We start from the raw sequence: 230686 nt of genomic DNA, 5'->3' as shown, positions 1-230686 counted from the left end.
AGAGGCGGGCCAATCCGGATATAGGAACCAGATTGCCGCCGCCGCAGGCCGGGCGTCATTTTTTATGCGCGGCTCAAACTCATTCAGCCGCCTCTGCCGGAGGTTTTGCGCCGGGGGCAGCACCGCCCACGATGAGAGCCTTGGCACTGATGTACTCGTCCAGATCCTCCCACCCGACGGCATCACCGAAAGGCAGGATCTCCCAGTTTTTTCTCTCGTTCGCCGCCGCAGCGTAAAGCCGTGGATACCACCACAGGGGCGCTTCGATTTTTCGTCCGTCCCTCATTTTGAAAACAAGCTTGTCACTGCCGACTTCGACATCAGCAATCAGCAGCTGCTTTTCATCAATGTCCAAAGTAGTCATGCCATGCCTCCGTAAATCCTTGCCGATGCCCGGCGATGACCTTCAGAATATCATTCACCTCGTGTTGAGCAAAACCGGCGTTGCGCGCAACCCGAAGATCGGCAAGCCACACCTTTAACTGCTTTCCATCCTTCAACACATGGACATGGGGAGGCTCGCCCAGTTCCATGGAGTAAAACAGGAAGCGATGACCATGCCATCTGAGCAGAACCGGCATCGCCCTGCCCTCACAGCGGAATGGTATCGTGTTTTTTCCAGTGCGTCGTCACCTGCTTGTTTCGAAGGCTCGCGAAGGCGCGTGCGATGCGCCGGCGTGAGGAATGGGGCATGATCACTTCATCGATGAAACCGCGCTCGGCCGCGACGAAAGGATTGGCAAACCGCTCCTCGTATTCTTTCGTGCGCGCGGCGATCTTGTCCGGATCGCCAAGCTCTGAACGATAGAGAATTTCGGTCGCGCCCTTGGCCCCCATCACGGCAATCTCCGCCGTCGGCCAGGCGTAGTTCACATCGGCGCCGATGTGTTTGGAGGCCATCACATCATAGGCGCCGCCATAGGCTTTGCGCGTGATCAGCGTCACCATCGGAACGGTCGCTTCCGAATAGGCAAACAGCAGCTTTGCGCCATGCTTGATCACGCCGCCATACTCTTGAGCGACCCCCGGCAGGAAGCCAGGCACATCGACAAGCGTCAGGAGGGGAATAGAGAAGGCATCGCAGAAACGCACGAAGCGGGCGGCCTTGCGGGAGGCATCGATATCGAGGCACCCCGCCAGCACCATCGGCTGGTTGGCGACGACGCCAATCGTCTGGCCCTCCAGCCGGATGAAGCCGGTGATGATGTTTTTCGCAAAGGCCTGCTGGATCTCGAAGAAATCGCCCTCGTCGGCCACGGCCCGGATCAGTTCCGTCATGTCATAGGGCTTTGCGGCGCTGTCGGGGATCAGCGTGTCGAGACGCTTTTCGATGCGGGCCGGATCATCGTGGAAGGGGCGCACCGGCGGCTTTTCGCGGTTGTTGAGGGGCAGGAAATCAAACAGCTGGCGCACCGCCTCCAGCGTTTCCACGTCATTCTCATAGGCCGCATCGGCAACGGAAGACTTTTTCGTGTGGGTCGACGCACCGCCCAGTTCTTCCGCCGTGACGATCTCGTTCGTGACGGTTTTCACCACATCCGGACCCGTCACGAACATGTAGGAACTGTCGCGCACCATGAAGATGAAATCGGTCATGGCCGGGGAATAGACGGCACCGCCGGCACAGGGGCCCATGATGACGGAAATCTGCGGGATGACGCCGGACGCTTCTGCATTGCGGCGAAACACTTCCGCATAACCGGCAAGCGAGGCAACGCCTTCCTGGATACGGGCACCGCCGGAATCATTCAGCCCAATCACCGGCGCCCCGACGCGCACGGCCATATCCATGATCTTGCAGATCTTTTGCGCATGGGTTTCAGACAGCGAGCCGCCGAGCACGGTGAAATCCTGCGAAAACACATAGACCTGGCGGCCGTTGATCGTGCCCCAGCCGGTGACGACGCCATCGCCGGCCACCTTCTGTTCAGCCATGCCGAAATCCACGGCGCGGTGGGTGACATACATGTCGTATTCTTCGAACGAGCCTTCATCGAGCAGCACGTCGATGCGCTCGCGCGCCGTCAGCTTGCCCTTGGCATGCTGGGCATCGATGCGTTTTTGCCCGCCGCCAAGCCGCGCTTCGGCGCGACGCATCTCGACCTCATTCAAAACTGCACGCATGGTTCCTCCCGGCTTCAGCCTCTTATCGCTACCGCTTGCCGCACGGTCAAGGAAGCTGGAAAATAGTTGTAGGTCAATAGGCTAGCGAGGGGCAACACGCTTTGCGCGGCCTATCCCGTTGGGTTTGACGTTGGTCAAATCCAAAGGGCTTCCGGCATAAAACCCTTGGCGACGCGAGAGATGTCGAGCCCACCGTTACCTGACCGATCCCGCTGCCAGATCCGCGCAGACGGCGGCGCGCAACTGTTCCACATAAGCGCCGTTACAGCCTTCCATGGCATTGTTGGAGAGGCTGACCACCGTCACGCCCTGATCCGCCAGGATGAACCAGGTATTGCCGTAGACGCCGCCCCACTGGATGGCGCCAGCCGGCAAGGCCGTACCGGCTGCAACAGAATCGGTGATGATGGCGCCGAAATAACCGAAGCGCTGGCCCGGATTGCCGGGCACGTCGCCGATTTGATTGGAGAGGCCCGCCTCGGCCAGTTCTTTCGAAAACAGCGGATCGCCACCGGTGCGGATCGTTTCCAAAAGCCGCATCACATCCCGCGCCGTGCCGGCCATGCCCGCACCACCAGACTGGAAAGCCCGGTCGTTGAAGATGCGGGAGGGCGAGAAATAGGCTTCAAAGCCGGTATCGTTTTGCGCATGCCAGGGATCCGGCATGCGCACCGGGCCTTCGGGGGCATCGGCATAAGCGACCGCCAGTCGTGAAAGATCGGTGACACGAAAGCGGGCGTCCCGCATCTGCAGGGGCTCTGCCACATGCTGAACGACGGCATCTTCGAGCGTTGCGCCATGCACCCGCTCCAGCACGGCGCCCAAGACATCGATGGCGGTGGAATAGGCCCATTCTTCGCCGGGCCGGAAGGCAAGCTGTGTGCCGCTCAGCCTTGAAAAATTCTGCTCCAGCGTCAGGCTGGTATCGCTGAGGCCCTGATTAACGGCGCGATCAGCGACAAGCCGTTCCAGGCTCGCATCGTAGGTAAGGCCCGATGTGTGGGTAATGAGGTGGCGAACACGAAGATCGGCCGGCGTACCATCCGGATTAAGCGGCAAAAACCAGGGCAAATGATCTGCCACCGCATCATCCAGCGTCAGCAGGCCACGCTCGACCATGGCAAGGGCGGTGGCCGCAACAATGGGCTTGGTGACCGAGGCATAACGGAAGATGGTATCGAGGCTCGTCGGCACGCCGGCCTCGCGATCTCGATAACCAACCGCGCGCTCCAGAACAGGCATGCCGTCGCGAAAGATCAGAACTACGGCACCGGTGATGCGGCCGCTGGCCGTTGCCTGGTCGAGAAGAACATTCACACGATCCATGGACACGGCCGACACTCCCGAACAAAAACAAAGGACGGATCATGTCTCCATGATCCGTCCCTCGAGTTCAAGCAGAGAATGCCGGTATCAGGCGACCGCGCGTGCCAGCGCGCAGCGCGACCAGAGCTGATGCAGGGCACCGACCAGATGTTCGATATCGGCATCCGAGTGCAAAGGCGTCGGGGTGATGCGCAGGCGTTCCGTCTTGCGCGGCACCGTCGGATAGTTGATCGGCTGCACGTAGACATCGGAATGATCGAGCAGCAGATCCGAGATCCACTTGCACTTGGCGGCATCGCCGACCATCACGGGCACGATATGGCTCGGGTTGGGCATGTGCGGAATGCCGCGGGCATCGAGCGACGCGCGCAGCTTGCGCACGCGATCCTGATGGCGGGCGCGCTCAAACGGGCTTGCCTTCAGGTGGCGGATGGAGGCAACAGCGCCAGCGGCAAGCGCCGGCGGCAGAGCCGTTGTGAAGATGAAGCCCGAGGCAAAGGAACGGACGAAATCGCACACTGCATGCGAGGCAGCGATATAACCACCCATCACGCCAAACGCCTTGCCGAGCGTGCCTTCGATAATGGTGATGCGATCCATCAGGCCTTCGCGTTCGGCAATGCCGCCACCGCGCGGGCCATACATGCCAACCGCATGCACTTCATCGAGATAGGTCATGGCGCCGTACTGGTCGGCAAGATCGCAGATCTCGCGGATCGGCGCGATATCGCCATCCATGGAATAGACGCTTTCGAACGCGATCATCTTCGGCGCCTTCGGATCGGCAGCCTTCAGCTTGGCTTCGAGATCGTTCAGATCATTGTGCTTCCAGATAACGCGTTCGCACTTGCCGTGGCGAATGCCCTCGATCATCGAGGCATGGTTCAGCGCATCGGAAAAGATGATGAGGCCGGGGATCTTCTGACCGAGTGTGCCAAGCGTTGCCCAGTTGGACATGTAGCCGGAATTGAAGATCAGGCCGGCTTCCTTGCCATGGAGATCGGCAAGTTCCTGCTCGAGAAGAACATGGTAATGCGTCGTGCCAGAGATATTCCGGGTGCCTCCCGCACCCGCGCCACAGTGATCGATGGCCTCTTTCATGGCATCGATCACGGCCGGATGCTGGCCCATGCCGAGATAGTCATTCGAACACCAGACGGTGACTTCCCGCTTGCCTTCCGGCGTATGCCGGGTGGCACGCGGAAATTCTCCACGATGTCTTTCGAGGTCTGCGAACACGCGATAGCGGCCTTCCTGATGAAGGCTGTCCAGCTCGCCCTTGAAAAATGCCTCGAAATCCATTCTCACACTCCAGAATCTGGCATCGTTTTTCGGTCCTCGGCGCTTTTGCGTCAACCCCAACGGGTGCGATTCCGCCCCACCTGCGGCAATTGGACCAGTTTTTTGAATTATTCCAATTTGAATTTACGATAGGACCCATAAGAGAAAGTTGATTTGCATCAAGGGTGCTGAAAAAAATGGGCGGCCGAAGCCGCCCGAGTTGCTCGCCTTGGAACTCAACCGGCCGCGATGACCGCTCGTTTTGCCATGACCCGCACCAGATTGGCGCGGTATTCGGCGCTCGCATGCATGTCCGACATCAGATCAGCCGGGTCGACAGACACCGCCTTGGGTGATTCGGGCGACCAATTGGCCTCCAGCGCCGCTTCGATCGCGCCGGCGCGAAACACGCCGCTCGATCCGGCCCCGGTCACACCGACGCGCACACCACCGGCCGATTTCGCCACAAAGACGCCGGCAATGGCATAACGCGAGGCCGGGTTGCGGAATTTCGCATAGCCTGCCTTTTCCGGTGCCTCAAAGGAAACGGCGGTCACCATTTCCCCCTCTTCAAGCGCCGTCTCAAACAGGCCGGTGAAAAACTCCTCGGCCGGAACCTCCCGGCGGTCGGTGATGATTGTCGCCGCGAGCGCCAGCATGGCGGCCGGATAGTCGGCGGCCGGGTCATTATTGGCAATCGAACCGCCGATCGTGCCCATGTGGCGCACATGCGGATCGCCGATCATGCCCGCCAGTTCACAAATGGCCGGACAGACCGCCTGAATAGAACCGGAGGCTGCAACATCCGCATGCGGTGTGGCACCGCCAATGCGCACAGTGCGGCCCGTCACGCTGATGCCTTTCAGGGCCTCGATATGGCGCAGGTCGATCAGGTCAGAAGGGGCGGCAAGGCGCTGCTTCATCGTGGCAATCAGCGTCATGCCGCCGGAGAGATAGCGCCCCTCGTCATGCGAGGAGCGCAGGTTGACCGCTTCATCGACAGAAGAAGCGCGGTGGTAGCTGGTGGCATACATGGTCGTGCTCTCCCCTTATCTCAGTGGCCGGCCTGCAATGCGCTCCACACCTTCAGCGGCGTGGCGGGCATGTGCAGGTGGTTGATGCCGATGGCATCGGTGATGGCATTGATGAGCGCCGGCGGCGAGCCGATGGCGCCCGCTTCACCGCAACCCTTGATGCCGAGCGGGTTGCTGGGGCACGGGGTGTTCTGGTGCGACAGCGTGAAGGACGGAAGATCATCGGCGCGCGGCATGGCGTAATCCATGTAACTTGCCGTCAGAAGCTGGCCATTCTGTTCATCGTACCGCACCTCTTCCAGAAGCGCCTGACCGATTCCCTGCGCCAACCCGCCATGCACCTGCCCCTCGACAATCATCGGGTTGATGATGTTGCCGAAATCGTCTGCCGCGACGAATTGCACAATCTCCGTCTTGCCGGTTTCCGGATCGATCTCGACCTCGGCGATGTAACAGCCGGCCGGGAAGGTGAAGTTGGAGGGATCGTAAAAGGCGGTTTCCTTCAGTCCCGGCTCCATGCCCGAGGGCAGGTTATGGGCGGTATAGGCGGCAAGTGCCACCTGGAACCAGGGCAGGCTCTTGTCGGTGCCGGCCACTTTCACATCGCCGTTTTCGATGACGATGTCGCTTTCATCCGCCTCCATCAGGTGGGCAGCGATCTTCTTTGCCTTCATCTCGACCTTGTCGAGCGCCTTCACCACGGCCGACATGCCGACGGCGCCGGAGCGCGAGCCATAAGTGCCCATGCCCATCTGCACCTTGTCGGTATCGCCATGGACGATGTTGACGCTGGCAATCGGCACGCCCAAACGATCGGCAATCAGCTGGGCAAAGGTGGTTTCATGACCCTGGCCATGGCTGTGCGAGCCAGTCAGCACCTCAATGGTGCCAACGGCGTTGACCCGCACTTCCGCCGATTCCCAGAGGCCGACACCGGCGCCGAGAGAGCCGACAGCCTGAGACGGCGCGATGCCGCAGGCTTCGATATAACAGCTCATGCCGATGCCGCGTTTCATGCCGCGCCCTGCCGCCTCGGCACGCCGGGCAGGGAAACCATCCCAGTCGGCAGCCGCAAGGGCCGCATCGAGCGAAGCGTCATAATCGCCCGCGTCATAATTCATGATCACAGGCGTCTGGTAGGGGAAGCTGCGGATGAAGTTTTTCCGCCGAAGTTCGGCCGGCGAAAGACCCAGTTCACGCGCCGCCACTTCCATGGTGCGTTCCAGAAGATAGGTCGCTTCCGGCCGCCCGGCCCCGCGATAGGCATCGACGGGAACCGTAGTCGTATAGACCGTGCGGACATTGGCGTGGATGGCCGGGATGGCATACTGGCCAGACAAAAGCGTCGCATACAGATAGGTCGGCACAGCAGACGAGAAGAGCGACATATAGGCGCCGAGATTGGCGATCGTATCCACCTTCAGGCCGATGATGCGGTGATCGGCATCGAAGGCCATCTTGACCTTCGATACGTGATCACGGCCATGGGCGTCGGTGAGGAAAGCTTCCGTGCGGTCGGACGTCCATTTGACCGGCACGCCGGTTTTCTTGGACGCCCAGAGACAGACGATCTCTTCCGGGTAGATATAGATCTTCGAACCGAAGCCGCCGCCGACGTCAGGTGCGATCACACGCAGCTTGTTTTCCGGCGCGACATTATAAAAGGCGCTCATCACAAGGCGCGCCACATGCGGGTTCTGGCTGGTGGTGTAGCAGGTGAAATGGTCTTCCGCCGCGTCATAGATGCCAAGCGTGGCGCGCGGCTCCATCGGGTTCGGCGAGAGGCGATTGTTGAGGATCTCGATTTCGGTGACATGGGCGGCAGCAGCAATCGCCGCATCGGTTGCCGCGCCATCGCCGATCTGCCAGTCGAAGATCAGATTACCGGGCGCTTCCGGATGGATCTGTGGAGCGCCGGGCTGAAGGGCAGCCACCGCGCTGGTGACGGCCGGAAGCTCCTCGTAATCAACGATAACGGCTTCTGCCGCATCGCGGGCTTCGGCGGCACTATCGGCCACAACGATGGCGACCGCATCACCAACATAACGCACGGTATCGATGGCGAGCGGACGCCAGGCGCCCATCTTCATCGGCGTGCCATCCTTGGAATGGATCATCCAGCCGCAGATGAGATTACCGATGCCATCCGCCTGCAATTGCCGGCCTTCCAGCACATCGATGACGCCGGGCATGGCCCTTGCGCCCTCGATGTCGATGCCGTTGATTTTCGCATGCGCGTGCGGGCTGCGCACAAAGGCTGCGAACTTCATGCCGGGCACAACCATGTCGTCGGTGTAACGACCCTTGCCGGTCAAAAACCGCTTGTCTTCCTTGCGGGCGACGCGCGCACCAATGCCTTCCATTCCCATTTCATCTCCTCCCGAAACGAGCGAATAGCGAGTGGCGAATAGTCAGTGGAGCAGAACGACACGAACGGACCGCTGTGCGGCCGAACCATGGGCTCCCTGCTATCCGCTCCGGATTATTCTGCTGCCTGGCGCGCGGCGCCCTGCAGCTCTTCATTGGCCGCCAGCACCGCCTTGACGATGTTGTGATAGCCGGTGCACCGACAGATATTGCCGTCCAGCTCATGGCGAACCGTGTGTTCGTCAAGATCACCGCCATGGCGGGCGATCATGTCGACGGCGGTCATCACCATGCCGGGCGTGCAGAAGCCGCATTGCAGGCCGTGATGGGTGTTGAAGGCCGCCTGCACTGGGTGCAGTTCGCCCTGGCCGGCAATGCCTTCGATTGTGGTGACGGTGGAGCCGGCGGCCTGGACCGCAAGGATGGAACAGCTTTTCACCGAACGGCCATCCAGATGCACCACGCAGGCGCCGCACTGTGTCGTATCACAGCCGACATGCGTGCCGGTCAGACCCAGCTTTTCCCGGATGAAATGCACGAGCAGCGTGCGATCGTCGCACTCGCCCGACATCGTCCGGCCGTTTACCGTCAACGTCACTTTCGTCATGATTCCTCCCGCGCCTCCTCAAGCACTGACGTGTCTCCTCAAACACGTTGATGCATCATTTGCCTTTTTCGACGGGCGATCAACCGATACTTTTCGGGGGCATCCCTTTCGGGGAGCATGAGATTGCCACTTTGTTAAAAGAAAGCTGAAATGTGCGTCTGGACTTCCAGATTTTGAATCTTATTCTCCCGTGCAGCGGTTTGACGCAGCTGGCCGGGAGGACGACGACGAGCTTCGGAACGATCAGCGCTTGTGACAACGTGGAGAGAGTAATGAAAAAGGCTTTTGTGCTTCTTTTGGTCGGCCTGTCGGTGGCTGGCTGCACGCAGACGGAAAAGGGTGCCGGCATTGGCGCCGGCACGGGTGCCATCATCGGCGGCCTGGCAACCGGCAATGTGCGCGGCGCAGCCGTCGGTGCTGCCATCGGCGGTGTTTCGGGCGCGGTGATCGGTTCGGTTTCCGAACAGCCGGGTCAGTGCTACTATCGTGACCGCTACGGCAACCGTTATGTGGACCGTTGCCCGCGCTGATCACGCAAGCGCCGGAACACGGCGAAAATTCAGGCCCCGGGTCCATGCCCGGGGCTTTGTCGTAGAGGATGTGACATAAAATCAGTACCCACTGATTGAATTTGCGGTTAAATTAGCAGAATGTTGAACAGGCGATGACGCCTGCAGGGTGGGAACGCCAAACTGAGTACGTGTAACGACATGCCGAGGCCACGCAGCGCCACTGCGTCTCGAAAGGCCGGCGTCGCAGCTTTCCTGGCAGCGATGATTGTGGCATGGCCGGGATTCGCGCCGGATGCCCTAGCATTCAAGATTTTCGGGCTGACCCTGTTTGAAGGTGACGATGACAAGACCGATGTCATCGACCCCGTCACGTATACCGCGAGCATCGACACCACCGCGGCAGAAGGCGACCTGAAGGACCGGCTGGAAACGGCAACGGCGCTGGTCAATGATGAAAAGCAGCCCGTCTCCGGTGACCTCGGCCTCGTCATCAAGGCGCGCGAAGACCGCGAACGCCTGGTGGCCGTGCTTTACGAAGAAGCCCGTTACGGCGGCGTGGTGCGCATTTCCATCGCCGGCACCGATCTGGACAAGCTGCCGCCCACGCCGACCTTCGACCACAGCCAGCCGGTTCCGGTGACCGTGACCGTGGAGCCCGGCCCCGTGTTTACCCTTGGCAGCGTTTCGCTGACGGACGATGCGGCAGGCCTTGATCCGGAAACCTATGACCTGACGCCCGGTGGACCTGCCGGTTCGCTGCGCCTCATCAAGGCCAGTGAGCGCATCGTGCGAGACCTGAAGGCGCAAGGGCGGCCCCTGGCAAAGCTGACCGCGCGCGAAGTGATTGCCGACCATGCCACCAACACCGTTGCCGTCACCATGAGCGCCAGCAGCGGCCCGGTCGCCCCGCTCGGCACCGTCACCGTCAAGGGCGCACGCGCCGTTTCCTCCGATTTCATCCGTCGTTATTCGCGTCTCGATGAACGTCAGGATTATTCGCCGGACCAACTGCGCAAGGCCGCAGAGCGTCTGCGCACGTTGAGCGCGCTGGCAAGCGTCACGGTTCGCGAATCCGATACGCTTGCGCCGGATGGCTCGCTTCCCCTCACCATAGAGGTCTCCGAGGGCAAATTCCGATATTTTGGCGCGGGCGCCGAATATTCTTCCATCGATGGCGCCGGATTGTCCGGCTATTGGGGGCACCGCAATCTGTTTGGCGAGGCCGAGCAGTTGCGCATCGAAGCCAATGTTTCGGGCATCGGCGCCACCACCGATTACACGACTTTCGACTACACGGCCGGCATCTACTTCACCAAGCCGGGCGCCTACCTGCCGCGCATCACGTTTGACACGAGCCTTGTTGCCAAACGCGAGACGCCCGACGCCTATACTGCCAATTCGGTGACAGCCCTTGCCAAATTATCCTACGAGCTGAACGACCGCGACACGGTGAGCGGCGGCGGGGAAGTGGCGTGGACCGAGGCTGAGGACGCCTTTGGCCGCAACACCTACCTGACGTTTTCGGCTCCCTTCACCTTCGAGCGCGATGGTCGCAACAACAAGCTGGAACCCACGGAAGGCTACCGGCTGACCGCCAGCGCGACGCCGAGCTACGAGGCCTATGGCGGAACGATCTTCTCGTCTTTCGAGGGCTCACTCTCGGGTTATCTCGGCCTTGGCGACAGCGACCGACTGGTGCTGGCCGCACGCGTGGCCGGCGGCTCGGTGATCGGCGCAGACAGTCTCGTCGACATTCCAACGACGCGCCGCTTTTTTGCCGGCGGTGGTGGTTCGGTGCGAGGCTACGCGTTTCGTGAAATCTCTCCCTATAACAGCGACAACGAGGCACTGGGCGGACGTTCCTATGCGCTCGCATCGTTCGAGGCTCGAGTGAAGGTGAACGAAAAGGTTGGAATAGTTCCGTTTTTTGACGTCGGCAGCGTCGCGACCGAAATCGTGCCCGATTTCTCCGATATCCGCATGGGCGCCGGCATCGGCTTGCGTTATGCAACGCCGTTCGGCCCGTTGCGACTGGATGTGGCGCTGCCGCTGAACCGCTATGACGGCGGCAGTCAATACGGTATCTATGCGGGCATCGGGCAGTCATTCTGATGTCGCGCAAACAGGAAGTTCAGGATAAGCACGTCCCAAAGGAAGCCAAGGATGAACCCGCGTCGATGAGATCATCGTCCCGCAAGACGGCCGGAATACTGCGCGCAGTGCTGATTGCTGCGGCGCTTCTGCTCGTGCTTGCGCTGGGCTTCGTGGCGTTCCTTGGCTTCGTGCCCGCCGGCCATCGCCTGACGGGGCAGTTTGCCTCCTCACTCCTGTCGTCGCCGGGCCAGAAAATCATCATTTCCCCGCCCCGTGGCCTGCTCACCGGACATCTTGAAATCGACCGGCTGACGGTATCGGACGCAAAGGGCGTTTATGCGCAGGCGCATGACATCAATGTCGACTGGTCGCCGCTGTCGCTTCTGAAACGCACATTCCACGCCCAGAGCATCGCCATCGGCGGCGTTGAGGTTTCCCGTCCTCCGGTGCCGGTCAAGCCGGTACGCCAGCAGACGACGCAAAACACCGGCGGCGGCTTCTCCCTGCCCGTCTCCATCGATATCGACCGGATCAGCCTGCCGGACATCACCCTTGCTCCTGAAGTCACCGGGCGCAGCTTCCAGATTGCCGCTGAAGGCTCAGCCAATGCGACGGGCGAGCGCGTGGCACTGAAACTCTCGGCCAACCGCAAGGATGCGCCGAACGCCATTGCCAAGGCAGATCTTGTCTTCGCACCGGGCCAGAACGAATTGAAGCTGCAGGCGCTGGTGGCAGAACCGCAAGGTGGGCTTCTGGCGCGCCTGCTGCATCTGCCCGGCGCACCCGCGCTGGCGCTGGCGCTGGATGGCCAGGGACCGCTGTCGAACTGGACCGGGCAGCTGCGCGGCACGGTCAACGGCGAGCCGGTCATCAGCATGGACGGCCAGCACACGCTGACGGCGCAAGGCCGCCACCAGCTGCAGATGTCTGGCGGCGGGCAACTGGCCGAACTGCTGCCACCCACGCTGCGTCCCCTGTTTGCCGGGCGCACCGACATCAATGTCGGTGCCGTTATCAGCCCGAATGGCCGCATCGAGATCAGCAAGAGCGAGTTGACGACGGGCGCGATGCGGGTTGCCGCCTCCGGCGCACTCGATCCCTCCGGCGACAACAGCCTGACCGGCAGCGCAACTGCCACCAACGGCGCCGTGGCCATGGAATGGCCGCTGGACGACGAACCGTTGCGGTTTGCCCTCGACAACCTGAATTTCACCCTGACGGGGCCTGCCGAATCCTCCCGTTTTAATGCCACGGCGGCGCTGAAATCCTTGTCCACCGCGGACGCGCGCTTTACCCAGGTTCGCCTGCAGGCCGAAAGCGAAGACCTCAACCTGCGGCAATGGGCCGGCAGCGTGCGCACCCGCATTTCGGCAGCAGAGGCCAATTTCACCAATCCCGATCTCGACCGGTTGATCGACGGACCCATTCGGCTCGATGCCCCCATAAGGCTTGCCCTGCCGGCCATCGGGCTTGATGCGTCGACCTTCGAAAGTGCCAATATTTCCGGCACGATCAGCGGCGCCTATAATCTGTCGCAGCAGTCCGTCACCGGAAATCTGCGTATGTCGCTCAACCCGAACGGCCTGCCGGAGGTGGCGGAACAGTATCTCGACGGCATGATCGGCTTCGAGGGTTATATCGATGGCGTGATCGGCGGGCGCATGAGCCTCGAAAACCTGGTCGTCAAATCAAGCGTTCTGGAAGGCCACGGCAACGTGCTGCTGCAGGACGGCAAGCTGGACGCCCATCTGGCCGGACGTGTGCCGGATCTTGCCAAGTTGCGGCCCGATGCCAAGGGTGCGGCCGGTTATGACGTCAAGCTGTCTGGACCCCTGGAGGCGCTGGGCGCCAAAGCCGCCATCAATGCGGCCGAAGCGCGGTTCAGCGGCCATCTGTTCGAGGGCATCATCCTGTCGTTTGACGGCACAGTCACCGGAGACGAGCCGAACGGAACTCTGCAGGCAGGCGGCCGGGTGGACGGAAAGCCGGTCAACCTGAAAACGCAGGTCCACCAGAAGGATGGCGTGGTTTCGCTTCCCGGCATGTTGCTGGAAGCCGGGGCCAACCGGGTGAGCGGCTCCCTTGCACTTTCGCCCGACTACCTGCCGTCGGGCAGGCTGGACTTTGCGCTGCCGGATATCGGGCTTTTGACCACGTTTGCCGGACAACAGGCAAGCGGCGACCTTACCGGCACGCTCGACCTCTCCAGTTCGAACGGCGTGGCAGCGGCCACGCTCAACGCATCCGGGCAGTCCATCGCCGCGCAGGGCGTGACACTGGCAAATCCTGCGATCTCGGTCACGAGCAGCGACCTGAAGGCGCTTGCCGCAAATGGCACCCTTCGCGCCTCGCGCGTTTCGCTTGGCACGCAGGTGGCTGATGATGTGACCCTCACACTTGCCCAGGCAGGCTCCAACACCGGCATCGATCTTGCTGCCCGCTATGGCGGTGCCCCGCTCTCCCTTGCCGGACACGTGGACCGCAGCAACGACAATGCCATGCGCATTGCCATCGACCGCTTTTCCGCAAATCTGGCCGGGATCGATCTTCACCTGCGGGAACCCAACACGATCCGGTTTGCTTCCGGACGCGCCGAGATCGGTGGCCTGAACCTTGCAGCCGGCGACGGGACGGTCCTGGTCGACGGAAGCGCCGGACAGCAGTTGAACATTGCGATCAGGGCGAGCGACGTTCCGGCGCAGCTCGCCAACGGCTTTGCTGCCAATCTCGGCGCGTCGGGCCACATCGGGGGGGCAGCAACCATCAGCGGCACTTCGGCTGCACCCGTTGTTCGCTACAGCTTGAACTGGGAGGATGCCGAACTTGCCGAAACCCGCACGCGCAGCATCCAGCCGCTTTCGCTCTCGGCGCGCGGGCGCTTCGAAAACGGCACCGTGACGATCGAGCGGGCGGGTATCGAGGGTCAGGACGGGCTTGATGTCTCCGCCAGCGGAACAATTGCGATCAGCGAACCGCGCCGCATTGTCCTGCAGGCCGATATCGCGTCGCTGCCGGCAGAACTGGCCAACAGTTTTCGCCCGCAACTGGCCACCAGGGGCACGGTGCAGGGCAGCGGCCGGGTGACCGGCACGGTCAGCGAACCGGTGGCTGAGTTCAACCTCTCGCTCACCGGCGCATCAACCGCCGAAACCCGCAGTGCCGGCCTTGGTGACCTCATCGGTCGGTTGAACGGACGCTTCGAGAACCGCGTCCTCAGCATTGGCGAACTCACCATTTCCGGCACGCAGGGGCTTTCCGTCAACGCCAGCGGCACGCTCGGCCTTGACGGCGAGCGACCGATCACGCTGCGCTCCACGCTTGCCGCGGTGCCGGCGGGGCTGATCAATGCAGTGCGTCCGGATCTGAAGGCGCAAGGCGCATTGTCCGGCACTGTGACGGCCGCCGGCACACTTGCCGCACCGCAAGCCGATTTCGACCTTCAGCTTGCCTCCGCATCTGCCGAAGCCACCCGCGCCGCCAATGTCGGACCGCTCAATGTCACCGCCCGTGGCCGTTTTGCCGATCAGGTGGTCACCCTTGCCGATGCGCGTCTGACCGGCGACAACGGCCTGAGCGCCCAGGCGAACGGCACCGTCGGACTTGCCGGTGAAGGCGCCCTAGCGCTTTCGGCGCAATTTTCTGCCCTGCCGGCCGCACTTGCAAACCTTGCGCGCCCGGGCCTTGCCGCAAGCGGCACCGCAAGCGGCACGGTTTCGGCAAGCGGCACGTTTTCGGCACCGGTTGCGACCTATGACGTGACGGTGGCTGATATCGCCACCAGCCAGAGCCGTTCGGCTGGCGTGAAGGCACTTGATCTTCGCGCGCTCGGCCGGTTCGAGAACGGCGTTCTGACGCTGGAACAGACCCAACTGAGCGATCCCTCCGGCCTGTCGCTCACCGCATCCGGCCGGGTGATCCTGACCGGGCCGCAGGCGCCGGCGCTCGATCTCAATGCCGATATCCGCGCCCTTCCCGCCAATCTCGCCAATGCCTTCGTGCCGGATCTCGATGCAGGCGGCATCATCTCTGGAACCGTTTCGTCCACCGGCTCGCCGGAGGCGCCCGCCACGCAGTTTGATCTGAAGTGGCAGGATGCGCAGACGCGCCAGACCCGCAGCGCTGCCCTTGCCGGACTTCAGGTCGAGGCGCGCGGTACATTTGCCAACAACACGCTGACACTGGATGAGGCAGGGCTTTCCGGTCCATCGGGACTTTCCGCCTCCGCCAAGGGCACGGTCGGGCTCGCGGGAGACAAGCCGCTCGATCTCTCGGCAACCGTTGCATCACTGCCGGCCAGCCTGATCAGCGGCTTCGTACCTGACATTGATGCCGGCGGAACCTTGTCCGGCACGGCTGCCATCGGCGGCACCGTTTCGGCCCCCGCGGTAAAGTATGATCTGCAATGGGCCGACGGCGTGATCCGCCGCCAGGGCGATGCCGGCATTTCGAACCTGACCCTGAAGGCTGCCGGCAGTTTTGACGGCGGGCGCCTGACCCTTGGCGAAACACGGTTGACGGGTCCTGGTGGCCTTTCGATTTCGGCTGATGGTGCTGTCGTCCTCGGTGGCGAAGCCGGGCCTCTGGTCAATCTCAATGCGAACCTTGCCTCGGTGCCCGCAAGCCTTGCCAATGCCTTCGTTCCCGGGCTTGGCGCCACCGGCACGATCTCGGGCAAGGTTTCCGCCCTGCCCGGTGGCAGCGCCAATGGCGCGCGCTTTGATCTTGCCTGGGCCGATGCATCGCTTGCCCAGACAACGAGCGCCGGCGTGCCGCCTTTCCGCATTGCCGCAAACGGCACATATGAAAACAACCGCCTTGCCTTCGAGACGCAGCTGGGCGGTGCCAGCGGCCTTGCCCTACGCGGCAGTGGCAGCGTCGGACTGGCGGGAGACAGGCCCCTCGATGTACGTGTGCAGGGAGACGTGCCGTTTGCCCTTCTCGCCGCGCAGCTGTCAGGCCAGGGTTTTGTGCTGGAAGGCGGTGCGAACCTCAACGTGACCGTTGGCGGAACGGCATCGGCACCCGCAGTTACCGGCACGGCGTCCACCTCCGGCGCAAGGCTTGTCGATGTCCGGCGCAACCTTGCCGTGAACGGCCTGGCCGGCTCCGTTGAGTTCAACCGCGACCGGGCCACGATCTCGCGCTTTTCCGGCACGCTGTCATCAGGCGGCACAGTGACCGTCAGCGGCTCTGTCGGTCTGAGAGACGGATTTGCAGCTGACCTCGATATCGCCCTCGACAATGCCACCTATGTCGATGGCAACCTGGTGACGGCGACCGTCAACGGGGCGCTCAAAGTCTCCGGGCCGTTGTTGCAGGGTCCCAAGCTTGCCGGCAACGTCACGCTCCTGAAGGCCAACATCACGGTTCCCGCAAGTCTGCCGGCGTCGCTTGCCGAACTTAACGTCGAGCACCGCAATGCGCCCGACGACGTGCGTGCCCTCCTGGAAAGCCTTCAGCCGAAGGGCGGCACGCAGACCAGCACCGGCATCGCGCTCGACCTGACACTGACTGCCCGCAACAACATTTTCGTGCGCGGACGTGGTATCGATGCGGAACTTGGCGGCTCGCTCACTATTCGCGGTTCGGCCGCCGACCCTGTCGTGACCGGCGGTTTTGAAATGCGGCGTGGCCGTATCGTCATCCTCACCAAGCGGCTGGATTTTACCACCGGCAAGATCACCTTCGGCGGCAGCCTGGTGCCCATCCTTGACCTTGTTGCCAGCACCTCTTCCGACCAGACCACCATCAACATCACGGTGACAGGCCCTGCCAACAACCCGGATATTGTCTTCGGGGCATCGCCGTCGCTGCCGCAGGACGAGGTTCTGGCGCGGCTGATTTTTGGCCAGTCGATGTCACGGCTGTCTGCCCTGCAGATCGCGCAGTTGGCGGATGCGGTGACGCAGCTTGCCGGTGGCGGCTCGAACTCGCTGCTGCAGACGTTGCGCAGCGGCCTTGGCGTCGACGATATCGACATCAACACGGATGAAAGCGGCCAGACAAGCGTGTCCGTCGGCCGTTATCTCAACAACCGCACCTATTTCCAGCTGGAGCAGGGCGGCAGCAGCGGCGGCGCCAAGGCTTCTATCAATCTCGATGTGGGGCGGGGTGTGAAGCTCAAGGGTTCCGCTGGCAGCGAGGGCGGTTCGGCGGGCATTTTCTACGAACGGGAATATTGAAGAAGCGCAGGTCAAGACCGGCCTGCCGCATTGACGTCAAGACCGAACACGGCCTCAAGATCCGGTCTCGATATTGGCAACAGCAGTTTCCCCAAAATCTTCCGTCTGCTTCATGTCTGCCAGCCCCCACCGCAAGGCGATGCAAACATTTGCATCTTTATTCATCCAACTATTAGATTTGACGCATTTTTAATGCATGGCCGCTACCTTGATGTGCAATTGCTCATGCAGCTGACAGGAACTGATGCAGGAGCACCATTGCCCTTCGATTGCACAAAGGTAAGTCCGTGACCCTCAGTTTCCTGCCGACCAGCGACGCCAGCAACTTGCTTAGTGCGATCGGCCGCTCTCAGGCCTTGATCGAGTTCGATCTCAGCGGCCGTATCCTCACCGCCAACGAAAACTTCTGCCGCGCGCTTGGGTATACGCTTGCCGAGATCAAGGGAAAGCAGCACGCGATGTTCTGCGATCCCGCCTATACCCGGTCGGAGGACTACAAGCTCTTCTGGGCAAAACTTGCGCGAGGTGAGTTCCAGGCCGCCGAATACAAGCGCATCAGCAAGAACGGTAGCGATGTCTGGATCCAGGCCTCCTACAACCCCGTCAGCGTGCGCGGAAAAATCGTGAAGGTGGTGAAGATTGCCACAGACATTACGGCGGCAAAGCTGAAAGCAGCCGAAGATGCCGGCAAGATCGCGGCGATCTCGAAGATTCAGGCGGTTATCGAGTTCACCCCGAAGGGCGACATCATCACTGCCAACGAAAATTTCCTGAACTGCATGGGTTATAGTCCGAGCGAAGTTCAGGGGCGGCATCATAATATGTTCGTCGAGCAGGGTTTTCGCGACAGCCCGGAATACGCCACGTTCTGGAAGAAACTTGCTGGCGGCGAAGCGGTTGCTGCCGAATTCAAGCGCATCGGCAAGGGCGGCAAGGCCGTCTGGATCCAGGCCTCCTACAACCCGATCTTCGATGCTGACGGACGTGTGTTCAAGGTGGTGAAGTTTGCCACCGACATTACCGAGCGCGTACGTGCCGTGGATGATATTGCCGGCGGCCTCACCGCCTTGTCACGCGGAGATCTGACCCACCGCATTACCCAGCCGTTTATTCCAAGCCTTGAGAAGATCCGTACCGACTTCAACGAGTCGATGGAAAAGCTGCGGCAGGCCATGCAGATCGTTGGCGAGAATGCCGAAGCGATTGCCTCCGGCTCCGAACAGATCCGCCAGGCCTCCAACAGCTTGGCCCAGCGTACCGAACAGCAGGCAGCCGCCGTTGAACAGACGGCAGCCGCGCTGGATGAGATCACCCAGACGGTCGCGACCAGCGCAAAACGTGCCGAAGAGGCCGGACAACTGGTCGGCCGCACGACTGCCGGGGCCACGCATTCCGGCGAGGTGGTTAGCAATGCAATTTCCGCCATGGGCCAGATCGAAAACTCCTCCGGCGAAATTTCGTCGATCATCGGGGTTATCGACGATATCGCCTTCCAGACCAACCTTCTTGCGCTGAATGCCGGCGTCGAGGCCGCACGTGCCGGTGAAGCCGGCAAGGGGTTTGCCGTCGTTGCGCAGGAGGTGCGGGAACTTGCGCAGCGTTCCGCAAAGGCTGCCAAGGAAATCAAGGCGCTGATCAACACGTCAAGCCAGCAGGTGGCAAAGGGCGTGTCCCTTGTCGATGAGACCGGCAAGGCCCTGCAATCGATTATCGGCGAGGTCGGCGATATCAATGGCAATATCGCTGCCATCGTCGAGGCCAGCCGCGAGCAGGCCACCGGCCTGAAGGAAATCAACAAGGCCATCAACCTGATGGACCAGAATACGCAGCAGAATGCGGCCATGGTGGAAGAATCGTCTGCCGCCAGCCACAGCCTGGCGCGCGAGGCGGATTCTCTCAGAACTCTCATTTCAAAATTCAGCTTTGGGAAACAATCTTCCTCTAAGGTAAGTGTTGCGCGACCCGATGCACGCCCTGTGGCATCTCCGGCTCGCTCACTCATGGCCAAGGTTGCACGCTCCAGTACCGGTGGCGCAGCCGCCGCCCAGGCATCGGAAAGTTGGGAAGAATTTTGATGGCTACGACGATCAACTCTACAAGCTACAGCGGCGAGATGCTTGAGATCATCGCGTTTCGCCTTCACGATCAGGAATTTTGCGTGAAGACGACCACGATCCGCGAAATTCGCGGCTGGGCACCGTCCACGCCAATCCCGCATGCACCGTCCGATGTCATCGGCGTGATGAACCTGCGCGGCTCGGTCATTCCGATCATCGATCTCGCCTACAAGCTGGGCATGAAGAGCACGGTTGCCAACGAGCGTTCGGCCATCGTCGTGGCAGAGGTCCACAACATGGTCATCGGCATGCTGGTCGACCGCGTTTCCGACATCCTGACGATCCCGTCGGATCAGGTGCAGCCGGTGCCGGAGGTTTCGGCCTCCTTCGACAAGTCATTTTCCGAAGGCATCATTGCCAATGAAAACGGCATGATCTGCTTCCTGAACCTGTCGAAAATGTTCAAGGGCAGCGATCTCGAAGACATGGCCGCCTGATCTTTCGGTCAGACAACACATTTCCAAGGGCAGCGCGGGAGACCGCCGCTGCCCTTTTTGCGTGCCTGCTTTCGTCGCCACGGCTCTACGCTTCTTGATCTTGGCAAGCGGCTGGACTACCAGACGGGCCACCCCTTGAATGCTGAAGGAGATCTCATGCGCCTGCTCCTCATCCACACCGGCGGAACGATCGGCATGGCGCAGGGGCCGGACGGACTTCAACCGCAGCAGGGGCTTGTGGAAGCGGCCGTTGCCGAACGGTTGCCGCCTAAGACCACACTTTCGACCCATGTTTTCACGCCTCTTCTCGATAGTGCCGATGTCGGTCCGCGCCACTGGAACGAGATGCTGGATGCCATCCGCGCCCATCCCGACCTTCCGGTGATCATCACCCATGGCACCGATACAATGGCGTTTACCGGTGCGGCCTTGTCCCAGGCGCTGGCGGGTGAGGCACGCCGCATCATCCTCTGCGGCTCAATGATCCCGCTCGGCGAAGAAGGCGATGCGGACGAAAATCTTTCGCTGGCCATCAAGGCTGCCCTTGCCGGCGGTATCGGCGTCGATCTCGCCTTTGCCGGCAAACTTTTAGCCGCAGCAGGGCTGGTAAAACATGACAGCCACGCGATGGATGCCTTTCGTTTCCAGCGGCAGGATGCCGCCACGCCACCCCGATCGCGCCGCTTCTCGAACCGCCGGCTCGCCGTTCTGACGCTGACGCCCGGCATGCCGGCCGAACTGCTTGAAGCCTCACTGTCGGTGCTGGACGGAGCGGTCCTGCGGGTCTTCGGCTCCGGAACCGCGATGAACGACCCGGCGGTCCTTGCAGCGCTTGCAAAAAACGTAAAGGCCGGCAAACGCATCCGCGCCGTCAGCCAGTGCGAGGCAGGCGGGCTGGAACCCGGCGCTTACGCAGCCGGCGCCGGTCTTTGGGCGACCGGCATTGAAAACGGTGGTGGCGAGACGCCGGAGGCAGCCCTCATCCATCTCTGGCTGAACTGATCCTCTCGCAATTCGCCCAAAACGACGAAAGGCGACCTGCAAGGCCGCCTTCCCTCTTTACTGTTTGCAAAGCTGCTTAACCGAAGATCGCCAGGCTGTTCTTCAGCGTAACCCAGACGCCCCAGAGAAGGGGAATACCGACAACAGCCCAGGCCATGGCGGCTTTGGCATCAAAGCCACCCTTGCCAATGCCGAAGGAGCCGGTCGGGCCGGCATTGGCCGCAGCCGTCTTCGCCTGAAGAGCTGCCACTTCCGCATCCGACATGAACCATTTGTCGGCGAGAGGCCTGACGAGGGCATTGGCCACGAGCCCCAGCGCCAGCATGCCGGCGAGGATATACATGGTGCCGGTGTAAAGAGCCGGCCCCGGCGCAACGCCAGCGGCAATCTGGGCTTCGCGGATATAGTTGACGACAACAGGGCCGACGATGCCAGCTGTTGCCCAGGCCGTCAGCAGCCGGCCATGAATGGCGCCGACGAACTGCGTGCCGAAGATATCCGCAAGGTATGCGGGAATCGTGGCAAAGCCTCCGCCATACATCGACAGGATGATGCCGAAGGCCAGAACGAACAGAGCCTTGGAGCCGAGACCAGCCAGCGTCGGTGCCAGTGCATAAAGCACGATGCCGAGGATGAAGAAGCAGAAGTAGGTGTTCTTGCGGCCAATCTTGTCGGACATGGATGCCCAGAAGAAGCGGCCGCCAATGTTGAACAGCGACAAAAGCCCGGTAAAGCCGGCGGCAATTGCCGCAATCTGTGCTTTCTGGGCGACATCAAGCTGCGAGAAGGTGAGATCCGGCAGGCCGATCAGAGAGCCGGCAAAAATTTCCTGCAGCATGGGCGAGGCGACGCCGATAACACCGATGCCGGCGGATACGTTGAGGCAAAGTACGGCCCAGATCAGCCAGAACTGCGGCGTCTTGTGTGCATTCTTCAGATGAACGTGGCGGGTGGTGATCATGCTGCTTTTAGCAGCCGGCGGCGTCCAGCCTTCCGGGCGCCAGCCGGCGGGGGGAATGCGATAACCGAACGCGCCGCCCATCATGAAGACGAAATAGACGAGCGCCATCACCACAAAAGTCTGCCACACACCAACGGACATATCTGTCTTGAACGTGTTCATAAGAATATTGGCAAGCGGTGCGCCAATCATCGCGCCACCGCCAAACCCCATGATGGCCATGCCGGTTGCCATGCCGCGCCGGTCCGGAAACCATTTGATGAGGGTGGACACAGGCGAGATATAACCAAGGCCAAGACCAATACCGCCGATCACACCGGCACCTAGCCACATCAGCCAGAGCTGGTGGAACATCACGCCGAGTGCTGCAACGAGAATACCGCCGCACCAGCAGCAGGCAGACACGAAGCCCGCCTTGCGCGGCCCGACGCGCTCCAGCCAGCCGCCCCAGATGGCCGCGGAGCAGCCGAGGAGGACGAAGAACAGCGTATAGATCCAGCCAAGATCCGCCACGCGCCAGTTACAGGCCGTCGTAAACAGCGCGCCCCCCAGCGTCAGCCCTGAGCAGCTTGGATCCGCGTTTGGAATGGCACGGCTGAGCGGCAGCCAAAAGACGCTGAAGCCATAGGCCATGCCGATGCACAGATGAATGGCCAGCGCTGCCGGTGGCACAAGCCATCGGTTGAAACCCGGTTTCGCAATGATTCGTTCTCTATCCAGGAAGCCGACACCCGCCATACTTCCCCCCGTCACGCCTGCTACTGCCATTGACAATACCTCCCTATGGAATGTCAGACATCAAAAATTGACATTGCGCCGGCCGATCCGGTCCGGCGCCCATCGTGTCGTTCAAGCGGTGCTTTCCGGCACGCTCGGCTCTGAAAGCGATTCCCCGGCGGCCGTCCCCTTGCCTCCCGTTGCGCCTTCGGCCGCATCCGCACCCAGACCGACAGCGCAATCATTGCTCTCGTCCGGGCGCTTGATGCGGGCCGATGCCAGGATGACCAGCGGCAGAAAACCGCCGGTGCCGGCATCGATCAACTCGAAGAAGCGACGTCGCATGCGCTTCTCCCAGAACTTGTTGATGTGGGTCGCCACGCCCTCCATCCGCACGTCCTGCGGCTGCGAGGCAAAGAAGGTCGCAATCTGGTTTGCCATGCGGACGAGCTTTTCATCCGTGTGATTGAGCGACATGGGTGGCACCTCCCTTTGCGGTCAAGCGGTCGGCATGGGTGAAGATTTCATAATCATTACCGCGCACGACCCCGATCAGCGTCATGCCGGCTTCTTCGGCAGTGCGAATGGCAAGGGCCGTCGGCGCGGAAATCGCCGCAAGCAGCGGGCTGCCAAGGATCGCCGCCTTCTGCACCATTTCCACCGACAGACGGCTCGTGACGACAACCACGCCCCGAGCCGGTTCCCAGCCCCCGAGAAGCACGGCACCCACCAGCTTGTCGAGCGCGTTGTGGCGCCCGACATCCTCGCGCATCGCAACCAATCCTTCGCCCGGCACATAAAAGCCGGCACCATGCACGGCCCGCGTTTCCCGGTTCAGCTGCTGTGCCTGGCCCATCAGGTCCATGGCGCTTGAAAGCTCGGCCGGAGATACTTGAAAACCATCGTCTGTGATCTCAGGCACCGCGCGGGTGGCCTGCTCGATGGATTCGATGCCGCAGAGCCCGCAGCCGACCGGACCCGCCATGCGCCGGCGTCGAAGGGTCAGCGCCTCAGCGGTTGCGTCCTTCAACGTCACCTGTACATCGATGCCGTCGCCGGCCTCGACCGGCTCGATGGACAGGATTTCACTTGCCGCGCGAATGATGCCCTCGGCCATAGAAAAGCCGACGGCAAAATCTTCGAGATCCGCGGGCGTTGCCATCATCACCGCATGGGTGGAGCCGCCGAAGGAAAAGGCGATCGGCACCTCTTCCGGCACCACTCGGCTGCCAGTGACGGTGCGTCCATCGCGCGACTGGATTTCAGCAACCATGCGGGTTGCGGGTATCATTCCGCCGCTTCCAGCTTGGCTGTAATCCGCCGCGACCGACGCGACAGCTCCTCGTAATCCTCCTGCCATTCCGTCGGCCCGTTCGAGGGCGAGATCTGCACCGCCGTCACCTTGTATTCCGGGCAGTTGGTCGCCCAGTCGGAAAAGTCGGTGGTGATGACATTCGCCTGCGTGTTCGGGTGGTGAAAGGTGGTATAGACCACACCCGGCGCGACGCGATCGGTGATCAGCGCCCGAAGCGTCGTTTCACCGGCGCGGCTCGCAAGCTTCACCCAATCACCATCCTTGATGCCGCGCTGTTCGGCATCGTGCGGATGCAGTTCCAGCCGGTCCTCCTCATGCCAGACCACGTTTTCCGTGCGCCGCGTCTGGGCGCCGACATTATATTGCGAGAGAATGCGGCCGGTGGTGAGAAGCAGCGGAAAGCGCGGGCCGGTGCGCTCATCGGTTGCCACATATTCCGTGCGGATGAACTTGCCCTTGCCGCGCACGAAACCATCGACGTGCATGATCGGCGATCCCACAGGAAACTTCTCGTTACACGGCCACTGCACCGAACCCATCTTTTCGAGATAATCGTAGGAGACGCCGGCAAAACTTGGCGTCGAGGCGGCAATCTCGTCCATGATCTGAGAAGGATGCGTGTAGGCCCAGTTGAGCCCCATGGCCTGCGCCAGCTTCTGGGTCACTTCCCAATCCGCATAACCGTTCTTCGGCGTCATCACCTTGCGCACGCGGTTGATGCGGCGCTCGGCATTGGTAAACGTGCCGTCCTTTTCCAGGAAGGTCGAACCCGGCAGGAAGACATGGGCATAATTGGCGGTTTCGTTGAGGAAGAGGTCGTGAACCACGACACATTCCATGGCCGCAAGGCCCGCCGAGACATGCTTGGTGTCGGGATCGGACTGCAGGATATCCTCGCCCTGAATGTAGATGCCCTTGAACGTGCCATCGACAGCCGCATCCAGCATGTTCGGGATACGAAGACCCGGCTCGTTGTTCAGTGTCACGCCCCACAGCTTTTCAAAGGTCTCGCGCGTGGCATCGTCCGAGATGTGGCGATAGCCGGGAAGTTCGTGCGGGAAAGACCCCATGTCGCAGGAGCCCTGGACATTGTTCTGACCACGCAACGGGTTCACGCCGACGCCGGGACGGCCGATATTGCCGGTGGCCATCGCCAGATTGGCAATCGCCATCACCGTGGTCGAGCCCTGGCTGTGTTCGGTCACGCCAAGACCATAATAGATCGCGCCATTGCCGCCCTTGGCAAAGAGGCGTGCGGCACCGCGCAGATCCTCTGCCGGAACGCCGGTGAACTTTTCTGTTTCTTCCGGCGAATGCTCAGGCTCGGCCACAAATGCAGCCCAGTCCTCAAATTCGGACCAGTCGCAACGCTCGCGGATGAAGGCCTCATCAAACAGGCCTTCGGTGACGATGACATGGGCCAGTGCCGTCAGAACCGCGACATTGGTGCCGGGCTTCAGCGGCAGATGGAAGGATGCTTCCACATGCGGTGTGCGCACCAGATCGATGCGGCGCGGATCGATGACGATCAGCTTGGCGCCCTTGCGCAGCCGCTTCTTCAGCCGCGAGCCAAAGACCGGATGACCATCGGTCGGATTGGCACCGATGACCAGAACCACATCGGAATGTTCAACCGAGTCGAAATTCTGCGTGCCGGCCGACGTTCCAAAGGCCTGGCCGAGGCCATAACCGGTGGGCGAATGGCAGACGCGGGCGCAGGTATCGACATTGTTATTGCCGAAACCGGCGCGGATCAGCTTCTGCACGAGGAAGGTTTCCTCGTTGGTGCAGCGCGACGACGTGATGCCGCCGATGGATTCCCGGCCGTATTGATACTGGATGCGGCGGAATTCCGAGGCGACATGCGCATAGGCCTCTTCCCAGGTAACTTCGCGCCAGGGATCGGAAATTTTTTCGCGGATCATCGGGTTGAGGATGCGGTCCGTATGGTTTGCGTAACCGTAGGCGAACCGACCCTTGACGCAGGAATGGCCACGATTGGCCTGCCCATCCTTCCACGGCACCATGCGCACCAGCTCTTCGCCGCGCATTTCCGCCTTGAACGAACAGCCGACGCCGCAATAGGCGCAGGTGGTGACAGCCGAATGCTCCGGCTGGCCGATTTCGATGACGGATTTTTCCGTCAGCGTCGCCGTCGGGCAGGCCTGAACGCAGGCGCCGCAGGAAACGCATTCGGAGGAGAGGAAGGCTTCATGCGCGCCGGGCGAGACGCGGCTGTCAAAACCGCGACCCTCAATGGTCAGCGCAAACGTGCCCTGCACCTCTTCGCAGGCGCGCACGCAGCGCGAACAGACGATGCATTTGGAGGGGTCGTAGGTGAAATACGGATTGCTCTCATCCTTCGGCAGCCACTGGGCGTTCATCCCGCCCTCAGTGGAACGTGCCTTCACATGGTTTTCGCCGTCATATCCATAACGCACATCGCGCAGGCCGACGGCCCCGGCCATGTCCTGAAGCTCGCAATCGCCATTGGCAGCGCAGGTCAGGCAGTCGAGCGGATGGTCGGAGATATATAGCTCCATCACGCCCTTGCGGATCTGCTTCAGCCGCTCCGTCTGGGTGTGGACAACGAGGCCTGGCGCCACCGGCGTTGTGCAGGAGGCGGGGGTGCCGTTGCGGCCCTCCACCTCGATCAGACAGAGCCGGCAGGACCCGAAGGCATCCACCATGTCGGTAGCGCACAGCTTTGGCACCTGAATGCCGGCCTCCATCGAGGCACGCATGATCGAGGTGCCCGCGGGCACGGTGATCGCACGGCCATCGATGGTGAGCGTTACCAGTTCGGTGGATTTCGAGGCGGGTGTACCGTAATCGATTTCAGGAACGAGGGGCATGATAGGCCTCCTGCACAGCTGGCAATAGGTGAATACTCTGTGAGGCAGAGCGTTCGCGTGACCGCTTCTCCCCAGCGGGGAGAAGGTGGCGCGTAGCGCCGGATGAGGGGGTAAGCCTCAGCGCAAGTGGCCCCCTCATCGCCTCACTGCGTTCGGCACTTCTCCCCGCTGGGGAGAAGGAAGAGCAAGAACTTGCCCCTTCCACAATCAGCTTCGACCCATTCATTCCGCAGCCTCCCGCACGGGCACCGGTGCAAAATCCTCTGGAAAATGCGTCAGCGCACTCATCACCGGATAAGGCGTGAAGCCACCCAAAGCGCAGAGCGAACCGAATTTCATCGTGTTGCAGAGGTCTTCCAGCAGCACCTTGTTCTTCTCCGGTTCGATGCCCTTGGCAATCTTATCGACCACCTCGACACCCCGCGTGGAGCCTATCCGGCAGGGCGTACATTTACCGCAGCTTTCGATGGCGCAGAATTCCATGGCAAACCGCGCCTGCTTCAGCATGTCGGCGGCCTCATCGAAGACCACCACGCCCGCATGGCCGATGAGACCGCCTGCGGCTGTGAAGGATTCGTAGTCGAAGCTGGTGGAAAACAGCGACGGCGGAAAATAGGCGCCAAGAGGGCCACCCACCTGCACCGCCTTCACCGGACGCCCGGTCAGCGTGCCGCCGCCGATCTCGTTCACCAGTTCGCCAAGCGTCAACCCGAAGGCGGTTTCATAAAGGCCACCATGGCGGATATTGCCAGCAAGCTGGATCGGGATGGTGCCATGCGAACGCCCGACGCCAAAATCGCGGTAAAAAGAAGCGCCGCGATCGAGGATGATCGGGATCGAGGCAAGCGACATGACGTTGTTGACGACCGTCGGTTTGCCGAACAAGCCTTCCAGAGCCGGAAGCGGCGGTTTTGCCCGGACGATGCCGCGCTTGCCCTCAAGACTGTTGAGCAGCGAGGTTTCCTCACCGCAGACATAAGCGCCGGCGCCTTCGCGCACTTCCATGTCGAAGGCGTAAGGCGAACCCAACACGGACGGCCCCAGAATACCGGCAGCCCTTGCGATCTCAATCGCGTCTTCCATGGTCCGGATGGCATGCGGATATTCCGAACGGGTGTAGATATACCCCTTCGTCGCACCGACCGCGATGCCGGCAATCGCCATGCCCTCGATCAGCACGAAGGGATCGCCTTCCATGATCATCCGGTCCGCAAACGTGCCGCTGTCGCCTTCATCGGCATTGCAGACGATGTATTTCTGCTCGCCGCGCGCGTCCGCGACCGTCTTCCACTTGATGCCTGTGGGAAAGCCGGCACCGCCGCGACCGCGCAGGCCACTCGCCGTGACCTCAGCCACGATCTCGGCCGGCGAAATCGCGACCGCCTTTTCCAGCCCCTTCAGGCCCTGATAATGGCGGTAATCCTCCAGAGACAACGGATCGGTGACGCCGCAGCGCGCAAAGGTAAGTCTCGTCTGACCTTTTAGGAACGGGATCTCTTTCGTCAGCCCATGCGCCAGCTTATGGTTGCCACCGGACAGGAAATCCGCCTCGAAGAGCGAGGGCACGTCGGAGGGTTTGACCGGCCCGTAGGCCACGCGGCCATGATCGGTGCGCACTTCCACCAGCACTTCCAGCCACAGCAGGCCGCGCGAGCCATTGCGCACCACATGCACATCAAGATTGCGGGCGCGCGCTTCGGTGATGATGGCAGAAGCGACACGATCGGCACCGACGGCTAGGGCTGCCGCATCGCGCGGCACGAAAACGGTCACGCTCATCGGCGCGCCTCCGTCACCATGTCGGAAAGACAGTGTTCGTCAAGCCTTCCATAAACCTCGCCATCCAGCATGGCAGCGGGCGCTGAGGCGCAGAGGCCAAGACAGAAGACAGGCTCCAGTGTCACCGCACCATCAGGCGTCGTCTCATGCCAGTCGATGCCGAGGCGGGCTTTGACACCCGCCGCCAGATCTTCGCTACCCATGGCCTGACAGGCCTCGGCGCGACAGAGTTTCAGCGTGTGGCGGCCGGCCGGGTGGCTGCGAAAATCATGATAGAAGGACACGACGCCGTGCACTTCGGCGCGCGACAGGTTTAGCGCCTGCGCAATCACCTGCTTGGCGCTTTCCGGAATAAAGCCGAATTCCGCCTGCACCTTGTGCAGGATCGGCAACATCGGCCCTTCCAGCTGCCGACAGTCCTCGATGATGGCGGAAATCCGGGTCGCCTCATCCGTTGCGACCGCACGCATGTTCATCAGCCAGTCCTCCCAAACCGACGTGCCAGCACAGCCAGAGCAGTGATGCGGAGCCTGAACTTGGCACATTTCGAAGCAGATATTCGAAGATCAAGTCGTCCGCGGCACAGCCACCAGTCTTGCCTTTAGTGAAGGATGACTAACGCTACAGGCTCAGGTCAATAACGGCATTCCGTTGCTTGATAGGAAATTTCTATCAAAGGCGGATGCTGCAGCGCGGGATCGCGCTTCATGCAGCAGCGCGGAAACCAGCGGCGTATGCGGTTCGCGATGCGTTGCGACCAGTCCGACCAGATGTTCGGCATCGGGTTCGGAAATCGGGATCATTCGGATCTGCTCAGGAAAACCGAAGGATTCCGCCACGTTACGGGGCATGATCGAGGCCCATTGGCCGGTGCGGATATGGGAAAACAAGACAATCATCGAATTGGATTCCAGCGTCGGCTTGGCCACCACGCCGGCTTCTGCCATGTGTTTGTTGATGATGCGGCGGTTCTGCATATCCGGCGTCAATAGGCAAAGCCGAAGGTTGGAAACCTCCTGCCATGTCACCACGTCCCGGTCGGCAAGCGGTGTGCCTGCGGCTGCAATGAGGTGATAACGTTCCGAATAAAGCGGCACGGTGGTTACGCGGCCGAGCGGCTCGTTGTCGAGATAGGTGATGCCGGCATCGATCTCGAGGTTTTCAAGCTGGCTCAGCACCTGCAGCGAGGTGCGCGAAGTGATGGAAAAGGTGACTGCAGGGTGGCGCGCCTGAAACGGCTCCGTCAATTTCGGCACCATGGCAAGGGCGGTCGGTATCACGGCAACGCGGATATGGCCGGCAAGTCCCTTGCGGGCGGCCCGCATTTCCTCGCGCATGGTGCGGGTATCGCCAACGATGCGGCGCGCCCATTCCAGCACGCGCTGACCCTCCGGCGTCAACCCCTGGAAACGCGAGCCGCGCACCACAAGCACGACGCCCAGCTGGTCTTCCAGCTGCCGGATGGCGGCCGACAGCGTCGGTTGGGATATTCCGCACTCCTCCGCCGCCCGGCCAAAATGCGAGGCACCGGCAAGGGCAATGAAGAATTCGAGCTTGTCGATCATGGGTCCTCCGGACGTCTTTCCGCCTGTGCATCCCTGTTGTGGTCGAGTGCAAAGGAAAAGGTCAACCGGTCTCGTGAGGTCGAAGTGGCTGAGTGATCAAAGCGCCGTCAGTGAAGTTGCCTCCGCAACGCGGTGCCCTAGATGCAGCAATAGGCGCAGAACGTCTCAGACTTACAATTAAGGGCAATGGTGGAAGGCAGCGTGGCGGCAGACGACATATTTTCATTCCTGCAAGGCGGCGGCCGCTCGGGCGAACTGGTGCGCACCATCGACTGGGCATCCACCCCGCTTGGCCCCCTTCATGAATGGCCGATTTCGCTGCGCACCATCGTTGCCTCCATCCTCAGCTCGGCATTTCCGGCTGCCATTGCCTGGGGGCCGCAGCTGATCACAATCTACAACGACCCTTTTCGCGCCATCCTTGGTGAGAAACCGGAAGCGATGGGACGGCCCTTTTCGGATGTCTGGTCGGAAGCCTGGGACACGATTGGCCCGATTGCCGCTGCCGCCCAGGCGGGAGAGGCAACCTATATCGAGGACTTTCCGCTGACGATTTCGCGCAAAGGGTATCCGGAAGACGCCTATTTCACCTTCTGCTACAGCCCCTTGCGCGACGATGAAGGACAGATTGCGGGCATGCTGGACACTGTGGTCGAAACAACCGATCGGGTCGCAATCGAGCGGCAAACCCGCCTGATGAATTCGGAGTTGCAGCACCGGATGAAGAACATGTTTGCGACCGTGAATTCGATCGTCAGCCAGACATTGCGGGCGGAGCGGCCTCTCGAGGAAATCCGTCCGCTGCTTCTGCAGCGGATTTCAGCCATCGCAAGCGCCCATGCCCTGCTGACCGAGACGGCAAAGGGTGATGTGCCCGTGCACCAGGTTCTGGATATCGGCCTTTCCGCCCACAGAACAGCCGCAGACCGCATCGGGATGTCTGGCCCCGCGGTGGTTCTGACGGAAAAACAGGCGCTTTCGCTGTCACTCGCCATCAACGAACTGGCGACCAATGCGATGAAATACGGCGCGCTTCGCGCGGATGGCGGCAAGGTGGCGATTGGCTGGAAAGGCGATGGCCAAGGCCCCTTCCACCTCACATGGCGCGAAACCGGTGGCCCGCCCGTTGCACCGCCCTCCCGCCGGGGTTTTGGCACGACGCTGATGGAGCGTGTCGTTCCCCATGATTTCGGCGGAACGGCAAAGCTCGACTATGACCCGGCAGGACTGCGCTACGAACTTTCGACGGAGCGGCTGCGCCACGGATGAGGATCAGAGACGGATCGAGCCGGTCTTTTCCTTGATGATGCCGGCGCTGCGGGCAAGAGCCTTGTGTTCCCCGTCATCGAGATCCGGGAATAGATCCGCCAGCACGCCCGAAGCGCCGATGACGCGCGGAAGAGACAGCGCCACATCGACAATTCCTTCCACCTCCGGCGTCACCATCGACACAGAAAGCACCGCCCGCTGATCGAGCGCAATGGCCTTGACGATCCGCTGCAAGCCGGCACCGATGCCGTAATAGGTGGCACCCTTGCCTTCGATGATGCGGTAGGCGGCATTGCGCACATTATCGTCGATGTCTGCACGGATGGCCTCGGTCAGCGGCTTGCCCACCTGCTGCGCAAACGAGGCGACCGAGACGGAACCGGCCAGCGCATTCGACCAGGTCAGCACTTCGCTGTCACCATGCTCACCCAGCACATAGGCATGCACCGATTGCGAGGAAATGCCGAGATGGCGCCCGAGCAGCGTGCGGAACCGCGCCGTATCGAGAATGGTGCCGGAACCGATGACGCGGCAAGGCGCAAGGCCGGAGAGGCGCGTGGCAATATCGGTCATGATATCGACGGGGTTGGAGGCAATGAGCAGGATTGCCTGCGGGGCAACCGAGAGCACCTCGCCGACAATGCTACGAAACACCTCGGCATTGCGCTCCAGCAGCGAAAGCCGGTCCTCGCCGGGCTTCTGGCTGACACCGGCGGCCAGAATGACAACGCCTGCCCCTTCAAGCGCGTCATAACCGCCGGCGCTGACCTTGGTGGCCGAATGAAACGGCGTGGCATGGGCAATATCTTCCGCCTGCGCCAATGCCAGCGCCCGGTTCATATCCACCAGCACCACTTCGCTTGCCGTGCCCGTCAGGGCCAGCGCATAACCTGCCGTGCTGCCGACCATGCCGGCGCCGATAATTCCGACTTTCATGCGCAACTCCTGTTTCCTGCCAGTCCACCCTATCGACTTCATGGCAAGCTGGAATTGATTTAACGCATAAGCAGGCCGATCGTGACCGTGATCCTATCCGATACGCGTTGCGGCAAGCCGCTCCTCGTCCAGCACGATGCCGAGACCGGGCGTATCTCCCAGTTCCAACCAGCCGTCGCGGTGATGGAGCGGTTCTGCCATCGGAAAATCGCGGCGGGCTTCGCTCCACTCCGGTTCGTCATAGGGATATTCGAGAAACGGTGCATCGCCGACGCCAGCCGTCAGATGCGCATTGGCCAGCACGCCGATGCCATTGGTCCAGCTGTGGGGGGTGAAGGTAATGCCGGCCTCGCGTGCCTGATAGACCAGACGCCGGCAGCCGGTAATGCCGCCGACCAGCGCCACATCCGGCTGGATGACGTCGAGCGCCCGCTCCTCGATCAGGTCGCGGAAATCGCTGAGTTCGCGGGTCATCTCGCCGCCGGCGATGCGCACCGACGTGGCCTCCTTCAGCATGCGCATGCCCTTGACGTCGGCACGGTGCAGAGGCTCCTCCATCCAGTAGATGTCGAGTTTTTCCAGCTCGCGCGCCACGGCAAGCGCATCCTTGAATGTCCAGGCAAGCGTAGTGTCCCAGGGCATGCGCCAGCCCTGATTGCAGTCAACCATCAGGTCCAGCCGATGGCCGACACGGGCGCGAATGGCTTCCAGCGCCTTCACATCCTCCCGCCAGTTTTCGCGTCCGCCGGAGGATGCGCTGAAGCGCACCTTCATGGCGGGAAAACCTTGTGCCAGATAACGTTCCGCCTGATCCGCCATGGCAGAGGGATCGCGCAGCACGCCGGACGATGCATAAAGCCGCACCCGGTCCGCCCGCCCGCCGAGCATACGCCAGACCGGCTCGCCGGTGATTTTGCCCGAGAGATCCCAGAGCGCCAGGTCGAGCGGCCAGCAGCGGCCGTAGTGGAAGTTGATATGGGATAGCACCTCGTAGTGCCGCTCCAGATGGCGCGGATCCTGACCGATGAACAGGTCTTCGTGGCCTTCGAACCCTTTCATCAGGTCACCGGAGCCAATGCCCTCGCGACCGTCCGTATCGCGCACGCGAACGATGGTCGCATCGAAATGATGGCGCGGACGCCCATCCCAGCTTGCCTTGAACGGTGGATCGAGCGGCAGGCGGTGATGGCTGATCTCGATGACTGCGATCTTCATTGCGCGCCTCCCCTTAACTGAACTGCTGCCAGATCGTCTTGAAATCGCAGTATTTGTCGATGGCATGCACCGAGCGGTCTCGCCCGAAACCGGATTGCTTGAAGCCGCCGAAAGGGGTGGAGAAACTGGCCACGTCATAGGTGTTGATCCACACCGTGCCGGCATGAAGCGCCTCGGAAAACCGGTGGGCGCGGTTCATGTCGCGGGTAAACACAGCGCCGGCCAGGCCATAGATCGTGTCGTTGGCGATAGTGAGCGCTTCCTCTTCCGTATCGAAGGAGATCGAGCACAGGACCGGCCCGAAAATCTCTTCGCGGGCGATGGCCATGTCGTTCGTCACGCCTCTGAGCACGCCGGGAGACACATAATAACCGCCGGTGTCCGACAGCGCCCGCTCGGCCCCGAAGACGCGGGAAGCGCCCTCCTTCTCGCCGGCGGCAATCATTGCCAGCACCTTGTCCATATGCGCCTCCTCGATCAGGGCGCCGATCTGGGCCGACGGATCGAAGGGATGGGCAAGAGTGATTTCACGCCGCGTGACCTCGCGGATACGCTCGATCAGGTCTGCCTCCACCGACCGCTCGACAATGAGGCGCGTTGCGGCATGGCAGGTCTCGCCGGAATTGTAAAAACAGCCCCAGGCCGCAGCGGATGCAGCAAGATCCAGATCCGCATCGGCAAACACCACGAGCGGCGACTTGCCGCCAAGTTCCAGCGCCACGCGCTTGACGTTGGATTGCGCGGCATAGGTCATGATCAGCTTGCCGACTTCCGTCGAGCCGGTAAAGGCAATCATGTCCACATCCATGTGGCAGGCAAGCGGCTTGCCCGTCTCTTCGCCAAAGCCCGTGACGACATTGAACACGCCGGCCGGAAGTCCGGCCTCCACCGCCAGTTCCGCAAGCCGCAGCGCTGAAAGCGAAGATTGTTCGGCCGGTTTCAGCACGACGGAATTTCCCGCCGCAATCGCCGGTCCGATCTTCCAGGCATCGATGATCATCGGATAATTCCACGGCGTGATGGCGCCGATCACGCCGAGTGGCACCTTGCGCACCAGCGCCCGAGACATCGGCCCTGTCGGCGCGATCTCGTCATAAAGCTTGTCGATCATTTCCGCGTAAAACTGGATGCCATCGGCGCAGAGGCGAACATCGACATTCAGGGAGGCCAGCACCGGCTTGCCGACATCCAGTGTTTCAAGAAGCGCCAGTTCCTCGCCATTTTTGCGAATAAGATCGGCCCAGGCGAGCATGACCCTCTTCTTTTCGCCCGGATCCTTGCGGCGCCAGATGCCGGTTGCAAAGGCTGCCCGCGCGGCCTGGACCGCCAGGTCGATATCCCTGTCATCGCCGCGCGCAAGGCTTGCTCCCTCCCGGCCGTCCATCGGACGAACCCGGGTAAAGGTTCTGCCGGACATGGCGGGGCGAAAGTCACCGTCGATGAAGTGGCGCCCTTCCGGTGTCGTTCGGGCGTCAAGGGTCTCCCAGTCGGCACGGGTTCTGGTCATCACGGTGTCCTTCGAAGGGCCATCACGGCATCGGCAAAGCGGTCAATATCGGTATCGGCCACCTCGCGGATGGTGGCACGCCGCATCGGCTGATTTTCCGGCGCCTTCATCTCGGAGGCAAGATCGGCGGACGCAAACCCGGCAAAGGCGGGCGGAAGCGCCCGCTCGATGCCGCAGCGATCCATCAGGTCCGACACGAAGGCCGGCAGGTCGCGCGGCTCCGCCAACCCGCAGGCTGCAGCCGCGGCCTTGAGGTTCAGGGTGTCTGCCTCGACAAGCCACGGCAGCGTTGCCTCAAAGGCCAGCGCCGTCGCGAGGCCATGATGAATCGGTGCCAGTGCGGCAAGCGCATGGCTGATGTTGTGGGCGATGGCCGTTCCGCAATTGTCGATGGCGATGCCGGCATAACAGGAGCCGAGCAGCAGCTTTTCGCGCGCCGGCAGATTGACGGGCTCCTGCACCGCAGACACCAGCCCTTCGAGGATCAAACGCATGGCCTGATGGGCATAGAGGGCGGCGCCGGCATGGGCGTTGCGGTTCGTGGAGGCTTCGAAGGCATGGATGAAGGTATCCATGCCGCACCACGCCGTCAACGGCGGCGGCAGCGTCAGGGTCAGCTGCGGATCGAGGATCACCTGATCCGCCTTGGTCTGTGGTCCCCAGATCCAGAGCTTCTTGCCCAGTTCACCGGTGAAGATCGTGGTAGCGGAGGTCTCCGACCCGGTGCCGGCGGTGGTCGGCACAAGGATCTTCTTCAACGGTTTCTGAGGCAAGGGATTGGCGGCCAGCGCGTAATGCAAGGGGTCCTTGCCCGACGCCGCGCAGCAGGCCGTAATCTTGGCAATATCGAGGGCGGAACCGCCACCGATCCCGATCACCAGCTGGCAGCCCTCGGCAGCAGCAATCGCTGCCCGCAGATGCGATAGCTTGGGCTCGCCGGAAAACTGCGCAAAGATGCGTGCGCGAATGCCAACGGCGGCAAGATCCGCCGTCAGCCCCTCGGCAAGTCCGCTGGAAGCCAGAAAGCCGTCCAGAACGAGGACCGCCCCTGAGACGCCGCCGAACGCCTTTGCAAGCCCCGCCACCTCCCCGACGCTGCCGGGGCCAAAATGAATGTCGGGGATGGAGGAGGTTGAGAAGCGCATCCGCAAGGTCGTCCCGTTTCAATCACGGCACTCTGCATCACAAGGTCAGTTCTTCAAATCCTGGGAAATATCGGGCATATTGATGACTTGAGATCATGGAGCGTCGATGCTGGACAAAATTCCGCTGGAAGCCTTTCGCGTCTTCGATGCCGCCTGCCGCCATATGAATTTTTCAAGCGCCGGACGCGAGCTGCATGTCACTCAGGCCGCCGTCAGCCGCCGCATACAGGGGCTGGAGGACCAGCTCGGCGCCCAGCTCTTTACGAGACGCGGCCGCAATCTGGCGCTGACGCCGCAAGGGCAGCGGCTGGCGCAACGGGTCCGCGCGACGCTCGACTATCTCGATGAAAGCCTTGAGCCGTTCCGGGGCGGCGCAAGCGAGATCATCTCGATTTCCGCCAGCGGCTCTGTTTCCCATCTGTGGCTGGCAAAAAGGCTGAGGGAGTTTTCCCATGCAAGCCCTGCGCTCTCCGTGCGCCTGCTCTCCACGGATGCCCCGCTGGAACTGGCGTCGGAAGCCAATGACCTCGTCATCCTCTACGCCAATGGTGATCATCCGCGCTGGAACCTGACGCTGCTGATGGCCGAAGTGCTGATGCCGGTTGCAGCGCCCGACTATCTTTCCCGACGCGCAATTGACCCGCTGCACCTGTCCACCTGCGACATCGCAACGCTCGATCTCATCGACTACGAGCGCTTCAACGCCAACTGGATTTCGTTTCGGCAATGGTTTAGCAAGCTCGGTCAGCCAGCGCCCACGCGAGTCAAGCCGCGTCTCTCCTTTTCGACCTATTCCATGGCCGTGGATGCCGCCGTGCGCGGCGAAGGGGTTACACTCGGAAGCCTTGGACTGATTGGCGAGGAACTGCTGTCAGGCGCCCTTGTGACGCTGGGCAGTGACCGGCTGGAAACGGGGTATGGCTATTATCTCGGCATGCCGCGCTACCGGGCGCTGGCGCCCTCTGCGCTGCAATTGCACCAGCACCTTCTCTCCGCCATCCCATCACCGGAAACGGGCTACAGTCCCTCCTGTCCGCCGGCATAGACCCTGCCTCTCATGCAGCATGAAACAGTTGCCTGCCGCGCGAGCGGGCACAACGTCATACGGACCAGGTCTATCGATTGGTCATACGAAAAAGGCGGCCGTGGAGGCCGCCTTGGAAGTTCGAAACACGCAACCTGCGATCAGTTCGGATGAACCTTGTTGTGCAGGTGGGTCATGTCGGCCAGCATGTGCTCGAAGCGCGTGCGATGTTCGTCGGTCGGCGCACCGGAGATATCGGCGCGAAGCGCCTCGATGCGGCTTTCGAACAGGCTGCGATCAGCTTCGGCCTGCGGCACGGCGGATTCGGCCAGAAGCGTGCAGCCGGTCGGCGTGATATCGGCAAAACCGCCGAAGACCACGTATTTGTGAACCTGACCCGAAGCGGCCTTCACCGTCACAACGCCGGCCTTGATCGTCGTCATGGTCGGGGCATGCTTGGCAAGCACGGTCATTTCACCCAGCGTTGCCGGAATGATAACTTCCGTCACCTGTTCGGAAACGAGCAGACGCTCGGGCGAAACCAGTTCAAATTTGAAAGCGTCGGCCATGACGGTCCACTTCTTCAAGGCGTTATGCGGTAAGGAACGGCGCGCGGGAGCGCGCCGTCCTGTCGATCATGATTAAGCGGCAGCAGCCAGCTTCTTGGCCTTTTCCATGGCTTCCTCGATGGAGCCAACCATGTAGAAAGCAGCTTCCGGCAGGTGGTCGTAGTCACCGTTGACCAAGCCCTTGAAGCCCTTGATCGTGTCTTCCAGCGAAACCAGCTTGCCCGGCGAACCGGTGAAGATTTCAGCCACGTGGAAGGGCTGCGACAGGAAGCGCTCGATCTTGCGGGCGCGGGCAACCGTCTGCTTGTCTTCTTCCGACAGTTCATCCATGCCGAGGATGGCGATGATGTCCTGAAGCGACTTGTAGCGCTGCAGCGTCGACTGAACCTTACGGGCCACTTCGTAATGTTCTTCACCGATAACCATCGGGTCGAGCATGCGCGAGGTGGAGTCGAGCGGGTCAACGGCCGGGTAGATACCCTTTTCCGCGATCGAACGCGACAGAACCGTCGTTGCGTCCAAGTGGGCGAACGAGGTTGCCGGAGCCGGGTCGGTCAAGTCGTCGGCGGGCACGTAAATGGCCTGAACCGAGGTGATCGAACCCTTGTGGGTGGTGGTGATGCGTTCCTGCAGGGCACCCATGTCGGTGGCAAGCGTCGGCTGGTAGCCAACGGCCGACGGGATACGGCCGAGAAGTGCCGACACTTCGGAACCGGCCTGCGTGAAGCGGAAGATGTTGTCGACGAAGAACAGAACGTCCTGGCCCTTGTCGCGGAAGTCTTCAGCAATCGTCAGACCCGTCAGAGCGACGCGAGCACGGGCACCCGGAGGCTCGTTCATCTGGCCGTAAACGAGGGCGCACTTGGAACCGGCAGCCGAACCGCCGTTTTCATGCGGATCGACGTTGACCTTGGACTCGATCATTTCGTGATAGAGGTCGTTGCCTTCGCGGGTCCGTTCACCCACGCCTGCAAACACGGAGTAACCGCCGTGCGCCTTTGCCACGTTGTTGATCAGTTCCATGATGAGAACCGTCTTGCCAACGCCGGCGCCGCCGAACAGGCCGATCTTGCCGCCCTTTGCGTAAGGTGCGAGCAGGTCGACGACCTTGATGCCGGTGACGAGGATCTGCGATTCCGTTGCCTGATCGACATATTCCGGAGCCGGCTGGTGGATGCCGCGACGGGCTTCCGTCGGGATCGGGCCGAGTTCGTCCACCGGCTCGCCGATGACGTTGATGATGCGGCCAAGCGTTGCGTCGCCAACCGGCACCGAGATCGGCGCGCCGGTGTTGACCACCTTCTGACCGCGAACCAGACCTTCGGTCGAGTCCATGGCAATGGTGCGCACAACGCTTTCGCCGAGGTGCTGGGCCACTTCGAGAACGAGGCGGTTGCCGTTGTTGTCGGTTTCCAGCGCGTTCAGGATCGAGGGCAGTTCGCCGTCGAAGGCGACGTCAACCACGGCGCCGATGACCTGCGTAACGCGGCCGACGGACGTGCTCGTGGACGTCGTGGAGGTATTCAGGGTCGCTGCTCTAGCCATGTTGTCTTACCCTTCTTTCTTGGGCATTCAGAGCGCTTCAGCGCCCGAAATGATTTCGATAAGTTCCTTCGTGATCTGCGCCTGACGCTGGCGGTTGTAAGACAGCGTCAACTTGTTGATCATGTCACCGGCATTGCGCGTTGCGCTGTCCATTGCGGACATCTGCGCGCCGTAGAAGGAAGCGTTGTTTTCCAGCAATGCGCGGAAGATCTGTACCGCGACATTGCGCGGCAGAAGGTCTTCCAGGATTTCCTGTTCGCTCGGCTCATATTCGTAAAGTGCAGCAGTTGCCGGCACTTCCGTTTCGGCAAACTTCGCCGGAATGATCTGCTGGGCCGTTGCGACCTGAGAGATCACCGAGGCAAACCGCGCATAGAACAGTGTTGCGATGTCGAACTCGCCGGCCTCGTAGAGAGACAGAACACGCTGCGCAACGTCGCTGGCATTGGCAAAGCCAAGCTGCTTGACTTCGCGGAACGTCACGTAATCGATGATGTTCTCGCGGAAGGTGCGACGCAGAACGTCGTTGCCCTTACGGCCGACGGTCAGGATCTTGACGGTCTTGCCTTCGGCCAGAAGCTTCAGCGCATGGTCGCGGGCAAGGCGGACGATGGAGGAGTTGAAGCCCCCGGCCAGTCCGCGTTCGCCCGTTGCGACGATGAGAAGGTGCGTCTTGTCACGACCCGTGCCGGACAGCAGGAGGGGAGCCTCCGGACTGTCCTTGTAGACGGCACTGAGGCCGGCCAGAACGCGATCCATCCGTTCTGCGTAGGGGCGAGCGGCTTCCGCTGCCTCCTGCGCACGGCGCAGCTTCGCCGCGGCGACCATTTTCATCGCCTTGGTGATCTTCTGCGTCGCCTTGACGGAGGCGATCCGGTTCTTCAGATCCTTAAGTGAAGGCATCCGTTATCGGTCCTTGAGCTTTTCCGTTCAGGCGAAAGACTTCGAGAAGGTCTCCAGCGCAGCCTTCAGCTTGGCGCGGGTATCGTCGGATACCTGCTTTTCCGTGCGGATGGCATCCAGCACGGCCTTGCCGTCGTTGCGAAGATAGCTGAGCATGCCCTGCTCGAACTTGCCGACCTGGGCAACCGGGATCTTGTCCAGGTAACCGTTCACGCCAGCGAAGATCACAGCAACCTGCTCTTCCGTCTTCAGCGGCGAGAACTGCGGCTGCTTCAGGAGTTCGGTCAGGCGTGCGCCGCGGTTCAGGAGGCGCTGCGTCGAGGCATCGAGGTCGGAGCCGAACTGTGCGAAGGCCGCCATTTCGCGGTACTGCGCAAGCTCACCCTTGATGGAGCCGGCAACCTGCTTCATGGCCTTGATCTGGGCAGCCGAACCAACGCGCGAAACCGAGAGGCCCACGTTCACGGCCGGGCGGATACCCTGGTAGAACAGGTCGGTTTCGAGGAAGATCTGGCCGTCGGTGATCGAGATCACGTTGGTCGGAATGAAGGCCGACACGTCGTTGCCCTGGGTTTCGATAACAGGCAGAGCCGTCAGCGAACCAGCACCGGCAGCGTCGCCCATCTTGGCGGCGCGCTCGAGAAGACGCGAATGCAGATAGAAAACGTCGCCCGGATAGGCTTCGCGGCCCGGCGGGCGGCGCAGCAGCAGCGACATCTGACGATAGGCAACGGCCTGCTTGGACAGGTCGTCATACGCGATCAGCGCATGCTGGCCGTTGTCGCGGAAGTATTCGCCCATTGCGCAACCGGCAAACGGAGCCAGATACTGCATCGGTGCCGGATCGGATGCGGTTGCCGCAACGACGATCGAGTACTGCAGGGCGCCGCGTTCTTCCAGAACCTTGACGAACTGGGCAACGGTGGAGCGCTTCTGGCCGATAGCGACGTAGACGCAGAACAGCTTGTCACTGTCAGGGCCATTGTCGTGGATCGGCTTCTGATTGAGGAAGGTGTCGAGAATGATGGCGGTCTTGCCGGTCTGGCGGTCGCCGATCACAAGCTCGCGCTGGCCGCGGCCAACCGGGATCAGGGCGTCGATTGCCTTGATGCCTGTGGACATCGGCTCATGCACGCCCTTGCGCGGAATGATGCCGGGAGCCTTGACGTCGACGCGCGAACGGCGCGACGTATTGATCGGACCCTTGCCGTCGATCGGGTTGCCGAGCGCGTCAACGACGCGGCCGAGCAGTTCCGGACCAACCGGGACTTCAACGATGGCGCCGGTGCGCTTGACGACGTCGCCTTCCTTGATGTCACGGTCGGAGCCGAAGATAACCACGCCGACATTGTCGGATTCGAGGTTCAGCGCCATACCGCGGATGCCACCCGGGAACTCGACCATTTCGCCCGCCTGGACGTTGTCGAGACCGTAGACGCGGGCAATACCGTCACCGACGGACAGAACCTGACCAACTTCGGAGACCTCAGCCTCCTGGCCGAAGTTCTTGATTTGATCTTTCAGAATTGCGGAAATTTCCGCGGCGCGGATGTCCATCAGCCAACCTCTTTCAGTGCAAGCTTAAGGGTGGAAAGTTTGGTGCGAAGAGACGTATCGATCTGACGCGAGCCGATCTTGACGATCAGGCCACCGAGGATCGAAGGGTCGACAGTCACGTCCAAGAGGACGTCCTTGCCGCTCACGCCCTTCAGCGCCGACTTAAGTTCTTGTTCCTGCGCCTGAGACAGCGCATGGGCCGAAACGACTTCGGCAGTAACCTCGCCGCGATGGCGAGCAAAGATGGCACGGAACGAGCGAATGATGCCCGGCAGTGCGAAAAGCCGGCGGTTACCCGCGACGACCTTCAGAAAGTTTGCAACGAGACCCTGGATGCCAGCCTTTGCAGCGAGCGCCGAGACCGCACGGCTCTGCTCTTCAGCCGAAAAGACCGGGCTTGCGATCAACCTTTTCAGGTCATCACTTTCCTCGATCATTGCCTGAAAACGGTCAAGATCTGAGCGCACCTGCTCGACCGAGCCGGTCTCCAGCGCAAGCTCGAACAGCGAGCTGGCGTAGCGATAAGCCATGCCGGAAGTCTGCTGGGATGTGTCTGCCACGGGCACAATTTCCCTGATTATCATCCAAGTGTCCGGCCTGTTTTCGGAGTTCAGACAAACGCTTGAATTTGCTTCTTTTTCTCATTTCGACCGGAGGAGCCCTCCAGCCTTTTTCCGAAATTCGGGGTTCGTCTAGCATAGGACGTTGGGACTCGCAACACGCGTGACGGCGGAAAGAGCCTTCTCTGCAAGGGCTTGAACCGATTTTATGTCAACTTGCGTGCGATTGTCTTCAATACACCCTGCCTCGCCCATTTTGCGGGCCTAGAAGTAACCCAGCACATAGCCGAGCGGCAGCACCGAAACCACAACCTGAAGCAGCAGAAGGCCCGTGCTACGCAGCGTCAAACCACGGTCTGCGATCATCGAAACCAGCCGCCCGAAAGCACCCATGGCAGCAGACACGCCGAGCGCCAGATAGGTCCAGTCCTGCGCCAGAAAGATCGCGATCACACCAAGCCCGAGATAGAGGCCGCCGGTGGAGCGCACCGAGCCATACCCTTCCGGCGTGACCTCGCCGATGGCAAAACCGGAGAGCCTGAGTGCGGCGGCCGGCAGGACCAGGATGAACAGGCCGGCCAGCGCCGAGAGCGCCGCGCCGAGGAATGCAAGCTGCTCTGGCAGTTCGGTCGGGAAGTAGAGTTCCATGCTGGGCTCCTGATTCGGATATTCTCTTGAAAGGCCGGTCGCCATACCAGCGGGCGGTCACTTTTCAAAGGTCAGTCCCGATCAGAGAAAACTCTGCGGGTCGATGTCGAGCTGCACATGCACGCTGCCGCGCACTTTCGGGCCATTGGCCAGCATCTGGCGCAGATAGGCCTGCATGTCGCTGTTGCGCCGGCCGTGGACCAGAAGGCGGAAGCGGTGGCGGCCGCGCACAAGCGCCAGAGGCGCCTCCGCCGGCCCCAGAACGGCAATACCTGAAACGCGGGGCGCTGCGGCCCGCAGGCCTCGCGCATGGCCTTCCGCATCGGCCCTTGCATCGGCCGATACGATGATGGAGGCAAGCCGCCCGAAAGGCGGCAGAAGCGCCTTCTCGCGCTCGCCGATCTCGCGCTCGTAAAAGGCGGAGGGATCGCCGGAAACAATCGCCTGCATCACCGGATGCTGCGGCTGGTACGTTTGCAAAATTCCGTGGCTTTTCAAGCCGGTACGCCCGGCACGGCCGGTCACCTGGCTGAGCAGCTGAAAGGTGCGTTCGGCAGCTCTCGGGTCGCCATTGGCAAGGCCGAGATCCGCATCGACAATGCCGACCAGCGTCATCAGCGGAAAGTTATGACCCTTGGCCACCAGCTGCGTGCCGATGACGATATCCGCCTCGCCCTTGGCAATGGCCTCCAGCTCCAGCCTCAGCCGCTTGACGCCGCCCAGAAGGTCCGAGGACATGACGATGGTGCGGGCATCGGGGAAATGTTTTTCCACCTCTTCGGCAATCCGCTCCACACCGGGGCCGCAGGCGACGAGATGATCGAACGTGCCGCATTCGGGACAAGCCTCCGGCGTCTTTTCCGCATAACCGCACTGGTGGCACTGGATCTGGCCCTTGAAGCGATGTTCCACCAGCCAGCTTGAGCATTGCGGGCACTGGAAACGATGGCCACAGACACGACACAGCGTCAGCGGCGCATAACCACGACGGTTGAGGAAAAGCAGCGCCTGATGGCCATTTTCGACCGTCTTCTTCACCGCCCGCAGCAAGACAGGCGACAGGAAGCCGCCGCGGTCCGGTGGATGCCGGCGCATATCGACCAGATGCAGGTCCGGCATCGCCGCTTCACCGAAGCGGGTCGGCAGATGCACCATGTGATAGCGGCCGCTCTGGCCGTTCACCTGGCTTTCAACTGAAGGCGTCGCAGACACCAGAACCACCGGAAAATCGCCGATGCGCCCGCGCACGACCGCCATGTCGCGGGCATTGTAAAAGACCCGGTCCTCCTGCTTGTAGGCGGGATCATGCTCTTCATCGACCACGATGAGGCCGAGTTCCTCAAACGGCAGGAACAGCGCCGAGCGGGCGCCGGCGACAACGCGCACCTCCCCCGTCACCACACCGCGCCAGACCTTTTCGCGCAGGCGCGGCGACAGATCCGAATGCCATTCGGCAGGCTTTGCACCAAACCGATCCTGGAAACGTTCAAGAAAACTTGCCGTCAACGCGATTTCCGGCAGCAGGATCAGCACCTGGCGGCCCTTGCGCAGAGCCTCGGCAATCGCCTCGAAATACACCTCCGTCTTGCCCGACCCGGTGACGCCATCAATGAGGGAGGCGGAAAAACCGCCGGCCTGCATGTTCTCAACGATTTCCGAGGCGGCCTGCTTTTGCGGACCTTCGATGCGCGGTTCGACGTAATCGGGATCCGGCAGCGCCACCACCGGCGGCGGTGGTAAAAACACGGTATCGAACAGGCCCTGCTTCACCAGCCCGTCGATGACGCTTGCGGAAACGCCGGCCGCATGGGCAAGGCCGCTGCGTGTCCACGGCATTTCATCGCGGGTGAGGTCCAACACGCGGGCGCGCGCCGGCGTCAGCCGTTCCGGCTCACCGCCCCGGTAGCGCAGGGCCTCCACCATCGGTTCGGGATCGAGCGCTGCCGGCGCCCGCACGGCCATGCGCGCCACAAGCCCCGGCGGCGACAGGGTATAGGCGGAGACCCAGTCGATGAAGGCGCGCATTTCGCGCGTCAGCGGCGGACAATCGAAGGCAAGCGTGATCGGCCGCAGCTTTTTCGGATCGAGCCGCACGTCATCGGTGCCATCCCAGACCACGCCGATGACCTGTCGGGGGCCGAGCGGCACCTGCACCACGGAACCCGGCTCCACCGCCATGCCTTCAGGCACGGCATAACTATAGGCTTCCGGCACCGGCAAGGGCACCAGAACCGGCACAACACGGTTCACCTTCTGCGCATCAAAGAGGGCGCCGAAGAGATCGGACGAATCTTTTCCCATGGCGCGGGACCATGCCTCGGCGCGGAACAAAAGGGAACCGAAATCAGGCCGCGACGACGGCCTGACCCGGCGAAACAAACCGCGCATCCGGATTGGCGGCGAGTTCAAACACGGAATGTCGCTCCAGTGCCTTCGTCACCTCCACCGGATCACCCTCCAGTTCATCCGGCTGGATCATCTGGCCGATGGTGAAATCGAAGAGATCGCCCTTCTTGTTCAAAAGCTCGTAGAACACCGTCATGTCACGCAGTTCGGTGGACCATTTGGCAAACCAGTAGAACAGGCCGGAATTGCGCGCCTTCATGTGCATCGGCAGGATCGGCAGGTTATATTTGCGTGCAAGGCTGACGGCCGACATCTTCCACGGGCGCTCGTTGAGACGGCCATTGTCCCAATAGGCAATACGCCCGGAGGGAAACAGCACTGTGACCTTGCCCTCCTCCACCGCATGGTTGGTGAGTTTCAGCGTCTCGCGGGCCTTCAGCTTGGTCTTGTGCTCCTCGCGCCATTCGACCGGGATGATCATCTCGGAAAACCGCGGATTGACCCGCACCGCATCGCGATTGGCAAAAAACATCATGTCCGGCCGGCGGTCTTTGAGAAGATCGAAGACGGCGACTCCATCGGCAATACCGGTCGGGTGGTTGCTGACCAGAATGAAGCCGCCCGAGGACGGTATCCGCTCGCCATTGTGGACGCGGATATCCAGGTGCAGCATCCGGCTTAGATATTCAAACGACTGGAAGCCGGATAGGCTTTCGATATCGTTGGCAAAGCGGATGGCGCGGCTGTAGCGCAGGAGACTGTAGAGGAAAGGCCGCATTGCCGGCCAGAGTGGATGCCGGACGAGGCGCGTGCCGCGCTCGGCGATCAGAGTGTCCACGATATGACCGGGCTGGCCTTGCGACACGAGGGCGATCGCTTCGGCAAACTGCCCCAGGGCAGACGTGGAATGACGAGGTTGCATAGGCACTCCCTGAAGAACACATGCATTTTATCGCAGCCCTTGATGATCGAACTGTGACATCGAGAAGCCTTAGTGAATTGGTAACGCTCCATGCGCAATGTGGATCGCATCCTGTCAAAATCAACGGATACGCTGTGAACGAGATCCTGATCCTGGCGAGCCCAGAGCTTCTGGAAATGCGGCGTCAATGGCTGCAAAGCCTTGAAACCGAACGACGATTGGCCGCCAATACATTGGAAGCCTATGAACGGGACACACGCCAGTTCCTTGCCTTTCTCACAGGTCATCTCGGCGGGCCGGCGACAATTTCTGACATCCATACACTGCGCACGGCCGATCTGCGCTCGTTCCTGGCCAAACGCCGACGCGAGGGATCGGGTGCGCGTTCGCTCGGCCGGCATCTCGCCGGCCTTCGCTCTTTCCTGCGGCACCTCGAGCGCAAGGGGCTGGTGAATGCGGCAGCAGCCGGTGCGATCCGCGCACCGCGGCAGCCGAAATCGCTGCCGAAACCGCTCTCCGACCGTCAGGCGCTGGATGTGGTGAGCGCCGAGGCGCAGCTCAACGAAGAGCCCTGGATTGCCGCGCGCGATACCGCCGTTCTGACGCTTCTTTATGGCTGCGGCCTTCGCATTTCAGAAGCACTGGATCTCACGCCTGCCGATATTCCGGAAGGCGCGACATCGCTTCGGGTGACGGGCAAGGGCGGCAAGACGCGGATGGTGCCGCTGTTGCCCATCGTGCCGCAGGTGATCGAGACCTATCGCAAGCTCTGCCCCTATGCGCTTTCCAGCGATCAGCCGCTGTTTCGCGGCGCGCGTGGCGGAAAGCTCAACCCCGGCATCATTCAGCGCGAGATGCAGAAGCTGCGGGGCGCGCTCGGGCTGCCGGATAGCGCCACGCCGCATGCGCTTCGCCATTCCTTTGCCACGCATCTCCTGTCCGGTGGCGGCGACCTGCGCTCGATCCAGGAACTGCTCGGCCATGCCAGCCTGTCGACCACGCAGGTCTATACCGGCGTCGATCAGGCGCGCCTGCTCGAGGTTTATGACCGCGCGCATCCTCGTGCCTGACCGCTTCGCCGTGCCAGCCAAGACCAGTGTCACGCCAGCTCCTTGTAAAGGATAGGCATCGACATGAAGGAACCTGACCAATGCCCCTGCCCGCCCTCTCCTTCCTGTCACGCCGCTTCACCGCTGCAGCAGATGTAATGCAGTGGCTGCTCGCCTGCCTGCATGGTTTGGTGTTCCTGTCGTTTTTGGCGATACTGGCTTTTGCGCCGGCCGCAAGGGCGCAGGAGCCGATCTGCCGGGGTACAGATATCTTGGCGCAGATGCGCGAGACGGATCCGGCCACCTACCGCCGGATCGTCGCAGAAGGCGATGCCGTGCAGAACGGCAAGGGGCTGTTCTGGAAGATCGAAAAACCGGGGCTAAAAGCCTCCTACCTCCTTGGCACCATGCATGTGACCGATCCGCGCGTGCTTGCCCTCCCCAAGGGAGCCATGGCGGCAAAGGCCGGCGCAAAGGTGATCGTCATCGAATCCGACGAGATCCTTGACGAGCAGAAGGCCATGGCCCGCCTGATGACAAAACCGCAGCTGACGATGTTGATGGATGGCAAGACCATCCAGAGCTTTCTGTCGCCCACCGATACCGCAAGGCTGGATGCGGCCCTGAAGGCGCGCGGCATTCCGCTTGGCGCGGTGTCGCGCATGCAGCCGTGGATGCTGTCCAGTTTCATCGCACTTCCGGCCTGCGAATTGGCACGCAAGGCCAAGGGCGCTTCCTTTCTTGACAAGCAGTTGGCCGAAGATGCCATCCGCGCCGGAAAGCCGGTGAAGGGGCTGGAAACCATGGAGGAACAATTGTCCGCCATGGCCTCCATTTCGACGGAGTTCCATCTGAAATCGCTGATGGAAATGCTGGCGCTTGGCGACAGGATGGATGACGTGATGGTGACCATGACCGATCTTTACCTGTCCGGCGATATCGGCCGCACCATGCCGATGCTGAAGGCGGTTTCGCCGGATGGCGCCGACGGCGAAGGGTATGCAGAGTTTGAAGAGCGGATCGTCACTCAACGCAACCACAGGATGGCCGAACGCGCCCGTCCGCTGCTCGATGAGGGTGGCGTCTTTATTGCCGTCGGAGCCTTGCATCTGGTCGGAGAGGAAGGACTGGTCTCCCTGCTCCGCGCCGACGGTTTTACAGTGACGGCAGTAAACTGACGCTGCTCCTCACACGCCACGCGTCATGCGGGCCATCACATTGGTTTTCCAGATGAACTGGTGGACGAGCGCGCCCGCGACATGGGCGGCGAGCAGGAGCCAGAGCAGGATCCTCAAGACATCCGCATGCACGAAGCCGGCTGTCGTATTGCCGAAATAATACGCCCCGATGCCCGCAAGCGGCATGGCAAACAGCAGCGCATAGAGGAGCCCGTGGGTGATGTGGGCCAGGAGCCGCAATGGCGGCGGCTCGACTTCGGACGCGGCCGGCACGCCCTGGACGAGGCGCAGACAGAGGCGCAAGGCCGCAAGCGCCAGGATGGCGATGCCGACATAGGCATGGATGTTGGCCGAGGCGAGATCATCCGGTGTGACCGTCTCGCCGCGTCGCACGAGCCTGTTCCATTGCTCCATACCCTCGGTGAACAACAGGTTGAACAAGATCAGCAACGCCATGCCCCAATGCAGGACACGTTGCGGCACCGAGTAAGAAAGCGGAGACATTTCATCACCTTTTCAATGGGTTAAGAATGACCCACAGTAAGAGCCTGCACCCGGGACGCAAGCAGCGTGTGTTCTCCTGTCGAGAATTTAACCGAGGAATTGACCAATCACATGTGGCGCGGCCGGGAAAGAGGCCAGGCACCGCCTGCGGCAGTGCGAGCCGACTTTCAGCGACGCTTCGCCTCCAGACACCGCCCCACCTGGCGCAGCGACGCCTTGACGATCAGCCGGTGAAACGGCGTGATGACAGCGATGTAGATGCGCCCCAACAGGACCTTTCGATAGACCAGAGTGGTGAGCGAAACCAAGGCCTCCCCCTCCCCCTGGTCAAGAACATCGATCACCAGCCGAAAATCCAGATGGTTATCGTCAAGACCGACCACAATCTGTCCGTCCGATTGACTGATGATGGGGAAAAACCCGATCACTTCGGTATGGTTCGAGGCGACATCGCGGGTGGATTGCAAGCCGAAGGGGGCAACGATTGCGTTTCGAAGCCAGAGCAGAAACCGTGCCCAGGGCGGAAACCGGTCAAGCGCCAGATGCGCCACGTCCGCGGCCTGAAGCCTGCCGGTCGTTCTGACGCGCAGACTGTAACAATCCGCCCAGTCCGCCCGCGGCAAAGCTGGATGCGGCAAGCTGGGCAGACAGGAAATGAGCGTGTGAAGACGGGGCACGGACTGGGACATCTGCAAATCATAGAGCCCGAGCAACCGGTCGGCGCGCACAATCGGCGCGGCATGATGCGGCATGCGGTCACAGACAAAAAAGCCGCCACCCGAAGACCGGATGGCGGCTTTTCATAGCCAGATTTTGGCGACCGGTCACATGTGGATTGGCTTGAAGAAGGTGGCGAGTGCCGCTTCCTTGACCGCTTCCGACATGGTCGGGTGCGCATGGCAGGTGCGGCCGAGGTCTTCCGAGGAGCCGCCGAACTCCATCAGCACGGCTGCTTCGTGGATCATTTCGCCGGCGCCAAAGCCGATGATGTGGACGCCGAGTACGCGGTCGGTGTCCTTGTCGGCGAGAACTTTTACAAAACCGTCGGTTGCCTGCATGGCGCGGGCACGGCCGTTTGCCGTGAAGGGGAACTTGCCAGCCTTGTAGGAAACGCCTGCAGCCTTCAGTTCTTCTTCCGTCTTGCCGACAGAAGCGACTTCCGGCTGGGTGTAGACGACGCCTGGGATGACGTCATAGTTCACATGTCCATGCTGCCCGGCGAGGATTTCAGCCAGCGCCACGCCTTCGTCTTCCGCCTTGTGAGCAAGCATCGGGCCCTTCACCACGTCGCCGATGGCATAGATACCGGCAACATTGGTGGCATAGTGATGGTCGATTTCAACGCGGCCGCGATTGTCGAGCACGACGCCGGCTTCTTCCAGACCAAGACCTGCCGTGTAAGGCTTGCGGCCGGTGGCGACCAGCACCACGTCGGCGTCGATCGTCTTGATATCGCCGCCCTTGACGGGCTCGAACGTGACCTTGGCGCCGGTTTCCGTCTTTTCAACGCCGGTCACCTTGGCGCCGAGGTTGAATTCCACGCCCTGCTTGCCGAGGATGCGCTGGAACTGCTTGGACACTTCGCCATCCATGCCGCCGAGGATCGTGTCGAGATATTCGACAACCGTTACCTTGGCGCCGAGGCGCGACCAGACCGAACCGAGTTCAAGGCCAATAACGCCGCCGCCGACGACGACCATGTGGCCGGGCACCTTGTCCAGGGCGATGCCGCCGGTGGAGGAGACGATGACCTTTTCGTCGATCTCGACGGGGACGCCTGGAATGCCGGCAACGTCAGAGCCGGTGGCAATCACGATGTTCTTCGTTTCCAGTTCCTGCACCGTGCCATCTTCGGCGGTTACGGATACCTTGCCGGCCGAAACGATCTTGCCGGTGCCGATGAAGCTCTCGATCTTGTTCTTCTTGAAGAGGAAGGCAACGCCATCGACGTTCGACTTTACGGTCGCGTCCTTGTGGCCCATCATCTTTTCAAGGTTGAGCGTGGTGCCGGACAACTCGACGCCCAGCTCTTCCATGCCGTGCTTGGCGTGTGCAAAAACTTCCGAAGCGTGCAGCAGCGCCTTCGAAGGGATGCAGCCGACATTGAGGCAGGTGCCGCCGAACGTGGAGCGCTTTTCGACCACGGCCACCTTCATGCCGAGCTGTGCTGCCTTGATGGCGCAGACATAGCCGCCGGGGCCGGTGCCGATTACGATCAGATCATATGCCATTGTCGAAATCCTTCGTTCTTGCGCGACTATCTGCCGCCACTCACATTCATGATTGCGCCCGTCACGTAGGAAGCTTGCGGCGACAGAAGGTAAAGAACCGCCTCCGCCACTTCATCGGCCGTACCGGCGCGTTGCATCGGCACCGAGGGTGCCAGGTCTCTTGCACGATCCGGCAGGCCGCCGGATGCGTGGATATCCGTATCGATAATGCCGGGCCGCACCGCGTTGACGCGCACCCCTTCGGTTGCCACTTCGCGCGACAGGCCGATGGTGAACGTATCGACGGCGCCTTTGGCCGCGGCATAATCCACATATTGACCACCGCTGCCGAGAACGGCGGCCATGGAGGAAATGTTGACGATGGCGCCGCCCTTGCCGCCGTGGCGGGTGGACATGCGCTTCACCGCTTCCGACGCGCAGCGGATCTTGCCGATGACATTGATCGCAAACATCCGGTCCAGCCGCTCGCGCGACATCTCGTCCACCCGCGCCGTCCGATCGACGACGCCGGCATTGTTGACGAGACCGTCGATGCGGCCGAATTCACGATCAACGGCTGCGAAGATGGCGGCGATGCCCTCTTCCGTGCCGGTATCGCCCTGAACAATGCGGGCGATGCCGCCGTTTGCTGTTACCTGATCGGCAAGCGCCTGGGCGGCAGCCTCGTTCACCGCATAATTGATGAGCACACTCCAGCCGCGATCCGCTGCAAGCCGCACGACGGCTGCACCGATGCCGCGACTACCGCCTGTCACCAGCACTACGGGATTGTCTTGCATCGAATATCCCTCCAGCCCCGTTTCAGACCATCAACCCGATGATCATCACGAGAAGACCCAGCAGCGATCCCAGCCAGACCAGCGAACGGATGTAGGGGATGCCGGCCAGATAAAGCGGGATATAGGCAAGACGGCACACGAACCACAGCCAACCGCCGAGGAGGCCCCAGCCGCTCACATCGCCGTAAAAGGCAAGCGCCAGCACGAGACCGACAAAGGCCGGATAGGTTTCGCGGTAGTTGAGGGATGCACGTTCAGCCCGACCGGCAAGCGCGGATTTCGGCTTCTGGCCGTCATCGCGAGGACCGGCGTTCCAACCGGACCCCAGTTCCCGCGTTGCAAGGAAACCCTGCAGCATGACGTGGAAGACGAGAAGCACGACACTGAGCACCAGAAGCGCCATGGAGGGCGTCGCATGCTGCACCATCGTATCCATCTCGTCCTCCTTATTTGGTTATCAGAGATCGAGAACCAGACGTTCCGGATCTTCCAGGCTTTCCTTGACACGAACGAGGAAGGTGACTGCTTCCTTGCCGTCGACGATACGGTGATCGTAGGACAGAGCAAGATACATCATCGGGCGGATGACGATCTGGCCGCCGACGACGACCGGGCGATCCTGGATCTTGTGCATGCCGAGAATGCCCGACTGCGGAGCGTTGAGGATCGGCGAGGACATCAGCGAACCGTAGACGCCACCATTGGTGATGGTGAACGTGCCGCCCTGCATGTCGGCCATGCCGAGCGAACCATCGCGGGCTGCCTTGGCAAGACGTCCGAGTTCCTTTTCGACACCGGCGATCGAGCGCTGGTCGGCATCGCGGATGACCGGAACGACGAGGCCCTTGTCGGTGCCGACAGCCATGCCGACGTGACAATAGTTCTTGTAGATGATGTCGGTGCCGTCGATCTCGGCGTTAACGGCCGGCAGTTCCTTCAGGGCGTGGGTCACGGCCTTGGTGAAGAAGCCCATGAAGCCGAGCTTGACGCCATGCTTCTTTTCAAACACGTCCTTGTAGCGGTTGCGCAGGTCCATCACTGCAGACATATCCACCTCGTTATAGGTGGTCAGCATGGCGGCCGTGTTCTGGGCATCCTTCAGGCGCTTGGCAATGGTCTGGCGCAGGCGCGTCATCTTCACGCGCTCTTCGCGACCGGCATCTTCCGTGGTGGACGGAGCGCGCGGGGCAGCCGGAACCGGGGCCGGCGCTGCAGCCGGGCCCTTGGCGATGGCAGCGATCACGTCGCCCTTCAGCACCTGGCCACGCTTGCCGGAGCCATCAACATCACCCGTTGCGATGTTGTTGTCGGCTGCAAGCTTTGCAGCGGCAGGAGCGGCCGGCATGGAGGTGCCGGCAGAGGCAGGAGCCGCAGCTGGCGCCGGGGCGGCAGGGGCAGCAGCCGGAGCCGGCGTTGCAGCAGGAGCCGCCGCCGATGCGCCGGCGGAACCGGCAGCACCTTCGGCGATCTGGCCGAGCAGCGCGTTGAGGCCGACCGTTTCGCCGGCGGCAATGATGATTTCCGTCAGAACGCCCGAGGCAGGCGCCGGGACTTCGACGGTAACCTTGTCGGTTTCCAGTTCAACGATCGGCTCATCGGCCTTGACCGTGTCACCGACCTTCTTGAACCAGGTGCCGACGGTTGCCTCGCTGACGGATTCGCCGAGGGTGGGGACGCGAATTTCGGTGGCCATGATCTGTTTCCGTTTTTTAACCGATGTCGTTGAACTTCAGACGGGGCGGCTGAAATCAGCCGCCGAGCGCGTCTTCGAGGAAGGCTTCGAGCTGCGCCAGATGCTTCGACATCAGGCCCGTTGCCGGAGAAGCAGCCGCCGGGCGGCCAGTGTAGCGTACGCGCTGGTACTTGGCATCGATATGCGCCAGCACCCATTCCAGGTACGGATCAATGAAGGACCACGAACCCATGTTCTTGGGTTCTTCCTGGCACCACACCATTTCCGCATGGCGGAAGCGCGACAGCTCGTTGATCAGGGCCTTGGCCGGGAACGGATAAAGCTGTTCCAGACGCAGCAGGTAGACATCATCGATGCCGCGCTTTTCGCGCTCTTCCAAGAGGTCGTAATAAACCTTGCCGGAGCACATCACGACGCGGCGGATCTTGGCATCCTTCTGGAGCTTGATCGGGCCGTCCTTGATGACTTCAGCATCATCCCACAGCAGGCGGTGGAACGAGCTTTCGCCAGCCATTTCGGCAAGCGTGGAGGTGGCGCGCTTGTGGCGCAGCAGCGACTTCGGCGTCATCAGGATCAGCGGCTTGCGGAAGTCACGCTTCATCTGGCGGCGCAGGATGTGGAAGTAATTGGCCGGCGTCGTAACGTTGGCCACCTGCATGTTGTCTTCGGCGCACATCTGCAGCCAGCGCTCGAGGCGTGCAGACGAATGTTCCGGCCCCTGACCTTCATAACCATGCGGCAGAAGGCAGACGAGGCCGGACATGCGAAGCCACTTGCGTTCACCAGACGAGATGAACTGGTCAAACACCACCTGCGCACCGTTGGCGAAATCGCCGAACTGGGCTTCCCAGAGCGTCAGCGCATTCGGACGAGCCAGCGAATAACCATACTCGAAACCGAGCACGGCTTCTTCCGACAGCATAGAGTTGATGACTTCGTAGCGGGCCTGGGTCGGCGACAGGTTGGCAAGCGGGATATAACGCTCTTCCGTGTCCTGATCGTAGAGAACCGAGTGGCGTTGGCTGAACGTGCCGCGTTCGCAATCCTGGCCGGACAGGCGAACCTTGTGACCGTCGAGCGCCAGCGAACCGAAGGCAAAGGCTTCCGCCATCGCCCAGTCGATGCCCTCACCGGTTTCCACCATCTGCGCACGGTTATCCATGAAACGCTTGATGGTGCGGTGCGCGTTGAAACCTTCCGGAATGGTCGACAGCTTGCGGCCGATTTCCTTCAAGGACTTCATCGGCACGGCCGTCTTGCCGCGACGCTGTTCGTCGGCATTGTCGGCCGAGCGCAGGCCCGACCACTGGCCATCCAGCCAGTCGGCCTTGTTCGGCTTGTAGCTCTGGCCGGCTTCGAATTCCTGCTCCAGATGCGCGCGCCAGTCGGCCTTCATCTTCTGGAATTCGCCGTCGGAGATCAGGCCTTCGGCAATCAGGCGGGCCGCATAGATTTCCGTCACCGTCTGGTGGGCGCGGATAACCTTGTACATCTTCGGCTGCGTGAACGCGGGCTCATCGCCTTCGTTATGGCCGAAGCGGCGGTAGCAGAACATGTCCACGACCACAGGCTTGTGGAACTTCATGCGGAATTCGGTGGCAATCTTCGCTGCATAAACAACCGCTTCCGGATCGTCGCCGTTGACGTGGAAGATCGGCGCTTCGATCATCTTGGCCACATCCGACGGATAGGGCGACGAGCGCGAATAGGCCGGATTGGTGGTGAAACCGATCTGGTTGTTGATGATGAAATGCAGCGTGCCGGCAACGCGGTGACCGCGCAGACCAGACAGGCCCAGAATTTCAGCCGTCACACCCTGGCCGGCAAACGCGGCATCGCCATGCAGCAGAAGCGGCAGAACCTTCGCGCGTTCCTTCAGCGGAATGACATCGCCATCCCAGGACTTTGCCAGCATGTCCTGCTTGGCGCGTGCCTTGCCCATGACGACAGGGTTGACGATTTCCAGGTGCGACGGGTTGGCCGTCAGCGACAGGTGAACCTTGTTGCCATCGAATTCGCGATCGGAGGAGGCACCGAGATGGTACTTCACGTCGCCCGAGCCTTCGACTTCATCAGGCTTGAACGAACCGCCCTTGAACTCGTGGAACACGGCGCGGTGCGGCTTGTGCATGACGTTTGTGAGAACGTTCAGGCGGCCGCGATGGGCCATGCCGAGAACGACTTCTTCCAGACCGTCCTGGCCACCGCGCTTGATGATCTGTTCGAGCGCCGGGATCAGCGATTCGCCGCCGTCGAGACCAAAGCGCTTCGTGCCCTTGTACTTGACGTCGATGAACTGCTCGAAACCTTCCGATTCCACCAGCTTCTGCAGGATCGCCTTCTTGCCGTTCGGCGTGAATTCGACGCCCTTGCCGGGGCCTTCGATGCGCTCCTGGATCCAGGCTTTTTCTTCCGGATTGGAGATATGCATGAATTCGACGCCGAGCGTCGAGCAATAGGTGCGCTCGAGAATGTCGAGCATTTCGCGGATGGTGGCGTATTCCAGCCCCAGCACGTTGTCGATGAAGATCTTGCGGTCGTAATCGGCCTCAGTGAAACCATAAGCCGAGGGCGACAGTTCGTTATAGTCCTCGACCGGGGCTGCAAGGCCGAGCGGATCGAGCTTGGCATGCAGGTGGCCGCGCATGCGGTAGGCACGGATCATCATGATGGCGCGAACGCTGTCGCGGGTGGCGCGCAGCACTTCGGCCGGATCGAGCGGCTTGCCGGCGGAGACGGCTGTGGCTTCGGCCTTCGCCTGAACCTTCTTCTCGATGGCCTTTTCCACGACGGGCCAGTTGCCGTCGAGTGCCGAGACGAGATCGCCATTGGCCGGAATGGGCCAGTTCTTGCGCTGCCAGGAGGCGCCCTGGGCGGCCTTCTTCACGTCTTCCGGGTTATCAGCCAGCGCCTTGAAAAAGGACTGCCATTCGGGACCGACGGAATTCGGATCCTCTTCATACCGGGCATAAAGCTGCTCGATATAGCTGGCATTCGCGCCGTCGAGGAACGAAGTGATGAGAAACTGCTCGTTGGCTTCTTGCCGTGCCATGATGTTCATGCGGGCTTTGACGCCCGCCTCCTGACGTGTTTGGGTGCCGGAACTTGAAGCGCCGACCGTCGCTTTCAATGTCTGTGGTGCGCCGGGGAAACCTATCCCTTGCGACCGAAGCAGGCGACCCTTTCACGGCTCGCCTGCCCGAAGCTTATCATCGTAACGCTTATGTGGTTCAGCCCTTGAGGACTTCAACCAGCGTCTTGCCGAGGCGTGCAGGCGATGGCGAAACCTTGATACCAGCCGCTTCCATGGCTTCGATCTTGGATTCCGCGTCACCCTTGCCGCCGGACACGACAGCACCGGCATGGCCCATGGTGCGGCCCTTCGGTGCAGTGCGGCCAGCGATGAAGCCTGCCATCGGCTTCTTGCGGCCCTTCTTGGCTTCGTCGATGAGGAACTGTGCAGCTTCCTCTTCGGCAGCGCCGCCGATTTCGCCGATCATGATGATCGACTGGGTGGCGTCGTCGGCGAGGAACATTTCGAGCACGTCGATGAATTCCGTGCCCTTGACCGGGTCGCCGCCGATGCCGACAGCCGTGGTCTGGCCAAGGCCCTCGTTGGACGTCTGGAACACGGCTTCATAGGTGAGCGTGCCCGAACGCGAAACGATGCCGACCGAACCCTTGCGGAAGATGGAGCCCGGCATGATGCCGATCTTGCATTCTTCCGGTGTCAGGATGCCCGGGCAGTTGGGGCCGAGCAGGCGCGACTTGGACTTTTCGAGGCGGGCCTTGACCCGCACCATGTCCATGACCGGAATGCCTTCGGTGATGCAGGTGATGAACGGCACTTCAGCGTCGATCGCCTCGATGATGGCGTCAGCTGCACCTGCCGGCGGAACGTAGATGACCGAGGCGTCAGCGCCGGTCTTCTCGCGGGCTTCTGCAACGGAGGCAAAGATCGGCAGGCTTTCGCCCTTGGAACCGGTCCAGGTTTCGCCACCCTTCTTCGGGTGAATACCGCCGACCATCTGCGTGCCGTAATAAGCAAGCGCCTGTTCGGTGTGGAAGGTGCCGGTCTTGCCGGTCAGGCCCTGAACGAGGACCTTGGTGTCTTTATTGACGAGAATAGACATTGTTTCCGGTCCTTCAGATTAGGCGTTGATCGCCGCGACGATCTTCTTGGCAGCATCGTCCAGGTCGTCGGCAGCCGTGATCGCCAGGCCCGATTCGTTGAGGATCTTCTTGCCAAGCTCGACATTGGTGCCTTCGAGACGCACGACCAGCGGAACCTTGAGGCCGACTTCCTGCACAGCGGCAACGACGCCTTCTGCGATGACGTCGCACTTCATGATGCCACCGAAGATGTTGACGAGGATGCCCTCGACCTTCGGGTCAGCCGTGATGATCTTGAAAGCAGCCGCCACCTTCTCCTTGCCGGCGCCACCGCCGACGTCGCAGAAGTTTGCCGGCTCCTTGCCGTAGAGCTTGATGATGTCCATGGTTGCCATGGCAAGGCCAGCGCCGTTCACCATGCAGCCGATGTTGCCGTCGAGCGCCACGTAAGCGAGGTCCCACTTGGAGGCTTCGATTTCCTTGGCGTCTTCTTCCGACTCGTCGCGCAGCGCCTTGACGTCGTCATGGCGGAACATGGCATTGCCGTCGAAGGAGACCTTGGCGTCGAGAACGCGCAGATGGTCATTCTTCATGACGATCAGCGGGTTGATCTCGAGGAGCGCCATGTCCTTCTCGCTGAAGGCCTTGTAGAGGATCGGGAACAGCGACTTGGCATCTTCTGCAGCAGCACCCGACAGTTCGAGCACCTTGGAGATGGCAGCGATGTTTTCAGCCGTCACACCGGTTTCCGGGTCGATGGCGATGGTGTGGATCTTTTCCGGCGTGTCGTGGGCGACAGCCTCGATGTCCATGCCACCTTCCGTCGAAACGACGAAGGCAACCTTGCCGACCGAACGGTCGACCAGCAGCGAGCAATAGAGTTCGCGGGCAATGTCGGCGCCGTCTTCGATGTAGAGGCGGTTGACCTGCTTGCCGGCATCGCCCGTCTGGGCGGTTACCAGCGTGTTGCCGAACATTTCCTTGGCGTGGCTCTTGGCTTCATCGATGGAGAAAGCCAGGCGAACGCCGCCCTTGGCATCGGGGCCGAGTTCCTTGAACTTGCCCTTGCCGCGGCCGCCAGCGTGGATCTGGCTTTTCACCACATAAAGCGGGCCGGGAAGCTGCTTTGCGGCAGCTTCGGCTTCCTCTGCGGAAAAGATCGCCACACCTTCGGCAACCGGTGCGCCATAGCTCTTCAGAAGAGCCTTGGCCTGATATTCATGAATGTTCATCGTCTGGTCCTTGGGTCTCTAGGCCGTTAGGCGATTACTTGAGAGCGGGTGCAATGGCAGCGCAGGCTTCGCAGAGGCCGGCAACGGCGCCGACGGACTTCTGGAAAGCCGCCTGCTCTTCGCTGTTGAGATCGATTTCGATGATGCGCTCGATACCGCCGGCACCGATGATGGTGGGAACGCCGACATACATGTCGTTGACGCCGTACTGGCCAGACAGGTAGGCCGCGCAGGGCAGAACGCGCTTCTTGTCCTTCAGGAAGGATTCGGCCATCTCGATGGCGGAAGCGGCCGGTGCGTAATAGGCCGAGCCGGTCTTCAGGAGGCCGACGATTTCAGCGCCGCCGTCACGGGTGCGCTGGATGATCTGCTCAAGGCGCTCCTCGGTGATCCAGCCCATCTTGACGAGGTCAGTCAGCGGAATGCCGCCGATGGTGGAGTAACGGGCGAGCGGCACCATGGTATCGCCGTGGCCGCCGAGAACGAAGGCGGTGACGTCCTGAACCGATACGTTGAATTCTTCCGACAGGAACAGGCGGAAACGGCCGCTGTCGAGAACGCCGGCCATGCCGACGACCATGTTCTTCGGCAGGCCGGAGAACTTCTGCAGCGCCCAGACCATGGCGTCGAGCGGGTTGGTGATGCAGATCACGAAAGCGTTCGGGGCATATTTTGCAATGCCGGCGCCGACCTGTTCCATGACCTTGAGGTTGATGCCGAGAAGATCGTCGCGGCTCATGCCGGGCTTGCGGGCAACACCGGCGGTGACGATGCAGACGTCAGCGCCTTCAATGGCGGCGTAATCGCTGGCACCCGACAGCTTGGCATTAAAACCTTCGACTGGGCCGGACTGGGCGATATCCAGACCCTTGCCCTGCGGCACACCGTCAGCAATGTCGAAGAGGACGATGTCGCCCAGCTCCTTCAGGCTGGCCAAGTGCGCCAGCGTGCCACCGATCATGCCGGAACCAATAAGTGCGATCTTCTTGCGAGCCATCGAAAGCTTCCTCTCCATTCGGATGCACGGCCGGCATGAAAGCTGTCGACCGATATCGGCCTTTCGCATAGCTCTTATGGAAAAAAATGGCAATCGATTCTTTTGGACCGAATAATTTCAATCGGTTAGAAGCTAAAATTCTTACGTAAACGTAATACAATGTGTCGCAAAAGTGTTAAGCTTTGCCATGCTTTTCATGGTGCAGCGCCAGATAATCCGGGCTGCGCATCTCAAACAGACGCGAAATCGTCCGATCGAACTCAAAACCTTCGGTACCACGCTTTTCTGTCAGAAGTGCGTCAGGCATGGCGGCCGCCGTGATGAACAGGCGGATGCTGCGATCATAGAGTGCATCAACAAGATTGATGAAGCGTTTCGTCTGGTTGCGCTTTTCTGGCCCCAGAACCGGCACGTCCTCGACAAAGATCATGTCATAGTGCTCTGTAATGGCAAGATAATCGGCAGCCCCCAGCGGCGCGTCGCACAGGTCGGCAAACGTGAACCGCGCCGCGCGCCCATGGGCGCAAGGGATATGAATGCTGCGACCCGGCCTTGCGACCTCCGCCGGTTCCGCCTTGCCGCCATCGATAACCTGGCGCCACGTCGCTTCCATCGCCGCCTTGTTGCGACCATCGAGCGGCGACAGGTAGACGGGCAGGCTGGCGAGCTTTTCCATGCGGTAATCGGTCGGGGAATCGAGCGTCACCACGTCGACATTGGTTTTCAGCAGGTCGATGAACGGCAGGAACAGGCTGCGGTTGAGGCCTTCGCGATAAAGATCATCCGGCGCGACGTTGGAGGTGGCGATCAGCACGCAGCCCAAAGAAAACAGTTCGGTAAACAGGCGCCCGAGGATCATTGCATCGGTGATGTCGGTGACGGAAAATTCGTCGAAGCACAACAGTTCCGCTTCGGCAAAAAGGGCGGCGGCAACCGGCGGCACGGGGTCGGCCTGGCGGGTTTCGCCTGCCTTCAGCTTCTGGCGGTGCGCGTGGATGCGGGCATGAACATCCGCCATGAATTCGTGAAAATGGCAGCGGCGCTTGGCAGCGACCGGCACTTTTTCGAAAAACATGTCCATCAGCATGGTCTTGCCGCGCCCGACGGAGCCATGCACGTAGAGGCCGCGGATATCGGCCTCTGTGCGCTTGCTTTTGCGACCAAACAGCCAGCCGAGCGCACTTGATTTTTTGGCGGGCGCCTTGTCACGCAGCGCCGAAAGAATACGGTCGAGACGGGCAGCGACCGCCATCTGGGCCGGATCAAGCTGCAGGGTGCCGGCGGCGGCCATGGACTTCAGCGTTTCGCCAACGCTGTGATTGTAATCGGGAAGAGATTCCATGAAGCGCCCTGTGTACCGGGAGACAGCGCTCCCGGCGTGTCGGCTTAACGGCTGAGGCTAAGCGGCTGGCCGGAATTGGTCGTGCCATCAAAACGGTTGTCGGCACTCTTGTAGGCGCGGGCGATCACGTCGCCATTGCGGTTCTTGAAGAGAACGTTCTTGCCGCTGACTTCCCAGGACCCCATCGTCGTCAGTTCGCCGGTGCAGCCACGTGTGCCGCCGCGCGCGCCGCTGCCAAGGTTGGTGAGCGTCAGGAACATGTCGCAGGTGGCGCCGGATGCGTTGACGCGCCAGTTGCCGACCATCGATTCCTTGGTGACGTCGAGCGCCGTTGCCGGCGCAGCACCACCGGCTGCACCACCCGGCGGCAGCGAGGCCATGTTGTCCTGCGGGGCTGCCGGAAACTGCGAGCCGCCGGGGGCATCAAGCGAGCCCGATTGCACGGAGGGCACCGGCTGGGCCTGCAAAGGCGCTGGATTGGTGGGAGCAGGCAGAGAGCTATAGGGATTATAGGAAGTACGCTGGCAGCCGGCCAAGGCAAGAGCAACCACAACACCGGTCACCACATATCTGAACTGCATCACAAAGCTCCTAAAACCGCTCAACGCCCATCCCGCTATTGGACTGGAGGGCTGAATTATCGCCAAAGGACAGGTCAAATCAAGCCGCCCCGCCCGTTAACCATGCCTATTCAGCCTTGAGCCCACGCAGATGGAACACATCTGCGCGAGGTCAAGACCGCAAAAAGCCGTATCAGACGCGGCGCTCGACCATCATCTTCTTGATTTCGGCAATCGCCTTGGCGGGATTGAGGCCCTTGGGGCAGGTCTGGGCGCAGTTCATGATCGTGTGGCAGCGATAGAGCCGGAAGGGATCTTCCAGGTTGTCGAGGCGCTCGCCTTTAGACTCGTCGCGGCTGTCGATCAGCCAGCGATAGGCCTGAAGCAGAACGGCCGGACCGAGATAACGGTCGCCGTTCCACCAGTAGCTGGGACAGGAGGTGGAGCAGCAGGCGCACAGAATGCACTCGTAGAGACCGTCGAGCTTCATGCGGTCTTCGTGGCTCTGCTTCCATTCGGTGGCCGGCGGCGGTGAAACCGTCTTCAGCCAGGGCTCGATGGAGCGGTGCTGGGCATAAAAGTTGGTGAGATCCGGCACCAGATCCTTCACGACAGGCATATGCGGCAGCGGATAAACTTTCACGGTACCCTTCACGTCGTCCATGCCCTTGGTGCAGGCAAGCGTGTTGGACCCATCGATGTTCATGGCGCAGGAGCCGCAGATGCCCTCGCGACAGGAGCGGCGCAGCGTCAGCGTCGGGTCGATATTGTTCTTGATGTAGAGCAGGCCATCGAGAACCATCGGCCCGCAATTGTCGATATCGATGTAATAGGTATCGATGCGCGGGTTCTGACCGTCATCCGGGTTCCAGCGGTAGATGCGGAATTCACGGACATTGGCGGCACCGGCCGGCTTCGGCCAGACCTTGCCTTCGGTCATCGTGGAGTTCTTCGGGAGAGCGAGTTCAACCATTGCTGGACCTTTGATCCTCGGCGTCAGCCGCCGTTCTGTTAACCAGGTTATAAACATCCGGCGCCCATTGCGCCACGGTTGCAGTCAAAAGTGCGTGAGGACGGCCATCCGTCGCCGCCCACAGAAGAGACATACGCTCGGCCACCCGTCGCACGGATACCGCCATACCGCGGCCGAACGGCGCCGGCCACTTTGACTGCTTTTGCGCCCGGGCCGTCGCAATCACGCTTGCGGCGCCCGACTGCATCACAGGCCAGGGTGCAAGATCTGCAATCTTAAGCCCGTGCCAGGACGGCGCCCAGAGAAAATCATCCGCCGGAATGCACGAAGTCCCGATCCGCGCCAGCAGCCGTTCCGCGGCACGGCGCGTCACGATATAGGCGGCAGCACCGGAGCAGGGGCGCAGCGACCGCACGAGCCGGTGTGTTCCAACCATCGCCACGGACAAGACCTTGCGCCCTCCGGGCCGCGGAATGCCTTCCAGCTTGACGATATCGGCATCGAAGCCCAGTGCCAGCAGATCGTTCACCACCGTCTGGAACCCCGGCTGCGGTGCCGCATCGTCCTCCAATACCAGCGCATGGGCAAAGTCGGTCGCCAGAAACTGCCGCCAGGCCATGACGTGACCGGCAAGGCAGGCCTCTTCCGTCAGCATGAACAACCGGTTGCGATGGGCATTCCAGCCCACGGCATCCGGCGGAAATTTCAGCGCGGTGCCGCGCACTGCAAGCACCGCCTGCGGATCCTTTCGGGCATCGACGCCGGCAACGCGATGAAGCGGCCAGGGCAATGCGCCAAAACCTGCTTCAATCTGTTGCCAACGATCCGGCGAACGATCGAGATTGATCGCAAAAATACCAAGAGGCTTCCCCTCTGGGAGGTTTTTCACCGTGCTGGGAAGGGAAGCCGCCAGGATCATCGGTCAGTACACGCGTGCCTTGGGCTCGATCTTAACCGGATCGATGCCTTCTGCGATGAGGTCGGTGTGAACAGGACGGTAATCCAGCTTCACGTCGCCGTTCTCGCCCACCCAGGCCAGCGAATGCTTGCGCCAGGTCACATCGTCACGGCCGGCAAATGCGCCATCGGTGTAATCCTCGCGTGCATGGCTGCCGCGGCTCTCCTTGCGGGCCTCGGCGCTGTAGACAGTCGTGATGGCGTTGGCCATCAGGTTCTGCAACTCCAGCGTTTCCACGAGATCGGAATTCCAGATCATCGAACGGTCGGTGACCTTCAGATCCTTCATTTCACTCCAGATGGCCGACAGGCGCTGGCAACCGCTTTCCAGCGATTCCTGCGTGCGGAACACGGCGGCATCTTCCTGCATGGCGCGCTGCATCTTGTCGCGCAGCACAGCCGTCGGAGTACCACCGGCCGCATGGCGCAGACCGTCGAAACGATCCATGATCTTGTCGCAGGCAGCCGTGTTAAGCGCCGGCACCGGCGAAACGCGGTCGATGACCTGACCGGCGCGGATGGCGGCGGCACGACCGAAAACCACGAGGTCGATCAGCGAGTTGGAGCCAAGGCGGTTTGCACCATGAACCGATGCGCAACCGGCTTCGCCAACGGCCATCAGGCCGGGCAGCAGGCGTTCCGGGTTATTGGCGTCTGCATTCAGCACCTCGCCCCAGTAATTGGTGGGAATGCCGCCCATGTTGTAGTGAACGGTCGGCAGAACCGGGATCGGCTCGCGCGTCACGTCGACACCGGCAAAGATCTTGGCGCTTTCGGAAATGCCCGGAAGACGCTCGTGCAGCACGGCCGGATCGAGATGGTCGAGATGCAGGAAGATGTGGTCCTTGTTCTTGCCGACGCCGCGGCCTTCACGGATTTCCATCGTCATGCAGCGCGACACCACGTCACGCGAGGCCAGATCCTTGGCCGAGGGCGCATAGCGCTCCATGAAACGCTCGCCTTCGGAATTGACGAGATAACCGCCTTCGCCGCGCGCACCTTCCGTAATCAGACAGCCGGAGCCGTAGATGCCGGTCGGGTGGAACTGGACGAATTCCATGTCCTGCAGCGGCAGCCCTGCGCGGGCCACCATGCCGCCACCGTCGCCGGTGCAGGTGTGGGCGGACGTTGCCGAGAAGTATGCGCGGCCGTAACCGCCGGTTGCCAGTACCACCATTTTCGCCGCAAAGCGATGGATCGTGCCGTCATCAAGGTTCCAGGCAACAACGCCGGTGCAGCGGCCGTCATCGGACATGATGAGGTCGAGCGCAAAATATTCAATGAAGAATTCAGCGTTGTGCTTCAGCGACTGGCCATAAAGCGTGTGCAGGATGGCGTGGCCTGTGCGGTCTGCGGCAGCGCAGGTGCGCTGAACCGGCGGGCCGGCGCCAAAATTCTGCATGTGGCCGCCGAACGGGCGCTGGTAGATCTTGCCTTCTTCATTACGGGAGAAGGGCACGCCGTAATGTTCAAGCTCATAGACGGCCTTCGGCGCTTCCATGACCATGTACTGCATGGCGTCCACGTCGCCCAGCCAGTCAGAGCCCTTCACGGTATCGTAAAGGTGCCACTGCCAGCTATCCGGCGTCATGTTCTTCAGCGATGCAGCAATGCCGCCCTGTGCTGCAACCGTGTGGCTGCGGGTCGGAAAAACCTTGGTAATGCAGGCCGTCTTGAAGCCCTGCTCGGCCATGCCAAGCGTGGCGCGGAGACCAGCGCCGCCAGCGCCCACGACGATAACGTCATAGGAGTGGTCGACATAGGTATAGGCCTTGCCGGTCTGCGCGATGGGAGTGATCGATGCCATGACGGATTTAACCTCAGAATGCGATCTTCAAGGCGGCGAAAAGACAGAGGCCACCCACAAGAAGCGAGAAAAACGAGTTGAGGATCAGGACCAGCACCTTCATCTTTTCCGAATGAATGTAGTCCTGAATGATCTCTTCCATGCCAAGCCGCATGTGGACGATGCTGGCGATGATGGTCAGGGCATTGATCGTGGCGATGAACGGGTTCGACAGGGCCGAAACCACATCCGCATACGGCCGGCCGGCATACATGACCAGGAAGCCGAGATAAAACAGCAGGAGCGGAACCAGCGCCACAGACGTGGTGCGGACCTTCCAGAAGTGCTCCGTGCCGCTCTTGGCGGAACCGAGGCCCCGGACCTTGCCGAGGGGAGTGCGCATATCCATCAACAATCTCCTCAGCGAATGATCAGCACGACGGCCCAGACAAGGACAGTCAGCACGATGGACGCAACCAGATTGGCCTTGGCGAGCATCGTGGAGAATTCCTTCTCGAAGCCGTATCCAAGGTCCCACATGATGTGGCGCAGACCGCCGATCAGGTGGTGCAGCATGGCCCATGTGTAACCGAACAGGATAATCTGTCCTACGATGGAGCCGAAGAACCAGTTCACCTGGTTGAAGTATTCTTCGCCGGACGCTGCTGCAATCAACCAGGCCGCCACCAGAACCGTGCCGAAATACAGCGCACCGCCGGTAATGCGGTGCACGATCGACATGGCCATGGTGGGGATGAAACGATAAATTTGCAGATGCGGCGACAACGGCCGATTCTTTGTCACATTCGCCATCATATCCTCGCGGCGTTCGGTGCGCATTCACGCGGGAGCGCGTCCGGCAATGCACGATGCCGAAGAAATGTGCATTGCATCATGGGGTGATTTAATCGTCGGGCGACAAGACCACAAGCCAAATCAAGAAGGATTTTAAATTTAATCGATTGGGGCCGGTCGAGCCGCTCGATGGCCGGGTACATCATGACCCGGATTCGTCCACACACGTGAATTTATATCAGCTTTTCACGATGTTAGGATCCATTGGATACGGAATGTGTTAACGTCCGGTGAAGTCTCGAAATCGGGAGCCCGCCATGATGTCGCATGTGTTCAAGGCCGGCATGACAGCCGCAGCCGTCCTTCTTTCCATGCAGACCGTCGCCTGGAGCGGTGATGACGCTGCAATTCGCCACGAATCGCGCCGGCAGCATTTCCACCCTGAGCAAGGCCGGCAAGCACACCACCGCGGCCATGGCCAGGTCGGCGGCGATGGGCTGCCCTCGGTGATATCAGGTCTCGGCACGTTTGCCGGTTCTGTTTCAGCCTTGCGCGTTCGGGGGAACGGCATCTACTTTGCAAGCGATTTCACCCGCACGGGCAATCCCAGCGAAACCTTGCTTGCGCCACGGCCAAAAGTCATTTCAGTTGGTACGTCGGAAAATGCCGGGCAAGCATGCGCTTATGAAGCCGGCGTCTGCGTGATCCGCGGCGGTCGGTGACAAGACGTTTTCAGGTAAAACGCCAGACAGTGGTCTTCTTCACGTCGCTATCCTCCAGCGCCCGCGTCACCGGCACCTGATAGGTGGCAAGAGGCCTGAGGCGGTCCTTCGGAAGATAGCTGCGGCCGGGATCACCCACAATCACCTGCTTGCCCTCGTCTGCCAGACGGCTGAACCAGGGAATGAGGGCTGCGGCGAAATCGCGATCATAAAACACGTCGCCGGCCAGGATTATCTCCGCGTCGACAGGCCCGCCCACCAGGTTCTCTCCAGTGAAGGTGAGCAACACGTCGTTTTCCGCAGCATTCAGCGCCACGGCCGCTGCCGTCCACGGATCAATATCGGCGGTCAGCACAGCGTCTGCCCCGGCAAGCTTTGCTGCGATTGCCACGAGGCCGGAGCCAGTCGCAAAATCCAGAACAGATTTGCCGGCCACCAGATGCGGATGATCGAGCACATGGCGGGCAACGCCCTGCCCGCCCGCCCAGGCAAAAGCCCAGAAGGGCGGCGGCAGGCCTATGGCCTCCTGTTCCTCTTGCGTCTTCAGCCAGAGATCATGCGCCTCGTCGGCCAGATGCAGACGGATTTCCGGCACATGCGGCGGCGCTGTGACCCGCGTATTGGCAAGAATGAAGGCGCGCGGATCGGTTTTCAGGAGAGGCCCCTATTCGGACGGCGAGAGCGGAGGATTGTCGAGCCCGCCCATGCGGCAGACCTCGAAATATTCCTCTTCCGTCACCGGCTGCACGGACAACCGCATGGAGGTGACGAGCGCCATCTTTTCCAGCTTCGGATTGGCCTTCACGTCCTTCAGCGACACCGGTTTCGGCATATCGCAGACGGCGCGGATATCGACACAATCCCAGCGCAGATCGCCTTCCGCCGTCGAATCGGGATGCGACAGCGCGCAGACTTCCGCGATGCCGACCACTTCCAGCCCCTCGTTGGAGTGGTAGAAAAAGCCTTTGTCGCCGATCTTCATGGCCCGCATGTTGTTGCGCGCCAGATAATTGCGCACGCCGGTCCATTCCTCACCATCAGCACCCTTGGCCTTCTGCATCTCCCAGGACCATTTGAACGGCTCGGATTTATAAAGCCAGTAGGCCATTGCGCCTCAAGCCTCCGGCTTGTTGAAGACCCAGTTAAAGGGTTTTACCTCGACGGACTGGAAAAGGCCGGCCTTGGCGTAAGGATCGGCATCGGCAATCGCGCGGGCTTCCTCGATCGTGTCGGTCTCGACGATAACGAGGCTACCGTTCGGCTTGCCGTCGCCATCCAGGAAGGGACCGGCCATTTTCAGGATGCCCTTTTCGTTCAGGGCATTGAGATGCTCGACATGTTCCGGGCGAGTGTCCATGCGAACGTTCAGGTGGCCGGGCTTGTCGGCGCAGACGAAGGCAAAAAGAGCCATGACATCAGTCTCCTGTCTGAGGGTTATTCGGTGGTGATGGGCCGGCTCATCAGCTGTTCCATGGCGGTGCGGACATCAAGCCGCCCTTCCATGATGGCAGCGACGGCCTCGGTGATCGGCAGTTCGACGGAATGGCGCGATGAGAGGCTCGCCGCAATGCCGGCGGTAAAGGCGCCTTCGACAAGCGCTCCGCCCGACATGTCAGCCGAAGCCCCCTGCCCCAGCGAAATGCCGAAACGCAGATTACGGGACTGATGGCTGGTGGCCGTCAGAACCAGATCACCAAGACCGGACAGGCCGCGCACCGTATCGGCCTCGCCGCCCATGGCAGAAACCAGCCGCGACATTTCAGCAAGGCCGCGCGCGATCAGCGCAGCGCGGGCGGATTCGCCCAGACCTGCCCCCTCCACCACGCCGCAGGCAATCGCCAGCACATTCTTCAGCGCCCCGCCCAGCTGCACGCCGATGCGGTCGCTTGAGGCATAAAGGCGAAAGGTTCGGCCGGAGATCGTATGCGCCAGCCGCTCGGCGAGTGCCATATCGTCTGCCGCAAGCGACATGGCCGTCGGAAGCCCGCGGGCGATATCGGCGGCAAAACCGGGGCCGGAGAGCACCGCCACCGGATGATGCGGCAGTTCCTGCTCCAGCACATCGCTCAGCAACCGGCCGGACGAGCGCTCGATGCCCTTGGCGCAGGTGACGACAACGGCTTCAGAGCCGAGATAGGGGCCGTAATGGCGCGCGGCATCGGCATGGGCCTGCGAAGGCATGGCAAACAGCACGATGCCGGCCTCTCCCAGCGCATCGGGTTCTGCCGAAAATTGCAATGCATCGGGAAGCGGCACGCCGGGAAGCGCTGCATCATGCACTCGGTCATTGCGCAGATCCGCCATCAGCGACGTATCGCGCCCGATAAGGGTGACGTTCGCCTTGCCTTCCAGCGCCATCACGGTGGCCAATGCCGTACCGAAGGCGCCGGCGCCGATAACGACAATATTTTCCCGATCGCTCATGCCTTTGCTCCGCGTTTTCCAGATCCGATCAGCGCTGCAGCACCCGCATCCAGCGGCCAGCGGGAACGCGGCGCGGTGGAGATCGGGTCGTCCGGCAGGCCGGCTGCCATGCGCTCCAGACCTGCCCAGGCGATCATGGCGGCATTATCCGTACAGAGCTGAAGTGGCGGCGCGATGAAACGAAAGCGGTTGGCGTCACAAAGTTCCTGAAGCGTGGCGCGGATCACCTGATTGGCGGCAACACCACCGGCCACCACCAGCGCCGGTTCGGCAAGCGTCGGGTAGCGCTCCTTGAAACGGGCAAGGCCACGGCCGATGCGATCCTTCAGCGTGCGCGAAATGGCATGCTGGAAGGAGGCGCAGATATCGGCGATATCCTGATCGGTGAGCGGCTGGATGGCGGTTGCCGCCTGGCGCACCGCCGTCTTCAGGCCGGAAAAGGAAAAATCCAGCCGCGCTTCGCCGACCAGTGGGCGCGGCAGGGAAAAGCGGTTGGGATCACCGGCCTTGGCTGCTTTTTCCACAGCCGGACCACCGGGATAAGGCAGGCCGAGCAGCTTTGCCGTCTTGTCAAAAGCCTCGCCCAGCGCATCATCAATGGTGGTGCCGAAACGCTCGTAATCGCCGACACCCTTCACCAGCACCAGCTGCGTGTGGCCGCCGGAGACGAGCAGCATCAGGTAGGGGAACGATAGCCCATCGGTCAGCCGTGCCGTCAGCGCATGGCCTTCCAGATGGTTGATGGCATAAAGCGGCTTGTCCGTCGCGCGCGCAATCGCCTTGCCGGTCATCAGGCCAACCAGAAGGCCGCCGATGAGGCCGGGACCGGCGGTGGCGGCCACCGCGTCGATATCCTTCAACGTCACGCCAGCGCGCGACAAGGCTTCCTCGATCAGGCCGTCGAGCGCTTCGACATGGGCGCGGGCGGCGATTTCCGGAACGACGCCGCCAAAGGCACTGTGTTCTTCGAGCTGCGACAAAACGACGTCGGAGACGATCTCGCCCTTTCCATCGGCATGGCGAACCACGATGGATGCGGCGGTTTCGTCGCAGCTGGTTTCGATGCCGAGGATGCGCAGGATGGGTGTCATGGTGACTGAAACAATGCGGGCGAATTGCGATGCCGGTCAAAGCCGGTTACGAAGCTATCGCGTAACAATGGATGACACGAGATGCAAACAAAACCTTTCCGGATCGGCACGCGCGGCAGCCCGCTGGCGCTGGCCCAGGCCTCCGAAACACGCGCCCGGCTGATGGCGGCGCATGGCCTGCCGGAAGAAATGTTCGAGATCGTCGTGCTCTCCACCAAGGGTGACCGCATTACCGATAGGGCGCTGTCGGAAGTCGGCGGCAAGGGCCTGTTCACCGAGGAACTGGAGGCGCAGCTTTTGATCGGCGAGCTGGATTTTGCCGTGCATTCCTCCAAGGACATGCCAACGGCGCTGCCGGCAGGCCTTGAACTTTCCGCCTATCTCCCGCGCGAGGATTTTCGCGATGCCTTTATCGGCCGCACGGCGCCCAGCCTGATGGCACTACCGGATGGCGCCGTCGTCGGCTCCTCGTCGCTTCGACGGCAGGCGCTCATCCGCCGTCGCCGGCCGGATATTTCCGTCATCACCTTCCGCGGCCTTGTGGAAACGCGGCTGCGCAAGCTGGAAGAGGGCCAGGTGGATGCAACCCTTCTGGCGCTTGCCGGCCTCAACCGCCTTTCCATGCCCGATGTGGCAACCGAACTGATGGACCCGGCAGATTTTCCCCCGGCACCGGCGCAAGGGGCGATCTGCATCGAAAGCCGCATCGGCGACCAGCGCGTGCTCGATCTGCTGGAGGCGATCAACGACCGGCCGACATGGGATGCCGTCTCCTGCGAGCGGGCGTTTCTGGCAGCGCTCGATGGCTCATGCCGCACCCCGATTGCCGGTTATGCGATCTGCGAGGGCGAGCATCTGAAATTTTCCGGCCTCATCCTGACGCCCGACGGAAGCCGCGAACATGCGGTGGAGATGGAGGGTCTGCGCAGCGAGGCGGGCAAGCTTGGCGCTCAGGCGGGCACACTGGTGCGCACCGCCGCCGGCCCCGATTTCTTCGCCGACTGGACCTGATGCCATGCGGGTGATCGTGACCCGGCCAGCAGACAGCGCCCGCCGCACGGCGACAAGACTTGCTGCGCTCGGTCACGATGCACTGCTGCTGCCGCTCACGCGCGCCGAACACCGGGCCGAAGTCGCGCAGAATGCGCTGGCCCGGCCACACCAGGCCATCGTCTTCACCAGCGCCGAAGCCATTCGCGCGCTGAAAGGCATTGATCTTGCACCGCATCTCGACACGCCGGTTTTCACCGTGGGCGAAGCAAGTGCCGAAGCGGCCCGCATCGCAGGTTTTCGCCATGTGACAGCCGGTGGCGGAACCGGGGCGGACCTGGCCGGGCTGATCGGCACTGCCGACCTGAATACCCTGCTTTATCTGGCGGGCACGCCGCGCTCACCGGGATTTGAAGATGGGCTGCAGCGGCAAGGGATCGGCTGCGACGTTGCGGAATGTTATGCCATGGTGGCGAGACAGTGGAGCAGGCAAGAGGTCGCGCTTCTCACCCCCTTGCCGGATGGCCTTCTGCTTTACTCGCGCGAGGCGGCGCAACTTTTCTTTGCGCATCAGGCGGTGCGGGAACGCCCGCAGGCATTTTACGGCCTGCGCGTCTTTTGCCTGAGCGAGGCAATCGCCGCTGCCATTCCGGATGATTTTGCGGTGCAAACAGTGGTTTCGCCGACCCCTTCGGAGGCGGATCTCCTGGCGCTTCTCGGCTGACGCGGTTTTTCTTTGGTCGAAGCTTGGAACCAAAATAGCCCACGCCTCTTTCCATCCTCCTTCCGGCTGACTAGTTTCAACAGAGACAGTCGCAAAATGAGGTTGCCATGGTTTCCGACAAGCCGCCACGCCGCTCCCGTTCGGGAAAGACACCGGTCACCCTGGATCTTTCGGCCGACAAGGCTGTCGATCAGGCGGATCCTTCTGCCATGGCCGAGCCCGTGCGCAGCGATGACACCGACCGCACACCGCCGGCGGGCCTTGCAGGAGACACATCCGTGACACCGCAAGACACCGGCATGTCCGGCACTCCATTCGGTGAAAAGGTCGCAACGCCTGTCACCCAGGACGCGCCGGCCCAGAGCGCGCCGGCTGACGGCAATGTCGCCGCCTCTGCGTCTCCCGAAAACCTTGCGCCACGCACGGTCAAGGACACGCCGCCTGCCGCTGCCAGTGCAAGCGCGCCGCTTGCTACGGAAAAAGCCGATCCGGCCGGGAAGCAGGATACCACCACACCGGATGCGGCCAAGGCAGAAGCTTTGAAGACCGACGCTTTCAAGACAGGTGCGGCGGACGCAAAGCCTGAACTGTCGTCGCAAAAATCCGCCAGCACGGCCGGCACAACTGCGGTGCCGCCCAGCGGCAAGCCGACCGCTTCGGCTTTCTCAAGCGCACCCTCATCTTCTTCCGGCACAACGCCCGGCGCTTCGTCTTCGCGTCCAGCCTCAGGCGCTTCGGCAACCGTGCCGCCTTCGGCGCGCGGGGCCTCGGGGGCAAGCCTTGCCGCTTCCGGCATCATCGGCGGTCTTGTCGCCCTGCTGCTTGCCGGCAGCATGCAATATGCCGGTTACCTGCCCGGCCCTGCTCGTTCGAACGGCAGCGGCGACGTCTCGGCCGAGATTGCCGATCTGCGCCAGCAGGTGGCAAGCTTGCGCAATACGCCGGCTGCGAGCACCGATAGTGATCTTGCCGCCCGTGTGAGCGCGCTCGAAACCTCCATCGGCAACAATGGCACCGCACCGGAGGTGACCGAACGTCTTTCGTCGCTGCAATCGGACATCGAAGCCTTGCGCTCCTCGACAAAGAACGACGATGCCGCCGCCGCCGATCTTGGCCAGCGCCTTTCCGGCATCGAAACACGGCTGAACAGACCCGGCCCTGAACAGGCGATCGCGCGCGCCCTTGCAGCGGCCGCGCTGAAAGCCGCAACCGAGCGCGGCGGTTCCTTTGCCGCTGAACTCCAGACGTTTGCCGATGTTGCCTCCGATGATCCGGCGGTCGAGGGCCTTCGTGCCTATGCCGGCGATGGTGTGCCGACGCGGGCCGATCTGGCGCGCCGCCTGCCGGCTGCAACCGACGCCATGATGGACGCGTTGCACCAGCCGGCAGAAGGCGAAGGCATTGCAAGCCGGCTCCTGTCCAGCGCCATGCGCGTCGTCAAGGTGCGCCCGGTGGGCGATGTCGCCGGTGATACGCCGGAGGCCGTGGTGGCGCGGATGGAGGAGCGGGTGAAGACCGGCAACCTGCAGGCGGCCGTTTCCGAATGGAATGCGCTTCCCGAAGCCGCAAGGCAGGCCTCGCAGGATTTCAAGCGCGCGCTTGATGCACGCATCAAGGTGGACGAGCTTGCAAGCGGCACCCTGACCCGCGCCATGACAAGCACCGGCACGGCTGGTTGAGGAGAACCCCTGCATGATCCGTCTGTTCATCTTCGCCGTCGTCACGCTGGGTCTTGGCTGGAGCTTTTCCTGGCTTGCCGAACGTCCCGGCCTCATCTCCATCACCTGGCAGAACCAGCTGATCGAAACCAGCATCATGGTGGCGGCAACAGCCATCGTTGCGCTTATCTTCGCGGTGATGTTCGTCTGGTGGCTGATCCAGACCATCTGGACCTCACCGCATTCGGTGCGCCGTTATTTTCGCGCCCGCAAGCGGGATCGCGGTTATCAAGCGCTGTCGACCGGGATGATCGCTGCCGGCTCCGGCAATGCGCTGCTCGCCCGCAAGATGAGTGCCCGCGCCCGTGGCCTTCTGCGCGCTGATCAGGAGCCGCTGATCCAGCTTCTGGAAGCCCAGACCGCGCTGATCGAAGGGCGCTACGAAGAGGCGCGGGAAAAATTCGAAAAGATGGCAGAGGATCCGGAAACCCGGGAACTCGGCCTGCGCGGTCTCTATATGGAAGCCCGTCGGCTCGGCGCCAACGAAGCGGCCCGCCAGTATGCAGAGACCGCCGTGGAGCACGCGCCCTACTTGCCCTGGGCTGCCGAGGCAACGCTGGAATATCGCTGTCAGGAGGGCCGTTGGGAAGATGCCATCCGGCTTCTCGACCAGCAGAAGATCGCCAATGTCATCGACAAAAAACAGGCCGACCGCTGGAAGGCTGTGCTCTTGACCGCGCGTGCCACCGAGCGTCTGGAAGGCGATCCGAAAGGCGCCCGCGATGATGCGACGGCGGCCCTCAAGCTTGCCAAGGATCTCGTTCCCGCCGGTATCATTGCCGCCAAGGCCTATATGCGCGAGGACAACCTGCGCAAGGCCGCTTCCGTGCTGGAAAGCCTCTGGAAGATCACGCCGCATCCACAGGTGGCGGAAGCCTATGTGCGTGCCCGCAGCGGCGATAGTGCCAGTGACCGCCTGAAGCGCGCCGAAAAGCTGGAGGCGCTGAAGCCAAACAATCCGGAATCGCTTCTGGCTGTCGCCGAGGCCGCCCTCGACACGAAGGATTTCAGGAAGGCACGCGACAAGGCGGAAGCAGCGCTGCGCATGGGTCCACGCGAGAGCGCTTATCTGCTGCTGGCGGATATCGAGGAAAACGAGACCGGTGATCAGGGCCGCATCCGCCACTGGATGGCGCAGGCGCTGCGCGCGCCGCGCAATGCCGCCTGGGTGGCCGACGGTTTCGTCTCCGAGCGCTGGCTGCCGATGTCACCGGTCACCGGTCGTCTGGATGCCTTCGAATGGAAGCAGCCTTTTGGCCAGCTGGAAGGCCCGGTGGAGGAAGGCACGCTTGCCGCCGAAACCGCGATTGCCAGCCTGCCGCCGGTGCGCGACATCACCCCTTCGCCGAAAGCCGCGCCGGTTGCCGCAGCAAAGCCCGCCGATATCGCCGCGGACACCCCGGCAACGGCGGAACCGCCGCCGCTTACCGTGGTGAACATGCCTGAAAAACCAAAACCTGCGCCGGCATCTTCCGTCACGCCGAAACCGGAAGGCGACGGTAAGGTTATTGCCGCGGAACAGACACCTGATCCGTTCAACGGGCGCCCGCCGGATGATCCGGGCGTGAAGGATCAGAATGCGCAGCCGGAACCACCCACGCGCCTGCGCATTTTTTGAGTATGCTTATGTTTGACCGTATCCAGGATTTCTTCCAGTCGCTGACCGACGACCGGATCAATGACGAATTTGCGCCCGATGATCCGCGCGTTGCCTTTGCTGCCCTATGCTTCCAGGTGATGGAAGCGGACGGGCGGGTGTCGGAGGCGGAAAAGTCGAAGCTGAAAGTGCTGTTGCGTGACCGCTATCAGCTCGACAGCACTCATCTGGCAAGCCTGATCGAGGCTGGCCGCACGGCAGGCTCGGAAGCAGTTGACTATTATCGTTTTACCTCCGATCTTAAGCGTCATCTCAGTCCCGAGGACTGCGTCAACCTGGTCGGGGTCCTCTGGGACCTCGTTTATGCCGATGGTGAACGCAGCGAGATGGAAGATCACGTGATCTGGAGGATAGCGGATCTTCTCGGCGTCTCGGCAAGGGACAGGGTGCTGGAGCGCCAGAAGGTTGCGGCGCGCACGGTTGGCATGGACGGCGGAGGAGATCAGGGAGGAGACTGAGGAAAACCGGATGCTGATGATACCTCCGAGCCAAGACGCAAGACAGACCCGCCCAGATGGATCAACCGCCAAGACGTCCAAAGGCCGGCAGCCGATCCTGATCGTGCTGCATCAGGAACGCTCCTCCCCGGGACGCGTGGGCCAGATGCTGCTGGATAAGGGTTATGCTCTCGATATCCGCCGCCCCGTACTTGGCGATCCGCTGCCGGAAACGCTGGCGCATCATGCCGGTGCCGTCATTTTCGGTGGACCGATGAGCGCCAACGATCCGGACGCTTTTGTAAAGGCCGAGATCGATTGGATTTCGGTGCCGCTCCGGGAAAACAAACCTTACCTCGGCATCTGTCTCGGCGCCCAGATGATGGTCAAAAAACTTGGCGGCAGAGTTGCAGCCGAAGGCAATGGCCTCACCGAAATCGGCTGGTATCCGCTACGCGCCACCGAACACGGCCGGCTTCTGATGCATTGGCCCAAAATGGTCTACCATTTTCATCGCGAAGGTTTTGACGTGCCCCGCGGCGTGCAGCTTCTGGCGGAAGGCGATGCCTATCCGCATCAGGCCATCCGCTACGGCGACAATGCCTGGGGTGTGCAGTTTCATGCGGAACTGACGCGCGCCATGATGCACAGCTGGGTGGTGCGCGGCGCCTCGCGTTTCGTCATGCCCAATGCCCAGCAGGGACGCGAGCATCTGGAGGGACGGATGATTTTCGATGCGCCGCTGAAGGCCTGGCTGGCAGATTTTCTCGACATGGTGTTCCAGCGTGACAGCGTCAAACAAGCCGCGCGCGCCACCACGCGCCCGAAGCTGGATGCCACCGCCATCGGCTGACGTTTTGGTCAGGGGTTGGACGGTGCGTCGAGATTGTCGATCTTGCGCAATTTTGGAAAGCTGAGCGCCCAGATGACGGAAACGGCGAGTGTTCCGATACCGCCGATGACGACGGCCGGCACGGCCCCCACCACATGCGCCATGGTGCCGGCGCGGAATTCGCCAAGCTCGTTGGACGCGCCGACAAAGACCATGTTGACGGCGTTGACGCGTCCGCGCACTTCATCTGGCGTCCACAACATGATCAGGCTTTCGCGGACATAGACCGAGATCATGTCGGATGCGCCCATCAGCATCAGCGCAGCAATCGATAACCACACCGTCTGCGACATTCCGAAGACGACCGTTGCGACACCGAAAAGGGCAACGCCACCGAACATGGCAAGGCCCGCATGCTTGCGGATCGGATAGGCCGCCAGCAGCACGGCCACCACGATAGCGCCAACGCCCGGTGCCGAACGCAGGAGGCCAAGGCCCCAGGGGCCAAGATCCAGCACGTCACGGGCAAAGACCGGCATCAGCGCAACAGCACCGCCGAGTAGAACGGCAAACAGATCAAGCGAGATGGCACCCAGCACCACCTTTTCGGTGGAGATGAAACGGAAGCCGGCGAGGATCGTGGTCCAGCTGACGGCCTTGGAGGCGGCAGTGCGCTGGGCAGGCTTGGGGATGCTGATAATCAGCACCATGGCGCCCAGCATGAACACCAGGGCCGTGGAATAGGCCGCAACCGCACTTGCACCATACAGCAGACCGCCGGCCACCGGGCCAAGGATGGAAGCCGTCTGCCAGGAGGAGGAATTCCAGGCAATCGCGTTCGGCAGATCCTTTTCCGGCACGAGGTTCGGGGCAAGCGACTGCACCGCCGGACCCATGAAGGCACGCTCGATGCCGAAGACGACAAGGATACCAAACACCGGCCAGGGCGAAAAACTGTGCGTCAGCGTGAGGAAAAGAAGCGCTGCCGTGCACACGCCGCCTAGCAGCAGGCAGGCCGCCACGATGGCGCGGCGATTATAGCGGTCGGCAACCGAACCGGTGACCAGGATCAGCAACAGCGACGGCAGGAACTGGAAAAGGCCGATCAGCCCGAGATAAAGCGCATTGCCGGTGACATCATACATCTGCCATCCGACAGAGACGCTGACAATCTGCGTGGCAAAGGCTGCAAGAAACCGGGAGAAGAAAAAGCGGCTGTAGGAGGAGTGCCGGAATGCGGCAAAACGGTCATCAGCGGCAGGCAGGGACATCGGAAACGCTTTCGACGTGCCGCCCGTGGCAGGCGGCCGCTCGTTAAACATGATTCGCCATAGGCCTTGAAACGGCACTTGTCGCCTAAGTCGCCAATGTCTACATGTCTGTCAACCAAAGATATGGAGTTATGGATGATCGCGCTGTTTCAGACCATCGATCTGGCTTTGAACCTTTATACCTGGGTGCTCATTGCCAGCGCCATCTTCTCCTGGCTTTACGCCTTCAACGTCATCAATTCGAGCAACAGCTTCGTCAACTCCATCGGCACGATGCTGTATAACCTGACGGAACCGGCGCTTCGCCCGATCCGCCGCGTCATGCCCAATCTCGGCGGCATCGACATTTCCCCGATCATCCTCCTGCTGATCATCTTCTTTATCCGCTCGCTGATGTGGACCACCATCGTTCCGGCACTGGTTTGATCCGGGCCTATACGCCCTTTCCCGACCATGTGCGGCTTGCCGTTCGCCTGACACCGAACGCATCCCGTGATGCGCTCGAAGGCATCGAGACGGCGGCGGACGGCGAATGCTGGCTGAAGGCCCGCGTCACTGCCGTTCCTGAAGACGGCAAGGCCAACAAGGCGCTGGTCAAACTTCTGGCGGGCAAACTGCGCGTGCCAAAATCCTCGATCTCGCTCATTTCCGGCGACACGGCGCGCAAAAAAATCCTCCGGCTCGAGGGCGAACCGGAGGATCTGATGAAGAAGCTGGATGCGCTGACGCCCGCCTGAGGGCATCCAGCGCAAAGCTTTTTATTTCTGGGCGTTGTAACGCTCAATGGCCTCGACGATCAGGCGCTTGGCAACCGTCACATCCTGCCAACCCTCGATCTTCACCCACTTGCCAGGCTCCAGATCCTTGTAATGGGTGAAGAAGTGCTCGATCTGCTTCAGCGTGATATCGGGCAGATCGGTGAAATTGTTGATCTTGTCGTAACGCTGGGTCAGCTTCGGCGCCGGCACCGCGAGGATCTTCTCGTCCTTGCCGCCATCGTCTTCCATGATCATGACGCCGATCGGGCGCACGTTGATCACGCAGCCGGGAACCAGCGGACGGGTGTTGCAGATGAGGACGTCAACCGGATCGCCATCTTCCGACAGCGTGTGCGGCACAAAGCCGTAATTGCCGGGGTAGGTCATCGGCGTATAGAGGAAACGGTCGACGATCAGCGCGCCGGCATCCTTGTCCATCTCGTACTTGATCGGATGACCGCCGACCGGAACTTCAACGATAACGTTTACGTCGTCCGGCGGGTTCTTGCCGATCTTGATCGCATCGATACGCATGTGTCTCCCCAAGAGCGTTGTTTGTACCCGTCTCGATACTGGGAAAACCGGTGCATTGCAACATACCTGAGGGCGGGAACATCAGCATCTTCACCTGCACGATCACTCTGCGGCAGAAGCCTGCGGTGCGGCGTGATCAGGGCCAGACAAAGCCGATCTTGCGCAGTTGCGCGCCGGCAAAATCCTCCATGCCCTCGGCCAGATCCAAACCGCCATGACGGCGGAAAAAACGCGTGGCATGTTCGCTGTCTTCAAGGCACCAGACCACAAGGCCGCTGCAGCCGAGGGATTTCAAAAGGCGGCGCGTTTCGTTAAACAGCCGCCGGCCAAGACCGATGCCCTGGAATTCCGGACGCAGGTAGATTTCATAGATTTCACCCTCCTGCGGCAGCGCCCGTGCCCGGTTGAGCCCCATCGTGGCATAACCGGCGATCGTGCCCTCCACATCCAGCACCAGCAACGTGGCCGGCCCCTTGGCTGCCCGGCGCCACCAGGCCTCTCCCCGCCGCTCCAGCATTTCGGTCAGCGGCTTGTGCGGGATAAGCCCGGCATAGGCCTGACGCCAGGCGAGACGATGAACTTCGGAAACCTCGCGGGCATCTTCTGCCGTGGCACGCCGCACGTCGATGGACACTGTCTTCATGACAACACTCTGGTCTCGCCGCCGATGAACCGCTCGTCGAGCGGTATGCCCGGTGCGCACCGTCTGCGTGGCGACCGGTCATGCCCAAGTTAACGCTTTTTTAAACTTCGGAACAAGCCCGCGGGGCAACAGACGCACACAAAAAAGCCCCGGTTTTGCCGGGGCTTTTGAAACGATCAAACGGCCTTTGAAATCAGGCGACGCGGGCCTTGCCGAAACGCTTGCGATCGTTCGGGTCGAGATACATCTTGCGAAGACGGATCGACTTCGGCGTGACTTCCATCAGCTCGTCGTCCTGGATCCAGGAGAGAGCGCGGTCAAGCGTCATGCGAATCGGCGGGGTCAGGCGAACGGCTTCGTCCTTGCCGGCCGAACGGATGTTCGTCAGCTGCTTGCCCTTCAGAACGTTGACTTCCAGATCGTTGTCACGCGTGTGGATGCCGACGATCATGCCCATGTAGACCTTTTCGCCCGGCTCGATGATCATCGGGCCGCGATCTTCCAGGTTGAACATGGCATAGGCCACGGCTTCACCGGACTGGTTGGACAGAAGCACGCCATTGGAACGGCCGCCGATTTCGCCCTTGAAGGGCTGATAATCGTGGAACAGGCGGTTCATGATCGCCGTGCCGCGCGTGTCCGTCAGAAGTTCCGACTGGTAACCGATCAGGCCGCGGGTCGGTGCGAAGAACACCAGACGAACGCGGTTGCCGCCGGAGGGGCGCAATTCGGTCATTTCAGCCTTGCGCTCGGACATCTTCTGCACGACGACGCCGGAATGTTCTTCATCGACGTCGATGACGACTTCTTCGATCGGCTCCATCAGGGTGCCGTTTTCGTCCTTGTGCATGACGACGCGCGGACGCGAAACGGCAAGCTCAAACCCTTCGCGACGCATGGTCTCGATGAGAACGGCCAGCTGCAATTCGCCACGACCGGAGACGAAGAACGAATCCTTGCCTTCGGCTTCTTCGATCTTCAGCGCAACGTTGCCTTCGGCTTCCTTGAACAGGCGGTCGCGGATGACGCGGCTCGTGACCTTGTCGCCTTCGGTGCCGGCAAGCGGTGAGTCATTGACGAGGAAGGACATGGTCACCGTCGGCGGATCGATCGGCTGGGCTTCCAGCGCTTCGGTCACGGACGGATCGCAGAACGTATCGGCAACGGTGCCCTTGGAGAGACCGGCAATCGCCACGATGTCACCCGCATGGGCTTCATCGATGGCGGTACGCTCGATGCCGCGGAAAGCGAGGATCTTGGAGATACGGCCGTTTTCGATCAGCTTGCCATCCTGGCCCAGAACCTTGACGGGCTGGTTCGGCTTGATCGAACCGGAATGGATACGGCCGGTGATGACGCGGCCGAGGAAGGGGTTGGCTTCCAGCAGCGTACCGATCATGCGGAAGGCGCCGTCTTCGTCGCCAACGCTCGGCTCCGGAACATGCTGCAGAACGAGATCGAGAAGCGGGGCAAGGCCCTGATCCTTCGGGCCTTCAGGCGCAACGTTCATCCAGCCATCGCGACCCGAACCGTAGAGGATCGGGAAATCGAGCTGTTCGTCGGTGGCGTCAAGGCTTGCGAAGAGGTCGAACACTTCGTTGATGACTTCTTCATGACGGCCATCGGGACGGTCGATCTTGTTGATCGCCACGATCGGGCGAAGACCAACCTTCAGTGCCTTGCCGACCACGAACTTGGTCTGCGGCATCGGGCCTTCAGAGCTATCCACGAGAACGATGGCGCCATCCACCATCGAGAGAATACGCTCGACTTCGCCACCGAAGTCGGCGTGGCCGGGGGTGTCGACGATGTTGACGCGAACGCCCTTCCATTCCACCGAAGTTGCCTTGGCAAGAATGGTGATGCCGCGTTCCTTTTCGAGGTCGTTACTGTCCATCACGCGTTCTGCAACGCGCTGGTTTTCACGGAACGAGCCGGACTGCTTCAGGAGTTCGTCAACAAGGGTCGTTTTCCCATGGTCAACGTGCGCGATGATCGCGATATTGCGAATCTTCATATTGGGTTCTCTGGGCTGTGGCGCACATGATCCAACAGACCGCGCCAATTTTCGTTGGCGCCCCCATACCCTGTTTTTCGCAGATGCGAAAGGGGGACGGCGTCAAGACACGCGCATCAGACCAATGGATGTGCCACTTCAGGCATCAATTCGGGCATTTGCCCCGGCTTAAGCGCCACCATGTTCAGGTGCCAGGGCTCGCTGTCAGGACCGGAAAGCTGTCGCGCAACGCTGGTGAAACCGTATTCCGAAAGAAGCGCTGCCAGCGTATGTTCGGTATAGCCCCAGCGGTGAGCATCCTCGCGGTTGCCGCCGCGCCCCTCGTCACGCCAGCCGAAAAAGCCGGCATAGGCATGGGCCATCTGATCATCGAAATGGCTTTTGGCAGCGCCAAGCAGCTGGCGTGCATGAAATTCCAGATCCGGCACGACGATGTTGACACGCCCGCCGGGCGCCAGGATTTCAAACCAGCGCCGGATCGACCTGCGCCCATCATTGGGATCGAGATGCTCGAGCATGTGGCGGGTGTAGATCTCGGCAATCGAAGATGCTTCGACCTCCTCCAGATCCCACGCGGTAGAGACGATATCGACCTCGGGTACGCCGCGAACATCGACGCTGAGAAAACCGTCACGCCGCTTGGAACCAGCCCCAATGTTCAGTCTCTTCATGCGCTGCAGCCTTTTCGCGAATCGAACACGCATACGCTACCGAAACAGCCTAAGAGAATAAAGCAGCAACTGCCCACGGACATGATGCAGAAGACGCAACGGTTCAACCGCCACCGCCCTGGTAACGCCTGAGGCAGAAGCGCCAGAACGCGGCGGCTGCGAGAACCGCAAGCGGGCCGGCGCCAAGCGAGGCGAAGGGGGCGAGTGCTCCCAGATACGGAACCGGCCGCCCGAGCAGCACCGACACCGGCACATAGGCCATGTAGCCGAGCGGAATGACGGTGAGCAGGGCCAGCTGGAACACCGGCGCAAAGATGCTCGCCGGATACCGCGACAGTTCCCAGAAATCGAAATAGAGCCCAAACAGATAACGCGCCCGGGCAAGAACCAGCGCACAGGCGCTGACCACGGTGATGCAGGATGCCGTGATGAGGGCGGAACTCACCAGCCCGCCAAACAGCATCAGCGCGGACGGCAGGCTCCAGACGATGCCCACCTGCGGCAAGGCCCAGACGATGAGGCCGAGACCGAGCAGGATATGCCCGCCATATTCGATGTTGAAGCCGGAAAAGACAAGATAGGCCCAGGGGTTGATCGGACGCACCAGCAGCATGTCGAACTCGCCGCCGCGCACGATCTCCTCCATGCCGCGCAGCTGCACCAGGGTAAAGCAGGCGCCCAGCGCATAACCCAGCGTGTGAAAGCCGAGGAACAGCGCCATCTGCGGCCAGTTCCAGCCGCCGATATTCTCAAACCGGGTGAGAATGATCCAGATGGAGGTGAAGACGCCGGCATAACCAAAACCTTGCGCCGTCCAGGCAATAACAAGGCTCGCACGAAATTCCAGGCGCGTGCGCACCCTGAGACGAACGAGATAGAACAGAAGGGACAGGGTCTCGCGCATGGTTCAGCCTCCCTGTACCACAACCTGCCGGCAGGCCCGCGACCAGACGACCGTGACGGCCAACGCCAGCGCGGCCACCCAGCCAAGCCCGATCAGCAGATGCTGTACCGACCAGAAAAGATCGTGCTGCCCGAGATAGACCGCCATCGGATGATAGGTGATCCAGGAAAACGGCAGTGCCCGGGCTACGTCCGCAAGGCCGCCGGGGAAAAACCAGATCGGCACCAGCCCGCCCGAGAGCACCGCCAGAATACCGCGCATGAACCATTCCAACGAATGGGCATCGAACACCCAGAAGGAAAAAAGCCCGACAAGCATGGCCGTCAACATGACGATGACGACTGAAACCGCAAGATAACCGATGAACAGCAGAGCATGCGGCAGGCTTGCCGGCGGCTGCAGACCATAGATCAGCCCCATGATGACAATCACCGGCACGGATATGAACAGCCAGTCAAACAGGCGCGTGCCCAGCTGCTCGGCCATCAGCATCATCGGGTAGCTGGCCGGGCGCAGCAGCGACGATCCGATGGCACCGGTCCGGATCGTGGTGCCGATATCGCGCACGATCATCGTGGCATCCCAGCTCGACAACAGCGTGCCGCCGATCAGCGCATAGGCAATCATCTGGCCGATGGAGATACCGTCCACCGTGCCGCGTCCGGCATAGACCGCATGCCAGATGGAAATGCGGGCGAGGATCTCGATGAGCGTGCCGACGATGCGCATCATCATTTGCGACCGGTGATGGGCTTCCCGGCGAAAGGACGCGGAAACCAGGGCAAGGAAAGCGCTCATGCCGGCACCGCTGGTCGACCAGTCGCCGGCGCCGAAGTCTTTGCCTGATAATGCGTGCGTATGACTTCCTCGATGCTCGGCTCATGCAGGCGCACATCGCGCACATCGCTGGATGCCTCAAGCGCTGCGAGCAGTTGCACCAGCGAGCGGCCATCGTCTTCGAGCAAAAATTCGCGCAGCAACCCTTCGCCGCCGGAGGGCCTCGCGCCGACAAGCCGCACCTCTCCCGGGTCGCTCGAAAATTCCAGCGTCAACCGTCGCCTTGCGCCGAAGGATTTTCGCAAGGCCGGAAGCGTGCCATCAAACAGTAGCCTGCCCTCATCCACCATGATCAGTCGCGGGCAGATTTCCTCGATATCCTGCAGGTCATGGGTGGTGAGGATGATCGTGGTGCCGCGCTCGCGGTTGATGCGCGACAGAAACTTTCGCACTACGTCCTTGGCGACCACATCGAGCCCGATTGTCGGTTCGTCGAGGAACAGGATTTTGGGATCATGCATCAGCGCCATGGCGATTTCGGCGCGCATGCGTTGGCCAAGGCTTAAGTGACGGACGGGGCGTTCGATGAAGGAGGAAAGTTCCATCATGTCGCTGAGGGCCGCACGGTTTTTGGAAAACAGTGCATCCGGCACCCGGTAAAGCCTGCGGTGCAGCTCAAAGCTGTCCGACAGCGGCAGGTCCCACCAGAGCTGCGTGCGCTGGCCGAAGACAACGCCGATATCGCGCGCGTTGGCAACGCGCTCCTGCTGCGGCTTTCGCCCGAGCACGGTGACCTCGCCGACACTCGGCGTCAGGATGCCCGTCAGCATCTTGATCATGGTGGATTTGCCGGCACCGTTCGGCCCGAGATAACCGACGGCCTCGCCGGCTGCGATGGAAAAGGTGATATCGGCGACCGCATGCACGGGCCGTGTCACCGGCGCCACGAAACTGCGGATGGCGCCGAGAATACCCGGCTGCGACACGCGCTGTTGAAAGACCTTGCCGACGCCTTCAGCGCTGATGATGGCAGCCATGGGAACCTCCGCGGGAGAAGATCTCCCCGTAGGAGAGTCGCATGAAGCTTATGCGACAGAACCATGGCCGACACGACAGTTGTTTTGATGCCAGCCATGCCGGAACGGAATGGCTGGCACACAGTCAGATGGAGAGAGCCTTACGCATCCCCGCCGGAAAGCTCCGTCACCATGCCAAGACCCTTTTTCTTCAGCATGGCCGCCGGATCGGGCAGCTTGCCGCGGAAGGCGGTGTAGGCTTGCGCCGGATCGATGGAGCCGCCGACCGAATAGATGTTGTTCTTCAGCTTGCGCGCCATGACCGGATCAAACGCATTGCCGCTTTCCTCGAAGGCGGCAAAGGCATCGGCATCGAGCACCTCCGACCACATGTAGGAATAATAACCGGCCGAATAACCATCACCTGAAAACACATGCTGGAAATGCGGCGTGGCGTGGCGCATGACGATGGAGGACGGCATGCCGATGCCTGAGAGCACATCGGCCTGCACCGCCATCGGATCGTCCACCGGTTCAGCGCGGGTGTGAAACGCCATGTCGACCAGCGCCGACGAGGTGAATTCCACCGTGTTGAAACCGGCATTGAAGGTGCGGGCGGCCAGAACCTTGTCGAGCAGCGCCTTCGGCATGGGTTCGCCGGTCTGATAATGCACCGCGTATTTCGTGAGGATTTCCGGCACCGTCAGCCAATGCTCGTAAAGCTGCGAGGGCAGTTCGACGAAATCGCGCGAGACGCCGGTGCCGGCAACCGAGGGGTAGGTCACATCCGACAGCATGCCATGCAGCCCGTGGCCGAATTCGTGAAACAGCGTACGGGCATCGTCGAGCGACAGGAGCGCCGGTTTGCCAGCAGCGGGTTTTGCGAAATTGCAGACATTGTAGATGATCGGCAGCTCGCCCTTTGCGCCGTTCTTCAGCGTCAGCTTGTGCTGGCTCTGGAACGAACTCATCCAGGCGCCGGAACGCTTGGATGAGCGGGCAAAATAATCGCCGAGGAACATCGCCTTCAGCGTCCCATCGCCATCGCGCACCTCGAACACGCGCACATCCGGATGATAGGCCGCGACGCCCTTCAGCTCGGTAATTGTGACGCCGAACAGGCGGTTTGCCACATCAAAGCAGGCCTCGATAATCTTTTCGAGCTGGAGATAAGGCTTCAGTTCGGATTCGGAAAAATCGAACATCCGCTCGCGCAGCTTTTCGGCATAATAACGCCAGTCCCAGGGGGCAACGGAATGATTGGCGCCTTCTTCGGCAATGAGGCCGGCAAGGCTTGTTTCCTCTTCCAAAGCCTTGGCGCGGGCCTTCGTCCACACTCTCATCAGCAGATCGTTCACGGCCGATGGTGTCTTTGCCATCGTGTCATCGAGCTTATAGGCCGCAAAGCTGTCATAACCGAGAAGCTTTGCCTTCTCGGCGCGCAGCGACAGCGTTTCGCGCACGATGGCAATGTTATCGGTCGCGCCGCCATTGTCACCGCGCTTTACCCAGGCCTGGAACGCCTGCTCGCGCAGGTCGCGGCGGCTGGAAAAGGTCAGGAACGGTTCGATGATCGAGCGTGACAGGGTGACGGCATAGGCGCCTTCGGCTTCGCCCCGGTCGCGCGCGGCAGAAGCCATCGCGTCCCGCAGGAAAGCCGGCAGGCCTTCGAGGTCTTCGTCAGCCGTCAGGATCAGCGACCAGGCCTTTTCATCCGACAGCACATTCTGCCCGAACTGGGCGCCAAGACTTGCCAGCGTCTCGTTGATCTTGGCCAGTCGCTCCTGCTGATCCGTGGAAAGTTTTGCGCCAGCGCGCACAAAACCCTTCCAGTGCCGTTCCAGCACGCGCGTCTGCTCAACCGTGAGCCCCAGCGTATCGCGCGCCTGCCACAGGGCATCAACGCGAGCAAACAGCGCCACATTCATCGCGATGCGCGAGTAATGACGCGACATCTTTGGCGCGATGTCACGTTCCAGGGACTGGATCACGTCATTGGTGTGGGCGCCGGCCTTGTTCCAGAACAACGCGGAAATACGCGACAGTTCATCGCCGGCAATTTCCAGCGCAACGATGGTATTTTCAAAGTCAGGCGCTTGCGGGTTTTCAGAAATCTCTTTGATTTCAGCATCATGCAGTGCAAGTGCCGCATCAAAGCCGGCCGCAAAATCCTCGTCACGCACCGCTTCGAACAGCGGCAGGTTGTGAACCCCGTTCCACATTACGAGCGCCGGATTGATCGTCATATGCACTGTCATCTCATTATCCTCGATCATTTTTCAGAAAGCACCATTCCAGCAGGGGAAGATGGCGGGTCTATGAAGGTGCCCATCGCTCAACTACAAGAAGTATTAGCTGATTATTAATAATTGACGCCCTGCAACCATTCGTTATTTTCTGCAACCATATCCGATGAGCGTGGATAGTGTCCGTGGAAATCACTTCCTACAACTGGTCCGGAAGCTTGCTTCAACAAGAGCAGGGTTTCAATACCAGACAAGACAAACAGCAGTTTATCCCGAGGCCGGAAACGCAGCGCGTTTTCGAACGGCCCAGTGCTGCCTCGCGTGACATAGACTTCTCGGCCATCTCCCCACGTCTTCTGCGTGAACTTGCCTTGCAGAGATATATTTCCGGCACCATAGAACAAGACGTCTACATCGCTCTTGCCCAGGAATTGCCAATCGAGGCCGCCGATTCCGCCGGCCGCGTTCTCGATCTCTCCGGCGTGACCGACGATACGGAGTTCGACTTCCAGGATTATTTCCGCCACCAGCACGAGTTGGCGCAGGTCCTCGGCGACGAAGACAAGGCGCTGACCTTCTCATCGGTGCTCGATTTCATCGACGCCTGATCCATTTCCGGTTGCCTCGCCCGGGAAAGATAGTAAGGGTGCCTTAGCAACGGTCAAGGCATCATGGCTTCAGGCACGGACATTCACAGATTAGGTTTTCTTTTGACAGATGGCGCGCGCCTGCTGCGCGGCGCGTTCGAACGCCGCATTGCCGAAGCAGGACTGGGCGTGACGCCCGCCGAAGCCCGCACACTGCTCAACATCCACGCCCTGAAAGATTGCCGCCAGCTGGACATCGCCGCCCGCATGGGCATCGAGCCGATGACCGTCTGCACCTTTCTCGACAAGCTGCAGGGCCTTGGCCTGATCGAACGCCAGCCGGATCCCAGTGACCGGCGCGCCAAGCGCGTGACGCTGACACCGGCCTCCGGCCCGTTGATCCTCGCCATCCGCACAGAACTGGACGCCGTGATCGACATGGCAACTGCCGGCATGGCAGCCGAAGAGGCCGACCTCCTGTGTCGGACGCTCGACCGCATGAACGCCAACCTGCAGGCGGACGCCACCGCTGCCCCAGAGGCTCCCGAGTGTCTGTAATGCATCCGAAGCCCGCCGCCGCCCACCGCATGAGCGAGCGGCGCACCACCTTTCTCGGCGCGCTGCTGACGACGCTCGGGCCGATCTCGATGGCGATCTACACGCCAGCCATGCCCGAGCTTGTGCGCGCGTTTGGCACGACGGAAGCGGCCATCAAGCTCAGCCTGTCGATGTTCTTTGCCGGCTTTGCGCTGGCGCAACTGGTGGCGGGGCCGCTGTCGGATGCGCTGGGCCGCAAGGCCGCAACGCTGATTTTCCTCGCCATCTATCTGGCAGGCTCGACACTGGCCGTCCTTGCGCCCTCGGTGGAATTCATCCTGGCGGCGCGCCTCATCCAGGGCATCGGGGCCTCCGTCGGTGTCGTTGTCGGTCGGGCCATCGTGCGCGATCTGTTCGTCGGGCCGGAGGCGGCCCGCATCCTCAACACCATCGGCATATTTTTGGCGGTCGGCCCTGCCATGGGGCCGACGCTTGGCGGGCTGACGCTTGCCGCCTTTAACTGGCATGCGGTTTTTCTGCTGATGGTCGGCTTCGGCATTCTGGCCGGGCTTTGCACGCTCATCTTCCTGCGTGAAACCGTGCAGCCGGATCTTGCCCGGCTGCAGCCGGTCCGGCTTCTCAGCGCCTATGGCGAGGTGGCCGGCAACCTGCAGTTCCTCGCTGCCTGCGTGGTTCTCGCCGGCACCGTCGGCGCGCTTTACGCACAGGCGACCATGCTGCCCTTCGTGCTGATCAACAAGGTAGGTCTTTCGCCGACACAGTTTGGCGTCGGCATGCTGATGCAATCCGGCTTTTACCTGCTCGGCTCGCTCACCCTGAAACTCGTCGTGAAACGCCTTGGCGGTCCGCGGGCAGCGCTGACCGGCATCAGTCTGTGCGGCATCGGCGGACTTATCATGGCTCTGTCGGTCGCCTTCGTGCCACCGTTCTTCCTGTCGATCATGGGGCCGGTTGCCATCTGCACCTTTGGCCTTGCGTTCCTGACACCGCATGTGATCACCGTCAGCATGGCGCCTTTTCCGCATATCGCAGGCTCCGCCTCGGCCATGACCGGCTTCATCCAGATGACCGCGGGTTTTATCGGCGGCATTGCGGCGGCTGCCATCGGCGATCCGCTGACGGCCTTCGGCACGATCATCCCGATCATGGAACTGTCGGCCGTCGCAGGCTTCATCTGGCTGCATTGGCTGGCGCGGCGCGCCTGAAGCACCCACGAAAAAACCCGCCTGCCGAAGCAGACGGGTCTTAAGTCTTCAGAAGATAGGATTACTTTCCGAGATTGCGCTTGGCGAGCGTGCGCAGGCGCAACGCGTTCAGCTTGATGAAGCCGGCCGCATCCTTCTGGTCATAAGCGCCCTGATCGTCTTCGAAGGTGACCAGCTGGTCGGAATAGAGCGACTTTGCCGATTCACGGCCGATGACCATGACATTGCCCTTGTAGAGCTTCAGCGTCACTTCGCCTTCAACATGCTCCTGGCTCTTGTCGATCATCGCCTGCAGCATTTCGCGCTCTGGCGAGAACCAGAAGCCGTAATAGATAAGCTCCGCGTAACGCGGCATCAGCTCATCCTTCAGGTGGGCTGCACCCCGGTCGAGCGTGATCGATTCGATGGCGCGGTGGGCGGTGAGCAGGATGGTGCCGCCGGGGGTCTCATAGACGCCGCGCGACTTCATGCCGACAAAACGGTTTTCGACGAGATCGAGACGGCCGATGCCATTGTCGCGGCCATAGGTGTTCAGCTCGGCCAGCAGCGTTGCCGGGCTCATGCGCACGCCGTTGATCGAGACGGCATCGCCCTTTTCAAAACCGACCTTGATGATGGTCGCCTTGTCGGGGGCGGCTTCCGGGGAAATCGTGCGCATATGCACATATTCCGGCGCCTCGACGGATGGATCTTCCAAAACCTTGCCCTCGGACGAGGAATGCAGAAGGTTGGCGTCCACGGAGAACGGCGCCTCGCCCTTCTTGTCCTTGGCGACGGGGATCTGGTTTTCTTCGGCAAAGGCCAGAAGGTCGGTGCGGCTCTTGAAGGCCCAGTCGCGCCACGGCGCGATGATCTTGATATCCGGGTTCAGCGCATAGGCCGACAGTTCGAAACGAACCTGGTCATTGCCCTTGCCGGTCGCGCCATGGGCAATCGCATCGGCGCCGGTCTTCTTGGCGATATCGATCAGGTGCTTGGAGATCAGCGGACGGGCAATCGACGTGCCGAGCAGGTAGACACCTTCATAGACGGCGTTCGCCCGGAACATCGGGAAGACGAAATCGCGCACAAATTCCTCGCGCACGTCCTCGATGAAGATTTCCTTGATGCCGAGCATCTCGGCCTTCTTGCGCGCCGGCTCCAGCTCTTCGCCCTGGCCGAGATCGGCGGTGAAGGTGACGACTTCGGCGCCGAGTTCGGTCTGAAGCCATTTCAGGATGATCGAGGTGTCGAGACCGCCGGAATAGGCGAGAACGACTTTCTTCACGTCTTTGGGGAGAGCCATGGCAATGAGTTCCGTCTGGGAGTGCGGGCCGAAAACCCGCCTGAGATCTTGAATGGCGGCACTTTTAGCGAGTTTGCCGCGCGACGCAAGGGCGGGACAAGCGCCAAAACGTTAGAGATGGCGGCCGATATTCATGCGGCGGTGGAGGATGCGGATGATTTCGATCCTGCGCCCGCGCTCAACATGAATGATGAAATGGGAACCGCAGGCAAGGCTCAGATACCCAAGCTTTATGCCGTTGATAGGCCGACCTTTGCGATTGCCTTTTGCCAGGCTCTCGAAAGCCTCGATCAGATTTCCGTAGTAGGCATCGGCTTGCGCTCGGGACCATTTTTGAAAAGAGAAACGCCAGATGTCTTCCAAGTCTCTCTCGGCCTTGGGGGAGAGACGATAGGTGCGCGCGTCAGGCGCCATATTTGCGGTGCATTCGCTCGAGAAACCGTTCCGGATCAAAAGGCTGCGGCTCTCCCGACGCCTCACCCTCGTCTATTGCGGCGCGGATGGCGGCAAGCCCTTCCTCCTCCTGCTCGCGCAGCAGTTCAAGCGCTGCGGCAACCACATCGGACTCTGAGGCATAATCGCCGGCGCTGACCTTGTGGTCGATGAACTGCGCCAGTTCCTCATCGACGGTGATCGTTGCAACCCTGCCCATGCCTCGTCCTCATCTTGCCGCGTCGTGTTGACGACATAGGGCCAAGATACCATATCCCGCACGACGTTAGAAGAAACGCATCGAGGAGTTCGGCCATGATCCTTCAGCACCCGGCACTGGCAAAGGGCCATGTGGCCGTCGTTACCGGCGCAGCCTCCGGCATCGGCCTTGCATCGGCAAAAGCTTTTGTCCGCCAAGGGCTCTGCGTGGTTCTTGTCGATCTCGAAGGCGACCGGCTGGCGCAGGCAGCCATGGATGTGACAGCCCTTTCCGAAAACGGCGAGGCTGATGTGGTGGCAATTGGCGCAGATGTCTCCCGCCTCGATGAACTGGAAGCACTGGAGCGCGCGGTCATCCAGCGGTTCGGGCGCGTCCATGTGCTGATGAACAATGCCGGCATCCAGCCGGGCAGCGCGCTGTTTGGCCCGCAGGTGAACTGGGAGAGCGTTATTGCCGTCAACCTGATGGGCGTGATCAACGGCACGCGCACCTTTGGCCCCGGCATGGTCGCCCATCGTGATCCGGCTCTCATCATCAACACCGGCTCCAAGCAGGGCATCACCACGCCGCCCGGCGATCCCGCCTATAATGTCGCAAAGGCCGGCGTGAAGGCTTTCACCGAGGCGCTGCAACATGATCTGCGCAACACCGAAGGCGCCAATGTGACAGCGCACCTGCTGATCCCCGGTTTCGTCTATACCGGGCTCACCGCCAATGGTCGCACCGAAAAACCGGCCGCTGCCTGGACGCCGGAACAGACGGTGGATTTCTTGCTGGAAAGCCTTGGCCGAGGCGATTTCTACATCCTCTGCCCCGACAATGACGTGGACCGGGCGCTTGACGAAAAGCGCATCGCCTGGGCCGCCGGTGACATCATCGAAAACCGCCCGCCACTCTCACGCTGGCACAAGGATTATGCGGACGCCTTCAAGGCGCATCTCGAACAGGGCCACTGATTGGCAAGCACTGCGAAGCCGGATAAGGAGGAGTGATCTGCCTCGTCCGGCTTTCTCCATCCTCGGTGCCCGTCATGGACTTCATCCCAAGCCTTGCCATCATCCTCGCCTTCAGCGTGGCGATCCTTGCGCTGGCGCTGACGCCCGGTCCTGACATGACGCTGTGGATCAGCCGCTCGCTGCGCGACGGGCGCGCAACCGCCCTGATGGTGCTTGCCGGCACCAGTTTCGGCATCGCCATCCACACGATCCTGGTGGCCTTTGGCATTTCCGCACTGATCATTGCCTCCCCCACCGCCTTCACCATGCTGAAGACGGGCGGCGCGGCCTATCTCCTGTGGCTTGCCGTGCAGGCGATCCGCCATGGCTCCAATTTCGTGGTGAAGGCCGATGGCGCCGCACAGGCGTCGCGCACCGGCGCCTTCGTCAACGGGCTCTGGGTGAACCTTCTCAACCCGAAGGTCATCATCTTCTTCATGACCTTCCTGCCGCAGTTCGTCACGGCAGACGATCCGCATGTCACGGGCAAGCTGATGTTTCTGGGGTTATGGTCGATCATTCTGTCGCTGCCGATTGGCATCGGCATCATCTACGGCGCAGCCTTTCTGTCAGGCTGGCTGCAGAACAACAGAAAGGTGCTGCGCGGCATCGACTACAGCTTTGCCGGCATTTTTTCGATCTTTGCCGTCAAGATCCTGATGACGCAGGCAAAGTGACGGCGGCGGGCCGTCATGCCCGCCTCGCCGTCATAAGCCGTCAATCGTCGTCCTCGCCATGGCCGGCGATCATCATCGCCTCGAAGGCCAGACGTTCGGTCTTGCGCATGCGCTCCGATTCCGATTTCAGCTGGCCGCAGGCGGCCAGAATATCGCGTCCGCGCGGTGTGCGGATCGGCGAGGCATAACCGGCCTGATTGATGAAATCGGCGAATTTCTCGATCGTCGCCCAATCGGAACACTGGTAGTTGGTGCCCGGCCACGGGTTGAAGGGTATGAGGTTGATCTTCGCCGGCACGCCCTTCAACAGCTTGATCAGTTCCTTGGCGTCTTCCAGGCTGTCGTTCACATCCTTCAGCATCACATATTCGAAGGTGATGCGGCGTGCATTGGAAAGCCCCGGATAATTCCGGCAAGCCTCGATCAGGTCCTTCAGCGGATATTTCTTGTTGATCGGCACCAGCATGTCGCGCAACTCGTCGCGCACCGCATGCAGCGAAATCGCCAGCATCACGCCGATCTCATCACCGGTGCGGAAGATTTCCGGCACGACGCCGGAGGTGGAAAGCGTAACGCGACGCCTGGACAAGGACAGGCCATCGCCGTCGGTGGCGATCAGAAGGGCCGTCTTGACGCTTTCGAAATTATAAAGCGGCTCGCCCATGCCCATCATCACGACATTGGTGACCTTGCGATCCCCCGTCGGCACGAAGGCGCCGGGCGGCGTGTCGGCACCGGGGAAATCGCCCAGCCGATCCCGCGCCAGAAGAAGCTGCGCCAGAATTTCTTCCGCCGTCAGGTTGCGCACCAGCCGCTGCGTGCCGGTGTGGCAGAAGGAACAGGTAAGCGAACAGCCGACCTGGCTCGAGATGCACAGCGTGCCGCGACCTTCTTCCGGAATATAGACGGTTTCGATCTCGACGGGGCGGCCAGCGCCGCGCGGCGGAAAACGCAACAGCCACTTGCGGGTGCCATCGTTGGACACCTGTTCTTCGACGATCTCGGGCCGAGCGATGGTGAAATGCTTCTTCAGCATCTCTCGCATGTCTTTGGCCACATTAGTCATGGCATCGAAATCGGAGACACCGCGAATATAAAGCCAGTGCCACAGCTGGCTGACGCGCATGCGCACCTGCTTTGCGGTGACGCCCTTTTCCATCAGCGCCTTGGCCATCTCCTCGCGCGTGAGGCCGATCAGCGACGGCTTTTCAGACATCAGCTCCGGACGCGCCACCAAAGGCTGCTTTACGCTGTCTGCCATGACGATGGCTTCGGAAACAGACATGCTCATGATCCCATTCGAACGGCTGCGCATCGCGGCGCGTCGGCACCGGGGGCAGATCCATGATCTCTTCGTGTGAAATGCGTATGCGGCCCACTCTGCGCAAGGCATCGGCTACATCTTGGCGGCCATGTATCATCAAAAGCGGCGCGCGTCACCACCTGACGCAAAAAGGCCGGCCCTGCGGCCAGCCTTCGTTCACCTTGCGCAGCCGGAAAAGGCTTACTTGCAGGTTTCGATCTTCTTCAGCGCCTGCGAAATGCCGGCCAGCGAATAGGAATAGTTGGTGGCGGTGCCGCGCAGCGATGTGGCTTTCACCGTCATGCTGGAGCCGGTCTTCATGGCCGCCACAAGCGCCGGCTCTTCGGCGGCATTTTCCACCCAGGCGGCCTTGTCCTTGACGAACATGACGAAATTCTTCTTGTCGATGGTCACGTTGACCTTCGAGTCCGCCTTCAGCGTATAACCCATCATCGCCTGCGGCTCGTAGGAAATGTTCTGGCCGGGGCGCTGGGAGATGATGAAGAAGACATCGCCGTGATCGACGCTGGCGGGCTCCTTCGTGGTGGGCACTGAAAGCACGTAGCAAACGGTGCTGTTGCCGGACTTGTAGGAATAGGCGCCCCAGTTCTTGAACTGCTCGATACGGGTCGGAGCGGGTGCCTGCGCGGACGCAAACGCTGCGCTGGCGAGCAGAAGGGTCGACGCGATGGCGATCTGTCTTACAAACATTGTGTCCTGCCAGTTTTCTCATTCAACGGCCGACCGGGCGGCGAAAGGCCTGATATGGTCGAGATCCGTTCGACTTTGACTTAATTTCGGTTACCAAATCGTCAACAGGGAAGGGATAGGGTGTCTGAAGTGGCTTGCTGACGGGGAAACGCAGGCTGCCCCTGTCAAGGCGGCAGGATATCGGCCTGCGGTTCTTCAGTCTGAAAAGTCAATGAACCGAGAATTCGGGCAAGAGTGGGGCCGGCTCCAAACAAGAACCGCCTGGCCTTCAGCCGGCGGCAGGTTCTGCTCCGGTGCTGCCGAGATCCTCATGGGAAAGCGCGCGGTCGGCCGCCTCGTAATGGCTGTCGTTGATATAGGCCTGAACCATCCGAAAAGCGGCTGCCAGAACCGCCACATCGTCGGTAAAGCCGACCATCAGGAACATGTCGGGCACCAGATCGATCGGCAGAACAAAATAGCCAAGCGCCGCCAGCAGAACGCCGCGCACCCGAAGCGGCGTCTTCGGGTCCATCGCGCAATAATAGGCCGCCACCAGATCTCGGCTGAACGGCACATAACGGACGGCACGCTTCAGCGTCGGCCAGAATTTCGCACGGATACGCTTTTCCTGCTTTGCCTGGGTTTCTTCATCGCCCGGCGCAAGGATTTCTCCGATCTTGACGTCGTCCATGGCGGCCTCCCTCTCGGTTGCGAACACAGACCATATGGGCCTGCAGCCAGTCGAGTTCAATCACGGTGGCCTCAATTGCGGTGCGCAGCGGCCTTGTCAAACATGCGTGCCAGCTTGAAATCGCGCTCGCTCAGCCCGCCGCAGTCATGGGTCGTCAGCCGCACCGATACGGTTGCATAGACATTTTTCCATTCCGGATGATGATCGAGCTTTTCCGCACACAACGCGCATTCTGTCATGAAACCGAACGCCTCGCGGAAATTGCGGAAGGTGAAATCCCGAAGAATGGCGTCTCCGCCGGGCGCAAGCACCCATCCCTCCAATGTCGAGAGGCCCGCGGCAATGGCGGCCGGATCCAGCTTTTCGTCGCGCATCGCAAACCCTCAGTAGAGCGTCTTTTCCGACTGATAATCATGCGCGGCATAGGAGGAGCGGCTTTCCTGCAGCGGAAAGATCTCTTCAGTCAGATAGGGGCCACCGCCGACCGATTCCTTCGAGGACATCAGCACGAAGCGCCCGACCATAAAGGGAAGCGTGTGAAAATTTCCGCGTCCGGAAAGGTAATGCACCACATCCTCCACCCGCGCAGACCGCAGACGGGCAAGCGTGACATGCGGTGTGAACTTGCGAGGATCCGGTGGCAGGCCGATGCGCTGGCAGATGCGCTCTATTTCGCCCTGCAGCGCATTCAGTTCCGGCGAGGCAGACACGCCGGCCCAGACCGAATGCGGCTTCTTTGACCCGAAGGCGCCGATGCCGCTGAGGCTGATCTGGAATTCTTCCCGATCGATCCGATCGAGACGGTTGACGATCTCGTCGGCGGTTCGCCCGTCGACGTCGCCGATAAAGCGCAACGTGATGTGGTAATTCTCGACATCGATCCAGCGCGCACCAGGCAGACCACCACGCAGCAAAGACAGGCTCATGGCAGCATTACGCGGGATTTCGAGGGCGGTGAAAAGTCTCGGCATAGCGAACCTCCTCGAATCTCATAGCGAATACCGGTAGCGGAACATGCAAACCCGCTCGGCGCAAGCATTGTTTTTCGCTATGCAGCAATCAATTCACAGGCTTGATTGCGGAGAGGAAACTTTCCACTGCCGGCAACGAGCGCTCCACCATCACCTGAACACCCTTGGCATTCGGATGCATACCGTCTTCCAGTTGCAGACCCTGCTGCATCACAACACCGTCGAGGAAGAACGGATAAAGCGGAATTCCGTGCTTTTGCGACAACCTTGTATAGATGCCGTTATAGCGATCGCCGTAAGCGCCGCCCATGTTCGGCGGGGCAATCATGCCGGCCAGCAGCACGGGAATGTTGCGCGCCTTCAGGCGGGTGATGATCGCATCAAGATTCTTTTCGGTCTCGGCCGGCGCAATGCCGCGCAGTGCATCATTGGCACCCAGTTCGAGGATGACGCCAGCGGTGCCATCAGGCACGGACCAGTCGACGCGCGACAGGCCGGCCGCCGTCGTGTCGCCGGAAACCCCGGCATTGGCAATTGCGACGTCATGGCCTTTCGCCTTCAGCGCCTTTTCCAGTTGCGCCGTGTAGCTTTCCGACGGCGGCAACTGGTAGCCGGCCATTAGGCTATCGCCGAAGCCGACGAGTTGGAGGGTTTTTGCCTGCACTGAGCCGGCAAAGGCAAGGCCGGCGATGACAATCACGTGAAGCAGTGCTGCTTTGAATTTCATGGGGCCATCCCTAGATTGTGCTGGTCCGCCGCACTGCGGCAAACGTATCTGTAACTGTTCATTTCCGCCAATATAGGGTGCTTTGCCGTGACTGAAACCATCATCGCATTGAAGAAGGCGGATCTGACCCTTGGGAATGCGGCCGCCTCCGTGCATGTGCTGAAGGGCATCGATCTGGATATCCGGCGGGGAGAGGCGGTCGGCATTGTTGGCCCGTCCGGCTCCGGCAAGTCGACACTGCTAATGGTTCTGGCTGGCCTCGAACGGCTCGACAGCGGCGAAATCACCATTCGGGACACGCCGCTTCATGCGCTCAGCGAAGATGCGCTGGCCGATTTTCGCGGCAAGAACATCGGCATCGTCTTCCAGTCCTTCCATCTCATCGCCAACATGACCGCGCTGGAAAACGTGGCCGTGCCGCTGGAGCTGGCCAATGTCAAAAACGCCTTCGACATTGCGCGTGCCGAACTTGCAGCCGTTGGCCTTGGCGAGCGCCTGTCGCATTATCCCGGCCAACTGTCCGGCGGTGAACAGCAACGCGTCGCCATCGCCCGCGCCCTTGCCCCCTCACCCGCCGTGCTGATTGCCGACGAACCCACCGGCAATCTCGACACCGAGACCGGACGCCAGATCGCCGATCTTCTATTTGCCAAACAGGCCGAGCGCGGCATGACGCTGCTGCTGGTGACGCATGACAATGCCCTTGCCGCCCGCTGCACCCGCCAGATCCGCGTCCGCTCCGGTGAGATCGCAACCGACAGCGCAATGTCGGCCTCACCTGCGGCGGCCTTTGCATGATGGCCGTGACGTTTTCCCGCCTCTCGATTGCGCTAAAACTTGCCCTGCGCGAACTGCGCGGCGGCCTTTCCGGCTTCTACATCTTTTTGGCCTGCATCGCGCTTGGCACCGGCGCCATTGCCGCCGTCAATTCCGTCTCGCGCGCCATCACCGGAGCCATCGCGACGCAGGGGCAGGCGCTGCTGGCCGGCGACGTGCGCTTCGAGCTGAACAACCGCGAGGCAACGCCCGACGAACGCGCCTTCCTGGATGGTTTGGGCAAGGTTGCCGTATCCACCGGCCTGCGCTCCATGGCCCGCCTGCCCGATGGCTCGCAGCAGGCATTGGTCGAGGCGAAAGCCGTCGATGGCGCCTACCCTCTCTACGGCACGCTGGTGACAGAACCGGCCCGGCCGCTGTCGGACCTTTTGGGCGAAGAGGCGAACGTCTATGGCGCCATTGCAGCACCGCTGCTACTGGAGCGCCTTGGCGTAAAAGTGGGCGACGAGATGCTGCTGGGCAATGCCCGCATCCGCATCACCGCAACGCTGGTGACAGAGCCGGATGCGCTTTCAGAAGGCTTTGGCTTTGCGCCGCGCCTGATGCTAAGCCGCGACGCCCTTTTCGCCTCCGGCCTCGTGCAAACCGGCAGCCTTGTCGAACATGCCTATAAGATCAAGCTAGAGCGTCCGTCAGCACGATCCGGGATTGCAGCGATTGCCAACAAGCAATTTCCCGCAGCCGGCTGGTCCATTCGCACGGCAGACCGCGCCGCGCCGTCGCTCACCGAAAATGTCGACCGCTTCTCGCAGTTCCTGACCCTCGTGGGCCTCACCGCGCTCATCGTCGGCGGTGTCGGCGTTGCCAATGCGGTGCGTGCCTTTCTCGATGCCAAGCGCACCACCATCGCCACCTTCAAATGCCTCGGCGCGCCGGCCTTCGTCGTCACCCTGATCTATCTGTTCCAGATCCTGTTGATCGGTGCCGTTGGCATCGCGATCGGCCTGGTGATCGGTGCGATTGCGCCATTCGTGGCGCTGGGCTTCCTGCGCGACGTGCTGCCGGTGCCGGCGGAAACCGCGTTTTATCCGTCAGCGCTGGGCCTTGCCGCTCTCTTCGGTTTTCTCACCACCTTTGCCTTTGCCGTGCTTCCGCTTGGCCATGCCCGCGATGTGCCGGCAACGGCCCTGTTTCGCGAACAGAGTTTCGACCAGACCGGGCTGCCTTCCTGGCCTTATCTTCTGGCCGGTGGCGGCGCGCTCGCAGCGCTTGCCGCCCTTGCCATCTTCTCCTCTGAAGAACGCTATATCGCCGTCGTTTTTCTCGGCGCCGTGGCCGCCGCTTTCGTGCTCCTGCGCTTCGTGGCAGCCGGCATTGCCGCCCTTGCCCGGCGCAGCCCGCGCGTCAATTCACCGGCGCTCCGGCTTGCCATCGGCAATATCCACCGTCCGGGTGCGCTGACGCCATCCGTCGTTCTGTCGCTCGGCCTTGGGCTGGCACTTCTCGTCACCCTTGCCCTCATTGACGGAAACCTGCGCCGGCAACTCTCCGGCACCATGATGCAGCAGGCGCCGAACTTCTTTTTCGTCGATATCCAGGGCAGCGAGCGCGAAGGCTTCGTCAACATCCTGAAGCAGCAGGCACCGCAAGGCGAGATTACCCAGGTGCCGATGCTGCGCGGACGCATCCTCTCGTTCAACGGACAGGATGTCAGCCAGATGAACGTGCCGCCGGGCGGACGCTGGGTGCTGCGCGGCGACCGTGGCATTACCTATGACGAAAAACTGCCAGCCAATGCGACGATCACGCAAGGAGAATGGTGGCCGGAAAACTATAGCGGCGAACCGCTCGTGTCGTTTTCAGCCGAAGAGGCCGGCGAACTTGGCCTGAAGATCGGCGACGCCGTGACTGTCAACGTGCTCGGCCGCAACATCACCGCGCGCATCGCCAATTTCCGCCAGATCGAATGGCGCTCTCTTTCGATCAATTTCGTCATGGTGTTTTCGCCCAACATGTTTCGCGGCGCGCCGCATGCGTGGCTTGCGACGCTGACCGACCCCAGCGCCACGCCGGCGCAAGAGGGTGCGATCCTGCGCGCCGTCACCAATGCCTATCCAACGATAACAAGCGTGCGGGTGAAGGACGCGCTCGACATTGCCGAGCAGCTGGTTGGCCAGCTTGCAACGGCCATTCGGGCGGCGGCAGCCGTTGCCCTTATCGCCTCGGTGCTGGTGCTTGCCGGTGCGCTTGCCTCCGGCAACCGGGCGCGCACCCATGATGCGGTGATCCTGAAGACGCTGGGCGGCACGCGCAGCATGCTGATGCGTGCTTTCTCGTACGAATACATGATCCTCGGGTTTGCAACCGCTGTCTTTGCGCTGTTTGCCGGAACGGGTGCAGCCTGGTTCGTGGTGTCTCGTATCATGAAGCTGCCGGCAACCTTCATGCCGGATGTCGCGGTGATCACGCTCGTCTCCGCGCTGGTTCTGACTGTCGGTATCGGCCTTGCCGGCACATGGCGCATTCTCGGCCAGAAGGCAGCCCCCGTGCTGCGCGAGCTTTGATGGCGAAGAACTGCGCAACGGGCGCTCCCGCGGATTAAATTTTCGTCACCTTGCCGAATCGGGCGGCGAGCACTTGAACGAAAAGCCATATGTCCGCATATTTGTCATAGGCTTGCTGAGCTTCGCAGCGGCGCCAGGGGTTTTAACGACCTCGACACCGTAGCAACACCGAAGCTTTAAGAGGACAAAAATGTCTGAACCGTACAACTTCCAGAACCGCGCTGCCCAGGCACGTGCGGGTTCTGCCGAAATGATCGACCAGGGCCTTCGCACCTATATGTTGAAGGTCTACAACCTGATGGCGCTTGGTCTTCTGATCACCGGCCTTGCCTCGTTCGGCACGTGGCAGCTTGCTGTCGATAACGGCCAGCTGACGGCCTTGGGTACCGCGCTTTATGCCAGCCCCCTGCGCTGGGTGGTGATGCTGGCGCCGCTCGGAATGGTCTTTTTCCTGAGCTACCGCATCAACAAGATGAGCATTGCGGCAGCACAGACGGCCTTTTGGGTCTATGCCGGCCTGATGGGCCTGTCGCTGTCCTCGATCTTCCTGGTCTATACGGGCCAGAGCATCGTGCAGACCTTCTTCGTGACGGCTGCCTCCTTCGGTGCCCTGTCGCTTTACGGCTACACCACGAAGCGTGACCTGACGGCCATGGGCTCGTTCCTGATCATGGGTCTCTTCGGCCTGATCATCGCCTCTGTCGTCAACATCTTCCTTGCTTCGTCGGCCCTGTCCTTTGCGGTTTCGGTGCTCGGCGTGCTGATCTTCGCGGGCCTCACCGCCTATGACACGCAGAAGATCAAGGAAATGTATTTCGATGGCGACGATGCAGCCGTGATGGGCCGCAAGGCAATCATGGGCGCGCTGACGCTTTACCTCGACTTCATCAACCTCTTCATGTTCCTGCTGCAGTTCCTGGGCAACCGGAACAACTAATCAGCCAGACAGGCAGACAATCGAAGGCGGCTCTCACGGGCCGCCTTTTCTGTTGCCCGGCGGGGGAAGACCAGCATCTTGCAAGGGGATGCCCGGCACCTTACTGTCGCATAGTCTCACCTGAACCGGCAGTGTTTTCATGTCCTTGCGCCTACGCGACGTCACCCTTTCCGACATTCCCGGCATCACAGACATCTACCGGGAGAGCGTTCTCTACGGCTCGGCAAGCTACGAAATCTCAGCACCAGACGAGGCTGAAATGCGCGCCCGTTTCGAGGCCGTGACTGAAAAAGGCTATCCCTATATCGCCGCCGAAGACGAGGCCGGCAGATTGCTCGGTTATGCCTATGCATCCGCGTTCCGCACCCGTCCCGCCTATCGCTGGCTGGTGGAGGATTCGATCTATCTCGCACCGGAGGCCCGAGGCCGCGGCGTCGGCAAAACGTTGCTCACAGAGCTTATCACGCGCTCGACAGCGCTCGGTTTTCGCCAGATGGCAGCCGTCATCGGCGGCGCAAGTGCGGCATCCGTTGCGCTTCACACAGCGCTGGGCTTCACGATGGTCGGCACGATGAAAGGCACCGGCTACAAGCACGGCGCATGGCTGGACACGATCTTCATGCAGCGGGATCTCGGCGAGGGCACCACAAGCGATCCGGACGCCGAGACTTATCCCGGCACGCTGTTCAAGGGCTGATCAGCACCAGTCTCCCATCGGGCAGTACCCTGCCCTGAGTGCGCGAAAAAAATCAATCGACGAGCTTCAGCACCTTGTCGAACACCTTCAGCACCTGCGGCAGCTCATGGCCGCGCTTCAGGATCATGCCATGGGTGTTGAGAACACTGAACGCGCCCTGCTTTCCCGCAAGCTTGGGGTTTTTCTCGATGCGGTAGAGCGGCATTTCGCCGGAGCGTTTGAAGATCGAAAACACCGCCTTGTCCTTCAGGTGATCGATCGCATAATCCTTCCATTCGCCCTCGCCCACCATGCGGCCGTAGATGCGCAGGATCGCATCCAGCTCGCGCCGATGGAAGGTGATGGGGATCGGATCGCTGTTCTGGCGGTACTGGTTAAGTTCAACGACCACGGACCCTTCAGGGGTGCGGTCGCGTCCGTAAACATCTGGCTGATCGGTCATCAATGCTCCCAACGCCATGTAACACTGGAATGACAGTGTGCCTCAGCCGGTGAAAAAATCAACCCGGCAGGCCATGCAAAAGGCACAGGCAGCAGGAGTTGCCGCCTGCCCTGACAATTCTCTTCTTCTGCCCGATTTTGGACAAAACACTGCCGAAATTGGTGAGCAAGTTGACGCTCGACAGTTGGCGCGGTGCGCCATTTGGCCCGGCTGGACGTGTTGACCTTACCCCCAGCCCCCCAACATCTTCGGCCGGGCCTCCCCTCCCCCTCTTGAAAACCAATCGAACCGCAAGCGCCCGAAGGCATAAAGGCCTTGCGGCTGGTGCATTGACATGCCGACGATCTTTGCCGACACTCCCTCGCATTCACCAGGGGGGTCCCGCCAAGGGGCTGAGATACTGCTGGGCTTTGAAAAAGGCAGCGCAGTGACCCGTTGAACCTGATCCAGTTCATACTGGCGTAGGGACGGTGCGCGCTGCAGATGCCACAAATCCTGTCTTGCAGGATCGCGGCAGGCGTTTCTCCATCTTTCCGGCTGACATGACTGGGTCTCCAACCCTTGGAGCCTCACGATGAACATTGCCCGACCTTTTCCCACCCCCGAAGTCACCACCGGCCCGCTGCCGGCCTCGACCAAGATCCACCTTTCCGGAGACCTCTATCCCGATCTGCGCGTGCCGCTGCGCCAGATCGCGCTGCACCCGACAGCCGGCGAACCGCCGGTCCATGTCTACGACGCCTCCGGCCCTTACACTGACCCATCGGCCACCATCGCCATCGATACCGGTCTCACCCGCCCGCGACACGACTGGCTGATGGCGCGCGGCGATGTGGAAGCTTACGAGGGCCGCCCGGTGAGTGCGGCCGACAACGGTTTCGTCAGCGGCGACAGGCTGACGCCGGAATTTCCCGTGCGCCACTCTCCCCTGCGGGCGCGGGGCGGCAAGGCCGTCACGCAGCTGGCCTATGCCCGCGCGGGCATCATCACACCGGAAATGGAATTCGTCGCCATTCGCGAAAACCTTGGCCGCAAGGCAGCACAGGAAGCGCTGGTCCGTGATGGCGAAAGCTTTGGCGCCCATATTCCAGACCATGTCACGCCGGAATTCGTGCGCGCCGAAGTGGCGGCGGGTCGCGCGATCATTCCCGCCAATATCAACCACCCGGAACTGGAGCCGATGGTGATCGGCCGCAATTTCCTCGTCAAGATCAATGCCAATATCGGCAATTCCGCCGTGACTTCGTCCATGGCGGAGGAGGTGGAAAAGATGGTTTGGGCCATCCGCTGGGGCGCCGATACGGTGATGGACCTGTCGACCGGGCGCAACATCCACAATATCCGCGACTGGATCATCCGCAATGCGCCGGTGCCGATCGGCACCGTGCCGCTCTATCAGGCGCTGGAAAAGGTCGGCGGTATCGCCGAAGACCTGAGCTGGGAGGTCTATCGCGACACACTGATCGAACAGGCCGAACAGGGCGTCGATTATTTCACCATCCATGCCGGCGTGCGGCTTTCCTATATCCATCTCACCGTCAACCGCGTCACCGGCATCGTCTCGCGCGGCGGCTCGATCATGGCCAAGTGGTGCCTGCACCATCACAAGGAAAGTTTTCTCTACGAGCATTTTGACGAGATCTGCGACATCGCCCGCGCCTATGACGTTTCGTTTTCGCTGGGCGATGGGCTGCGCCCGGGATCGATTGCCGATGCCAATGATGCCGCACAATTTGCCGAACTTGAAACGCTCGGCGAGTTGACAAAAATCGCCTGGGAAAAGGACTGCCAGGTGATGATCGAGGGCCCCGGCCACGTGCCGATGCACAAGATCAAGGAAAACATGGACAAGCAGCTGAAAACCTGCGGCGAGGCGCCCTTCTATACGCTGGGGCCGCTGACCACCGATATCGCGCCGGGTTACGATCACATCACGTCTGCCATCGGGGCAGCCATGATCGGTTGGTTCGGCACCGCCATGCTGTGTTACGTCACGCCAAAGGAGCATCTCGGCCTTCCCGACCGCAATGACGTGAAGGTCGGCGTCATCACCTACAAGATCGCGGCCCATGCCGCCGATCTCGCCAAGGGGCATCCGGCCGCACAATTGCGCGATGATGCACTGTCACGCGCCCGCTTTGAATTCCGCTGGGAGGACCAGTTCAACCTCTCGCTCGATCCGGAAACGGCCCGCTCCATGCATGACGAGACCCTGCCGAAGGAGGCGCACAAGGTGGCGCATTTCTGCTCCATGTGCGGCCCGAAATTCTGCTCCATGCGGATCTCCCACGATATCCGCGCCGAGGCGCAAAAGGAGGGGCTGGAAGCGATGGCGGCGAAATACCGCGAAGGCGGCGATCTCTACATGCCTGTTGTTGCCGACTAGCGGTCCGCTGTCCCGGCGGCCCGGCGCCGGTGCTTCGACACGGCAGACAGCATATGTCGCGTTGCAGCATTTACAGCCGCCTCCGCCTCTGCTCCATTGAAGGCGGGCATTCTTTCGCCCGCCTTCATCCTGATTGCATTGGAGCCGTCCCCCGTGAGTGCGCAATTTTACCAACCTGTCGATGCCGCCGAAGTGCCGCGTTTTGCCGGCCACTCCACCTTCATGCGCCTGCCGGCGGTCACTTCTGCGGATGGTCTCGATATCGCGCTGGTCGGCATTCCCTGGGATGGCGGCACAACGAACCGGGCGGGCGCCCGCCATGGGCCGCGCGAGGTGCGCAACCAGTCAAGCCTTATCCGGCGCGTGCATCATGTCTCCGGCGTCGAGCCGTTTTCCATCGCCAATGTCGCCGATGTCGGCGATGTCTCGGTCAACCCCATCGACCTCATGGATGGTCTTACCCGCATCGAAGCCGGCATTGCCGCGATTGTTGCCGCCGGCGCGCTGCCGCTTGCCGTCGGTGGCGATCACCTGACGACGCTGCCGGTGCTGCGGGCGGTCGCCAAAAGCCGCCCGGTCGGCCTCATCCATTTCGATGCCCATACCGATACCAATGACAGCTATTTCGGTGGCAATCGCTACACCCACGGCACGCCCTTCCGCCGCGCCATCGAGGAAGGCCTGCTCGACCCGAAACGCATGGTGCAGATCGGCATTCGCGGCTCGATCTATGACACGACCGACCATGACTGGGCCAAAAGCCAGGGCATCCGCATCATCTATATGGAGGAATTCGTCGAGCGTGGCGCAGCCTCCGTGATGGAAGAAGCCCGCGCGATTGCCGGCACCGGTCCGACCTATGTCACCTTCGACATCGACAGCATCGACCCCTCGATGGCGCCAGGCACCGGCACGCCTGAGATCGGCGGTTTTTCCACCCGCGAGGCGCAGGCGCTGGTGCGTCTGTTGGCCGGTGTCGATATCGTTGGCGCCGATGTGGTGGAGGTTGCACCGCCCTTCGATCTGGCCGGCATGACGGCGCTTGCCGGCGCCAACATCCTGTTTGAACTGCTCTGCGTGATGGCGCCCTGCATCGAGCGGCGTCGCGGTGGCTAGCGGATCGCGCCCGCCTCTTTAAATCAGGGCGTTTTTCCGCCATATAGGCCGCAAGCGGCGTCGAAAAACGCGCCGGATGGGTGACGTCATGAATAACACGGTCGAATTTGCAAAGATGAACGGGCTTGGCAACAAGATCCTCGTTGTGGACATGCGCGGCCGCAAAGATCACGTCACCCCGCAGGCCGCCATTCAACTGGCTGCCGATGCGGAGACGGGTTTCGACCAGATCATGGCGATCCATGATCCGAAACTGTCGGGCACCGATGCCTATATCGATATCCTGAATTGCGATGGCACGAAGGCGCAGGCCTGCGGCAATGGCACGCGCTGCGTGGTGCAGGCGCTGTCTGTCGAAAGCGGGCGCAAGGCTTTCACCTTCCAGACGGTTGCCGGCATCCTCAATGCGCAGGAGCATGCAGACGGCACGATTTCCGTCGACATGGGAAAGCCGGTGTTTCAATGGGACAAGATCCCGCTGTCAGAAGAGTTTTTCGATACCAGCCGTATCGAGCTGCAGATCGGGCCGATCGATGCGCCCGTGCTCCATTCGCCCGCGGCGATGTCGATGGGCAATCCGCATGCGGTGTTCTGGGTCGATCGTGACCCGATGACGTTTGATCTCGACCGGTTCGGGCCTCTGCTTGAAAACCACCCGATGTTTCCGGAAAAGGCCAACATCACGCTGGCGCAGGTGATTTCGCCAACGCAGATGGTGACCCGCACCTGGGAACGCGGCGCAGGTTTGACGCTGGCCTGCGGTTCGGCCGCTTGCGCTGCCGGCGTATCCGCCGCGCGCACCGGGCGGACGGATCGCACAGTGTCGATCACCGTTGCCTCCAGCCCCAATCGCGGCACGCTGACCATTGACTGGCGGGGCGACGACCATGTGGTGATGACCGGGCCTGCCGAATGGGAATGGTCGGGGCATCTCGACCCTCTCACCGGCCGTTTCACGCGCGATGCGGAGCCTGAGGCCGGTATCCGTTGAGCGGCGTCGAGGTCATCACCTTCGGCTGTCGGCTGAACACATATGAATCCGAGGTCATGCGCGCCGAGGCTGAAAAGGCCGGGCTGAACAATGCCGTGCTGGTCAATACCTGCGCCGTGACGGGAGAGGCCGTGCGCCAGGCGCGCCAGGCCATTCGCCGCGCCCGCCGCGAAAATCCCCATGCCCGCATCATCGTGACCGGATGTGCTGCGCAGACGGAGGCCGCAACATTCAGCGCAATGCCGGAAGTGGATGCGGTTCTCGGCAACGAGGAAAAGCTGAAAAGCGCGTCCTATCGAGGGCTGCCGGATTTCGGCGTTTCAGCGGAAGAAAAGCTGCGCGTCAACGATATCATGAGCGTGAAGGCCACTGCACCGCAGATGGTGAAGCACATCGATGGCCATGTGCGCGCCTTCATCCAGGTGCAGAACGGCTGCGATCATCGCTGCACTTTCTGCATCATTCCCTATGGTCGCGGCAATTCCCGCTCGGTGCCGATGGGATCAGTGGTGGATCAGGCCCGAAAATTGGTGGAAGCCGGTTACCGGGAAATCGTGCTCACGGGCGTCGATGCGACAAGTTTTGGCGCCGACCTTCCGGGCACGCCGACGCTTGGGCTCCTGGCAAAAACCCTCTTGAAGCAGGTGCCGGAGATTCTGCGCCTGCGGCTGTCCTCCATCGACAGTATCGAGGCAGATGATCATCTGCTCGACCTGATTGCCGACGAGCCGCGTTTCATGCCGCATCTGCATCTGTCGCTGCAGCATGGCGACGACATGATCCTGAAGCGCATGAAGCGCCGGCATTCCAGCGACGATGCGCTGGCTTTCGTTGAAAAAGTGCGGGCGCTGCGGCCACAGATGACATTCGGTGCCGACATGATCGCCGGTTTCCCGACGGAAACCGAAGACATGTTCGAGAATGCCGTGCGCCATGCGAGAGAATGCGGCCTGTCCTTCCTGCACGTCTTTCCCTATAGCCCGCGCCCCGGCACGCCCGCCGCCCGCATGCCGCAGCTGGACCGGGCCTTGGTGAAGGAACGGGCAGCCCGGCTTCGCGTTACCGGAGAGGCGCTTCACCTTGCGCATCTCGACCGGATGGTTGGAACCCGCCAGAGCATCCTTGTGGAGATGAACGGTTTCGCCCATACCGAGAACTTCTCCGTCGTTGCCGCGCCAAACCTTCGCCCACGGGATCTGGTAGAGGTGGAGTTGACAGGCCATAACGGCAAACACTTGAACATGCAGCTTGCCGCCGCCCGCGCGGCGTGACGAAACGGATTTTTCATGGCGCTCGGCTTCATCAAAAAGGTTTTTACCTTCGGCAAGGACAAGGCGCCGGCGCAAGACAAGGCGGCCGATGGCTTAGCCAATGAGACTTTGACGCTTGAAGAGCAGGCTGCCCTTCAAACGGAAACCGAACCGCATTCCCGCGCCGAAGATCTTGCCGTGTCTCCGGTCGATCCGGTGGACGGGCTGGAAATGGACACCGCCGGCGGTCCGGCCGGTGATGATCTTGGCGACGCAGGTCTTGCCGAAGAGGAGGAAGCGTCGCTTTTGCCGGCTGCCGATCTGCTGCCGGGCGACATGGGCATGGTGCCGCTCTCTCTGCTGCAGGCGGAAGCCGAGGCGGAGGGCCTGGAGGGTGGCGACACCACCCCCTCTGCCCTGCCGGGCATCTCCCCCACAAGGGGGGAGATCGATTTGAGGCTAGCGCCGCATCCCCTGTCAGACGCTGAAACGCCTGCCATCGATTCGGAATTGAATACAGGCCTCGACGATGCCTCCGTGATCTCCCCCCTTGTGGGGGAGATGCCCGGCAGGGCAGAGGGGGTCGGCGTCACGGCAGATACGCCAGCCAATGATGTGCCGCCCGCCGAAATCATCCTGCCCAAGGGCTTTGCCACCCGCGTCGAGGAAGTCCCGGTCGCCGTCGTCGCGCGTCCAAAACTCACCTGGTTCCAGCGCCTGCGCGAAGGCCTTTCGCGCACCTCGTCGCAGCTGACGGGCCAGATCACTGCCCTCTTCACCAAGCGAAAGCTGGACGAGGCGACGCTGGAGGAGCTGGAAGACCTGCTGATCCAGGCCGATCTCGGCGTCGAAACCGCCATGCGCATTGCCGATACGCTGTCGTCGGAACGTTATGGCAAGGATGTGAGCGGCGAGGATGTCTCGCGCATCATGGCAACCGAAATCACTAAGGTTCTGAAGCCGGTGGCAAAGCCGCTGGCGCTCGACCTCAGCCACAAGCCGCATGTCATTCTGGTCGTCGGCGTCAACGGCACCGGCAAGACGACGACCATTGGCAAGCTTGCCGCAAAACTCTCCGGCTCCGGCCTGAAGGTGATGCTGGCCGCCGGTGACACGTTTCGCGCCGCCGCCATCGAACAGCTGAAGATCTGGGCGGACCGCACGAAATCCGAATTCATCGGCACCAAGCTCGGCGCCGATGCGGCAGGTCTTGCCTATGACGCCTTCGAACAGGCGCGCCAAAAGAAATGCGACGTGCTGATCATCGATACCGCCGGGCGCCTTCAGAACAAGGCCGAGCTGATGGCGGAACTGGAAAAGATCGTGCGCGTACTCGGCAAGCTCGATCCCGATGCGCCGCACACCGTCCTGCAGACGCTGGACGCCACAACCGGCCAGAACGCCATGAACCAGGTGGAAATCTTTCGCAATGTCGCGGGCGTCAGCGGCCTGATCATGACCAAGCTTGATGGCACCGCGCGCGGCGGCATTCTGGTCGCCATCGCCGCCAAGCACAAGCTGCCGGTCTATTTCATCGGCGTCGGCGAGGGTGTAGAGGATCTGGAGCCTTTTGAGGCCGAGGACTTTGCAAGCGCCATTGCCGGCCTGACGCATTGATGACACAGAAACCGGATTTGCATCGACAGGTCCAACAAGAGATGAAGCCCAGCCCCATGCAGAGCCTTGAAAGCGATACGACGCCGACCCGCCAGGAAAAGGAGCATCCGACGCTCAAGCTGATCCTGGAGATCGGGCCGCTGCTGGTGTTCTTCTTCGCCAACCTGCGCGGCGAATGGCTGATCGGCAAATTCCCGGCGCTGTCGGCGCTCGGCGGGCCGCTTCTGGTGGCAACCGGCCTCTTCATGGCGGCCACCGTACTGTCGCTCATTGTTTCCAAGATCGTTTTCAAGCACCTGCCGGTCATGCCCTTCGTTTCGGGCGTGGTCGTTATGGTGTTCGGCGGCCTGTCGATCTGGCTGCAGGACGAGACCTTCATCAAGATGAAGCCGACCATCGTCAACACGCTGTTCGGTGTGGTGCTGCTCGTTGGCCTGTTTTTCGGAAAATCGCTGCTCGGCTACGTCTTTAACGCCGCCTTCCAGCTGACGGATGAAGGCTGGCGCAAGCTTTCGCTGCGCTGGGGCATTTTTTTCCTGTTTCTTGCGGTCCTCAACGAAGTGGTCTGGCGCAATTTTTCCGATGCCGTCTGGGTCAATTTCAAGGTCTGGGGCACGATGCCGATCACCATCATCTTCACACTCGCCCAGATGCCGCTGATCATGAAACATTCGCTGCAGCCGAAGACCGAGGACGGCAAATGAGCGCGACGACGGCTGCCCCTTCGGCACGCTCGCAACATTTCTGGTTCATCGTCGCCCTTGCCATTCTCGCAGCACAGATCCTGTCTGAACATCTGATGGGGCGGCTCTGGATCTGCTCCTGCGGCACCATCAAGCTGTTCGAACCGGGCGTGAATTCGCCGGGCAATTCGCAACACCTGTCGGACTGGTATACACCCTCCCACATCATCCACGGCTTCCTGTTTTATCTGCTCGGATGGGCCGTGCTGCGCAAGGGTTCATTTGGCAAGCGTCTGGCGCTTGCCACCCTGATCGAGGCGGCCTGGGAGCTTCTGGAAAACTCGCCGATCATCATCGATCGTTACCGCTCCGCCACCATGGCGGTCGGCTACGAGGGCGACAGCATCCTGAATTCGGCGATGGACACCGTGTTCATGGCGCTCGGCTTCTTGTTTGCCGCCCGCGCGCCGATCTGGCTGACGGTCGCACTTGCCATCGGCTTCGAACTCCTGACCGGCTTCCTCATCCGCGACAACCTTACGCTCAACGTGCTGATGCTGGTGTGGCCGGTGGATGCGATCAGGGCGTGGCAGGGCGCGCTTTAGCCACTCAGGTGGCAGGTTTTGCCATCGCCTTTTCAATCGCCGGCATCAGGCCGTCGGTTACGCTGCGCTCATCGAAAGGGCCAACCTTCTTGTAGAGAATGGTGCCATCCGGACCGACGAGATAGCTTTCCGGGATGCCGTAGACACCCCAGTCGATGGCGGCCTTGCCGTTCGGATCGACGCCGATTGCATCGTAGGGATTGCCGAGTTCGCCGAGAAACCGCAGGGCGTTGTCATTGCGGTCCTTGTAGTTGATGCCGACGATGGTGAGCCGGTTATCGGCCGCAAGCTCCTTCAGCATCGGATGCTCCTGCCGGCAGGGCACGCACCAGGAGGCAAAGACGTTGACGAGGGTGAGCTTGCCTTTCATGGCCGCGTCCGTCAGCGCCGGGGTCTGCGAGCCCTCGAGCGGCGGCAGCGAAAGTCTCGGAGCCTGCTTGCCGATGAGTGCTGACGGGATGGCTGACACGTCCAGCCCGTTGACGTCCTGGTCATACAGCATCTTCCCGGCCACCGCGGCAAAGCCCGCAAACACCGCAAGCGGGATCAGCGCCAGCAGATAACGGGAGGCACTGCGGCGGCCTTCCGGCTTCTTGTCCTCAGTGGCCGTGCTCATGATTGGGGTGTCTCGGCCAGCGGTGCGGCAGAGCGGCGGCGAAGGCCTGCGGCCTCCAGTTCGGCAAGTTCACGCCGGCGCGCACGCCCGTCGATCACCGTCCAGAGCACAAGTGCCAAGGTCACGACTCCGGAAATGCCGTAGGATGTGTAGACATAAAATGCGTGGCCCATGGATCAACCCTCCCGGCCGGCAAGGCGTGCGGCCATGCGGCGCTGCGTCGACACGCGCCGGCGCCAGATCTCGTTGCGGATCGCCATGATATGCAGCGTGAAGAACAGAAGCGTGAACGCCACCGCCATCACCAGAAGCGGGCGCAGAAATTCACCATCGATGGTCGGGCCACCGAGGCGGATGACGCTTGCCGGCTGGTGCAGCGTATTCCACCAGTCGACGGAAAACTTGATGATCGGAATATTGACGAAACCGACGAGGATCAGGACGGCGCTGACGCGCGCCGCGCGCGAGGGATCGTCCATCGCCCGGTTGAGAGCGATGATGCCGAGATACATGAGGAAAAGCACGAAGACGGAGGTGAGCCGTGCATCCCAGACCCACCACGTGCCCCACATGGGCTTGCCCCAGAGAGAACCGGTCACCAGCGCGATCAGCGTGAAGGCCGCCCCGAGCGGGGCTGCCGCCTTGTGGCTGACATCGGCCAGCGGATGGCGCCAGACGAGCGTACCGATGGCCGACAGCGCCATCACCGAATAACACATCATCGACAGCCAGGCGGCCGGCACATGTACATACATGATGCGCACCGTATCGCCCTGCTGGTAATCGCCTTCGGTGGAAAAGGCGAGATAAAGCCCGACGGCAAAAAGCAGCGCCGTCAGCGCCGACAGCCACGGCAGAACGCGCGCGGCAAGCGCCAGAAACCGCGTCGGGTTGGCAAGATCGCTGAATTTGGTGATGGCAAGGCTCTCGGTCATGGGTCTCTTCTAAGGCCGGGCACAACGGGCCGATTTGATTCTAGTCAATCCCCGGCATTGCGCAACGCCAGTGCGGCGCCGACTGGCCCGAGAACTGCAAAAAACATCGTGATGGCGGCAAGGATCATGAACGGCGGCAGGAAAGGTGCAGGATCTTCCACCGCCGCATAAGAGGCCGAAACGCCAAAAATCAGCACCGGCACGCAGAGCGGCAGAACCAGGATGGAGACGAGCAGTCCGCCGCGCGGCAGCGTGACCGCAACGGCGGCTCCGACCGCACCGATGAAGGTGAGCGCCGGAGATCCCACCAGCAGCGTCAGCATAACAGCGCCGATGGCCACCTCGTCCATGTTCATGAACAGGCCAAGCAGCGGCGAGGCAATGACCAGCGGCAAAACATTGGCCAGCCAGTGCGCCAGGCACTTGACCAGCACGGTGAGTACCAGCGGATGTTCCTGCATCAACAGGAGGTCGAGCGAGCCATCCTCACGCTCGGTCTGGAACAGACGGTCAAGTCCAAGGAGGGCCGCAAGAAGCGCACCGATCCAGACGATGGCCGGGCCGATGCGCGACAGAAGATTGAGATCCGGCCCGACGCCAAAGGGAATGACGGCCACCACCGTCATGAAGAACAGCACGCCGATCAGGGCGCCTCCCCCGGCGCGAATGGAGAGTTTCAGGTCGCGCAGCAGGAGGGCGGTCATGATGTGGCCCCCATCGAGTACGCCAGCCCCCCTCTGGCCTGCCGGCCATCTCCCCCACAGGTGGGGAGATCACAAGCGGCAATCTCTCGCTCCAACGGTACTGCAAAGACAAAGCTGCAGGCAGATCCGGATCGGAGGGGCAATTGGCTGGCCAATCTCCCCACCTGTGGGGGAGATGCCCGGCAGGGCAGAGGGGGGCTTCCATACACCATCGAAAGCCAAGCGCTCATATCCCCTCCTCCATGTCCGCATACTGAAAACCCTTCATCTCCAGACGCTGCGTCGCCACAAAATCCAGCGGCTGGTGCGTCGCCGCCAGCACGATGCCGCCGGCATGCAGATGGGCGCGGATGAGGCGCGCAAACAGCGCTTCGGCGGCCGTATCAAGAGCCGCTGTCGGTTCATCGAGGATCCAGACCGGGCGGTGCGCGACGAGAAGCTTGGCAAGGGCCATGCGCCGCTGCTGGCCGGCCGAGAGATAACCGAAGGGCAGGTGCAGGATGGCGCCGAGTTCGACCATGTCCGCCGCCTCGCCGATCGTGACGCCGGTTCCACCGTCCATGTCGCGCAAAAAATCGCGCCAGAAGGCAAGATTTTCCGCAACCGTGAGTTCCGGTTTCATCGCGTTGCGATGTCCGAGATAATGGCAGGCTTCGGCGGCGTTGACGGCTTTTTGGCCGTCTGCGCCACGCCATTCCACATGTCCCGCAGCCGGCCGGATGAGGCCTGCCACAACCCGCAGAAGCGTGGATTTCCCGGACCCATTGCGGCCGGTGAGGACCAGCGCCTCGCCTCTTGTTAAGTTGAAGGAAATATTCGAGAATATCAGATCCTCGCCGCGATGCGCCGAGAGGTTTTCGGCGGTGAGCCGCATGAGGTCTGCCTTCACTTCACTTGAGGCCGGGGAATGAAAAAAATCTGGCGATCTGGTCGATCACCGTCTGGAACCTTTCTTAGAAAGTATCTATAAGCTTCGCAACCACGCCAGCGACCGGCGTGATTTTCATCTTGCGCCGGACCTGAAGACAAAATCTTCTCGTGCGGACAGCGGAAATGGTCGCACCCGCATCCTGATGTGCATGAAGTGCATAGGCGTCCGCACGCGCGTGTTGGCTCTAGTATCAGCGGGGATTAAATCCGTGTCAAAGTCTCTCGACAGCTTCAATTGCCGGTCGGTTCTGACCGTCGACGGCAAGGACTATGTATATTACAGCCTGCCGAAGGCGGAAGCCAATGGCCTGCCGGGCGTATCGAACCTTCCCTTTTCCATGAAGGTTCTGCTGGAAAACCTGCTGCGTTTCGAAGACGGCCAGACGGTCACCAAGGAGCATATCCTTGCCGTCTCCGCATGGCTCAGCAACAAGGGCAAGGTCGAAAACGAAATCGCCTATCGCCCGGCCCGCGTGCTGATGCAGGACTTCACCGGCGTTCCCGCCGTGGTCGACCTTGCCGCCATGCGTGATGCCATGGTGGCGCTCGGCGGTGATCCGGAAAAGATCAACCCGCTCGTGCCCGTCGATCTCGTCATCGACCACTCGGTTATCGTTGATGAATTCGGCACGCCGACCGCGTTTGCCAAGAACGTCGAGCTGGAATACGAGCGCAACGGCGAGCGCTACCGCTTCCTGAAGTGGGGCCAGCAGGCGTTCAAGAACTTCCGCGTTGTGCCGCCCGGCACCGGTATCTGTCACCAGGTCAATCTGGAATACCTCGGCCAGACCGTCTGGACCAAGGAAGAAGACGGGGAAACCACTGCTTATCCGGATACCTGCGTCGGCACCGACAGCCACACGACCATGATCAATGGTCTGGGCGTTCTCGGCTGGGGCGTTGGCGGCATCGAAGCGGAAGCGGCCATGCTCGGCCAGCCGGTTTCCATGCTTCTGCCTGAAGTTATCGGCTTCAAGCTGACCGGCAAGGTGAAGGAAGGCGTCACCGCGACCGACCTCGTTCTGACAGTCGTGCAGATGCTGCGCAAGAAGGGCGTCGTTTCCAAGTTCGTCGAATTCTTCGGCCCCGGCCTTGATTCGATGTCGCTGGCCGACCGCGCCACCATCGGCAACATGGGCCCGGAATACGGCGCGACCTGCGGCTTTTTCCCGGTCGATGGCGAAACCATCAACTACCTCACCATGTCCGGCCGCACCACGGACCGGATCGCGCTTGTCGAAGCCTATTCGAAGGCTCAAGGCATGTGGCGCGAAGGCGACGGCGAAAACCTCGTCTTCACCGACACGCTGGAACTGGATCTCGGCGACGTTGTGCCGTCCATGGCCGGCCCGAAGCGTCCGGAAGGCCGTCTGCCGCTGGAAACCATTGCACCGAACTTCGCAACGGCTCTGGAAAACGACTACAAGAAGCCCGGCCAGCTCTCCAGCCGTTATGCGGTCGAAGGCACGGATTTCGATCTCGGCCATGGCGACGTGGCAATTGCCGCCATCACGTCCTGCACCAACACGTCGAACCCGAGCGTTCTGATCGCTGCAGGCCTTCTCGCCCGCAACGCCGTTGCCAAGGGCCTGAAGTCCGCTCCCTGGGTCAAGACCTCGCTTGCACCGGGATCGCAGGTTGTTGGCGAATATCTGGAAAAATCCGGCCTGCAGACCTCGCTCGATGCGCTTGGCTTCAACCTCGTCGGTTTCGGTTGCACCACCTGCATCGGCAATTCCGGCCCGCTGCCGGCACCCATCTCCAAGACGATCAACGACAAGGGCCTGATCACGGCCGGCGTGCTCTCGGGCAACCGCAACTTCGAAGGCCGCATCTCGCCGGACGTCCAGGCAAACTACCTTGCTTCCCCGCCGCTCGTCGTCGCTTACGCGCTGGCCGGCACGGTGCAGAAGGACCTGACGACCGAACCGCTCGGTGAAGACCAGGACGGCAATCCTGTGTTCCTCAAGGATATCTGGCCGACCTCGCATGAGATCCAGGAATTCATCCTGAAATACGTCACCCGCGAACTTTATGAATCCAAGTACGCCGACGTGTTCAAGGGCGATGTCAACTGGCAGGCGGTTCAGATCCCCGACGGCCAGACCTATGCCTGGGACGACAAGTCGACCTATGTGCAGAACCCGCCTTACTTCGTCGGCATGGGCAAGACCGGCTCCGGCGTCAAGAACATCGAAGGCGCGCGCGTTCTCGGTCTCTTCGGCGACAAGATTACCACCGACCACATTTCCCCGGCAGGCTCCATCAAGGCGGCATCGCCGGCCGGTGCCTACCTCATGGAAAATGGCGTTGGTGTTGCCGACTTCAACCAGTACGGCACGCGCCGCGGCAACCATGAAGTGATGATGCGCGGCACGTTTGCCAATATCCGCATCCGCAACTTCATGCTCGGCCCGAACGGCAAGGAAGGCGGCTACACCGTCCACTATCCGTCCAAGGAAGAGATGTCGATCTATGACGCTGCCATGCAGTACAAGGCTGAAGGCACGCCGCTGGTCATCTTCGCCGGCGTCGAATACGGCAACGGTTCCTCGCGTGACTGGGCTGCCAAGGGCACCAACCTGCTCGGCGTTCGCGCCGTCATCGCCCAGTCGTTTGAGCGTATCCACCGCTCGAACCTCGTCGGCATGGGCGTCGTGCCCTTCGTCTTCGAAGAAGGCATGAACTGGCAGAGCCTGGACCTCAAGGGCGACGAAACCGTCACCATCGAGGGCCTCGACGGCGAGATCAAGCCGCGCGAGTGGAAGATTGCCAAGATCACCTATGCGGACGGTTCGGTGAAGGAAATCAAGATCCTCTGCCGCATCGATACGCTTGATGAAGTGATCTACATGAACAATGGCGGCATCCTGCAGACGGTTCTGCGCGACCTCGCCGCCTGATTGAAATTTTTGACATCCAAGATGCCGCCGGACCTTGTCCGGCGGCATTTTCATGAGCATGTTTCACGCATCCCGGCGTCTCACCCGCTTGTGACTTCCGGTTGATGGGTGTCGCGAGTAGGTTTGCCCCAACGCTCACACCCCCGCTGCGCGACGAAGACACAAAATGCTCCTTGAGAAGGCCCCAATCATGCTGCTGATCAAACGCGCCGCCGTGCTTCTGGCAAGTGGTCTGGCCGGTGGTTTGTCCTGCGGTTCTGCCATGGCAGGAGACGCGCAGGTTGCGCCCAAGGGCGTGGTGGAACTGTTCACCTCGCAGGGCTGCGCCTCCTGTCCCCCCGCCGATGCCGCGCTGAAGAAGCTGGTGGAACAGGGCGATGTCGTGGCCCTGTCCTACCACGTCGATTACTGGAATTATCTCGGCTGGACGGACACGCTGAGTTCCAAGGAAAATACCGAGCGACAATATGGCTATGCCCATTCGATGGGCCGCAGCGGCGTCTACACGCCGCAGGCCATCATCAATGGGCGCGAGCATGTCAAGGGAATGGATCTTGACGCCATCAACGGCAAGATCGGCAGCCTCAGTTCCGCCGGCCAGGGCCTTTCCGTGCCCGTTTCCGCCCGCATGAACAATGACGAAATCGAAATCGAGATCGGCGCCGGCCAGGGTCGCGCCGATGTGGTGGTTGCTTATTTTACCAAGCAGGAGCAGATCGAGGTGATGCGCGGTGAAAACAGCGGTCGCCAGATCGAATACTGGCACAGCGTCTATGATGTGCAGACGGTTGGCATGTGGGACGGTAATGCGCTGAAGATCACGCTGCCAGCCAAGGCCATGGGCCGTTCGAAGAAGGATGGCTGCGCCATCCTCATCCAGTCCTCGACAGCCAAGGGCGAACCGTCCGCCATTCTGGGTGCTGCCGTCGTGATGGCCGGGCGCAAGCGCAACAATTAAGCCGCACCGGCATCCCTCGGCCGGCCCGCGCTGTTCAGGTCAAAGGCACCTCAGGCCTCCGGCACGTCAAACACTTCGCCGGGCCTTAAGGCGCGAAAACGCTCCGGCTCGATGTTTGCCGCCATCAGCGCATCGCGAAGGGCAGCCAGCGGCTCCTCGATCCCCTCATCCGTCAGCTTGAACGTGCCCCAGTGGTGGCCGACGGCATGGGTGGCACCGGCAAGCTGCATGCCGGCAACGGCCTCTGCCGGGTTCTGGTGCTGGCCCTTCATGAACCAGCGCGGCTCATAGGCGCCGATGGGCAGGATCGCCAGGCGAAAGCCGCCGTGTTTTTCAGCAGCGGCCTGATAGTTGATACCCTGATGAAAGCCGGTATCGCCGATGTGATAGATCTTGCCAGCGAGCGTTTCGATGACGAACGCGCCCCACAGCGCCATGCTGCGATCCCCCACACCGCGTGCTGACCAATGGTGGCAGGGCTCGCAATGCAGCGTGACATTCTTGCCGAGATAGGCGTTATGACCCCAGTCCATCACCGTAATGCGCGGCTCATCCAGCGCCGAGGCAAAGATCGCATCATTGCCGAGCGGCGTGACGAAATGCGGCCGATGCTTTTCGTGGACACGTTTCAGCGTCTCGATATCGAGGTGGTCGTAATGGTTGTGAGTGACGATGACGACGTCGATCGGCGGCAGGTCTTCCAGCCGGATGCCGGGTTCGTTGACCCGCTTCGGCCCGGCGAAACTCACCGGGCTCGTCCGCTGCGCCCAGACCGGATCGGTCAGAATATTGAGGCCGGCGACCTGGATCAGCATGGAGGCATGGCCGACCATGGTGACGGCCATGCGGTTTCCGGACAACCGCTTTTCCGGCACCGTCGGCGCAAAGGCGCTCGGATAGGCCGGCGGCCAGGCGACGTTCTTGCCGTTGAATTTCCAGCGCAGCAGGTTGGCAAACCCCTTTGGCTGCTCGCCGCCCGGATTGAAAAAACGCGTTCCGTCGAAATGATCTGAGAGTGGACCGGAATAATAGCGGTTGTTGGCCATGGCTCTCCCCGCGGCAAGACCTCCCCCCAGAAGGGAGAGAACACCGATACCTGTCCATTTCAGGAAATTGCGTCTTTTCATCAGCAATGTATAGGCATGCCCCGGAAGCCGGGCAAGAACGGGCCGTTGATTATTGCTCACACGTCAGACGCGCTCACGCAGGCTTGATATTCGTCATTCGGCGAGATTGCAGACCGAACGTTCGAGATCGTCCGCGAAAGACCTCTCCACACGTTCAGATCTTGCCAGGTCGGCAAAGGCCTTGAGAAATGGCGCAACGCCTTGACTTTGCGGGGCCGATGCTGCTATTGCCGCCCGATCTGCTGAAAGTTCAAGAACTTTAGCCGCCGACCGGGACCCTACACAGGTGTAAACAGATCCCGGAGGCCAACACCCGACAGCGCGTTGCGCCCTCGGGTGCTATTTGGCTTTGCGTCTTGTTTTTCGGTGGAAGAGACCCGACGTTTCCGGTCTGTGACCGGTTAACGTCTAGAAGGATGAAACGATGTTCGAAAGCCTCCAGGACCGTCTTGGCTCCATCTTGAGTGGACTGACCGGCCGTGGCGCATTGAGCGAAGCGGATGTGTCCGCCGCTCTGCGCGAGGTTCGCCGTGCGCTGCTCGAAGCAGACGTGGCGCTGGAAGTCGTGCGCGCTTTTGTCGATCGCGTTCGCGAAAAGGCTGTGGGCGCGGAAGTTCTGAAATCCATCAAGCCCGGCCAGATGGTCGTCAAGATCGTCCATGACGAGTTGGTCGAGATGCTCGGCGCCGAAGGCGTGTCGATCGATCTGCATGCGCCAGCCCCCGTCGTCATCATGATGGTCGGCCTGCAGGGCTCGGGCAAGACCACCACATCCGGCAAGATTGCCAAACGCCTGACTGAACGGGACCGCAAGAAGGTCCTGATGGCCTCGCTCGATACGCGCCGCCCGGCAGCGCAGGAGCAGCTGCGCCAGCTTGGCGTGCAGACCGGCATTGATACGCTGCCGATCATTGCCGGCCAGTCGCCGACGGAAATTGCCGCGCGCGCCGTGCAGGCCGCAAAGCTTGGCGGCCATGATGTCGTCATTCTCGACACCGCCGGCCGCACGCATATCGACGAACCGCTGATGGCCGAAATGGCCGAGATCAAGCGCCGCGCCAATCCGCATGAAATCCTGCTGGTGGCCGACAGCCTGACCGGCCAGGACGCCGTCAATCTCGCACGCAATTTCGATGAGCGCGTTGGCATTACCGGCCTGGTTCTCACCCGCATGGACGGCGATGGCCGCGGCGGTGCGGCCCTTTCGATGCGTGCCGTCACCGGCAAGCCGATCAAGCTGATCGGCGTCGGCGAAAAGATGTCGGAGCTGGAGGAGTTTCATCCCCGCCGCATCGCAGACCGTATTCTCGGCATGGGCGACATCGTCTCGCTGGTCGAGAAGGCGGCTGAAAACATCGACGCCGACAAGGCGCGCGCCATGGCCGAGAAGATGGCCAAGGGCAAGTTCGACCTGAACGACCTTGCCGACCAGCTGCGCCAGATGCAGAACATGGGCGGCATGGGCGGCATCATGGGCCTGATGCCGGGCATGGGCGGCATGAAGGACAAGCTTGCCGCTGCCGGCATGAACGACAAGATGTTTGCCCGCCAGATCGCCATCATCTCCTCGATGACCAAGGCCGAGCGCGCCAACCCGGATATGCTGAAGCACAGCCGCAAGAAGCGCATTGCCGCAGGCTCCGGCACGGATGCTGCCGAAATCAACAAGCTTTTGAAAATGCACCGCCAGATGGCCGACATGATGAAAGCCATGGGCGGCAAGGGCAAAGGCGGCATGATGAAGCAGATGATGGGTGGCCTTGCCGGCAAGATGGGCCTCGGTGGAATGGGTGGCGGCATGGGCGGAATGGGCGGCATGCCTGATCTTTCCAAGCTGGACCCGCAGCAGCTCGAAGCGCTTGCCAAGCAGGCCCAGGCGGCCGGCATCAAGCCGGGTTCCATGCCGGGCCTTCCCGGCGGCGGGCTTCCCGGCCTTGGCGGACCGAAACTTCCGGGCCTCGGCGGCATGCCGGGCCTTCCCGGTTTTCCGAAGAAGAAGTGAGACGGAACGCCATGATTGATCCGAAGGTGAAGGAACAGCTCGGCCAATACCGCCAGTCGATCGACAATATAGACGCGGCGCTCATCCACATGCTGGCGGAACGGTTCCGCTGCACCAAGGAAGTGGGCATCCTCAAAGCCCTCTACGATTTGCCGCCGGCAGACCCGGCGCGCGAGGAATACCAGATCGAACGCCTGCGCAGGCTTGCCAAGGATGCTCATCTGGACCCGGATTTCGCCGAGAAGTTTTTATACTTCGTCATCACGGAAGTCATCCGGCACCATGAAGCCATTGCCGCTCAACACGGCGAACCCAAAAAGACCGTCTGACGACGGCCAACCCAAGACCCAAGGAGTAAAGAAATGTCCCTGAAGATCCGTCTCGCCCGTGGTGGTTCCAAGAAGCGCCCTTATTACCAGATCGTTATCGCTGACGCCCGCGCACCGCGCGATGGCCGTTTCCTGGAAAAGGTCGGTTCGTGGAACCCGATGCTGGCCAAGGACAACGAAAAGCGCATCGAGCTGAACGCCGAGCGCCTGCAGCATTGGATCGACAACGGCGCACAGCCGACCGATCGCGTTCTGCGTTTCATGGCAGAAGCAGGCTTGGCCGAACGCGCTGCCCGCAGCAACCCGGAAAAGGCAAAGCCGGGCAAGCGCGCTGTCGAGCGTGCAGCCGAGCGCAAGCAGAAGGCTGATGCCGCTGCAGCTGCTGCTGCCGAAGGCGCTGCAGAATAATAAACGCTTCTGGCGTTGTTGGACGGGTGGCATGGCGACATGCCGCCCGTCTTCCGTTTCTGCATCCTCTGTTTCCCCCATCTTCTGTTTCCAAAGCGGCAAAGTCCCTCTAAAAGGACGCCAGAACCGCAAAGGGAGAGCCCCCATGGCCAAGCTGGAAAACCCCATCCTCATGGCGACCATCGGCGCGCCGCAAGGCTTGCGCGGAGAAGTGCGGGTGCGCACCTTTACGGCCGACCCCTTGGCGCTGGGAGATTACGGCCACCTGCACAGCATGGATGGACGGGTGTTCGAGATCCTTGACCTTCGCGAAGCAAAGACCGTGGTCATCGTGCGGTTCCGCGGCATCAACGACCGCGATACGGCTGAAAAGCTGAACGGCCTTGAACTGTTCATCGACCGCGACAACCTGCCGGACGAGGAACTGGACGACGACGAATTTTATTATGCCGACCTCGAAGGCCTCGACGTCGAGGATGCCGACGGCAAAAGCTATGGCAAGGTGAGCGGCGTCTTCGATTTCGGCGCCGGCGACCTGCTGGAACTGAAGGGCCCCGGCCGCCGCCCGACGCTCATTCCGTTTTCAGAAGCCGCCGTTCTGGAAATCGACCTCGACAAGGGCTGCATCGTGATCGACCCGATGGCCGCCGGCCTCATCGAGACGCCCGATGAGGACGAGGCGATGCGCCGGGCCGCCGAGGGTGATCCCGAGGGCGGCGATGAGCCGCCCCAGGCAGCGGATGGCAAGAAAGGCGGCGGCAAGAAGGGTTCGGGCAAAAAGGGTGCGGACAAGAACCGCGACCCGGAATAAGCGCCCCCATGTCGTTTCGCGCCACCATTCTCACGCTTTATCCGGACATGTTTCCGGGCCATCTCGGCCATTCGCTGTCGGGCAAGGCCATGGAACGCGGCCAGTGGACGCTTGACACGGTGCAGATCCGCGATTTTGCCGAGGACAAACATCGCACCGTCGACGACACGCCGGCTGGCGGCGGCGCGGGCATGGTACTGAAGCCGGATATTCTGGCGCGCGCTATCGATTCCGTGGCCGCCGATACACGCCCGCGCCTGTTGATGAGCCCGCGCGGGCGGCCGCTCACCCAGGCGCGCGTGCGGGAACTGGCGGAAGGCGATGGCGTCGTCATCGTCTGCGGCCGGTTCGAAGGGGTCGACCAGCGGGTGATCGAGGGACGTCATCTCGAAGAAGTCTCGATCGGGGACTATATCCTGTCCGGAGGGGAGCCCGCCGCGCTGACGCTGCTTGATGCCGTGGTGCGCATCCTGCCGGGCGTCATGGGCAATGCCGCCTCCGGCACGCATGAGAGCTTCGAGACGAGCCTGCTCGAGCATCCGCACTACACCCGCCCGCAGGTGTTCGAAGGACAGCCGATCCCGGATGTGCTGACGTCAGGCAATCACGCCGCCATCGAAAAATGGCGCCATCAGCAGGCACTTGCCCTGACGAAAGAGCGCCGACCGGATCTTCTCGGAAAACCCGGTCAGCCGCTGACGAAATAATAGACCGTCAGTGCCGAGCCGACCGCCACCACGATAAGACGCATCACCAGCTGCGGCACGCGGCGCGCCAGCCACACGCCGGTATAACCACCGGCGGCACCTGCCGGCAGCATGACCAGCGCCTGCGGCCAGCCGACAACGCCCCCGCCGACAAAGATGACGATGGCAACGGCTGCAATGACCATGGCCAGCAGGTTTTTGAGCGCATTCAGATGATGATAGCTGCCGCCGGCCGTCAGGCCCAGCACGGCGAGCATCATGATGCCCATGCCAGCGCCGAAAAAGCCGCCGTAAATCGCAGTGACAAGCTGCCCCAAAAAGCTTGCCGGCGTGTTGACCGGGTGTTCGGAGGATGTTTTCGGCTTCAACCAGGGACCGGCGGCAAACATGATGGTGGCGCTCGCCAGCAGCCACGGCACCAATGCGCGAAACGAGGGGTTATCAAGCGCCAGAAGAATGATCGCGCCGGCCGCGCCGCCGATGATGGAAACCACACAAAGCACCAGCGCGCCGCGCCAGTTGCGGGCGATTTCCCGGCGATAAGCAAGCGTTGACGTGACATAACCGGGAAACTGCACGATGGACGAGGTGGCATTGGCCGAAATCGGCGGCAGGCCAGCCAGCGTCAGCGCGCCGAAGGTGAGGAAGGTGCCACCGCCGGCAATGGCGTTGACGGCACCGGATAGAAAACCCGCGACAAACAGCAGGCCGATCATGATAGGTGTCATTCCGGCGTCCTCCCAAACCCGTTTGACGTGCAGTAGCGCCTGAAAACGCGGCCATCAAGAGCGCCCGGCTTGATCTTTTCCGGCGTTTGCGGCACCTGCCGGGGTGACAAGCGCTGCAGTTTGGTATATTGGCGCACGCGGACATGGGATTTTCATCCCGTCGACCAGCAAGCAAAGAATGGCGAATACGCTCCGCCCAAAGGGCCGGATCCGGAGGCAAGCTCCAATGGAACCGATGTCGAGCGCTCTGGCTGTTTGAGAAAAAGAGAAGGTTTGACCAATGAACATCATTCAGCAGCTGGAAGCCGAACAGGCTGCCAAGATCGAAGCCAAGCGCAAGCTTCCGGAATTTTCCCCGGGCGACACGCTGCGCGTGAACGTCACCGTTCGCGAAGGCAACCGTACCCGCGTACAGGCCTATGAAGGCGTCTGCATCGCCCGTTCGGGTGGCGGCATCAACGAGAGCTTCACCGTTCGCAAGATCTCCTACGGCGAAGGCGTCGAGCGCGTATTCCCGGTCTATTCGCCGATGGTCGACAGCGTCGAAGTCGTTCGCCGCGGTAAGGTCCGTCGCGCCAAGCTTTATTACCTGCGCGATCGTCGCGGCAAGTCGGCTCGCATCGTTGAAAACACCAACACGCGTACCCGCAAGCTGAACGAATCCGAGCGCTCCGCCGCTGCCGAGGAAAAGGCACGTCTGGAAGCTGAAAAGGTAGCAGCAGCACAGGCACTGGCCGCCGAAAAGGCAGCAGCAGAAGCAGCCGCCAAGGCTGAAGCCGAAGCAGCAGAAGCCGCAAAGGCTGCGGAAGCTTCCGCAGAATAAGGCTTCTCGCCTGAGACTTTCGAAAAGGCGGCCCTCGCGGGTCGCCTTTTTTGTTTGAGGCAATTTGAACGGCGCTCAGTTGCGGGCAAGAAGAGCCGGTAGTGTTTCGAAGAGCGCATCACGGGCACGCGCGCTTGCAGAACCGCCAAGCTTTCGCTCGTCCTGCACGAGCTTTGCAAACACCACGGTCCGCCCGCCCTTTTGCGCCCAGCCGACAAACCAGCCCCAGGGATGTGCCCGGTCAAAGCTGCCATCGGCCAGGCGCGGATAGGCCATGCCGGTCTTGCCCTGCGCCACCCAGCCATCCTTGAGATCGAAGCGCTCCATCGCCTTCACCGTCACTTCCATGGCCTCGCGGCTGACGGGAAGCGTCCGGTTGACGAATTTTTTGAGGAACGCCACCTGCTCGTCCGGCGAAATTTTCAGCGAGGAGGCAATCCATGCGCGTTCAAGGCCATTGTTCTTGCCCTTGTCTCCGGAAAAATCGGCATTGCCGTAACCGAAACTGTCCGCATAGCGGTGGAGCTTTTCCGCGCCCAGGCGGTGCGTGATGCGCTGCGAAAACCAGACGACGGAATATTTGAGCCAGCGTTCAGCATCCGTCGGCTGTTTCCATTCTTCGCCACCCCAATCAGGATCACCCTTTTGAAACGTGAAGGATGGCGTGTGCTCGTCCTTCAGAATGCCGGCGTCAAAGGCCATCAGGCTGAGCGGCAGCTTGAAGGTGGAGGCCGGCGTGACACGAGCAGTGCAATTGCCCTCGCGGACGATCACATCGGCGGTCTTGGCATCGGTAATCAGGGTGCAGAGATCCGCTGCGGCCGCCGGCAACGCCACAACGGATGCCGCCGCAAGGCCAAATATGGATAGAAATAGACGCATGACATGATCCTCCTCTCGCGTAGAGGTGGCGTTGAAGCCCAGCATCATGACGTGAAGATGGCGCGACAGGGCCGCCCGAGCCTGATGCGGCAGAGGCGGCCTGCAGGATGGGAAGAGGTTTGCTGGATAGGCCGCGTTACATCTTCACGGCCGAATCCCAGTGCTCATCAGCCTTGCCATTGACGATGCGCCAGGTGTCATACCAGGTGGTGGTGTAGGTTTTCGACGGATCTTTCGGGTCCTTTTCCGTGCGCACCGTCGCAACCGTCACTAGATCGCCTTCGGCGCTGACGAACACCACCGGCGTCTTCATCTTCTCCGGGAGCGGTGTCGGCTTGCGGCCAAGGACCTTCGTGAAAAATTCAACGACCGGCGCGCGGCCGGACACGACGTTCGGATTGTGCTGGATATAACGTTCGGTCAGCCACTGGTCAGCCTTGTCCCAATGGTTGGCCTCCAGAAGATCCCGCATGATGTGCAAAGCCACCTGCTTGTTGGCATGAAGCACCGGGTCCGGACTGGTGAACAGCGCTTCCACATCCGGCGCGGCGGTGACCGCTTCCTGGGCGCGAGCCACTGCGGCGCATGACAGACCGACGGCGAGGAGGAGCGCAAACAGCGCGCGGCTTGCCTTGAACATGAAGAATGACCTTCCAGCATGAGGGATGGGGAACGTTCAACAAGGATAGGCAGGGGCCGGCACCGGCAAAAGGAGGCAGTTTTGCCGCCCATGGTATCATGCAGGGAACCAAAGGCTGAAAATGACGAAGGCGCTTGTGCAAATCCCCTGCATTCCCGCGGTTTTCCGTATTCGGCACCCCTTTGAACACAATCAGGTGAGGCAGGCGCAGGTCCCGCGGTCTCCGGGCATGGTGCCTTGTGAAGCCGTCTGCCATTGCTCTTGCCATTGCGGGCGTTTCCGTGACAATCGGTTTTGCCACTTAATGGGATGGACTGTTCCCCCACCCCGCAGTCAAACTGGTCGCGCCAACGAAGGAGGTTGTCATGGCAAACGTTGCGGTTCTGGGAATTGATATCGCCAAGAATGTGTTCCAGCTTCATGGCGTGGGCGCCGATGGTCAGGTTGTGCTGAGACGACGCGTGATGCGCGATCAACTGCTTCAGGTGACCGAGGCTATGCCGCCTTGCCTGATTGGGATCGAAGCTTGCACGGGTGCCTTTCACTGGCAGCGGCATTTTGAGTCTCAGGGGCATACTGTGAAGATCATTGCGCCGCAGTATGTGAAGCCGTTCTTGAAGGGCCAGAAGAATGACGGCAACGATGCCCAGGCAATATGCATTGCCGTTCAACAACCACACATGCGCTTCGTGCCGAAGAAATCGATCATCCAGCAGGACATCCAGGGCCTCCACCGTGCTCGGCAGAGATTGGTCAATCATCGTGTCGCCCTGATCTCGCAGATGCGAGGTTTGCTTCTCGAGCGTGGTGTAGCGATCGCAAAGTCGGCTTCGATCGCCCAGCGAACGATACCGGAGATCATCAATAATCCAAGGATCGACATCACCGAGTTGACACGCGATATCATTGGCACGCTCCATGCCTTCCTTTTGCAGCTCAACGAAAAGATCAAATACTTCGACAAGCAGATCGAAGCCGTCTTCCGCGAGAGCGATGTTTGTCAGCGTATCGCCAAGATTCGTGGCGTCGGCCCGAAGACTGCGACGGCAGTTGTCGCGGCTGTTGGTGATGGAGCAGACTTTAAGAATGGCCGGCACCTGGCGGCATGGATGGGCCTTGTGCCGCGACAACATTCCAGCGGCGATCGACGCGTACTGCTTGGCATCAGCAAACGAGGCAGTCAGCATCTGCGAACACTTCTGGTCCACGGCGGAAGGTCAGTGGTGCGAACGGCGCAACGAAAATCTGACCCTGCGAGCGAATGGGTCAACGAGCTTAGGGAAAGGCGTGGTTACAACCGCGCAGCGGTTGCTGTCGCCAATAAGAACGCAAGGGTGATATGGGCCTTGCTTCAGCACGGTGGCGAATACCGGGCCAATCCTTAAGAGCAGGCATGCGAATTGCAGGCTGAAGGTTGAAATGGAATGAACGGTCGGACCGGCACATACGGAACCTGTCTTTTATAATGGCCGACAAGGTCTCCCATTTGTTGAGGCGTATGTGTGCGGATACCCCATTTGGGCGCTTCGGAAATGATGACGCCGTATAGATGTTTGCAATCGACCAGCGTCAGACCGCTTCAACGTAAAGCTTGCAAAGGGGGAACAGTCCATAGATGTTGAAGGAGCCGATGATGATTTCCCGCCGCACCACCCTTGCCGCCTTCTGCGCTCTTTCTCTCCTGCCGCTTTTCTCAGCCCCCGCCACGGCTGCCGATTTGCCGGACCTCAAGGGCCGCGCCATCGTGGTGGTAACGGAAAATGCCTATCCGCCGCTGCAGTTCGTCGATCCGAAGACGGGAACGGCCATCGGCTGGGAATATGATACGATGAACGAGATCACTAAGCGGCTGAACGCCAAGGTCGAGTATCAGAACACCTCCTGGGATGCGATGATCCAGGCCGTTTCCGACGGGCAATACGACATCGGCATGACCGGCATCACCATCAAGGACGACCGCAAGGAGAAGGTGGATTTTTCCAAGCCCTACATGCGCTCGCAGCAATTCATGCTGGTGCGCGCCGACGAGACCCGCTTTTCGGACGCCAAGACTTTTGGTGCAACGGAAGACGCGCTGATCGGCGCGCAGCCGGGCACGACACCTTTTTATACGGCCGTCTACGAAGTGCTCGACGGCAACGAGCAGAATTCCCGCATCAAGCTGTTTGAAACCTTTGGCGCCACCGTGCAGGCGCTGCGCACCGGCGATGTCGACATGGTGCTGACCGACGGCACCGCCGGCAAGGGTTATGTCGATGCCTCCGGCGGCGCGCTGAAGCTCGTTGGCGGGCCGCTTGGTTCGGAAGACTTTGGATTCATCTTCAAGAAGGGCTCGGATCTGGTTTCGCCCGTCAATGCGGCCATCGATGCGTTGAAGGCTGACGGCACTTTCGACGCGCTCAACAAAAAATGGTTCCTCGACTACAAGATGGGGCAATAGCCCCGGATGGCCACCGCGCGACGCGGGGAAGAACCGGAGGACTTTCCCTGGTGGATGGTGGTTTTCGGGTTGATGATGGCGGCTGTTGCCGCGGTCATTGCCACCAGCGACCTCTACGGGCAGGTTTTTCTGATTGTCGCCAAGGGGATTGGCATCACCGTCGGCGTGGCACTTGTCGCCTTTGCACTTGCCGCAGCCCTCGGTCTCGGCGTGGCACTGGCGGGGCTTTCCAGCAGCCGGTTGCTGCGCCAGTCCGCGCGTTTTTACGTGGAAGTAATCCGCGGCATCCCCATCCTGGTGCTTTTGTTCTACGTGGCTTTTGTCGGCGCACCGGCATTGGTGGCGGCCTATAATTTTCTTGCCTCGCCTCTGATCGAAAGAGGCATGCTGCCAAGCCTTCTGACGCGTGACCTCTCGCTTCTGTCCCGCGCCGTCATCGCACTCACCATCGGCTACAGTTCGTTTATCGCGGAAATCTCTCGCGCCGGCATCCAGTCCGTCGATACGGGGCAGATCGAGGCGGCCAAGGCGCTTGGTCTTTCGCGCTTCCAGCGCTTCCGGCTGGTGGTGATGCCGCAGGCGCTAAAAGTGATTTTTCCGCCGCTTTCCAACGATTTCGTCTCGATGGTGAAAGACTCGTCACTCGTCTCCGTGCTCGGCGTCGCCGACATCACCCAGATGGCCAAGGTCTATGCTTCCGGCTCCTTCCGGTTCTTCGAAACCTATTCGATCCTTGCCTACATCTATCTCGGCCTCACCATTGGCCTGTCGCTGATCCTGCGACGAGTGGAACGGCGCCTGCGGGCCACCAGCTGAGGCACACCGGCGGTGAGGCAGATATTGCCGAGGAAAAGGAAAACTGATAAATCCTCATTCATGGGATCGAAATTCGGATGCCTCGCGACGAATGTTTTTGTGCTGCAGGACCACAAGCGTCTGCCGGCACGTTTTTTCGCGCGCATTTCCGGCGCTCTTTTCGGCCGACTTCGTACGCTCTGATCGCGTCGAACCGGCAGCCTGCTGCCGATTTCAAATCCCCGCATTCTCCACATCAAATGGATGGCAGCCATGAGCGCACCTCGTACTCTCTATGACAAGATCTGGGACGACCACGTCGTTTCCACCGGCGAAACCGGCACCTGTCTTCTCTACATCGATCGTCACCTCGTGCATGAGGTGACGAGCCCGCAGGCCTTCGAAGGTCTGCGGCTTGCCGGCCGCAAGGTCCGCGCGCCGGAAAAGACGCTGGCCGTGGTCGATCACAACGTGCCAACGACGCCCGACCGCCATATCGGCATCAAGAACGAGGAAAGCCGCGTTCAGGTCGAGGCGCTGGCGCAGAATGCCGCCGATTTCGGCGTCGAATATTATTCCGAAAAGGACAAGCGCCAGGGCATCGTCCACATCGTCGGCCCCGAACAGGGATTTACCCTGCCGGGCATGACCATCGTCTGCGGTGACAGCCACACGTCCACGCATGGCGCTTTCGGCGCGCTCGCGCATGGCATCGGCACGTCGGAAGTCGAGCACGTGCTCGCCACCCAGACGCTGGTGCAGAAGAAGGCGAAGAACATGCTGGTGCGTGTCGACGGCCAGCTGCCGCCGGGCGTCACCGCCAAGGACATCATCCTTGCTATCATCGGTGAAATCGGCACGGCCGGCGGCACCGGCCATGTCATCGAGTTTGCCGGCGAAGCCATTCGCGCGCTTTCCATGGAAGGCCGCATGACCGTCTGCAACATGACGATCGAAGGTGGCGCCCGCGCCGGCCTCATCGCGCCGGATGAGACGACCTTCGAATACATCAAGGACAAGCCCCGCGCGCCCAAGGGCGCTGCCTGGGACATGGCACTTGAATACTGGAAGACGCTGCAGTCCGACGAAGGCGCCCATTACGACCGCGTGGTGGTGCTCGATGCCGCCGCCCTGCCGCCCATCGTCTCCTGGGGTTCCTCGCCGGAAGACGTCATCTCCGTTCAGGGCGTCGTGCCCAACCCGGATGATATTCCCGAAGAAACCAAGCGCGTCTCCAAATGGCGTGCGCTGGATTACATGGGCCTGAAGCCGGGCACGAAGATCACCGACATCGCCGTCGACCGCGTGTTCATCGGCTCCTGCACGAACGGGCGCATCGAAGACCTGCGCGCAGCCGCAAAGGTTGTCGAAGGTCGCAAGGTAGCATCAACAGTGTCTGCCATGATCGTGCCGGGCTCGGGCATCGTCAAGGAACAGGCGGAAGCCGAAGGCCTCGACAAGATTTTTCTGGAAGCCGGTTTCGAATGGCGCGAGCCGGGCTGCTCGATGTGCCTTGCCATGAACGACGACCGCCTGAAGCCGGGCGAACGCTGCGCATCCACCTCCAACCGCAACTTCGAAGGACGCCAGGGCTTCAAGGGCCGCACGCATCTCGTGTCGCCTGCCATGGCCGCCGCCGCAGCGGTTACCGGCCACTTCGTCGATATCCGCGAGTGGAAGTAATCCTTTTCGCCCCAAACTTTTGACAGCGAGCCGCCGGATGCCCATCCGGCGGCTCAGTTTGCTGACAAACCTGTCTCCCACCACGACGTCATCCTCGGCCTTGTGCCGAGGATCTACTAAGATCCAAAAAATCAAACGTTTGTAGATGCTCGGGACAGGCCCGAGCATGACGGAAAAAAGCTGCAAGCCCTTTGTCAGCAGTCTGAGCCGCCGGATGCCCATCCGGCGGCTTTTTCATAAGATCAATCCCGTTGATGCAGCCGACAGAAAAGCGCGATTGACTGCGGGCGCGGGGTCATTACCCTTGCAGCTTTCCAATCGGTTTCCCCATGCGCCTCATTCCCCGCCGCCTAGCCATCAGACCCTTGATGGTGGCCCTCCCTTGAGCCCCACCGTCATCGCGCTTGCCCTGTCGGCCGCCATTCTCCATGCCAGCTGGAACGCTTTTCTGCGCTCCGGCAGCGACCGGCTTTGGTCGATATCAGTGATGGGCGTCACCGGCATCGTTTTTGCACTGCCGGTCATGGTCTGGCTGCCGCTGCCGACACCCACCGGCTTTGCCTATATCCTCGCCTCCTCGCTGTTACAGGTGGCCTACAGCGTGTTTCTCGTCTTTGCCTACAGGCTCGGCGATCTCGGCCAGGTCTATCCGGTGGTGCGCGGTTCCGTGCCGCTGCTGGTCACGCTCGGTGGTTTTCTGCTGACGGGGCAGACGGTGGGGACGAGCCAGCTTATCGGCATTGCGCTGGTGGCCTTGGGCATCATGAGCCTGTCGCTGGGCCGCCAGCGGGCGCCCACCTCCTCCATCCTCTGGGCACTGCTCACCGGCCTCATCATCGCAAGTTACGCGACGGTGGATTCCACCGGCGTGCGCCATGTGTCCGATCCGCGTGCCTATGCCGCCTGGGTGTTGTTCACCTACGGCGTTCTCCTCATCATCGCCTACACCGTGATGCGGGGCCGGCTGCGCATCGATATCCGGGAGCGGGAAAGCTGGAAGGCGCTGGGGGCCGGCATTTTCGTGCTTCTCGCCTATGGCGTCATCATTGTTGCTTATTCGCTCGGACCGGCAGGACCGATCACCGCCATTCGCGAAACGAGCGTCGTGTTTGCCATGCTGATCGGCTGGCTGTTTCTGGGTGAGACGCTCACGGCGAAACGCATCGTCGCCTGCCTGATCGTCGCAGCAGGGGCCATTGCCATCGGTCGCTGAACCCGCAACGAAAAAGGCTCCGCGACCGGGTGATCGCGGAGCCCCTCTTCAAAGCGTCAGGAAATCTCAGACCGCGATCTTGCCGCCACCCTTCTTGGTGATGGCAACGACCGAGGGACGACAGGGCAGGTCCGGCTTGAAATCGGGCCAGCGGGTGGAGAGATCCTCGTAATAGGACGCACGGCCGTGGCCGGACCAATCCTCGCCGCCATCGCCCGGATGCTGAACGGCAACGAAGGCCGTCTCGTCATCGGGCGCAAACAGCGGGCCGCACATTTCAGCGCCGACAGGCACGCGGAAGAACAGCTTTGACGTGGCACGCGCTGCACCTTCCGTATCGACGGCCCAGAGGCCATCGGTGCGGCCGGTCTGCTTGTTGTTGTTGCCATCGGTTGCGACCCAGAGACGGCCGGCAGTATCCACCGCACAGTTATCGGGCATGCCGAACCAGCCGTTCTTCGTCGTTTCCGTCGAGAAGGTGGAGCCGACGGCCGCAACCGAGGGATCACCGCATTTCAGCAGCACTTCCCACTTGCCTGAAGTGGCGGAAAAATCACCGTCGTTTTCGGAGATTTCGATGATGTGGCCAAAGGCGTTTTCAGCGCGCGGATTGGCGGCATTCACCTGGTCTGCCTTGCGCTTGGTGTTGTTGGTCAACATCACGTAGACCTTGCCGTTGACGCTGTTCGGCTGGATGTCTTCCGGACGGTCCATCTTGGTGGCGCCGAGGAGATCGCCGGCGCGGCGGGTCTCGATCAGCACGTCGGCCTGGCTGTGGAAGCCGTTTTCGGCCGTCAGCGGGCCCTGGCCGAAGACCATGGGAAGCCACTGCATGGTGCCGTCTTCGCCGAACTTCGCCACGTGAAGCGTGCCCTTGTCTAGCAGGTCCATGTTGGCGGCGCGGTCATTCGGGTTGAAGGCGGCTTCCGTCACGAACTTGTAGACATAATCGAAACGCTCGTCGTCACCGAGATAAAAGACGACCTTACCGCTCTTCGCCACGATCGATTCGGCGCCTTCATGCTTGAAACGACCGAGGGCGGTGCGCTTCTTCGGCATGGAGGTCGGATCCATGACATCCACTTCGACGACCCAGCCAAAACGGTTCGGCTCGTGCTGTTCCTTCGACAGATCGAAGCGGTCGTAGAAATTGCCCCATTCATAGGAGCCTTCCGGAACGCCGTAACGCTTGTAATTGGCAGCTTCCGCATGGCCCTCGGGCAGCTTGCCCTGGAAATAGCCGTGGAAGTTTTCCTCCGCCATCACATAGGTGCCCCAGGGGGTCACGCCGCCGGCACAGTTGTTGAGCGTGCCGAAGACTTTTGTGCCGGTCTGGTCGGCCGCCGTCTTCAGGCGATCGTGACCGGCGGCCGGGCCGGTGATCTGCATGGGCGTGTTGGAGGTGATGCGGCGGTTATATTTGCCATCCGCCACCACCTGCCATTTGCCGGAAACCTTGCGGATTTCGACGATGGTGCCGCCATGCGCCATCATCTCGACGTCCACCTGCTCCTTGGAGAGCGCGCCCTGCTTGACCTTGCCATCGACAACGGTCACGAGGCCGGGGAACATCAGGTGCGGGTTGGTGTATTCGTGGTTGACGACGAGCAGGCCGTGATCGGCAGCGCCGTCAAGCGGAATGAAACCGACATAGTCATTGTTGTAGCCGAACTGCTTTGACTGCGCGTCTGCCGTCTGTTTTGTCGGATCAAACTGCGGCGCTCCCGGAAGCACCGCATCGCCCCAGCGCAGCAGCACATCGGCGTCATAACCTTCGGCGACGTGGTGCGTGGCATCGACGCCGGCTTCCACTTCGTTGAAATTAAACGCAGAACCGGACTTGCCGGCGGCGCGCGCCTCATCGGCGCTCATCAGAGCGACGGGGCTGACGGTTGCCGCAATCGCCGAAACGGCAAGCGACCCCTGCAGGAAATTGCGCCGTGAAAACCGCTTCGAGATGATTTCGCCCATCGTCGGGTTGGCGCTGGCATTATGGCCTTCGCCATCCGCCTCTTCCAGAAGCGTGGTCGGGAAAGGCTTGTGGGTGAGCTGCTCGTTCATCAAACGACCTCCAGTATAGAAACACAGTGCTTTTTAAGAGCCGTTCTAATCTACAGGCCGCATGTTGCGGTTGTACGACAAACCCGAGACAATGTTAGATGACGCGCACCATCATGCCCGGCCGCATGAACCGGATGAGCCGGCGCATGGTGGTGGCGCTGATGGCGATGCAGCCTTCCGTCGGCTGGTAACCGGGGCGGATGAGGTGAAAGAAGATTGCCGAACCATGGTGGCGGCGTCGCGAGGTGATATTCCAGTCGAGTACGAGGCAGATGTCATAGAGCCCGTCGGTGCGCTGCATCCGCTCGTGGCTTGGCTTGAAGGGGGCACGCACCAACCGGTTATAGGCGGCATGTTCGGGCGCATCGCACCAGAGCATGTCTTTCTCGATCCGCCGCAAGGGAAGGGCCGTTGTCAGAGCGCCGACATGTTCTCTGCGCAAAAAGCCATAAAGCAGCTTCATGGCGGCAATCGGCGTTGCGCCATCGCCTTCACGCTTGAACGCCGTTCGCCCGGAGCGACCGATGGCGGCGGGCACGGTGATGCCGCCAAAACTCACGAAAGCGCGAGCAGGATTTGATGGTGCGGGGCGAACCGTGATCATCTTGCCCTTGCCGCCGGCCTTTTTCCCACCCATTTGTCTCACACATTGTTGCTTTGGATATGATTTCGTTTGAAATTCATAGCACAATGTCCCTTAGTTCGAAGAGCCTCGCCGCCGATGTGCGACGGGCAAATGAAAGGCAAAGACGGCATGGCAGCCCGCACCGTACTGCTGGTGGATGACGATGAAGACCTGCGCGAGACGCTGGTCGAGCAGCTTTCTCTTTACGAGGAATTTTCACTGCTGCAGGAAAACAACGCCACCAAGGCAATGGCGACCGCAAAATCGCGCCAGATCGACCTGTTGATCATGGATGTGGGCCTGCCTGACATGGACGGGCGCGAGGCGGTGAAACTGCTGCGCAAGGGCGGGTTCAAGGCGCCGATCATCATGTTGACCGGGCATGACACCGATAGCGACACGATCCTTGGCCTGGAAGCCGGCGCCAACGATTATATCACCAAGCCGTTCCGTTTTGCCGTGCTTCTGGCCCGTATCCGCGCCCAGCTTCGCCAGTACGAGCAGAGCGAGGATGCCACGTTCACCGTTGGCCCCTATATCTTCAAACCAAGCCAGAAACTGCTCACCACTGATGACGGCAAAAAAATCCGGCTCACGGAAAAGGAAGCGGCGATCATCCGCTACCTCTACCGCGCCGGCCAGAAAGTGGTGACGCGCGACGTGCTTCTGGAAGAGGTCTGGGGTTATAATTCCGGCGTGACGACCCATACGCTGGAAACCCACGTCTACCGTCTTCGCCAGAAGATCGAGCGCGATCCCTCCAGCGCCGAAATTCTGGTCACAGAAAACGGCGGCTACAAGATCGTCCCCTGACTGGGAAATCGCAGAAGAAAGCGACCATGGCTCTTAGCGACGATATTCGCCTTCTCTCCGGCGTTCCCCTGTTTCAGGGGCTCGATGACGACCAGCTGCGTCTGGTCGCCTTCGGGGCGGAGCGACGCAGCGTCGCCAAGGGGCAGGAGCTGTTTCGCGAACAGTCTCCGGCCGAATGCGCCTATGTGGTGGCACGCGGCCGGCTCGATCTCTACACGCTCGGCCGGGACGGGATCGCCGATCTCGCCCGCTCCGTCGGCCCCGGCACCATGCTGTCGGAACTGGCGCTGGTGACGATGGTGGAGCGCAAGTTTACCGCCATTGCCGCCGAAGATGGCGAAGTTCTGCGCATTCCGCGCACGCTCTTTCACCGCCTGCTGGAGGAATATCCGGCCGTGGCGCGCATTCTGGAGCAGCGGATCAGGGATAATCTGGTCGGGCTGGCAAAGGCTGCGGCGGCCATGCAGGGGCGGTTTGCGTGACGAGCGCGGTTTAGATCACGCTCAGCGATCCGTCACTTTCCAACACCACTGCCTGCACATTGCTCAGATCGCCGTGGCCGTTCGACCGCACGGCGCTCAATACCTCATCCTGCGTTATTCGCTGCCGATGCATCGCCTGATCGCAGAATGTCCCCTGGCGCACCAGAAGCGTCGGCTCCGAGCGGACAGCCTTTGCCGCGGCTGGAACACGCACGGAAAGAGTCGTAACCAAGTACTGTAACCCGATCAGCAATGCCAGGGCGGTCACGCCTTCGGCAAGCGCAATCGATTCCTGGAGCAGGATGGCAGACAGGGTGGAGCCGAGCGCGACTGTGACGACCAGATCGAAGGCGTTCAACTTGGCAAGCGTGCGCTTTCCCGAAATCCGCAGGAAAAGAACCAGAACCACATAGGCCAGCGTGCCGACAATCAGCGTTCGAGCGATGCCGGACCACCCCTGAAACAACATGCCAACCAGATCCATCGATACTCCCCTCGAAAGCAACTGCTGTTCGGGAACTCGACGGGAGCCGGGATGTTCCCTCTCTACAATCTCACAGCCGATGGACGCGAAAAATCCTCACATCCTGAACGTCGCCGTGACAGGAACATGGTCCGACGGGCGGTTCCAGCCGCGGGCTTCCTTCAGCACCTCGATGTTTTCCAACAGCGGACCAAGCTCCGGCGAAGACCAGATGTGGTCGAGGCGGCGGCCCTTGTTGGCGGCTTCCCAGTCTTTCGCGCGGTAACTCCACCAGGTGTAGAGTTTTTCGGAGGCGGGTACGTGCTGGCGCATCAGGTCCAGCCAGCCGCCTTTTTCCATCACCTGCGTCAGACCTTCGGTCTCCACCGGCGTATGGCTGACGATCTTCAGCAGCTGCTTGTGCGACCAGACATCATGCTCCAGCGGTGCGATGTTCAGGTCCCCGACGAGGATGGAGGAGACGCCCGGGCTATCCGCCTTCAGCACCTTCATTTCCTCGACGAAATCCAGCTTATGGCCGAATTTCGGGTTGATCGCACGGTCCGGTTCGTCGCCGCCCGCGGGAACGTAGAAATTGTGCAGGCGGATTCGGCGACCACCGCGCTCGAAAATCGCGGAGATATGGCGGGCATCGCCCACCTTGCAGTAATCCTGCCGGTGATCTTCCGCGAGCGGCACCTTGGAGATGATCGCCACGCCATGATAACCCTTCTGGCCATGCAGCACGATGTGCTCGTAACCCATGGCCTGCAGCGGCTCGAGCGGGAACTCTTCCGCCCGGCACTTGATCTCCTGCAGGCAGAGAATGTCGGGTTTTTCGCGCGCAAGAAACTGCTGGACGATGGGCAGGCGCAGGCGCACCGAATTGATGTTCCAGGTGGTGATGGAAAAGCGCATGAAAAAACCTCGACGTGATACGCCGAGGTTTAGGCTTTTTTGCAATGGATGGGCAAGGGCTTCAGCGCCCGAAGCCTGCCTTACAGCTTATGGACTTCGTTATAGGGGATGGTGAAAACCTTGTCGTCGAAGCGCACGCCGTTCTGCACATTGTAGATCATCACCGACGTATCCTTGTTCTGCAGGTCGGTGATCGTCCACTGGCGCAGGTCATAGGTTTTCGGGTCGAACATCATCGTAATCGTGCTGTCGCCGAACACCGTCTTGTTGCCGAGCACGATGGTGGTGAGATCGGATTCCTGTTTCACATCGCGCACCATCTGGTTCGACAGGTCGATGCGGTCGGCGAGAAGTAGGCTGAGCGGCGTCTTGGAGAGCGGATAAAGATCCCAGGTCTTCAGCTTCAGGTTGCCGATCACGACGTTGTTGCCGTCAGCGATGACGCGGATCGGCGACGGATCCTCGAAATTGAAGCGCAGCTTGCCCGGGCGCTCGATGAAGAATTTTCCACCGGTCTGTTCGCCGCGCGGGCCAAACTGCACGAACTCGCCCATCATCGTCTTGACCGAGGAAAAGTGGTCGGCAATCTTCTGGGCGGCATCGGACGTGGCCGCGCCTTGCGCAAAGGCCGGCACGCCCACCAGGCCACCGGCCGCCAGCGCACCAAGGCCCAGCATCATGTGGCGGCGGCTGAGGGCGGCGGAAGCGGTCATACGGGTCGTCATGGGTTCAAATCTCCTTCAGGCCAGTCATGGCGGAAAAACGCGGCGGCTTCGTGGCCTTGCCGCTACCGCTCGATGATATCGGCCTCGGTCGGTACAAGGATTTCACGCTTGCCGGCATGGTTGGCGGGGCTGATCACCCCCTCCTGCTCCATGCGCTCGATGAGTGAGGCGGCACGGTTGTAGCCGATGCCGAGCCTGCGCTGGATATAGGAGGTGGAAGCCTTTCCGTCCCGCAGCACGATCGCAACGGCCTGATCATAGGGATCGTCGGAGTCCGACAGGTTGCCCGTGCCGGCCGGGCCGCCACCATCGCCATCTTCGTCGTCATCGGCGGTGATCGCATCAAGATATTGCGGCGCGCCTTGCGTCTTCAGGTAAGCGACGATTTCCTCCACCTCGGTATCCGAGACGAAGGGACCATGGACGCGCTGGATACGCCCGCCGCCGGCCATATAGAGCATATCGCCCATGCCGAGCAGCTGTTCGGCACCCTGCTCGCCTAAAATGGTGCGGCTGTCGATCTTCGACGTCACCTGGAAGGAAATGCGGGTCGGGAAATTGGCCTTGATCGTGCCGGTGATGACATCGACGGACGGACGCTGGGTTGCCATGATGACATGAATGCCGGCCGCACGCGCCATCTGCGCCAGGCGCTGCACCGCGCCTTCGATATCCTTGCCGGCGACCATCATCAGGTCGGCCATTTCATCGATGATGACGACAATATAGGGGATGGGCTTCAGGTCGAATTCTTCGGTCTCATACATGGCCTCGCCGGTCTGGCGGTCAAAGCCGGTCTGCACCGTGCGCGTCAGCACCTCGCCCTTGGCGATGGCCTGTTCGACGCGGCTGTTGAAGCCATCAATGTTGCGAACTCCGATCTTCGACATCTTCTTGTAGCGTTCCTCCATCTCGCGCACGGTCCACTTCAACGCCACGACCGCCTTCTTGGGGTCGGTGACGACAGGGGACAGGAGATGCGGAATGCCGTCATAGACGGAAAGTTCCAGCATTTTCGGATCGATCATGATGAGGCGGCACTTTTCCGGCGACAGCCGGTAAAGCAGCGACAGGATCATCGTGTTGATGGCAACCGACTTGCCGGAGCCGGTGGTGCCGGCCACCAGAAGATGCGGCATCTTTGCAAGATCGGCAATGACGGGCTCGCCGCCGATGGTCTTGCCGAGCGCCATGGCAAGTTTTGCCTTGCTGCTCTCGAAATCGGTACTGCCGATCATTTCGCGCAGGAAAACGGTTTCGCGCGTCTGGTTGGGCAGTTCGATGCCGATGGCATTGCGGCCGGGAACGACGGCGACACGGGCGGCAATGGCGCTCATCGAGCGGGCGATATCATCGGCAAGGCCGATGACGCGCGACGACTTGATGCCGGGCGCCGGCTCCAGTTCATAGAGTGTGACGACCGGGCCGGGGCGCACATGAATGATCTCGCCCTTGACGCCAAAATCCTCCAGCACACCTTCCAGCATGCGGGCGTTCTGTTCAAGCGCATCGGCAGACAGCGTGCTGTCGCGCACGGCATGGCGCGGTTCGGTCAACAGATGCACGGAGGGCAACTGGAAACCGCCGTCGTCGATGAAAGAGGCCTGCGCTTCGCGGGCGACGCGAGCGCCGGGGCGTGGAGGTGCCGCGGCCGGCACGACGCGACCGGCCACGCGGGCACCTGTCGGATGCGAGGGCCGCCGAGGGGAATTGAACATCGGCTCATCGTCATCATCCGGCAGGATGCCGGCGGGGCGGGCCATGTCCTCGTCCTCGTCTTCCTCGTCTTCAACCGACATCGGTGGCGGCGAGATGCGGCGGCGGGCAGCCATCAGGTCCGACATCGGGCTTTCAAGCGAAGGTTCGAGGCGGTTGGAAGGAGAAGCCTTGGCGCGCACCGGTTCGTTCAGCTTGCCGAACTCATCCTCGTTGAAGTCATAGGGTTCATCAAAGCCGGAACCGCCATGGCGGGCGCGAGGCTTGATGTGCAGCAGACGGCGCAGGCGCGCCTGGGTGATGTACCAGGTATGGGCAAGTGCGCCGAAGGCCAGAAGGCCGGCAAAGCCACCGTCATCATCCTCGTCATCAACGTCTGTGGCCTTGCGGCGGGGGGCTGCGGGAGCCTCGTCCTCATCATCCTCGTCAAGCTCGTTGCGGCCGACAAGGCCCGCGGCAAACAACAGGAAACCGGTCGTCGGCAGGGCAAAGACGATCCCCAGAATGGTGGCGGCCATGCCTGTCGGATAGGCGCCCACGAAAAGCGCCGGAAATCTGAGGATCATATCTCCGATGACGCCGCCGATACCATTGGGGATCGGCCAGGTTTCAGGGGCCGGAAAGCAGCCGAGCGCGGCGGAGGCGAGGACCGTACCGGCAAGCCAGGCACCGAAGCGGGCGGGGATACGGCGCAACGTGCGTCCGGAGATCAGCGCAAGCGCCCAGGCAAGGACCGGCAGAAGTGCAGGAACGCTGGCAAGGCCCAGAAATTGCAGCATCAGGTCGGCGAAAACCGCACCCGGAAACCCGAGAATATTGCTCGGCGGACTGTCCGTCGCATAGGAAAAGCTCGGATCGGCAACATTCCATGTGGCAAGTGATGCCACGGCGAGCGCCAGCGTGAAAAACAGCGCGAAACCGGACAGTGCCAGCACCTGCCTGACCACGAAGGCTGTCAGCGCATGGCGGGTGGAATTCTGCGCCATCGCTGTCGAAGTGCTTCTGCCCATGTTCATTCAGCCCGAACTTCCCGTTGACGCAAGAGCGCATACGCCATGCGTTGCCACCCGGCACACATTCCCTTGCAAGGGCAGATTAGACAAAGTTGGTTAACGTGGCTTTAACCAGACGCGTCGCGATTGCTGAAGCGACACACCGCACACTCCGGCCCACCCACACGCAGCAGGACGCAGATCCACCTCCCGCCCCGGAAAGGGAGAGGCAAAGGCAGAGGCAGAGGCAGACGGAAACGCACACCCGCTTCGTCCAGCCACATCAACCGAAAACTCGCTGCGAGTGTGGAGGATGCCGCTTTCGAAATCGCGGCGGCATTGCCGCGAGCGATACGGCCCAAAACATCAAAAAGAGGGGTAAGCGAGAGATCCGTAAACGACGCTCTAACCGGCGCGCTGCACGGCCACGGTATCCTGCAGGCCAAGAGCGCGTTGCGCGCGGGCATTACGCTCGTCGGAATCGGCGAGCCTGTATCCCCTTGCAATCAGTCTTGTCGTATAGATCCGGTTGTAGACGCTGCCCCACACGCCACCAACGACGAGCCAGCCAAGAGGCAGACCGAGGGGGCCAAGGCCAAGGGCGACCAAAAAGGCGAACACGCCGCCGATCAGGCAGATACCAATGCCGATGACCACATCGCCTCTTGCAATGGCAGGCAGGCCGCCAAGGAATAAACTGGTCCCGCTGAAGCCATAAAAGCCAGTACGCGCCAAACCACTTCTTGCGTGCATCAACTGAACAATCGTCGTCACCCGCAGTCTCCAATTCAGCAACACATCAACAATGCAGCCTCCCAAACCCTCAATACACCTGGCAACATTACAGTTCAATGTAAAAATATAGCTTCATATCTATTATGAAATTCGAATTAAGAAACATGTATTATTACAATTTGGCAACAAAAAGGCCCGGATTTCTCCGGGCCTTGATATTTCATTTCGGCATTGAGGCCGGAGCACCAGCCTTATGAGTGGTAGGCCGCTTCGCCGTGCGAGGCCAGATCGAGACCTTCGCGTTCGGCTTCAACGGTCACACGCAGGCCGACGATGATGTCCACCAGCTTGTAGAGGATGAACGAACCAACGCCGCACCAGGCAAGCGTGACCAGAACGGCATAGACCTGCGTCATGACCTGGTGCCCCATGGTGACACCTTCGACATAACCGACGCCACCGAGCGAGGCAGAGACGAAGACGCCCGTGGCGATCGCGCCGAACAGGCCGCCGATGCCGTGGACACCAAAGACGTCAGCGGTATCGTCATAGCCGAACTTGTTCTTCACCACGGAGACGAAGAAGTAGCAGAGCGGCGAAACGAGGAGACCCATGACAATCGCGCCCATCGGGCCGGCGATGCCGGCAGCAGGCGTGATGGCGACGAGGCCGGCGACCATGCCGGAAGCAGCGCCCAGCATGGACGCCTTGCCGCGGGTGAAGGTTTCAACGATCGACCAGGAGACGATTGCAGCCGCCGTGGCGATGAAGGTGTTGACGGTGGCGAGCATGGCGCCGCCCGAGGCTTCCAGGTTGGAACCGGCATTGAAGCCGAACCAACCGACCCACAGCATGGCCGCACCGACGAGGGTGAGGGTCATGGAGTGCGGAGCCATCATGTCCTTGCCGTAGCCGGTCCGCTTGCCGAGCATGTAGGCGCCGATCAGACCGGCAACACCGGCATTGATGTGAACGACGGTGCCGCCGGCAAAATCAAGCGCGCCCCAGCCGAACAGCAGCCCGTTGGCATCCCAGACCATATGGGCGATCGGGAAATAGACGAAGGTGACCCAGAGCACGCAGAAAAGGATCGCTGCCGAGAACTTGATGCGTTCGGCAAAGGCACCGACGATGAGCGCCGGCGTGATGGCGGCAAAGGTCATCTGGAACATCACGAAGATATATTCCGGGATGACGACGCCCTTGGAGAAGGTGGCAGCCGTCGTGGTCGTATCGACGCCCGCCAGGAACATCTTGGCGGTGCCGCCGAAGAAGGCATTGGTGGAGCCACCGAAGGCGAAGGAATAACCGTAGATGACCCAGACGAGCATGACGGCAGCACCGATGATCGTGCACTGCATCAGAACGGAGAGCATGTTCTTGGCGCGCACCAGGCCGCCGTAAAACAGGCCAAGACCTGGCATCAGCATGAACAGCACGAGGATCGTGCAGATGAACATGAAGGTGGTGTCGCCCTTTTCCGGCACCGGTGCTGCCGCGACCACAGGCGCAGCGTCCTGGGCAAAGGCGACAGCCGGCGCCAGAAGGGCGGCCGTCAAGGCACCCAGGCGTCCGGAAATGGACGAAAACTTGGAAAATGACATTGCAGATGACTCCCCTGATCAGCCGTCTTAGAGCGCTTCAGTGTTGGTTTCGCCCGTACGGATGCGCACGGCCTGCTCGATGGAATAGACAAAGATCTTGCCGTCGCCGATTTGACCGGTCTTTGCGGCAGAGGCGATGGCCTCGACGGCCTTTTCGACCAGGTCAGAGGCAACCGCGATTTCGATCTTCAGTTTGGGCAGGAAGCTGACAGCATATTCCGTGCCACGATAGATTTCGGTGTGCCCCTTCTGGCGCCCGTAACCCTTGACCTCGGTCACGGTCAGGCCCTGAATGCCGACAGCCGTGAGGGCTTCGCGCACCTCATCCAGCTTGAATGGCTTGATAATGGCCATCACGATTTTCATGTGGTTTCCCATCCTTTGTTGTCTCGGCGCGGAGCCGGTTCTCCTGGCCGCTGACAGATCTGTGAACAGCGACTGAACCTCTACATTCAATCGCCGTGCCAGATTCTGGCCACAAAGTTAAGTGTCTGATTTAAAAGGATTATTAATAAATTTTCTACGCCAGATGCAATTGAACGCCAAATAGGCGCTCATTTACGCAGCAAATTATTCAAAATGCTCAATAATTAAGCACTTGCCCGTTTGCGAATCAAACCTTCTTGGGCAACCGAGGCCACCAGCGTACCGGAGCGGGTATAAAGGCTGCCACGGGTCATTCCGCGGGCACCGGATGCACTCGGACTGTCCTGGGTGTAGAGCAGCCAGTCATCGAGTGCGGACGGGCGATGAAACCACATGGCGTGGTCAAGGCTTGCTGCCTGGATCGCCGGATCGAAGATCGTCGTGCCATGGGCGTAGAGCGATGTGTCGAGCAGGGTCATGTCGGAGAGATAGGCAAGGATCGCGGCCCGGTAATGCCGGTCATCCGGCACCGCGCCGGTGGCGCGCACCCACATATGCTGCTCCGGCTTCAGCTTTTCGTTGGAAACATAATGCACGAGCGAGACCGGACGGATTTCCACCGGTCGCTTGTGCCCCCAGTAACGCTTGACCATGTCGGGCGCCTTGGCGAGAAACACCTTCTGGAATTCCGCCTCCGACATCAGTTCTTCCGGCTGCTTGATCGCCGGCATCTGCGCCTGATGATCGTAGCCGCTCTCCTCGATCTGCGAGGAGACGGACATGGCGAAGATGGCGCGGCCGTGCTGGATGCCGGTGACGCGGCGCGTGGTGAAACTGGACCCGTCCCGCAGGCGCTCCACCTGATAGACGATCGGCACCTTGGGATCCCCCGGCAGCAGGAAATAGCCATGCAGGGAGTGAACGAAGCGGTCATCCGGTGTGGTGCGCTGCGCGGCCATCAGCGCCTGGGCAATCACCTGCCCGCCGAACACCCGCTGCCAGCCGATCTGCGGGCTTTTGCCGCGAAACAGGTTTTCTTCCAGCCGTTCCAGATCCAGCGTTTCCAGAAGCTGATCCATGGCGGAGAGGTGTTCCGGGGCCTGCGGCATTTTTAACGGTCTCCAGCGGTAGGAAGCGATGGTGTGATGATCTATATGTCAGGCAGTGCATTCTCAAGTACGGCAGGAGCAAAGCGATGCTGGATATGCTGATCGTTGGCGGCGGATATGTCGGCCTTTCCGTGGCAGTGGCCACCAAACAGGCAGCACCGCATCTGTCCGTCGAGGTGATCGAGGCAGCACCCGGCCATGTCTGGGAAAAGGATGAGCGGGCATCTGCCATCATCGCGGCGGCCAGCCGCATGCTCGGCGTGCTCGGCCTCTGGGATGAAATTGCCGTCGACGCGCAACCGATCACCCGCATGATCGTGACGGATTCGCGCACCGCCGATCCCGTGCGCCCGGTTTTCCTCACCTTCGATGGCGACGTGGAGGAAGGCCAGCCGTTTGCCCATATGGTGCCCAATGTGGCGATGGTGCGGGCGCTGCGCGGCGCCTGCGAACGGCTTGGCATCCCGATCCGCCATGGCGTTTCGGCAACCGGATTTACCGCCGGCCCGCACGCGGCAACGCTCACCCTGTCGAACGGCGAAACGCTGGAAAGCCGCCTCGTCGTTGCCTGCGACGGCGTGCGCTCCAAGCTGCGCGACATGGCCGGCATCAAGACGGTGCGCTGGGACTACGACCAGTCCGGCATCGTGACGACCGTCGAACACGAGCGCCCGCATGAGGGCTGTGCGGAAGAACATTTCCTGCCCTCCGGCCCGTTTGCCATCCTGCCGCTCAAGGGCAACCGCTCCTCGCTCGTCTGGACTGAGCGCACCGCTGACGCCGACCGGCTGGTGGCCTCCGATGACCTGATCTTCGAAGAGGAACTGCAGCGTCGCTTCGGCTACAAGCTCGGAGCGCTCCGGGTGGTGGGCAGCAAAAAGGCGTTCCCGCTGGGGCTCACCCTGTCGCGCGCTTTTGTGGCACCGCGCCTGGCGCTGGCCGGCGATGCCGCTCACGGCATCCATCCGATTTCCGGACAGGGCCTCAATCTCGGCTTCAAGGATGTGGCAGCACTTGCCGAAACCGTGGTCGAGGCCGATCGGCTGGGGCTCGATATCGGCGCCCTCAACATTCTCGAGCGTTATCAGGCCTGGCGGCGTTTTGACACGTTCCGCATGGGGGTCACGACGGACGTGCTGAACAGGCTGTTTTCCAACGACATCGCACCAATCCGCATCGCGCGCGATTTCGGGCTCGGCGTGGTGGAACGCCTGCCGAAACTGAAATCCTTCTTCATCGGGGAAGCGGCCGGCACGAAGGCGAAAAACAGCCCCAGGCTTCTGGAAGGCCACACGATCTGAGATCCCCCACCAAGCCTGCACAGGATCGGGGCATCAGTCCTCGATCTTGCGGGCCTCAGAGATCAGCATAATCGGAATGCCGTCACGGATCGGATAGGCGAGATGCGCCTTTTCCGAGATCAACTCGTTGGTCTCGCGGTTGAGCGACAGCCTTGTCTTGCCAAGCGGACAGACCAGCAGTTCCAGCAGTTTCGGATCGACCTTGGCGAGCTTCTCGTCCATTAAAAAACCCTACTGGAGAACCGTGTCGCTATCGCCAAAATCGCGCGCCAGCAGGATTTCGGTGATTGCCACCAGCGTCTCGGCCCGCGTCTTCAGATCCGGCGCTTCGAGCAGTGCCTGCTTTTCCGGCGCGCCGAACGGCGACATCATCGAGAGCGAGTTGACCAGCATGCGGTTGCCGGCGCGCTCAACGCTTTCCCAGTCCGCTTCAAGCTGGTTTGCATCGAGATAGGCCCGAAACACCCGCAGCAGTTCCTCGCGGTTGACGGAGGCCTCGTCATCCTCTTCGGAGAGATCGCTCATGAAGGGCATAACATTAAACGTTCTAAAGGGATGCCCCTCGCCCACTTCCTCTGCCAGACGCACGCGGCAGACGCCGCTCAGCGACACGACATAGCGCCCATCGCCCGTCTCGGCAAAAGACGTGATGCGACCAAGACAGCCGACGGTGGCGAGCGCCGGGCGCAGGCTATCTGCTGCCTCGCCCATGGCAGGCTGCACCATCGCAATCAGCCGATTGCTGGCTATCGCGGCATCGAACATGGCAAGGTAACGCGGCTCGAAAACATTAAGCGGCAACTGGCCGCCCGGCAGCAGCAGCGCACCCGTCAACGGAAAAACCGGCACGGTCTGCGGCAAGTCCTCGCGTTTGACATATCTCGCATTGCCGACATGCATGGGCATCCTCCACCTGCGGCACTGCCGAAAGGCAGTGCAAGGTTTCATATGTGGTCTTGCAACCGGTTTCACAAGACGCGTCAGTTGAGGCGGACGGGCTCAGACGGACGACAGATCCGCCTCAACCGCTCCTAGAGATCACGAAAACAGGATGGACGACATGCGGCGTCGCGCGGCAATGGTTGCCGGATCCTTCGGACCCCAGGTCTCGAAGAACTGCAGCAGCTGGCGGCGGGCGCCATCATCATCGAAGGTGCGATCCTTCTTCATGATCAGCAGCAGATGTTCAGCCGCTTCGTCGCGTTTTCCCTCGACATTGCGGATCTTGGCAAGTTTTACGCGCGCTTCGTGGTGATCCGGGTTGAGCGACAGTTCGTGCTCGAGCGCCACGGGATCGCCAAGCTTGCGGGCTTCCTCGATCTGGGCAAGCTTCAGCGCCACCGCCTGCACCGGCGCCTGCGAGGAAAGCTCTTCCGGCAAGGACGCCAGCATCTGGCTGACGCGGGCCACTTCGCCGAGCGACAGAAGGCATTCCATCATGCCGGCAGCGGCCTTGGCATTTTCCGGGTCGGCCTGCAGGACAGCGGCAAAGAGCTGCGCTGCGCCATCGATATCGCCGCCTTCGAACAGGCCCTGCGCTTCCTCCAGCGCCGCCTCAAGCTCGGCTGCCTGATCGGCACCGGGGGGACCGGCAACCTTGTCGATGAACTGGCGGATCTGACTTTCCGGCACGGCGCCCATGAAGCCATCGACAGGGCGTCCGTTGACGAAGGCGATGACGGCAGGGATCGACTGGATGCCGAGCTGGCCGGGAATGGAGGGATGGTCATCGATGTTGAGCTTGACGAGCTTGACCCGGCCCTGCCCTTCGTTGACGACCTTTTCAAGCGCCGGCGCAAGCTGCTTGCACGGTCCGCACCAGGGCGCCCAGAAATCCACGAGAACCGGCTGCAGGCGGGATTCTTCCAGAACGTCCTTGGTAAAGGCGGCCGTCGTCGTATCCTTGACCAAACCGCCAGCGGGTGCTGCCGCAGCAGAGGGCTGGCCACCAAAACTCATCGTGCCGCTCATCTGGTTCCCGTAGGAGCCGCCGTAAGGATTGTTCGTGCTCATGGATATGTCTCCCGGAACTGCCTGTGCGCCTTGGTGTGCCGCTTTGCCGCTAAGATCGTATGTCAGCCGGTCACTTTCAAGACAAGCGGCTGATGGCCTGTCGCCTCAAGAAAGCGAACGAGATCGCGGCTGCCGATCGAGGTCGTCGCATCATTGGAAAGCGGATGGCCATTGATGATATCGTGCGCCATCAGGTCTTCGTCCAGCACGAAGGTCACCTTTTGGCCAGTATCGTTGATGGCGCCGAACACGGTGACGGAGCCTGGAATGACGCCGAGATATTCGAGCATTTTTTCCGGGCTGCCGAAGGAAACCCGGCTCGATGCCCCGATCAGCTTGTGAACGCTTTTCAGGTCGACCACCGCATTTTCCTCGACGGTCAGCACGAAGAACTGATCCTTCTTGTCCTTCACGAAAAGGTTCTTGGTATGCCCGCCTGGAATTGCGTCGCGCAGGCTTTCCGATTCGGCCACGGTAAACACCGGCGCATGGGATTTGGTGGTGTGCACAATGCCGAGATCATCGAGAAAGCGGAAAAGGTCTTCGGCCGTCTTCGGCACCGGGGAAGTCGCACTGTCTGTCATGGCGTAGGTCTGCGGTCTTTCTGAAGGGGGACAAGCGGCGGCGGGTGGACGTCTTCAGCCGCCGGCTGGACTATAGGAGGCTGAGCCTTGTCCTCACAAGCCGGGTGGCTGCAATTCCTGTGCGGTTCAAGCCACCTGCTACAAGCCTTTTGCGTCGCCGCCAAGCGGACGCACCAAACACATTTTTCAAAAAACAAATATAATCAGATACTTAGACGTAAAATTCAAAAATTTTGCGTTTCCCGTCATTTCCCTGTTGCATTCAAAAATCACTTGGGCCATATAGCCCCCGTCGCCGCAAGCGAGCGACACGCCGGCCCAGCGAACTACCCCGGGTCGAGCGGTTGATGAGCGGGCGTAGCTCAGGGGTAGAGCACAACCTTGCCAAGGTTGGGGTCGAGGGTTCGAATCCCTTCGCCCGCTCCAATTTTCTTTCCCAGGAAAATTGATGGTCGGATAGAGGAGAGTTCCTCGTTCCGAGACCGCATGTGGTTTCCAAACTCCCAAAACATTTGTTCCGGTCGCGGATGCGTTTTGGCATCCGCGTTCCGGGCAAGATATCAGGAAGACATCGAGATCAGGCATTCGCCCTGGGCATCGGTCCGACATAACGCGACTGCGGGCGAATCAACCGGCCTGTCTGCTCCTGTTCCAGCACATGCGCCGTCCAGCCCGCCATGCGGCCGGCGGCAAAGACATTGGTAAAGCTGTCACGCGGAAAACCGACCGCCTCCAGAACGAGCGCTGTATAAAACTCGACATTGGTCTGCAGCGGCCGCAACGGCTTTTTCTCCTGAAGCAGGGCAAGCGCTGCCGCCTCCACCTGTTCGGCAAAACGAATACGGCCATTGCCATCGTTCAGTACGGAGACGGCGCCCTTCAACACATCGGCGCGCGGGTCACGCACCCGGTAGATGCGGTGGCCAAAGCCCATCAGCCGATCGCCGCGTGCCAAGGCATCGGCAAGCCAGCCTTCGATGCGGGAGGCGTCGCCGATGGCATCCAGCATATCGAGAACCGGCCCCGGCGCGCCGCCATGCAGCGGGCCCTTCAGGGCACACAGCGCCCCGACCACAGACGAGAAAACCCCCGCCTTGGTGGAGGCGATGACGCGCGCGGTAAAGGTGGAGGCATTGAGGCCATGATCGGCAACCGTCACCAGATAGGTATCGAGCGCCTTCACTTTGTCCGCATCGGCCGAAGCGCCCTTGAGCATGCGCAGGAAATCTTCCGCCTGGGAAAGCGTCGCATCCGGCGCCACCGGCGGCAGACCCTGCCCTATGCGCGCGATAGCCGCGGCAAAGACCGGAACGGCAGCAACAGCCAGAACCGGATGCGGCATGGCTTCGGCATCGGGCAGCGCAGAGAGAAAAAGCCGCAGCGCCTCCACCGGCGAAAGGCCGGAGATCGCCGGCAGCAAAGGCTGCATCAGGGCAAAGGCGCGGCCGCGCGCAGCACCGAGCGCGCTTTTGATATCCGCCGCGCTCCAGATCTCCGGCGTCAGATCCCGCCACAGCAGCTCAAGCGCTGCCTCGAATGTCCAGTCGGCCATCTCCTGCAGATGATAACCGCGCAGGATCAATTCGCCGGCGGCACCATCCACATGGCTGAGGCGGGTTTCAGCGGCAATCACATCATCAAGACCGGGTGCCGATGATGCGGCGGCGAGAACAGGAGTGCTGGGATGGCTCATGGCATTTCCTCTTTGTCGGATTGTTATTGTCGATTTCCGCTTGAGGATGTTGCAGTGCATATATATCGTCAATCTTGATTCATCCAATCAATGTGAACCTTGCCGATGAGCCTGCGCGAAAAATTCATCACCGCCGAAGCGGCCGCTGCCGAACTCGAGATCAGCCGGCCGACGCTTTACGCTTATGTCAGCCGTGGCCTGATCCAGACAAGCGGCACGGGAGACGACCCGCGCCGCAGGCTTTACAGCGTGCATGACGTGGACGAGTTGAAGAAGCGCAAGGCGGTTGGCCGGCGTCCGCGCGAGGTGGCGGCGACGACGCTCGATTGGGGGCTGCCGGTTCTGTCGTCGGCCATCACGCTGATCGAGAACGGCGGACTTTATTATCGCGGCCGCAATGCGCTTCATCTGGCCGACACCGGGAGCCTGGAAGAGGTTGCCCGTCTTCTCTGGGACTGCGGCGAACACGACCCGTTTTCCGAGGCAAAAGCCGCCCCCGAGACCTTCGACGCCGAGCTTCTGGCAAAGACAGGGCGCCTACCCCTGACGGAGCGCTGCCAGTCACTTCTGCCTTTCGTGGCCGTCGGGCGGGCAACCGCCTGGAAGCGCAATCCCGCACGGCTGTGGCCGGGCGCCTGTGCGCTGCTGCGCACCGTGGCAGGCGCCTCTGTCAGCCGGCAGCCGGACAGCCGCCCCATCGACGCATTTCTGGCCGATGCCTGGGGGCTGGATGACAAGGGCCGCGATATCGTTCGGCGCGCGCTCGTTCTGCTTGCCGATCATGAGCTGAACGCATCGGCCTTTGCCGTGCGCGTCGTTGCCTCCACCGGCGCGTCGCTCGGCGCCTGCCTCAATGCCGGCCTGTCGGCGCTGAGCGGCCCGATGCATGGCGGCACGACAAGCCTTGTGGAACTGCTGTTTGACGAGGTGGAGCGCGTTGGTGATGCCGCCACCGTGATTGAAAGCCGCTTGCGGCGCGGCGACAGCGTGCCAGGCTTTGACCATCAGCTATATCCAGACGGCGATCCGCGTGCGCGCGGCCTGCTTCCCCACCTGCCGGAAAATGCCCCACAGGCAGACCTGATGGCAGTGATGAGCGACATGGACGGCAAGCTGCCGAACTGCGATTTCGCCCTGGTTGCCGTGCGCCGGGCCCTTGGCCTGCCGCAAGGATCAGCGCTGGCGCTGTTTGCCATCGGCCGAACCGCCGGCTGGATTGCCCATGCACTGGAGCAGGTGCTGGACGACAAGCTGATCCGGCCCCGCGCCCGCTATACGGGACCGGCCATCGGCTGAACCGGCAGCGTCGTGTTCGAAAAAAATCGCACCACCGGGGAATAAATCGCAAGGCGCCTCCGTATACTAGGGCATGAGCGACAAGAGACACCCATTCGATGTCCTGAACCAGCTGGCAACGCTTCGCCGCTATGCGCGCTCGCTCGTGCGCAATCCCGACGATGCCGAGGATTTGGTGCATGATGCGCTGGTCAAGGCCTATGAGCGCAAGGCAACGTTCCGCGAGAGTGGAAACCTGCGCAACTGGCTGCTGTCGATTGTCCACAATACCCATATCGACCGCATCCGCGCCCGCCGCTCCAGCGACACCCGCCACAAGGCAGCCGCCGACGTCTCCGAGACCGTGCATCATGCCGATCCGGACCAGTCGATCCGGCTGAAGCAATTGCGTGAGGCGTTCTTTGCGCTGTCGCCGGAACAGCGCGATGCGCTGCATCTGGTGGCCATCGAAGGGCTTTCCTATCAGGACGCCGCAGACGCACTTGGCATTCCCGTGGGAACGCTGATGTCGCGCGTCTCCCGCGCCCGTGCGGCTCTTCGCGCCTTCGAAGAAAACGGCCGCCGTCCGGCTGACGGCGCCAACCATCTCAAACTCATTGAAGGGGGACGCGATGAAACCCGTTGATCCGGTTCAGTCCGCCGATGTGGAAGCCTATGTGGACGACCAGCTGGATGCCGGCCGTCGCATCGAGGTGGAAGCCTATCTGTCGGAAAACCCCGACATCGCCGCGCGTGTGATGGCCGATCTGGCGATCAAGGGCGAGTTGCGTCTGGCACTTGCGGAAGGCCATCGCCACGGCCGGCCGGAAACCCGCGAGGCGGCGCGCCGTCTGCAGGGTGCCCTGTCGCGCGGACGCATTTTTCATTCCCTCCAGCGGCTTGCTGCCACTGTGGCACTGGTTGCTGCCGGCTGGGGCCTCAGCAGCCATTTCGGCCCCTTCACCGTGTCGGAAGTGGTGGCCTCGGTACCGCCGCCGGCCTTTGTCGAGGAAGCCATCCGGGCGCATGGCACGTCTGCGCTGCGCCACACCATGCGCTCGCAGCCGGAAGCCCCGCGTTACGACCCGACAGAAATCCGCTCGGCAACCGCCATCGTCATGCCCGAGATACCCAAGGGCTGGCAGGTGGAAGACGTGCAGATCTTTCCTTCCGCCTTCGGCCCGAGCGTGGAAATGGCACTGACCGACACCGATAAAACGCGTCTGTCGCTGTTTGCCGTCCGGCCCGGCAGTTTTGCCGTGCAGCAGGTTTCCGAACTGACGCAGGATGCCGTCAAGGCCTCCTACTGGCAGATCGGCGATGTCGCCTATGCCCTGGTGGCGCATGGCGAAAATGCCGCCAACCTTCGCCGCGAGGCGGAAAACCTTGCGAAATCCCTTTATTGATCAACCCAAAGGAGACCCCGATGAACCCCCGTTTCGGATATAATCCGGCCGTCCAATCCCAGGCCGTCTTCGATGAGGCGCTGCGCAAGCACATGCTGCGCGTCTACAATTACATGGGCCTTGGCCTCGTCATCACCGGCATTGTCGCTTTCGTCGTGTCCTCGACGCCGGCGCTTTATGTGCCGATCTTCTCGAGCCCGCTCAAATGGGTGGTGATGCTTGCCCCGCTCGCCTTCGTGTTCTTCTTCTCGTTCAAGATCCAGACCATGTCGGCCTCCACCGCACAGATGACCTTCTGGGCCTTCTGCGCCGTCATGGGCCTGTCGCTTGCCTCGGTGTTCCTCGTTTTCACCGGCGCCAGCATCGCGCGCACCTTCTTCATCACGGCCACCATGTTCGGTGCCACCAGCCTTTATGGCTACGTGACGAAGCGTGACCTGTCGAAGTTCGGCTCGTTCCTGATGATGGGCCTGATCGGCGTGGTGATCGCGTCTGTGGTCAACATCTTCCTCGGCTCCAGCGCGCTGCAGTTTGCCATCTCGCTCATCGGCATCGTCGTGTTCATTGGCCTCACCGCCTGGGACACGCAGAACATCAAGGAGCAGTATGCAGAAAACTTTGACCAGGAGAGCCAGCAGAAGCTGGCCGTGTTTGGCGCGCTGTCGCTCTATCTCAACTTCGTCAACATCTTCCAGCTGCTGCTGAGCCTCACCGGCCAGCGCGAAGAATAAGCCTTTCGGGCTTTCTGCCCGGTTTCACATGGCTTTAAGCTGCTTGCGTAACGAAATGGCCATGTTCTTGTGGCATGGCCATTTCCATGACAATCTCGCTTCCGAAACTTCCCGTCCTCCAGTGCCTGTCGAGCGTGTGATGGCCCTTCCCCAAGACCCACCACATGACGCGCAGGAAAACCCAGGCGCTGATCATGGACATGGCGGAGAACCGCCAAGCTTTTCCACCATTCTGAAAACCATGGCCGATGACGAGAGACGCGAGCGTGTGTCCGTCGCCGACCTTCTGTCGCTGATGCAGGACCGTGCCTTCGGGGCGCTGATCTTCATCTTTGCCATGCCGAACACCATTCCAACGCCACCCGGCACGTCCGCCATCCTCGGCATTCCCCTGGTTTTCCTTGCCGCCCAGATGGCACTTGGAAAAGCGCCATGGCTGCCGAAATTCATCGCCAGCCGCTCGATGCTGCGCACCGACTTTGCCGGCATGGTCGACAAGGCAAGCCCGTGGATCGCCAAGGCAGAGCGCATGCTGAAGCCGCGCTGGCGAAGCCTTTCCTCGCCGGCTGCCGAACGGGTCATCGGCTGCTTCGGCCTCATCCTTGCCGTGGTGCTGGCGCTTCCCATTCCGCTTGGCAACATGCTGCCGGCCGTGGCGCTCTGCATGATGGCCTTCGGGATTCTCGAAAAGGACGGCGTGTGGATTGCGAGCGGCGCCACCCTTGGCGTCGTCTCGCTGTTCCTGGTGGCCGGCGTCATCTACGCCATCATCAAGAGCGCCTTTTTCCTGATTGCAGCCGTCTTTGCCTGACCTTCAGAGGCTAAAGCCCACGAGCCGCTCTTCCAGCCGGCCGATGGTGGCGGCATCTGCATTGGCAAAGGCAAAGCGCAGGTAATTTTCCTGGGCGGCGCCAAAATATCCGCCGGGAATGCAGGAGACGCCGACCTGCCGCGCCAGGGCCTCGGCAACCTGCGCCGACGGCACACCGGAAAACGGATGTTTCACGAAGGCGAAATAGGCGCCGACGGCGGCAAGCTGCCAGGCTGGAAGCTTCGCCATCACCGCCCTCAGGGCATCGGCGCGACGCAAGATCTCCAGCCGGTTTTCCTCGCGCCAGTCGGCAAGCAGCGGCAGGGCATCGGCGACCGCGGCCTGGGCCGCGCGCGGCGCACAGATCTGCAGGTTGTCCATGATCTTTGCCACCTGCGCAATGAAGACGGGACTGGCCGTGATGGCGCCAAGACGGTGGCCGGGAATGCAAAAGCTCTTTGAAAAGCTGTAGAGCGAGACGAACCCGTCCTGCCAGCCTTCTTCGGCAAAAAGCCCGTGCGGCGCAAGACCGGCGACCGGCAGGAAATCGCGGTAGGTTTCATCGAGGATCAGCCAGACGCCACGGCTGCTGCAGAGCGCAAAGATCGCCTTGAGGAGAGCCGGCGGATAGACGGCGCCTGTGGGATTGTTGGGCGAGACCAGCGCCAGCGCCTTGACGCCCGGCTGAAGCTCAGCCTCGATCGCAGCAATCTGCGGCAGGAACCCGTCTTCAGCCCGGCAGGCCACGAAACGGCTGCGAATGCCGAGCATAGCAAGCGTCGTCTCGTGGTTGAAGTAATAGGGCTCGGTCATCAGCACCGTGTCGCCGGCGCCGGCAACCGCCATGACCGCGCAGAGAAAGGCCTGATTGCAGCCGGATGTGACATGAACATTGCTGGCCGCAATGCCAGCTCCATAAACCTCTGCCGAATGGGCTGCATAAGCGTCCCGCAGCCCGGCATCCCCCTCGATCGGGCCATAGCCCGTATAGGCAAGCGAGGAGGCGGTCTGCCCGAGAAGCTCCAGCATTTTGGGATGCGCCGGATAACCGGGCACCGCCTGCGACAGGTCGATCAGCGGTCCCCGCGAACCGTCATAGGCACGGGCCCACGCCTGCACGGAGGGCACCGGCGGCGGCTGGATGGATTTCACAAGCGGATTGAATGCGGGCAGGGACATGGAGCGGTAGCCTTATCGTGAACTTGCCGGAATAACGGTGGTCGGGGAACGAATGTCAATTGATTTTGCGGCTCAATTTCGAAGATAATGCCAAAATCGAAGGCAGACAGAAGCGGCGCTTAATTCTTGCGCAGGCTTTCCGGAAGTGGATGCCGGCAGTGGATGCCGGCAATTGATGAAAGAGACAGACCATGACTTGGACCCCGGACAAACTGGACGCCCTGCGCGCCAAATACGCAGAAAGCGAAAGCGGCGAGATCTTTGATTCGGCCTTTGCCAAGGTGGGCGAGAAGATCTTTCGCAATGGCACGCGTGCCGCCCCTTATGCGGGCGTGCCGACGTTCCTGTCGGCCCCCTACCAGCCGATCGAGGCAGACAATCCGGATTTTGGCGATCTGCAGGTGGCAATCACCGGCGTGCCGATGGATCTGGGCGTGACCAACCGCCCCGGCTCTCGTTTCGGACCGCGCGCGCTGCGCACCATCGACCGCATCGGTCCTTACAACCACGTGCTCGGCTGCGCGCCGGTATTTGACCTCAAGGTCGCCGATATCGGCGATGTGCCGTTTCGCAGCCGCTACCGACTGGAAATGAGCCATGACGACATCGAAAAGCGCTTTGGCCAGATCGTTGAGGCGGGGGTCCTTCCGCTTGCCGTCGGCGGCGATCATTCGATCACCCATCCGATCCTGAAGGCGGTGGGCAAAAGCCGACCGGTCGGCCTCATCCATATCGACGCCCATTGCGACACCAGCGGCGCCTTCGACCAGACGAAATTCCACCATGGCGGCCCGTTCCGCAACGCAGTTCTGGATGGCGTTCTCGACCCGACGCGCACGATCCAGATCGGCATTCGCGGCTCTGCCGAATATCTCTGGGAGTTTTCCTATGAGAGCGGCATGACGGTGATCCACGCCGAAGAGGTGACCGGTCTCGGCATTCCCGCCATCATCGAGAAGGCAAAGGCGATTGTCGGCGATGGTCCGACCTATCTGTCCTTCGACATCGACAGCCTCGACCCGTCGTTTGCGCCGGGAACCGGTACGCCGGAAGTGGGCGGCCTGACGACCCGCGAGGTGCTGGAACTGATCCGCGGCCTCAAAGGCATCAATCTCGTCGGTGCCGACGTGGTGGAGGTGGCGCCGCAATATGATGCGACTGCCAATACGGCTCATGCCGGCGCGCAGGTTCTGTTCGAACTTTTGAGCCTGATGGTGTTCAGCCCGGCGCTGTCAAAGGCCTGAGCCGCGGTTTTCCACCACCGCCCTTTTTTGAAAGGGCGGTGGTGTGACATCATCAGCTCTTGGAAAACACGTAGTCGGTTTCCTGGCGAAGCAGTTCGCCCGGACGCAGCACGGCATTCGGGAAACCCTTGTGGTTGATGGCATCCGGCCAGATCTGCGTTTCCAGGCAGAGCCCCCCATAGGGCTGGTAAGGCTTGCCGGAGAGGCCCGGCACCGAGGGCACCAGCTTGAAGGCGCAATAAAGCTGCACGCCGGGTTCGGTGGTGCGCACTTCGAGCGACACACCGGAATTGACGCTGCGCACCAGCGCCACGGAGCGCTTTTCCACCCGCTCATCCGACAGGCAATAATTGTGGTCGAAATCCACCTGGGCGCCATCGGCACCGGTGCGGGCAAGCGGCCCGAGCTGACGCAGGTCCATCGCCGTTCCCTCGACCGGCACCAGAATGCCGGTGGGCACCTGCTGCTCGTCAAGCTCCAGATAATGGTCGGCGGCAATCATGATGTCATGGCCGAGAATATCCTCGCGGCCATCGAGGTTGAAGTAGGTGTGCTGGCAGATATTGGCAAGCGTCGGGGCGTCCGTCGCCGTCTCGTAGATAACGCTCAGAACACCTTCGCCCTTCAGCTCATAGGTGGCGGTCACGGTGCAGTTGCCGGGATAGCCGCCGCGACCATCAGGATCGGTGACCTGCAGGATAACCTTGTTTTCCGCATGCGCCACGATCGTCCAGTTGGTCTTGCCAAGGCCATCGCTGCCGCCATGCAGATGGGTGGTGCCCTGCTGATTCAGGTCCAGCTGGTACTCCTTGCCATCCAGCGTGAAGTGGCCATGGCCGATGCGGTTTGCCACACGCCCGGGCGTTGCGCCAAAATAGGAGGAATGCAGCGGATAATCGGCAAAATTGTCAAAGCCCAGCACCAGCGGTTCTGCGTGACCTTCTAGGCGCAGATCCTGGATGACGGCGCCCCAGGTCATCACATGGGCCGTCAGCCCGCCGCCGGAAATCTTGACCCGGTAGACGGTTTCGCCCTTGGGGGTGGTGCCGAAGATTTCGCCCTGTGTCGTCATGGTATCCGTCCTGCTCCTCATTCTCGTGCGGGCGCAAACTGCGCCATTTCCGGCAGCTTCGCAATGCTCGAAATAGCCTAGCGCGACAGCAGGCGCGTTGCCTGCTCAAGCCCCTGCAGGGTGAGCGGAAACATGCGGTTTTCCAGAATGGAGCGCATCATCACAAGCGAATGAACATGCTCCCAATGCGCCTCCGGCACCGGATTGATCCAGGCGACATGGGTAAAATGATCGGTCAGCCGGCGCATCCAGGTGGCACCCGGCTCCTTGTTCCAGTGCTCGACGGAGCCGCCGGTATGGCTGATCTCGTACGGGCTCATCGTGGCATCGCCGACGAAGATCACCTTGTAATCCGGCCCGTAGCTGCGCAGGATATCCTCGACGGGCAGGCGCTCTGCGCGGCGGCGGTTGTCGCGCCACACGCTTTCGTAAAGGCAATTGTGGAAATAGAAATGCTCGAGATGGCGAAACTCGGCGCGGGCGGCGGAAAACAGCTCCTCGACCACTCGAACATGATCATCCATCGACCCGCCGACATCGAAGAACATCAAAAGCTTGACGGCATTGCGCCGCTCCGGCCGGGTCTTGACGTCGAGATAGCCGTGTTCAGCCGTGGAGCGGATGGTGCTGGCCAGATCCAGCTCATCGTCGGCGCCTTCGCGCACCCAGCGGCGCAGGCGTTTCAGCGCCACCTTGATGTTGCGCGTTCCGATCTCGCGGGCATCGTCGAAATCGCGAAATTCTCTGGCGTCCCAGACCTTCACCGCCTTGCGGTGGCGCGAGGTTTCCTGCCCAATCCGCACGCCTTCCGGATTGTAGCCATAGGCGCCAAAGGGCGAGGTGCCGGCCGTGCCGATCCATTTGGAGCCGCCCTGATGGCGGCCCTCCTGCTCTTCCAGACGCTTTTTCAGCGTGTCCATCAGAGCATCAAAGCCGCCGAGCGCCTCGACCAGCGCCTTTTCCTCCGCCGTCAGGTGTTTCTCAGCAAGCTTGCGCAGCCAGTCTTCCGGCAGGTGTTCGGCCTTCACCGCATCCGGGCCGGACACAGCCTCGACACCCTTGAAATGGGTTGAAAACACCTGATCGAAGCGATCGATATAACGCTCATCCTTCACCAGCGTGGCGCGGGCGAGATAATAGAAGGCCTCGACATCGAACTCGGCAAGCCCCGCCTGCATTCCTTCCAGAAGCGCCAGGAACTCCCGAAGCGTCACAGGAATTTTTGCCTGTTTCAGCGCCAGAAAGAAGGGAATGAACACGACGCGCCTCCGCCCTATCGCTTGCCGATATTCTCCAGATCATAGGGCGTGGTCTGGTACATCTCGTTGATCCAGTTGCCGAACAACAGGTGGGCATGGCTGCGCCAGCGGTTGAGCGGCGTCAGCGCCACATCGTTATGCGGAAAATAGTTATAGGGCATTTTGATCGGAACGCCGGCATTCACATCGCGGAAATATTCTTCTGCAAGCGAAGTAGAATCATATTCGACGTGGTTGAACATGTAGAGCCGGTTGCCCTTTTTCTCATGCACCAGGCAGACGCCCATCTCGTCGGATTCCATCAACAGTTCCAGCCCCGGCACGGTCTGGATGTCAGCGCGGCGCACTTCCGTCCAGCGCGACACCGGCACCTGGAAATCATCGGAAAAGCCGCTGAGATAAACGGAGGACGGCGAAAGATTGCGATGACGATACACGCCAAACGCCTTTTCCTTCAGCTCGTGCTTCGGCACGCCATGAAAATGATAGATCGCCGCCATCGCGCCCCAGCAGACATTCAGCGTCGAATGAACATTGGTTTCCGTCCAGTCGAAGATCTGGCGCATCTCGTCCCAATAGGTAACCTGCTCGTAAGGCAACATTTCCACCGGCGCGCCGGTGATGATGAAGCCGTCGAACTTGCGATCCTTCACCTCGTCCCAGGTCTGGTAGAAGGAAAGGAGATGTTCTTCCGAAGTGTTTTTCGCCTTGTGCCCACCCACACGCACCAGCGAAAACTCCACCTGCAACGGCGAAGCGCCGACAAGGCGCGCCATCTGCACTTCGGTGCGGATCTTGTTCGGCATGAGGTTCAACAGACCGATCTGCAGCGGGCGGATATCCTGACGCACCGCGGCCGTCTCGGTCATCACGCGCACGCCTTCGTGCGTCAATGCTTCGAAAGCGGGCAGCGTATCGGGGATCTTGATCGGCATGGTCTTCACTCGTCCAAAACAAAAAAACCGGCGGCGAAAATCGCAACCGGTCCGGGGGAAGTCTTTGAACGCTTCTCACGGCCCTTTAGCGACTTATTTAACGTGGCTGCAAGCCGGCCGGCCAAATCACCACGAGAGACCGCTTAAATAGGCTTTTCTTCCGCGCGCGTCAATCAGTGCGCAATTGTGGACCTTGCAGCAGGGTTACCAAACCGCCCTCCATGCCCATGCCAAAACGCTTGCAGGCCTCCTCAAAACCAAGCCAGAACAGGCGAAACCGGATCGGCACGCATTATCAGGCTGGGCGACACCGGCGGCAAAATGCCGGTTTCCTCGAAAAACTCTCGCGCCGCCGCTGCAGCAAAGTCTTCGCCCGCCTCAACGGTTCCGCCCGGCACCTGCAGGGCAAGATCCGGGAAATCCGGTTCATCGAACACCAGCACCTTCCCCTGCCAGGTGCCGTAGATCAAAACCTTCTGGGCGCCGGACATTACCGCTCCCGCCTTGCCATGAAGGCCATGCGCTCAAAGAGATGCACATCCTGCTCGTTCTTCAACAGCGCGCCGTGGAGTTTTGGCAGCATGGTCTTCACGTCGGCGCCGAGATCGGCGGGATCGACATCGTCGCTGACAAGCAGCCGGATCCAGTCGAGCGCTTCGGAGGTGGACGGCTTCTTCTTCAGACCCGGCATTTCGCGGATCTCGTAAAACTGGGTGAGCGCTGCGCGGACAAGCGCCTGCTTGATGCCGGGATAATGCACCTCAACGATGCGAGCGAGCGTATCGGCATCGGGAAAGCGGATATAGTGGAAGAAACAGCGGCGCAGAAAGGCATCCGGCAGTTCCTTCTCGTTGTTGGAGGTGATGATGACGATGGGGCGCACCGCCGCTTTCACCGTCTCGCCGGTCTCGTAGACATGAAACTCCATGCGGTCGAGTTCCTGCAGCAGGTCGTTGGGAAACTCGATATCCGCCTTGTCGATCTCATCGATCAGAAGCACCAGTTTTTCACCGGCGGCAAAGGCCTGCCACAGTTTTCCGCGCCGGATATAATGGGCGATGTCGTTGACGCGGGGATCGCCGAGCTGGCTGTCGCGCAGCCGCGAGACGGCATCATATTCGTAAAGCCCCTGCTGGGCGCGCGTGGTGGATTTTACGTTCCATTCGATGATCGGCAGGCCAAGCGAAAGCGCGATCTGGCGGGCAAGTTCCGTCTTGCCGGTGCCGGGTTCGCCCTTCACCAGAAGCGGGCGCTCCAGCCGGATGGCAGCATTGACGGCGACCATCAGGTCCTTGTCGGCGATATAGTCGTCGGTTCCGGTAAACTGCATGGACCTCATTCCCAGTTCGGCCAGCCTTTAGCGGCCAAGGTCGGCTTTGGCGCCAAGAGGTAAAGAGCGGGCGCCGCCTTCGCAAGAAAGAAAGGCCAAAGATCGCGATCGCCGTTTAAAAAATGTGCTTGTGTTCAGCCACAGTTCTGACACGCTAACAGGCGCAAAGTTTTGATGCTTCGCCTTTCTGACCGAGACCGGAGAGGCGACCGGCAAAGACCGCATTTAATATCTTCTGCTTCCCGACCGGGCTTGCCTGGTCACCCGACCGCCCCGATGCCGTGGCCCGTTTCAAAAGGCCTCTCACCCCGGGACGAGCGTTCTTGCATGATCTGTTTTCATCCGCATCACCACCGCCGCAGCGCATGAGCCTGCGCAACAAGGAAGCATCCCATGGCCAAAGGTCAGGTCCGTTCGAACCGCGAAGTCAGAAAGCCGAAGAAGGACAAGGAAAAGCCTTCGGCAGCGCCGACATCCACCTTCACCACACAGTTGAAGGGTGCGGCTGCCGCAAGCCCGAAGAAGCGTTGACACTGAGCGGCGGCGGGCCAGCGCATCGAGCGTGCCCGCCCCGCACGTCAAGCCCTGGTGGACGCGCGCTTACCCCCGTCCTCTTGGCCCCAAGACCGCATAACCCCATCGCCTTGCCTCCCGCCTTAAGCCGTTCCAGGACGCGCGCGCAGATGACGTGGCGGCGGTCCGTGCATCATAGGGCTTTTGCTTTTGGCGGAAGATGCGCTAAGGGCATGAGCCATGAGCCCATCCACCTTTACCCTTCTTCTTGGCGGCAGCCTGACCGTGACGGAGCGTTTAAGCGCGCTGATCGCCGGCAGCCGCGTGATTGCCGCCGATAGCGGCATGCGCCATGCAAAATCGCTGAACCTCACGCCGGAGCTTTGGGTGGGCGATTTCGATTCCGCCGATGCCGCGCTGCGGGAAAGCTATCGCCAGGTGGAGCGCCATTCCTATCCCACGACAAAGGCTGCAACCGATGGCGAGATTGCCATTGCCGAAGCCTTGGCGCGCGGTGCTGAGCGACTAATTCTCGTCGGCGCCCTTGGCGGCGAACGCTCCGACCATGCGTTGCAACATACCCTGCACGGTCTGTCTCTTGCCGAAGCCGGGCTGGAGGTGATGCTGACCTCCGGCGAGGAAGAAGCCTATCCGCTGATCAGCGGTGACCAGATGGAACTGGAACTGCCCAGGGGCTCGCTGTTTTCCGTGCTCGGCTTCAGCGACCTCGAGGGACTGACCCTTTCCAACGTTCGTTACCCGCTCACCGATTTTTCCCTGACATTCGGCTCGTCGCGCACCATATCCAATGTCGCGCAGGGCCCGATCTCGATCTCGCTCGGACAAGGGCGCGCGCTGCTGATGGCCCGCCCCTATGACCTGACCGGAGCCTAAGGAACCAGATGGCACCCCCGATTCTCAAGCTCGACGACATTTATCTGAGTTTTGGCGGCGCGCCGCTGCTCAATGGCGCCAATTTTCAGGTGGAGCCGGGCGACCGCATCTGCCTTGTCGGGCGCAACGGCTCGGGCAAGTCGACGCTGATGAAGATTGCCGCAGGCCTTGTCGAGGCGCAATCCGGCGAGGTTTTTCGCCATCCGTCCTCGACCATCCGCTATCTTGAACAGGCGCCGGATTTCGGCAGCCACACCACCGTTCAAGCCTATGCCGAAGCGGGGCTTGGCCCCGGTGACGATCCCTACCGGGTGACCTATCTTCTCGAGCATCTTGGCCTCTCCGGCCAGGAGGATCCCGCGCGCCTCTCCGGCGGCGAAGCCCGCCGCGCAGCGCTTGCGCGCGTGATGGCGCCGGAGCCGGATATCCTGATGCTGGACGAGCCGACCAACCATCTCGATCTTCCCACCATCGAATGGCTGGAAGGCGAATTGCAGAAAACGCGAAGCGCCCTTGTGGTCATCTCGCACGACAGGCGTTTTCTCGAAAAGGTCTCCACCGCCACCGTCTGGCTCGATCGCGGCCTGTCGCGGCGCCTGGCGCGCGGTTTTGCCTTCTTCGAGGAATGGCGCGACAAGGTGCTGGAAGAAGAAGAGCTTGAACAGCACAAACTCGGCAAGCAGATCGAGCGCGAGGAACACTGGCTGCGTTATGGCGTGACCGCAAGGCGCAAGCGCAACATGCGCCGCCTTGGCAACCTGCAGAGCCTGCGCGCCGATTACCGTGGCCACAAGGGGCCGCAGGGCAGTATTCAGGCATCGGCCACCGAAGGTAAGGAGAGCGGCAAGCTCGTCATCGAAGCCGAAGGTATTACCAAGCGTTATGGCGACCGCCAGATCGTGGCGCCGTTTTCGATCCGCGTCCATCGCGGCGACCGGATCGGCCTTGTCGGCCCCAATGGTGCGGGCAAAACGACGCTTCTGAAGATGCTGACCGGCCAGCTGGAGCAGGATGAGGGCACGATCAAGCTCGGCACCAATCTGGAGATCGCCACGCTTGACCAGAAGCGCGAGGACCTGAACCTTGAGGATACGCTGAGCCATTACCTCACCGACGGGCGTGGCGAGAGCCTGCTGGTGAACGGCGAGCAGCGCCATGTGGCCGGCTATATGAAGGATTTCCTGTTCCAGCCGGAGCAGATGCGCACGCCGATCAAGAACCTCTCCGGTGGCGAGCGCGCGCGCCTGATGCTGGCCCGCATGATGGCAAAGCCCTCCAACCTTCTGATCCTCGACGAACCCACCAACGACCTCGATATCGAGACGCTGGATCTGTTGCAGGAAATCGTTGCCGGCTATAACGGCACCGTCATCCTTGTGAGCCACGACCGTGACTTCCTTGACCGCACCGTTACCTCCACCATTGCACCGGCAACGCCCGAGGCGCCGGATGGACGCTGGATCGAATATGCCGGCGGCTATACGGACATGATGGCGCAGCGCAAGGGCGTGCTGGACGAGAAGCGCCGGGCGGAAAAGGCCCGCACCGAAGCAGCCGGTCCTTCGCAAACCTCGACGGACGCGCCGAAGAACAAGGCAAAGCTGTCCTTCAAGCAGAAATTCGCGCTGGAAAACCTGCCAAAGGAAATGGCAAAGATCGAAGCTGACATTGCCGCCCGCGAAAAAACGATGGCTGACCCGAACCTGTTTTCCAAGGACGCCGCCGCCTTCAACCGCATCGCCGCGGAATTGGAGAAGCTGCGGGAAAGGCTTGCGAAAATGGAAGAGGAATGGCTGGAACTTGAAATGCTGCGCGAGGAGCTTGAAGGCTGATCTTAATCTATTCTTAAGTTTAACAAAGTCTTAGCGCCAAGAAATATCGTCAGATCCCGGAACAATTCCCAAAACGGCACGTTCGATCGATCACAAGGCTTTCATGACTGTTCGAGAGCCCTGCGTACCGATCAACAAAGGGAAATCCCATGTCGGCATCTGTAGTGCGTCGTCGGCTGGCAAATGCAGCCATGAAACAAAGAGTATTGATCGTCGAGGACGAGTTTCTGATTGCCCTCGACATGGCAGATACAATCGAAGGCATGGGGTTGACCGTCAGCGGATTTGCAAGCGGACGCGCTCATGCCCTTGCCCATGCACCCTATATCGATATCGCGCTCGTCGACGTCAATCTGTCGGATGGCGCGACCGGTCCGTCCATCGGTCGTGAGCTGTCGGAGCGCTACGGGGTGACAGTGATCTTCATGACGGCCAATCCCGAGCAGTTGCGGTGCGACATCGGCCGCGCGCTTGGCGTGCTGACCAAACCCGTCATGCCACATGTCGTTGAGCAATCGGTGGATTATGCCATTGCCAACCGCCTCGGCGGCATTGCTGCCGTTCCGCGCGAGTTGCAGGTGTTTCCGCAGGCCGCCGCCTGATCGTAACGGGTCGTGATGTTCGTACGACTTGCCAAGCCTCTTTCGCACCGCTAAATCTTCGCCTGCTCTAACGGGGTGCCATAGCTGCAAGGCTTGGCTGAGAGACGGAAACGTCAACCCGCGGAACCTGATCCGGCTAACACCGGCGGAGGGATTAGACGGCTCGCATCCAGCGCCTGTTCTCCCTGTGTTGATCAAACGAAGGAGGCGCCGATGCGCATATTGCTGTCCACCACATTTGCGGTGATTGCCGCGCTCGGATTGTCGCTGCCCGCTTCGGCTGCGGAGAAAAAGACGCTGACCGTCTATACCTATGAAAGCTTCGTGTCCGACTGGGGGCCCGGCCCCAAGGTCAAGGCCGCCTTCGAAAACACATGCGATTGCACGGTAAACTTTGTCGCCGTGGCCGATGGCGTGGCGCTTTTGACCCGCCTCAAGCTTGAGGGCGCCTCTTCCGAGGCGGATGTGGCGCTGGGTCTCGATACCAATCTCATCCAGGAAGCCAAGGACACCGGCCTGTTCGACGCTCATGGCATCGACACCAACGCCGCATCCATTCCCGGCGGCTTTTCCGATGATACGTTCGTGCCCTATGATTACGGGCATTTTGCCGTGGTCTATGACACTGACACGATCAAGAACCCGCCGAAGAGCCTGAAGGACCTGGTCGAAGGCGATCCGTCGCAGAAGATCGCCATCGAGGATCCGCGCACGTCCACGCCGGGGCTTGGCCTGCTGCTCTGGGTCAAGTCGGTCTATGGCGATGAGGCACCGCAGGCCTGGGCAAAGCTGAAGAACCGCATTCTGACCGTCACGCCCGGCTGGTCGGAGGCCTATGGCCTGTTTACCAAGGGCGAGGCACCGATGGTGTTTTCCTATGTCACCTCGCCTGCCTACCATATGATGGAGGAAAAGACGGAGCGTTATCAGGCAGCGGCGTTTTCCGAAGGCCATTATATCCAGATCGAAGTGTCCGGTCGTCTGAAGGCCTCCAAAAACCCTGAGCTTGCGCAGAAATTCCTCTCCTTCACCCTGTCGCCGGACTTTCAGGCGATCATTCCGACCACCAACTGGATGATGCCCGCCGCCAAGCCCGCAGAGCCGCTACCTCCAGTGTTTTCCAAGCTGGTGCAGCCGGCAAAGACTTATCTGATGAGCCCTGAGGAAGTGGCAAAGAACCGCGATGCCTGGATCCGCGAATGGCTTGGCGCCATGAGCATGAACTGATCGATGCTGAGCCACGCGCAACGGCGGCAGGCATTGGCGGCAGGCGCGACAAGCCTTGCCGGCGTGGCGCTTTTTGTCGTGCTGCCAGTGACGGCCTTGCTGTCGACCGCGCCCGCCTCCTCGTCGCAAGGCGGCTTTTTTGACGGCTATACGGCAAGCCTTCTGCGCTTCACGCTTCTGCAGGCCGGTCTGTCGGCGTTTCTCTCCATTCTTCTCGCCATGCCGGTGGCGCTGGCTCTTGCACGGCGGCCGGCCTTTCCTCTGCGCATCTGGATTGTCAGGCTGATGGCCGTGCCGATGGGCCTGCCGGTTCTGATCGGTGCGCTCGGCCTCATCGGCATTTTTGGCCGCCAGGGCTTGTTCAACCGGTTGCTGGCATTTGCCGGCGTGGAACAGCCGGTCAGCATCTACGGTCTCTCGGGCATCCTGATTGCGCATGTATTCTTCAACCTGCCGCTGGCCTGCCGGCTGATGCTTTCAGGGCTGGAAAGACTGCCGGCTGAATATTGGCGGCTCTCGGCAAGCCTTGGCATGCGCCCGTTCTCCATCTTCCGCTTCATTGAGGGACCGGCGCTCGCCCGCGTCATTCCAGGCGCTGCCGGCCTCGTTTTCATGCTCTGCGCCACCAGTTTCACGCTGGTTCTGGTGCTGGGCGGCGGGCCGGCGGCGACCACGCTGGAAGTGGCGATCTATCAGTCGCTGCGTTTCGATTTCAATCCGGCGCGCGCCGTTGCGCTTTCGCTCCTGCAGATCGGCCTGACGGCCGTGGTGCTCTTCATCATCAGCCGGCTTCCGCCCGCAGACATCGCAGGCGTCGGCGAAGGACGCGCCAGCCACCGTTTTGACGGACGCAGCCTTCTGGCAAGGTTTTACGATGCCGGCATCATTGCAGCGGCGACGCTGTTTCTTGTGCTGCCGCTCGGTGCCGTTGTCGTTGCGGGGCTGAAGGCCGATCTGTTGAAACTGGTCACCATGCCGGCCTTCCGGCAGGCGGCATTTACCAGCCTTGCCATTGCGATCTCGGCCGGTCTGCTCTCCATCCTCGTATCGCTCGGCATTATCGCCGCGCGTGCAGCCATTGCCGATATGAGACACCCGCCCCGCCCCCTCAAGGCCTTTTCCGCAGCACTTTCGGGCATGTCTTCGCTGGTGCTTCTGGTGCCGCCGGTGGTGCTGGGCACCGGCTGGTTCCTGTTGATCCGGCCGCATGCCGATGTCACCCGCGCCGCGCCGCTGCTGATTGCTGCCATCAACATGCTGATGGCGCTACCCTTCGTCATGCGGGTTCTGGCGCCGGCTTTTGAGACCCATGCCGCACGCACCGGCCGGCTTGGCGCAAGCCTTGGCCTCTCAGGCTTTTCACGCTTCCGGTTGATCGACTGGCCGGTGCTTGCCCGCCCGCTCATGATGGCGCTGTCCTTTGCCATGGCGCTGTCGCTCGGGGATCTGGGAGCGGTCGCCCTCTTCGGCTCGCAGGAACTCACCACACTGCCCTATCTCGTCTATAGCCGGCTTGGCAGCTACCGGACGAATGACGCCGATGGTCTGGCGCTGATTCTGGGCGTGATCTGCCTGGCCCTCACCGCCCTTGGTACCGCCGGCCACCGGAGGCAGGCATGACGCTGAGCGACACATCTTCCGCGGCCGTGGAATTTCGCGATGTCAGGCTGTCGCTCGGAACGGCCCGTTTTCATTTCGACTGCCGGATCGAGACCGGACGCATCACCGCCGTCACCGGACCGTCGGGATCCGGCAAATCGACGCTGCTCAATCTTGTCGCCGGCTTCGAGACGCCGGACAGCGGTCGGGTGCTTTTGTCGGGCAAGGACATGTCTGGGGTGCATCCGGGGCAGCGGCCGTTATCGCTGGTCTTTCAGGACAACAACCTGTTTGCCCATCTCGATCTTTTCACCAATGTCGGGCTTGGCATCCATCCGGCGCTGAAGCTCTCGCCGGGCGATCGGCGCGCGGTGTCGGATGCGCTGCAACGGGTAGGCCTTGCCGGATACGAGACGCGAAAGCCCGGCACGCTCTCTGGCGGCGAGCGGCAAAGGGCAGCCTTTGCGCGGGCGCTGGTGCGCAAACGCCCGCTCCTTCTCCTGGATGAGCCGTTTGCCGCTCTCGATCCCGCCCTTCGGCTTTCCATGGCAGACCTGCTGCTGGACCTGCACCGCGAAAGCCGCAACACGATCCTGATCGTCACCCATGACCGGGACGAGGTGGCGCGGTTGGCCGACTGCGTGCTCTCGGTGGAAAACGGCGCTATTCATCCGTAGGCCGGCCCCCGGGAATATCCGGCTTACACGCGACAATCGTATCAGCAAATTTGACAGCCCGTCATAAAGCGTCAATCAATTCGCCACATTTTAGACGTGCGGCAGTGCGATGCCGCAATGCGAAAGAGGGCTGGAATGATTGTCTGTGAGCGCTTGTGTTCTATCTGAAGAGAGGACAAAACGAGAATCACGCGCAATTGCCCCACCCGCAGCGAACGCAGACCAGAGCGGCAGGGGCAAAGGCCGCACGATGCGCCGGATGGCGGGCTTGGACGAATGACGGTTCCAACTGAACGGACGACGATGACAGCGCTGGACCCGGCTTGCAGGAAACGTGCAGGCCAGGGGGCGCGTGGGATACGCGCCCTTGCCGCACTGTTGGCCGCAGCAACGCTTCTCTCGGGCTGCCAGTCGGTGATCGACCAGACCTATCAGGCCAATGTGAAACCCTCGGCCAATCCGCAGATCGTCGATGAGGTGCAGAAGAACGATCCGCGCGCCCAGATGGGCGCCCGCGAGCATCCGCGCATCGTTGCAAGTTATGGCGGCCAGTATCACGATGCCAAGACGGAACGGCTGGTCGCGCGCATTGCCGGCGCGCTCACTGCCGTCTCGGAAAATCCCAACCAGTCCTATCGCATCACCATCCTGAATTCGCCTGCCATCAACGCGTTTGCGCTGCCCGGCGGTTATCTCTACGTGACACGCGGCCTGCTGGCGCTTGCCAATGATGCTTCGGAAGTGGCCGCCGTTCTCAGCCACGAAATGGCGCATGTCACGGCCAATCACGGCATCGAGCGCCAGAAGCGCGAGGAAGCCGAAGTAATTGCCAGCCGTGTGGTGGCCGAGGTTCTCTCGAGCGATCTGGCCGGCAAACAGGCGCTGGCGCGCGGCAAACTGCGGCTTGCCGCCTTCTCCCGCCAGCAGGAACTACAGGCAGACGTGATCGGCGTGCGCATGCTCGGCGAAGCCGGTTATGATCCCTATGCGGCAGCCCGTTTTCTCGATTCCATGTCGGCCTATGCGCGTTATTCATCCGCTGACCCGGATACAGACCAGAGCCTCGACTTTCTCTCCAGCCATCCAAACGCTCCGCAGCGTGTGGAGCTTGCCCGCCAGCACGCCCGTGCCTTCGGCCAGGAAGGCACCGTGGGCGACAAGGGCCGCGACTATTATCTCACCGGTATAGACGGCCTTCTTTATGGCGACAGCCCGGAAGAGGGTTATGTGCGCAACGAAACCTTCCTCCATGCGGGCCTTGGCATCCGTTTCGACGTGCCGGAAGGTTTTCGCATCGACAACAAGGTGGAAGCGGTTCTTGCGACCGGGCCTGACGAGACCGCCATCCGCTTTGATGGCGTGCAGGCGACCGATGCGAACCAGAGCCTTTCGAACTACCTGACGAGTGGCTGGGTGGCTGGGCTTCAGCCGGAAACCGTGCGGGAAACCACGATCAACGGTCTGCCGGCGGCAACCGCGCGCGCATCGGCCGAACGCTGGGATTTCGACGTCACCGTTATCAGGCTCGACAAGCAGCTGTTCCGTTTCCTCACGGCCGTGCCGAAGGGCAGCACATCGCTTGAGGCAACCGCCGACACCATGCGGCGCACCTTCCGGCGCATGACGCCGCAGGAGGCTGCCGAGTTGCGGCCGCTTCGCGTGCGGGTCGTCACCGTGCAGCCGGGCGACAATATCACCACCATGGCTGCCCGCATGATGGGCACCGATCGTAAGCTCGATATGTTCAAGATGATCAATGCGCTGCCAACAGGCGCGTCGATCCTGCCCGGCCAGCGGGTCAAGATCATTTCCGAATAGGGTTCGAGGTGGGCCTGCCTCAGCAGGCCTCTGCCATTTGCGGATTGTTGGTAACCAGAGCCGATTTCAGCTTTTCGATCGCCCGGCTTTCGATCTGGCGCACGCGTTCCTTGGAAATCCCAAGTTCGGCACCCAGCGCTTCCAGCGTTGCCCCGTCATCGGTCAGGCGGCGGGCGCGAATAATCTTCTTTTCGCGCTCATTGAGCTTGGTGAGAGCCCCCTGCAGCCATTTCAGGCGGCGTTCGCCATCAATCATGAACGAGACCTGCTCATCCGGCAGCGGTTCTGCACTTTCTAGCATGTCGAGCCGTTCGCCACTGTCATTGTCGCCGGCAATAGAGGGCGCCTGCAGCGAGGCATCATTGCCGGACAGGCGGGCATCCATGGTCTGCACGTCGGCGAGGCTGACGCCAAGGGCAGTTGCGATCTCCTCATGAATATCCTGGGCAGTCTTGGTATTGCCGCCGCGCGCAAGCTTGGCGCGCAGCCGGCGCAGGTTAAAGAACAGCGCCTTCTGGGCAGAACTGGTGCCGCCCCGGACAATCGACCAGTTGCGCAGGATATAGTCCTGCATGGAGGCGCGGATCCACCAGCTGGCATAGGTCGAAAATCGCACATCGCGTGACGGTTCAAACCTTGCCGCCGCTTCCAGCAGCCCTACATAACCTTCTTGTACAAGGTCACTCATCGGCAGGCCGAAGCCGCGGAACTTGGAGGCCATGGCGATAACGAGACGCATATGGGCAAGCGCGATCTGGTTGCGGGCATCCCGGTCCTGACCGTCTTTCCAGCGCACGGCGAGATTGCGCTCTTCCTCGCGCGCCAGATAAGGCGCAGCCATGGCGATCTTGATCATATTGCGGTCTGCGGACATGGCGTTCATTGCGCTCTCCATGAAACTGTTTGACCAGACAAAGGCGCATGGACCCCAGAACCTTCCACCTCTTGCGGCCAGAAGACCGGTCGGGCGGACAGCATCAGCGGCATGCCTCTTTGCTCCCCTCGTTCAACTCAGGTGGAGAGGGCGCAGCCCTTCCCCTGTCTCGACACGGCAAAGGCAGCTTCAAGAGGCCGCATTTTTCGCCGTACCGGCGGGTGAACGCGTGCACGGTCAAAAAGTTCCAACAAAAAACCCGGCTTTCGCCGGGCTTTTTCAGGTGAGTGCAGGATGAAACCGCTCAGGCGGCTTCTTCTTCGTGCGAATCTTCCTCGTCGAGAACCTTGCTGCGCTTCGGCCCCTTGGCGAGGTTGGCTTCGATCAGGCGAACCGATTCCGTATCCGACATCTTGTTGACGGCTGCGATTTCGCGCGCCATGCGATCAAGGGCAGCCTCATAAAGCTGGCGCTCGGAATAGGATTGCTCCGGCTGATTTTCGGCACGGTAAAGATCGCGCACGACTTCAGCGATCGAGATCAGGTCGCCGGAATTGATCTTGGCATCATATTCCTGTGCGCGACGCGACCACATGGTACGCTTGACGCGGGCCTTGCCCTGGACAACCTTCAAGGCACGCTCGACGAAGTCGGTTTCGGACAGCTTGCGCATGCCGATGCTGACGGCCTTGGCGACCGGCACCTTGAGGCGCATCTTGTCCTTCTCGAAATCGATCACGAACAGTTCGAGCTTCATACCAGCCACTTCCTGTTCTTCGATGGCCGTGATAGTGCCCACTCCATGCGCCGGGTAAACGATCGCTTCACCGGTCTTGAAACCATGGCGCGCTGAAGATTTTTTCTGCTGGGTCGTCATTCGTTTAACAAACTCCCTGTTACGCACCCGGTCTTCCGGGACCGGGGCCGGGTCAGTCAGGCCCGGATGAGACGGGGGAACCGTCGGTGACTCCATACTGGTCCAACGAACGCGCACAAAAACAACACCTGATCGCGGACGGCGACGACAAATCCAAAGCTGGTTATGTCACGGGAACCGCGGCGGGTGCTCTGTTGCTTTCGTGATGTTTTTGGGCACGCGAGTGCCACTTTGTGGAACAGTTCTTGATGTCTACCACAAATATGGGAGGAAATCAATGATTTGCTTTCGCAGATGCACAGACGCAACGGTCGCGTCCATGCCTAATCGTTAAGCAATCGCAAAAATGGCGGCCCTGAGTTCAATCGCCCTTGCCCGGTTCCGGCGAGAAATACTGCTCGAACTTGTTCTCGACGCCGTCCATTTCCTTGGCCTCGTCCATCGCGTCCCGCTTGACGGTGATGTTGGGCCAGACCTGCGCATATTCGGCATTGACCTTCAACCACTTGTCGAGACCCGGCTCGGTATCCGGCTTGATGGCTTCTGCGGGACATTCCGGCTCACAGACGCCGCAGTCGATGCATTCGTCGGGGTGGATGACCAGGAAGTTCTCACCCTCATAGAAACAGTCGACCGGGCACACTTCGACGCAGTCGGTGTATTTGCAACGGATACAATTGTCGGTCACGACATACGTCATGAGGCACTCCAGTGATATCACGGTTCGTCGACATCAGCGGTGGGAGACGCCTGCCGACCGGGCGGAGCCGGATCATGGCCAAGCATACGAAAACGCGTGGCGTTCCCTCGCATGCGGCCCCAGCTTTTCTCCTGTGACTAATGGCTTTGATGCGGCTTAGCAAGAATAAACAATCTCGCAAATGCCGGCAAAAGAGATGGTTTATCCAATCTCGGCAAGCATCGCTCAGGCATCCGAGACCGGACGCGGCAGAACTGCAGAAAACGGCAGGGCAAGACCCAGGCGCTTGCTGCCTCACCTCCCGCCGGGCGGCTTTCGAAGCGCTCGCTCAAAGGGGGTGAGCGGCGCCTGCTGCGGCGTGATGTCCTCGTAAAGCAGACGGGCGGCACTGGCAGGTCCGCGACGTTCTGCAAAATCGCGCACGATCAGCACCACGTCACGCCGTTCCAGACGGATCTCGATGCGGTCTCCGGCCTTTACCGGCCGGCCCGGCTGGGTAACGGCATGGCCGTTGATCCCGACCAGCCCCGCCTCGACAAGATCCTGCGCAAGGCTGCGGGATTTTGTCAGTCGTGCGAAAAAAAGCCACTTGTCGATGCGCTGACGCTGCTCTTCAAGTGGCTTTTCCGGCATGGCTACTTCTTCATCTGCTCCTTGAGAGCAGCAAGCTTGGCGAAGGGCGAATCCGGATCGATCGGTTTCTCCTTGCGCGGTGGCTTCGCCTCAAACCGGGCGGGCTGCGCCGATTTGCCGCGGTCATTGCGATCACCCCGATCCTGACGGTCGGGACGGTCGCCGCGCGGCGGACGATCACCACCCTTGCCGTCCGGACGGCGGTCACCACGGTTTGCGCCACCCCGGTTCGGCTGTGCGCCGTCGCGGTTCGGCTGTGCGCCCTGTTCCGGACGCTCGCCGCCGCCACGACGGTTGTCGCGACGACCTTCGCCGGTGCGTGCTTCACCCGTGCGTGCTTCGCCGGCATTGGCGTTGTTGCGATTGCCCTGGCGGCGATCACCCTGCGGACGGCCGGTGCGCTGGTTTTCGCTGCGGCCACCACCGGGACGCCACAGAAGAACAGGCTTTGCCTCTTCAACGGCTGCAGGTTCACCGGCAGTCTCGGCTGCGGTTTCCACCGCTGCCGCAGGCGCCTCATCGGCGGCAGCAGTCCCGGTTTCGTCAGCGGATGCGGTCTCGTCTGCGGAAGCTGTTTCAGCAACAACCGGCGTTTCAGCCGGGCTGGCAGCGACGCTCTCCCCGGATGCCTCGGCAGGTGCTGCAGCCTCTTCCGTTGCGGCATCGGCGTCGTCGCCTTCGGAGGCTCCGTCAGCGCCGGTCTGTTCGGCGCCAGACTGTTCAGCGGCAGCGGACGTCGCCGGCTGCTGGCTTGCCAGATAGGCCTGCGCCTCTTCCGGCTTCACGGCATCGGCGCGGTAACCGAGGCCCTTCAGGATTTCTTCCATATCATCAGGCGTTGCGCCGAGAATGGAGAGCATGGCGGTTGTCGTGGTGAAACGGCGGCCGTCATAAGCGCCTTCGGGACGCGCGGTCGAACCCGGCTTCCACTGCAGGAGCGGACGGATGAGATCGGCGAGGCGCTCGAGAATATCGACGCGCACGGCGCGCTTGCCGAGGAAACGGAAACCGGCCAGCTTGTAGAAATTGCGCTCGAAGGTCGGATCGGTGACCACAGACGTGCGGCCGGCGGCCAGCGCCGGAATGAGGTCGCCGTAACCGGGCTTGTCGAGGCCGTCGTTCTTCAACGCCCAGAGGAGCGTGATCAGTTCGGCCGGCGCCGGCTTCAGAAGTGCCGGCATGAAGATGTGGTAGGCGCCAAAGCGGATGCCGTAACGGCGCATCGAAGCGCGCGCATCCTGATCGAGCGTCTTGACGTCGTCTGCCACATCACGACGGAACAGCACGCCGAGATTTTCGACCAGCTGGAAAGCGAGGCCCTTGGCAAGGCCCTGCAGGTCTTCGGCGCGCGAGAGATCGTCGAGCGGCTTCAGCACCGTTGCAATATGATGGTTGACGTAGCGTTCCAGGCGCGCGGCCACATGGTCACGTGCATTGCCGGTCAACTGTTCATCGGCAAGCATAATGAGGCGCGGATGCATGATGTGATCGGCCGCAGCGAGACGGGCGACGGGGTCACCCAGCCAACGCACCGTGCCATCGGACCCGACGACGAGGTCGCTGTTGCCGCAGGCATAAAGACGCGCAGCGCGCGCCTCGAATTCCAGCGCCAGCGCCTTCTGCGCTGCCCCCTGCACCGCCTTCGCATCCGGACCTTCGGTCCCGGAGACGGGCGTAAACCGGAAACCGGCTAATTGACCGACGTGGTGTCCCTCGACGAAGACATCCCCATTCACACTGATTTCAGCTTCCAGCATCGCATTCTCTCTCAGGCGCTTCATGAGCACAGATGTCCTGCGATCAACAAAGCGTTTCGTCAACCTTTCATGTAGCGCGTCCGACAACCTGTCCTCGATTTCTCGCGTCTTTTCTTGCCAGTGTGTCGGATGCGCCAGCCAACCCGGACGGTTGGATACATAGGTCCAAGTTCTGATCTGGGCGATACGCGCAGAAAGCGTATCGATTTCCCCATCGGTCCGATCGGCGCGTTGCACCTGCTCGGCCATAAAATCTTCGTTTACCGTGCCATGGCGCACCAGATCTGAAAACAGTGTGGAGATCAGATCGGCATGCTGAGCCGGTGTAATGCGGCGATAATCGGGAAGCGCGCAGGCTTCCCACAGTTTTTCCACTCGCTCTGGCGTTGTAGCAGCATCCCGGATTTCCGGGTAGCGGGCAAGATAATCCAGCGCCTGACTATCGGTTGCCGGCAGGGCTCGGGTCAGCCCCGCAATGACCGGCGCTATATCGAGACTCGCGCGCAAGTCGCGCAGCGAGGAAAAATCCAGCTGCTTGGAGCGCCACTGCAGCACCTTTACCTGGTCGAAGTGATGGCCCTCGATGCGCTCCACAAGCTCGTCGTCGAACGGTTGCACCTGGCCCGTCACGCCAAACGTGCCGTCCTTCAGGTGACGGCCGGCACGGCCGGCGATCTGGCCCATCTCTCCGGCATTCAGATTGCGGAACTGATAACCGTCGAACTTGCGATCCTGCGCAAAGGCAACGTGATCGACATCGAGGTTGAGGCCCATGCCGATCGCATCGGTCGCGACCAGATATTCCACATCGCCGGCCTGATAGAGGCCCACCTGCGCATTTCGCGTGCGGGGGCTGAGTGCGCCCAGCACCACCGCCGCCCCGCCGCGCTGACGCCGGATCAGTTCCGCGATCGCATAAACCTCGTCTGCCGAAAAGGCGACGATGGCCGTGCGCTGCGGCAGGCGGGTGATCTTCTTCTGGCCGGCATAAAACAATGTCGACAGGCGCGGACGCTCGACAACCGTGATGCCGGGCAACAGCTTTTCGAGGATGGGGCGCATAGTGCCGGCGCCAAGCAAAAGGGTTTCCTCGCGGCCACGCAAATGCAGAATGCGGTCGGTAAAAATATGTCCGCGTTCCAGATCGCCAGCGAGCTGCACCTCGTCGATAGCGACAAAGGCGGCCTTCGTCTCGCGCGGCATGGCTTCCACGGTACAGACGGAAAAGCGGGCATTGGGAGGAGAGATCTTTTCCTCGCCGGTGACGAGGGCCACATGTTTTGCGCCGACCTTTTCCACCACGCGCGTATAGACCTCGCGCGCCAGAAGGCGAAGCGGCAGGCCGATCACACCGGAACCATGCGCCACCATCCGCTCGATGGCGTAATGGGTCTTGCCGGTATTGGTCGGGCCGAGGACCGCGGTAACACCGCGACCGCTCAAGATCATGGGCTGGGAATTCAAAGCATTATCCGCGCATCGTGTCCGGATGCAGCTCGGCGGAGCGCATCCAGCGAACACATGGCGATCCCACGCGGATAAGGCAAGCCACAAGACGCCGCACTCTTCGTTTTGGGTCGAAATTCTTGGCGAAACGCCAATTTGTGCGCCATGACGTCGTTCAGGGCAGGAACACGCTGCGAACGAATCGGCGACGAATCGCGACTGGCGCCGATTCATCCTTTGTTCGCCTGCTGTTGACATTGCGAACCCCAGGATTGAGTGGCCGCCTGTCGCTTTGCTTGACAGCCGCCCATATCGGACGGATGGTCGAGCGCTGGCATCCGCTTGAGGCTGAAGCCGGCGCCAAAAAGTTCGCCGCGTGCTGCAAGTCCTGCCATTTTGCGAGGACCAGACGGAGTTTCGCCATGATGGCCGTCCTTAGACTTCTCCTCACCGTGATTGGTGTTCTCGCGATCCTCATGGGGGTCCTGTGGATGGCGCAGGGGACAGGCCTCTTCCCCTATCCGGCTGAAAGCTTCATGATCAACCAGACACCGTGGATCCTGCGTGGCGGCCTGCTGGCCGTTGCGGGCCTCGTCCTTGTCTGGGCTGCGCGCCGTTTCATCCGCTAACATTCCGAGCCATGCGCCTGTCGCCGTAGCATGCGGCAGTTTTCCCCTTTCGGATCGGGGATCAGGATTTCTGTTTGTCCGATCGCTTTGCAGCGCATGGAACAAAAAATGAAGATCCGCGTTTTCGTCGCACAATCAAATGCTTTTGTGCATCGGAGACCACCACATGCTCGGGACAATCCTGCTCGTTATCCTCGTCCTTCTTCTTCTCGGCGCGCTTCCCAACTGGGGCTACAGCCGGAGCTGGGGCTATGGGCCATCCGGCGGTCTTGGCCTCGTCGTGGTGATTTTGCTCATCCTGCTCCTGATGGGCAGAATCTAAGTTTCAAGAACCGTCGAACCGAATAAGGGAAGGAACCACACCATGAAGAAGATTTTGGCCGTCGCAGCCGTTATGGGCATGCTCGCATCCTGCACATCGACCGAGAGAGGCACGGCCATCGGCGCCGGCTCCGGTGCCGTCATCGGCGGCCTCGTCACCAACAGCTGGGGTGGTGCAGCCGTGGGCGCCGTCGGCGGTGGCCTTGTGGGCGCTGCCATCGGCGAATCGCAGAAGCGCCAGGGTTACTGCGTCTATCGCGACCGCTATGGCCGCAACTACGAAGCCCGCTGCCGCTAAAGACTGCCAATCCATCATATGCAAAACCGGCGCGGAGATCCGCGCCGGTTTTGTTTTGTCTGTCGTTTTGCCTCCGTGGAGCCAGTCCCCCACGCAAACCAGTCTGCCACGCAAAAACGTGTCAGGCGAGATATTGCCCGCCATTGGCGCTGAGCGTTGCCCCGGTGATGAAACCGGCATCGTCGGACGCGAGAAACACCACGCAACGCGCAATTTCCTCCGGCTGGCCCAGCCGTCCGACCGGGATCTGCGGCAGGATGCGTTCGTTCATCACACGCTCGGGAACAGCCAGAACCATCTCTGTGCCGATATAACCCGGGCAGATGGCGTTGACGGTGACGTTCTTGGCGGCCCCCTCCTGCGCCAGCGCTTTGGTAAAGCCGATATCGCCAGCCTTGGCCGCCGAATAATTGGCCTGCCCCATCTGGCCCTTCTGGCCGTTGATCGAGGAGATGTTGATGACGCGACCAAAACCACGGTCTCGCATGCCGCTCCAGACAGGATGCGTCATGTTGAAGAGGCCGGTGAGGTTGGTGTTGATCACCTCGCTCCACTGCCCAGGCGTCATCTTGTGAAACATGGCGTCGCGGGTAATGCCGGCATTGTTGACCAGCACGTCGATAGGGCCAAGCGACGCCTCGACCTGCGCAATCCCCTCGGCGCAGGCCTCGTAGGATGAAACATCCCATTTGAAAACGGGAATGCCCGTCTCCGCCTCGAAGGCTTTGGCACGTTCGTCATTGCCGGCATAATTTGCGGCAACAACATAACCTGCAGCCTTCAGGGCTGTGGCGATGGCCGCGCCGATACCACGCGTGCCACCGGACACCAATGCAATTCTCGTCATGCAAATCCCCCCTCATGGAAAATGTCCGGCCCTTCTTTGTGGTCGGAATGAACGCGCATTCACATGGCTTCGACGCACATCGCAACGCCCATGCCGCCGCCGATGCAGAGCGTGGCGAGACCCTTCTTTGCGCCGCGACGCTTCATCTCGAACACCAGCGTGTTCAAAACGCGTGCCCCGGAAGCGCCAATTGGGTGACCGATGGCGATGGCGCCGCCATTAACGTTGACGATAGACGGGTCCCAGCCCATGTCCTTGTTGACGGCGCAGGCTTGCGCGGCAAAGGCCTCGTTTGCTTCGACCAGATCCAGATCACCAACTGACCAGCCGGCTTTTTCCAGCGCCTTGCGCGAGGCCGGGATCGGCCCGGTGCCCATGATCTGCGGATCGACGCCCGCCGTTGCCCAGGAGACGATGCGCACCAGCGGCGTGATGCCGCGACGAGACGCTTCGGCCTCAGTCATCAGAACGGTTGCAGCCGCGCCATCGTTAATGCCGGATGCATTGCCGGCCGTCACGGTGCCTTCCTTGTCGAAGGCGGGGCGCAGCTTGGTCATGCTTTCGAGCGTGGCGCCGGCGCGGATATATTCGTCGGCATCGACGGTTACATCGCCCTTGCGACCCTTGATGATGAAGGGAATGATCTCATCGGCAAAACGGCCGGCCTTTTGCGCGGCTTCCGCCTTGTTTTGTGAGGCGACGGCAAACTGGTCCTGCTCGTCACGCGTCAACTGCCACTGGCGGGCGACGTTTTCCGCCGTCGTTCCCATGTGATACCCGTAGAAGGCGTCCGTGAGGCCATCCTTGATCATGGTGTCGATCATCTTCATATCGCCCATCTTGGTGCCGCCGCGCAGATGCGCGCAATGCGGTGCCATGGACATGGATTCCTGGCCGCCGGCGACGATGATTTTCGCATCGCCAAGCGCGATCTGCTGCATGCCGATGGCAACCGCACGCAGGCCCGAGCCGCAGAGCTGGTTGATGCCCCAGGCCGTGGTTTCCTGCGGCGTGCCTGCCTTCATGGCCGCCTGACGCGCCGGGTTCTGCCCCTCGCCGGCCGGAAGAACCTGACCGAGGATCACCTCGTCCACTTCCTTCGCATCGACGCCTGCCCTTTCCAGCGCGCCCTTGATCGCGGCAGCGCCGAGTTCATGGGCGGCCACATTGGCAAAGGCGCCGTTGAACGAGCCAACGGCCGTTCGAGCGGCGGATGCAATCACGATCGACGGCTGGCTCATGCGGGTGTCTCCTCGATTTCCCTTGTTGTTGGCCTGAGACTGGCAAAGCTTCCCGCATAAGTCAAAGGGTGGACATCATCAATTTGATGCGCTTTGTTAAGTAGTCGCCAAAAATTCTGCAACGCGGGGTTGGCTGCCGCATCGCACAATTCGATTGTCAGTCGGCTTTGTTTGAGCGTAAGGTTGGCCTGGGAGAGAAACACCGACAAAACTATATTGACGGGTTCAGGAGGCAATGATGGCGAAGACTGATGGTGAAATTGTCATAAAAAAATATGCCAATAGACGCCTCTACAACACGGGCACCAGCACCTATGTGACGCTGGAAGACCTGGCGACCATGGTGAAGAAGGGCGAGGATTTTCAGGTACAGGACGCCAAGAGCGGCGACGACATCACGCATTCCGTGCTGACCCAGATCATCTTCGAGCAGGAATCCAAGACGGGCAACACGCTGCTGCCGATCTCCTTCCTGCGCCAGCTGATTTCCTATTACGGCGACCAGATGCAGATGGTGGTGCCGACCTTCCTCGAACATTCGATGAAGAACTTTGCCGACCAGCAGGCACAGATGCGCGAGCAGATGACACGCGCTTTCGGCGAAACGCCGATCACCAAAAACCTGCAGATGCCGATCCAGATGATGGAAGAACAGGTGCGGCGCAACACCGACCTGTTCCGCCAGGCCATGCAGATGTTTTCGCCCTTCGGCGCGCAAGGTGCAACCGCCGAACGCGAGCCGAAGAAGGCGCCTGACGCCAAGGATCTCGATGAGCTGAAGGATCAGCTGCGGACCCTGCAGACGCGCCTGGACAGCATGGGTTCCTGACACGCACCGCGGTCCTGCCGTAAAGATCCGAGACACACGAAAAAGGGCTGCGGGACACCGCGGCCCTTTTTTCATAAAGGCGTTTTCTCGGCAAATTCCGGGCAACAAAAAAGGCCGGCGAAAACCGGCCTTCCTGCAGCAAAATCTCAAGAAGAGATTATGCGCTTTCCTTCGGCGTCAGAACCTGGCGACCACGGTACATGCCCGTCTTCAGGTCGATGTGGTGCGGACGACGCAGTTCGCCGGAGTTCTTGTCTTCGACGTAGGTGGGGGTCTGGAGCGCGTCAGCGGAGCGGCGCATACCGCGCTTCGACGGGCTCGTTTTTCTCTTCGGTACAGCCATTTTCGTTACTCCAAATTGTCAGGCAAAACATGCTCGGCGGCCCGAAGGAGGCCGAACTCCACATGTCTCGATCTCGGAAATTTGCCGGGCTTATACATGGCAATCCCCACCTTGACCAGTCCCTGCGGGCAAAATTTGCGAAGAAGCTTGACGCCGCGCCGGATGATCGCCAGCAGCACGGCTGATACCACAGGCAATACGCCCGAGTCCCGCTCAATCGGCACCGGCGAGACGGCACGTGGTCCTGAGGATAGATCAGGCCTCGTCTGCGGGAACGATCCAGGTTTCGGCAAGCGCTGCCTGCTGCCATTCGATCCACGCCGGATGCGCCTTCATCGCCGCCATATAGGCTTGCGTGTCCGCGTCCACCGCAATGTCATAGACATCCAGCCGGTTGATGACAGGCGCAAACATGGCGTCGGCGGCGGAAAACGCGCCGAACAGGAAGGGGCCACCGGAGCGCGCGCGCAGGGTCTTCCAGATCTCGGTGATGCGCGCCACATCATCCGCCACACCCTCTGGCAGCGCGATGGCCCGCTTCTGACGGCGGATATTCATCGGGCAGGCTCCGCGCAGCGCCCGGAAGCCCGACAGCATCTCCATCGAGATCGACCGCGCCACGGCACGGTCGACGGAATCCTGTGGCCAGAGGCCAGCCTCGGGATAAAGCTCGGCCACATATTCGATGATGGCAAGCGATTCCCACACATGGAGATCGCCGTGCTTCAGCACAGGCACCTTGCCGGTCGGCGAAAACTTTCGAAACTCCGGATTGCCGCCATGATCGTCGAAGGGGATCAGCACTTCCTCGAAAGCGACGCCTGCGGCTTTCAGAGCAATCCACGGCCGGAATGACCAGGAGGAATAATTCTTGTTGGCGATATAGAGAACCAGTCCGTCCATGTGCAGCCTCCGCCTGTTATCTTGCCGCCAGCATAGGAGCCGCAACGCTCAGCCGCCAACGACATTTGCTGCTGTCAGTCATAAAGACATTTGATGTATCCGCCGGAGGCGCGCGCGCGCCGCTCCACCACGGAAGCAAGGCGCTGCATGCCACGCCCGGGCTTTGAAGCCACCCGCGTGATGGGATTGGGCAGGGCAACGGCCAGAAGGCTGGCCTGCCGCTGGCTGAGCCTTGACGCAGAAACACCGAAATGATGGCGGGCTGCGGCCTCGATGCCGTAGATGCCCGGCCCCCATTCGGCGACGTTGAGGTAAATCTCCATCATCCGCCGTTTCGACCAGACGAGATCCGACCACATGGCGAGCGGCACTTCCAGCACCTTGCGGATGACATTGCGGCCATTCCACAGGAAGAGGTTCTTGGCGGCCTGCATGGGAATGGTGCTTGCGCCGCGGGTTGCCTCGCCATCCAGCGCATCCTGCACCACGCCGCGCATCTGCACCCAATCAACGCCATCATGGGCGCAGAACTGCCCGTCCTCCGACATCATCACCGATTGCACCAGCACGGGCGCGATCTCATCGAACGGCACCCAGCGGCGGTCATAACCCTGAAATGTCGCGAGGTCGGCGACCATCAGCGTGGACACGGGGTGGATGAAGGGAAGGGCATAAAAGACGACGAGCGCGTAGGGAAGGACCAGCAGAGCACCCAGCGCCACCAAAACCATCTTCGCCCGCTCGAGGGTCACAAGGCCGCGGCCCGATTTCGGCAAAGGCTGCTCCTCTTCGGACTGCCGCTCGGGTGTGAGGTCCAAATCTACCACTCGTTTTCGTCTCTCCAGGCCGTACATAGCGGCTGGCGGCAGCAAAGGCCAGTTGCAAGCCGCCAATCCCGAGCGGTTTTCACCAAAACTCCGTTGCCAGCCGTCTCCGGTCATGCCAATGAACCGCCATGACGATGCTCGATCCCGCCGCCTTCGACACCTATCTGCGCCAGCGCGCCGCCGAGACGGAACGCCTGTTGTCCGACCTTCTGGGTGCAGACATCCGGATGGACGAGATCGCGCGCCCGCATAATCTCGTGGCCGCCATGCGCCACGGCACGCTGAACGGCGGCAAGCGGCTGCGTCCCTTCCTGGTTTCAGAAACAACGGCGCTGTTTTCCGGCAACGCCGAAGCCGCCGCCCGCGTCGGCGCCGCCCTCGAATGCCTGCACAGCTATTCGCTGATCCATGACGACCTGCCGGCGATGGACGATGACGACCTGCGCCGGGGCCAGCCGACCGTTCACAAGGCCTTTACCGAGGCCACCGCCATTCTCGCCGGCGACAGCCTGCTGACCTATGCTTTCGATCTGATCGCAGCCCCCGAGACGGACCTTCCCGACGACCGCAAGGTACAGCTGGTGCTGGCGCTATCGCGTGCTGCCGGCATTGGCGGAATGGCTGGCGGACAGGCGCTGGATCTGGAAGCCGAGACGACCGTTCCAGACGAAGACGGCATCGTGATGCTGCAGGCGATGAAGACAGGCGCGCTCTTACGCTTTGCCTGCGAGGCAGGGCCTGTGATTGCCGGCGCCGGATCGGAAGATCGCCAGCGTCTGCGGCGTTTCGGCGAGGTGATCGGCCTTGCCTTCCAGCTGGCCGATGACGTGCTGGATGTGACGTCGGACGCAACCACCATGGGCAAGGCAACCGGCAAGGATGCCGGACGCGGCAAGGCAACGCTTGTGGCCCGCCACGGCATTGCCTGGGCCGAACAGCGCCTCGATACGCTTGTGGAAGAGGCCGTCGGGCTTGTCTCCCCCTATGGCGAAAAGGCCGGCATCCTGATTGCCACCGCGCGTTTTATCGCAGACCGGCAGAACTGACCGACCCGTCTCATCACCATTTCTGATGGTTTCCCATCGAAACTTGTCACATGACCCGGCGCCACGCCGGGTTTAAAAGTCTGTTCAAGAATTCCTCCTGGCACGGCGAAAATGGTGATTTCGAGAACCGGAGCGGAGCGTGCTTAACGTACGTGAGCACCGGACAAGCAGAAATCGCCATTTGCAGCCCGCTAGGGGGAATTATAGGACAGACTGTAAGACGGTGTCCTCAACCGGGAGGCGTTATGTCGGATCTCATGCTGAACCTGCCGCAGGTGATTGCGGCCTATATGCTCTATCTGGTGGCCGTGATCAGCCCCGGTCCGGCAATCCTTGCCATCATCTCGACATCGCTCAATCACGGACGCAAAGCCGGGATGACGATTGCGCTCGGCATTTTTGCCGGCTCCTTCACCTGGGCCATGGCGGCAGCGCTTGGCCTCTCCGCCCTCCTGTCCAAATATGGCGAGGCACTGCAGGTCCTGAAGGTGCTGGGCGGCTGTTACCTTCTCTATCTCGCCTACAAGGCCGCCAGAGGCGCGCTCCGCAGCGATCCGCCACAGGCCGATGGCGATGCAGCCGATGCCCCGGCAAGCGTGCTGCGAACCTTCCTCACCGGCTATGCCATCCACCTCACCAACCCGAAGGCCATCTTTGCCTGGGTGGCAATCATTTCGCTCGGCCTGCCGCCGTCTGCCTCGACAAGTGCCGTGGCCATCATCGTCGGCGGCTGCCTGACGACCGGCTTCATCGTCTTCATGACCTATGCCCTGCTGTTTTCAACAGCACGCGCCGCCCGGCTCTATCGCCAGGCCCGCCGCAGCATCGAAGCGGTCATGGCGCTGCTGTTCGGCGCCGCCGGGATCAAGATGTTGGCCAGCGGTCTTTGAATGCAAAAAGGGCGCCGCTTGTGCGACGCCCCCTGATGTTTCATCCGATCTGAAAAAGATCACCCTTGCGTGATCGGAGCAATCTGGATCTCGACGCGGCGGTTCTGCGCGCGTCCATCCGGCGTGGCATTGGAAGCAACCGGCTGCGACGGACCAAAGCCCATGGTGGAGATGCGGCGCTGATCGACGCCACGGCCGCCGATATAATTGGCGACGGAGGCAGCGCGGCGTTCCGACAGCTGCTGGTTATGCGCAAGGCTGCCGGTCGAATCCGTGTGGCCGTTGATATCGATGAAGGTGCGGTTGAACTTGTTGAGCACGATCGCCACCGAATCAAGCGTCGGGTAGAAGCCCGGCAGCACCTGGTCCTGATCGGTCGGGAAGGTGATATTGGAGGGCATGTTCAAAATGATGCGGTCGCCGTTGCGGGTGACCGAAATGCCGGTTCCCTGCAGCTGGGCGCGCAGTTCCGATTCCTGCTGGTCCATGTAATTGCCGATGGCGCCACCAGCGAGAGCACCGACGCCGGCGCCGATCAGCGCGGCATTGCGGCGACCGACAGGCGAACCGCCGACGGCAAGACCGGCAAGCGCGCCAAGACCGGCCCCGATGGCAGCACCGCCCGCCGTATTGGATACCTTCTGCTGACCGGTATAGGGATCGGTGGTCGTGCAGGCCGAAAGATATGTCGCGCAGAGCGCGACAAGTGCAAGCTTCTTCATCATGGAATCAAAACCCCGTCTCGTCTTCCTCGTCATTTACCCTGAATTACGGCAATAACGAGGACAGGAACAGACGGCAACACTGCTATTCGGCAGCGGTTTTCTGACCGAAGCGTTTTTCGATATAGTCGGCCACGAGCGCTTCGAAATGCGCGGCAATATTGGGGCCACGCAGCGTCAGCGCCTTCTGCCCATCGATGAAAACGGGAGCGGCCGGCGTCTCGCCGGTGCCAGGCAGCGAAATGCCGATATCGGCATGTTTGCTTTCGCCGGGACCGTTGACGATGCAGCCCATGACGGCAACGTTCAGAGCCTCGACACCCGGATATTTTTCACGCCAGACCGGCATGTTCTTGCGGATGTCGTTCTGGATGTTCTGCGCCAGTTCCTGAAACACGGTGGACGTGGTGCGCCCACAGCCGGGACAGGCTGCAACGACCGGAATGAACTGGCGAAAGCCCATGACCTGCAACAGTTCCTGCGCCACCTGCACCTCGCGGGTGCGGTCTCCGTTCGGTTCCGGCGTCAGCGAGACGCGGATCGTGTCGCCGATGCCGTGCTGGAGCACGTAGCCCATGGCGGCCGATGAGGCGACGATGCCCTTGGAGCCCATGCCGGCTTCGGTCAAGCCGAGATGCAGCGCATGGTCGGAGCGTTCCGACAGCATGGAATAGACGGCGATCAGGTCCTGCACCTGGCTGACCTTGGCCGAGAGAATGATGCGGTTGCGCGGCAGCCCGATGTTTTCGGCCAGTTCCGCCGAAATCAGCGCCGACTGCACGATTGCCTCATGCATCACCTGCCGCGCCGACAGAGGCGAGCCTGCCTCTGCGTTGCGGTCCATCAGCGTCGTCAAGAGGTCCTGGTCGAGCGAGCCCCAGTTGACGCCGATGCGCACCGGCTTGTCGTAGCGGATCGCCATTTCCACGATATCGGCGAACTGCTTGTCCTTCTTGTCCTTGAAGCCGACATTGCCGGGATTGATGCGGTATTTCGCCAGCGCTTCTGCGCAATCCGGATGATCGGCAAGCAGCCGGTGGCCGATATAATGGAAGTCGCCGACCAGCGGCACGTCCAGTCCAAGCCGCAGCAGGCGGTCGCGGATCTTTGGCACGGCGGCCGCACTTTCGTCGCGGTCGACGGTGATGCGCACGATTTCGGAGCCGGCCTTGTAGAGGGCAGCGACCTGGGCAACGGTCGCATCGATATCGGCCGTATCGGTATTGGTCATCGACTGGACGACGACGGGCGCGCCACCGCCGACAATCACACCGCCGACATCGACGGCAACCGAGGCACGACGCGGTTTCGGATCATAATCGGCAGGCATCGCGGTCTCACATCTCTGGAGGAATGGCTTTCAGGTGGCGCAAGCAACAGGGCTTGTCAACACCCAAGCACCATCACTTTTCAGCCGCAGCCCCTGCCGGCCTGTCCGCATGGCGGGCCAGATGCGATAGCGCCAGCACTACCAGATGCAGAAGCGGCAGGCCGGCGAAGATGGCGGCAAGCCCGACATGCTCGGCAATGAAGCCGATTAGTGACGGCGCCACCAGAATTCCGGAATAGCCCATGGTGGTCACAACGGAGAGACCGATGCCCTGCGCCATGCCCGGCAGATTGCCGGCGGCGGAAAAGGCAATCGGCACCATGTTGGAAATGCCGATGCCGGCAATGGCAAAACCGATGATGACCACGGTGGCGTTTCCGGCAAAACCTGCCGTCAGCAGGCCGATAATAGAGGCCAGCGTGCAAAAGCGCAGCGTGCGCACCGCACCGAACCGATCCCGCACCAGATCGCCGCCAAAACGCATGATCGCCATGGTGAGAGAAAAGGCGCCAAACGCAAGGCCCGACAGCTCAACCGAGGCTCCCTGCTCGTTGCGCAGGTAAAGCGCGCCCCAATCCAGAATGGCCCCTTCCGGGATCATCGAAAACAGCGCGACGAGGCCGATCAGCCAGGGCAGCGCCGAACGCGGCAGGCGCACCCGCTCGCCCACCTCTTCCGGATGCGGCTTATCTGCCAGAAGAAGCGGCCAGGCGGCAAACACCAAAAGAGCGGCAATGACCGTAACGAGGCCCGCGTGGCCGAGCACACCGAGCCAGGCCATGACAAGCCCGCCGCTTGCCGAGCCGAAAAGACCACCCAGGCTCCAGAAGGCATGGCAGGAGGACATGATGGAGCGGCGCATGTTCTTTTCCACGGCGACCGCATTGGCGTTCATCGCCACGTCCATCGCGCCGATCAAGCCGCCAAACAGGAATATGGCGATGGCGCCGGTCCACATGTTTCCGACAAGGCTTAAGAAAATCAACGTCGGCAGAACAAGGACGGCGGTGATGCGGGTAACCCGAGCCGAACCGAAACGGGCGATCTGCATGCCGGCGACCGGCATCATCACGATGGAGCCGATGCCGAAGACAAGGATCATCAGGCCGAGCGTGCTTTCGCTGAGCGACAGGCGGACGGCAAATTCCGGGATTTTTGGCGCCCAGGCGCCGACCAGAAAACCGTTCATCAGGAACATCAGCGCAATGGCTGCCCGTTCGCGCGTGATGGCCGGGCTGCGGCGATGGGTGCCCGCGCCAAGGGTATCGTTCATGTCGAGCTCTCCTCAAGCGGCTGACGCCGCTCCTCTCCCGGCCACGATAATCTCGCAGCCCTCTTCCCGTATCATCTGAAGCCTGACCGGATCGGTATCCTCTTCCACGACCAGACAGTGATATTGCGCGGCGCGTGCCACCGCATAGGGTGCAGACACGCTAAATTTCTCGGTGGTCGCGGCCACCAGAACCCGGCTGCAGCGTGTGATGGCAAACTGCTTGAGGGCGGCGTCCTCGTAACCGAAGGCGGAAAGGCCGCCTTGCGCGTCGATCCCACAGGTGCCGATGAGGCAAAGATCAAACCGCATGGCGGACAGGGCCTCTATGGCCCTTGCACCGACAGCGCCGCCGGCCACACGGTCCATGAGGCCGCCGATGAGAATGGTTTCCGCCGCAGGCTTTTCGGCAAGCGCCATGGCAATCGCCGGTGCATTGGTCACGGCCGTCAGCGCCAGATCATCCGGCAGCGCTTCGGCAATCGCCAGATGGGTGCTGCCGGCATCGAAGAATACGACGGTGCGGGGCATGATCTGCCGGATGCAGACCTCCGCCAATGCTCGCTTGCGCTCCATGGCAACACTCATGCGTTGCCGAAGGCTGGTATTGGCGAGCCCCACCGGCAGCGCGCCGCCATAAACCCGCTCGCACAACCCGGCAGCCGCCATTTCGCGCAGGTCCCGGCGGATCGTGTCTTCCGAGACGGAAAATTCCAGCGCAAGCGCTGCCGCAAGCACACGGCCGTCCTGCGCAAGACGCTGGCGAATGCGGCTCTGTCTTTCCGGTAACATCAGTTCGGTCATGGCATCCGTGAATCATGCACAATTGCGCTAAAACGTGCATAACCCGGCAACTGCCCCATGTGCAAGAGCCCATGTCTGGCGAGATTGATGAGAAATGCTCACCTGCGGAAAGATTTTCGCCTTTTTCGGCTTTCCACGCAGTTTTCTCTCCTGCCCTTCCGCCCCATTTCTGCGATGGATCCCTCAACAACAAAAAACGCCAAGGAAACACCCGATGTCGCTGTTCAAATCTCTCGCCGCCGCCGCTCTTATTCAGGCAGCCCTCGTTCTGCCGGCCCTTGCTGGCGAAAATCTCAATGCCATCACCTCTGCTGGCACGATCAAGATCGGCACCGAGGGCACCTATGCGCCCTTCACCTTCCATGATCCCTCGGGCAAGCTGGTCGGCTTCGACGTCGAAATCGGCGAGGCCGTTGCCAAGAAGCTCGGCGTCAAGCCGCAGTTCATCGAAGGCAAGTGGGATGGCCTGATCGCCGGCCTCGATGCCAAGCGTTACGACGTGGTGATCAACCAGGTCGGCATCACCGAAGCGCGCAAGCAGAAATATGATTTCTCCGATCCTTACATCGCCTCAAAGGCGGTGCTGATCGTGCGCGACGGCAATGACGAGATCAAATCCTTCGAGGATCTGAAGGGCAAGAAGGCCGCCCAGTCGCTGTCGAGCAATTTTGGCAAGATCGCCCAGAGCGCCGGTGCAGAACTTGTCGGCACCGACGGTTTTGACCAGTCGATCCAGCTGGTGCTGACGCGCCGGGCTGATGCCACCGTCAATGACAGCCTCTCCTTCCTGGACTTCAAGAAGCAGAAGCCGGATGCCCCGGTAAAGGTTGTTGCCGAACAGGCCGACGCCGATTTTTCCGGCATCATCATCCGCAAGGGCGAGCCGGAACTGGTAGCAGCCGTCAACAAGGCGCTCTCCGACATCAAGGCTGACGGCACCTACAAGACGATTGCCGACAAGTATTTCGGCCAGGACGTCTCGAAATAATCAGCCGCTTCGTTCCCACCGGGAACCGATGCTCCATATGACTGAGAAGGCGGAGCTTTGAGCTGCCGCCTTTTTCGCTTTATACCGTTTTCCAGAACCTTGTCGGAGACCACCCACCGTGCCGCACTGGCTGCAACTGATGGCGGATGCCCTGCCCTCCCTTCTCTGGGCCGGGCTGATCTTCACCATCCCGCTCACCCTTCTCTCCTTCACCTTCGGGCTGGCGCTGGGACTCCTCACCGCGCTGACACGGCTGTTTGCGGCAAAACCGCTGGTGGCCGTGGCGCGCTTTTATGTCTGGGTGATCCGGGGAACGCCGCTTCTGGTGCAGCTTTTCGTCATCTTCTACGGCCTGCCGAGCGTCGGTATCCTGCTCGATGCGTTTCCGGCAGCCCTCATCGGCTTTACGCTGAATATCGGCGCCTATAGTTCGGAGATCATTCGCGCCGTCATTTCCTCGGTGCCAAAAGGACAGTGGGAAGCGGCCTATTCCATCGGCATGTCCTGGCGTCAGGCGATGATCCGTACGATCCTGCCGCAGGCCGCGCGGGTGGCCGTTCCACCGCTCTCCAACACCTTCATTTCGCTGGTAAAGGACACCTCGCTTGCCGCCGCCATTACCGTGCCGGAACTCTTTCAGGCGGCCCAGCGGATCGTTGCCACCACCTATGAGCCGCTGATCCTCTATATCCTCGCCGCCATCATCTACCTTGCCCTCAGCACGGTTCTCTCCACGTTGCAGGTGCATCTCGAAAAGCGCTTCGCCCGTTATGGCGGCATGCTGGAGGCCAATGCATGATCGAGCTTTCCCACATCGAAAAGCGGTTTGGCGAGGCCGTCATCCTCAAGGATATCAGCCTCACCATGGCTGAAGGCAGCGTGACGGCACTCGTCGGCCCCTCCGGCGGCGGCAAAAGCACGCTTCTGCGCTGCATCAATCTTCTGGAAATCCCAAGCAACGGATCTCTGACGCTGGCCGAACACGCGCTTGCGTTTGCACCGGACAAAAAGGTCGGCTGGCCTGATATCCAGCGCATCCGCCGCCAGACCGGCATGGTGTTCCAGAATTTCCAGCTTTTCCCGCACCGCACGGCGCTGGAAAACGTCATGGAAAGCCTGCTGACCGTGCTGAAATGGCCGAAGGAAAAGGCGCGCACCCGCGCCATGGAACTGCTGACCAAAGTGGGCATGGCGCACAAGGCCGATGCATGGCCCGCAACGCTCTCCGGCGGTCAGCAGCAGCGCGTGGCGATTGCCCGGGCGCTTGCCCCCTCGCCGCGCGTTCTTCTCTGCGACGAGCCGACCTCGGCACTCGATCCGGAACTTGCCGCCGAAGTGGTGGAGGTGCTGGCAAAACTTGCCGCCGAAGGCACGACCATGGTGATGGCAACCCATGACCTCAGGCTTGCCTCGCGCATTGCCGACCATGTGGTGTTTCTCGAAGCCGGCCGGGTGATCGAGACGGGCAAGGCCCGCGACGTGTTCGATCATCCGCGCGAGGAGCGCACCCGCCAGTTCGTCGCAACCGTGACAGCCGCCCAGACCCGAGAGGGCTGAGCGGCCGTCATTTGTTCAGCCGTCAGGCGGCGTAGACGATCAGCAGATCCTTGGCGTCGATCTGGTCGCCGGCCTTCACCAGAATTTCGGTGATCGTGCCGTCCTTTTCCGCGTGCAGCGCCGTTTCCATCTTCATCGCCTCGATGGAGAGGAGCACATCGCCGGCCTTCACCGTCTGGCCGGAGGAAACGAAGACGCGGGAAATGACGCCCGGCATCGGCGCACCGAGCTGGGCCGCATTACCCGCTTCCGCCTTGCGGCGCACGAGGGCACCCGAAGCGCCAAAGGCCCGATCCGGCACCTTGATGCGGCGCGGCTGGCCGTTCAGTTCGAAGAAGACTGTGACCAGCCCCTGCGCATCCGGCGCACTGGCCGCCTGGTTGACGATGACAAGCGTCTTGCCCTTTTCGATATCGGCAAACAGTTCGTCGCCATCGGCCATACCGTAGAAATAGGCAGGCGTCGGCAGAACCGAGACCGGGCCATACGTGTCGGAGGCGAGCGCGAAATCCGTAAACACCTTCGGATACATCAGGTAGGAAGCGAACTCGAAATCGCTGACGGGCCGCTCAAGCTTGTCCTCGATCACCTTGCGTTCTGCATCAAGATCAGCGTCGGCCAGAAGCGAGCCGGGACGCACGGTATAGGGCGCATCACCCTTCAACGCCTTTTTCTGCAGCGCCTGCGGCCATCCGCCGGGCGGCTGGCCGAGATCGCCCTTCAGCATGGAAACGACCGAATCCGGGAAGGCAATGTCGCGCTCCGGGTTTTCCACATCGGCGACGGTCAGGTCCTGGCTGACCATCATCAGCGCCATGTCGCCCACCACCTTGGAGGACGGCGTCACCTTGACGATATCGCCGAACATCCGGTTCACGTCGGCATAGGTCTGCGCCACCTGATGCCAGCGGGTCTCCAGCCCGAGCGAGCGGGCCTGTTCCTTGAGGTTGGTGAACTGGCCGCCCGGCATTTCATGCAGGTAGACTTCGGACGCAGGACCCTTGAGATCGCTTTCGAAGGCCGCATACTGGTTGCGCACCGCCTCCCAATAGAACGAGATGCGGCGGATCCAGGCGGGATCGAGGCCGGATGAGCGCTCGGTGCCGGAGAGCGCCTCGACGATGGAGCCAAGGCACGGCTGCGACGTGTTGCCGGAAAACGCATCCATCGCCGCATCTACCGCATCGACGCCGGCATCGATGGCGGCAAGCACGGTGGCGGCCGAAATGCCCGACGTATCATGCGTGTGGAAATGGATCGGCAGGCTGGTTGCTTCGCGCAGCGCCTTGAACAGCACGCGGGCTGCGGCAGGCTTCAAAAGCCCCGCCATGTCCTTCAGCGCGATGATATGCGCGCCGGCCTTTTCCAGTTCGACGGCGAGATCCGTATAATATTTGAGATCGTATTTCGGCCGGGCGCTGTTCAAGAGATCGCCCGTGTAGCAGATCGCTGCCTCGCAGAGCTTGTTCTCTTCCTGCACCGCGTCCATCGAGACGCGCATGTTGTCGACCCAGTTCAGGCAGTCGAAGACGCGGAACAGATCGATGCCGCCCTTGGCCGCCTGGCGAACGAAATATTTGACCACGTTGTCAGGGTAGTTCGTATAGCCGACGCCGTTTGCGCCGCGCAGCAGCATTTGCAGCAACAGGTTCGGCGCGCCCTCGCGCACCAGCGCCAGCCGCTCCCACGGATCTTCGGTGAGGAAGCGCATGGAGACGTCAAAGGTCGCGCCGCCCCAGCATTCGAGCGACAGAAGGCCCGGCAGCGCGCGGGCATAAACGCCGGCAATGCTCGCAATGTCATGCGTGCGCATGCGGGTGGCGAGCAGCGACTGGTGGCCGTCACGCATGGTGGTATCGGTCATCAGCACGCGCTTTTCAGCGCGCATCCATTCGGCAAAACCCTTTGGCCCGAGAGCATCGAGTTTCTGCTTGCTGCCGTCAGGGATCGGTGCGTCGATATAGGGCACCACGGGCTTGGGCGCCTTGTCTGCCGGCTTCGGGCGGCCCTTGGTTTCCGGATGGCCGTTCACCGTAACGTCAGCGAGATAGGTCAGAAGTTTTGTCGCGCGGTCCTGGCGCTTCACCTGCTGGAAAAGCTCGGGCGTGGTATCGATGAAGCGGGTCGTATAGGTATTGTCGCGGAAACTCGGGTGGCCGATAATCGCCTCAAGGAAGGTGAGGTTGGTCGCAACACCGCGGATACGGAATTCGCGCAGCGCCCGGTCCATGCGGCTGATCGCCTCCTGCGGCGTGCCGCCCGAGGCGGTGACCTTGACCAGCAGCGGATCGTAAAAGCGGGTGATGATGGCGCCGGTATAAGCGGTGCCGCCGTCAAGCCGGATACCGAAGCCGGCAGCCGAGCGGTAGGCAGTGATGCGCCCGTAATCGGGGATGAAATTCTGCTCGGGATCTTCGGTCGTGATGCGGCACTGCAGCGCATGGCCGTTGAGGCGAATGTTTTCCTGCGCGGGCACGCCCGATTCCGGCGTGCCGATGGCAAAGCCTTCCAGTGCGTGGATCTGCGCCTTGACGATATCGATGCCGGTGACGACTTCGGTGACCGTATGCTCCACCTGGATGCGCGGATTGACCTCGATGAAGTAAAATTTGCCGGTGTCGGAATCCATCAGATATTCGACCGTGCCGGCGCCGACATAGCTGGTGGCGGCTGCGATCTTCAGCGAGTACCCGGCAAGCTCCTGGCGCTGCGCCTCGCTCAAATACGGTGCCGGCGCCCGCTCGACAACCTTCTGGTTTCGCCGCTGGATCGAGCAGTCGCGCTCGAAGAGGTGGACGACATTGCCATGGGTGTCGCCAAGGATCTGGCTTTCCACGTGGCGGGCGCGTTCGACGAGCTTTTCGAGATAGACCTCGTCCTTGCCGAAGGCGGCCATCGCTTCGCGCTTGGCTTCCACGACTTCCTTGGCGAGGTCTTTCGGATCACGGATGGCGCGCATGCCGCGCCCGCCGCCGCCCCAGGAGGCCTTCAGCATCACCGGATAACCGATTTCTTCGGCCATGCGGGCAACTTCAGCCATGTCATCCGGCAGCGGTTCTGTCGCGGGAACGACGGGAACGCCGACGGAAATCGCCAGATTGCGGGCGGCAACCTTATTGCCCAGCCGGCGCATCGTGTCAGCGCGCGGACCGATGAAGATCAGGCCGGCGGCATCGCAGGCCTCGACGAATTCCGGGCTTTCCGACAAAAGCCCGTAACCGGGATGGATGGCATCGGCGCCCGAGAGCTTTGCGACCCGAATGATTTCGGAGATCGACAGATAGCTTTCGATCGGCCCCATGTCCTTGGCAAGATGCGGGCCGCGGCCGACCTGATAACTTTCATCCGCCTTGAAGCGATGCAGCGAAAGTTTGTCCTCCTCCGCCCATATGGCGACGGTCTTGATCCCGAGTTCGTTGGCGGCGCGAAACACGCGGATGGCAATTTCGGACCGGTTCGCAACAAGAATCTTCGAAATCTTCAAGACAGTCTCCCCAATGTCATTCGCGGGCATGCTGCACCCGCGAAGAGATCATTACCGCCTTTTCACGGAAGTTCAATTTCCCGTGGTCAAAATTCTGTCAGCTTCCCGTCAGCTTACCAGACCGAGACGAAAGGCGGTGGCAATGACATGCTGGCGGTTCTTGGCGCCAAATTTTTCCTGGATCACATTGATATACCAGTCGACCGTATGGCTCGAGATCTGCAACTCCTTGGCAATCTCGTTGGAGGTCATGCCATCGGAGAGAAGCGACAGCACCTCCATCTGGCGTTTTGTCAATTCGGTGTCGAGAACCGCAAGCTTTTCAAGCTCGCTCGCCGTGCCACGCAGTTCGAGAAAACGCCAGAACAGCCGGCGCATCGCCGATTCAAACAGCGAAACCTCCGCCGGCGACAGATCGACCGCCCCGCCCCCCAGCGCGACGTGGCCGAGCAGGCCGTTGCGGCCATGGACCGGGAAAGTATAGCCATCTATGAGACGGTATTTCGCGGCATCCTGCAACAGGCGCAACATACGCTTGCGATAGGGATCGTTCTTGAAGCTGTTGATCGCATCCCGCCAGCGGTAAGGACGCTGGGCCACCATCAGCATGCGGCGAACAGGATCGACCAGTCCGTATTTCTTGGCGACATACGCCTTGCGCCAGCCTTCCGGCCAATGGCCCGCCAGCATGAAATCGGAAAGATCGGCATTCGGTTTGTGGTGCAACCATACGCCATAAAAGTCGAAACCGTACGCGGAAAGGAGATTTTCAAGTTCCCGCGTAAGTTCTTCCGGCGATTTGATTTCGTTTATCAATATCAAAACTTGCAGAATTGAGTGAATCTTCACTCATACCCCCTGCCACGGATAGCCATGGTCAATTATTGTTTAAACTACTTTACCCCCATTACCCGCACCAGCCCTGTTGCATTCCTGTTAGCATGAACTGAAGTAAGGCGACGATATTCCATAGTGGGCTCTATTCTCGCGGCGATTGCAAGGGGGATCTTGTGGCACGGGGGCGATAGCCATAATGCTCCACAAGGCAGGGTGGCATCGTCGTTCACCCTCCATACAGGTCCGATGCGCTATGTCAGGATCGATGCAGTCAGTATCGAGGTAATATCTTTGAGCTTGTTTCAGGTTTATGCGAGAGCACTGAAATACCTGGGATCCAGCAGGGTCCGGGTGTCTCTCGTCGTTGTGGCGAATATCGTGCTGGCCATCATCACGATTGCCGAACCGATCCTGTTCGGCCGCATTATCGATGCGATCTCCGGCGGTGGCGACGTCACGCCCATCCTCATCCTCTGGGGTGGCTTTGGCGTGTTCAACACGGTGGCCTATGTGCTTGTCGCCCGCGAGGCGGACCGGCTGGCGCATGGACGGCGCGCAACGCTTCTGACAGAGGCCTTCGGCCGCATTATTTCCATGCCGCTGTCCTGGCATCACCAGCGCGGCACGTCGAATGCGCTGCACACGCTGTTGCGCGCCAGCGAAACGCTGTTCGGCCTCTGGCTGGAATTCATGCGCACGCACCTGGCAACCGCCGTTGCTCTGGTGCTTCTGGTGCCCACAGCGCTTTCCATGGACTGGCGTCTGAGCTGCGTGCTGATCGTGCTCGGCATTGTCTACTGGATCGTCGGTCGCACGGTGATGAACCGGACCAAGGAAGGCCAGGCCTCCGTGGAAGGCCACTATCACACGGTGTTTTCGCATGTGAGCGATTCCATCAGCAATGTTACCGTGCTGCACAGCTACAACCGTATCGAGGCGGAAACCCGCGCGCTGAAGAGCTACACCGAGAACCTCCTGTCGGTTCAGTATCCGGTGCTGGACTGGTGGGCGCTCGCCAGCGCGCTCAACCGCATGGCCTCCACCATCTCGATGCTGATCATCCTCATCATCGGCGTCATTCTGGTGCGCGACGGCCAGATCCGGGTCGGCGACGTGATTGCCTTCATCGGCTTTGCCAATCTTCTGATCGGCCGCCTTGACCAGATGCGCCAGTTCGCCACGCAGATTTTTGAAGCCCGTTCCAAGCTGGAGGATTTCTTCAACCTGGAAGATTCCGTCAAGGAACGCGAGGAACCGGCCGGCGCCATCGATCTCCACGACGTGCGTGGCGAAGTGGAATTCCGTAACGTTTCCTTCGATTTTGCCAGCACGACGCAAGGCGTTCGCGACGTGTCCTTTACCGCAAAGGCTGGCCAGACGGTGGCGATCGTCGGCCCGACGGGGGCCGGCAAGACAACGCTCGTCAACCTTCTGCAGCGCGTCTACGAACCGCAATCCGGCGCAATCCTCATCGACGGCACCGATGTCGCCAAGGTCACCCGCAAATCACTGCGCCATTGCATCGCAACCGTGTTCCAGGATGCCGGCTTGTTGAACCGCTCGATCAGCGACAATATCCGGCTTGGGCGCGAAGGTGCGTCTGACGCGGAAGTGACGGCTGCTGCCGAAGCGGCCGCCGCGACCGACTTCATTGAAAGCCGTCTTGCAGGTTATGACACGCATGTCGGCGAACGCGGCAACCGCCTTTCCGGTGGCGAACGCCAGCGCATTGCGATTGCCCGCGCCATCCTGAAGAACGCGCCCATCCTCGTGCTCGACGAAGCCACCAGCGCGCTCGACGTGGAGACAGAGGCCCGCGTCAAGGAAGCCATCGACCGGCTGCGCCAGAACCGCACGACCTTCATCATTGCCCACCGTCTTTCGACCGTGCGCGATGCCGATGTGGTACTGTTCCTCGACCATGGCCGGATCATCGAGAAGGGCACCTTTGACGAGTTGAGCGCCATGGGCGGCCGTTTCGCCTCGCTTCTGAAGACCAGCGGCATTCTGGCCGATGACACCAAGACGGCAGAAGCCCTTGCCCTGCCGCAACCGGCCTGAAGGCCTGCCCGCGGACCGAAGCCTTTCCGCAAGGCACCTGCAAGAGCATCGTTTATTCCACCAGCAGACCGGCTATACATGACGTGTAGCCGGTCTTTTTGCGTCCGGTGCTGACCTGTCCGGCACCGCGCTGGTCAACAGGCCATACGGCCGACGCTGATGACGGACGCCCATCCTCCTAACCATCTGAAAAGAGGCAGTTTTCAGACCTTGGCTTTCGGCGGGATAGATGCGCGGACGACCCTCCGATAGCTACTACGCAGGGAGTACAGTCGCCTCAGTGGGCCTTGGCCGATACGACGATGCGCGCCTTCCATGCTGTCCCAATGCCGGCCATACTTTCCCACCGCCACCACGCACAGTGCGCCTCCAGAACCATCGGACGGCCGAAACGACTTGCGATGCGGTTGAATGCGTCCGACGAAATGCTGTTCCGTCTCCATAAAAGTCCGCCGCCGCTGCGGTTCGGCGCAGGATCAAAACAAGAAGGCCCGGCTTGCAAAGCGAGCCGGGCCTTCTTTCATTCGTTGACGATCCCAAGGATCAGGCGAGCAGGATGCCCTCGTCTGCGACAACAGGCGTTCCATCCACCGTGACCACGGCTTCCGTCTCGCCGACTGCCTTTTCCACGACGATGCGGCGGCTCTTGCCGGCCAGCAGAAGATCGGCGGTAAAGCCGGTCCATTCGCTCGGCAGAACGGGGCGAACGAACAGGCGGTTGCCTTCGCGGCGGATACCGAGAATGCCTTCGACGGCGGCACGGTAGAGCCAGCCGGCCGAGCCCGTATACCAGGTCCAGCCGCCACGGCCGGTGAGGTCGCCGACGCCATAGACGTCTGCGGCCACCACATAGGGCTCGACGCGGTAGGTTTCGGCAGAGGCCTGATCCAGCGCGTGATTGACCGGGTTGAGCAGCTGGAAGGCTTTCCAGGCATCGTCACCGCGCTTCAGGCCGGCGAGCGCCAGCACGACCCAGATGGCCGCGTGGGTATACTGGCCACCGTTTTCGCGCACGCCCGGCGGATAGGCCTTGATATAACCCGGGTCCTTCGGCGTGTTGGCAAAGGCCGGCGTGAAGAGGCGGATGATGCCATCCTTCTCGTCCACCAGCTTTTCCATCACGGCATTCATCGCCTGTTCCTGACGGGCCGGATCACCTTCGCCGGAGAGCACGCTCCACGACTGGCCGAGCGAATCGATGGCGCATTCGAGGTTGCCGTTGGCACCGAGCGGGCCGCCATCGTCAAAATACCCGCGACGATAATAGGTGCCGTCCCAGCCGGCGGTTTCGAGCGCCTGCTTCAGCGATCCCAGATGCGCCGTCCAGCGGCTGACGCGACCGTCATCGTTGCGTGCTTCCGCATAGGGCAGGAAGCGGCGCAATGCGGCGGCGAGGAACCAGCCGAGCCAGACGCTGGTGCCGCGTCCGCCCACGCCGACGCGGTTCATGCCGTCGTTCCAGTCGCCGCCGAGGATGAGCGGCAGGCCGTTGGAGCCGGTGCGGACAATCGCCAGATCCAGCGCACGTGCGGCATGCTCGTAAAGCGAGGCCGTCTCGGACGAAACCTCCGGCTTGTAGAAGGCATCGTGCTGGCCGGGCGTCAGTGCCGTGCCCTGCAGGAAGGGCAGTTGCTCCTCCAGCACGGCGGCATCGCCGGTCGTGTGGATATATTCATGCGTTGCATAAGCAAGCCACACCACGTCATCGGAGATGGTCGTGCGCACGCCGGCACCGGTGCCCGGAAGCCACCAATGCTGCACATCGCCTTCCTTGAACTGGCGGCTTGCGGCATTGACGATCTGGCGGCGGGCCAGGTCCGGCTCGTGCAGGAGGAAGGCCAGCGTATCCTGCAACTGGTCGCGGAAGCCGAAGGCGCCCGACGACTGGTAGAAGGCCGTGCGCGACAGGATACGGCAACCGAGTGCCTGATAGGGCAGCCAGGTGTTGACCATATTGTCCAGCGCCTTGTCCGGGGTCTGGATCTTCAGGCGGCCGGTAAAGTCCTGCCAGAAACCATTGGTGGTTTCGAGCACGGTTTCGAAGGACGAAGCCTTCACATCCGCGGCAAGCTCTGCTGCCTCTGTGCGTGTGCCGCAATCCCCCATGAAGAAGGTCACGACCTTCTCTTCGCCGGGCGCCAACTCGATATCGCAGGCAAGAGCGGCGCAAGGCGCGCCATCCGGCTCCAGCGCACCGTTCAGACCGGAAGCGGTGATAACCGCCGTCGGCGCTGCAATCGAGCCGAAGCGGCCGATGAATTCGCGCCGGCTGGTGGTGAAACCAGACGCCGTGACATCGGTGCCGAAGAAGGCCGTGCGATGGTGATCGATGCTGTAGGGGTTCGTCGCAAAGAGCGCCCCCGTTGCCTCGTCACGGCCGCTCAGGATGAAGGACTGCGTGCGCTGCGGATTGTTGCCGAGGATCCATTCGGCATAACCATAGACGCGCAGGCGGCGGGGCTCATCGCTTGTGTTGGCAATGGTGATCTTCGAGAACTTGACCGGGCGCGTGCGATCAACCGTTTGCGTCAAGGTGAGGGAAAGGCCCTCTTCCTTGGCGGTAAAGGTTGAATAGCCAAGGCCATGGCGGGTTTCGAAGGCGACCGATGGCCGGCGGGAGAGCGCGGCAAACGGCGTCGAAACCTGCAGGCTTTCCAGATCGGCGACATAGAAAGCTTCGCCCGGACGGTTGATGACCGGATCGTTCGACCACGGCGTCAACTGGTAGTCGCGCGAGTTCTGGCTCCAGGTGAAGCCGGCTCCTTCGGCAGAAATGTGGAAGCCGAAGTTCTCGTTGGAGATCACGTTGATCCACGGCTGCGGCGTGGCGCCGCCACCGGCAAGACGCACGACATATTCCGTGCCATCGCCAGAGAAACCGCCGTAACCGTTCCAGAAGTCGAGATCGGTGGTAGGCGTTGCAACCGGCGCACCGAAATTGTCGGCGGACAGAAGCACGCGGCGATCCGTTTCCACCTCGACGCCGCGCGGCGACGAGAAGAGCGAGACGGCGCGGTTCACCTGATCCTCGATCTTGCCGTTGCGGGCGTGAAGAACGACACGCGAGGCGGCAATCAGGGCGGCCCAGGTTGCCTCGTCCATCAGGTCGCGGCGAAGCGCAAATACCTGCTGGCGGCCATCGGACTGGCCGAGGCGGCGCACGCTTTCGCTGATATGATCGATGGCGTGCTGCATGTCCTGCGCGTAGGAGGCAGGCTTTTCATTGACGACGGCAAGATCGGCCATGACACCGCGGGAGCGCAGGTATTCCTGCGCCGACAGCGCCTCCTTCACCACATCCATGTCGATTTCGTCATTGATGCGCAGCGTGAAGATCGGCAGGTCGCCGGAGATCGACAGGCCCCAGAGCTGGCGCTGCGAGGCAAGACCGGCTTCCACCGTTGCCGCATCGGCGCGCAGATACATGTCGGGATAGACGAGGTAACGGCCGAGATGCTGGAAGGCGGCCGCCTGCTGGGAGCTGATGCCGATATGGCGCATCTGCACCTGAACGCGGGTCCAGGCCTGCGTCAGTTCCGAGCCAAAGGCATCCGGGTGACGATAGCGCTCGATGGCACCGTCGAGTTCCTCGCGGCTCGGGGCAGCGATCGTCCAGAAGATGACGCTGACCTTCTTGCCGGCCGGCACGCGCACGACGCGGCGCAGCGACAGGATAGGATCAAGCGTAAAGCCATCCGTGCCGGAGAGCGTCGCATCCTGATCGAAGGCGGCAGCCTCGGCAAGCGTGCGGCCACGGCCGATAAAGCGGCGACGATCCGTTTCGAACTCGGTCGGGCGCGACGAGCCGGCATTGTCGGCGGCCAGATGCGCGATGTGCATCGACGGTTCGTTCGGGTTGCGCTTGTTGCGCCAGGCACGGATCACATCACCGCGACGGCCGATCTCGGTGCGAATGAACATGCGCGAGAACACCGGATGGGCGTTATCGTCATCTTCATTGGCAATCACCGGCTCCAGATAGGAGGTCACTTCGATGAAGCGATCTTCGGTGCCGGTGTTCAGAAGCGTCAGGCGGCGGCCTTCCGCATCGTGTTCGGTTGCCACGATGCATTCGACGGTGCTGGTGAGCGTGCCCACGGTCTTGACGAATTCGGCCTTTTCATCGCCGAACACGGTTTTCACCTTTTCGCCTTCCGCCCGGCGCGGCTCGGCCGTCGTCGACCACCACTGGCCACTTGCCGTATCGCGCAGGAAGAGGAAATTGCCCCAGCGATCCTCGACCGGATCGGCCTTCCAGCGGGTGACCGCCATGCCGTTCCAGCGGGAGTAACCGGTGCCGGTTGCCGTCAGCATGGTGGAATAATGACCGTTGGACAGGAAGACCAGTTCGCGGTCGCGGCTGGCGGGATCCTGAATGGTGCGGATTTCCGAGCGCAGCAGGTCCGCCTGGCCCTTGCCGGGCGTTTCCGGCTCATACTTGGAGCCCATGACGGGCACTTCGCGCGGCGCCTTTTCCTGCAGCAGAAGTTCAGCGGCTTCCACCACCGGATCGGCATGGAAAAGCTCGCGCAGCTTGCCGTTGTTGACGACGTTGGCAATGGCTGCAATCGACATGCCGTGGTGGTGGGCATAATAGTTGAACACCACGGCGCATTTTTTGCCTTCCGGCACGCGCGTCGGCGTGTAGTCGACGGCATCATGGAAGCCGTATTTGCCGAGCGCACCGACGGCGCGCAGCTTTTGCAGGTTTTCCAGCGCTGCCAGCGGATTGTATTGGCTGGCGAGGATCGATGCATAAGGCGCGATGACGGCGTTCTGGCCGAGACCACGTTTCAGGCCGAGCGTCGGCACGCCGAAGTTCGTGTACTGGTAGTTGAGGTTATGGTCGCGGGCATTAAACGCGGCCTCCGAAATCCCCCAGGGGATGTTCAGCCGGCGGCCGTGGTTCATCTGCTCCTCGACGATCAGGTTGTTCGTCTGGTTCAGAATCCCGCCCTGCCGCTCCTGCATGACGAGCGGCGGCATCAGGTATTCGAACATCGAACCCGACCAGGAGATCAGCGCGCCGCGCGCACCGATCGGCACGACCTGGCGGCCGAGGCGGTACCAGTGTTCGGTTGGCAGATCGCCCTTGGCAATCGCAAACAGGCTGGTCAGGCGGCATTCCGATGCCAGAAGGTCGTAGCAGGCCTCATCCAGATCATTGCTTTCGACACGGTAACCGATCGACAGCAGACGCCGGTCCTTGCGGTAAAGGAAGGTGAAGTCCATCGAGAATGCGAGCGTGCGGGCACGGTCACGCAGCTGCGTCAGGCGCTGGCGCAGCGGCTCGATATTGGTCATGTCGAACGTGGTATCGGCAATATGCGCTTCGCAGGCACCCACCAACGATTCCGCCCAGCGGGTGACTTCCATGCTCTGCGCGGAACTCACCTCATGATCGAGGTTGGAGGCCAGCTTCTGGATGTCACGCGCCAGAACCGCAAGGTTGATGATGCGGATCGAGGCAAACTCATGCTCGCGCTTGACCGCAGCCAAGGCATTGGCAAAACCGATGATCCGCTCTTCCAGACGCCGGCGCAGCGGACGCACCGTCTTGCGATCGTCAGGCAGTTCCTTCAGCACTTCCGAAAGGATACCGGCAACGTCGCCGATGCCATCGAGCGAGGCCTGCAGATGCGCGGACGGTGCTTCCGCCCATTCGCGGCAGGCGGAAGAGACGGCAATCAGGTGGCCGGCAAGGTTGCCGCTATCAACAGTCGAGACATAACGCGGGCCAAGCGTCAGCAGGCTATCGGTGTGGTACCAGTTGAACAGGTGGCCACGGAACTTGTCCATCTTTTCCACGGTCGCAACCGTGGCTTCGATGCGCTCCAGCGTATCCTGGAAGCTGATCCAGCCGAAATGACGCGCCGAGACGACGGAGAGCAGATAGACGCCGATATTGGTGGGCGAGGTGCGCTTGGCAACGATTGGCTCGGGCTTTTCCTGAAAATTGTCCGGCGGCAGGAAATGCTGGTCTTCGGTGACAAAGGCCTCGTAATACCGCCAGGTGCGGCGCGAGATCTTGCGCAGTTCCACCGAGACGGCTTCCGGCACGAAAAGGCGATCTTCGGTTTCCGCCGACTGACTGACATACCAGGCAACGAGCGGCGAAAAGACCCAGAGAAGCACGAAGGGAATGCCGACGAGGAAGGCATTGTCATCCGGCAGCGCGGCAATCATCAGCGCCACCACGGCAGCCACCGGCGCATGCCACATGGAGCGGTAATAATCCTGCGGCGTGCCCTGCGCCGACGACTGGATGCTGGCGGCGGTGCGCCATTCCAGCATCTGCTTGCGGCTGACGAAGAGGCGATAGATCGAGCGCACGATGGCATCGATCATCCGGAAGGCGGAATCGGCGATAAAGACGATGCGGAGCGCCACCTGGGCATTGGCCGAGCGGATATCCGACCAGACGGAATAGAAATGCGCGCTGGGCACGATATCGGTCGAGCGCGGCACGATACCGGTGATGAGCGAGAGCGTCGGCGCAACAAACAGCGAGAAGATCAGCAGGATCTGCCAGATCAGAGCGCCAAGCGGATCCATGAAATACCAGCCGAGCACGGAGGCGAGGAACCAGGCGATCGGGGTCAGCGACCGGCGCAGGTTGTCGACCATCTTCCAGCGACCAAGGGCGGTGACGCCGCGCAACGGATCGAGAATATAGGGCAGCAGCTGCCAGTCGCCACGCGCCCAGCGATGCTGGCGCGACACTTCCACCTCATATCGGGTGGGGAAATCCTCGACCAGTTCCACATCGGTGATGAGGGCGCAGCGGGCAAACGAGCCTTCAAGAAGGTCGTGACTGAGAACCGCATTTTCTTCGACGCGGCCGCGCAAGGCGGTCTCAAACGCATCGACGTGATAAAGGCCCTTGCCGGTGAACGAGCCTTCGCCGGTCAGATCCTGGTAAACGTCGGAGACGGTAAAGACGTAAGGATCGATACCCCGGCTGACGGAATAGACGCGCTGGAAGACGGAGGCATCCTTGCCCGTCGTCAGCGATGGCGTCACACGCGGCTGCAGAAGCGCATATCCGTGAATGACGCGGCCGGACTTCGGATCGTGTACCGGACGGTTGATCGGGTGATGCAGCTTGCCGACGAGCTTGGTCGCCGCATCGCGCATCAGGCGCGTATCGGCATCCAGCGTCATCACATACTGCACATTTTCGGGCACCGTATTGGCGCCTTGAAGATAGGTCGTATCCTTGTCGCCGCGCAGCAACAGGTTCAGCTCGTGCAGCTTACCGCGCTTGCGCTCCCAGCCCATCCAGACACCTTCGGAAGGGTTGTAGAGGCGGCGGCGATGCAGCAGATAGAACCGCGTCCGGCCATCGAAGGCATAACGGTTGCTGAGCAAGGTGATCTCGCGACGGGCATATTCCAGCACTTCGAGATCCGCATCGGTCTGCTCGATGGCGCTGTCTTTCCAGTCGCTCAAAAGCGCGAAATAGATCTCGCCATGCGGGTTCGCGAGGTAGTGAACCTCGAGATTGCGCACCAGTTCATCCACCGTATCACGGTTGTTGATGATGCAGGGCACCGCCACAAGCGTGCGGGCGTCTTCCGGAATACCGTTCTTGAACTCGTAGCCGACAAGCCGTGAAGGCTTCACCACATAGGTGACGAGCGTGTTGAAAAGCCCCGTCGCGCCTTCCGACGCCGGCAGCGAGAACATCAGCAGGAACAGCACGATAACCGGCCAGGACATGCCGGCATGGGCCAGAAAACCGCCGACGATGGCAAGCGCAAGGAAGGTCAGCAACAACACAGGCACGGCAACCGACAGCCAGTTCATCGACTGGATGGTGCGGGTGATGCGCTGGCCGATGGTCGGCGTGTAACCGACCGCCTTTTCCAGTTCCGGACGGTACATGCCGGTCAGGAAAGCGCCGACATTGGCCTTGTGCGGATCGGGCTCCGGCGCACTGCGGGCTTCGTCTGCCAGCGCGATGGCGGCACGGGCCACTTCGATTTCGCTCTTGCCGCAATAACGCGCGAGCTTTTCGATGCGGTTGCGGTAGGAGTTGCGCGAGCCGAAATCCAGCTCGTTATAGTCGCTCTGCGCGCGCAGAACCTGGTCGACAAGGCAGACCTCCTCGAACCAGACGCTCCATTCGGTGTCGTCGATCTCGCGCAGGCTCTTGATGATGTTGCCCATCGTCACGTTGCCGGAGGAGAGGCGGTTGTGTTCCGCCATCATCACTTCTTCGGTGTCGGTGCCGGCCTTTTCCAGCTGGGCTTCCAGCCAGGAAATGGCAAAACCTGACGATTGCGAGGCGTTGCGAAGACGATAGACGAACTGCGTGGCAAAGGTATTGTCGCCGGTCAGCGGCTGGATGCGGGCAAAAAGATCGCTGCAGGCGGCCTCGTCGTTGAGACGGATCACCTCGTCGGCGGCTTCGTTCGCCTTCTGGCGCATGTGGCGCGAGCGCTCGACGCGGATGGAGATGCGGCGCAGGTTTTCGATCAGCACAAAGCGCATGAAGGACGGCAGCGCCCAAAGCTCGCCGATTTCCAGCGACTGATGGACCTGGAACCCTTCGGTCATCGCCGTCAGGTTATCGCGCGACAGGCTGCTATGGGTATGGGCAACATAGAGCCAGGCGAGCGCCAGCACCCGCGGGATCTCGATGGAACCCACCCGCATCGTCGGCAACTGCTTGTAGAACTTGCGCGGAAAGTCACGGCGGACTTCCTGGATCGCTTCCTCGACGATGTAATGGTTGTCGAGCAGCCATTCCGCCGCCGGCGTAATGGTGGCGCCGGCTTCCACATCCCTGGCTGTCGAGCGGTAGACCCGCAGGATTTCCTTTTCGTTTTCCTTGTGCCGCTCGCGGAAATCGAAGGACATGAAGCCAGGCAGCGATTGGGTTCCGTCGCGCGCCAGCGCTTCGCCGCAGGCGCGCAGATCCTCTGCATTGAAATAGGTCGCGCGGATCGCCTCGTTATGGTCGATCTGCTTACCTTCGGTTTCACGCGGGGTCGCGGCAGGCGTATTATGAAATGACATTGTGGCGGCTTCTAAGAATTGAGTGGCACTGTCTTAGCGAAAGAGCGGGGTCGGCTGGCGCCGATAACTCAGGTCCGGTTCGGCTTCATGAGTGCAAAAAACGGAAGGGAGGACGGCACCGGGCGCAGGAGCGCGGGGCGGCCGAAAACGCGAACGAAAGGACACAACCTGTTCACATGCTTCTCCAAAACTATCACCGCTCGCCTCTATCCCGCCAGGTCTGAATGAAACCTGAACGTAATCAGCCGGTTGGAAGACCAGATCGATGCCTGATGCGGGGCCACGCGACAAGACGCGATGCACGCTGACGGATGTAAGCCGAAAGCGCTGCATTTGGTTCCATGACATCAAGCTTTGATGCTTTCAAGGGCGATTCCACGGGCAAGGGCCCGCGCGGCCAAAAACCCTGCGCGGCCGGCCTTTGCGGCGACACAGCGCCGAGGTTGCAGCCGCTGCATTCGCCGGCAGCAGGCGCCGAATGCCCAAACGAAAACGGCCCCTTGCGGCCCGTGAAACGTCACGGAGGCGCGCAAGAGGCCGTAGAGGAGAAACAGAAATGGCCTAGCTGAACAGGCCAAGGATGCCGGCGGCAACGAAAATAAAGGCGGCAGCAACGAGTGCCGCATGCAGATGCCGCATCAGGTACTTTCGGCTGGCAGATAGTGCGGACGTGGCGGAAGGTTCGATGCGGGGGCGGAAAGGTACCGGATGATCGACATGGCTCATGCGCGTCTCTCCCTTGAACATCGTTGTTCATATTCGGTTAATGTAGCTTAACTCTACGCAATTGGTAGAGATAATCTTGCGCCAGAGCGAGCTGGTGTGAAAAATCTTTCCCGACAGCCGCACCGGGTAACGGTTGGAGCACGGGAACTCCTGGGATATGCCGAACGAGGACAGGAAGCGGAGGAGAAGTTTCGTGGCGGATGTGGATGCGATTATCGTCGGAGCCGGCGTCATCGGGCTTGCAGCGGCACGCGCACTTTCGCAAGCCGGCCGTTCCGTTCTGCTGCTGGAGACCGAAGGCGCCATCGGCACCGGCACTTCATCGCGCAACAGCGAGGTGATCCATGCGGGCCTCTATTACCCGAAAGACAGCCTCAAGGCGCGGCTCTGCGTCGAGGGCCGGCACAAGCTTTATGCGTTCTGCCAGTCGCATGGCGTGGCGCACCGCCGATGCGGCAAGCTGATCGTCGCGACCGAAGAGGCGGAAATTCCGCTGCTTCAGACGCTCGCGGAAAAGGGCGCGGCCAATGGCTGCGACGACCTGCAGATGCTGACAGCCGATGCGGCGCATCGTCTTGAGCCCGCGCTGTCCTGCCTTGCCGCGCTCCATTCACCCTCGACCGGCATTATCGACAGCCATGGTTATATGCTGGCGCTGGAGGGCGACGCACGGGACGCCGGCGCCCTCATCGCCTTCCACGCGCCGATCAAATCGGCCCGCGTCACACCGGATGGCTTTGTCGTCAGCGTTGGCGGCACGGACCCGATGGAGGTGTCTGCCACGCTGCTGGTCAATGCCGCAGGGCTGCATGCTTCCGAGGTCGCAAGGATGATCGAAGGGCTCTCCCCGGATGCGGTGCCGGAGACGCGTTATGCCAAGGGCAATTATTTCATGCTGCCAACACGCGCACCCTTCAGCCACCTGATCTACCCCGCCCCCCACGCCCATGGGCTCGGCGTTCACCTGACGCTGGATCTGGGTGGTCAGGCGCGCTTCGGCCCTGATGTCGAATGGGTCGAGACCATCGATTACGCGGTCAACCCGGCGCGGGGAACAAGTTTTGATGCGGCCGTACGCCGTTACTGGCCGGACATGCCCACGGGCGAACTGGTGCCCGGTTATGCCGGCATCCGCCCGAAGATCAGCGGGCCGGCGGATCCCGCCGCCGATTTCCGCATCGATGGGCCGCAGGTGCATGGGGTTGCGGGCCTCGTCAATCTCTTCGGTATCGAAAGCCCAGGGCTGACCGCCTCGCTGGCCATTGCACGCGAAATCGCCAACCGACTGCTTGCCGAACGCGGTTGTGCCGAATGATCGCTGCCGTCAGGCCGGCACGTGATGGCGGACCCGCGCCTTGATCGGCAGATGATCGGAGGCGATGCGGGCAAGCGCCGTATCATGCACGCGCACCCGCTCGATAAGACCGGGACGGTTGCTCATGATGCGGTCGAGCGCCAGAACCGGCAGGCGCGAAGGAAAGCTCGGCACGGCGGCCGGCATGCCGCGAAAGATGTCCGACAGCGAATTCAACGAGGAGCGATCCCCCAGGCGCCATTCATTGAGATCCCCCATCAGGATGGTCGGTTGTTCATCCCGGGCGCCAATCACGTCAAGGATCATACGCGCCTGCTGCTGGCGCGAGCGGTTGAGCAGGCCAAGATGCGCGGCAATCACCCGAAGCACGTTACCGTCCTTCATCTCCAGCTCGGTGATCAACGCACCGCGTGGCTCAAGTCCCGGCAGTTTTACCTGATGCACATCGCGCACCACGCCTTCGCGGAAAAAGAGCACATTGCCGTGCCAGCCATGCGCCTTGGAAACGCCTGAGAGCGGCACCGGCGTCAGCCCGGTCTCGCGCTCCATCCAGTTGAGATCGAGAAGCCCGCGCCGCTCGCCGAACCGCGTATCGGCCTCCTGCAGGGCCAGCACGTCGGCACCGATTTCGCGGATGACATGCGCGATGCGGCCGGGATCGAACTTGCCATCGACGCCGACGCATTTGTGGACATTGTAAGAAGCGACCAGCAGGCTTCCGCCATCGCCCGTCTCGGCCTCGTCCTCAAGCACCTGGTCCCGCTGCTTGCGGTTGCGAAGCGAGGCAAGGATGTTGGCCCGCAGATTGGGATTGCCGGAATTTTTCATGCGCGGGCGGACGATTTCATCAAGAGAACCATGAAGCGAGTATAGCGCCCGGACGGGGAGCTTCCAGATGCGGTGTCAAAGATAAGGTGACCCGAGCCAGAGAATACGGTCGAACAGCCGCGCCAGAAAAGGCCGCGCCCGCCAGTCTTCCATCGTCACCGGTTCGGCTTTCGTGAGCATCCGTTCGATCCGTTCTTCGAGACGGGCTGCCAGCTCGATATCGAAAATTTCCATATCGACCTCGAAATTGAGGCGCAGCGAGCGAGGATCCATGTTGGACGAGCCGACATAGGCCCAGCGGCCATCCACCACCATCAGCTTGGAGTGGTTGAACGGGCCGTTGGCGCGCCAGAGCCGGCAATCGCCCTTGAGGATCTGGTCGAATTGCGCCGTCATCGCCCGGTCGACCAACGTCAGGTTGTTGGAAGCGGGCACGACGATATCGACCGCCACGCCGCGCCGGGCAGCCGTGGCAAGCGAGGCAATCAGCTCGCGGTCGGGCAGGAAATAGGGCGAGACGATGCGGATCGACGAGCGGGCGACGGAAAAGGCCCCCATCAGCATCTTGTGGTTCGTCTCAAGGCTGCGGTCGGGGCCGGAGGCGACGGCGCGCACATAAACAGCGCTTCCCGGGTCGCTGACGGGCGGCTCGATCTGCCAGGCGGGGCCGGACAGCGTTTCACCATTGGAAAAACGCCAGTCTTCCGCCGCCACCGACAGGAGATCGGCAACGATTGGGCCGGTCATGCGGAAATGCGTATCCATGGCATGATCGTCTCCGGCGATTTCCTGCGAGAAGGCCTCGCGAATATTGATGCCGCCGGTAAAGGCGATGGCCCCATCCACCACCATGATCTTGCGGTGGGTGCGTAGGTTCGCATAGGGCAGCCGCAGGCCGACAATCACATTTCCGTTGAACACATCGACCGTCACGCCGCCATCGCGCAGCAGGCCAAGCACGCTCGGCACCGAATAACGGGCGCCGACGGCATCCACCAGAACCCGCACGCTGACGCCGCGTTTTGCCGCATCGGTGAGCGCTTGCGCAAAACGGCGGCCGATGCGGTCGCGATCAAAGATATAGGTTTCCAGAATGACGCTGCGGCGGGCGCTTTCGATGGCTTCCAGCATGGCGCCATAGGCCGCGTCGCCGCCCTCCAGCACCTCGACGCTGTTGCCGGTGGTCAGAAAATAACGCGTCACCCGGTCGCCCAGCGTCTTCATCGCCAGAAACCGCCGGCCGAACTGCGAGGCCACCATGGTATCCGTCGCGTCATAGGATTCGAGGTGATCGAGAAAGGCGTCTCCCAGCTTGGAGCGCTGGTTGCCGATGGCGCTGCGACGAATGCGGTTAATGCCGGCAATGAGATAAAGCAGCGCGCCGATGATCGGCGACAGGAGGATGACGCCGACCCAGCCGATGGCCGAGCGCACCTCTTCCTTGGTCATGGCCGCATGGATGGCAGCCGTCGCCCCCATCACGACCGACAGGGTAAAAACGATGTGCGGCCAGTAGGGCGATAGAAGATCAAGCATGCGCCCAGATATAGGCGTCTCCATCGCCGGTGCAATCCACCCGCGATGGCTGTTCTTCATGAAGGGGCATTGGGTCGTGAACGCCGCCCCGCCTGATCAAACAACTTTCGCCGATAACGCGCCTATCCGCCAAACGGGCCGGCGAAAAATCTTGGGCATCGCAAGCGTCGGTGCCATCAACACCGTCTTTCAGGCGATGGCGACAGCCCACACAACAGAACCAAAAGCGCCTGTGTCATGCCTTCGTTAAAAGCTACGGCGCTCGAATGCCGAAAAATCTTTTAACGACGGCCGCCCATGGCAGCGACCGGCGGTTCGGCTTCCGGCGGGATGGGGCTGCGATAGGCCTGGCCCTTCAGCCGGCGCTTCAGATCGGCCTTGGCCGCATCGCGCAACTGCTCGGACTGGAGCGCGGCAAGTCCCGTTGCGGCCATCACCTTGGCTGTGGTCACCATGGCCTTATGGGCAAGCGGGCTCTTGCCCTGCGCCACTACCTGCCAGGTGTGCAACTGCGTGCCGATGGCAAGCGACGGCCCATAGGCCTGCACGGTCGGCACCACCCAGCTGACATCGGCGACGTCGGTGGAACCGCCCATCTGGCGCACTTCGTTGTGGCGCGGCAGGATGAAATCGGCAAGCGGCACGTCGCGCTCGTCCAGCCGCTCCTGCGCCCAGCTTGAGGAAATATCCTCCGGGGTCAGCGTCGCGCGGATCTTTTCGGCAAAGGCGCGATCCTCATCGTTGAAGTCAGGCGCGCCAACGCTGTCCCAGACATCCTGCATGGCATCCATCAACGGCGTGTTGACGATGAGGTTCGAGACGCCGGACAGAATGGCGCTTTCCACCTTCGTCTCGGTCATCAGGGCTGCACCCTCAGCCACTTTCTTCACCCGCTCGATCAACGAGAACAGGCCGGCCAGTTCCGGCGCACGCACCACGTAACGCACCTTGGCATGGGCTTGCACGACGTTTGGTGAAATGCCGCCGGCATCCAGCAGGGCGTAGTGGATACGGCAATCCTGTTGCATGTGTTCGCGCAGGTAATTGACGCCGACGCTCATCAGTTCGACGGCATCGAGCGCACTGCGGCCAAGCTCCGGGCTTGCCGCGGCATGCGAGGCGCGACCGGTGAAGGTGAAATCGATGCGGCAATTGGCAAGCGACGTTTCCCGCTGCACGCCGGCAAAATTGCTCGGATGCCAGCAGATGGCGATATCGACATCCGAAAACGCCCCGGCGCGCACCATGAACGCCTTGGCGGCACCGCCTTCTTCAGCCGGGCAACCGTAATAACGTACGCGGCCGGGCGTTCCCGTCGCTTCCAGCCAGTCCTTGAGCGCGGTTGCTGCCAGAAGCGAGGCGGAGCCTAAAAGATTATGGCCGCACCCATGGCCGTTGGCGCCGGCGGTCAGCGGATCGTGATGGGTGACGCCCGCCTTCTGGCTGAGGCCGGCCAGCGCATCGAATTCGCCGAGAACGGCAATCACCGGGCCGCCTTCACCCGCCTCGCCGATCAACGCGGTTGGAATATCGGCGACGTTTTCGGTGATGGCAAACCCTTGAGCCTCCAGCATTTCCCGGTGGGCGGCGGCCGACTGCACTTCCATGTAGCAGGTTTCCGGCGTTGCCCAGACCCGGTCGCTCAGTTCCGTGAACACCTCCCTCTTCCTGTCGATGGCCTCGAAGATCTGGGGGAGATTGCTGTTCATGGACATAAGATTACCTGCCTGCGACGATCATGATGTGAAAACCTAACCCAGTACCGACAGAATGCAAACCTTTCCGACAGGCTTCAACCGCGCCAGATTTGCGCCTCAAGGCCCGATTCCAGTCGTTTCCACTCGCCGTCCTGTGGCAGGCCGATGCGCAGGCAATCCGGCCGTTCGGCAAACCTGCGAACGAGGATGCCGCACCGACCGAGATGCGCAAAGATCGCCGATGCTTCGGCATGCCTCAAATAGCGAAACAGCGTCGTGCCACCGCAAACGGGAAGGCCAGCCGCCGCCAGAAGCGCATCGAGACGCGCTGCATCCTCGCGTAACCGTTGCCGCATGGCCTGTTGCCAGTCTCTGTCGGCGAGCGCCTGAAGCCCGATGCACAAGGTTGGCCCCGGAATGGCCCAGGGACCGAGACGGGCCGACAGTTTTTGCGCAATAGCGACCGGGGCGACGGCAAAGCCCAACCGCACGCCGGCCAGACCATAAAATTTGCCGAAGGAGCGCAGGACGACCAGCCCCTCATGCACGGCACCAGCCACGCTTTGAACCGGTTCGATCACCTCCATGAAGGCCTCGTCCACGACCAGAAGCCCGCCCTTTGCCGCCATATGGCGGGAGAGTGCCAGAAGATCGCCCGCGCCAAGAAGCCGCCCGTCCGGATTGTTGGGATTGACCACGACAGCCAGATCTGTGTCAAAAAGCGCCTCAAAGTGCTGCACCTCGGCGGTGTCAAAGCCGGAAAGCTTTGCCATGCGCGCATGTTCGCCATAGGTGGGCGACAGGATAGCCGCCCGTCTTCCAGCACCGGACAGGGCGCCGAATACGGCCTCGATGATCAGCGGCAAAAGGATATGCGTGCCGGGTGCCGCGGCCAGATGATGCGGTGACGGCGCACCGTAGATTTCCGAGGCAAGACGCTTCAGACGAGCAAGATCGTCCGGCTCCGGCAGGCGGGAGAAAGCGGTGGCGGGGATGGACGAATAGGCATAAGGGTGCGGGTTGATGCCGGTGGAGAGATCGATCCACGGTTTTGCCGCTTGCGGAAACATGAGGGCCGCGCGCGCCAGATTGCCGCCGTGATCGATCGCCTGCCGCGCCTCGTCCCGCCCCTGTTGTCGATCCTGTCTGTCATCCATGGCTTTTTCTCTCGCCTTCCTGGCTTTGCTTATTGAACGGCTTGTCGGTTATCCGCAATGGCTGGTGGATCGCATCGGCCATCCGGTCATCTGGATCGGCGCGCTGATCAGCCGGCTGGAAAAACGGTTCAACGACCTCGGCCTGCCGTTCGGGCAGCGCAAGCGCAACGGCTTTTTCGCTTTTCTCATCCTGCTTTTCGCCGCTGTTCTGCCAGCGCTTCTCCTCGAAAGCGCACTGGCGTGGCTGCCGCTTGGCCTCATCGTCACGGCCCTCCTCTCCTCCAGCATGCTTGCCCAGAAAAGCCTGGAAGACCATGTGCGGGCCGTGGCCGATGCGCTGGAAACCGGCGGTCTGGAAAAAGGTCGCAAGGCCGTGTCGATGATCGTCGGACGCGATCCCGACCAGCTGGACGAAGCCGCCGTCTGCCGCGCCGCCATCGAAAGCCTTGCCGAAAACTTTTCCGATGGCGTGACCGCGCCAGCCGTCTGGCTCGGCGTCGGAGGGCTGCCCGGTGCCTGCGCCTACAAGGCCACCAATACCGCCGACAGCATGATCGGCCACCTGAACGCCCGCTACAGCGCCTACGGCTGGGCGGCAGCCCGCTTTGATGATCTCATCAACCTGCCCGCCTCGCGCCTGACGGCGCTGCTGTTCATTGCAGCCGCCGCCCTTCTGCCGGGCGCGTCGGCGAAAGCGGCCTGGGCTGCGGTGCGGCGTGATGCGCGCCACCACAAATCGCCCAACGCCGGCTGGCCAGAGGCCGCCATAGCCGGCGCGCTGGGCCTCGGTCTTGCAGGCCCCCGCGTTTATGGCGGGGTCCTGGTCGAGGATCATGTGATGGGAGAGGGCGGACGGCGCGAGGCGACCAGCGCGGATATTCGCCGCGCGCTTGCCCTTTCGCGTATCGCAGACCTATTGCTGATCATCCTCTTCGGGCTCCTCGCCCTCCTCTTTACCGTGCGAGGCTGAGCAAGAGATCCAGATCGAGATGCCGTTCCAGATGGGCGGCGAGCCGGTCGAGCACGTCCTCCACGCCCTGTTCGTAATCAAGCCGCGTTTCATCGCCGCCAAGCCGCGTCAGCCATGACGAGCGCTGGCGGTCATCGGCAAACAGGCCGTGGATATAGGTGCCGCTGACCAGCCCGTCGGCCGAGCAAGCCCCTTCCGGTTCACCGCCGATCTGGGCAAAGCATCGCGTCCGGTCCAGTCCGGTCGTTTCACCGACATGCATTTCATAGCCGGCAAAGGAGTTTCCATCGGCCGTCTCGCCGGAGACTGCGACGAGATGTTTTTGCCCGGTCAGCCGGGTTTCCACGTCGAGGAGGCCGAGCCCCTGTTCCACGGCACCGGCGGGACCTTCGATACCCTCGGGATCCGCCACCGTCTTGCCGAGCATCTGATATCCGCCGCAAAGGCCGAGCACCGGCTTGCCACGGCGACGGTGGGCGGCGATATCGATATCCAGACCGGATTGCTTGAGCACCTGCAGGTCTGCAATCGTGGCTTTTGAACCAAGAAGCAGCACAAGATCGGCATCGGCTGGAAGAACCTCCCCCGGTCTTACCCGCACAAGCTCCACCTGTGGTTCGGCATCCAGCGGATCGAGATCATCGAAATTGGATACATGCGGCAGGATCGGCACGGCAATGCGGAGTTTGGTGCCGACCTTTGCGGCGGGTCTGGATTGAAGCGCCAGCGCATCCTCGGCCGGAAGACTTGTGGCTTCGGCAAAATGCGGCAGGAGGCCGATGGGTGCCCAGCCGGTAAAACCCTCAATCATCGTCATGCCCTCGGCAAACAGCGTCGGGTCACCGCGAAAGCGGTTGACGATAAAGGCGCGGATCATCGCGGCATCTTGCGGCTCCAGCACCAGTTTCGTGCCGGCAAGGCTTGCGATCACGCCGCCGCGGTCGATATCACCGATCAGCACCACCGGCACGTCGGCGGCCCGCGCAAAACCCATATTGGCAATGTCATTGCGCCGCAGGTTCACCTCCGATGCGCTGCCCGCCCCCTCCACCAGCACCAGATCGGCCTCGGCTTTCAGGCGGGAAAAGCTGTCGAGCACGCGCGGCATCAGGCCGGCCTTGATCTCCTGGTATTCGGCAGCCTTGGCATTGCCTTCCACACGGCCCTGCACCACCAGCTGCGCGCCAACCTCGCTCTGGGGTTTCAGAAGCACCGGGTTCATGTGGACGGAAAGCGGCGCCCGCGCCGCACGCGCCTGCAGCGCCTGCGCCCGGCCAATTTCGCCGCCATCGGCGGTCACCGCCGCATTGTTCGACATGTTCTGCGGCTTGAACGGCAGAACACGAAGCCCGCGCAGGGTGAACGCACGCGCAAGCCCCGCCACGATGAGCGATTTGCCGACATCCGAACCGGTGCCCTGGAACATCAATGCCTTGGCGGGTCGTTGCTGCGTCATCAGAACTCGATCCCGGCCTGCGCCTTCACGCCTGCCTTGAAGTGATGTTTCACCAGCGTCATCTCGGTCACCATGTCGGCGGCCTCGATGAGCGCAGGCTTGGCATTGCGCCCGGTGACGATGACATGCAGGTCCGGCCGGCGGGCTGAGAGATCGGCAATCACCCGCTCGAGATCGAGGTAATCGTAGCGCAGTGCAATGTTCAACTCGTCGAGGATCAAGAGGCCGACGTCAGGCTCGGCCATCATCTCCAGCGCCTTGTCCCAGGCGCGTTCGGCGGCGGCCACGTCGCGTTTCAGGTCCTGCGTGTCCCAGGTAAAACCCTCGCCCATCGTGTGCCAGATCATCCGGTCGCCAAACGCCTGCAGCGCCACGCGCTCGCCCGTATCCCAGGCACCCTTGATGAATTGCACCACCGCCACCTTGCGGCCATGGCCGAGCATGCGCAGCGCAAGCCCGAAGGCTGCCGTCGATTTGCCCTTGCCGGGGCCGGTATTGACGATCAGCAGACCCTTTTCGAGGGTCTTTTCCGCCACTTCCGCATCCTGCACGGCCTTGCGGTTTTCCATCTTGCGGCGGTGGCGTTCGGCCTCGCGTTCGTCGATTTCCTTCATCAGGCTCTCCTGGCGCATCCTCGGGAGGCGGGACTATAGTCGAACCTTTTCCCGCGGCAATGCCTTGCGCGCTGCCATTGACACGCAAGCGGCTAAGCGCATAGTGACAGGGACAACGGTCTTTTCCCGGCAACGGGGAAAGCTAAGAGGGAACGTGGTGCGGTTTTTCAAAAACCTAAACCACGGCTGCCCCCGCAACTGTAAGCGGGTAGTCCGGCGCATCAGGCCACTGAAGGCAACTTCGGGAAGGCGGCGCACGGGCGACGATCCGCGAGCCAGGAGACCTGCCGTTGACGACAGATGATCCAGCCGGGCGGGGTGCTCCGGAACGGATAGTTTTCGAAAGACAGGGGGGCGCCGAGGGCAGCCTTCCGTGTCTGCACCCCGCTATCGTTTGACAGGCCGTTCAGGCACATCGGTAAAGGTGGGGTGACAGTGGATTTATCAGCACGAAACGAGCGTCCAGAGACGGCGGATATCCCCGTCCGTGCGGTTATCGTGCATGTCTGCGAAACCTGCCGCAGCGCCACGCAAGACCCGGCAGCCCCCCGTGAGGGCGCCGTGCTGGCACAAAACCTTGCTCACCATAACGAACCCGGCATCGAGGTGAAGAGTGTTGCCTGCCTTGCCAATTGCAAGCGGGGCCTCAGCGCCAGCATCCAGAGCAGCACCGGCTGGAGCTATATTTTCGGTGATCTCACCACCGAGAGCGGCGAGGATCTTCTCATGGGCGCGCGCCTGCTTGCCGGCTCGGCCGATGGGCTGATGCCGTGGAAAGGCCGCCCGGACAGCCTGAAACGCGGCATGATTGCCCGCATTCCGCCGTTTCCGCCCGTTCAATCCCAGAACCAGAAGCCTTGAAGGACGATCCCATGACCTCTTCCCTCGCCCGCATTCCCTGCACGGTTGTCACCGGCTTTCTCGGCGCCGGCAAAACCACGCTGCTTGCCCAGGCGCTGCAGAACATCAAGGGCAAGCGGCTTGCCATCATCGTCAACGAGTTCGGTGATGTCGGCATCGATGGCGAGATCCTGAAAAGCTGCGGCATCGAAAACTGCCCCGAAGACAACATCATTGAGCTGGCGAACGGCTGCATCTGCTGCACGGTGGCCGATGATTTCGTGCCGGCGATCGACCGCATTCTGGCGATGGAACCGAAGGTGGATCATATCCTGATCGAAACCTCCGGCCTTGCACTGCCGAAGCCCCTGATCCAGGCCTTCCAGTGGCCGAGCGTCAAAAGCCGCGTGACCGTGGATGGCGTGATCGCCGTTGTGGACGGGCTGGCGCTGGCCGAAGGCCGCGTGGCCGACGACATGGAGGCACTGGCGGCGCAGCGGGTCAACGACGACGCGCTCGACCATGACGACCCCGTCGAGGAAGTGTTCGAAGACCAGATTGCCTGCGCCGATCTCGTCATTCTCACCAAGGCCGATCTTCTTTCCGCTGCCGATCTGGAAAAGGCCCGCGCCCATGTGAGCGCCCACCTGCCGCGTGCGGTGCGCATCGTCAATTCTGAAAAGGGCGCGGTCGATCCGGCCGTGTTCATCGGCCTCGGGCTTGCCGTCGAGGACGACATCGAGAACCGCAAGACGCATCACGATGATGAACTGGACCACGAGCACGACGATTTCGACAGCTTTGTTCTTGATATCTCCGCAATTTCTGATCCCGAAAGCCTCAGCCGGCGCATTGCCGATGTGACGGCGGCCGAAAAGGTACTGCGCATCAAGGGTTATGTGGAAGTAAAGGGCAAGCCTATGCGGCTTCTGGTGCAGGCCGTCGGCCCGCGCGTGAACCATTATTTTGACCGCGCCTGGGGTGTCGGCGAAGACCGTCGTTCGCGCCTTGTCGTGATCGGCGAAAAGGGCATCGATGCCGCCCGAATCGGACAAATATTGGCGGCCTGATGCACATCCTTGCCACCACATCCTCGTCGCTCGACGATCTGATCGAACCGGTCGATCTCAACCAGACGCCGGGCGATGTGGTGGTGCTGTCCTTTACCGACAGCGACCTGAACGGCATGGCATCCGCCTGGGACAGGCTGTCGCGCGCAGACCTGTCGCTGCGCCTTGCCCAGCTTTCAGACCTGCGCCACCCGATGTCCGTCGATCTCTGGATCGACAAGGTCGCCCGCCATGCACGGGTGCTGATGGTGCGCGTGCTCGGCGGTTATGACCGCTGGCGTTACGGGGTCGAAGAGCTTTCGCATCTGGCGCGCCGGAACAAAATTCCCCTCATTCTTCTGCCCGGTGAATGCAGCGAGACGGACGACCGCCTGACGGCCGCCTCCACCGTATCCACCGACGAGATCACCCGCCTCCTCGCCTTCTTCCGCGAGGGCGGGCCTGACAATCTCGACCGGCTGGCGACAAGTCTTTTCGCGCTGGCAGATGGTCGAGGCGACGTGCGGCCGGTGGCTGAGGCCGTGCCAAAACTTGGCTTTTACCGGCCCGGCCACGGCGTGGTCTCCCTTCCAGAGGCGCTGGAGGGTTTGGCGGGCAAAAAAATCCTGCCGCTCCTGTTTTACCGTTCCATGCTGCTTGCCGGCGATATCGCCCCCATCGATGCGCTGTCGCAAGCGCTTGCCGCGCGCGGCTTTGCGCCGCTTCCTGTCTTCGTGCCGGGGCTGAAGGATGCGGGAACCCTCACCTTCCTCCACGAGACGTTGTCGCGCCTTGAGCCTGCCGCGATCATCACCGCGACAGCCTTTGCCAGCCACGCGGAACCGGACGGAAAAACCCTGTTCGACCGGCTCGGCGTGCCGGTTTTTCAGGCTGTCATCGCCACCACAAAACGCGAGGCCTGGATCGGCAGCCAGCGCGGGCTCGGACCCTCGGATCTGGCCATGCATGTGGTGCTGCCGGAACTGGATGGGCGCATACTGGCCGGCGTGCTCTCCTTCAAGGCCGAGCGCGAAGGCGACACGGCCTATGGTTTTTCGGGCTTTGCCAACCGCCCGGAGCCCGACCGGGTGGAGGCCGTGGCAGACCGCATCGCCCGGCATCTGGCGCTTCAGCAGACGCCGCGGGCTGAGCGCCGGATCGTCATCCTGATGCCGGATTATCCGGGCGCTGCCGGCCGCACCGGTTATGCGGTCGGTCTGGATGTGCCGGAAAGCGTGCGGCAGATGCTCATTCAGTTAGCCGGGCAAGGATATGGCGTTTCGGATATTCCCGACACGGCAAAGGCGCTGATGGACCGGATCCTGACCGGATCGCAGCACCTCGCCCGCGACGATTATGCGCGCTATCTCGCCACCCTGCCGGACGACGCCAAAAATGCCGTCACCGCCACCTGGGGCGAACCGCAGGCGGACGAAGCGTTTGGGCCAGATGGCTTTTCCTTCCACGCCGCCCGTTTCGGCAATATCACGGTCGCCCTTGCACCAGATCGCGGCCGCGAAGCTGACCGGCGCACCGATTATCACGATCCGGCCCGCCCGCCGCGCCATGCGCTGATCGCCTTCGGAGCCTGGATGCAGCGCGATCTGAAGGCCCATGCCATCGTGCATGTTGGCGCCCATGGCACGCTGGAATGGCTGCCGGGCAAGACGGTGGCGCTGACGAAAAGCTGCTTTCCAGACCTTGTTACCGGGCATCTGCCGGTGATCTATCCCTTTATCGTGTCCAATCCCGGCGAGGCGGCGGTTGCCAAACGGCGGATTGCAGCGCTGACCCTTGGCCATCTGCCGCCGATCCTTGCCGAAGCTGGGCTGTCCGAGGCCCAGCAGAAGCTGGAACTTCTGGTCGATGAATATGCGCAGGCCGACGGGCTGGATCGCCGCCGCCGAGACCGTCTGGCAAAACTGATCATCGAGGCGGCAGAGGAAACCGGCCTTGCCGGCGAGGCCGGCGTTTCGCACACCGACGATCCCGATACCGCGCTGTCGCGCATCGATGCGTTTCTCTGCGACCTCAAGGACTTTGCCATCAAGGACGGCCAGCATGTCTTTGGCCAGGAAGACGCGCGCGAGACGGACCCGGCGCGCACCGACAGTGTTTTGCGCGAGCGCCAGAGCCTGATGGATGCGCTGGATGGCCGCCATATCAGCCCCGGCCCTTCCGGTGCGCCGGCGCGAGGCCGGCGTGACGTGCTGCCGACGGGCCGCAATCTCTACGCCTCCGATCCGCGCACCATGCCGACGCCGACCGCCTTCGAGCTTGGAAAACTTGCCGCCGACGAGGTGATCCGACGCTACATGCAGGATTATGGCGACTGGCCAAAAAGCCTCGTCATCGACCTCTGGGGCAGTGCGACGCTTCGAAGCGGCGGCGAGGAGGTGGCGCAGGGGCTGGCACTGATGGGCGCGCGCCCGGTGCAGGACCCGGCAACGGGGCGCGTGACCGGCATCGAGGTTCTGCCGCCGGCGCATCTCGGGCGGCCGCGCGTTGACGTGACATTCCGTATTTCCGGCCTGTTTCGCGATATGTTTCCGGCCCTTATCGCGCTTCTCGATGCAGCAGTGCGCGCAATTGCCGCCCGCACCGATGAGGCAGGCGGCGACAATCCGCTCGCAGAAACGGCCATGGGCGAAGGCTCGGCCCCTGCCCGCATCTTCGGCTCTGCACCCGGCACCTATGGTTCCGGCATCGAGGAACAGCTTTCGTCCGGTGACTGGGACAACCGCGAGGATCTCGGCCGCGCCTATCTTTCCATGACCAGCCATGCCTTTGGCGGGCCTGATGGCGAGGAACGGCAGGCCGGCGCGCTGTTTGAAGAGCGCGTGCGGAGCGCAGACCTTCTCGTCCACACCGGTGACGACCCCGGCCGAGACCTGCTCGACGGCTCCGGCGATGTCGCCTTCATCGGCGGTTTTGCGGCAGCCGTCGCAGCCCTTGGCGGCAAGGCGGATGTGATTGCGCTCGACACCACCGACCCCCAGCGCCCACGCGCCCGTTCGATCACGGAAGCGATCACCCGCGTGGTGCGCGCCCGCGCCGTCAACCCGCGCTTCATCGCCGGCCAGATGCGCCACGGCCCGCGCGGGGCCGCCGAATTTGCCGAAACCGTGGACCGGCTCGTCGGTTTTGCCGAAACCACGCAAGCGGTTCCGCAAGGGCTGATCGAGGCCGTCTATGATGCCTATGTGGCAGACGAGACGGTGCGCGATTTCGTGCTCGACCAGAACCCGGAAGCTGCCGGCGCCATAGCCGACCGGCTGATGTCGGCGCGCCGGCGCGGTCTCTGGCAGCCGCGCCGCAATTCGGTGGACCGCGAACTGGAAGCCCTGCGCGGCTTTGCGCGGGAAAGGCAGCGCCGATGACGACGGCACCGGCCAGCTCCCTTACGCTTCCTTCCTCCCTTGCGCCCTTCTCTCCCCTGGCTCGTGGCGCCTGCCCGGCGCTCTCTGCCCCGATGCAGACCGGTGACGGGCTTTTGACCCGCGTGGCGCTGGCAGCCCCCATCCGGCCCGACCAGTTGTCCAACCTCTGCGATCTCTCGCGCCAATACGGCAATAGCATTCTCGATATCACCGCGCGCGGCAACCTGCAGATCCGCGGACTTGGCGAGCAATCCGCCACAGATCTGGAACGGATGGTGCGCGGTCTTTCGCTGCCGCTGCGCGAAGGGCTTGCCGTGGAATGGTCTCCGCTTGCCGGTGAAGATGTTTTCGAAGTTGCCGATCCGCGCCCGCTCGGACAGGCGATCATCGCACGTGGCCGGCCTCTGGCGGACCGCCTTGCGCCAAAACTTTCCGTGGTGGTGGAGGGCGGTGGCACGATCCGGCTCGACCATCTGCTCGCCGATATCAGGCTGACGGCGATGCGCCAAAACGGCGCCCTCCACTGGTTGCTGACGCTTGGCGGGACGGCAGAGACAGGCCGCAAGCTAGGGCTGGTTGCTGATGAATATGCAGCCGAGGTGACCCAGGATCTTCTGGAGCATCTGGTGCGGCTTGGCCCAAAAGCCCGCGGACGCGATATTGACCCTGTGCATCCCGATATTCAGGAGCTTGGCATTCAGAACCGGATATCGCGGCTGACACCGGACACCGCAAATGCCGACCCTGCGCATCCGTCACCCTTCGGCCTTTTTCCGCTTGCCGCCCCCCTCTGCGCTCTGCGCATCGCGCTACCATTCGGGCAGATGGATGCCGCGCGTTTGGCGGCTTTGGCAGAGGTTTCCACGCACGCCGGCATCCTCTGGCTGAAACCTGCGCCTGATCATGCGCTGGTGTTTGCCGGGCCGGAACAGGCTTGCATCCAGATGCTCGATCACGCTGAAAAATCAGGCTTCATCACCGGCGCCAGTGATCCGCTAGCGGAAATTGCCGCCTGCCCCGGCGCACCCGCCTGCCGCACCGGCCGCTACCTCACCCACGAAACCGGCCGCTTTGCCGCGCGGGAGGCTTCAACACTGCTTGATGGCTCCGTGCGCCTGCATCTTTCCGGCTGCGCCAAGGGTTGCGCGCATCCGGGCCCCGCCACGTTGACATTCGTCGGCGCTGAGGCGGGCACGCATCTTGTTTTTGAGGGCAAAACCGCCGATACCCCGCTCAAAACCCTTGTCCCGCACACGGAAACCGCAGCCCTTGCCGCACTTGACCGGCTGGTGCGCCTTCAGCGCCAGCCCACCGAGACGAGCCGCGACTGTCTGGCCCGCCTTGATCCGCAGGTGATTGCGGCGGCGCTTTCTGAAAGTAGATGATGACCGACTACGACTATATTCGCGACGGCGATGCGATCTACGCCAAATCCTTCGCCATCATCCGCGAGGAAGCCGATCTCTCAGCCTTTTCGCCCGATGAGGCAGACGTCGCAATCCGCATGATCCATGCCTGCGGCCTGGTGGAGGCTGCCGCGCATTTCCGCTTTTCGCCAACCTTTGTTGAGGCGGCACGGGGTGCGCTTTCTGCCGGGCGCCCGATCTTCTGCGATGCGCAGATGGTGGCCCACGGCGTGACACGCGCCCGCCTTGCCAACAAGAACGAGGTGATCTGCACGCTGCGCGACCCGCAGACGCCTGATATTGCCAAACGCATCGGCAACACCCGTTCGGCGGCCGCACTGGAGCTTTGGGCAGACCAGCTGGAGGGCGCGATCGTTGCCATCGGCAATGCCCCGACGGCGCTGTTTTATCTCTTGGAAATGCTCGATCGCGGTTGTCCCCGTCCTGCCGCCATCATCGGCATGCCCGTCGGCTTCGTCGGCGCCGCCGAAAGCAAGGATGCGCTTGCAGAACATAAGCTCGGCATTCCCTATGCCATCGTGAAAGGCCGCATGGGCGGCTCGGCCATGACAGCTGCCGCCGTCAATGCACTGGCGAGGGCCGGGCTTTGAGCGAGATTACAAGCGGAAAACTGATCGGCGTCGGCACCGGTCCGGGAGACCCGGACCTGTTGACGTTGAAGGCGGTCAAGGCGCTCAACGCAGCGGATGTGGTTGCCTTTTTTGCCAAGCGCGGTGCGCGTGGCAATGGACGCACCATCGTTGACGGCCATATGCGCGCCGATGTGATCGAACTGCCGCTTATCTATCCGGTGACGGTGGAAGAGCATAAGGACAGCGAAAGCTACAAAAGCGCCATCGACGGTTTTTTCGACGAATCGGCCTCCCAAATCGCCCTCCACCTGCAGGCAGGGCGCACCGTTGCGGTGCTGAGCGAGGGCGATCCGCTGTTTTATGGCTCCTATATGCATCTGCACCTGCGGCTTGCGCCGCATTTTCCGGCCGAAGTCATTCCCGGTGTCACCGCCATGTCCGGCTGCTGGTCGATGGCCAACCTGCCGCTGGTCCAGGGCGACGATATTTTGAGCGTGCTTCCAGGCACGCTTTCCGAAGAGATGCTGGCAGAGCGGCTGGCCGGCACAGATGGCGCCGTCATCATGAAGGTTGGCCGCAACCTGCCAAAAATCCGCCGCGCGCTGTCTTGCGTCGGCAAGCTGGAAGGCGCCGTTTACGTGGAGCGTGGTACCATGGCAAATGGCGCCGCGATGCCGCTTGTTGAGCGCGACGAACTGCTGCCGGCCCCCTATTTTTCGCTGGTGCTGGTGCCCGGCTGGAAAGGCAGGCCATGAGCGAAAACCTTGTCCCCACCGGCCGGCTGACCGTCGTCGGCCTTGGGCCGGGAAGCCCGCTTCAAGTCACCCCGGAAGCGCTTGCTGCCTGCGAAGAAGCCACCGATTTTTTCGGTTATGGCCCCTATGTCGAACGTCTTACGCTCCTCCCCCACCAGCGCCGGCACGCCTCGGACAATCGCGAGGAAATTTCGCGCGCGGCCGCAGCGCTTGAGCTTGCCGCCAGCGGCGGAAAAGTCTGCGTGGTCTCAGGTGGAGATCCCGGCGTGTTTGCCATGGCGGCGGCCGTCTGCGAGGCCATCGAAGCCGGGCCACCCGCCTTTCGGCAGGTGGAATTTTCCGTGGTGCCTGGCGTCACAGCCATGCTGGCGGTGGCGGCCAAGGCCGGCGCACCGCTTGGCCACGATTTCTGCGCCATATCGCTCTCCGACAACCTGAAACCGTGGGGCGTTATCGAAAAGCGGCTGATCGCTGCCGCAGAAGCCGGCTTCGTCATGGCTTTCTACAACCCCGTCAGCAAGGCGCGGTCGCACCAGCTGGGCGAAGCGTTTGACATTTTGCGCGCGCATCTGCCCGGCACCGTGCCGGTGATTTTTGGCCGCGCGGCGGGAAGACCCGACGAAAAGATCCGCATCGAACCTTTGGCCGATGCCCGCGCCGACATGGCCGACATGGCCACCTGCATCATCGTCGGCTCGGTGGAAACCCGGCTGATTGCCCGCGATGGGCAGGCGTCGCTCGTTTATTCGCCCCGCAGCTGGTCGGCAGGAAAGGCCTGAGCGACATGGTCGGCAAGTGCCTCCACGGTCTGGAAAGAAAAGACATCCGGCAGAACCGGGCGACGGATCATGATGACGTCGAGGCCAAGTTTTCGTGCCGCAACGATCTTGCCATAACTTGCCGCACCGCCGGAATTCTTCGAGACGATCACCTCAACGAGATTGTCGCGCAGCAGCGTAATTTCATCCTCCTCAGCAAACGGGCCGCGGGCGGTGATGTAGCGCACATCGGGAAGCTCCAGCGGCGGCTCGACCGCATCGACGCTGCGCACGAGATACCGATGCTGCGGCGCGGCCTCGAAGGGCAGCAGTTCCTGCCGGCCGAGCGCCAGAAACGCAGAACGCGGCGCGGTCCCCAGACTTGCCACCGCCTGTTCCACGCTTTCCACCTCCTGCCAGCGATCGCCGGGCAGCCTGTCCCAGCCCGGCCGGCGAAGCGCAACCAGAGGAATTTTGGCCATGCGGGAAGCCTTATCGGCATTGGCGGAGATGCCCGCGGCATACGGATGGGTGGCGTCGATCATCAGGTCGAATCGGTTTTCAACGAGATAGTGTGCCAACCCTTCGGCGCCGCCAAAACCGCCGGTGCGCACCGGAACAGGCTGCTCGACCGGCGTTTTCGTGCGTCCGGCCAGCGACAGTTCCAGCCGGAAACGGTTGAACGCCGCCAATTTTCCAGCAAGCTGGCGCGCCTCCGTGGTGCCGCCGAGAATGAGAATGGAGTGCAAGGCCATGGCTCCTGAACAGGAAAAAACCCTTGTAGCGCAAGCACCCTGGTTGTCCATTGTCGGCATCGGCGAAGACGGCCTTGCCGGACTTGGCGACAATGCCAAGGCCGCAATTGCCAGTGCTGAAACCGTATTCGGCGGGCGGCGGCATCTGGATCTCGCACGCGACGCCATCACCGGCAAGGCCTGCCCCTGGCCGCAGCCTTTCGATGCGGCGATGGCGGATGTGCTTGCCCTTCGCGGATTGAAAACCTGCGTACTGGCATCTGGAGATCCGTTTTTCTTCGGCGTCGGCGTTACGCTTGCACGGCATCTTCAACCCGGCGAATTCCGCGCCTATCCCGCCCCGTCGGCCTTTTCGCTGGCGGCTGCCCGGCTTGGCTGGGCGCTTCAGGATGTGGACACCGTTTCGCTGCACGGCCGCCCGCTTGACCTGATCCGCCCGCTTCTGCATCCGGGGCGAAAGCTCCTTGCCCTCACCTCGGATGCCGCAGGGCCGCAAGCGCTGGCCGGCTTGCTAAGCACAAGTGGTTTTGGGCATAGCCGACTAACGATACTGGAGGCGCTGGGCGGAACGCAAGAAAAAATCCGTTCGGTTGACGCGCATGCCTTCGCCTTCACCGACATCGATCCGCTCAATCTCGTGGCCATCGAGGTGAAGGCGGATGCAGCAGCGAGAATTCTGCCGCTCGGCTTCGGGCTTTCCGACGATCTGTTCGAGCATGACGGCCAGATCACCAAACGGGAAATCCGTGCCATGACGCTGTCGGCGCTGTCTCCCCGGCGCGGCGAACTGTTGTGGGATATCGGTGCGGGCTCCGGCTCCATCGGCATCGAATGGATGCTGGCGCATCCCTCCCTTCACACCATTGCCATCGAACATCACGGGGAACGGGCAGCGCGCGTTCGCCGCAATGCCGCAAGCTTTGGCGTGCCCGGGCTTCGGCTGATGGAAGGCAAGGCGCCGGATGCGCTGGCCGGCCTGCCGCAGCCGGATGCCATTTTCATCGGCGGTGGCGGCAGCGGCGACGGAGTGCTGGAAGCCGCGCTTTCTGCCCTGAAGATCGGCGGGCGGCTGGTGGCGAACGCCGTGACGCTGGAAATGGAGCAGGTTCTGCTGGCAGCCCATGCAAGGCTTGGCGGCACGCTGACGCGCATATCCGTCGATCGGGCCGAACCGGTCGGGCGCATGACGGGCTGGCGTGCGGCCATGCCCGTGACCCAATGGATTTTCATCAAGAAGGAGTTGACCACATGATCGCAGCCGGTATCGGATGCCGCAAGGGAACCACCGCAGAAACGGTTCTCGCCGTTCTGAATGAAGCGCTCGCCGCCTGCGGCCGGGCCGGCGAACGCCCGCAGAGGCTTGCCACAGGCGCGCTAAAAGCGGAGGAAGCCGGGCTTCTGGAAGCCGCCGAACAGCTTGGCATTTCCCTCACCATCATCTCCGATCCGGAGATGGAGGACGTGTCGCCGCGCACGCTGACGCTCTCCACCCACAGCATGGCGCATGTCGGCATTCCAAGCTTCTGCGAGGCGGCAGCCCTTGCTGCTGCCGGAAAAAGCGGGCGCCTCGTCGGGCCGCGCCATGTGGCACAGGGCGTCACCTGCGCCATCGCCATTGTCGAGG

General features: G+C 61.5%; 208 protein-coding genes, 1 tRNA gene, 1 pseudogene and 4 riboswitches (1 of these 214 cut by a window edge). Of the genes and pseudogenes, 87 read left to right on the top strand and 123 right to left on the bottom strand.

From position 1 onward, the window contains the following. Positions 1-79: 79 nt before the first annotated feature. From AC4CWF_RS01910 to AC4CWF_RS01875, 8 genes are all read right to left on the bottom strand, one after another. On the bottom strand, positions 80-364 hold the full coding sequence (locus AC4CWF_RS01910) for a DUF2442 domain-containing protein (RefSeq protein ID WP_491283454.1): 285 nt from the start codon (positions 362-364) through the stop codon (positions 80-82). Beyond that, complete coding sequence (locus AC4CWF_RS01905) at positions 345-581, bottom strand: DUF4160 domain-containing protein (protein ID WP_491283453.1); 237 nt, start codon at positions 579-581, stop codon at positions 345-347. Before AC4CWF_RS01905 ends, AC4CWF_RS01910 begins: the two co-directional genes overlap by 20 nt. A gap of 10 nt (positions 582-591) precedes the next feature. Continuing rightward, positions 592-2124 carry an acyl-CoA carboxylase subunit beta gene (locus tag AC4CWF_RS01900; protein WP_491283452.1) on the bottom strand — a complete coding sequence of 511 codons (1533 nt, stop codon included), beginning with the start codon at positions 2122-2124 and terminating at the stop codon, positions 592-594. Between the two features lie 195 nt (positions 2125-2319). Further along, positions 2320-3450, bottom strand: a complete 1131-nt coding sequence (locus tag AC4CWF_RS01895; protein WP_491285147.1) for a serine hydrolase domain-containing protein — start codon at positions 3448-3450, stop codon at positions 2320-2322. Positions 3451-3537: 87 nt separating this feature from the next. Continuing rightward, entirely contained in the window at positions 3538-4752 is a 1215-nt protein-coding gene (gene hemA / locus AC4CWF_RS01890; RefSeq protein WP_491283451.1) for a 5-aminolevulinate synthase, read from the bottom strand. Between the two features lie 215 nt (positions 4753-4967). Next, on the bottom strand, positions 4968-5765 hold the full coding sequence (locus AC4CWF_RS01885) for an FAD binding domain-containing protein (protein ID WP_491283450.1): 798 nt from the start codon (positions 5763-5765) through the stop codon (positions 4968-4970). Between the two features lie 20 nt (positions 5766-5785). Continuing rightward, positions 5786-8134 carry a xanthine dehydrogenase family protein molybdopterin-binding subunit gene (locus AC4CWF_RS01880; protein ID WP_491283449.1) on the bottom strand — a complete coding sequence of 783 codons (2349 nt, stop codon included), beginning with the start codon at positions 8132-8134 and terminating at the stop codon, positions 5786-5788. A gap of 113 nt (positions 8135-8247) precedes the next feature. After that, positions 8248-8739: a (2Fe-2S)-binding protein gene (locus AC4CWF_RS01875; RefSeq protein WP_491283448.1), complete on the bottom strand. Its 492-nt coding sequence runs from the start codon at positions 8737-8739 to the stop codon at positions 8248-8250. A gap of 272 nt (positions 8740-9011) precedes the next feature. On the opposite strand from AC4CWF_RS01875, the gene AC4CWF_RS01870 reads away from it, so the two are divergent. The 6 genes from AC4CWF_RS01870 to AC4CWF_RS01845 all read left to right on the top strand — a co-directional run bounded on the left by AC4CWF_RS01870 (position 9012) and on the right by AC4CWF_RS01845 (position 21083). Next, positions 9012-9269, top strand: coding sequence for a YMGG-like glycine zipper-containing protein (locus AC4CWF_RS01870; RefSeq protein ID WP_491283447.1), 258 nt, complete (start codon positions 9012-9014; stop codon positions 9267-9269). A 180-nt stretch (positions 9270-9449) separates the two neighbouring features. Continuing rightward, complete coding sequence (locus AC4CWF_RS01865; protein WP_491283446.1) at positions 9450-11363, top strand: autotransporter assembly complex protein TamA; 1914 nt, start codon at positions 9450-9452, stop codon at positions 11361-11363. Between the two features lie 65 nt (positions 11364-11428). Then, a complete protein-coding gene (locus tag AC4CWF_RS01860) occupies positions 11429-17527 on the top strand; it encodes a translocation/assembly module TamB domain-containing protein (protein WP_491283444.1) in 6099 nt (2032 codons plus the stop codon). Between the two features lie 287 nt (positions 17528-17814). Continuing rightward, complete coding sequence (locus tag AC4CWF_RS01855; RefSeq protein WP_491283443.1) at positions 17815-19602, top strand: methyl-accepting chemotaxis protein; 1788 nt, start codon at positions 17815-17817, stop codon at positions 19600-19602. Continuing rightward, positions 19602-20081, top strand: coding sequence for a chemotaxis protein CheW (locus AC4CWF_RS01850; protein WP_491283442.1), 480 nt, complete (start codon positions 19602-19604; stop codon positions 20079-20081). The genes AC4CWF_RS01855 and AC4CWF_RS01850 overlap by 1 nt, the downstream gene beginning before the upstream one ends. Before the next feature lie 156 nt (positions 20082-20237). Continuing rightward, positions 20238-21083, top strand: a complete 846-nt coding sequence (locus AC4CWF_RS01845) for an asparaginase domain-containing protein (protein WP_491283441.1) — start codon at positions 20238-20240, stop codon at positions 21081-21083. A 76-nt stretch (positions 21084-21159) separates the two neighbouring features. Here AC4CWF_RS01845 and AC4CWF_RS01840 read toward each other — a convergent pair whose 3' ends face one another. The 7 genes from AC4CWF_RS01840 to AC4CWF_RS01810 form a co-directional block, all read right to left on the bottom strand. Next, the gene (locus tag AC4CWF_RS01840; RefSeq protein WP_491283440.1) at positions 21160-22812 is read right to left on the bottom strand and encodes an OFA family MFS transporter; all 1653 of its coding nucleotides are present in this window, start codon (positions 22810-22812) and stop codon (positions 21160-21162) included. An 81-nt stretch (positions 22813-22893) separates the two neighbouring features. Next, a complete protein-coding gene (locus AC4CWF_RS01835) occupies positions 22894-23238 on the bottom strand; it encodes a formate dehydrogenase subunit delta (protein WP_491283439.1) in 345 nt (114 codons plus the stop codon). After that, entirely contained in the window at positions 23216-24052 is an 837-nt protein-coding gene (gene fdhD / locus AC4CWF_RS01830) for a formate dehydrogenase accessory sulfurtransferase FdhD (RefSeq protein ID WP_491283438.1), read from the bottom strand. Before fdhD ends, AC4CWF_RS01835 begins: the two co-directional genes overlap by 23 nt. Next, positions 24049-26931 carry a formate dehydrogenase subunit alpha gene (gene fdhF, locus AC4CWF_RS01825; protein ID WP_491283437.1) on the bottom strand — a complete coding sequence of 961 codons (2883 nt, stop codon included), beginning with the start codon at positions 26929-26931 and terminating at the stop codon, positions 24049-24051. Before fdhF ends, fdhD begins: the two co-directional genes overlap by 4 nt. A 222-nt stretch (positions 26932-27153) precedes the next feature. Beyond that, positions 27154-28710: a formate dehydrogenase beta subunit gene (locus AC4CWF_RS01820; protein ID WP_491283436.1), complete on the bottom strand. Its 1557-nt coding sequence runs from the start codon at positions 28708-28710 to the stop codon at positions 27154-27156. After that, entirely contained in the window at positions 28707-29186 is a 480-nt protein-coding gene (locus AC4CWF_RS01815) for a formate dehydrogenase subunit gamma (RefSeq protein ID WP_491283435.1), read from the bottom strand. Before AC4CWF_RS01815 ends, AC4CWF_RS01820 begins: the two co-directional genes overlap by 4 nt. Before the next feature lie 153 nt (positions 29187-29339). Next, positions 29340-30275, bottom strand: a complete 936-nt coding sequence (locus tag AC4CWF_RS01810; RefSeq protein WP_491283434.1) for a LysR family transcriptional regulator — start codon at positions 30273-30275, stop codon at positions 29340-29342. A 201-nt stretch (positions 30276-30476) separates the two neighbouring features. Between AC4CWF_RS01810 and AC4CWF_RS01805 the strand changes: the two genes are divergently transcribed. Next, positions 30477-31544, top strand: a complete 1068-nt coding sequence (locus AC4CWF_RS01805) for an HWE histidine kinase domain-containing protein (RefSeq protein ID WP_491283433.1) — start codon at positions 30477-30479, stop codon at positions 31542-31544. A gap of 3 nt (positions 31545-31547) precedes the next feature. On the opposite strand, the gene AC4CWF_RS01800 is transcribed toward AC4CWF_RS01805, so the two are convergent. From AC4CWF_RS01800 to AC4CWF_RS01785, 4 genes are all read right to left on the bottom strand, one after another. Next, positions 31548-32480, bottom strand: a complete 933-nt coding sequence (locus tag AC4CWF_RS01800; protein WP_491283432.1) for an L-lactate dehydrogenase — start codon at positions 32478-32480, stop codon at positions 31548-31550. A gap of 93 nt (positions 32481-32573) precedes the next feature. Then, entirely contained in the window at positions 32574-33695 is a 1122-nt protein-coding gene (locus tag AC4CWF_RS01795; protein ID WP_491283431.1) for a mandelate racemase/muconate lactonizing enzyme family protein, read from the bottom strand. 13 nt (positions 33696-33708) lie between these two features. After that, the gene (locus tag AC4CWF_RS01790) at positions 33709-35202 is read right to left on the bottom strand and encodes an aldehyde dehydrogenase family protein (RefSeq protein WP_491283430.1); all 1494 of its coding nucleotides are present in this window, start codon (positions 35200-35202) and stop codon (positions 33709-33711) included. Next, positions 35202-36347, bottom strand: coding sequence for an iron-containing alcohol dehydrogenase (locus tag AC4CWF_RS01785; RefSeq protein WP_491283429.1), 1146 nt, complete (start codon positions 36345-36347; stop codon positions 35202-35204). The genes AC4CWF_RS01790 and AC4CWF_RS01785 overlap by 1 nt, the downstream gene beginning before the upstream one ends. Positions 36348-36453: 106 nt before the next feature. On the opposite strand from AC4CWF_RS01785, the gene AC4CWF_RS01780 reads away from it, so the two are divergent. After that, positions 36454-37392, top strand: coding sequence for a LysR substrate-binding domain-containing protein (locus AC4CWF_RS01780; RefSeq protein WP_491283428.1), 939 nt, complete (start codon positions 36454-36456; stop codon positions 37390-37392). A gap of 140 nt (positions 37393-37532) precedes the next feature. On the opposite strand, the gene AC4CWF_RS01775 is transcribed toward AC4CWF_RS01780, so the two are convergent. The 8 genes from AC4CWF_RS01775 to AC4CWF_RS01740 form a co-directional block, all read right to left on the bottom strand. Further along, entirely contained in the window at positions 37533-37940 is a 408-nt protein-coding gene (locus AC4CWF_RS01775) for a F0F1 ATP synthase subunit epsilon (protein ID WP_491283427.1), read from the bottom strand. A 72-nt stretch (positions 37941-38012) separates the two neighbouring features. Continuing rightward, positions 38013-39485 (bottom strand): F0F1 ATP synthase subunit beta, encoded by a 1473-nt coding sequence (gene atpD, locus AC4CWF_RS01770; protein ID WP_491283426.1) that lies wholly within the window; start codon positions 39483-39485, stop codon positions 38013-38015. A gap of 27 nt (positions 39486-39512) precedes the next feature. Further along, positions 39513-40388, bottom strand: coding sequence for a F0F1 ATP synthase subunit gamma (locus AC4CWF_RS01765; RefSeq protein ID WP_491283425.1), 876 nt, complete (start codon positions 40386-40388; stop codon positions 39513-39515). Between the two features lie 27 nt (positions 40389-40415). Next, positions 40416-41945: a F0F1 ATP synthase subunit alpha gene (gene atpA, locus AC4CWF_RS01760; protein WP_491283424.1), complete on the bottom strand. Its 1530-nt coding sequence runs from the start codon at positions 41943-41945 to the stop codon at positions 40416-40418. Beyond that, positions 41945-42511, bottom strand: coding sequence for a F0F1 ATP synthase subunit delta (locus tag AC4CWF_RS01755; protein ID WP_491285146.1), 567 nt, complete (start codon positions 42509-42511; stop codon positions 41945-41947). The genes atpA and AC4CWF_RS01755 overlap by 1 nt, the downstream gene beginning before the upstream one ends. 258 nt (positions 42512-42769) lie before the next feature. Continuing rightward, positions 42770-43153: an AGROH133_08824 family phage infection protein gene (locus AC4CWF_RS01750; RefSeq protein ID WP_491283423.1), complete on the bottom strand. Its 384-nt coding sequence runs from the start codon at positions 43151-43153 to the stop codon at positions 42770-42772. An 81-nt stretch (positions 43154-43234) separates the two neighbouring features. Then, positions 43235-45454, bottom strand: coding sequence for a primosomal protein N' (locus AC4CWF_RS01745; protein WP_491283422.1), 2220 nt, complete (start codon positions 45452-45454; stop codon positions 43235-43237). 43 nt (positions 45455-45497) lie between these two features. After that, positions 45498-46421, bottom strand: coding sequence for a GNAT family N-acetyltransferase (locus AC4CWF_RS01740; RefSeq protein WP_491283421.1), 924 nt, complete (start codon positions 46419-46421; stop codon positions 45498-45500). 134 nt (positions 46422-46555) lie between these two features. On the opposite strand from AC4CWF_RS01740, the gene AC4CWF_RS01735 reads away from it, so the two are divergent. After that, on the top strand, positions 46556-47491 hold the full coding sequence (locus tag AC4CWF_RS01735; protein ID WP_491283419.1) for a tyrosine recombinase XerC: 936 nt from the start codon (positions 46556-46558) through the stop codon (positions 47489-47491). A gap of 80 nt (positions 47492-47571) precedes the next feature. After that, complete coding sequence (locus AC4CWF_RS01730; protein WP_491283418.1) at positions 47572-48648, top strand: TraB/GumN family protein; 1077 nt, start codon at positions 47572-47574, stop codon at positions 48646-48648. Between the two features lie 9 nt (positions 48649-48657). Here the strand turns inward: AC4CWF_RS01730 and AC4CWF_RS01725 are convergent, their stop codons facing one another. The 17 genes from AC4CWF_RS01725 to sdhC form a co-directional block, all read right to left on the bottom strand. Further along, positions 48658-49104 carry a cytochrome b gene (locus tag AC4CWF_RS01725; RefSeq protein ID WP_491283417.1) on the bottom strand — a complete coding sequence of 149 codons (447 nt, stop codon included), beginning with the start codon at positions 49102-49104 and terminating at the stop codon, positions 48658-48660. 215 nt (positions 49105-49319) lie between these two features. Continuing rightward, a complete protein-coding gene (locus AC4CWF_RS01720) occupies positions 49320-49904 on the bottom strand; it encodes a DUF2867 domain-containing protein (RefSeq protein WP_491283416.1) in 585 nt (194 codons plus the stop codon). 72 nt (positions 49905-49976) lie between these two features. After that, positions 49977-51383 carry a dihydrolipoyl dehydrogenase gene (lpdA, locus tag AC4CWF_RS01715; protein WP_491283415.1) on the bottom strand — a complete coding sequence of 469 codons (1407 nt, stop codon included), beginning with the start codon at positions 51381-51383 and terminating at the stop codon, positions 49977-49979. A 26-nt stretch (positions 51384-51409) separates the two neighbouring features. Then, the gene (locus AC4CWF_RS01710; protein ID WP_491283414.1) at positions 51410-52162 is read right to left on the bottom strand and encodes an SDR family oxidoreductase; all 753 of its coding nucleotides are present in this window, start codon (positions 52160-52162) and stop codon (positions 51410-51412) included. 22 nt (positions 52163-52184) lie between these two features. Then, positions 52185-52598 carry an MAPEG family protein gene (locus AC4CWF_RS01705; RefSeq protein WP_491283413.1) on the bottom strand — a complete coding sequence of 138 codons (414 nt, stop codon included), beginning with the start codon at positions 52596-52598 and terminating at the stop codon, positions 52185-52187. 21 nt (positions 52599-52619) lie between these two features. Next, positions 52620-53855 (bottom strand): 2-oxoglutarate dehydrogenase complex dihydrolipoyllysine-residue succinyltransferase, encoded by a 1236-nt coding sequence (odhB, locus tag AC4CWF_RS01700; RefSeq protein ID WP_491283412.1) that lies wholly within the window; start codon positions 53853-53855, stop codon positions 52620-52622. Between the two features lie 55 nt (positions 53856-53910). Beyond that, positions 53911-56907, bottom strand: a complete 2997-nt coding sequence (locus tag AC4CWF_RS01695) for a 2-oxoglutarate dehydrogenase E1 component (protein ID WP_491283411.1) — start codon at positions 56905-56907, stop codon at positions 53911-53913. Positions 56908-57085: 178 nt separating this feature from the next. After that, positions 57086-57988: a succinate--CoA ligase subunit alpha gene (gene sucD, locus AC4CWF_RS01690; protein WP_491283410.1), complete on the bottom strand. Its 903-nt coding sequence runs from the start codon at positions 57986-57988 to the stop codon at positions 57086-57088. An 18-nt stretch (positions 57989-58006) separates the two neighbouring features. Next, a complete protein-coding gene (gene sucC / locus AC4CWF_RS01685) occupies positions 58007-59200 on the bottom strand; it encodes an ADP-forming succinate--CoA ligase subunit beta (protein ID WP_491283409.1) in 1194 nt (397 codons plus the stop codon). A 34-nt stretch (positions 59201-59234) separates the two neighbouring features. Further along, the gene (gene mdh, locus AC4CWF_RS01680; protein ID WP_491283408.1) at positions 59235-60197 is read right to left on the bottom strand and encodes a malate dehydrogenase; all 963 of its coding nucleotides are present in this window, start codon (positions 60195-60197) and stop codon (positions 59235-59237) included. 175 nt (positions 60198-60372) lie between these two features. Beyond that, positions 60373-61539 carry a cell division protein ZapE gene (gene zapE / locus AC4CWF_RS01675; protein ID WP_491283407.1) on the bottom strand — a complete coding sequence of 389 codons (1167 nt, stop codon included), beginning with the start codon at positions 61537-61539 and terminating at the stop codon, positions 60373-60375. A 44-nt stretch (positions 61540-61583) separates the two neighbouring features. Beyond that, positions 61584-62120 carry a protease inhibitor Inh/omp19 family protein gene (locus AC4CWF_RS01670; protein WP_491283406.1) on the bottom strand — a complete coding sequence of 179 codons (537 nt, stop codon included), beginning with the start codon at positions 62118-62120 and terminating at the stop codon, positions 61584-61586. 172 nt (positions 62121-62292) lie between these two features. Continuing rightward, positions 62293-63072: a succinate dehydrogenase iron-sulfur subunit gene (locus AC4CWF_RS01665; protein ID WP_491283405.1), complete on the bottom strand. Its 780-nt coding sequence runs from the start codon at positions 63070-63072 to the stop codon at positions 62293-62295. Next, positions 63065-63991, bottom strand: a complete 927-nt coding sequence (locus tag AC4CWF_RS01660) for a glycosyltransferase family 25 protein (RefSeq protein WP_491283404.1) — start codon at positions 63989-63991, stop codon at positions 63065-63067. Before AC4CWF_RS01660 ends, AC4CWF_RS01665 begins: the two co-directional genes overlap by 8 nt. 3 nt (positions 63992-63994) lie before the next feature. Beyond that, the gene (sdhA, locus tag AC4CWF_RS01655; protein ID WP_491283403.1) at positions 63995-65836 is read right to left on the bottom strand and encodes a succinate dehydrogenase flavoprotein subunit; all 1842 of its coding nucleotides are present in this window, start codon (positions 65834-65836) and stop codon (positions 63995-63997) included. Positions 65837-65849: 13 nt separating this feature from the next. Continuing rightward, positions 65850-66224 (bottom strand): succinate dehydrogenase, hydrophobic membrane anchor protein, encoded by a 375-nt coding sequence (sdhD, locus tag AC4CWF_RS01650; RefSeq protein WP_491283402.1) that lies wholly within the window; start codon positions 66222-66224, stop codon positions 65850-65852. An 11-nt stretch (positions 66225-66235) separates the two neighbouring features. Next, positions 66236-66628: a succinate dehydrogenase, cytochrome b556 subunit gene (gene sdhC, locus AC4CWF_RS01645; protein WP_491283401.1), complete on the bottom strand. Its 393-nt coding sequence runs from the start codon at positions 66626-66628 to the stop codon at positions 66236-66238. Positions 66629-66939: 311 nt separating this feature from the next. Here sdhC and AC4CWF_RS01640 point away from each other — a divergent pair, with 311 nt between their 5' ends. Next, positions 66940-67332 (top strand): hypothetical protein, encoded by a 393-nt coding sequence (locus tag AC4CWF_RS01640; RefSeq protein WP_491283400.1) that lies wholly within the window; start codon positions 66940-66942, stop codon positions 67330-67332. A gap of 10 nt (positions 67333-67342) precedes the next feature. Here AC4CWF_RS01640 and AC4CWF_RS01635 read toward each other — a convergent pair whose 3' ends face one another. From AC4CWF_RS01635 to tsaD, 5 genes are read right to left on the bottom strand one after another with little or no spacing between them, the layout of a single operon-like run. Then, positions 67343-67987, bottom strand: coding sequence for a class I SAM-dependent methyltransferase (locus AC4CWF_RS01635; protein ID WP_491285145.1), 645 nt, complete (start codon positions 67985-67987; stop codon positions 67343-67345). 9 nt (positions 67988-67996) lie between these two features. Further along, entirely contained in the window at positions 67997-68440 is a 444-nt protein-coding gene (locus tag AC4CWF_RS01630) for an EVE domain-containing protein (RefSeq protein WP_491283399.1), read from the bottom strand. A gap of 6 nt (positions 68441-68446) precedes the next feature. After that, a complete protein-coding gene (locus AC4CWF_RS01625) occupies positions 68447-68743 on the bottom strand; it encodes a YciI-like protein (protein ID WP_491283398.1) in 297 nt (98 codons plus the stop codon). Positions 68744-68766: 23 nt separating this feature from the next. Next, positions 68767-69756 (bottom strand): NAD(P)H-dependent glycerol-3-phosphate dehydrogenase, encoded by a 990-nt coding sequence (locus AC4CWF_RS01620; protein WP_491283397.1) that lies wholly within the window; start codon positions 69754-69756, stop codon positions 68767-68769. Then, on the bottom strand, positions 69753-70847 hold the full coding sequence (tsaD, locus tag AC4CWF_RS01615; RefSeq protein WP_491283396.1) for a tRNA (adenosine(37)-N6)-threonylcarbamoyltransferase complex transferase subunit TsaD: 1095 nt from the start codon (positions 70845-70847) through the stop codon (positions 69753-69755). The genes AC4CWF_RS01620 and tsaD overlap by 4 nt, the downstream gene beginning before the upstream one ends. Before the next feature lie 81 nt (positions 70848-70928). Between tsaD and hemC the strand changes: the two genes are divergently transcribed. The 6 genes from hemC (at position 70929) to AC4CWF_RS01585 (ending at position 77226) form a co-directional block, all read left to right on the top strand. Further along, positions 70929-71858 (top strand): hydroxymethylbilane synthase, encoded by a 930-nt coding sequence (gene hemC, locus AC4CWF_RS01610; protein WP_491283395.1) that lies wholly within the window; start codon positions 70929-70931, stop codon positions 71856-71858. A gap of 16 nt (positions 71859-71874) precedes the next feature. Beyond that, on the top strand, positions 71875-72561 hold the full coding sequence (locus AC4CWF_RS01605) for a uroporphyrinogen-III synthase (RefSeq protein ID WP_491283394.1): 687 nt from the start codon (positions 71875-71877) through the stop codon (positions 72559-72561). A gap of 107 nt (positions 72562-72668) precedes the next feature. After that, complete coding sequence (locus AC4CWF_RS01600) at positions 72669-74240, top strand: COG4223 family protein (protein ID WP_491283393.1); 1572 nt, start codon at positions 72669-72671, stop codon at positions 74238-74240. A 13-nt stretch (positions 74241-74253) separates the two neighbouring features. Next, the gene (locus tag AC4CWF_RS01595; RefSeq protein ID WP_491283392.1) at positions 74254-75897 is read left to right on the top strand and encodes a heme biosynthesis protein HemY; all 1644 of its coding nucleotides are present in this window, start codon (positions 74254-74256) and stop codon (positions 75895-75897) included. A gap of 8 nt (positions 75898-75905) precedes the next feature. After that, positions 75906-76394 carry a tellurite resistance TerB family protein gene (locus AC4CWF_RS01590; RefSeq protein WP_491283391.1) on the top strand — a complete coding sequence of 163 codons (489 nt, stop codon included), beginning with the start codon at positions 75906-75908 and terminating at the stop codon, positions 76392-76394. 16 nt (positions 76395-76410) lie between these two features. Next, positions 76411-77226 (top strand): glutamine amidotransferase, encoded by an 816-nt coding sequence (locus AC4CWF_RS01585; RefSeq protein ID WP_491285144.1) that lies wholly within the window; start codon positions 76411-76413, stop codon positions 77224-77226. Between the two features lie 8 nt (positions 77227-77234). On the opposite strand, the gene AC4CWF_RS01580 is transcribed toward AC4CWF_RS01585, so the two are convergent. Continuing rightward, complete coding sequence (locus AC4CWF_RS01580; RefSeq protein ID WP_491283390.1) at positions 77235-78476, bottom strand: MFS transporter; 1242 nt, start codon at positions 78474-78476, stop codon at positions 77235-77237. A gap of 135 nt (positions 78477-78611) precedes the next feature. Here AC4CWF_RS01580 and AC4CWF_RS01575 point away from each other — a divergent pair, with 135 nt between their 5' ends. Together AC4CWF_RS01575 and AC4CWF_RS01570 are read left to right on the top strand one after the other, a co-directional pair. Further along, the gene (locus AC4CWF_RS01575) at positions 78612-78902 is read left to right on the top strand and encodes a YggT family protein (protein WP_491283389.1); all 291 of its coding nucleotides are present in this window, start codon (positions 78612-78614) and stop codon (positions 78900-78902) included. Then, entirely contained in the window at positions 78899-79213 is a 315-nt protein-coding gene (locus AC4CWF_RS01570; protein WP_491283388.1) for a DUF167 domain-containing protein, read from the top strand. The genes AC4CWF_RS01575 and AC4CWF_RS01570 overlap by 4 nt, the downstream gene beginning before the upstream one ends. 21 nt (positions 79214-79234) lie before the next feature. Here AC4CWF_RS01570 and ppa read toward each other — a convergent pair whose 3' ends face one another. The 8 genes from ppa to AC4CWF_RS01530 form a co-directional block, all read right to left on the bottom strand. Further along, positions 79235-79768 (bottom strand): inorganic diphosphatase, encoded by a 534-nt coding sequence (gene ppa, locus AC4CWF_RS01565; RefSeq protein ID WP_491283387.1) that lies wholly within the window; start codon positions 79766-79768, stop codon positions 79235-79237. Between the two features lie 136 nt (positions 79769-79904). Continuing rightward, positions 79905-80411: a GNAT family N-acetyltransferase gene (locus AC4CWF_RS01560; protein ID WP_491283386.1), complete on the bottom strand. Its 507-nt coding sequence runs from the start codon at positions 80409-80411 to the stop codon at positions 79905-79907. Between the two features lie 193 nt (positions 80412-80604). Next, the gene (gene typA, locus AC4CWF_RS01555) at positions 80605-82428 is read right to left on the bottom strand and encodes a translational GTPase TypA (RefSeq protein ID WP_491283385.1); all 1824 of its coding nucleotides are present in this window, start codon (positions 82426-82428) and stop codon (positions 80605-80607) included. Between the two features lie 116 nt (positions 82429-82544). Further along, complete coding sequence (locus AC4CWF_RS01550; protein WP_491283384.1) at positions 82545-83099, bottom strand: class I SAM-dependent methyltransferase; 555 nt, start codon at positions 83097-83099, stop codon at positions 82545-82547. Positions 83100-83202: 103 nt separating this feature from the next. Further along, entirely contained in the window at positions 83203-84003 is an 801-nt protein-coding gene (locus tag AC4CWF_RS01545; protein ID WP_491283383.1) for an ABC transporter permease, read from the bottom strand. Positions 84004-84006: 3 nt separating this feature from the next. Beyond that, positions 84007-84801, bottom strand: coding sequence for an ABC transporter permease (locus AC4CWF_RS01540; RefSeq protein WP_491283382.1), 795 nt, complete (start codon positions 84799-84801; stop codon positions 84007-84009). Continuing rightward, a complete protein-coding gene (locus AC4CWF_RS01535; RefSeq protein ID WP_491283381.1) occupies positions 84798-85817 on the bottom strand; it encodes an ABC transporter ATP-binding protein in 1020 nt (339 codons plus the stop codon). Before AC4CWF_RS01535 ends, AC4CWF_RS01540 begins: the two co-directional genes overlap by 4 nt. Before the next feature lie 140 nt (positions 85818-85957). Further along, a complete protein-coding gene (locus AC4CWF_RS01530) occupies positions 85958-88054 on the bottom strand; it encodes a M3 family metallopeptidase (RefSeq protein ID WP_491283380.1) in 2097 nt (698 codons plus the stop codon). Positions 88055-88221: 167 nt separating this feature from the next. On the opposite strand from AC4CWF_RS01530, the gene AC4CWF_RS01525 reads away from it, so the two are divergent. From AC4CWF_RS01525 to AC4CWF_RS01515, 3 genes are all read left to right on the top strand, one after another. Then, a complete protein-coding gene (locus tag AC4CWF_RS01525) occupies positions 88222-88650 on the top strand; it encodes a hypothetical protein (RefSeq protein WP_491283379.1) in 429 nt (142 codons plus the stop codon). A gap of 63 nt (positions 88651-88713) precedes the next feature. Next, a complete protein-coding gene (locus AC4CWF_RS01520; RefSeq protein ID WP_491283378.1) occupies positions 88714-89187 on the top strand; it encodes a MarR family winged helix-turn-helix transcriptional regulator in 474 nt (157 codons plus the stop codon). Beyond that, complete coding sequence (locus AC4CWF_RS01515; protein ID WP_491285143.1) at positions 89187-90392, top strand: multidrug effflux MFS transporter; 1206 nt, start codon at positions 89187-89189, stop codon at positions 90390-90392. The genes AC4CWF_RS01520 and AC4CWF_RS01515 overlap by 1 nt, the downstream gene beginning before the upstream one ends. 61 nt (positions 90393-90453) lie before the next feature. On the opposite strand, the gene AC4CWF_RS01510 is transcribed toward AC4CWF_RS01515, so the two are convergent. From AC4CWF_RS01510 to AC4CWF_RS01500, 3 genes are all read right to left on the bottom strand, one after another. Further along, a complete protein-coding gene (locus tag AC4CWF_RS01510; protein ID WP_491283377.1) occupies positions 90454-91677 on the bottom strand; it encodes an argininosuccinate synthase in 1224 nt (407 codons plus the stop codon). A gap of 111 nt (positions 91678-91788) precedes the next feature. Next, positions 91789-92040, bottom strand: a complete 252-nt coding sequence (locus AC4CWF_RS01505) for a type II toxin-antitoxin system RelE/ParE family toxin (RefSeq protein WP_491283376.1) — start codon at positions 92038-92040, stop codon at positions 91789-91791. Between the two features lie 40 nt (positions 92041-92080). After that, positions 92081-92329, bottom strand: a complete 249-nt coding sequence (locus AC4CWF_RS01500) for a type II toxin-antitoxin system ParD family antitoxin (RefSeq protein ID WP_491283375.1) — start codon at positions 92327-92329, stop codon at positions 92081-92083. Positions 92330-92424: 95 nt separating this feature from the next. Here AC4CWF_RS01500 and AC4CWF_RS01495 point away from each other — a divergent pair, with 95 nt between their 5' ends. Together AC4CWF_RS01495 and AC4CWF_RS01490 are read left to right on the top strand one after the other, a co-directional pair. After that, the gene (locus AC4CWF_RS01495) at positions 92425-93285 is read left to right on the top strand and encodes an SDR family NAD(P)-dependent oxidoreductase (RefSeq protein WP_491283374.1); all 861 of its coding nucleotides are present in this window, start codon (positions 92425-92427) and stop codon (positions 93283-93285) included. Between the two features lie 74 nt (positions 93286-93359). Further along, positions 93360-94001 (top strand): LysE family translocator, encoded by a 642-nt coding sequence (locus tag AC4CWF_RS01490; RefSeq protein ID WP_491283373.1) that lies wholly within the window; start codon positions 93360-93362, stop codon positions 93999-94001. A gap of 40 nt (positions 94002-94041) precedes the next feature. Here AC4CWF_RS01490 and rlmN read toward each other — a convergent pair whose 3' ends face one another. The 6 genes from rlmN to AC4CWF_RS01460 form a co-directional block, all read right to left on the bottom strand. Beyond that, positions 94042-95286: a dual-specificity RNA methyltransferase RlmN gene (gene rlmN, locus AC4CWF_RS01485; protein ID WP_491283372.1), complete on the bottom strand. Its 1245-nt coding sequence runs from the start codon at positions 95284-95286 to the stop codon at positions 94042-94044. Between the two features lie 219 nt (positions 95287-95505). Beyond that, entirely contained in the window at positions 95506-96015 is a 510-nt protein-coding gene (locus AC4CWF_RS01480) for an invasion associated locus B family protein (RefSeq protein ID WP_491283371.1), read from the bottom strand. 268 nt (positions 96016-96283) lie between these two features. After that, the gene (locus AC4CWF_RS01475; protein WP_491283370.1) at positions 96284-96688 is read right to left on the bottom strand and encodes a YkvA family protein; all 405 of its coding nucleotides are present in this window, start codon (positions 96686-96688) and stop codon (positions 96284-96286) included. 71 nt (positions 96689-96759) lie between these two features. Next, on the bottom strand, positions 96760-97062 hold the full coding sequence (locus AC4CWF_RS01470) for a 4a-hydroxytetrahydrobiopterin dehydratase (protein WP_491283369.1): 303 nt from the start codon (positions 97060-97062) through the stop codon (positions 96760-96762). A gap of 9 nt (positions 97063-97071) precedes the next feature. Beyond that, positions 97072-97659, bottom strand: coding sequence for an RNA 2',3'-cyclic phosphodiesterase (gene thpR, locus AC4CWF_RS01465; RefSeq protein WP_491283368.1), 588 nt, complete (start codon positions 97657-97659; stop codon positions 97072-97074). An 88-nt stretch (positions 97660-97747) separates the two neighbouring features. Beyond that, a complete protein-coding gene (locus tag AC4CWF_RS01460; RefSeq protein ID WP_491283367.1) occupies positions 97748-98386 on the bottom strand; it encodes an arylesterase in 639 nt (212 codons plus the stop codon). A gap of 87 nt (positions 98387-98473) precedes the next feature. Here AC4CWF_RS01460 and AC4CWF_RS01455 point away from each other — a divergent pair, with 87 nt between their 5' ends. The 4 genes from AC4CWF_RS01455 to AC4CWF_RS01440 all read left to right on the top strand — a co-directional run bounded on the left by AC4CWF_RS01455 (position 98474) and on the right by AC4CWF_RS01440 (position 103361). Then, the gene (locus AC4CWF_RS01455; RefSeq protein ID WP_491283366.1) at positions 98474-99184 is read left to right on the top strand and encodes an ABC transporter ATP-binding protein; all 711 of its coding nucleotides are present in this window, start codon (positions 98474-98476) and stop codon (positions 99182-99184) included. Continuing rightward, complete coding sequence (locus tag AC4CWF_RS01450; RefSeq protein ID WP_491285142.1) at positions 99184-101727, top strand: ABC transporter permease; 2544 nt, start codon at positions 99184-99186, stop codon at positions 101725-101727. The genes AC4CWF_RS01455 and AC4CWF_RS01450 overlap by 1 nt, the downstream gene beginning before the upstream one ends. A gap of 250 nt (positions 101728-101977) precedes the next feature. Then, complete coding sequence (locus tag AC4CWF_RS01445; RefSeq protein WP_491285141.1) at positions 101978-102664, top strand: Bax inhibitor-1/YccA family protein; 687 nt, start codon at positions 101978-101980, stop codon at positions 102662-102664. 139 nt (positions 102665-102803) lie between these two features. Beyond that, positions 102804-103361, top strand: coding sequence for a GNAT family N-acetyltransferase (locus tag AC4CWF_RS01440; RefSeq protein WP_491283365.1), 558 nt, complete (start codon positions 102804-102806; stop codon positions 103359-103361). Positions 103362-103413: 52 nt separating this feature from the next. Here the strand turns inward: AC4CWF_RS01440 and AC4CWF_RS01435 are convergent, their stop codons facing one another. Further along, positions 103414-103803, bottom strand: coding sequence for a DUF2794 domain-containing protein (locus AC4CWF_RS01435; RefSeq protein ID WP_491283364.1), 390 nt, complete (start codon positions 103801-103803; stop codon positions 103414-103416). 362 nt (positions 103804-104165) lie between these two features. Beyond that, positions 104166-104289: riboswitch (TPP riboswitch) on the top strand. A gap of 88 nt (positions 104290-104377) precedes the next feature. Here AC4CWF_RS01435 and thiC point away from each other — a divergent pair. The 7 genes from thiC (at position 104378) to AC4CWF_RS01400 (ending at position 112451) form a co-directional block, all read left to right on the top strand. Continuing rightward, positions 104378-106189: a phosphomethylpyrimidine synthase ThiC gene (gene thiC / locus AC4CWF_RS01430; protein WP_491283363.1), complete on the top strand. Its 1812-nt coding sequence runs from the start codon at positions 104378-104380 to the stop codon at positions 106187-106189. Between the two features lie 153 nt (positions 106190-106342). Next, positions 106343-107305, top strand: coding sequence for an agmatinase (gene speB / locus AC4CWF_RS01425; RefSeq protein WP_491283362.1), 963 nt, complete (start codon positions 106343-106345; stop codon positions 107303-107305). 88 nt (positions 107306-107393) lie between these two features. Beyond that, on the top strand, positions 107394-108296 hold the full coding sequence (dapF, locus tag AC4CWF_RS01420) for a diaminopimelate epimerase (RefSeq protein ID WP_491283361.1): 903 nt from the start codon (positions 107394-107396) through the stop codon (positions 108294-108296). Further along, on the top strand, positions 108293-109567 hold the full coding sequence (mtaB, locus tag AC4CWF_RS01415; RefSeq protein WP_491283360.1) for a tRNA (N(6)-L-threonylcarbamoyladenosine(37)-C(2))-methylthiotransferase MtaB: 1275 nt from the start codon (positions 108293-108295) through the stop codon (positions 109565-109567). Before dapF ends, mtaB begins: the two co-directional genes overlap by 4 nt. 15 nt (positions 109568-109582) lie before the next feature. Then, the gene (gene ftsY / locus AC4CWF_RS01410; RefSeq protein ID WP_491283359.1) at positions 109583-111163 is read left to right on the top strand and encodes a signal recognition particle-docking protein FtsY; all 1581 of its coding nucleotides are present in this window, start codon (positions 109583-109585) and stop codon (positions 111161-111163) included. 56 nt (positions 111164-111219) lie between these two features. Then, positions 111220-111867, top strand: coding sequence for a septation protein A (locus tag AC4CWF_RS01405; RefSeq protein WP_491283358.1), 648 nt, complete (start codon positions 111220-111222; stop codon positions 111865-111867). Next, a complete protein-coding gene (locus AC4CWF_RS01400; RefSeq protein ID WP_491283357.1) occupies positions 111864-112451 on the top strand; it encodes a DUF2585 domain-containing protein in 588 nt (195 codons plus the stop codon). Before AC4CWF_RS01405 ends, AC4CWF_RS01400 begins: the two co-directional genes overlap by 4 nt. Before the next feature lie 4 nt (positions 112452-112455). On the opposite strand, the gene AC4CWF_RS01395 is transcribed toward AC4CWF_RS01400, so the two are convergent. From AC4CWF_RS01395 to ccmA, 5 genes are all read right to left on the bottom strand, one after another. After that, complete coding sequence (locus AC4CWF_RS01395) at positions 112456-113067, bottom strand: DsbE family thiol:disulfide interchange protein (protein WP_491283356.1); 612 nt, start codon at positions 113065-113067, stop codon at positions 112456-112458. Next, entirely contained in the window at positions 113064-113240 is a 177-nt protein-coding gene (ccmD, locus tag AC4CWF_RS01390) for a heme exporter protein CcmD (protein WP_491283354.1), read from the bottom strand. The genes AC4CWF_RS01395 and ccmD overlap by 4 nt, the downstream gene beginning before the upstream one ends. A gap of 3 nt (positions 113241-113243) precedes the next feature. After that, a complete protein-coding gene (locus AC4CWF_RS01385) occupies positions 113244-114002 on the bottom strand; it encodes a heme ABC transporter permease (RefSeq protein WP_491283352.1) in 759 nt (252 codons plus the stop codon). Positions 114003-114046: 44 nt separating this feature from the next. Then, positions 114047-114706: a heme exporter protein CcmB gene (gene ccmB, locus AC4CWF_RS01380; protein WP_491283351.1), complete on the bottom strand. Its 660-nt coding sequence runs from the start codon at positions 114704-114706 to the stop codon at positions 114047-114049. A 226-nt stretch (positions 114707-114932) separates the two neighbouring features. Beyond that, positions 114933-115580 carry a heme ABC exporter ATP-binding protein CcmA gene (ccmA, locus tag AC4CWF_RS01375; RefSeq protein ID WP_491283350.1) on the bottom strand — a complete coding sequence of 216 codons (648 nt, stop codon included), beginning with the start codon at positions 115578-115580 and terminating at the stop codon, positions 114933-114935. A gap of 265 nt (positions 115581-115845) precedes the next feature. Here ccmA and acnA point away from each other — a divergent pair, with 265 nt between their 5' ends. Beyond that, a complete protein-coding gene (gene acnA, locus AC4CWF_RS01370) occupies positions 115846-118539 on the top strand; it encodes an aconitate hydratase AcnA (protein WP_491283349.1) in 2694 nt (897 codons plus the stop codon). A 262-nt stretch (positions 118540-118801) separates the two neighbouring features. Next, positions 118802-119497: a DUF1223 domain-containing protein gene (locus AC4CWF_RS01365; protein ID WP_491285140.1), complete on the top strand. Its 696-nt coding sequence runs from the start codon at positions 118802-118804 to the stop codon at positions 119495-119497. Between the two features lie 50 nt (positions 119498-119547). Here the strand turns inward: AC4CWF_RS01365 and AC4CWF_RS01360 are convergent, their stop codons facing one another. Then, complete coding sequence (locus AC4CWF_RS01360) at positions 119548-120624, bottom strand: MBL fold metallo-hydrolase (protein ID WP_491283348.1); 1077 nt, start codon at positions 120622-120624, stop codon at positions 119548-119550. Positions 120625-121048: 424 nt separating this feature from the next. On the opposite strand from AC4CWF_RS01360, the gene ffh reads away from it, so the two are divergent. The 5 genes from ffh (at position 121049) to trmD (ending at position 124881) form a co-directional block, all read left to right on the top strand. After that, positions 121049-122626: a signal recognition particle protein gene (ffh, locus tag AC4CWF_RS01355; RefSeq protein ID WP_491283347.1), complete on the top strand. Its 1578-nt coding sequence runs from the start codon at positions 121049-121051 to the stop codon at positions 122624-122626. Between the two features lie 11 nt (positions 122627-122637). After that, positions 122638-122955 (top strand): chorismate mutase, encoded by a 318-nt coding sequence (locus AC4CWF_RS01350; RefSeq protein ID WP_491283346.1) that lies wholly within the window; start codon positions 122638-122640, stop codon positions 122953-122955. Positions 122956-122988: 33 nt separating this feature from the next. After that, on the top strand, positions 122989-123363 hold the full coding sequence (gene rpsP / locus AC4CWF_RS01345; protein ID WP_491283345.1) for a 30S ribosomal protein S16: 375 nt from the start codon (positions 122989-122991) through the stop codon (positions 123361-123363). A gap of 145 nt (positions 123364-123508) precedes the next feature. After that, complete coding sequence (gene rimM / locus AC4CWF_RS01340; protein WP_491283344.1) at positions 123509-124174, top strand: ribosome maturation factor RimM; 666 nt, start codon at positions 123509-123511, stop codon at positions 124172-124174. An 8-nt stretch (positions 124175-124182) separates the two neighbouring features. Next, positions 124183-124881, top strand: a complete 699-nt coding sequence (trmD, locus tag AC4CWF_RS01335; RefSeq protein ID WP_491283343.1) for a tRNA (guanosine(37)-N1)-methyltransferase TrmD — start codon at positions 124183-124185, stop codon at positions 124879-124881. Here trmD and AC4CWF_RS01330 read toward each other — a convergent pair. Further along, complete coding sequence (locus AC4CWF_RS01330; protein WP_491283342.1) at positions 124863-125609, bottom strand: sulfite exporter TauE/SafE family protein; 747 nt, start codon at positions 125607-125609, stop codon at positions 124863-124865. The two genes, trmD and AC4CWF_RS01330, sit on opposite strands and share 19 nt — an antisense overlap. A gap of 280 nt (positions 125610-125889) precedes the next feature. On the opposite strand from AC4CWF_RS01330, the gene rplS reads away from it, so the two are divergent. After that, entirely contained in the window at positions 125890-126432 is a 543-nt protein-coding gene (rplS, locus tag AC4CWF_RS01325; protein ID WP_491283341.1) for a 50S ribosomal protein L19, read from the top strand. A 75-nt stretch (positions 126433-126507) separates the two neighbouring features. Here rplS and blaOXA read toward each other — a convergent pair whose 3' ends face one another. Then, positions 126508-127314, bottom strand: coding sequence for a class D beta-lactamase (gene blaOXA, locus AC4CWF_RS01320; RefSeq protein WP_491283340.1), 807 nt, complete (start codon positions 127312-127314; stop codon positions 126508-126510). A 136-nt stretch (positions 127315-127450) separates the two neighbouring features. Beyond that, entirely contained in the window at positions 127451-127954 is a 504-nt protein-coding gene (locus AC4CWF_RS01315; protein ID WP_491283339.1) for a nuclear transport factor 2 family protein, read from the bottom strand. Between the two features lie 365 nt (positions 127955-128319). Here AC4CWF_RS01315 and AC4CWF_RS01310 point away from each other — a divergent pair, with 365 nt between their 5' ends. From AC4CWF_RS01310 to AC4CWF_RS01290, 5 genes are all read left to right on the top strand, one after another. Further along, positions 128320-129339, top strand: coding sequence for an IS110 family RNA-guided transposase (locus AC4CWF_RS01310; RefSeq protein WP_136600331.1), 1020 nt, complete (start codon positions 128320-128322; stop codon positions 129337-129339). A gap of 248 nt (positions 129340-129587) precedes the next feature. Beyond that, on the top strand, positions 129588-130394 hold the full coding sequence (locus tag AC4CWF_RS01305) for a transporter substrate-binding domain-containing protein (protein ID WP_491285139.1): 807 nt from the start codon (positions 129588-129590) through the stop codon (positions 130392-130394). 6 nt (positions 130395-130400) lie between these two features. Beyond that, positions 130401-131210 (top strand): amino acid ABC transporter permease, encoded by an 810-nt coding sequence (locus tag AC4CWF_RS01300; RefSeq protein WP_491283338.1) that lies wholly within the window; start codon positions 130401-130403, stop codon positions 131208-131210. A 252-nt stretch (positions 131211-131462) separates the two neighbouring features. Then, positions 131463-132872, top strand: a complete 1410-nt coding sequence (gene leuC, locus AC4CWF_RS01295; RefSeq protein WP_491283337.1) for a 3-isopropylmalate dehydratase large subunit — start codon at positions 131463-131465, stop codon at positions 132870-132872. A 382-nt stretch (positions 132873-133254) separates the two neighbouring features. After that, positions 133255-134085 carry an EamA family transporter gene (locus tag AC4CWF_RS01290; RefSeq protein WP_491283336.1) on the top strand — a complete coding sequence of 277 codons (831 nt, stop codon included), beginning with the start codon at positions 133255-133257 and terminating at the stop codon, positions 134083-134085. Between the two features lie 66 nt (positions 134086-134151). Here AC4CWF_RS01290 and AC4CWF_RS01285 read toward each other — a convergent pair whose 3' ends face one another. Further along, positions 134152-136146, bottom strand: coding sequence for a PhoX family protein (locus tag AC4CWF_RS01285; RefSeq protein ID WP_491283335.1), 1995 nt, complete (start codon positions 136144-136146; stop codon positions 134152-134154). A 94-nt stretch (positions 136147-136240) separates the two neighbouring features. Continuing rightward, positions 136241-136783: a L,D-transpeptidase family protein gene (locus AC4CWF_RS01280; protein WP_491283334.1), complete on the bottom strand. Its 543-nt coding sequence runs from the start codon at positions 136781-136783 to the stop codon at positions 136241-136243. A gap of 117 nt (positions 136784-136900) precedes the next feature. Between AC4CWF_RS01280 and AC4CWF_RS01275 the strand changes: the two genes are divergently transcribed. Together AC4CWF_RS01275 and AC4CWF_RS01270 are read left to right on the top strand one after the other, a co-directional pair. Further along, complete coding sequence (locus tag AC4CWF_RS01275; RefSeq protein ID WP_491285138.1) at positions 136901-137584, top strand: response regulator transcription factor; 684 nt, start codon at positions 136901-136903, stop codon at positions 137582-137584. A gap of 26 nt (positions 137585-137610) precedes the next feature. After that, the gene (locus AC4CWF_RS01270) at positions 137611-138066 is read left to right on the top strand and encodes a cyclic nucleotide-binding domain-containing protein (protein ID WP_491283333.1); all 456 of its coding nucleotides are present in this window, start codon (positions 137611-137613) and stop codon (positions 138064-138066) included. 10 nt (positions 138067-138076) lie between these two features. On the opposite strand, the gene AC4CWF_RS01265 is transcribed toward AC4CWF_RS01270, so the two are convergent. The 8 genes from AC4CWF_RS01265 to tesB all read right to left on the bottom strand — a co-directional run bounded on the left by AC4CWF_RS01265 (position 138077) and on the right by tesB (position 146694). Continuing rightward, positions 138077-138535 (bottom strand): DUF421 domain-containing protein, encoded by a 459-nt coding sequence (locus AC4CWF_RS01265; protein ID WP_491285137.1) that lies wholly within the window; start codon positions 138533-138535, stop codon positions 138077-138079. 111 nt (positions 138536-138646) lie between these two features. After that, positions 138647-139447: an exodeoxyribonuclease III gene (locus tag AC4CWF_RS01260; protein ID WP_491283332.1), complete on the bottom strand. Its 801-nt coding sequence runs from the start codon at positions 139445-139447 to the stop codon at positions 138647-138649. Positions 139448-139527: 80 nt separating this feature from the next. After that, positions 139528-140127 (bottom strand): outer membrane lipoprotein carrier protein LolA, encoded by a 600-nt coding sequence (locus AC4CWF_RS01255; protein WP_491285135.1) that lies wholly within the window; start codon positions 140125-140127, stop codon positions 139528-139530. A 107-nt stretch (positions 140128-140234) separates the two neighbouring features. After that, positions 140235-142898 (bottom strand): DNA translocase FtsK, encoded by a 2664-nt coding sequence (locus AC4CWF_RS01250; RefSeq protein ID WP_491285134.1) that lies wholly within the window; start codon positions 142896-142898, stop codon positions 140235-140237. Between the two features lie 387 nt (positions 142899-143285). Next, a complete protein-coding gene (locus AC4CWF_RS01245) occupies positions 143286-143654 on the bottom strand; it encodes a hypothetical protein (RefSeq protein WP_491283331.1) in 369 nt (122 codons plus the stop codon). 212 nt (positions 143655-143866) lie between these two features. Beyond that, the gene (locus tag AC4CWF_RS01240; RefSeq protein WP_491283330.1) at positions 143867-145219 is read right to left on the bottom strand and encodes an ammonium transporter; all 1353 of its coding nucleotides are present in this window, start codon (positions 145217-145219) and stop codon (positions 143867-143869) included. A gap of 27 nt (positions 145220-145246) precedes the next feature. Next, entirely contained in the window at positions 145247-145597 is a 351-nt protein-coding gene (locus tag AC4CWF_RS01235; RefSeq protein WP_185969881.1) for a P-II family nitrogen regulator, read from the bottom strand. Between the two features lie 212 nt (positions 145598-145809). Next, positions 145810-146694, bottom strand: a complete 885-nt coding sequence (gene tesB, locus AC4CWF_RS01230) for an acyl-CoA thioesterase II (protein WP_491283329.1) — start codon at positions 146692-146694, stop codon at positions 145810-145812. A gap of 86 nt (positions 146695-146780) precedes the next feature. Here tesB and AC4CWF_RS01225 point away from each other — a divergent pair, with 86 nt between their 5' ends. After that, complete coding sequence (locus tag AC4CWF_RS01225) at positions 146781-147995, top strand: ubiquinone biosynthesis hydroxylase (protein ID WP_491283328.1); 1215 nt, start codon at positions 146781-146783, stop codon at positions 147993-147995. A 33-nt stretch (positions 147996-148028) separates the two neighbouring features. On the opposite strand, the gene AC4CWF_RS01220 is transcribed toward AC4CWF_RS01225, so the two are convergent. The 4 genes from AC4CWF_RS01220 to AC4CWF_RS01205 all read right to left on the bottom strand — a co-directional run bounded on the left by AC4CWF_RS01220 (position 148029) and on the right by AC4CWF_RS01205 (position 150592). Next, positions 148029-148217 carry a Trm112 family protein gene (locus tag AC4CWF_RS01220; RefSeq protein WP_491283327.1) on the bottom strand — a complete coding sequence of 63 codons (189 nt, stop codon included), beginning with the start codon at positions 148215-148217 and terminating at the stop codon, positions 148029-148031. 9 nt (positions 148218-148226) lie between these two features. Continuing rightward, positions 148227-148895 carry an LON peptidase substrate-binding domain-containing protein gene (locus AC4CWF_RS01215; protein WP_491283326.1) on the bottom strand — a complete coding sequence of 223 codons (669 nt, stop codon included), beginning with the start codon at positions 148893-148895 and terminating at the stop codon, positions 148227-148229. 138 nt (positions 148896-149033) lie between these two features. Further along, a complete protein-coding gene (gene trxA, locus AC4CWF_RS01210) occupies positions 149034-150008 on the bottom strand; it encodes a thioredoxin (RefSeq protein WP_491283325.1) in 975 nt (324 codons plus the stop codon). A gap of 62 nt (positions 150009-150070) precedes the next feature. Beyond that, on the bottom strand, positions 150071-150592 hold the full coding sequence (locus tag AC4CWF_RS01205) for a prolyl-tRNA synthetase associated domain-containing protein (protein ID WP_491283324.1): 522 nt from the start codon (positions 150590-150592) through the stop codon (positions 150071-150073). Positions 150593-150943: 351 nt separating this feature from the next. Between AC4CWF_RS01205 and AC4CWF_RS01200 the strand changes: the two genes are divergently transcribed. After that, positions 150944-151018: transfer RNA gene (locus AC4CWF_RS01200), tRNA-Gly, on the top strand. A 151-nt stretch (positions 151019-151169) separates the two neighbouring features. On the opposite strand, the gene AC4CWF_RS01195 is transcribed toward AC4CWF_RS01200, so the two are convergent. Beyond that, entirely contained in the window at positions 151170-152285 is a 1116-nt protein-coding gene (locus tag AC4CWF_RS01195) for a citrate synthase/methylcitrate synthase (RefSeq protein ID WP_491283323.1), read from the bottom strand. A gap of 105 nt (positions 152286-152390) precedes the next feature. Between AC4CWF_RS01195 and AC4CWF_RS01190 the strand changes: the two genes are divergently transcribed. The 5 genes from AC4CWF_RS01190 to AC4CWF_RS01170 all read left to right on the top strand — a co-directional run bounded on the left by AC4CWF_RS01190 (position 152391) and on the right by AC4CWF_RS01170 (position 156508). After that, positions 152391-153581: a citrate synthase gene (locus AC4CWF_RS01190; protein WP_491283322.1), complete on the top strand. Its 1191-nt coding sequence runs from the start codon at positions 152391-152393 to the stop codon at positions 153579-153581. A gap of 73 nt (positions 153582-153654) precedes the next feature. Next, positions 153655-154206, top strand: coding sequence for a sigma-70 family RNA polymerase sigma factor (locus AC4CWF_RS01185; RefSeq protein WP_491283321.1), 552 nt, complete (start codon positions 153655-153657; stop codon positions 154204-154206). Further along, entirely contained in the window at positions 154193-154966 is a 774-nt protein-coding gene (locus tag AC4CWF_RS01180) for an anti-sigma factor family protein (RefSeq protein ID WP_491283320.1), read from the top strand. Before AC4CWF_RS01185 ends, AC4CWF_RS01180 begins: the two co-directional genes overlap by 14 nt. Before the next feature lie 20 nt (positions 154967-154986). Next, the gene (locus AC4CWF_RS01175) at positions 154987-155697 is read left to right on the top strand and encodes a Bax inhibitor-1/YccA family protein (protein WP_491283319.1); all 711 of its coding nucleotides are present in this window, start codon (positions 154987-154989) and stop codon (positions 155695-155697) included. Positions 155698-155836: 139 nt separating this feature from the next. Next, positions 155837-156508 (top strand): exopolysaccharide biosynthesis protein, encoded by a 672-nt coding sequence (locus AC4CWF_RS01170; RefSeq protein WP_491283318.1) that lies wholly within the window; start codon positions 155837-155839, stop codon positions 156506-156508. A 3-nt stretch (positions 156509-156511) separates the two neighbouring features. On the opposite strand, the gene AC4CWF_RS01165 is transcribed toward AC4CWF_RS01170, so the two are convergent. Beyond that, a complete protein-coding gene (locus tag AC4CWF_RS01165) occupies positions 156512-157681 on the bottom strand; it encodes an aminotransferase (RefSeq protein WP_491285133.1) in 1170 nt (389 codons plus the stop codon). 197 nt (positions 157682-157878) lie between these two features. Here AC4CWF_RS01165 and speB (AC4CWF_RS01160) point away from each other — a divergent pair, with 197 nt between their 5' ends. Continuing rightward, complete coding sequence (speB, locus tag AC4CWF_RS01160; protein WP_491283317.1) at positions 157879-158931, top strand: agmatinase; 1053 nt, start codon at positions 157879-157881, stop codon at positions 158929-158931. A gap of 52 nt (positions 158932-158983) precedes the next feature. Here the strand turns inward: speB (AC4CWF_RS01160) and AC4CWF_RS01155 are convergent, their stop codons facing one another. The 5 genes and pseudogenes from AC4CWF_RS01155 to AC4CWF_RS01135 all read right to left on the bottom strand — a co-directional run bounded on the left by AC4CWF_RS01155 (position 158984) and on the right by AC4CWF_RS01135 (position 163527). Further along, positions 158984-160003 (bottom strand): aldose epimerase family protein, encoded by a 1020-nt coding sequence (locus tag AC4CWF_RS01155; RefSeq protein WP_491283316.1) that lies wholly within the window; start codon positions 160001-160003, stop codon positions 158984-158986. Positions 160004-160080: 77 nt separating this feature from the next. Continuing rightward, the gene (locus tag AC4CWF_RS01150) at positions 160081-161262 is read right to left on the bottom strand and encodes a vWA domain-containing protein (RefSeq protein WP_491283315.1); all 1182 of its coding nucleotides are present in this window, start codon (positions 161260-161262) and stop codon (positions 160081-160083) included. Between the two features lie 14 nt (positions 161263-161276). Continuing rightward, positions 161277-162197, bottom strand: a complete 921-nt coding sequence (gene metA / locus AC4CWF_RS01145; RefSeq protein ID WP_491283314.1) for a homoserine O-acetyltransferase MetA — start codon at positions 162195-162197, stop codon at positions 161277-161279. Positions 162198-162262: 65 nt separating this feature from the next. Further along, a riboswitch (SAM riboswitch) is annotated at positions 162263-162340 on the bottom strand. A 174-nt stretch (positions 162341-162514) separates the two neighbouring features. Beyond that, positions 162515-162688, bottom strand: a pseudogene (locus tag AC4CWF_RS01140) (NUDIX domain-containing protein); the annotation flags it as partial. After that, a complete protein-coding gene (locus tag AC4CWF_RS01135) occupies positions 162688-163527 on the bottom strand; it encodes an AAA family ATPase (protein ID WP_491283313.1) in 840 nt (279 codons plus the stop codon). The pseudogene AC4CWF_RS01140 and the gene AC4CWF_RS01135, both read right to left, overlap by 1 nt. A 393-nt stretch (positions 163528-163920) precedes the next feature. Here AC4CWF_RS01135 and AC4CWF_RS01130 point away from each other — a divergent pair, with 393 nt between their 5' ends. The 8 genes from AC4CWF_RS01130 (at position 163921) to AC4CWF_RS01095 (ending at position 172689) form a co-directional block, all read left to right on the top strand. Then, complete coding sequence (locus AC4CWF_RS01130) at positions 163921-164058, top strand: hypothetical protein (RefSeq protein WP_491283312.1); 138 nt, start codon at positions 163921-163923, stop codon at positions 164056-164058. A gap of 222 nt (positions 164059-164280) precedes the next feature. Further along, positions 164281-164934, top strand: coding sequence for a thiamine diphosphokinase (locus tag AC4CWF_RS01125; RefSeq protein WP_491283311.1), 654 nt, complete (start codon positions 164281-164283; stop codon positions 164932-164934). An 8-nt stretch (positions 164935-164942) separates the two neighbouring features. Next, positions 164943-166766: an ABC-F family ATP-binding cassette domain-containing protein gene (locus tag AC4CWF_RS01120; protein ID WP_491283310.1), complete on the top strand. Its 1824-nt coding sequence runs from the start codon at positions 164943-164945 to the stop codon at positions 166764-166766. Between the two features lie 149 nt (positions 166767-166915). Beyond that, on the top strand, positions 166916-167368 hold the full coding sequence (locus tag AC4CWF_RS01115) for a response regulator (RefSeq protein ID WP_491283309.1): 453 nt from the start codon (positions 166916-166918) through the stop codon (positions 167366-167368). 61 nt (positions 167369-167429) lie between these two features. Then, positions 167430-167539: riboswitch (TPP riboswitch) on the top strand. Positions 167540-167581: 42 nt separating this feature from the next. Then, entirely contained in the window at positions 167582-168595 is a 1014-nt protein-coding gene (gene thiB / locus AC4CWF_RS01110) for a thiamine ABC transporter substrate binding subunit (RefSeq protein ID WP_491283308.1), read from the top strand. A gap of 3 nt (positions 168596-168598) precedes the next feature. After that, the gene (locus AC4CWF_RS01105) at positions 168599-170215 is read left to right on the top strand and encodes a thiamine/thiamine pyrophosphate ABC transporter permease ThiP (protein WP_491283307.1); all 1617 of its coding nucleotides are present in this window, start codon (positions 168599-168601) and stop codon (positions 170213-170215) included. Continuing rightward, a complete protein-coding gene (locus AC4CWF_RS01100) occupies positions 170212-170871 on the top strand; it encodes a thiamine ABC transporter ATP-binding protein (protein WP_491283306.1) in 660 nt (219 codons plus the stop codon). Before AC4CWF_RS01105 ends, AC4CWF_RS01100 begins: the two co-directional genes overlap by 4 nt. A gap of 276 nt (positions 170872-171147) precedes the next feature. Beyond that, a complete protein-coding gene (locus AC4CWF_RS01095; RefSeq protein ID WP_491283305.1) occupies positions 171148-172689 on the top strand; it encodes a M48 family metalloprotease in 1542 nt (513 codons plus the stop codon). Between the two features lie 19 nt (positions 172690-172708). On the opposite strand, the gene AC4CWF_RS01090 is transcribed toward AC4CWF_RS01095, so the two are convergent. The 5 genes from AC4CWF_RS01090 to AC4CWF_RS01070 all read right to left on the bottom strand — a co-directional run bounded on the left by AC4CWF_RS01090 (position 172709) and on the right by AC4CWF_RS01070 (position 178979). Then, positions 172709-173572, bottom strand: a complete 864-nt coding sequence (locus tag AC4CWF_RS01090; RefSeq protein ID WP_491283304.1) for an RNA polymerase factor sigma-32 — start codon at positions 173570-173572, stop codon at positions 172709-172711. 295 nt (positions 173573-173867) lie between these two features. Continuing rightward, on the bottom strand, positions 173868-174440 hold the full coding sequence (locus tag AC4CWF_RS01085; RefSeq protein WP_491283303.1) for a CarD family transcriptional regulator: 573 nt from the start codon (positions 174438-174440) through the stop codon (positions 173868-173870). Positions 174441-174801: 361 nt separating this feature from the next. Continuing rightward, positions 174802-175140 carry a ferredoxin FdxA gene (fdxA, locus tag AC4CWF_RS01080; protein WP_491283302.1) on the bottom strand — a complete coding sequence of 113 codons (339 nt, stop codon included), beginning with the start codon at positions 175138-175140 and terminating at the stop codon, positions 174802-174804. Positions 175141-175434: 294 nt separating this feature from the next. Continuing rightward, positions 175435-175773, bottom strand: coding sequence for an RNA-binding S4 domain-containing protein (locus AC4CWF_RS01075; protein ID WP_491283301.1), 339 nt, complete (start codon positions 175771-175773; stop codon positions 175435-175437). A 2-nt stretch (positions 175774-175775) separates the two neighbouring features. After that, positions 175776-178979 (bottom strand): helicase-related protein, encoded by a 3204-nt coding sequence (locus AC4CWF_RS01070; protein ID WP_491285132.1) that lies wholly within the window; start codon positions 178977-178979, stop codon positions 175776-175778. Positions 178980-179398: 419 nt separating this feature from the next. Between AC4CWF_RS01070 and AC4CWF_RS01065 the strand changes: the two genes are divergently transcribed. The 3 genes from AC4CWF_RS01065 to AC4CWF_RS01055 all read left to right on the top strand — a co-directional run bounded on the left by AC4CWF_RS01065 (position 179399) and on the right by AC4CWF_RS01055 (position 180224). Further along, positions 179399-179605: a hypothetical protein gene (locus tag AC4CWF_RS01065; protein ID WP_491283300.1), complete on the top strand. Its 207-nt coding sequence runs from the start codon at positions 179399-179401 to the stop codon at positions 179603-179605. Positions 179606-179771: 166 nt separating this feature from the next. Continuing rightward, positions 179772-179927 carry a DUF3309 family protein gene (locus AC4CWF_RS01060; RefSeq protein WP_491283299.1) on the top strand — a complete coding sequence of 52 codons (156 nt, stop codon included), beginning with the start codon at positions 179772-179774 and terminating at the stop codon, positions 179925-179927. A gap of 42 nt (positions 179928-179969) precedes the next feature. Next, a complete protein-coding gene (locus AC4CWF_RS01055) occupies positions 179970-180224 on the top strand; it encodes a YMGG-like glycine zipper-containing protein (protein WP_491283298.1) in 255 nt (84 codons plus the stop codon). Between the two features lie 121 nt (positions 180225-180345). Here the strand turns inward: AC4CWF_RS01055 and AC4CWF_RS01050 are convergent, their stop codons facing one another. Both AC4CWF_RS01050 and AC4CWF_RS01045 read right to left on the bottom strand, forming a co-directional pair. Next, a complete protein-coding gene (locus AC4CWF_RS01050) occupies positions 180346-181071 on the bottom strand; it encodes a beta-ketoacyl-ACP reductase (protein ID WP_491283297.1) in 726 nt (241 codons plus the stop codon). A 59-nt stretch (positions 181072-181130) separates the two neighbouring features. Beyond that, entirely contained in the window at positions 181131-182312 is a 1182-nt protein-coding gene (locus AC4CWF_RS01045; RefSeq protein WP_491283296.1) for an acetyl-CoA C-acetyltransferase, read from the bottom strand. A 238-nt stretch (positions 182313-182550) separates the two neighbouring features. On the opposite strand from AC4CWF_RS01045, the gene phaR reads away from it, so the two are divergent. Beyond that, positions 182551-183141, top strand: coding sequence for a polyhydroxyalkanoate synthesis repressor PhaR (phaR, locus tag AC4CWF_RS01040; protein ID WP_491283295.1), 591 nt, complete (start codon positions 182551-182553; stop codon positions 183139-183141). A gap of 157 nt (positions 183142-183298) precedes the next feature. On the opposite strand, the gene rpmF is transcribed toward phaR, so the two are convergent. The 3 genes from rpmF to mtgA all read right to left on the bottom strand — a co-directional run bounded on the left by rpmF (position 183299) and on the right by mtgA (position 185118). Then, positions 183299-183484: a 50S ribosomal protein L32 gene (gene rpmF, locus AC4CWF_RS01035; protein ID WP_137129286.1), complete on the bottom strand. Its 186-nt coding sequence runs from the start codon at positions 183482-183484 to the stop codon at positions 183299-183301. A 255-nt stretch (positions 183485-183739) separates the two neighbouring features. Continuing rightward, complete coding sequence (locus AC4CWF_RS01030) at positions 183740-184387, bottom strand: glutathione S-transferase family protein (protein WP_491283294.1); 648 nt, start codon at positions 184385-184387, stop codon at positions 183740-183742. Positions 184388-184461: 74 nt separating this feature from the next. Continuing rightward, positions 184462-185118 (bottom strand): monofunctional biosynthetic peptidoglycan transglycosylase, encoded by a 657-nt coding sequence (gene mtgA / locus AC4CWF_RS01025; protein ID WP_491285130.1) that lies wholly within the window; start codon positions 185116-185118, stop codon positions 184462-184464. A gap of 230 nt (positions 185119-185348) precedes the next feature. On the opposite strand from mtgA, the gene AC4CWF_RS01020 reads away from it, so the two are divergent. Next, positions 185349-186260, top strand: a complete 912-nt coding sequence (locus AC4CWF_RS01020) for a polyprenyl synthetase family protein (protein ID WP_491285129.1) — start codon at positions 185349-185351, stop codon at positions 186258-186260. A gap of 245 nt (positions 186261-186505) precedes the next feature. After that, positions 186506-187150 carry a LysE family translocator gene (locus tag AC4CWF_RS01015; RefSeq protein WP_491283293.1) on the top strand — a complete coding sequence of 215 codons (645 nt, stop codon included), beginning with the start codon at positions 186506-186508 and terminating at the stop codon, positions 187148-187150. A gap of 59 nt (positions 187151-187209) precedes the next feature. On the opposite strand, the gene AC4CWF_RS01010 is transcribed toward AC4CWF_RS01015, so the two are convergent. The 4 genes from AC4CWF_RS01010 to AC4CWF_RS00995 form a co-directional block, all read right to left on the bottom strand. Continuing rightward, positions 187210-187875 carry a YiaD family glycine zipper/OmpA-like lipoprotein gene (locus AC4CWF_RS01010; RefSeq protein WP_491283292.1) on the bottom strand — a complete coding sequence of 222 codons (666 nt, stop codon included), beginning with the start codon at positions 187873-187875 and terminating at the stop codon, positions 187210-187212. Positions 187876-187957: 82 nt separating this feature from the next. Next, a complete protein-coding gene (gene ispG, locus AC4CWF_RS01005) occupies positions 187958-189202 on the bottom strand; it encodes a flavodoxin-dependent (E)-4-hydroxy-3-methylbut-2-enyl-diphosphate synthase (protein WP_491283291.1) in 1245 nt (414 codons plus the stop codon). Positions 189203-189275: 73 nt separating this feature from the next. Then, the gene (locus tag AC4CWF_RS01000; protein WP_491283290.1) at positions 189276-190475 is read right to left on the bottom strand and encodes an MFS transporter; all 1200 of its coding nucleotides are present in this window, start codon (positions 190473-190475) and stop codon (positions 189276-189278) included. A 12-nt stretch (positions 190476-190487) separates the two neighbouring features. Beyond that, positions 190488-191276, bottom strand: coding sequence for a DeoR/GlpR family DNA-binding transcription regulator (locus tag AC4CWF_RS00995; protein ID WP_491283289.1), 789 nt, complete (start codon positions 191274-191276; stop codon positions 190488-190490). A gap of 214 nt (positions 191277-191490) precedes the next feature. On the opposite strand from AC4CWF_RS00995, the gene AC4CWF_RS00990 reads away from it, so the two are divergent. The 3 genes from AC4CWF_RS00990 (at position 191491) to AC4CWF_RS00980 (ending at position 193821) form a co-directional block, all read left to right on the top strand. Further along, positions 191491-192264 (top strand): amino acid ABC transporter substrate-binding protein, encoded by a 774-nt coding sequence (locus tag AC4CWF_RS00990; protein ID WP_491283288.1) that lies wholly within the window; start codon positions 191491-191493, stop codon positions 192262-192264. Between the two features lie 118 nt (positions 192265-192382). Further along, positions 192383-193063: an amino acid ABC transporter permease gene (locus AC4CWF_RS00985; RefSeq protein WP_491283287.1), complete on the top strand. Its 681-nt coding sequence runs from the start codon at positions 192383-192385 to the stop codon at positions 193061-193063. Then, a complete protein-coding gene (locus AC4CWF_RS00980) occupies positions 193060-193821 on the top strand; it encodes an amino acid ABC transporter ATP-binding protein (RefSeq protein ID WP_491283286.1) in 762 nt (253 codons plus the stop codon). Before AC4CWF_RS00985 ends, AC4CWF_RS00980 begins: the two co-directional genes overlap by 4 nt. A gap of 22 nt (positions 193822-193843) precedes the next feature. Here AC4CWF_RS00980 and pyc read toward each other — a convergent pair whose 3' ends face one another. Together pyc and AC4CWF_RS00970 are read right to left on the bottom strand one after the other, a co-directional pair. After that, positions 193844-197305: a pyruvate carboxylase gene (pyc, locus tag AC4CWF_RS00975; protein WP_491283285.1), complete on the bottom strand. Its 3462-nt coding sequence runs from the start codon at positions 197303-197305 to the stop codon at positions 193844-193846. Between the two features lie 108 nt (positions 197306-197413). Then, positions 197414-198154 carry a helix-turn-helix transcriptional regulator gene (locus AC4CWF_RS00970; RefSeq protein ID WP_491283284.1) on the bottom strand — a complete coding sequence of 247 codons (741 nt, stop codon included), beginning with the start codon at positions 198152-198154 and terminating at the stop codon, positions 197414-197416. Positions 198155-198388: 234 nt separating this feature from the next. On the opposite strand from AC4CWF_RS00970, the gene AC4CWF_RS00965 reads away from it, so the two are divergent. Further along, the gene (locus AC4CWF_RS00965; RefSeq protein ID WP_491283283.1) at positions 198389-200203 is read left to right on the top strand and encodes a glucan ABC transporter ATP-binding protein/ permease; all 1815 of its coding nucleotides are present in this window, start codon (positions 198389-198391) and stop codon (positions 200201-200203) included. Between the two features lie 543 nt (positions 200204-200746). Here AC4CWF_RS00965 and AC4CWF_RS00960 read toward each other — a convergent pair. Together AC4CWF_RS00960 and AC4CWF_RS00955 are read right to left on the bottom strand one after the other, a co-directional pair. Further along, positions 200747-209227 (bottom strand): glycoside hydrolase family 94 protein, encoded by an 8481-nt coding sequence (locus tag AC4CWF_RS00960; RefSeq protein WP_491283282.1) that lies wholly within the window; start codon positions 209225-209227, stop codon positions 200747-200749. Positions 209228-209788: 561 nt separating this feature from the next. After that, a complete protein-coding gene (locus AC4CWF_RS00955) occupies positions 209789-209953 on the bottom strand; it encodes a hypothetical protein (RefSeq protein ID WP_491283281.1) in 165 nt (54 codons plus the stop codon). A gap of 193 nt (positions 209954-210146) precedes the next feature. On the opposite strand from AC4CWF_RS00955, the gene AC4CWF_RS00950 reads away from it, so the two are divergent. After that, on the top strand, positions 210147-211268 hold the full coding sequence (locus AC4CWF_RS00950; RefSeq protein WP_491283280.1) for an NAD(P)/FAD-dependent oxidoreductase: 1122 nt from the start codon (positions 210147-210149) through the stop codon (positions 211266-211268). Positions 211269-211277: 9 nt separating this feature from the next. Here the strand turns inward: AC4CWF_RS00950 and AC4CWF_RS00945 are convergent, their stop codons facing one another. The 4 genes from AC4CWF_RS00945 to cobD form a co-directional block, all read right to left on the bottom strand. Further along, a complete protein-coding gene (locus AC4CWF_RS00945) occupies positions 211278-212096 on the bottom strand; it encodes an endonuclease/exonuclease/phosphatase family protein (RefSeq protein ID WP_491283279.1) in 819 nt (272 codons plus the stop codon). A gap of 75 nt (positions 212097-212171) precedes the next feature. Further along, entirely contained in the window at positions 212172-213632 is a 1461-nt protein-coding gene (gene cls / locus AC4CWF_RS00940; protein WP_491283278.1) for a cardiolipin synthase, read from the bottom strand. Between the two features lie 281 nt (positions 213633-213913). Beyond that, positions 213914-215341, bottom strand: a complete 1428-nt coding sequence (locus tag AC4CWF_RS00935) for a M20 family metallopeptidase (RefSeq protein ID WP_491283277.1) — start codon at positions 215339-215341, stop codon at positions 213914-213916. 83 nt (positions 215342-215424) lie between these two features. After that, the gene (gene cobD / locus AC4CWF_RS00930; protein ID WP_491283276.1) at positions 215425-216486 is read right to left on the bottom strand and encodes a threonine-phosphate decarboxylase CobD; all 1062 of its coding nucleotides are present in this window, start codon (positions 216484-216486) and stop codon (positions 215425-215427) included. On the opposite strand from cobD, the gene cbiB reads away from it, so the two are divergent. Next, a complete protein-coding gene (cbiB, locus tag AC4CWF_RS00925; RefSeq protein ID WP_491283275.1) occupies positions 216485-217456 on the top strand; it encodes an adenosylcobinamide-phosphate synthase CbiB in 972 nt (323 codons plus the stop codon). The genes cobD and cbiB overlap by 2 nt on opposite strands. Here cbiB and AC4CWF_RS00920 read toward each other — a convergent pair. Next, positions 217440-218912: a cobyric acid synthase gene (locus tag AC4CWF_RS00920; RefSeq protein ID WP_491283274.1), complete on the bottom strand. Its 1473-nt coding sequence runs from the start codon at positions 218910-218912 to the stop codon at positions 217440-217442. The genes cbiB and AC4CWF_RS00920 overlap by 17 nt on opposite strands. Beyond that, positions 218912-219526, bottom strand: coding sequence for a cob(I)yrinic acid a,c-diamide adenosyltransferase (cobO, locus tag AC4CWF_RS00915; protein ID WP_491283273.1), 615 nt, complete (start codon positions 219524-219526; stop codon positions 218912-218914). The genes AC4CWF_RS00920 and cobO overlap by 1 nt, the downstream gene beginning before the upstream one ends. A 99-nt stretch (positions 219527-219625) precedes the next feature. Next, positions 219626-219832, top strand: a riboswitch (cobalamin riboswitch). 129 nt (positions 219833-219961) lie between these two features. Here cobO and AC4CWF_RS00910 point away from each other — a divergent pair. From AC4CWF_RS00910 to AC4CWF_RS00880, 7 genes are read left to right on the top strand one after another with little or no spacing between them, the layout of a single operon-like run. Beyond that, positions 219962-220387: a DUF1636 family protein gene (locus tag AC4CWF_RS00910; protein WP_491283272.1), complete on the top strand. Its 426-nt coding sequence runs from the start codon at positions 219962-219964 to the stop codon at positions 220385-220387. Positions 220388-220398: 11 nt separating this feature from the next. Further along, complete coding sequence (gene cobW / locus AC4CWF_RS00905; RefSeq protein ID WP_491283271.1) at positions 220399-221436, top strand: cobalamin biosynthesis protein CobW; 1038 nt, start codon at positions 220399-220401, stop codon at positions 221434-221436. Then, the gene (cobN, locus tag AC4CWF_RS00900; protein WP_491283270.1) at positions 221436-224795 is read left to right on the top strand and encodes a cobaltochelatase subunit CobN; all 3360 of its coding nucleotides are present in this window, start codon (positions 221436-221438) and stop codon (positions 224793-224795) included. Before cobW ends, cobN begins: the two co-directional genes overlap by 1 nt. Further along, complete coding sequence (gene cobG, locus AC4CWF_RS00895) at positions 224792-226180, top strand: precorrin-3B synthase (protein WP_491283269.1); 1389 nt, start codon at positions 224792-224794, stop codon at positions 226178-226180. Before cobN ends, cobG begins: the two co-directional genes overlap by 4 nt. Further along, entirely contained in the window at positions 226180-226812 is a 633-nt protein-coding gene (locus tag AC4CWF_RS00890; RefSeq protein WP_491285126.1) for a precorrin-8X methylmutase, read from the top strand. The genes cobG and AC4CWF_RS00890 overlap by 1 nt, the downstream gene beginning before the upstream one ends. Further along, positions 226809-227549 carry a precorrin-2 C(20)-methyltransferase gene (locus AC4CWF_RS00885; RefSeq protein ID WP_491283268.1) on the top strand — a complete coding sequence of 247 codons (741 nt, stop codon included), beginning with the start codon at positions 226809-226811 and terminating at the stop codon, positions 227547-227549. Before AC4CWF_RS00890 ends, AC4CWF_RS00885 begins: the two co-directional genes overlap by 4 nt. After that, a complete protein-coding gene (locus AC4CWF_RS00880; RefSeq protein WP_491283267.1) occupies positions 227546-228328 on the top strand; it encodes a precorrin-3B C(17)-methyltransferase in 783 nt (260 codons plus the stop codon). The genes AC4CWF_RS00885 and AC4CWF_RS00880 overlap by 4 nt, the downstream gene beginning before the upstream one ends. On the opposite strand, the gene AC4CWF_RS00875 is transcribed toward AC4CWF_RS00880, so the two are convergent. After that, complete coding sequence (locus AC4CWF_RS00875; RefSeq protein WP_491283266.1) at positions 228292-229062, bottom strand: cobalt-precorrin-6A reductase; 771 nt, start codon at positions 229060-229062, stop codon at positions 228292-228294. The genes AC4CWF_RS00880 and AC4CWF_RS00875 overlap by 37 nt on opposite strands. On the opposite strand from AC4CWF_RS00875, the gene cbiE reads away from it, so the two are divergent. Together cbiE and AC4CWF_RS00865 are read left to right on the top strand one after the other, a co-directional pair. Next, positions 229061-230314 (top strand): precorrin-6y C5,15-methyltransferase (decarboxylating) subunit CbiE, encoded by a 1254-nt coding sequence (gene cbiE / locus AC4CWF_RS00870; RefSeq protein ID WP_491283265.1) that lies wholly within the window; start codon positions 229061-229063, stop codon positions 230312-230314. The two genes, AC4CWF_RS00875 and cbiE, sit on opposite strands and share 2 nt — an antisense overlap. Continuing rightward, on the top strand, positions 230311-230686 hold the 5' portion of the coding sequence (locus AC4CWF_RS00865; RefSeq protein WP_491283264.1) for a cobalamin biosynthesis protein. 11 nt of this gene lie beyond the right edge of the window; only the first 376 of its 387 coding nucleotides appear in the window; the start codon lies at positions 230311-230313; its stop codon lies off the right edge, out of view. Before cbiE ends, AC4CWF_RS00865 begins: the two co-directional genes overlap by 4 nt.

This window comes from Neorhizobium sp. PAMB6630 (assembly GCF_058242775.1).
Note: the sequence above shows the minus strand (reverse complement) of the source record. Positions and strands in the feature narration are given on the sequence as shown.

Bases quoted from the DNA above. Each gene is read 5' to 3' on its own strand.
- AC4CWF_RS01910 (WP_491283454.1), bottom strand. From the start codon at position 364: ATGACTACTTTGGACATTGATGAAAAGCAGCTGCTGATTGCTGATGTC.
- AC4CWF_RS01905 (WP_491283453.1), bottom strand. From the start codon at position 581: ATGCCGGTTCTGCTCAGATGGCATGGTCATCGCTTCCTGTTTTACTCC.
- AC4CWF_RS01900 (WP_491283452.1), bottom strand. From the start codon at position 2,124: ATGCGTGCAGTTTTGAATGAGGTCGAGATGCGTCGCGCCGAAGCGCGG.
- AC4CWF_RS01895 (WP_491285147.1), bottom strand. From the start codon at position 3,450: ATGGATCGTGTGAATGTTCTTCTCGACCAGGCAACGGCCAGCGGCCGC.
- hemA (WP_491283451.1), bottom strand. From the start codon at position 4,752: ATGGATTTCGAGGCATTTTTCAAGGGCGAGCTGGACAGCCTTCATCAG.
- AC4CWF_RS01885 (WP_491283450.1), bottom strand. From the start codon at position 5,765: ATGTATGCCACCAGCTACCACCGCGCTTCTTCTGTCGATGAAGCGGTC.
- AC4CWF_RS01880 (WP_491283449.1), bottom strand. From the start codon at position 8,134: ATGGGAATGGAAGGCATTGGTGCGCGCGTCGCCCGCAAGGAAGACAAG.
- AC4CWF_RS01875 (WP_491283448.1), bottom strand. From the start codon at position 8,739: ATGACGAAAGTGACGTTGACGGTAAACGGCCGGACGATGTCGGGCGAG.
- AC4CWF_RS01870 (WP_491283447.1), top strand. From the start codon at position 9,012: ATGAAAAAGGCTTTTGTGCTTCTTTTGGTCGGCCTGTCGGTGGCTGGC.
- AC4CWF_RS01865 (WP_491283446.1), top strand. From the start codon at position 9,450: ATGCCGAGGCCACGCAGCGCCACTGCGTCTCGAAAGGCCGGCGTCGCA.
- AC4CWF_RS01860 (WP_491283444.1), top strand. From the start codon at position 11,429: ATGAGATCATCGTCCCGCAAGACGGCCGGAATACTGCGCGCAGTGCTG.
- AC4CWF_RS01850 (WP_491283442.1), top strand. From the start codon at position 19,602: ATGGCTACGACGATCAACTCTACAAGCTACAGCGGCGAGATGCTTGAG.
- AC4CWF_RS01845 (WP_491283441.1), top strand. From the start codon at position 20,238: ATGCGCCTGCTCCTCATCCACACCGGCGGAACGATCGGCATGGCGCAG.
- AC4CWF_RS01840 (WP_491283440.1), bottom strand. From the start codon at position 22,812: ATGGCAGTAGCAGGCGTGACGGGGGGAAGTATGGCGGGTGTCGGCTTC.
- AC4CWF_RS01835 (WP_491283439.1), bottom strand. From the start codon at position 23,238: ATGTCGCTCAATCACACGGATGAAAAGCTCGTCCGCATGGCAAACCAG.
- fdhD (WP_491283438.1), bottom strand. From the start codon at position 24,052: ATGATACCCGCAACCCGCATGGTTGCTGAAATCCAGTCGCGCGATGGA.
- fdhF (WP_491283437.1), bottom strand. From the start codon at position 26,931: ATGCCCCTCGTTCCTGAAATCGATTACGGTACACCCGCCTCGAAATCC.
- AC4CWF_RS01820 (WP_491283436.1), bottom strand. From the start codon at position 28,710: ATGAGCGTGACCGTTTTCGTGCCGCGCGATGCGGCAGCCCTAGCCGTC.
- AC4CWF_RS01815 (WP_491283435.1), bottom strand. From the start codon at position 29,186: ATGAACATGCGTGCGGTCGCAACGGATGAGGCGACCCGGATTTCCGCC.
- AC4CWF_RS01810 (WP_491283434.1), bottom strand. From the start codon at position 30,275: ATGATCGACAAGCTCGAATTCTTCATTGCCCTTGCCGGTGCCTCGCAT.
- AC4CWF_RS01800 (WP_491283432.1), bottom strand. From the start codon at position 32,480: ATGAAAGTCGGAATTATCGGCGCCGGCATGGTCGGCAGCACGGCAGGT.
- AC4CWF_RS01795 (WP_491283431.1), bottom strand. From the start codon at position 33,695: ATGAAGATCGCAGTCATCGAGATCAGCCATCACCGCCTGCCGCTCGAT.
- AC4CWF_RS01790 (WP_491283430.1), bottom strand. From the start codon at position 35,202: ATGACCAGAACCCGTGCCGACTGGGAGACCCTTGACGCCCGAACGACA.
- AC4CWF_RS01785 (WP_491283429.1), bottom strand. From the start codon at position 36,347: ATGCGCTTCTCAACCTCCTCCATCCCCGACATTCATTTTGGCCCCGGC.
- AC4CWF_RS01780 (WP_491283428.1), top strand. From the start codon at position 36,454: ATGCTGGACAAAATTCCGCTGGAAGCCTTTCGCGTCTTCGATGCCGCC.
- AC4CWF_RS01775 (WP_491283427.1), bottom strand. From the start codon at position 37,940: ATGGCCGACGCTTTCAAATTTGAACTGGTTTCGCCCGAGCGTCTGCTC.
- atpD (WP_491283426.1), bottom strand. From the start codon at position 39,485: ATGGCTAGAGCAGCGACCCTGAATACCTCCACGACGTCCACGAGCACG.
- AC4CWF_RS01765 (WP_491283425.1), bottom strand. From the start codon at position 40,388: ATGCCTTCACTTAAGGATCTGAAGAACCGGATCGCCTCCGTCAAGGCG.
- atpA (WP_491283424.1), bottom strand. From the start codon at position 41,945: ATGGACATCCGCGCCGCGGAAATTTCCGCAATTCTGAAAGATCAAATC.
- AC4CWF_RS01750 (WP_491283423.1), bottom strand. From the start codon at position 43,153: ATGGAACTCTACTTCCCGACCGAACTGCCAGAGCAGCTTGCATTCCTC.
- AC4CWF_RS01745 (WP_491283422.1), bottom strand. From the start codon at position 45,454: ATGGGAAAAGATTCGTCCGATCTCTTCGGCGCCCTCTTTGATGCGCAG.
- AC4CWF_RS01740 (WP_491283421.1), bottom strand. From the start codon at position 46,421: ATGCAACCTCGTCATTCCACGTCTGCCCTGGGGCAGTTTGCCGAAGCG.
- AC4CWF_RS01730 (WP_491283418.1), top strand. From the start codon at position 47,572: ATGCCCCTGCCCGCCCTCTCCTTCCTGTCACGCCGCTTCACCGCTGCA.
- AC4CWF_RS01725 (WP_491283417.1), bottom strand. From the start codon at position 49,104: ATGGCGTTGCTGATCTTGTTCAACCTGTTGTTCACCGAGGGTATGGAG.
- AC4CWF_RS01720 (WP_491283416.1), bottom strand. From the start codon at position 49,904: ATGCCGCATCATGCCGCGCCGATTGTGCGCGCCGACCGGTTGCTCGGG.
- lpdA (WP_491283415.1), bottom strand. From the start codon at position 51,383: ATGGCATATGATCTGATCGTAATCGGCACCGGCCCCGGCGGCTATGTC.
- AC4CWF_RS01710 (WP_491283414.1), bottom strand. From the start codon at position 52,162: ATGCAAGACAATCCCGTAGTGCTGGTGACAGGCGGTAGTCGCGGCATC.
- AC4CWF_RS01705 (WP_491283413.1), bottom strand. From the start codon at position 52,598: ATGGATACGATGGTGCAGCATGCGACGCCCTCCATGGCGCTTCTGGTG.
- odhB (WP_491283412.1), bottom strand. From the start codon at position 53,855: ATGGCCACCGAAATTCGCGTCCCCACCCTCGGCGAATCCGTCAGCGAG.
- AC4CWF_RS01695 (WP_491283411.1), bottom strand. From the start codon at position 56,907: ATGGCACGGCAAGAAGCCAACGAGCAGTTTCTCATCACTTCGTTCCTC.
- sucD (WP_491283410.1), bottom strand. From the start codon at position 57,988: ATGTCTATTCTCGTCAATAAAGACACCAAGGTCCTCGTTCAGGGCCTG.
- sucC (WP_491283409.1), bottom strand. From the start codon at position 59,200: ATGAACATTCATGAATATCAGGCCAAGGCTCTTCTGAAGAGCTATGGC.
- mdh (WP_491283408.1), bottom strand. From the start codon at position 60,197: ATGGCTCGCAAGAAGATCGCACTTATTGGTTCCGGCATGATCGGTGGC.
- zapE (WP_491283407.1), bottom strand. From the start codon at position 61,539: ATGGAATCTCTTCCCGATTACAATCACAGCGTTGGCGAAACGCTGAAG.
- AC4CWF_RS01670 (WP_491283406.1), bottom strand. From the start codon at position 62,120: ATGCAGTTCAGATATGTGGTGACCGGTGTTGTGGTTGCTCTTGCCTTG.
- AC4CWF_RS01665 (WP_491283405.1), bottom strand. From the start codon at position 63,072: ATGGTTGAACTCGCTCTCCCGAAGAACTCCACGATGACCGAAGGCAAG.
- AC4CWF_RS01660 (WP_491283404.1), bottom strand. From the start codon at position 63,991: ATGATCCTGGCGGCTTCCCTTCCCAGCACGGTGAAAAACCTCCCAGAG.
- sdhA (WP_491283403.1), bottom strand. From the start codon at position 65,836: ATGGCATCGATCACTCCCATCGCGCAGACCGGCAAGGCCTATACCTAT.
- sdhD (WP_491283402.1), bottom strand. From the start codon at position 66,224: ATGGATATGCGCACTCCCCTCGGCAAGGTCCGGGGCCTCGGTTCCGCC.
- sdhC (WP_491283401.1), bottom strand. From the start codon at position 66,628: ATGGCGAATGTGACAAAGAATCGGCCGTTGTCGCCGCATCTGCAAATT.
- AC4CWF_RS01630 (WP_491283399.1), bottom strand. From the start codon at position 68,440: ATGGCCTACTGGCTTTATAAATCCGAGCCGTTCAAATGGTCCTGGGAG.
- AC4CWF_RS01625 (WP_491283398.1), bottom strand. From the start codon at position 68,743: ATGGCTCTTTTTGCCTTCGTCTGCGCCGACAAGCCCGGCCACCTGAAC.
- AC4CWF_RS01620 (WP_491283397.1), bottom strand. From the start codon at position 69,756: ATGAGCGATCGGGAAAATATTGTCGTTATCGGCGCCGGCGCCTTCGGT.
- tsaD (WP_491283396.1), bottom strand. From the start codon at position 70,847: ATGACACCCATCCTGCGCATCCTCGGCATCGAAACCAGCTGCGACGAA.
- hemC (WP_491283395.1), top strand. From the start codon at position 70,929: ATGCAAACAAAACCTTTCCGGATCGGCACGCGCGGCAGCCCGCTGGCG.
- AC4CWF_RS01600 (WP_491283393.1), top strand. From the start codon at position 72,669: ATGGTTTCCGACAAGCCGCCACGCCGCTCCCGTTCGGGAAAGACACCG.
- AC4CWF_RS01595 (WP_491283392.1), top strand. From the start codon at position 74,254: ATGATCCGTCTGTTCATCTTCGCCGTCGTCACGCTGGGTCTTGGCTGG.
- AC4CWF_RS01590 (WP_491283391.1), top strand. From the start codon at position 75,906: ATGTTTGACCGTATCCAGGATTTCTTCCAGTCGCTGACCGACGACCGG.
- AC4CWF_RS01585 (WP_491285144.1), top strand. From the start codon at position 76,411: ATGATACCTCCGAGCCAAGACGCAAGACAGACCCGCCCAGATGGATCA.
- AC4CWF_RS01580 (WP_491283390.1), bottom strand. From the start codon at position 78,476: ATGTCCCTGCCTGCCGCTGATGACCGTTTTGCCGCATTCCGGCACTCC.
- AC4CWF_RS01575 (WP_491283389.1), top strand. From the start codon at position 78,612: ATGATCGCGCTGTTTCAGACCATCGATCTGGCTTTGAACCTTTATACC.
- ppa (WP_491283387.1), bottom strand. From the start codon at position 79,768: ATGCGTATCGATGCGATCAAGATCGGCAAGAACCCGCCGGACGACGTA.
- AC4CWF_RS01560 (WP_491283386.1), bottom strand. From the start codon at position 80,411: ATGAAGACAGTGTCCATCGACGTGCGGCGTGCCACGGCAGAAGATGCC.
- typA (WP_491283385.1), bottom strand. From the start codon at position 82,428: ATGAAGATTCGCAATATCGCGATCATCGCGCACGTTGACCATGGGAAA.
- AC4CWF_RS01550 (WP_491283384.1), bottom strand. From the start codon at position 83,099: ATGAAGAGACTGAACATTGGGGCTGGTTCCAAGCGGCGTGACGGTTTT.
- AC4CWF_RS01545 (WP_491283383.1), bottom strand. From the start codon at position 84,003: ATGCGCGAGACCCTGTCCCTTCTGTTCTATCTCGTTCGTCTCAGGGTG.
- AC4CWF_RS01540 (WP_491283382.1), bottom strand. From the start codon at position 84,801: ATGAGCGCTTTCCTTGCCCTGGTTTCCGCGTCCTTTCGCCGGGAAGCC.
- AC4CWF_RS01535 (WP_491283381.1), bottom strand. From the start codon at position 85,817: ATGGCTGCCATCATCAGCGCTGAAGGCGTCGGCAAGGTCTTTCAACAG.
- AC4CWF_RS01530 (WP_491283380.1), bottom strand. From the start codon at position 88,054: ATGACAGTGCATATGACGATCAATCCGGCGCTCGTAATGTGGAACGGG.
- AC4CWF_RS01520 (WP_491283378.1), top strand. From the start codon at position 88,714: ATGGCTTCAGGCACGGACATTCACAGATTAGGTTTTCTTTTGACAGAT.
- AC4CWF_RS01515 (WP_491285143.1), top strand. From the start codon at position 89,187: ATGCATCCGAAGCCCGCCGCCGCCCACCGCATGAGCGAGCGGCGCACC.
- AC4CWF_RS01510 (WP_491283377.1), bottom strand. From the start codon at position 91,677: ATGGCTCTCCCCAAAGACGTGAAGAAAGTCGTTCTCGCCTATTCCGGC.
- AC4CWF_RS01500 (WP_491283375.1), bottom strand. From the start codon at position 92,329: ATGGGCAGGGTTGCAACGATCACCGTCGATGAGGAACTGGCGCAGTTC.
- AC4CWF_RS01495 (WP_491283374.1), top strand. From the start codon at position 92,425: ATGATCCTTCAGCACCCGGCACTGGCAAAGGGCCATGTGGCCGTCGTT.
- AC4CWF_RS01490 (WP_491283373.1), top strand. From the start codon at position 93,360: ATGGACTTCATCCCAAGCCTTGCCATCATCCTCGCCTTCAGCGTGGCG.
- rlmN (WP_491283372.1), bottom strand. From the start codon at position 95,286: ATGTCTGTTTCCGAAGCCATCGTCATGGCAGACAGCGTAAAGCAGCCT.
- AC4CWF_RS01480 (WP_491283371.1), bottom strand. From the start codon at position 96,015: ATGTTTGTAAGACAGATCGCCATCGCGTCGACCCTTCTGCTCGCCAGC.
- AC4CWF_RS01475 (WP_491283370.1), bottom strand. From the start codon at position 96,688: ATGGACGACGTCAAGATCGGAGAAATCCTTGCGCCGGGCGATGAAGAA.
- AC4CWF_RS01470 (WP_491283369.1), bottom strand. From the start codon at position 97,062: ATGCGCGACGAAAAGCTGGATCCGGCCGCCATTGCCGCGGGCCTCTCG.
- thpR (WP_491283368.1), bottom strand. From the start codon at position 97,659: ATGCCGAGACTTTTCACCGCCCTCGAAATCCCGCGTAATGCTGCCATG.
- AC4CWF_RS01460 (WP_491283367.1), bottom strand. From the start codon at position 98,386: ATGAAATTCAAAGCAGCACTGCTTCACGTGATTGTCATCGCCGGCCTT.
- AC4CWF_RS01450 (WP_491285142.1), top strand. From the start codon at position 99,184: ATGGCCGTGACGTTTTCCCGCCTCTCGATTGCGCTAAAACTTGCCCTG.
- AC4CWF_RS01445 (WP_491285141.1), top strand. From the start codon at position 101,978: ATGATCGACCAGGGCCTTCGCACCTATATGTTGAAGGTCTACAACCTG.
- AC4CWF_RS01440 (WP_491283365.1), top strand. From the start codon at position 102,804: ATGTCCTTGCGCCTACGCGACGTCACCCTTTCCGACATTCCCGGCATC.
- AC4CWF_RS01435 (WP_491283364.1), bottom strand. From the start codon at position 103,803: ATGACCGATCAGCCAGATGTTTACGGACGCGACCGCACCCCTGAAGGG.
- thiC (WP_491283363.1), top strand. From the start codon at position 104,378: ATGAACATTGCCCGACCTTTTCCCACCCCCGAAGTCACCACCGGCCCG.
- dapF (WP_491283361.1), top strand. From the start codon at position 107,394: ATGAATAACACGGTCGAATTTGCAAAGATGAACGGGCTTGGCAACAAG.
- ftsY (WP_491283359.1), top strand. From the start codon at position 109,583: ATGGCGCTCGGCTTCATCAAAAAGGTTTTTACCTTCGGCAAGGACAAG.
- AC4CWF_RS01405 (WP_491283358.1), top strand. From the start codon at position 111,220: ATGCAGAGCCTTGAAAGCGATACGACGCCGACCCGCCAGGAAAAGGAG.
- AC4CWF_RS01400 (WP_491283357.1), top strand. From the start codon at position 111,864: ATGAGCGCGACGACGGCTGCCCCTTCGGCACGCTCGCAACATTTCTGG.
- AC4CWF_RS01395 (WP_491283356.1), bottom strand. From the start codon at position 113,067: ATGAGCACGGCCACTGAGGACAAGAAGCCGGAAGGCCGCCGCAGTGCC.
- ccmD (WP_491283354.1), bottom strand. From the start codon at position 113,240: ATGGGCCACGCATTTTATGTCTACACATCCTACGGCATTTCCGGAGTC.
- AC4CWF_RS01385 (WP_491283352.1), bottom strand. From the start codon at position 114,002: ATGACCGAGAGCCTTGCCATCACCAAATTCAGCGATCTTGCCAACCCG.
- ccmB (WP_491283351.1), bottom strand. From the start codon at position 114,706: ATGACCGCCCTCCTGCTGCGCGACCTGAAACTCTCCATTCGCGCCGGG.
- ccmA (WP_491283350.1), bottom strand. From the start codon at position 115,580: ATGCGGCTCACCGCCGAAAACCTCTCGGCGCATCGCGGCGAGGATCTG.
- AC4CWF_RS01365 (WP_491285140.1), top strand. From the start codon at position 118,802: ATGGCAGGAGACGCGCAGGTTGCGCCCAAGGGCGTGGTGGAACTGTTC.
- AC4CWF_RS01360 (WP_491283348.1), bottom strand. From the start codon at position 120,624: ATGAAAAGACGCAATTTCCTGAAATGGACAGGTATCGGTGTTCTCTCC.
- ffh (WP_491283347.1), top strand. From the start codon at position 121,049: ATGTTCGAAAGCCTCCAGGACCGTCTTGGCTCCATCTTGAGTGGACTG.
- AC4CWF_RS01350 (WP_491283346.1), top strand. From the start codon at position 122,638: ATGATTGATCCGAAGGTGAAGGAACAGCTCGGCCAATACCGCCAGTCG.
- rpsP (WP_491283345.1), top strand. From the start codon at position 122,989: ATGTCCCTGAAGATCCGTCTCGCCCGTGGTGGTTCCAAGAAGCGCCCT.
- rimM (WP_491283344.1), top strand. From the start codon at position 123,509: ATGGCCAAGCTGGAAAACCCCATCCTCATGGCGACCATCGGCGCGCCG.
- trmD (WP_491283343.1), top strand. From the start codon at position 124,183: ATGTCGTTTCGCGCCACCATTCTCACGCTTTATCCGGACATGTTTCCG.
- AC4CWF_RS01330 (WP_491283342.1), bottom strand. From the start codon at position 125,609: ATGACACCTATCATGATCGGCCTGCTGTTTGTCGCGGGTTTTCTATCC.
- rplS (WP_491283341.1), top strand. From the start codon at position 125,890: ATGAACATCATTCAGCAGCTGGAAGCCGAACAGGCTGCCAAGATCGAA.
- blaOXA (WP_491283340.1), bottom strand. From the start codon at position 127,314: ATGCGTCTATTTCTATCCATATTTGGCCTTGCGGCGGCATCCGTTGTG.
- AC4CWF_RS01315 (WP_491283339.1), bottom strand. From the start codon at position 127,954: ATGTTCAAGGCAAGCCGCGCGCTGTTTGCGCTCCTCCTCGCCGTCGGT.
- AC4CWF_RS01310 (WP_136600331.1), top strand. From the start codon at position 128,320: ATGGCAAACGTTGCGGTTCTGGGAATTGATATCGCCAAGAATGTGTTC.
- AC4CWF_RS01305 (WP_491285139.1), top strand. From the start codon at position 129,588: ATGATTTCCCGCCGCACCACCCTTGCCGCCTTCTGCGCTCTTTCTCTC.
- AC4CWF_RS01300 (WP_491283338.1), top strand. From the start codon at position 130,401: ATGGCCACCGCGCGACGCGGGGAAGAACCGGAGGACTTTCCCTGGTGG.
- leuC (WP_491283337.1), top strand. From the start codon at position 131,463: ATGAGCGCACCTCGTACTCTCTATGACAAGATCTGGGACGACCACGTC.
- AC4CWF_RS01285 (WP_491283335.1), bottom strand. From the start codon at position 136,146: ATGAACGAGCAGCTCACCCACAAGCCTTTCCCGACCACGCTTCTGGAA.
- AC4CWF_RS01280 (WP_491283334.1), bottom strand. From the start codon at position 136,783: ATGGGTGGGAAAAAGGCCGGCGGCAAGGGCAAGATGATCACGGTTCGC.
- AC4CWF_RS01275 (WP_491285138.1), top strand. From the start codon at position 136,901: ATGGCAGCCCGCACCGTACTGCTGGTGGATGACGATGAAGACCTGCGC.
- AC4CWF_RS01270 (WP_491283333.1), top strand. From the start codon at position 137,611: ATGGCTCTTAGCGACGATATTCGCCTTCTCTCCGGCGTTCCCCTGTTT.
- AC4CWF_RS01265 (WP_491285137.1), bottom strand. From the start codon at position 138,535: ATGTTGTTTCAGGGGTGGTCCGGCATCGCTCGAACGCTGATTGTCGGC.
- AC4CWF_RS01260 (WP_491283332.1), bottom strand. From the start codon at position 139,447: ATGCGCTTTTCCATCACCACCTGGAACATCAATTCGGTGCGCCTGCGC.
- AC4CWF_RS01255 (WP_491285135.1), bottom strand. From the start codon at position 140,127: ATGATGCTGGGCCTTGGTGCGCTGGCGGCCGGTGGCCTGGTGGGCGTG.
- AC4CWF_RS01250 (WP_491285134.1), bottom strand. From the start codon at position 142,898: ATGGGCAGAAGCACTTCGACAGCGATGGCGCAGAATTCCACCCGCCAT.
- AC4CWF_RS01240 (WP_491283330.1), bottom strand. From the start codon at position 145,219: ATGTCATTTTCCAAGTTTTCGTCCATTTCCGGACGCCTGGGTGCCTTG.
- AC4CWF_RS01235 (WP_185969881.1), bottom strand. From the start codon at position 145,597: ATGGGAAACCACATGAAAATCGTGATGGCCATTATCAAGCCATTCAAG.
- tesB (WP_491283329.1), bottom strand. From the start codon at position 146,694: ATGCCGCAGGCCCCGGAACACCTCTCCGCCATGGATCAGCTTCTGGAA.
- AC4CWF_RS01225 (WP_491283328.1), top strand. From the start codon at position 146,781: ATGCTGGATATGCTGATCGTTGGCGGCGGATATGTCGGCCTTTCCGTG.
- AC4CWF_RS01220 (WP_491283327.1), bottom strand. From the start codon at position 148,217: ATGGACGAGAAGCTCGCCAAGGTCGATCCGAAACTGCTGGAACTGCTG.
- AC4CWF_RS01215 (WP_491283326.1), bottom strand. From the start codon at position 148,895: ATGCATGTCGGCAATGCGAGATATGTCAAACGCGAGGACTTGCCGCAG.
- trxA (WP_491283325.1), bottom strand. From the start codon at position 150,008: ATGAGCACGAACAATCCTTACGGCGGCTCCTACGGGAACCAGATGAGC.
- AC4CWF_RS01205 (WP_491283324.1), bottom strand. From the start codon at position 150,592: ATGACAGACAGTGCGACTTCCCCGGTGCCGAAGACGGCCGAAGACCTT.
- AC4CWF_RS01195 (WP_491283323.1), bottom strand. From the start codon at position 152,285: ATGAGCCATCCCAGCACTCCTGTTCTCGCCGCCGCATCATCGGCACCC.
- AC4CWF_RS01190 (WP_491283322.1), top strand. From the start codon at position 152,391: ATGAGCCTGCGCGAAAAATTCATCACCGCCGAAGCGGCCGCTGCCGAA.
- AC4CWF_RS01185 (WP_491283321.1), top strand. From the start codon at position 153,655: ATGAGCGACAAGAGACACCCATTCGATGTCCTGAACCAGCTGGCAACG.
- AC4CWF_RS01180 (WP_491283320.1), top strand. From the start codon at position 154,193: ATGAAACCCGTTGATCCGGTTCAGTCCGCCGATGTGGAAGCCTATGTG.
- AC4CWF_RS01175 (WP_491283319.1), top strand. From the start codon at position 154,987: ATGAACCCCCGTTTCGGATATAATCCGGCCGTCCAATCCCAGGCCGTC.
- AC4CWF_RS01170 (WP_491283318.1), top strand. From the start codon at position 155,837: ATGGCCCTTCCCCAAGACCCACCACATGACGCGCAGGAAAACCCAGGC.
- speB (WP_491283317.1), top strand. From the start codon at position 157,879: ATGACTTGGACCCCGGACAAACTGGACGCCCTGCGCGCCAAATACGCA.
- AC4CWF_RS01155 (WP_491283316.1), bottom strand. From the start codon at position 160,003: ATGACGACACAGGGCGAAATCTTCGGCACCACCCCCAAGGGCGAAACC.
- metA (WP_491283314.1), bottom strand. From the start codon at position 162,197: ATGCCGATCAAGATCCCCGATACGCTGCCCGCTTTCGAAGCATTGACG.
- AC4CWF_RS01135 (WP_491283313.1), bottom strand. From the start codon at position 163,527: ATGCAGTTTACCGGAACCGACGACTATATCGCCGACAAGGACCTGATG.
- AC4CWF_RS01130 (WP_491283312.1), top strand. From the start codon at position 163,921: ATGGCCAAAGGTCAGGTCCGTTCGAACCGCGAAGTCAGAAAGCCGAAG.
- AC4CWF_RS01125 (WP_491283311.1), top strand. From the start codon at position 164,281: ATGAGCCCATCCACCTTTACCCTTCTTCTTGGCGGCAGCCTGACCGTG.
- AC4CWF_RS01120 (WP_491283310.1), top strand. From the start codon at position 164,943: ATGGCACCCCCGATTCTCAAGCTCGACGACATTTATCTGAGTTTTGGC.
- AC4CWF_RS01115 (WP_491283309.1), top strand. From the start codon at position 166,916: ATGTCGGCATCTGTAGTGCGTCGTCGGCTGGCAAATGCAGCCATGAAA.
- thiB (WP_491283308.1), top strand. From the start codon at position 167,582: ATGCGCATATTGCTGTCCACCACATTTGCGGTGATTGCCGCGCTCGGA.
- AC4CWF_RS01105 (WP_491283307.1), top strand. From the start codon at position 168,599: ATGCTGAGCCACGCGCAACGGCGGCAGGCATTGGCGGCAGGCGCGACA.
- AC4CWF_RS01100 (WP_491283306.1), top strand. From the start codon at position 170,212: ATGACGCTGAGCGACACATCTTCCGCGGCCGTGGAATTTCGCGATGTC.
- AC4CWF_RS01095 (WP_491283305.1), top strand. From the start codon at position 171,148: ATGACGGTTCCAACTGAACGGACGACGATGACAGCGCTGGACCCGGCT.
- AC4CWF_RS01090 (WP_491283304.1), bottom strand. From the start codon at position 173,572: ATGAACGCCATGTCCGCAGACCGCAATATGATCAAGATCGCCATGGCT.
- AC4CWF_RS01085 (WP_491283303.1), bottom strand. From the start codon at position 174,440: ATGACGACCCAGCAGAAAAAATCTTCAGCGCGCCATGGTTTCAAGACC.
- fdxA (WP_491283302.1), bottom strand. From the start codon at position 175,140: ATGACGTATGTCGTGACCGACAATTGTATCCGTTGCAAATACACCGAC.
- AC4CWF_RS01075 (WP_491283301.1), bottom strand. From the start codon at position 175,773: ATGCCGGAAAAGCCACTTGAAGAGCAGCGTCAGCGCATCGACAAGTGG.
- AC4CWF_RS01070 (WP_491285132.1), bottom strand. From the start codon at position 178,979: ATGATCTTGAGCGGTCGCGGTGTTACCGCGGTCCTCGGCCCGACCAAT.
- AC4CWF_RS01065 (WP_491283300.1), top strand. From the start codon at position 179,399: ATGATGGCCGTCCTTAGACTTCTCCTCACCGTGATTGGTGTTCTCGCG.
- AC4CWF_RS01060 (WP_491283299.1), top strand. From the start codon at position 179,772: ATGCTCGGGACAATCCTGCTCGTTATCCTCGTCCTTCTTCTTCTCGGC.
- AC4CWF_RS01055 (WP_491283298.1), top strand. From the start codon at position 179,970: ATGAAGAAGATTTTGGCCGTCGCAGCCGTTATGGGCATGCTCGCATCC.
- AC4CWF_RS01050 (WP_491283297.1), bottom strand. From the start codon at position 181,071: ATGACGAGAATTGCATTGGTGTCCGGTGGCACGCGTGGTATCGGCGCG.
- AC4CWF_RS01045 (WP_491283296.1), bottom strand. From the start codon at position 182,312: ATGAGCCAGCCGTCGATCGTGATTGCATCCGCCGCTCGAACGGCCGTT.
- phaR (WP_491283295.1), top strand. From the start codon at position 182,551: ATGGCGAAGACTGATGGTGAAATTGTCATAAAAAAATATGCCAATAGA.
- rpmF (WP_137129286.1), bottom strand. From the start codon at position 183,484: ATGGCTGTACCGAAGAGAAAAACGAGCCCGTCGAAGCGCGGTATGCGC.
- AC4CWF_RS01030 (WP_491283294.1), bottom strand. From the start codon at position 184,387: ATGGACGGACTGGTTCTCTATATCGCCAACAAGAATTATTCCTCCTGG.
- mtgA (WP_491285130.1), bottom strand. From the start codon at position 185,118: ATGGTTTTGGTGGCGCTGGGTGCTCTGCTGGTCCTTCCCTACGCGCTC.
- AC4CWF_RS01020 (WP_491285129.1), top strand. From the start codon at position 185,349: ATGCTCGATCCCGCCGCCTTCGACACCTATCTGCGCCAGCGCGCCGCC.
- AC4CWF_RS01015 (WP_491283293.1), top strand. From the start codon at position 186,506: ATGTCGGATCTCATGCTGAACCTGCCGCAGGTGATTGCGGCCTATATG.
- AC4CWF_RS01010 (WP_491283292.1), bottom strand. From the start codon at position 187,875: ATGATGAAGAAGCTTGCACTTGTCGCGCTCTGCGCGACATATCTTTCG.
- ispG (WP_491283291.1), bottom strand. From the start codon at position 189,202: ATGCCTGCCGATTATGATCCGAAACCGCGTCGTGCCTCGGTTGCCGTC.
- AC4CWF_RS01000 (WP_491283290.1), bottom strand. From the start codon at position 190,475: ATGAACGATACCCTTGGCGCGGGCACCCATCGCCGCAGCCCGGCCATC.
- AC4CWF_RS00995 (WP_491283289.1), bottom strand. From the start codon at position 191,276: ATGACCGAACTGATGTTACCGGAAAGACAGAGCCGCATTCGCCAGCGT.
- AC4CWF_RS00990 (WP_491283288.1), top strand. From the start codon at position 191,491: ATGTCGCTGTTCAAATCTCTCGCCGCCGCCGCTCTTATTCAGGCAGCC.
- AC4CWF_RS00980 (WP_491283286.1), top strand. From the start codon at position 193,060: ATGATCGAGCTTTCCCACATCGAAAAGCGGTTTGGCGAGGCCGTCATC.
- AC4CWF_RS00965 (WP_491283283.1), top strand. From the start codon at position 198,389: ATGCGCTATGTCAGGATCGATGCAGTCAGTATCGAGGTAATATCTTTG.
- AC4CWF_RS00960 (WP_491283282.1), bottom strand. From the start codon at position 209,227: ATGTCATTTCATAATACGCCTGCCGCGACCCCGCGTGAAACCGAAGGT.
- AC4CWF_RS00955 (WP_491283281.1), bottom strand. From the start codon at position 209,953: ATGAGCCATGTCGATCATCCGGTACCTTTCCGCCCCCGCATCGAACCT.
- AC4CWF_RS00945 (WP_491283279.1), bottom strand. From the start codon at position 212,096: ATGAAAAATTCCGGCAATCCCAATCTGCGGGCCAACATCCTTGCCTCG.
- cls (WP_491283278.1), bottom strand. From the start codon at position 213,632: ATGCTTGATCTTCTATCGCCCTACTGGCCGCACATCGTTTTTACCCTG.
- AC4CWF_RS00935 (WP_491283277.1), bottom strand. From the start codon at position 215,341: ATGAACAGCAATCTCCCCCAGATCTTCGAGGCCATCGACAGGAAGAGG.
- cbiB (WP_491283275.1), top strand. From the start codon at position 216,485: ATGGCTTTTTCTCTCGCCTTCCTGGCTTTGCTTATTGAACGGCTTGTC.
- cobD (WP_491283276.1), bottom strand. From the start codon at position 216,486: ATGGATGACAGACAGGATCGACAACAGGGGCGGGACGAGGCGCGGCAG.
- AC4CWF_RS00920 (WP_491283274.1), bottom strand. From the start codon at position 218,912: ATGACGCAGCAACGACCCGCCAAGGCATTGATGTTCCAGGGCACCGGT.
- cobO (WP_491283273.1), bottom strand. From the start codon at position 219,526: ATGAAGGAAATCGACGAACGCGAGGCCGAACGCCACCGCCGCAAGATG.
- cobW (WP_491283271.1), top strand. From the start codon at position 220,399: ATGACCTCTTCCCTCGCCCGCATTCCCTGCACGGTTGTCACCGGCTTT.
- cobN (WP_491283270.1), top strand. From the start codon at position 221,436: ATGCACATCCTTGCCACCACATCCTCGTCGCTCGACGATCTGATCGAA.
- cobG (WP_491283269.1), top strand. From the start codon at position 224,792: ATGACGACGGCACCGGCCAGCTCCCTTACGCTTCCTTCCTCCCTTGCG.
- AC4CWF_RS00890 (WP_491285126.1), top strand. From the start codon at position 226,180: ATGACCGACTACGACTATATTCGCGACGGCGATGCGATCTACGCCAAA.
- AC4CWF_RS00880 (WP_491283267.1), top strand. From the start codon at position 227,546: ATGAGCGAAAACCTTGTCCCCACCGGCCGGCTGACCGTCGTCGGCCTT.
- cbiE (WP_491283265.1), top strand. From the start codon at position 229,061: ATGGCTCCTGAACAGGAAAAAACCCTTGTAGCGCAAGCACCCTGGTTG.
- AC4CWF_RS00875 (WP_491283266.1), bottom strand. From the start codon at position 229,062: ATGGCCTTGCACTCCATTCTCATTCTCGGCGGCACCACGGAGGCGCGC.